The 229,792-nt window shown below is 70.3% G+C and carries 183 protein-coding genes, 2 tRNA genes and 12 pseudogenes (1 of these 197 running past the window's edge); 91 read left to right on the plus strand and 106 right to left on the minus strand.

Features of this window, described 5'->3' with window-relative positions; all coding sequences use genetic code 11:
- Positions 1-158: 158 nt before the first annotated feature.
- From ACFYX3_RS23920 to ACFYX3_RS23935, 4 genes and pseudogenes are all read left to right on the plus strand, one after another.
- Positions 159-239: pseudogene (locus ACFYX3_RS23920) on the plus strand (SigE family RNA polymerase sigma factor); the annotation flags it as partial.
- A gap of 142 nt (positions 240-381) precedes the next feature.
- Positions 382-2,160 (plus strand): dolichyl-phosphate-mannose--protein mannosyltransferase, encoded by a 1,779-nt coding sequence (locus ACFYX3_RS23925; protein WP_389016742.1) that lies wholly within the window; start codon positions 382-384, stop codon positions 2,158-2,160.
- Positions 2,161-2,444: 284 nt separating this feature from the next.
- Positions 2,445-2,681: a hypothetical protein gene (locus ACFYX3_RS23930; protein ID WP_389016745.1), complete on the plus strand. Its 237-nt coding sequence runs from the start codon at positions 2,445-2,447 to the stop codon at positions 2,679-2,681.
- Between the two features lie 189 nt (positions 2,682-2,870).
- A complete protein-coding gene (locus ACFYX3_RS23935; protein WP_389016748.1) occupies positions 2,871-3,608 on the plus strand; it encodes a TetR family transcriptional regulator in 738 nt (245 codons plus the stop codon).
- On the opposite strand, the gene ACFYX3_RS23940 is transcribed toward ACFYX3_RS23935, so the two are convergent.
- The 3 genes from ACFYX3_RS23940 to ACFYX3_RS23950 all read right to left on the minus strand — a co-directional run bounded on the left by ACFYX3_RS23940 (position 3,542) and on the right by ACFYX3_RS23950 (position 7,522).
- Positions 3,542-4,342 carry an SDR family NAD(P)-dependent oxidoreductase gene (locus ACFYX3_RS23940; RefSeq protein WP_389016751.1) on the minus strand — a complete coding sequence of 267 codons (801 nt, stop codon included), beginning with the start codon at positions 4,340-4,342 and terminating at the stop codon, positions 3,542-3,544. The two genes, ACFYX3_RS23935 and ACFYX3_RS23940, sit on opposite strands and share 67 nt — an antisense overlap.
- Positions 4,343-4,492: 150 nt before the next feature.
- Positions 4,493-5,935, minus strand: coding sequence for an aldehyde dehydrogenase (locus tag ACFYX3_RS23945; RefSeq protein ID WP_389016754.1), 1,443 nt, complete (start codon positions 5,933-5,935; stop codon positions 4,493-4,495).
- Between the two features lie 48 nt (positions 5,936-5,983).
- Positions 5,984-7,522, minus strand: coding sequence for an MDR family MFS transporter (locus tag ACFYX3_RS23950; protein ID WP_389016757.1), 1,539 nt, complete (start codon positions 7,520-7,522; stop codon positions 5,984-5,986).
- A 171-nt stretch (positions 7,523-7,693) separates the two neighbouring features.
- Here ACFYX3_RS23950 and ACFYX3_RS23955 point away from each other — a divergent pair, with 171 nt between their 5' ends.
- Both ACFYX3_RS23955 and ACFYX3_RS23960 read left to right on the plus strand, forming a co-directional pair.
- Positions 7,694-8,182, plus strand: coding sequence for a TetR/AcrR family transcriptional regulator (locus tag ACFYX3_RS23955; protein WP_389017476.1), 489 nt, complete (start codon positions 7,694-7,696; stop codon positions 8,180-8,182).
- 352 nt (positions 8,183-8,534) lie between these two features.
- A complete protein-coding gene (locus ACFYX3_RS23960; RefSeq protein WP_389016760.1) occupies positions 8,535-11,285 on the plus strand; it encodes an AAA family ATPase in 2,751 nt (916 codons plus the stop codon).
- Between the two features lie 8 nt (positions 11,286-11,293).
- Here the strand turns inward: ACFYX3_RS23960 and ACFYX3_RS23965 are convergent, their stop codons facing one another.
- The gene (locus ACFYX3_RS23965; protein WP_389016763.1) at positions 11,294-12,097 is read right to left on the minus strand and encodes an alpha/beta hydrolase; all 804 of its coding nucleotides are present in this window, start codon (positions 12,095-12,097) and stop codon (positions 11,294-11,296) included.
- Between the two features lie 311 nt (positions 12,098-12,408).
- On the opposite strand from ACFYX3_RS23965, the gene ACFYX3_RS23970 reads away from it, so the two are divergent.
- The 4 genes from ACFYX3_RS23970 (at position 12,409) to ACFYX3_RS23985 (ending at position 16,544) form a co-directional block, all read left to right on the plus strand.
- Positions 12,409-12,879, plus strand: a complete 471-nt coding sequence (locus ACFYX3_RS23970; protein ID WP_389016766.1) for an SsgA family sporulation/cell division regulator — start codon at positions 12,409-12,411, stop codon at positions 12,877-12,879.
- A 724-nt stretch (positions 12,880-13,603) separates the two neighbouring features.
- Positions 13,604-15,877: a helix-turn-helix domain-containing protein gene (locus ACFYX3_RS23975; protein WP_389016769.1), complete on the plus strand. Its 2,274-nt coding sequence runs from the start codon at positions 13,604-13,606 to the stop codon at positions 15,875-15,877.
- Between the two features lie 107 nt (positions 15,878-15,984).
- On the plus strand, positions 15,985-16,188 hold the full coding sequence (locus tag ACFYX3_RS23980) for an isochorismatase family protein (protein WP_389016772.1): 204 nt from the start codon (positions 15,985-15,987) through the stop codon (positions 16,186-16,188).
- A complete protein-coding gene (locus tag ACFYX3_RS23985) occupies positions 16,185-16,544 on the plus strand; it encodes a cysteine hydrolase family protein (protein WP_389016775.1) in 360 nt (119 codons plus the stop codon). The genes ACFYX3_RS23980 and ACFYX3_RS23985 overlap by 4 nt, the downstream gene beginning before the upstream one ends.
- A 157-nt stretch (positions 16,545-16,701) precedes the next feature.
- Here the strand turns inward: ACFYX3_RS23985 and ACFYX3_RS23990 are convergent, their stop codons facing one another.
- Positions 16,702-17,097, minus strand: a complete 396-nt coding sequence (locus ACFYX3_RS23990; protein WP_389016778.1) for a DUF3152 domain-containing protein — start codon at positions 17,095-17,097, stop codon at positions 16,702-16,704.
- 238 nt (positions 17,098-17,335) lie between these two features.
- On the opposite strand from ACFYX3_RS23990, the gene ACFYX3_RS23995 reads away from it, so the two are divergent.
- The gene (locus ACFYX3_RS23995) at positions 17,336-18,256 is read left to right on the plus strand and encodes an alpha/beta hydrolase (RefSeq protein ID WP_389016781.1); all 921 of its coding nucleotides are present in this window, start codon (positions 17,336-17,338) and stop codon (positions 18,254-18,256) included.
- 119 nt (positions 18,257-18,375) lie between these two features.
- Here ACFYX3_RS23995 and ACFYX3_RS24000 read toward each other — a convergent pair whose 3' ends face one another.
- Positions 18,376-18,951 carry a TetR/AcrR family transcriptional regulator gene (locus ACFYX3_RS24000; RefSeq protein WP_389016784.1) on the minus strand — a complete coding sequence of 192 codons (576 nt, stop codon included), beginning with the start codon at positions 18,949-18,951 and terminating at the stop codon, positions 18,376-18,378.
- 201 nt (positions 18,952-19,152) lie between these two features.
- On the opposite strand from ACFYX3_RS24000, the gene ACFYX3_RS24005 reads away from it, so the two are divergent.
- Both ACFYX3_RS24005 and ACFYX3_RS24010 read left to right on the plus strand, forming a co-directional pair.
- Complete coding sequence (locus ACFYX3_RS24005) at positions 19,153-19,587, plus strand: hypothetical protein (protein ID WP_389016787.1); 435 nt, start codon at positions 19,153-19,155, stop codon at positions 19,585-19,587.
- A gap of 55 nt (positions 19,588-19,642) precedes the next feature.
- The gene (locus tag ACFYX3_RS24010; protein ID WP_389016790.1) at positions 19,643-22,456 is read left to right on the plus strand and encodes an AAA family ATPase; all 2,814 of its coding nucleotides are present in this window, start codon (positions 19,643-19,645) and stop codon (positions 22,454-22,456) included.
- A 12-nt stretch (positions 22,457-22,468) separates the two neighbouring features.
- Here the strand turns inward: ACFYX3_RS24010 and ACFYX3_RS24015 are convergent, their stop codons facing one another.
- The 6 genes from ACFYX3_RS24015 to ACFYX3_RS24040 form a co-directional block, all read right to left on the minus strand.
- A complete protein-coding gene (locus tag ACFYX3_RS24015; RefSeq protein ID WP_389016793.1) occupies positions 22,469-25,258 on the minus strand; it encodes an AAA family ATPase in 2,790 nt (929 codons plus the stop codon).
- Between the two features lie 186 nt (positions 25,259-25,444).
- A complete protein-coding gene (locus ACFYX3_RS24020) occupies positions 25,445-27,712 on the minus strand; it encodes an ATP-binding protein (RefSeq protein ID WP_389016796.1) in 2,268 nt (755 codons plus the stop codon).
- Between the two features lie 115 nt (positions 27,713-27,827).
- Complete coding sequence (locus ACFYX3_RS24025; RefSeq protein WP_389016799.1) at positions 27,828-28,436, minus strand: hypothetical protein; 609 nt, start codon at positions 28,434-28,436, stop codon at positions 27,828-27,830.
- Between the two features lie 31 nt (positions 28,437-28,467).
- On the minus strand, positions 28,468-32,094 hold the full coding sequence (locus tag ACFYX3_RS24030; RefSeq protein WP_389016802.1) for a S8 family serine peptidase: 3,627 nt from the start codon (positions 32,092-32,094) through the stop codon (positions 28,468-28,470).
- A gap of 95 nt (positions 32,095-32,189) precedes the next feature.
- Positions 32,190-32,315 carry a hypothetical protein gene (locus ACFYX3_RS24035; protein WP_389016804.1) on the minus strand — a complete coding sequence of 42 codons (126 nt, stop codon included), beginning with the start codon at positions 32,313-32,315 and terminating at the stop codon, positions 32,190-32,192.
- 159 nt (positions 32,316-32,474) lie between these two features.
- A complete protein-coding gene (locus ACFYX3_RS24040; RefSeq protein ID WP_389016806.1) occupies positions 32,475-35,408 on the minus strand; it encodes a helix-turn-helix transcriptional regulator in 2,934 nt (977 codons plus the stop codon).
- 668 nt (positions 35,409-36,076) lie between these two features.
- Here ACFYX3_RS24040 and ACFYX3_RS24045 point away from each other — a divergent pair.
- Complete coding sequence (locus ACFYX3_RS24045) at positions 36,077-38,869, plus strand: ATP-binding protein (protein WP_389016809.1); 2,793 nt, start codon at positions 36,077-36,079, stop codon at positions 38,867-38,869.
- Positions 38,870-38,988: 119 nt separating this feature from the next.
- On the plus strand, positions 38,989-39,477 hold the full coding sequence (locus ACFYX3_RS24050; RefSeq protein ID WP_389016812.1) for an SRPBCC family protein: 489 nt from the start codon (positions 38,989-38,991) through the stop codon (positions 39,475-39,477).
- Positions 39,478-39,906: 429 nt separating this feature from the next.
- On the opposite strand, the pseudogene ACFYX3_RS24055 reads toward ACFYX3_RS24050, so the two are convergent.
- From ACFYX3_RS24055 to ACFYX3_RS24065, 3 genes and pseudogenes are all read right to left on the minus strand, one after another.
- A pseudogene (locus ACFYX3_RS24055) lies at positions 39,907-40,129 on the minus strand (IS5/IS1182 family transposase); the annotation flags it as partial.
- 171 nt (positions 40,130-40,300) lie between these two features.
- The gene (locus tag ACFYX3_RS24060) at positions 40,301-40,612 is read right to left on the minus strand and encodes a hypothetical protein (protein ID WP_389016815.1); all 312 of its coding nucleotides are present in this window, start codon (positions 40,610-40,612) and stop codon (positions 40,301-40,303) included.
- Between the two features lie 370 nt (positions 40,613-40,982).
- Positions 40,983-41,273: a hypothetical protein gene (locus ACFYX3_RS24065; protein WP_389016818.1), complete on the minus strand. Its 291-nt coding sequence runs from the start codon at positions 41,271-41,273 to the stop codon at positions 40,983-40,985.
- A 156-nt stretch (positions 41,274-41,429) separates the two neighbouring features.
- On the opposite strand from ACFYX3_RS24065, the gene ACFYX3_RS24070 reads away from it, so the two are divergent.
- Both ACFYX3_RS24070 and ACFYX3_RS24075 read left to right on the plus strand, forming a co-directional pair.
- Positions 41,430-41,891 carry an SsgA family sporulation/cell division regulator gene (locus ACFYX3_RS24070; RefSeq protein WP_389016821.1) on the plus strand — a complete coding sequence of 154 codons (462 nt, stop codon included), beginning with the start codon at positions 41,430-41,432 and terminating at the stop codon, positions 41,889-41,891.
- Between the two features lie 1,165 nt (positions 41,892-43,056).
- Entirely contained in the window at positions 43,057-45,840 is a 2,784-nt protein-coding gene (locus tag ACFYX3_RS24075) for an ATP-binding protein (protein WP_389016824.1), read from the plus strand.
- Positions 45,841-45,981: 141 nt separating this feature from the next.
- Here ACFYX3_RS24075 and ACFYX3_RS24080 read toward each other — a convergent pair.
- Positions 45,982-46,527: pseudogene (locus tag ACFYX3_RS24080) on the minus strand (ABC transporter substrate-binding protein); the annotation flags it as partial.
- Between the two features lie 19 nt (positions 46,528-46,546).
- The gene (locus ACFYX3_RS24085) at positions 46,547-47,182 is read right to left on the minus strand and encodes a TetR/AcrR family transcriptional regulator (RefSeq protein ID WP_389016827.1); all 636 of its coding nucleotides are present in this window, start codon (positions 47,180-47,182) and stop codon (positions 46,547-46,549) included.
- Positions 47,183-47,318: 136 nt separating this feature from the next.
- Here ACFYX3_RS24085 and ACFYX3_RS24090 point away from each other — a divergent pair, with 136 nt between their 5' ends.
- Positions 47,319-48,320 (plus strand): hypothetical protein, encoded by a 1,002-nt coding sequence (locus tag ACFYX3_RS24090; RefSeq protein WP_389016830.1) that lies wholly within the window; start codon positions 47,319-47,321, stop codon positions 48,318-48,320.
- 320 nt (positions 48,321-48,640) lie between these two features.
- Here the strand turns inward: ACFYX3_RS24090 and ACFYX3_RS24095 are convergent, their stop codons facing one another.
- From ACFYX3_RS24095 to ACFYX3_RS24125, 7 genes are all read right to left on the minus strand, one after another.
- On the minus strand, positions 48,641-49,780 hold the full coding sequence (locus ACFYX3_RS24095) for a glycosyltransferase (RefSeq protein WP_389016833.1): 1,140 nt from the start codon (positions 49,778-49,780) through the stop codon (positions 48,641-48,643).
- A 361-nt stretch (positions 49,781-50,141) separates the two neighbouring features.
- The gene (locus tag ACFYX3_RS24100; protein ID WP_389016836.1) at positions 50,142-50,603 is read right to left on the minus strand and encodes a cupin domain-containing protein; all 462 of its coding nucleotides are present in this window, start codon (positions 50,601-50,603) and stop codon (positions 50,142-50,144) included.
- A 316-nt stretch (positions 50,604-50,919) separates the two neighbouring features.
- Complete coding sequence (locus tag ACFYX3_RS24105) at positions 50,920-51,852, minus strand: SAM-dependent methyltransferase (RefSeq protein WP_389016839.1); 933 nt, start codon at positions 51,850-51,852, stop codon at positions 50,920-50,922.
- Between the two features lie 599 nt (positions 51,853-52,451).
- Positions 52,452-53,126, minus strand: coding sequence for a TetR/AcrR family transcriptional regulator (locus tag ACFYX3_RS24110; protein WP_389016842.1), 675 nt, complete (start codon positions 53,124-53,126; stop codon positions 52,452-52,454).
- 135 nt (positions 53,127-53,261) lie between these two features.
- On the minus strand, positions 53,262-54,080 hold the full coding sequence (locus ACFYX3_RS24115; RefSeq protein WP_389016845.1) for an oxidoreductase: 819 nt from the start codon (positions 54,078-54,080) through the stop codon (positions 53,262-53,264).
- Positions 54,081-54,173: 93 nt separating this feature from the next.
- Positions 54,174-54,926 (minus strand): SDR family NAD(P)-dependent oxidoreductase, encoded by a 753-nt coding sequence (locus ACFYX3_RS24120; RefSeq protein ID WP_389016848.1) that lies wholly within the window; start codon positions 54,924-54,926, stop codon positions 54,174-54,176.
- A gap of 74 nt (positions 54,927-55,000) precedes the next feature.
- Positions 55,001-56,047: an aldo/keto reductase gene (locus ACFYX3_RS24125; protein WP_389016851.1), complete on the minus strand. Its 1,047-nt coding sequence runs from the start codon at positions 56,045-56,047 to the stop codon at positions 55,001-55,003.
- Between the two features lie 323 nt (positions 56,048-56,370).
- Between ACFYX3_RS24125 and ACFYX3_RS24130 the strand changes: the two genes are divergently transcribed.
- On the plus strand, positions 56,371-56,607 hold the full coding sequence (locus ACFYX3_RS24130) for a hypothetical protein (protein WP_389016854.1): 237 nt from the start codon (positions 56,371-56,373) through the stop codon (positions 56,605-56,607).
- A gap of 355 nt (positions 56,608-56,962) precedes the next feature.
- Here the strand turns inward: ACFYX3_RS24130 and ACFYX3_RS24135 are convergent, their stop codons facing one another.
- From ACFYX3_RS24135 to ACFYX3_RS24155, 5 genes are all read right to left on the minus strand, one after another.
- Positions 56,963-57,145, minus strand: coding sequence for a hypothetical protein (locus ACFYX3_RS24135; RefSeq protein WP_389016857.1), 183 nt, complete (start codon positions 57,143-57,145; stop codon positions 56,963-56,965).
- 440 nt (positions 57,146-57,585) lie between these two features.
- A complete protein-coding gene (locus ACFYX3_RS24140; RefSeq protein ID WP_389016860.1) occupies positions 57,586-58,626 on the minus strand; it encodes an alpha/beta fold hydrolase in 1,041 nt (346 codons plus the stop codon).
- Between the two features lie 291 nt (positions 58,627-58,917).
- Entirely contained in the window at positions 58,918-59,112 is a 195-nt protein-coding gene (locus tag ACFYX3_RS24145) for a hypothetical protein (RefSeq protein ID WP_389016863.1), read from the minus strand.
- 158 nt (positions 59,113-59,270) lie between these two features.
- The gene (locus ACFYX3_RS24150) at positions 59,271-60,356 is read right to left on the minus strand and encodes a hypothetical protein (protein WP_389016866.1); all 1,086 of its coding nucleotides are present in this window, start codon (positions 60,354-60,356) and stop codon (positions 59,271-59,273) included.
- A 177-nt stretch (positions 60,357-60,533) separates the two neighbouring features.
- Positions 60,534-60,887, minus strand: coding sequence for a hypothetical protein (locus ACFYX3_RS24155; RefSeq protein WP_389017497.1), 354 nt, complete (start codon positions 60,885-60,887; stop codon positions 60,534-60,536).
- 211 nt (positions 60,888-61,098) lie between these two features.
- Here ACFYX3_RS24155 and ACFYX3_RS24160 point away from each other — a divergent pair, with 211 nt between their 5' ends.
- The 3 genes from ACFYX3_RS24160 to ACFYX3_RS24170 all read left to right on the plus strand — a co-directional run bounded on the left by ACFYX3_RS24160 (position 61,099) and on the right by ACFYX3_RS24170 (position 62,836).
- Complete coding sequence (locus ACFYX3_RS24160) at positions 61,099-61,485, plus strand: DUF1304 family protein (RefSeq protein WP_389017479.1); 387 nt, start codon at positions 61,099-61,101, stop codon at positions 61,483-61,485.
- Positions 61,486-61,775: 290 nt separating this feature from the next.
- Positions 61,776-62,147 carry a hypothetical protein gene (locus ACFYX3_RS24165; protein ID WP_389016869.1) on the plus strand — a complete coding sequence of 124 codons (372 nt, stop codon included), beginning with the start codon at positions 61,776-61,778 and terminating at the stop codon, positions 62,145-62,147.
- Positions 62,148-62,365: 218 nt separating this feature from the next.
- On the plus strand, positions 62,366-62,836 hold the full coding sequence (locus tag ACFYX3_RS24170) for an SsgA family sporulation/cell division regulator (RefSeq protein ID WP_389016873.1): 471 nt from the start codon (positions 62,366-62,368) through the stop codon (positions 62,834-62,836).
- 252 nt (positions 62,837-63,088) lie between these two features.
- Here the strand turns inward: ACFYX3_RS24170 and ACFYX3_RS24175 are convergent, their stop codons facing one another.
- The 3 genes and pseudogenes from ACFYX3_RS24175 to ACFYX3_RS24185 form a co-directional block, all read right to left on the minus strand.
- Positions 63,089-63,478, minus strand: a complete 390-nt coding sequence (locus ACFYX3_RS24175; RefSeq protein ID WP_389016876.1) for an ankyrin repeat domain-containing protein — start codon at positions 63,476-63,478, stop codon at positions 63,089-63,091.
- Between the two features lie 91 nt (positions 63,479-63,569).
- Positions 63,570-65,033, minus strand: a complete 1,464-nt coding sequence (locus ACFYX3_RS24180; RefSeq protein ID WP_389016879.1) for a catalase — start codon at positions 65,031-65,033, stop codon at positions 63,570-63,572.
- A gap of 354 nt (positions 65,034-65,387) precedes the next feature.
- Positions 65,388-65,551, minus strand: a pseudogene (locus ACFYX3_RS24185) (ATP-binding protein); the annotation flags it as partial.
- A 413-nt stretch (positions 65,552-65,964) separates the two neighbouring features.
- On the opposite strand from ACFYX3_RS24185, the gene ACFYX3_RS24190 reads away from it, so the two are divergent.
- Both ACFYX3_RS24190 and ACFYX3_RS24195 read left to right on the plus strand, forming a co-directional pair.
- On the plus strand, positions 65,965-66,399 hold the full coding sequence (locus ACFYX3_RS24190; RefSeq protein ID WP_389016882.1) for a hypothetical protein: 435 nt from the start codon (positions 65,965-65,967) through the stop codon (positions 66,397-66,399).
- A 228-nt stretch (positions 66,400-66,627) separates the two neighbouring features.
- Complete coding sequence (locus ACFYX3_RS24195) at positions 66,628-68,250, plus strand: serine/threonine-protein kinase (protein ID WP_389016885.1); 1,623 nt, start codon at positions 66,628-66,630, stop codon at positions 68,248-68,250.
- 89 nt (positions 68,251-68,339) lie between these two features.
- Here the strand turns inward: ACFYX3_RS24195 and ACFYX3_RS24200 are convergent, their stop codons facing one another.
- On the minus strand, positions 68,340-68,816 hold the full coding sequence (locus ACFYX3_RS24200; protein ID WP_389016888.1) for a hypothetical protein: 477 nt from the start codon (positions 68,814-68,816) through the stop codon (positions 68,340-68,342).
- A gap of 156 nt (positions 68,817-68,972) precedes the next feature.
- Here ACFYX3_RS24200 and ACFYX3_RS24205 point away from each other — a divergent pair, with 156 nt between their 5' ends.
- The 6 genes from ACFYX3_RS24205 to ACFYX3_RS24230 all read left to right on the plus strand — a co-directional run bounded on the left by ACFYX3_RS24205 (position 68,973) and on the right by ACFYX3_RS24230 (position 74,375).
- Positions 68,973-69,440, plus strand: a complete 468-nt coding sequence (locus tag ACFYX3_RS24205) for a hypothetical protein (protein ID WP_389016891.1) — start codon at positions 68,973-68,975, stop codon at positions 69,438-69,440.
- Between the two features lie 63 nt (positions 69,441-69,503).
- A complete protein-coding gene (locus ACFYX3_RS24210) occupies positions 69,504-70,142 on the plus strand; it encodes a Crp/Fnr family transcriptional regulator (RefSeq protein WP_389016894.1) in 639 nt (212 codons plus the stop codon).
- Between the two features lie 105 nt (positions 70,143-70,247).
- Entirely contained in the window at positions 70,248-71,078 is an 831-nt protein-coding gene (locus tag ACFYX3_RS24215) for a hypothetical protein (RefSeq protein WP_389016898.1), read from the plus strand.
- A gap of 71 nt (positions 71,079-71,149) precedes the next feature.
- On the plus strand, positions 71,150-73,429 hold the full coding sequence (locus ACFYX3_RS24220) for a hypothetical protein (protein ID WP_389016901.1): 2,280 nt from the start codon (positions 71,150-71,152) through the stop codon (positions 73,427-73,429).
- A 50-nt stretch (positions 73,430-73,479) separates the two neighbouring features.
- Entirely contained in the window at positions 73,480-74,130 is a 651-nt protein-coding gene (locus ACFYX3_RS24225; RefSeq protein WP_389016904.1) for a hypothetical protein, read from the plus strand.
- Positions 74,127-74,375 (plus strand): hypothetical protein, encoded by a 249-nt coding sequence (locus ACFYX3_RS24230; RefSeq protein WP_389016907.1) that lies wholly within the window; start codon positions 74,127-74,129, stop codon positions 74,373-74,375. Before ACFYX3_RS24225 ends, ACFYX3_RS24230 begins: the two co-directional genes overlap by 4 nt.
- A gap of 76 nt (positions 74,376-74,451) precedes the next feature.
- Here the strand turns inward: ACFYX3_RS24230 and ACFYX3_RS24235 are convergent, their stop codons facing one another.
- On the minus strand, positions 74,452-74,631 hold the full coding sequence (locus ACFYX3_RS24235) for a hypothetical protein (protein ID WP_389017482.1): 180 nt from the start codon (positions 74,629-74,631) through the stop codon (positions 74,452-74,454).
- Positions 74,632-75,241: 610 nt separating this feature from the next.
- Between ACFYX3_RS24235 and ACFYX3_RS24240 the strand changes: the two genes are divergently transcribed.
- Positions 75,242-75,736: a GNAT family N-acetyltransferase gene (locus tag ACFYX3_RS24240; protein WP_389016910.1), complete on the plus strand. Its 495-nt coding sequence runs from the start codon at positions 75,242-75,244 to the stop codon at positions 75,734-75,736.
- Between the two features lie 34 nt (positions 75,737-75,770).
- Here the strand turns inward: ACFYX3_RS24240 and ACFYX3_RS24245 are convergent, their stop codons facing one another.
- Positions 75,771-76,079, minus strand: coding sequence for a hypothetical protein (locus ACFYX3_RS24245; RefSeq protein ID WP_389016913.1), 309 nt, complete (start codon positions 76,077-76,079; stop codon positions 75,771-75,773).
- A gap of 58 nt (positions 76,080-76,137) precedes the next feature.
- On the opposite strand from ACFYX3_RS24245, the gene ACFYX3_RS24250 reads away from it, so the two are divergent.
- From ACFYX3_RS24250 to ACFYX3_RS24260, 3 genes and pseudogenes are all read left to right on the plus strand, one after another.
- Complete coding sequence (locus ACFYX3_RS24250) at positions 76,138-77,238, plus strand: IS630 family transposase (RefSeq protein WP_389016916.1); 1,101 nt, start codon at positions 76,138-76,140, stop codon at positions 77,236-77,238.
- A 73-nt stretch (positions 77,239-77,311) separates the two neighbouring features.
- Complete coding sequence (locus tag ACFYX3_RS24255; RefSeq protein ID WP_389016919.1) at positions 77,312-78,025, plus strand: hypothetical protein; 714 nt, start codon at positions 77,312-77,314, stop codon at positions 78,023-78,025.
- 140 nt (positions 78,026-78,165) lie between these two features.
- A pseudogene (locus tag ACFYX3_RS24260) lies at positions 78,166-79,623 on the plus strand (NF041680 family putative transposase).
- A 77-nt stretch (positions 79,624-79,700) separates the two neighbouring features.
- On the opposite strand, the pseudogene ACFYX3_RS24265 reads toward ACFYX3_RS24260, so the two are convergent.
- Together ACFYX3_RS24265 and ACFYX3_RS24270 are read right to left on the minus strand one after the other, a co-directional pair.
- Positions 79,701-79,789, minus strand: a pseudogene (locus ACFYX3_RS24265) (IS5/IS1182 family transposase); the annotation flags it as partial.
- A 431-nt stretch (positions 79,790-80,220) separates the two neighbouring features.
- A pseudogene (locus ACFYX3_RS24270) lies at positions 80,221-80,466 on the minus strand (transposase family protein); the annotation flags it as partial.
- Positions 80,467-80,550: 84 nt separating this feature from the next.
- Here ACFYX3_RS24270 and ACFYX3_RS24275 point away from each other — a divergent pair.
- Positions 80,551-80,862 (plus strand): peptidase inhibitor family I36 protein, encoded by a 312-nt coding sequence (locus tag ACFYX3_RS24275; protein ID WP_389016922.1) that lies wholly within the window; start codon positions 80,551-80,553, stop codon positions 80,860-80,862.
- A 293-nt stretch (positions 80,863-81,155) separates the two neighbouring features.
- Here ACFYX3_RS24275 and ACFYX3_RS24280 read toward each other — a convergent pair whose 3' ends face one another.
- The 3 genes from ACFYX3_RS24280 to ACFYX3_RS24290 form a co-directional block, all read right to left on the minus strand.
- The gene (locus ACFYX3_RS24280) at positions 81,156-81,785 is read right to left on the minus strand and encodes an HAD-IA family hydrolase (protein WP_389016925.1); all 630 of its coding nucleotides are present in this window, start codon (positions 81,783-81,785) and stop codon (positions 81,156-81,158) included.
- 101 nt (positions 81,786-81,886) lie between these two features.
- Positions 81,887-82,333: a VOC family protein gene (locus ACFYX3_RS24285; protein ID WP_389016928.1), complete on the minus strand. Its 447-nt coding sequence runs from the start codon at positions 82,331-82,333 to the stop codon at positions 81,887-81,889.
- A gap of 38 nt (positions 82,334-82,371) precedes the next feature.
- The gene (locus ACFYX3_RS24290) at positions 82,372-83,250 is read right to left on the minus strand and encodes an alpha/beta fold hydrolase (RefSeq protein WP_389016931.1); all 879 of its coding nucleotides are present in this window, start codon (positions 83,248-83,250) and stop codon (positions 82,372-82,374) included.
- A gap of 385 nt (positions 83,251-83,635) precedes the next feature.
- On the opposite strand from ACFYX3_RS24290, the gene ACFYX3_RS24295 reads away from it, so the two are divergent.
- On the plus strand, positions 83,636-83,938 hold the full coding sequence (locus tag ACFYX3_RS24295; protein ID WP_389016934.1) for a hypothetical protein: 303 nt from the start codon (positions 83,636-83,638) through the stop codon (positions 83,936-83,938).
- Entirely contained in the window at positions 83,935-84,537 is a 603-nt protein-coding gene (locus ACFYX3_RS24300) for an SGNH/GDSL hydrolase family protein (RefSeq protein ID WP_389016937.1), read from the plus strand. The genes ACFYX3_RS24295 and ACFYX3_RS24300 overlap by 4 nt, the downstream gene beginning before the upstream one ends.
- Before the next feature lie 219 nt (positions 84,538-84,756).
- On the opposite strand, the gene ACFYX3_RS24305 is transcribed toward ACFYX3_RS24300, so the two are convergent.
- Positions 84,757-85,707: an RNA polymerase sigma factor gene (locus ACFYX3_RS24305; protein WP_389016940.1), complete on the minus strand. Its 951-nt coding sequence runs from the start codon at positions 85,705-85,707 to the stop codon at positions 84,757-84,759.
- A gap of 93 nt (positions 85,708-85,800) precedes the next feature.
- The gene (locus ACFYX3_RS24310) at positions 85,801-86,673 is read right to left on the minus strand and encodes a Bax inhibitor-1/YccA family protein (RefSeq protein WP_389016943.1); all 873 of its coding nucleotides are present in this window, start codon (positions 86,671-86,673) and stop codon (positions 85,801-85,803) included.
- A 270-nt stretch (positions 86,674-86,943) separates the two neighbouring features.
- Here ACFYX3_RS24310 and ACFYX3_RS24315 point away from each other — a divergent pair, with 270 nt between their 5' ends.
- The gene (locus tag ACFYX3_RS24315) at positions 86,944-87,846 is read left to right on the plus strand and encodes a TIGR03619 family F420-dependent LLM class oxidoreductase (protein ID WP_389016948.1); all 903 of its coding nucleotides are present in this window, start codon (positions 86,944-86,946) and stop codon (positions 87,844-87,846) included.
- A 65-nt stretch (positions 87,847-87,911) separates the two neighbouring features.
- Here ACFYX3_RS24315 and ACFYX3_RS24320 read toward each other — a convergent pair whose 3' ends face one another.
- From ACFYX3_RS24320 to ACFYX3_RS24335, 4 genes are all read right to left on the minus strand, one after another.
- Positions 87,912-89,327, minus strand: a complete 1,416-nt coding sequence (locus ACFYX3_RS24320) for an FAD-binding protein (protein ID WP_389016951.1) — start codon at positions 89,325-89,327, stop codon at positions 87,912-87,914.
- Positions 89,328-89,893: 566 nt separating this feature from the next.
- A complete protein-coding gene (locus ACFYX3_RS24325) occupies positions 89,894-91,516 on the minus strand; it encodes a tannase/feruloyl esterase family alpha/beta hydrolase (RefSeq protein ID WP_389016955.1) in 1,623 nt (540 codons plus the stop codon).
- A 162-nt stretch (positions 91,517-91,678) separates the two neighbouring features.
- Positions 91,679-92,305: a cytochrome b/b6 domain-containing protein gene (locus tag ACFYX3_RS24330; RefSeq protein ID WP_389016958.1), complete on the minus strand. Its 627-nt coding sequence runs from the start codon at positions 92,303-92,305 to the stop codon at positions 91,679-91,681.
- The gene (locus tag ACFYX3_RS24335; RefSeq protein WP_389016961.1) at positions 92,292-93,014 is read right to left on the minus strand and encodes a molybdopterin-dependent oxidoreductase; all 723 of its coding nucleotides are present in this window, start codon (positions 93,012-93,014) and stop codon (positions 92,292-92,294) included. Before ACFYX3_RS24335 ends, ACFYX3_RS24330 begins: the two co-directional genes overlap by 14 nt.
- Positions 93,015-93,147: 133 nt before the next feature.
- Between ACFYX3_RS24335 and ACFYX3_RS24340 the strand changes: the two genes are divergently transcribed.
- The 4 genes from ACFYX3_RS24340 (at position 93,148) to ACFYX3_RS24355 (ending at position 97,771) form a co-directional block, all read left to right on the plus strand.
- Positions 93,148-93,711, plus strand: coding sequence for a CGNR zinc finger domain-containing protein (locus ACFYX3_RS24340; RefSeq protein WP_389016964.1), 564 nt, complete (start codon positions 93,148-93,150; stop codon positions 93,709-93,711).
- A 291-nt stretch (positions 93,712-94,002) separates the two neighbouring features.
- Entirely contained in the window at positions 94,003-94,584 is a 582-nt protein-coding gene (locus ACFYX3_RS24345; protein ID WP_389016967.1) for a hypothetical protein, read from the plus strand.
- A 210-nt stretch (positions 94,585-94,794) separates the two neighbouring features.
- A complete protein-coding gene (locus tag ACFYX3_RS24350; protein ID WP_389016970.1) occupies positions 94,795-96,492 on the plus strand; it encodes an amidohydrolase in 1,698 nt (565 codons plus the stop codon).
- Positions 96,493-96,697: 205 nt separating this feature from the next.
- On the plus strand, positions 96,698-97,771 hold the full coding sequence (locus ACFYX3_RS24355; protein ID WP_389016973.1) for an alpha/beta fold hydrolase: 1,074 nt from the start codon (positions 96,698-96,700) through the stop codon (positions 97,769-97,771).
- A gap of 43 nt (positions 97,772-97,814) precedes the next feature.
- Here ACFYX3_RS24355 and ACFYX3_RS24360 read toward each other — a convergent pair whose 3' ends face one another.
- A complete protein-coding gene (locus tag ACFYX3_RS24360; RefSeq protein WP_389016976.1) occupies positions 97,815-98,072 on the minus strand; it encodes a WhiB family transcriptional regulator in 258 nt (85 codons plus the stop codon).
- A 317-nt stretch (positions 98,073-98,389) separates the two neighbouring features.
- Here ACFYX3_RS24360 and ACFYX3_RS24365 point away from each other — a divergent pair, with 317 nt between their 5' ends.
- A complete protein-coding gene (locus tag ACFYX3_RS24365; protein WP_389016979.1) occupies positions 98,390-98,593 on the plus strand; it encodes a hypothetical protein in 204 nt (67 codons plus the stop codon).
- A gap of 370 nt (positions 98,594-98,963) precedes the next feature.
- Complete coding sequence (locus ACFYX3_RS24370) at positions 98,964-99,734, plus strand: GNAT family N-acetyltransferase (protein ID WP_389016982.1); 771 nt, start codon at positions 98,964-98,966, stop codon at positions 99,732-99,734.
- Between the two features lie 146 nt (positions 99,735-99,880).
- Here the strand turns inward: ACFYX3_RS24370 and ACFYX3_RS24375 are convergent, their stop codons facing one another.
- Positions 99,881-100,348, minus strand: a complete 468-nt coding sequence (locus ACFYX3_RS24375) for an SsgA family sporulation/cell division regulator (RefSeq protein WP_389016985.1) — start codon at positions 100,346-100,348, stop codon at positions 99,881-99,883.
- Positions 100,349-100,661: 313 nt separating this feature from the next.
- Between ACFYX3_RS24375 and ACFYX3_RS24380 the strand changes: the two genes are divergently transcribed.
- Positions 100,662-101,384, plus strand: coding sequence for a hypothetical protein (locus ACFYX3_RS24380; protein ID WP_389016988.1), 723 nt, complete (start codon positions 100,662-100,664; stop codon positions 101,382-101,384).
- Positions 101,385-101,389: 5 nt separating this feature from the next.
- Here the strand turns inward: ACFYX3_RS24380 and msrA are convergent, their stop codons facing one another.
- Together msrA and ACFYX3_RS24390 are read right to left on the minus strand one after the other, a co-directional pair.
- Positions 101,390-101,902, minus strand: coding sequence for a peptide-methionine (S)-S-oxide reductase MsrA (gene msrA, locus ACFYX3_RS24385; RefSeq protein ID WP_389016991.1), 513 nt, complete (start codon positions 101,900-101,902; stop codon positions 101,390-101,392).
- 94 nt (positions 101,903-101,996) lie between these two features.
- Positions 101,997-102,545, minus strand: coding sequence for a CGNR zinc finger domain-containing protein (locus ACFYX3_RS24390; protein WP_389017485.1), 549 nt, complete (start codon positions 102,543-102,545; stop codon positions 101,997-101,999).
- A 533-nt stretch (positions 102,546-103,078) separates the two neighbouring features.
- Between ACFYX3_RS24390 and ACFYX3_RS24395 the strand changes: the two genes are divergently transcribed.
- Positions 103,079-104,476, plus strand: a complete 1,398-nt coding sequence (locus ACFYX3_RS24395; protein ID WP_389016994.1) for a CHASE3 domain-containing protein — start codon at positions 103,079-103,081, stop codon at positions 104,474-104,476.
- 27 nt (positions 104,477-104,503) lie between these two features.
- Here the strand turns inward: ACFYX3_RS24395 and ACFYX3_RS24400 are convergent, their stop codons facing one another.
- Positions 104,504-104,911 carry an SsgA family sporulation/cell division regulator gene (locus tag ACFYX3_RS24400; RefSeq protein ID WP_389016997.1) on the minus strand — a complete coding sequence of 136 codons (408 nt, stop codon included), beginning with the start codon at positions 104,909-104,911 and terminating at the stop codon, positions 104,504-104,506.
- A gap of 344 nt (positions 104,912-105,255) precedes the next feature.
- On the opposite strand from ACFYX3_RS24400, the gene ACFYX3_RS24405 reads away from it, so the two are divergent.
- Positions 105,256-105,915, plus strand: coding sequence for a response regulator (locus tag ACFYX3_RS24405; RefSeq protein ID WP_389017000.1), 660 nt, complete (start codon positions 105,256-105,258; stop codon positions 105,913-105,915).
- Between the two features lie 46 nt (positions 105,916-105,961).
- On the opposite strand, the gene ACFYX3_RS24410 is transcribed toward ACFYX3_RS24405, so the two are convergent.
- Positions 105,962-106,327, minus strand: coding sequence for a response regulator (locus ACFYX3_RS24410; protein ID WP_389017003.1), 366 nt, complete (start codon positions 106,325-106,327; stop codon positions 105,962-105,964).
- 85 nt (positions 106,328-106,412) lie between these two features.
- On the opposite strand from ACFYX3_RS24410, the gene ACFYX3_RS24415 reads away from it, so the two are divergent.
- Complete coding sequence (locus ACFYX3_RS24415) at positions 106,413-106,535, plus strand: hypothetical protein (protein WP_389017006.1); 123 nt, start codon at positions 106,413-106,415, stop codon at positions 106,533-106,535.
- 303 nt (positions 106,536-106,838) lie between these two features.
- On the opposite strand, the gene ACFYX3_RS24420 is transcribed toward ACFYX3_RS24415, so the two are convergent.
- Both ACFYX3_RS24420 and ACFYX3_RS24425 read right to left on the minus strand, forming a co-directional pair.
- The gene (locus tag ACFYX3_RS24420) at positions 106,839-107,564 is read right to left on the minus strand and encodes a response regulator (protein WP_389017009.1); all 726 of its coding nucleotides are present in this window, start codon (positions 107,562-107,564) and stop codon (positions 106,839-106,841) included.
- A complete protein-coding gene (locus ACFYX3_RS24425; RefSeq protein ID WP_389017012.1) occupies positions 107,561-108,829 on the minus strand; it encodes a sensor histidine kinase in 1,269 nt (422 codons plus the stop codon). The genes ACFYX3_RS24420 and ACFYX3_RS24425 overlap by 4 nt, the downstream gene beginning before the upstream one ends.
- A gap of 226 nt (positions 108,830-109,055) precedes the next feature.
- On the opposite strand from ACFYX3_RS24425, the gene ACFYX3_RS24430 reads away from it, so the two are divergent.
- Positions 109,056-111,569: an ABC transporter permease gene (locus ACFYX3_RS24430; RefSeq protein WP_389017015.1), complete on the plus strand. Its 2,514-nt coding sequence runs from the start codon at positions 109,056-109,058 to the stop codon at positions 111,567-111,569.
- A gap of 172 nt (positions 111,570-111,741) precedes the next feature.
- Here ACFYX3_RS24430 and ACFYX3_RS24435 read toward each other — a convergent pair whose 3' ends face one another.
- Together ACFYX3_RS24435 and poxB are read right to left on the minus strand one after the other, a co-directional pair.
- Positions 111,742-113,565, minus strand: coding sequence for an MFS transporter (locus tag ACFYX3_RS24435; protein WP_389017488.1), 1,824 nt, complete (start codon positions 113,563-113,565; stop codon positions 111,742-111,744).
- A gap of 177 nt (positions 113,566-113,742) precedes the next feature.
- A complete protein-coding gene (gene poxB / locus ACFYX3_RS24440; protein WP_389017018.1) occupies positions 113,743-115,476 on the minus strand; it encodes a ubiquinone-dependent pyruvate dehydrogenase in 1,734 nt (577 codons plus the stop codon).
- A 402-nt stretch (positions 115,477-115,878) separates the two neighbouring features.
- Between poxB and ACFYX3_RS24445 the strand changes: the two genes are divergently transcribed.
- Positions 115,879-116,325 (plus strand): DUF6924 domain-containing protein, encoded by a 447-nt coding sequence (locus ACFYX3_RS24445; RefSeq protein WP_389017021.1) that lies wholly within the window; start codon positions 115,879-115,881, stop codon positions 116,323-116,325.
- 86 nt (positions 116,326-116,411) lie between these two features.
- On the opposite strand, the gene ACFYX3_RS24450 is transcribed toward ACFYX3_RS24445, so the two are convergent.
- The 11 genes from ACFYX3_RS24450 to eccD all read right to left on the minus strand — a co-directional run bounded on the left by ACFYX3_RS24450 (position 116,412) and on the right by eccD (position 147,117).
- On the minus strand, positions 116,412-117,665 hold the full coding sequence (locus ACFYX3_RS24450) for a ricin-type beta-trefoil lectin domain protein (RefSeq protein WP_389017024.1): 1,254 nt from the start codon (positions 117,663-117,665) through the stop codon (positions 116,412-116,414).
- 395 nt (positions 117,666-118,060) lie between these two features.
- Positions 118,061-118,915: a type VII secretion system-associated protein gene (locus ACFYX3_RS24455; RefSeq protein ID WP_389017027.1), complete on the minus strand. Its 855-nt coding sequence runs from the start codon at positions 118,913-118,915 to the stop codon at positions 118,061-118,063.
- Between the two features lie 261 nt (positions 118,916-119,176).
- Entirely contained in the window at positions 119,177-139,174 is a 19,998-nt protein-coding gene (locus ACFYX3_RS24460; RefSeq protein WP_389017030.1) for a hypothetical protein, read from the minus strand.
- 6 nt (positions 139,175-139,180) lie between these two features.
- Positions 139,181-139,516, minus strand: a complete 336-nt coding sequence (locus tag ACFYX3_RS24465; protein WP_389017033.1) for a hypothetical protein — start codon at positions 139,514-139,516, stop codon at positions 139,181-139,183.
- A gap of 2 nt (positions 139,517-139,518) precedes the next feature.
- Positions 139,519-140,043, minus strand: a complete 525-nt coding sequence (locus ACFYX3_RS24470) for a YbaB/EbfC family nucleoid-associated protein (RefSeq protein WP_389017036.1) — start codon at positions 140,041-140,043, stop codon at positions 139,519-139,521.
- On the minus strand, positions 140,040-142,667 hold the full coding sequence (locus ACFYX3_RS24475; protein WP_389017039.1) for an AAWKG family protein: 2,628 nt from the start codon (positions 142,665-142,667) through the stop codon (positions 140,040-140,042). The genes ACFYX3_RS24470 and ACFYX3_RS24475 overlap by 4 nt, the downstream gene beginning before the upstream one ends.
- 57 nt (positions 142,668-142,724) lie before the next feature.
- On the minus strand, positions 142,725-143,192 hold the full coding sequence (locus tag ACFYX3_RS24480; protein ID WP_389017042.1) for a type VII secretion system-associated protein: 468 nt from the start codon (positions 143,190-143,192) through the stop codon (positions 142,725-142,727).
- Positions 143,193-143,290: 98 nt separating this feature from the next.
- Positions 143,291-143,614, minus strand: a complete 324-nt coding sequence (locus ACFYX3_RS24485) for a WXG100 family type VII secretion target (RefSeq protein ID WP_389017045.1) — start codon at positions 143,612-143,614, stop codon at positions 143,291-143,293.
- A gap of 67 nt (positions 143,615-143,681) precedes the next feature.
- Positions 143,682-143,987: a hypothetical protein gene (locus ACFYX3_RS24490; RefSeq protein ID WP_389017048.1), complete on the minus strand. Its 306-nt coding sequence runs from the start codon at positions 143,985-143,987 to the stop codon at positions 143,682-143,684.
- 217 nt (positions 143,988-144,204) lie between these two features.
- On the minus strand, positions 144,205-145,668 hold the full coding sequence (gene eccB, locus ACFYX3_RS24495) for a type VII secretion protein EccB (RefSeq protein WP_389017051.1): 1,464 nt from the start codon (positions 145,666-145,668) through the stop codon (positions 144,205-144,207).
- Between the two features lie 48 nt (positions 145,669-145,716).
- Positions 145,717-147,117, minus strand: a complete 1,401-nt coding sequence (eccD, locus tag ACFYX3_RS24500; protein WP_389017054.1) for a type VII secretion integral membrane protein EccD — start codon at positions 147,115-147,117, stop codon at positions 145,717-145,719.
- Between the two features lie 259 nt (positions 147,118-147,376).
- On the opposite strand from eccD, the gene eccCa reads away from it, so the two are divergent.
- Complete coding sequence (gene eccCa / locus ACFYX3_RS24505; protein WP_389017057.1) at positions 147,377-151,315, plus strand: type VII secretion protein EccCa; 3,939 nt, start codon at positions 147,377-147,379, stop codon at positions 151,313-151,315.
- A gap of 63 nt (positions 151,316-151,378) precedes the next feature.
- Here the strand turns inward: eccCa and ACFYX3_RS24510 are convergent, their stop codons facing one another.
- Both ACFYX3_RS24510 and ACFYX3_RS24515 read right to left on the minus strand, forming a co-directional pair.
- A complete protein-coding gene (locus ACFYX3_RS24510; RefSeq protein WP_389017060.1) occupies positions 151,379-152,518 on the minus strand; it encodes a S8 family serine peptidase in 1,140 nt (379 codons plus the stop codon).
- A gap of 104 nt (positions 152,519-152,622) precedes the next feature.
- Entirely contained in the window at positions 152,623-155,946 is a 3,324-nt protein-coding gene (locus ACFYX3_RS24515; RefSeq protein ID WP_389017063.1) for a right-handed parallel beta-helix repeat-containing protein, read from the minus strand.
- Positions 155,947-156,635: 689 nt separating this feature from the next.
- Between ACFYX3_RS24515 and ACFYX3_RS24520 the strand changes: the two genes are divergently transcribed.
- Positions 156,636-157,358 carry a ricin-type beta-trefoil lectin domain protein gene (locus tag ACFYX3_RS24520; protein WP_389017066.1) on the plus strand — a complete coding sequence of 241 codons (723 nt, stop codon included), beginning with the start codon at positions 156,636-156,638 and terminating at the stop codon, positions 157,356-157,358.
- Positions 157,359-157,427: 69 nt separating this feature from the next.
- On the opposite strand, the gene ACFYX3_RS24525 is transcribed toward ACFYX3_RS24520, so the two are convergent.
- Positions 157,428-158,180 (minus strand): TetR/AcrR family transcriptional regulator, encoded by a 753-nt coding sequence (locus ACFYX3_RS24525; RefSeq protein ID WP_389017069.1) that lies wholly within the window; start codon positions 158,178-158,180, stop codon positions 157,428-157,430.
- Positions 158,181-158,272: 92 nt separating this feature from the next.
- Here ACFYX3_RS24525 and ACFYX3_RS24530 point away from each other — a divergent pair, with 92 nt between their 5' ends.
- The 4 genes from ACFYX3_RS24530 to ACFYX3_RS24545 all read left to right on the plus strand — a co-directional run bounded on the left by ACFYX3_RS24530 (position 158,273) and on the right by ACFYX3_RS24545 (position 162,172).
- Positions 158,273-158,743, plus strand: a complete 471-nt coding sequence (locus ACFYX3_RS24530) for an SsgA family sporulation/cell division regulator (RefSeq protein ID WP_389017072.1) — start codon at positions 158,273-158,275, stop codon at positions 158,741-158,743.
- A 606-nt stretch (positions 158,744-159,349) separates the two neighbouring features.
- Positions 159,350-160,417, plus strand: a complete 1,068-nt coding sequence (locus ACFYX3_RS24535; protein WP_389017075.1) for an alpha/beta fold hydrolase — start codon at positions 159,350-159,352, stop codon at positions 160,415-160,417.
- Positions 160,418-160,487: 70 nt separating this feature from the next.
- Positions 160,488-161,273 (plus strand): creatininase family protein, encoded by a 786-nt coding sequence (locus ACFYX3_RS24540; protein ID WP_389017078.1) that lies wholly within the window; start codon positions 160,488-160,490, stop codon positions 161,271-161,273.
- 131 nt (positions 161,274-161,404) lie between these two features.
- Positions 161,405-162,172, plus strand: a complete 768-nt coding sequence (locus ACFYX3_RS24545; protein WP_389017081.1) for an alpha/beta fold hydrolase — start codon at positions 161,405-161,407, stop codon at positions 162,170-162,172.
- Positions 162,173-162,361: 189 nt separating this feature from the next.
- Here the strand turns inward: ACFYX3_RS24545 and ACFYX3_RS24550 are convergent, their stop codons facing one another.
- Positions 162,362-163,303 (minus strand): alpha/beta fold hydrolase, encoded by a 942-nt coding sequence (locus ACFYX3_RS24550; RefSeq protein WP_389017084.1) that lies wholly within the window; start codon positions 163,301-163,303, stop codon positions 162,362-162,364.
- A 127-nt stretch (positions 163,304-163,430) separates the two neighbouring features.
- Here ACFYX3_RS24550 and ACFYX3_RS24555 point away from each other — a divergent pair, with 127 nt between their 5' ends.
- Positions 163,431-164,066, plus strand: a complete 636-nt coding sequence (locus ACFYX3_RS24555; RefSeq protein ID WP_389017087.1) for a TetR/AcrR family transcriptional regulator — start codon at positions 163,431-163,433, stop codon at positions 164,064-164,066.
- Between the two features lie 323 nt (positions 164,067-164,389).
- On the opposite strand, the gene ACFYX3_RS24560 is transcribed toward ACFYX3_RS24555, so the two are convergent.
- From ACFYX3_RS24560 to ACFYX3_RS24575, 4 genes are all read right to left on the minus strand, one after another.
- Complete coding sequence (locus tag ACFYX3_RS24560; protein ID WP_389017090.1) at positions 164,390-165,205, minus strand: DUF6585 family protein; 816 nt, start codon at positions 165,203-165,205, stop codon at positions 164,390-164,392.
- 182 nt (positions 165,206-165,387) lie between these two features.
- Positions 165,388-165,503: transfer RNA gene (locus ACFYX3_RS24565), tRNA-Trp, on the minus strand.
- A 261-nt stretch (positions 165,504-165,764) separates the two neighbouring features.
- Entirely contained in the window at positions 165,765-167,456 is a 1,692-nt protein-coding gene (locus tag ACFYX3_RS24570; protein WP_389017093.1) for a CocE/NonD family hydrolase, read from the minus strand.
- A 767-nt stretch (positions 167,457-168,223) separates the two neighbouring features.
- Positions 168,224-168,694, minus strand: a complete 471-nt coding sequence (locus ACFYX3_RS24575; protein WP_382662999.1) for a MarR family winged helix-turn-helix transcriptional regulator — start codon at positions 168,692-168,694, stop codon at positions 168,224-168,226.
- A gap of 99 nt (positions 168,695-168,793) precedes the next feature.
- Between ACFYX3_RS24575 and ACFYX3_RS24580 the strand changes: the two genes are divergently transcribed.
- Complete coding sequence (locus ACFYX3_RS24580; protein ID WP_389017097.1) at positions 168,794-169,741, plus strand: zinc-binding alcohol dehydrogenase family protein; 948 nt, start codon at positions 168,794-168,796, stop codon at positions 169,739-169,741.
- Positions 169,695-169,913 (plus strand): annotated as a pseudogene (locus ACFYX3_RS24585) (oxidoreductase); the annotation flags it as partial. The gene ACFYX3_RS24580 and the pseudogene ACFYX3_RS24585, both read left to right, overlap by 47 nt.
- A 159-nt stretch (positions 169,914-170,072) precedes the next feature.
- Here ACFYX3_RS24585 and ACFYX3_RS24590 read toward each other — a convergent pair.
- Positions 170,073-170,903, minus strand: a complete 831-nt coding sequence (locus tag ACFYX3_RS24590) for a helix-turn-helix domain-containing protein (protein WP_389017100.1) — start codon at positions 170,901-170,903, stop codon at positions 170,073-170,075.
- A gap of 128 nt (positions 170,904-171,031) precedes the next feature.
- On the opposite strand from ACFYX3_RS24590, the gene ACFYX3_RS24595 reads away from it, so the two are divergent.
- Both ACFYX3_RS24595 and ACFYX3_RS24600 read left to right on the plus strand, forming a co-directional pair.
- Complete coding sequence (locus tag ACFYX3_RS24595) at positions 171,032-171,394, plus strand: VOC family protein (RefSeq protein ID WP_389017103.1); 363 nt, start codon at positions 171,032-171,034, stop codon at positions 171,392-171,394.
- Between the two features lie 26 nt (positions 171,395-171,420).
- A complete protein-coding gene (locus tag ACFYX3_RS24600) occupies positions 171,421-171,840 on the plus strand; it encodes an SRPBCC family protein (protein WP_389017106.1) in 420 nt (139 codons plus the stop codon).
- Positions 171,841-171,949: 109 nt separating this feature from the next.
- Here the strand turns inward: ACFYX3_RS24600 and ACFYX3_RS24605 are convergent.
- Positions 171,950-172,345, minus strand: a pseudogene (locus ACFYX3_RS24605) (transposase); the annotation flags it as partial.
- Positions 172,346-173,014: 669 nt separating this feature from the next.
- The gene (locus ACFYX3_RS24610) at positions 173,015-174,043 is read right to left on the minus strand and encodes a LysR family transcriptional regulator (protein WP_389017109.1); all 1,029 of its coding nucleotides are present in this window, start codon (positions 174,041-174,043) and stop codon (positions 173,015-173,017) included.
- A 148-nt stretch (positions 174,044-174,191) separates the two neighbouring features.
- Between ACFYX3_RS24610 and ACFYX3_RS24615 the strand changes: the two genes are divergently transcribed.
- Positions 174,192-175,397: a cysteine desulfurase-like protein gene (locus ACFYX3_RS24615; protein WP_389017112.1), complete on the plus strand. Its 1,206-nt coding sequence runs from the start codon at positions 174,192-174,194 to the stop codon at positions 175,395-175,397.
- Positions 175,398-175,449: 52 nt separating this feature from the next.
- Here the strand turns inward: ACFYX3_RS24615 and ACFYX3_RS24620 are convergent.
- Together ACFYX3_RS24620 and ACFYX3_RS24625 are read right to left on the minus strand one after the other, a co-directional pair.
- A tRNA-Gly gene (locus tag ACFYX3_RS24620) sits at positions 175,450-175,530 on the minus strand.
- 52 nt (positions 175,531-175,582) lie between these two features.
- On the minus strand, positions 175,583-176,068 hold the full coding sequence (locus ACFYX3_RS24625) for a hypothetical protein (RefSeq protein WP_389017115.1): 486 nt from the start codon (positions 176,066-176,068) through the stop codon (positions 175,583-175,585).
- Positions 176,069-176,226: 158 nt separating this feature from the next.
- On the opposite strand from ACFYX3_RS24625, the gene ACFYX3_RS24630 reads away from it, so the two are divergent.
- Entirely contained in the window at positions 176,227-176,811 is a 585-nt protein-coding gene (locus ACFYX3_RS24630) for a TetR/AcrR family transcriptional regulator (protein WP_389017118.1), read from the plus strand.
- Here ACFYX3_RS24630 and ACFYX3_RS24635 read toward each other — a convergent pair.
- From ACFYX3_RS24635 to ACFYX3_RS24650, 4 genes are all read right to left on the minus strand, one after another.
- Positions 176,780-177,664, minus strand: coding sequence for a Bax inhibitor-1/YccA family protein (locus ACFYX3_RS24635; protein WP_389017121.1), 885 nt, complete (start codon positions 177,662-177,664; stop codon positions 176,780-176,782). The two genes, ACFYX3_RS24630 and ACFYX3_RS24635, sit on opposite strands and share 32 nt — an antisense overlap.
- Before the next feature lie 319 nt (positions 177,665-177,983).
- Entirely contained in the window at positions 177,984-178,823 is an 840-nt protein-coding gene (locus ACFYX3_RS24640; RefSeq protein WP_389017124.1) for a prephenate dehydratase, read from the minus strand.
- Positions 178,795-179,748 (minus strand): hypothetical protein, encoded by a 954-nt coding sequence (locus tag ACFYX3_RS24645; protein WP_389017127.1) that lies wholly within the window; start codon positions 179,746-179,748, stop codon positions 178,795-178,797. The genes ACFYX3_RS24640 and ACFYX3_RS24645 overlap by 29 nt, the downstream gene beginning before the upstream one ends.
- A 4-nt stretch (positions 179,749-179,752) precedes the next feature.
- Positions 179,753-180,019 (minus strand): hypothetical protein, encoded by a 267-nt coding sequence (locus ACFYX3_RS24650; protein WP_389017130.1) that lies wholly within the window; start codon positions 180,017-180,019, stop codon positions 179,753-179,755.
- 441 nt (positions 180,020-180,460) lie between these two features.
- On the opposite strand from ACFYX3_RS24650, the gene ACFYX3_RS24655 reads away from it, so the two are divergent.
- A complete protein-coding gene (locus ACFYX3_RS24655; protein ID WP_389017133.1) occupies positions 180,461-183,229 on the plus strand; it encodes an AAA family ATPase in 2,769 nt (922 codons plus the stop codon).
- Between the two features lie 8 nt (positions 183,230-183,237).
- Here ACFYX3_RS24655 and ACFYX3_RS24660 read toward each other — a convergent pair whose 3' ends face one another.
- Both ACFYX3_RS24660 and ACFYX3_RS24665 read right to left on the minus strand, forming a co-directional pair.
- The gene (locus ACFYX3_RS24660) at positions 183,238-184,044 is read right to left on the minus strand and encodes an alpha/beta hydrolase (protein WP_389017136.1); all 807 of its coding nucleotides are present in this window, start codon (positions 184,042-184,044) and stop codon (positions 183,238-183,240) included.
- Between the two features lie 213 nt (positions 184,045-184,257).
- On the minus strand, positions 184,258-184,731 hold the full coding sequence (locus tag ACFYX3_RS24665; protein WP_389017140.1) for a Dps family protein: 474 nt from the start codon (positions 184,729-184,731) through the stop codon (positions 184,258-184,260).
- A 415-nt stretch (positions 184,732-185,146) separates the two neighbouring features.
- Here ACFYX3_RS24665 and ACFYX3_RS24670 point away from each other — a divergent pair, with 415 nt between their 5' ends.
- From ACFYX3_RS24670 to ACFYX3_RS24690, 5 genes and pseudogenes are all read left to right on the plus strand, one after another.
- Positions 185,147-186,019, plus strand: coding sequence for a helix-turn-helix domain-containing protein (locus ACFYX3_RS24670; protein ID WP_389017143.1), 873 nt, complete (start codon positions 185,147-185,149; stop codon positions 186,017-186,019).
- Complete coding sequence (locus ACFYX3_RS24675) at positions 186,016-186,402, plus strand: DUF2255 family protein (protein ID WP_389017146.1); 387 nt, start codon at positions 186,016-186,018, stop codon at positions 186,400-186,402. The genes ACFYX3_RS24670 and ACFYX3_RS24675 overlap by 4 nt, the downstream gene beginning before the upstream one ends.
- 239 nt (positions 186,403-186,641) lie before the next feature.
- A complete protein-coding gene (locus ACFYX3_RS24680) occupies positions 186,642-187,280 on the plus strand; it encodes a PASTA domain-containing protein (protein ID WP_389017149.1) in 639 nt (212 codons plus the stop codon).
- A 4-nt stretch (positions 187,281-187,284) separates the two neighbouring features.
- The gene (locus ACFYX3_RS24685; protein WP_389017152.1) at positions 187,285-187,731 is read left to right on the plus strand and encodes a DUF732 domain-containing protein; all 447 of its coding nucleotides are present in this window, start codon (positions 187,285-187,287) and stop codon (positions 187,729-187,731) included.
- A gap of 40 nt (positions 187,732-187,771) precedes the next feature.
- A pseudogene (locus ACFYX3_RS24690) lies at positions 187,772-187,990 on the plus strand (transposase); the annotation flags it as partial.
- A gap of 89 nt (positions 187,991-188,079) precedes the next feature.
- On the opposite strand, the gene ACFYX3_RS24695 reads toward ACFYX3_RS24690, so the two are convergent.
- Complete coding sequence (locus ACFYX3_RS24695) at positions 188,080-189,012, minus strand: NADP-dependent oxidoreductase (RefSeq protein WP_389017155.1); 933 nt, start codon at positions 189,010-189,012, stop codon at positions 188,080-188,082.
- 271 nt (positions 189,013-189,283) lie between these two features.
- Here ACFYX3_RS24695 and ACFYX3_RS24700 point away from each other — a divergent pair, with 271 nt between their 5' ends.
- Positions 189,284-190,030: an AraC family transcriptional regulator gene (locus ACFYX3_RS24700; protein WP_389017158.1), complete on the plus strand. Its 747-nt coding sequence runs from the start codon at positions 189,284-189,286 to the stop codon at positions 190,028-190,030.
- 67 nt (positions 190,031-190,097) lie between these two features.
- A pseudogene (locus tag ACFYX3_RS24705) lies at positions 190,098-190,436 on the plus strand (IS5/IS1182 family transposase); the annotation flags it as partial.
- A 228-nt stretch (positions 190,437-190,664) separates the two neighbouring features.
- On the opposite strand, the gene tnpA reads toward ACFYX3_RS24705, so the two are convergent.
- Positions 190,665-191,093, minus strand: a complete 429-nt coding sequence (tnpA, locus tag ACFYX3_RS24710; protein ID WP_389017161.1) for an IS200/IS605 family transposase — start codon at positions 191,091-191,093, stop codon at positions 190,665-190,667.
- 23 nt (positions 191,094-191,116) lie between these two features.
- Between tnpA and ACFYX3_RS24715 the strand changes: the two genes are divergently transcribed.
- The gene (locus ACFYX3_RS24715) at positions 191,117-192,274 is read left to right on the plus strand and encodes an RNA-guided endonuclease InsQ/TnpB family protein (protein ID WP_389017164.1); all 1,158 of its coding nucleotides are present in this window, start codon (positions 191,117-191,119) and stop codon (positions 192,272-192,274) included.
- Between the two features lie 84 nt (positions 192,275-192,358).
- Here ACFYX3_RS24715 and ACFYX3_RS24720 read toward each other — a convergent pair whose 3' ends face one another.
- Together ACFYX3_RS24720 and ACFYX3_RS24725 are read right to left on the minus strand one after the other, a co-directional pair.
- A complete protein-coding gene (locus tag ACFYX3_RS24720) occupies positions 192,359-192,910 on the minus strand; it encodes a DinB family protein (protein WP_389017167.1) in 552 nt (183 codons plus the stop codon).
- Between the two features lie 348 nt (positions 192,911-193,258).
- On the minus strand, positions 193,259-193,468 hold the full coding sequence (locus ACFYX3_RS24725) for a hypothetical protein (RefSeq protein ID WP_389017170.1): 210 nt from the start codon (positions 193,466-193,468) through the stop codon (positions 193,259-193,261).
- A gap of 497 nt (positions 193,469-193,965) precedes the next feature.
- On the opposite strand from ACFYX3_RS24725, the gene ACFYX3_RS24730 reads away from it, so the two are divergent.
- The 3 genes from ACFYX3_RS24730 to ACFYX3_RS24740 all read left to right on the plus strand — a co-directional run bounded on the left by ACFYX3_RS24730 (position 193,966) and on the right by ACFYX3_RS24740 (position 196,619).
- Entirely contained in the window at positions 193,966-194,394 is a 429-nt protein-coding gene (locus tag ACFYX3_RS24730; RefSeq protein ID WP_389017173.1) for a hypothetical protein, read from the plus strand.
- A gap of 242 nt (positions 194,395-194,636) precedes the next feature.
- On the plus strand, positions 194,637-195,113 hold the full coding sequence (locus tag ACFYX3_RS24735) for an SsgA family sporulation/cell division regulator (protein WP_389017176.1): 477 nt from the start codon (positions 194,637-194,639) through the stop codon (positions 195,111-195,113).
- Between the two features lie 255 nt (positions 195,114-195,368).
- Entirely contained in the window at positions 195,369-196,619 is a 1,251-nt protein-coding gene (locus ACFYX3_RS24740) for a cytochrome P450 (protein ID WP_389017179.1), read from the plus strand.
- Between the two features lie 63 nt (positions 196,620-196,682).
- Here the strand turns inward: ACFYX3_RS24740 and ACFYX3_RS24745 are convergent, their stop codons facing one another.
- The 3 genes from ACFYX3_RS24745 to ACFYX3_RS24755 all read right to left on the minus strand — a co-directional run bounded on the left by ACFYX3_RS24745 (position 196,683) and on the right by ACFYX3_RS24755 (position 199,397).
- Complete coding sequence (locus ACFYX3_RS24745) at positions 196,683-197,078, minus strand: hypothetical protein (RefSeq protein WP_389017182.1); 396 nt, start codon at positions 197,076-197,078, stop codon at positions 196,683-196,685.
- Between the two features lie 68 nt (positions 197,079-197,146).
- A complete protein-coding gene (locus tag ACFYX3_RS24750; protein ID WP_389017185.1) occupies positions 197,147-197,737 on the minus strand; it encodes a DUF308 domain-containing protein in 591 nt (196 codons plus the stop codon).
- Between the two features lie 40 nt (positions 197,738-197,777).
- A complete protein-coding gene (locus tag ACFYX3_RS24755; RefSeq protein ID WP_389017188.1) occupies positions 197,778-199,397 on the minus strand; it encodes a tannase/feruloyl esterase family alpha/beta hydrolase in 1,620 nt (539 codons plus the stop codon).
- Positions 199,398-199,911: 514 nt separating this feature from the next.
- Between ACFYX3_RS24755 and abc-f the strand changes: the two genes are divergently transcribed.
- Both abc-f and ACFYX3_RS24765 read left to right on the plus strand, forming a co-directional pair.
- A complete protein-coding gene (gene abc-f, locus ACFYX3_RS24760; RefSeq protein ID WP_389017191.1) occupies positions 199,912-201,546 on the plus strand; it encodes a ribosomal protection-like ABC-F family protein in 1,635 nt (544 codons plus the stop codon).
- Between the two features lie 79 nt (positions 201,547-201,625).
- Positions 201,626-203,284 carry an ABC-F family ATP-binding cassette domain-containing protein gene (locus ACFYX3_RS24765; protein ID WP_389017194.1) on the plus strand — a complete coding sequence of 553 codons (1,659 nt, stop codon included), beginning with the start codon at positions 201,626-201,628 and terminating at the stop codon, positions 203,282-203,284.
- 28 nt (positions 203,285-203,312) lie between these two features.
- Here the strand turns inward: ACFYX3_RS24765 and ACFYX3_RS24770 are convergent, their stop codons facing one another.
- Both ACFYX3_RS24770 and ACFYX3_RS24775 read right to left on the minus strand, forming a co-directional pair.
- A complete protein-coding gene (locus tag ACFYX3_RS24770; RefSeq protein WP_389017197.1) occupies positions 203,313-204,035 on the minus strand; it encodes a hypothetical protein in 723 nt (240 codons plus the stop codon).
- Positions 204,019-204,564, minus strand: a complete 546-nt coding sequence (locus ACFYX3_RS24775) for a SigE family RNA polymerase sigma factor (RefSeq protein WP_389017200.1) — start codon at positions 204,562-204,564, stop codon at positions 204,019-204,021. The genes ACFYX3_RS24770 and ACFYX3_RS24775 overlap by 17 nt, the downstream gene beginning before the upstream one ends.
- Positions 204,565-204,813: 249 nt before the next feature.
- Here ACFYX3_RS24775 and ACFYX3_RS24780 point away from each other — a divergent pair, with 249 nt between their 5' ends.
- From ACFYX3_RS24780 to ACFYX3_RS24795, 4 genes are read left to right on the plus strand one after another with little or no spacing between them, the layout of a single operon-like run.
- Positions 204,814-205,710, plus strand: a complete 897-nt coding sequence (locus ACFYX3_RS24780) for a hypothetical protein (RefSeq protein WP_389017203.1) — start codon at positions 204,814-204,816, stop codon at positions 205,708-205,710.
- Positions 205,707-207,113: a Tat pathway signal protein gene (locus ACFYX3_RS24785; protein ID WP_389017206.1), complete on the plus strand. Its 1,407-nt coding sequence runs from the start codon at positions 205,707-205,709 to the stop codon at positions 207,111-207,113. Before ACFYX3_RS24780 ends, ACFYX3_RS24785 begins: the two co-directional genes overlap by 4 nt.
- A gap of 11 nt (positions 207,114-207,124) precedes the next feature.
- A complete protein-coding gene (locus ACFYX3_RS24790; RefSeq protein WP_389017209.1) occupies positions 207,125-207,841 on the plus strand; it encodes an ABC transporter ATP-binding protein in 717 nt (238 codons plus the stop codon).
- A gap of 26 nt (positions 207,842-207,867) precedes the next feature.
- Entirely contained in the window at positions 207,868-209,070 is a 1,203-nt protein-coding gene (locus tag ACFYX3_RS24795; protein ID WP_389017212.1) for an ABC transporter permease, read from the plus strand.
- Positions 209,071-209,332: 262 nt separating this feature from the next.
- Here ACFYX3_RS24795 and ACFYX3_RS24800 read toward each other — a convergent pair whose 3' ends face one another.
- Positions 209,333-209,911 (minus strand): sigma-70 family RNA polymerase sigma factor, encoded by a 579-nt coding sequence (locus ACFYX3_RS24800; RefSeq protein ID WP_389017215.1) that lies wholly within the window; start codon positions 209,909-209,911, stop codon positions 209,333-209,335.
- 389 nt (positions 209,912-210,300) lie between these two features.
- Between ACFYX3_RS24800 and ACFYX3_RS24805 the strand changes: the two genes are divergently transcribed.
- On the plus strand, positions 210,301-211,077 hold the full coding sequence (locus tag ACFYX3_RS24805; protein ID WP_389017218.1) for an MBL fold metallo-hydrolase: 777 nt from the start codon (positions 210,301-210,303) through the stop codon (positions 211,075-211,077).
- Between the two features lie 177 nt (positions 211,078-211,254).
- Positions 211,255-211,809, plus strand: coding sequence for a hypothetical protein (locus ACFYX3_RS24810; RefSeq protein ID WP_389017221.1), 555 nt, complete (start codon positions 211,255-211,257; stop codon positions 211,807-211,809).
- A gap of 191 nt (positions 211,810-212,000) precedes the next feature.
- On the opposite strand, the gene ACFYX3_RS24815 is transcribed toward ACFYX3_RS24810, so the two are convergent.
- The 4 genes from ACFYX3_RS24815 to ACFYX3_RS24830 all read right to left on the minus strand — a co-directional run bounded on the left by ACFYX3_RS24815 (position 212,001) and on the right by ACFYX3_RS24830 (position 215,005).
- On the minus strand, positions 212,001-212,603 hold the full coding sequence (locus ACFYX3_RS24815) for a GPP34 family phosphoprotein (RefSeq protein ID WP_389017224.1): 603 nt from the start codon (positions 212,601-212,603) through the stop codon (positions 212,001-212,003).
- Positions 212,600-214,039, minus strand: a complete 1,440-nt coding sequence (locus ACFYX3_RS24820; protein WP_389017227.1) for a dihydrolipoyl dehydrogenase family protein — start codon at positions 214,037-214,039, stop codon at positions 212,600-212,602. Before ACFYX3_RS24820 ends, ACFYX3_RS24815 begins: the two co-directional genes overlap by 4 nt.
- Positions 214,040-214,287: 248 nt before the next feature.
- A complete protein-coding gene (locus ACFYX3_RS24825) occupies positions 214,288-214,479 on the minus strand; it encodes a hypothetical protein (RefSeq protein WP_389017230.1) in 192 nt (63 codons plus the stop codon).
- A gap of 97 nt (positions 214,480-214,576) precedes the next feature.
- On the minus strand, positions 214,577-215,005 hold the full coding sequence (locus tag ACFYX3_RS24830; RefSeq protein WP_389017233.1) for an Ohr family peroxiredoxin: 429 nt from the start codon (positions 215,003-215,005) through the stop codon (positions 214,577-214,579).
- Positions 215,006-215,625: 620 nt separating this feature from the next.
- Here ACFYX3_RS24830 and ACFYX3_RS24835 point away from each other — a divergent pair.
- Complete coding sequence (locus ACFYX3_RS24835) at positions 215,626-217,128, plus strand: phage/plasmid primase, P4 family (protein WP_389017236.1); 1,503 nt, start codon at positions 215,626-215,628, stop codon at positions 217,126-217,128.
- Between the two features lie 198 nt (positions 217,129-217,326).
- A complete protein-coding gene (locus ACFYX3_RS24840) occupies positions 217,327-217,710 on the plus strand; it encodes a DUF6009 family protein (RefSeq protein ID WP_389017239.1) in 384 nt (127 codons plus the stop codon).
- Positions 217,711-217,771: 61 nt separating this feature from the next.
- Here the strand turns inward: ACFYX3_RS24840 and ACFYX3_RS24845 are convergent, their stop codons facing one another.
- Positions 217,772-218,692: an alpha/beta fold hydrolase gene (locus ACFYX3_RS24845; RefSeq protein ID WP_389017242.1), complete on the minus strand. Its 921-nt coding sequence runs from the start codon at positions 218,690-218,692 to the stop codon at positions 217,772-217,774.
- 181 nt (positions 218,693-218,873) lie between these two features.
- Positions 218,874-219,032, minus strand: a pseudogene (locus tag ACFYX3_RS24850) (sulfurtransferase); the annotation flags it as partial.
- Between the two features lie 233 nt (positions 219,033-219,265).
- On the opposite strand from ACFYX3_RS24850, the gene ACFYX3_RS24855 reads away from it, so the two are divergent.
- Positions 219,266-219,460 carry a hypothetical protein gene (locus tag ACFYX3_RS24855; RefSeq protein WP_389017245.1) on the plus strand — a complete coding sequence of 65 codons (195 nt, stop codon included), beginning with the start codon at positions 219,266-219,268 and terminating at the stop codon, positions 219,458-219,460.
- A 459-nt stretch (positions 219,461-219,919) separates the two neighbouring features.
- Here ACFYX3_RS24855 and ACFYX3_RS24860 read toward each other — a convergent pair whose 3' ends face one another.
- Positions 219,920-220,690, minus strand: coding sequence for a GNAT family N-acetyltransferase (locus ACFYX3_RS24860; RefSeq protein WP_389017248.1), 771 nt, complete (start codon positions 220,688-220,690; stop codon positions 219,920-219,922).
- Between the two features lie 842 nt (positions 220,691-221,532).
- Between ACFYX3_RS24860 and ACFYX3_RS24865 the strand changes: the two genes are divergently transcribed.
- On the plus strand, positions 221,533-222,369 hold the full coding sequence (locus ACFYX3_RS24865) for an alpha/beta fold hydrolase (protein ID WP_389017251.1): 837 nt from the start codon (positions 221,533-221,535) through the stop codon (positions 222,367-222,369).
- A 164-nt stretch (positions 222,370-222,533) separates the two neighbouring features.
- Here the strand turns inward: ACFYX3_RS24865 and ACFYX3_RS24870 are convergent, their stop codons facing one another.
- The 3 genes from ACFYX3_RS24870 to ACFYX3_RS24880 all read right to left on the minus strand — a co-directional run bounded on the left by ACFYX3_RS24870 (position 222,534) and on the right by ACFYX3_RS24880 (position 225,791).
- Positions 222,534-222,968 carry a hypothetical protein gene (locus tag ACFYX3_RS24870; protein WP_389017254.1) on the minus strand — a complete coding sequence of 145 codons (435 nt, stop codon included), beginning with the start codon at positions 222,966-222,968 and terminating at the stop codon, positions 222,534-222,536.
- 575 nt (positions 222,969-223,543) lie between these two features.
- Positions 223,544-224,410, minus strand: a complete 867-nt coding sequence (locus ACFYX3_RS24875) for a glycosyltransferase family 2 protein (RefSeq protein WP_389017257.1) — start codon at positions 224,408-224,410, stop codon at positions 223,544-223,546.
- Between the two features lie 16 nt (positions 224,411-224,426).
- A complete protein-coding gene (locus tag ACFYX3_RS24880) occupies positions 224,427-225,791 on the minus strand; it encodes a tetratricopeptide repeat protein (protein WP_389017260.1) in 1,365 nt (454 codons plus the stop codon).
- A 366-nt stretch (positions 225,792-226,157) separates the two neighbouring features.
- Here ACFYX3_RS24880 and ACFYX3_RS24885 point away from each other — a divergent pair, with 366 nt between their 5' ends.
- The 4 genes from ACFYX3_RS24885 to ACFYX3_RS24900 all read left to right on the plus strand — a co-directional run.
- Complete coding sequence (locus ACFYX3_RS24885; RefSeq protein ID WP_389017263.1) at positions 226,158-226,361, plus strand: hypothetical protein; 204 nt, start codon at positions 226,158-226,160, stop codon at positions 226,359-226,361.
- A gap of 77 nt (positions 226,362-226,438) precedes the next feature.
- The gene (locus ACFYX3_RS24890; RefSeq protein WP_389017266.1) at positions 226,439-228,346 is read left to right on the plus strand and encodes a nucleotidyltransferase domain-containing protein; all 1,908 of its coding nucleotides are present in this window, start codon (positions 226,439-226,441) and stop codon (positions 228,344-228,346) included.
- Positions 228,343-229,422 (plus strand): hypothetical protein, encoded by a 1,080-nt coding sequence (locus ACFYX3_RS24895; protein ID WP_389017269.1) that lies wholly within the window; start codon positions 228,343-228,345, stop codon positions 229,420-229,422. Before ACFYX3_RS24890 ends, ACFYX3_RS24895 begins: the two co-directional genes overlap by 4 nt.
- Positions 229,419-229,792: the beginning of an SDR family NAD(P)-dependent oxidoreductase gene (locus ACFYX3_RS24900; RefSeq protein ID WP_389017272.1), read on the plus strand. The gene runs 418 nt beyond the window's last position; 374 of the gene's 792 nt are visible here — the first part of the coding sequence; the start codon lies at positions 229,419-229,421; its stop codon lies beyond the right edge, outside the window. The genes ACFYX3_RS24895 and ACFYX3_RS24900 overlap by 4 nt, the downstream gene beginning before the upstream one ends.

The raw sequence follows: 229,792 nt of genomic DNA on the forward strand, positions 1-229,792 counted from the left end.
GGGGCGCCCCGGGGCCGCCCCCCCCCCCCCCCCCCGGGACGTGGGGCGCCGCCCCGCGGGGCCCCCCGGGGGGCGGGGGGGGGGGCCGGGGGGGGGGGCGGGGGGGGGGTGCCCCCGGGGGCCCCCCCCGACACGTGCCTGCGCAGTCGCGGACCGAGGAGTTCCATCGGTTCGTGGCGACCCGGTGGTCGGCATTGCTTCACCTGGCTCGGCTGCTCACCGCCGGGGACCGCGACCGCGGCCGTCTGCGGGCTGCGGTGCGATGCGGGCGGCGGGCCGGGACGGTGCGGTCTGTCACCTGCTCCGTGCTCGTCCTCGCGGGACTCGGAGTCGTACTGCTAGTTCTCCCGAACGCTTTCGCTGAGAACGGGCCTTCGGCCCATGAACCCCGCCTCGGCATGTCTCTGCCGAGGCCGTCAGTGGAGAGTCCGTCACGTGACCGATGAGAATTCGCTGGGAAGCGCCGGCGGAAGGCTGACTGCCACAGGCCGTCAGCCCGTGCCCTGGGAGCGGCGACTGCGGGACTTCGGACATGTCGAGCGCCCTCACGCGTCCGTCCGTGATCGCTTGGTCGCGCCGTTTCCGGCGCCCCGTACATGGATCTGGCGCACGCTGGGGTGTTCGCCGAGCGCGGCGGTCCGGGCGGCGCGCTTGTCGGCCTGGGGCGGACCGGTCCTGGTGGCGCTCCTCGCGGGGCTGCTTCGCTTCTGGCAACTGGGCAGCCCGCGCGCTGTCGTCTTCGACGAGACGTATTACGCCAAGGACGCCTGGTCCCTGCTGCGGCTCGGCTACGAGAGCGACTGGCCCGACCGTGAGACCACCGACCCGCAGATCCTGGCCGATCCTCAGGTGATCCCCCTCTCCGAGACCGGGGCGTTCGTCGCACATCCTCCGACGGGCAAGTGGGTGATAGCCCTCGGCGAGTGGGTGTTCGGCCTCGACCCCTTGGGCTGGCGCTTCATGACAGCGGCCCTCGGCACGCTGTCGGTCCTGATGCTGTGCCGCACAGGCCGCCGGTTGTTCCGTTCGACGCTGCTGGGCTGTGTGGCAGGCCTCCTGATGGCACTGGACGGTCTGCACTACGTCATGAGCCGGACCGCGCTGCTCGACCTCATCGTCATGTTCTTCGTTCTGGCATCGTTCGGATGTCTGCTCATCGACCGGGACCGCACTCGTGCGAGGCTCGCGGCCGCGCTCCCTCCCGACGAGGACGGCCGCACACGCCCGTACGGTCCCGTCGGTGACCATGCGGGAACGGGTGTGCGTCCCTGGCGGCTCGCGGCGGGCCTCTTCCTGGGACTGGCAGCCTCGACCAAGTGGAACGGCCTGTACTACCTGGCCTTCTTCGTGCTCCTCAGCCTGCTGTGGGACGTCGGCGCGCGACGGGTGGCGGGCGGGTACCGCCCTTACCGTGCGGTGCTGCGCAAGGACCTCGGCTGGTCGGTGCTGTCCCTGGCCCTCGTCGCCGCCGTGACGTATGCGGTGGCGTGGACCGGCTGGTTCCTGTCCGACGACGGCTACGGACGTCACTGGGCCGACGGGCGTGGCGGGACCTGGTCGTGGATTCCGGCACCGCTCCGCAGCCTTTGGCACTACGAGTACGGGGTGTACCGGTTCAACGTGGGACTGCACACTCCCCATCCGTACGAGTCGAACCCGTGGAGCTGGCTGGTCCTCGGCCGCCCTGTGCTGTTCTCCTACACGTCGCCGAGCTCGGGCACCGAAGGCTGCCACACGGCGGGCGCCTGCTCACAGGCCGTCCTCGCCCTCGGCACTCCGGTGCTGTGGTGGTCGGCATGCTGCGCACTCGTGTACCTGCTCTACCGGTGGGCATGGCGCCGGGACTGGCGCGCCGGTGCGATCCTGTGCGCGGCGGCGGCCGGCTACCTGCCGTGGTTCCTCTACCAGGACCGCACCATCTTCTCCTTCTACGCGGTCGTCTTCGTGCCCTACCTGTGCCTGGCCGTCACCATGGCACTGGGAGCCCTGCTGGGGCCGCCCGGGGTGACCCGCAGACGTCGTGCGTACAGCTCGATCGTCGCGGGCGGGCTGATCCTGCTCGTCGCCTGGAACTTCATCTATCTCTTCCCGATCTACACCGGCCGGACGATCCCGTACGCCGACTGGCACGCCAGGATGTGGCTCGACACCTGGATCTGAGGCCGGGGCCGGTTTCGTCGTGGTGTCCCGAACGCGGACGAGGACCCGGAGTCCTGGCTCGGACCCCAGCCGCAAGGCGGCACAACGCTGCCTCCCTCGAAGCGGCACGTGCCCGAGCCCGCGACGAGGCGAACGAGGCACGCCGCCGCCTGGGAACACTGCCGCGCGGCGAAGCCAGGACGGCCCTCGACCAGGTCGTGGGGGCCGCGGCCGACCGGCTCGCCTAGGGTGTGGCAGGGCGGCGGTAGGCGCCGTACCACCAGGTGCGGGCAAGTTCGCGCGCCATGATGAGCAACCTGACGCCGGAGATGTTCCCCGGGGACCCGGAGCGGGCCGCCGAGGCGATCCAACAGGCCGTCAGCGCCCCGGAGTTGCCCCACTGGGTCGTTCTGGGCAGCGACGCCCAGCGGCGCATCGGCGTCAAGCTCGACCGCCTGAGGGCCGATTTCGAGGCCGACGAGGAGCCGGCGTCCAGTACGGACTTCCCGGTGCCGCCGACAACGCGGTGCTCCGACGAGTAGAGCCTCTCGTCGGCCGCTCCTCCGGCCTGGACATCCACTGGATACGGGGGTCGTCCCTTCGGACGACCCCCGTCGCCGTCGAGGGCTTGGCGGACTGTTTCCGTCGTTCGAGCCCGGCGGCCCTGCGTGGCCGTCGGCCGGGCGTGCAGCGCACGTCGACGGTCGAGTGGCCCCCGTCTGCTCGTCCTCATGAGTGCCGCACATCCCGCCCGCAGACGCGACGGCGCCGCGACACGCGAGGCGATCCTCACCGCCGCGGTCGTCGAGTTCACCGAGGACGGGTACGCCCGGGCCGGAGTGCGGCAGATCGCCGAGCGGGCGAGTGCCACAGCGATGACGATCAACCGCTGTTTCGGTTCGAAAGAGGGCCTGTTCCCCCAGGCCGTCGACCGTTCCTTCGGCCCGCCGACCGTCGTCGGCGACGAACTCCCCGCTCTGGCGCACTCCATCGCCCATACGCTCGCCGAGCGCACGGCGCCCGACGCCGAACGGCTCGACCCGTTCCTGCTGTTGCTGGGCTCGGCATCGGACCCGGAGGCGACGGACATCGTCCGGCAGGGTGTCGAGGCCCACGTGGGGGCTCGGCTCGCCGGGCTGCTCGAGGGTTCCGACGCGGGCGTTCGTGCTCAGCTCGCACTCGCGCTGGTCGCCGGTACGTGGTTGCTTCGCAGCGTCGTCGGCACCACCGCTCTTGCTTCGGCCGACGACGAACGCCTGACGGACCTCCTCGCCGACACGCTCCGCCCGGTCATCCGCGAGGCCGGTGCCACGTCCGCGCCCGTGCCCACCGCCCCGGACGGCGCTGCCGGGCAGCCCGCCGTTTTCCAGGGCCCAGTGGCGGCGTGCCGTCCGCGTCCGGCTCAGAACGCGGATCGGATGAGCCCGCCGTCCACGCGGATGGTGGCTCCGCTGACGTACTGGGCGTAGTCGCTGCACAGGTACGCCACCGCTGCTGCGATCTCGTCCGGCTCGCCGAACCGTTCCTGGTCGTTGGGGATGAGCGCGTGGACGGCGTTGGGCTGGATCTCTTCCCAGGTGTCGCCCCAGCCTCGGGCAGGGCCGATCTCCGTGACGAGTTCCTTGGTGGCCTCGACCAGGATGGCTCCGGGTGACACCACGTTGGAGGTGACGCCGGTGCCCTTCAGTTCTCGGGCCAGGGACACGGCGAGATTGTGCCGGGCCGCCAGAGTGGCGTTGTACTGCGGGTGGGTGTTCATCGGCTGGGAGGCGAGGCCGCCGCCGATCGTGACCACCCTCCCCCAGCCACGCTCCCGCATCGCCGGGACCAGGTGCTGGATCATCCGGACACCCGAGACGACGTTGATGTTGTAGGTGTCCCGCCATTCGTCCGGGCTCGCTTCGGCCCACGACAGGTGTCGGTAGAAGCCGGCGTTGTTGACGAGGATGTCGACGGGTCCCTCCGAAGTCGCCGCTCGGGCAACGTCGGCGGCGGCCTCGTCGTCGGCCAGGTCGCCCACCACCGTGGTGACGATCCCACCGGCATCACGAATGTCCCGCGCGACCCTTTCCGTACGTTCCTTGTCCCGCCCGTGTACCACGATCGCCGCGCCCTCGGCCGCCAGCAGCTTCGCGGTGGCCTCACCGAGCCCGGAGTTCGAGCCGGTGACGAGCGCGCGCTTTCCGGTGAGATTGAGGTTCATGCCTGCTTCTTTCTCTGTCGTCCCGTGCCGTTCCTGACGGCCGGGAAAGTGTGCCGCGGCTCTCAAGTACGCAGCCGTAGACTTCTCCTGAGTCGGGACAAGCCGGGGGGCGCTCAGTGGGACTACCGGCCAGGGAGCCCCGGCTGGAGGTCAGACGGTGATCGTCTTGTACTCGGTGTAGGTGCCGAGGCCGACCGCACCGTACTCGCGGCCGATGCCGCTGGCCTTGAATCCGCCGAACGGGCCGTCGAACGCGACGGATGCGCCGTTGACGGTGACGGTGCCGGTGCGGATGCGGCAGGCGACCGCCAGGGCGTGTTCCTCGTCGGAGGACCAGACGCCGCCGGAGAGGCCGTACTCGGAGTCGTTGGCGATGCGGACGGCGTCGTCCTCGTCGTCGTAGGCGATGACCACCAGGACGGGTCCGAAGACCTCCTCCTGTGCGATGCGCATCGCGTTGTCGACGTCGGCGAAGAGGGTGGGGGTGACGTAGTTGCCCTTCTCCAGGCCCTCGGGGACCTGCGGACCGCCGGTGACCAGGCGGGCGCCTTCGTCGATGCCGAGCTGGATGTAGGTGCGCACCCGTTCCTGCTGGTCGGGGCGGATCATCGGGCCGATGAAGGTGTCGGGGTCGTCCGGGTGGCCGACCTTCAGCGACTCCACCATGTCCTTCAGCGCGGTCACGACCTCCTCGTACCGGCTGCGGGGGGCCAGGATCCTGGTCTGCGCGATGCACGACTCGCCGTTGTTGAGCAGGGAGCCGAACTTCAGGCCCGCGACGGCCTCGTCGACGTCGGCGTCCGGCAGGATGACGGCGGCGGACTTGCCGCCCAGCTCCAGGCTGACGCGCTTGAGCTGCTCGCCCGCGATGGCGGCGATGCGGCGGCCGGCCCGTGTCGAGCCGGTGAAGGCGATCTTGTCGACCTCCTCGTGGGAGACCAGGTACTCACTGGTCTCCCGGTCCGCGGCGAGGACGCTGATCACGCCCTCGGGCAGGCCCACCTGCTCCAGCAGCTCGGCGAGGAAGCCCATGCTCAGCGAGTTCTCCGGGGACACCTTGAGGACCACGGAGTTGCCTGCGAGCAGAGCGGGGATGACCTTCGAAGTGGCCGACGAGAACGGCGAGTTCCACGGGATCACCGCGGCCACCACGCCGACCGCCTCACGGCGCACCACGCTGCGCACCGGGGACGCGGGGTCGGAGGGCGCCGGCGTCTCCTCCCAGGCGAACTCCTCCGCCGCCTTGAGGTAGGCGTTCGCCTGCCGGGTGAGACCGGGCTGTCCGGCGCGGGTGAACCATCCGGCCGACCCGTTCTCCAGCGAGATCAGGTGCGCGATCTTCTCCCCGTTCTCCTCGCGCAGCGCGTTGAACCGCCGCAGGACGGCGATCCGCTCCGCAGGCGGGGTCAGCCGCCACTCGCCCGTCTCGAAGGACGCCCGTGCCGCGTCGACCGCGCGGTCGACGTCCGCCGGCCGTGCCTGAGCGGCGCGACCGACCACCGCCCTGTCGTGCGGCGAGGCGATGTCCAGCAGTTCCGGGTTGCTCGGCTCCACCCAGGAACCTCCGATGAAAAGCCGGTCGTAGGTGATCATGCGTCTTCTCTCTTTCCGGTGGTCGGTCGTGGCGTGCTGTGCGGTGGTTCAGGCCTGGACGGTGTCCTTGGCAGGGGCGGACCGGGTCGCAGGAGGGCTCACCGCGGCCCCGGGCTTCCGGGCGGGCTTGAGGAGGGCGGCGAGGAGAATGCCGACGGCGAGAGCGGGGGCGATCCACAGATATCCGGCGGCCGTGGCGTGGGCGAAGCCGTCCAGTGCGGTATCGCGCAGGGCGGCGGGAAGCCGGCCGATGGTGTCGGGGCGGGTGGCGTCGAACCCTGCCGTGGCCGGCAGGTCGCTGGTGCGGGCGGCGAAGCCGCTGTTGAGCAGGGTGCCGAAGACGGCGACGCCGAAGGCCGCGCCGATGGAGCGGGCGAAGGTGACCACGGCGCTGGCGGCACCGAGGTCAGCGGTGGGCACGCTGTTCTGGACGGTGGTCAGCACGACCATGGGCACCATGCCGATGCCGACTCCGGTGACCAGGAAGCAGGCGCTCAGCGCGAGGGTGCTGGTGGCGGCCCCGATCGTGCCCAGCAGGAGCAGCCCGGCGAGGTTCGCGGCCAGACCCGCGAGCAGGATCACCCGCAGCCGCTCGATGTGCGCGGCCCAGCGTCCGGCCAGTGACTGGCTGATGACCAGGCCGACGACCAGCGGCAGCATGTGGAGGCCGGACAGGGTGGCCGAGACGCCGTGGACGATCTGGAGGTAGGTCGGCAGGTAGACCAGGACGGCGAACATCGCGGCGTTGGCGAAGAACCCGATGAGCGAGGAGAAGACCACGGTCCGGGAGGCGAGCATGTTCAACGGCAGGACCGGGGCCGCCGCGCGGCGCTCGACGGGCACCAGCAGCGCCGCCAGCGCGACGGTGGCGAGGACGAGGCCGACGATGGCCGGCGAACCCCAGCCCCAGCGTTCACCGAACGAGGTGATCAGGACCATGCCGGTCGCGATCGCTGCCAGGACGGTGGCGCCCGGCCAGTCGATGCGGGCCCTGGCTCCCTTGGCCCCGGCGGGTAGCGCCCGCGCGGCGACGACCAGGGCGACCGCGCCGATGGGCAGGTTGATCAGGAAGGCCCACCGCCAGGACAGCTGGTCGGTGAAGACACCGCCCAGCAGGGGGCCGACGATGCTGGCGACGCCGTAGACCGAACCGAACATCGCCTGGTAGCGGCCTCGTTCGGCCGGGGCGACGATGTCGCCGACCAGGGCGAAGGTCAGCACGATCATGCCGCCGCCACCCACGCCCTGGAGCACCCGGGCTCCGATCAGCTCGGGCAGGTTCTGCGCCAGGCCGCAGGCCACCGACGCGACCAGGAAGACCGTGGTCGCGGTCAGGTAGAGGCGCTTGCGACCGAACATGTCGCCGAGCTTTCCCCACAGCGGTGTGACCGCCGTCGACGCGAGGAGGTAGGCGGCGCTGACCCATGCGATGTCGTCGAACCCGTTCAGGTCCTGGGCCATCCGGGGCAGTGCCGTGGACACGATCGTCTGGTCGAGGGCCGCCAGGAGAACCGCGAGGACCAACGCACTCATGGCGGCGGCCACCCCACCTGCCCGGGGGGACGAGGACGATGACGACTTCAACATCAGAGTTGCCCTTCTTGAAGTATCTGCCACATCAATGTAGCACTTGATGGGCACTTCTCCACACGCCAGTGGCTATAGCTGGATCAGGCTCCACATTTCCTGGCTAGACTCGGGGCGGTGAGAGCCGATGCAGCACGCAATCTGGAAGCCGTCCTGACCACCGGAGCACGGATGCTCGCCGCCGACCCCGGCGCGAGCATGGCGGCCATCGCCGCCGAGGCGGGCGTGGACCGAAGCACCGTCTACCGGCGCTTCGACTCCCGCGAGGCCCTCCTCGCCGCCATCTACAAAGCCCGCCTGACGGCCATCGAAGAGGCCATCGAGGACGCACGGCTCCGCGAGGCACCCGTCGCCGTCGCCCTGCACCGCTACGTCGAGAACATCATCACCGTCAACCGCACCTGGCCGGTCGACCTCACGCGCATGCTCGCCGACGACACCGTCCACGCACGCCGGGACGCCGCCGTCCGCGACGTCGACGCCTTTCTCGAACGCGCCACCGATGAAGGACTGCTCCGTCCCGGCCTTCCCGAAGGATGGGCAAGCGCACTGCTGCCCCAGCTCATGCACCTGGTGTCCCGGCAGAGCCCCGAGCTGAGCCCCGGCCAGGCGGCCGACGTCGTCGTCGACACGTTTCTGCACGGAACCGGAGCGCCCTGACACCATGACGGCTCTCGATCGAGAAACACATGTCTCCACGTATCGCCGCCGGCGAACGCCATAGGAAGCGGCCGTACATCAAGAACATTTTCGGCCATACCAGGTGACGGAGCTCCTCGGGGACATCTAGTGTTGCCTCCCGGCGGCTCGCAGGGTGGCGGGACGCCACGGGCACGGCCGCGGTGGAGGAGACGGCACGGAGCGTACGAACGGAGCCGGCCGAGGGGGCAGCCGTCCCACGGCGAGGGGAGAACGACGACGTTCCCTCCCCGTCGCGTATGGCCGGATCCGTGCGCGTAAACCGCGAGGCGTTCAAGCCGGGCCGGTTCAACGGGGAAGGATGTAGGGGACGATGAAGTCGATCGACGGGTCGATGGTCGGCCGCGAACACGAGCAGGCGGTGCTGTCCGAACTCGTGGCGGCCGTCGGAGGCCAAGCCCTCCTCCTGCGCGGCGACGCAGGCGTGGGCAAGAGCGCCCTGCTGGACCACGTCGTCGGCCTCGCCGTGGACGAGAAGCACCGAGTGATCAGGGCTGCCGGGGTCGAGGCCGAGACGGAACTGCCGTTCGCCGGCCTGCACCAGTTCCTGTACCCGCTGCTCTCCTACATCGACCGGCTCGACGACGGCCACCGAAAGGCGTTCGACGTCGTCTTCGGCCGGGGCGAAAGCTCGCCTCCCTCGGTCATGACCCTCGGCATCGCCGTCCTCGACCTCCTCTCCCTCGTGGCGTCGCAGAAGCCCCTGCTGCTGGTACTCGACGACGGCCAGTGGTTCGACACCTCCAGCACCGAGGTGTGCGGATTCGTGGGCCGCCGGCTCACCGGCAGCTCGGTGAAGCTCGTCGTCGCCCTGCGTTCCGGCGTGCCGTCGGGCTTCGACACCGCCGCGGTTCCGGAACTGGCCGTGACCACGCTGTCGGGAACGGCCTCGGGACAACTGCTGGACATGCACCACCCGGAGCTGGACTCCCGGATCCGCAGTCTGATTCTGGACGAGGCCCAGGGCAACCCGTTGGCCCTGCTGGAACTGCCGTCGTACGTGCGCGGCAACCGGACGGGGCACACGCCCGAGGAACTGTTCGGTTACGCCGGCATCCCGCTCCCCCAGCGTCTCCAGCAGGTGTACGGCGCACGGATCGAAGCTCTCGGCGACGACGTCCGCACCACGCTGCTGCACGGCGCTCTGGACGGCGTCGGTGCCGGCACGGCGACCGGCCCCACGGGGAGCGCCCGCTACCGCATGCTGGACGCCCACGAGGCGGTGACCGCCGGCCTGCTGGAGATCGACGCGTTGAGCGGCGACTTCGTGTTCCGGCATCCGCTGGTGCGTTCGACCGTGGTCCAGATGGCGACGCCCAACGAGCGGCGTGCCGCTCACGCGGCCCTCGCCCAGGTGCACCGCGACGACATCGAGCGGCGGGCCACTCACCTGGCGGCCTCGACGGTCGACCCGGACGAGGAGGTCGCGGCCGTCCTGGAGGCGGCGGCCGACTCCGCGACCCGTCGTGGCGGCGCACTGGCCGCCATCACGTGGCTGACCCGCGCCGCGGAGCTGAGCGAGAGCCGCGAGGGAAGGTCCAGGAGGCTGGGCAGCGCGGCGTACATCGCCGGGCACTCCGGCATGCTGGAGCACGCGCAGCAGTTGCTCCGCTCGGGTACCGACGCCTCCCCGGACTCGGTGGTCGCGTCGGGCTATGTCGCGTTCTTCGAGGGTGGGGACATCCGGTCCGCGCAGCGGCAGGTCTTCGCGGCGATCGAGAGCATGCGCGACAGCGGGCTGCGGGAACCGGACGAGGTGCTCACCCGCTTGGTCGACCTGCTGCTGGCCATCAACCAGTACGCGAGTGACGAGGTCTGGTGGGAACGGACTCACGAGCTGCTCGACTCACTGGGCGATCTGGTGCACTCGTACTCACGCATCTACCAGGACGCCTGGGGCGACGTGGTGCGTCGCGGCGCTGGTGTGCGGGAGCGGGTGGAACGGGCCTACGCCGGCCTCCACCTGGAACCGTGGGACATCACGCGGCTCGGTGCCGCCTCCTACCACGTGGACACCCTCAGCCAGTACCGGCCGCTGCTGCAGCGCGCTGCGGACCGCGAGCTGGAGACGGGGGCCGTGGGCGACGTCATGACCATGCTGCATCTGATCATGCTCGACCAGATCGCGGTCGGCGAGTGGGACGAGGCCGAGCTGACCGGCCGGCATTGCCTGGAACTCACGACAGCGCACGGGCACGGTCTGCTCATTTACAACACCCATGCCTATGTGGGCTTGTTGGCCGCCCTGCGCGGCCGGGTCGACGAGGCCCGGGAACTGCAGGCCGTGGTCGACGCCTGGGCCCGTCCCCGCGGCGTCGGATTCCTCACGCAGATCGCCGACGCCATCGGCACCGCCGCCGCGCTCTCCGAAGGCGACTACGAAGCCGCGTACCTCCATGCCATCGGCCTCACTTCCCCCGGCTCCTTCGCCCCTTACGCTCACCAGGCCTCCCGTACCCTCCTCGATCTGGTCGAAGCGGCCCTCCACACCGGCCGCGCCGAACAAGCACGCAAACACGCCCTCGCCGCTCAGGCGGCGGGCCTCCCCGACGTCTCTCCCCGCCTCGCTCTCATCACCTACGGCGCCCTCGCCATGACCGCCACCGACCCCACCGAAGCCGACGCCCTGTACGACCGCGCCGAAGCCCATCCCGCCGGTGCCGACTTCCCCTTCGAGCTCGCCCGCATCCGACTCGCGCGCGGCACCCGTCAGCGCCACACCCACGGACGCAAGGCAGCACGACGGCCGCTGACCCTGGCAGCGGAGACCTTCGAGCGGCTCGGAGCAGCCACCTGGACCGAACGCGCCCGGGCCGAACTCCGCGCCACCGGCAGCCCCACCCTCACGTCCTCGGCGCCCCTCACCCCGCTGACCTGGCAGGAGCGCCGGATCGCGGACCTCGCCGCCAGCGGCCTGACCAACAAGGAAATCGGCGAGCGCATGCACCTGTCGCCACGCACCGTCAGCTCACACCTGTACCGCGTGTTCCCCAAGCTCGGCATCACCGCCCGCGCCGCCCTGCGTGATGCCCTGGGCAGGCTGCCCGACGACCAGAACGTGTGACTCGGCGTTCAGCCCACCACTGGGTGGGCTCGGATGCCCCGCATCTGCAGCCAGCCGAGCACGTAGTCGGCGACGAACCTCCATCCGTTGTCGATGACCAGGGAGTGGCCGCGGTCCGCGAACTGCTTCAGGTCGGTCCCGGCTCGCGAGTCGCCGTACGCCTTGTACACCGCGCGCGTGACGGCGTCGGGCACCAGCCGGTCCTCCTGCCCTGAGATCAGCAGGAGAGGGCCGCGGTTCGCGTTGCCGACGTTCACCACGGCACGCGGGCCGCACGCCCCGCCCGCAGGCCCGAGTTCGGCGGCCAGACGGTGGGGCGCCGGCCCGACGTAGCGCTCGAAGAGCCGGTACGACTCCTCTGCCGCGACCGTGTTCGCGAAGTATCGGTGGAACCGCTCCGGAGACAGGGCCACCAACCGGTCGGCAGCGCCTGCCCGGCCGGGAGTCCACAACCGGGCCGAGGAGTCGGGGACTGGAATCTCATTGATCGGAGCAGGTGCGATCGCCACCGCCGCGCGGCCCATATCGGCTCCGATGAGGTGCTGCGCGACCAGGCCGCCCACCGAGTGGCCGATGATCACCGGCGAAACTTCAAAGGACCGCACGATCTCCGCGTAGTGGGCGATCAGCCCGTCCAGGCTGATGCCCGCGCGCGTCACTGACGACGTGCGCGACTCCGCGGAGGTGCCCTCCCCCGGCCAGCCCGGTGTGAACGCGAGGAACCCCCGGCCGGCGAAGCGCTCCGCCCAGAGCTCCCAGGAGCGCGTGTCCAACCAGGCGCCGTGGATGAAGACGACGGGAGTGTGGTTCACGGATGGCCCTCCGAGCATGACGATCAGCCGGCACCGGAACGCCGACGACGGTTTCAGGATCGTTCCGGCGCGGATCGGAGGCGACAGTCGAATGACTCAATGTCGATCGTCAACGGCGCCCGATCACCAGGGGAAGACCGCTGCGGACAAAGCGCGCGGATACGGACAGCGGTCCGGTCGGCAGGCTCCCTCACTGCCCGACCGTCGTCGAAGTCGGCGAACGTCGACGGTCACATTACTTACACACGGCGCTCCTGCGCGGACGAGGGTGGGCCCGGTCAGCTTCCGTCGCAGAGAGGGATCCACACATCATGAGCGGTGACCGACCAGGGGTACAGGTCCGCCGAGCGGTCCCGAAGGGCCGCCTTGAGCTGGTCCTGGACGTCGAGCGCGTGTTGGACGTCTCCACCCGGCAGCCCATCAGGGCGGAGTTCCGGTTCGTCCCGGAGGACCCTCTGGCCGTGTGCGTGGAGTTCCTCGTCCAGGGCGGCCCGCGTGTGCTGTGGCGGATCGGCCGCGACCTCCTGCGGCAGGGACTTCGCTCGGCGAGTGGCTTCGGTGACGTACGGGTACGGCCGTCGCAGTCCGTGGACCGGCCCACCGCATGGCTTCAGCTGACCTCCAAGGACACGGCGGCCCTTTTCGAGGTACCCGTGCCTCCGCTGACGGAGTGGCTGGAGCACACCTATGCCCTCGTGCCCGCCGGTCAGGAGCTCGCCACGATCGACTGGGCCGTCGCCGCCGCGGACCTCCTCCGGAGTTCCGGGCCACGCTCCGACTGATCACGACGCCATGAGGCCGACCGGCCGGACCCGCCGCGGACGACACGGTGACCACTTCGGACGGGAAGACCTCACGCAGACGGGTCTTCCGTGCGCAGCCGCAGGGGCGGCCTGTCGTCGAACTCCATGAGGACGTCACCTCGGATGATGCATCCGACCTCGACGCCGGGATGGCTGTGCCGACCCGACTCCTTGTGCCGGGGGATCTGCACCAGAGTCTGTACGGCCTCCCGGCCCTCGGCGGGCGACGGGCGCTCTGGAGCAGGGTGCGGGTGACGTCCGCGGTCGGGTCGGGATTGCCCGGGCCCTGGGTGCCGGACGGATGAGACGCCGCGCGACCGCGCGGGAGGGCGGCAGGGCGGTGACACCGAGTGCGCCGACCGCCGCGACGCCGCTGGTGCGCAGGAGAACTCGCCTGCCGATCAGAGGGATTCCTTCCGTAGGGCAGACCGATCGCTCTGCAGTTTGCGCCGATCACGTGGGCCGGCACACGCAAGGACGAGAGTCGACCATGGCGCATGTGAACACATGACGTCCCGTGCCGAGGGGACAACCGCAGCAGGGACCATCGTGGAGGACCTTTCGGCAATCCTTGCAGTTCAGAGCACTGGGTAGAGGTGCCTCACCGTTTTGAGGAACGCGCGATCCAGAACTGGTAGGTTGCAGAACATTCTGAGGGGTGGCGGCTACCTCAACGGTGCGGCGGGACTCAGCCGGGGGGAAAGTGAGCGAGACGGAATTCGGCGAGCTCCTGCGCACGGCACGCCTGCGCTCGCTGCTCACCTTGGAGGGCCTGGCGGAGGCCTCGGGTGTGAGTGTTCGGGCCATCAGCGACATGGAGCGGGGCAAGAGCCTGCCACGGCAGGGGACGCTGGCCGAACTCATGGACGCTCTGGGGCTGGACCAGAGCGAGCGGGCGGATCTCGTGCGGGCGTCGAAGCGGCGGGGCACCGATGTGCCCCGGCGGTTGCCGCCTGATCCGGCCGTGTTCAGGGCTCGTGAAGCAGCGATGACAGCCGCTCTCGCCCTCACCGAGCAGGTCTCCTCGGTGGGACGGCACGCCGTCGTCGCCGCGATCAGCGGGATGGCGGGGGTCGGCAAGACGGCTCTTGCGGTGCACTGGGCGCATCGGGTCGCGGACCGGTTTCCCGACGGGCAGTTGTACGTGAACCTGCGCGGGTTCGAGGGGGCCGGCCGGCCCGTCGACGCCGGGGACGCGCTGGGAGGCTTCCTCAGGGATCTCGGTGTGCCCACGGAAGAGATTCCGCGCGGCACGGAGGAGCGTGCCGCGCTGTTCCGGGAACAGACGGTCGGCCGTCGCCTGGTCGTCGTCCTGGACAACGCCCTCGACTCCGAGCACGCGCGGCCACTGCTGCCCGCCTCCGCCGGGTGTCTGACCATCGTCACGTCACGTAGCCGCATGTCCGCTCTGTCCGCCACTGAGGGCGCTTCCCTGATCAGTCTCGACGTATGGTCCCGGGAGGAGGCGCTGGCGGCGCTGGCCGCCCGGATCGGTGGCGACCGGTGCCAGGCCGAACCGGAGGCCGCCGCCGAGATCGTCGACCTGTGCGGGTATCTGCCGTTGGCCATCGCCGTGGTCGGCGCGCGGTTGGCAGCCGACCCAAGTACGTCGTTGCGGGGAGCCGTCCGGAAATTGAGGGAGATCCGTCCCCGGCTGGACGCCTTGGTGTCCGATGCTCACCCGGGCGACGTCCGTGCCGTCTTCTCCTGGTCGTACCGAACGCTGTCCGACGCGGCCGCGCGCTTCTTCCGCGCCCTGGCCCTCCATCCCGCCCCTGCCATGTCCGCGGAGGCAGCGGCATCCCTGGCGGGGGTAGGGCTGTCAGAAGCCTGGCGGCACTTGCGGGAGCTGACTTCAGGGAGCCTCCTCTCGCGTAACGGAGAGGGCTTTTACGTGCTCCACGACCTGGTACGCGCGTACGCCTCCGAACTTGCCGAGAGCGAGGGCGACGACCGCCTCGGCGCCGAGATCCGTTTGTTGGACTACCTCCGCCACAACGCCCACACCGCCAACCGATACGTGTCGCGGCTGCCCTCCGATGAGGCCGGCACCGCTGCCTCCGGGGTCGTGCAGCTGGAGTTCGAAGACCGTGAAGAGGCGCTCGACTGGTTCCGTCAGGAGGAAGCGACCGAGTCGGCCGTCTTGCGCCGCACGACCGATCGACGGCTGCTGCGCCGCCTCATCGGCCTCACCGAGGAATGGGTGAGTTACAACTCCGTGATGGGGCATTGGACCGAGGAGATCGCTGTCACCCGCATCGCGTTGGACGCAGCCCTGGCTCTCGACGACCCGAGCGCCATCGTGCGCAGTTGCCTGAACCAGACACGCGCGCTGATCGAAGCCGGGTACCCGGACGAGGTCGACGAGCCGGCCGACCTGGTGCTGCGGCAGCTCGATCGCGTTCCCACCTCGGCACGCGCCCGGGCCGAACGGAATCTGGGCTGGCTGCGCGACCAGCAGGGCCGGTTCGACGACTCCCTGCGACACGCGCGCAACTCGCTGGACCTCTACCGGACCTTGGAACTGCCCAAGGAGATCGCACGGTCACAGGTGGACGTGGGCTACTCGCTCGCCCTCGTCAACGAGCACAGAGAGGCCATCGCCATCAGTGAGCGGGCGATCGCCACGCTGCGGGAGCTCGGCGATGATCGTCTTGAGGCCGGCGCCTGGGACACCATCGGGTTCGCCCAGCACGGACTGGGCGAACCTCGGGCTGCGATCGATGCCTACGAAACGGCCGCCGCGCTCTACTCCGCGGTCCACGACGACTACAGCCACGCCCTGTTGCTGGATCATCTCGCGGCTGCCCGGGCGGATCTCGGGGACACCGAGGGCGCGCGGGCCGATTGGACCCGGGCGGCCGATCTGCTGGAGGCTCTCAAGGTGGTGCGCTCCGCGGAGATTCGGGCCAAGGCACACGCCCTGTCCGTCCCAGTCGTCGTCCACGACCTGGGAGACCCCGGCGCGGCAGGCTGACCGAACACGTCGCCACACACGTGTTACGTTCGATACGTGCGCAAGGGGGTCATGTATGCCTGATCGACGCGATTCCCCCTGATCAGCCGGATTCGCCAAGGAGAGACATGTCCATCACCGCCATGGACCGGAGGAGCGCCCTCGTCGTCGTCGATCTTCAGAAGGGCGTCGTCGGGCTGCCTCTCGCGCACTCTGCCGAAGAGGTGCTGGCCCGCAACGCCGAGTTGCTCGCGGCTTTCCGCCGCCGTCGCCTGCCCGTCGTCCTCGTGAACGTCGCCGGGGCCCCGCCGGGCGCAACGACCTGGGAGTGATCTTCCCCGAGCTTCCGCCGGAGTGGTCCGAGCTGCTCGCCGAGTTGGGTGCCACGGAAAACGATCACCTCGTGACCAAGCACGCGCGCAGCGCCTTCACCCGGACCGGCCTGGACGAGTGGCTGCGAGACCGCGACGTCACGCAGGTCGTCGTCAGCGGCATCACCACCAGCAGCAGTGTGGAATCCACCGTCCGCGACGCCCACGAGCTGGGCTACAGCGTCACGGTCGCGACCGACGCCGTCACCGACGTCGACGGGGCAGCCCACGATCACACGCTCACGAAGGTCTACCCGCTGATCGCCGAAACGGGCCCGACGAAGTTGGTTCTGGCCGCGCTCGCCGTGGCGAGCTGACTTCGGTGCACCGACGACGCGGTGGAGCTCGTCGACGCCGCCGGGAAGCACCCCGACGAGCCAGTCCGCAGTATTCCGATCGACGCCGTGGAGCGGGTGGTGGCCTGTCGCTCGGCGCTCGCCCCGGACGTGATCGCGGCGCTGCCGGACGCAGGCGTCAGGAGGAGCCGTTGGCAGCCCCGGACACCCTGGGGTCACCGAGATACCTCCCGCGCGTGTCGTAGGGCCATGCGTGGGGCTTGCAGTCGTTCAGTCCGTCGATCTGCTGCATCATCGCCGGCGCCGGCCTGCCGGGGCCCGGGCACCCCTCGTGGTCGTGCCCGATGCGGTGGCCGACATCACAGTTGACCTCGCCGCGCGTCTGAAGCCCTGCCGCACCGCAGATCCGGTCCACTGTCGCGGGAGAAGCGATGACGACCACGAAGTCCCGGTTGCCGCTGGACACGAGCTCGAAGCCGTTGTGACCGTCGGCCGTCCAGGACCTGCGGTCCGCGAGGATCTCGTACACCTCGCGCGCCGCCCTGCCGGCCGACAGGCCGATCCCTTCCTCCACCCGCACCTTGAAGCGCCGGGCCGCAACACGTACTGGGCTCCCAGCGTGCCGCCCCCGAGGAGCAGCACGGTCAGGACGAAGATCTGCCCTCGGCCGCTCGGACAGTGAGGGGGACGGATCCTTCCCAGGCAGAAACCTGTCTCTCCCGCGTACGGGCGGAAGGGCGGATGGTGGTGATGTGCCCGACGGAACTGTCAGGGCCGACCGATTCACCACCATCGTTTCCAGGAGTGTTCTCATGAGCAGGACCCGTGCGAGTTTCGTCAGTGCCGGTATCGAGATCGCCGCGCATCTGTACACCCCCGACACCCCCGCGTCGGTCCCGTGGCCGGCGCTCGTGGTCGGCCACCCCGGTACCGGGGTGAAGGAGCAGACGTCGGGCACGTACGCGCAGTTGATGGCCGAGCGTGGTTTCGTGACGCTCGCCTTCGACGCCGCCTACCAGGGCGAGTCCGGCGGTCTGCCGCGTGGTCTGGAAGACCCCGCGCAGCGCGTGGAGGACTTCAAGGCCGCCGTCTCCTACCTCACCACCCGCGAGGAGGTCGACCCCGGTCGGATCGGCCTGCTGGGCATCTGCGCCTCCGGCGGCTATTCCCTGGCCGCCACGGCCGGCGACCACCGTGTCAGGGCCGTGGCCACCGTCTCCACCGCCGAACCCGCCCGCCAGTTCCGCTTCGGTGCCGACGGCGCCCAGGACCCGGTCGTCTTCCAGACCCTGCTGGCCGCCGCCGCCCAGGCGCGCAGCACCGCCGCGCGTGGGGAGGACCCCGGTGTGATGGCGATGTTCCCCCAGACCGCCGAGCAGGCCGGCGCCCTCGGCGGGCAGCACGGCATCGAGGGATTCGAGTACTACTGCACCCCGCGCGGCGAGCACGAGCGCTCCGCCAAGTTCCTCGCCTGGGAGAGCATCGACCGAATGGCCTCCAGCGACGTCTTCCACGCCATCCCGCTGATCGGCGACCGACCTCTCCTGCAGATCATCGGAGAGCGTGCCGTCACCGCCTGGATGGCCGTCGAGGCCCACCAGCGGGCCACCGGCCCCAAGGAGATCCACTGGATCAAGGGCGCCAGCCACGTCGACCTCTACGACAAGAAGCAGTACATCGACCCCGCCGTCGACAAGCTCACCGAGTACTTCACCGAGCACCTCACCAAGTGAACAGCCCCGTCCCACGACATGCGGATCAGTCGTTTGCCCGTCGGAACCGTCGGAACTGCCGGATCGCGCAGGGACCGAAGGGACCGTGGATCCGCTATACGACGGAAAGGCGGCGGGTCTCAGTCCAGCGCCTTCAGCGCCCCGGCGACGGCTGATTCCAGGAACTCCCGGCCGACTCGCGCCTGGCCCATGACACGAATGCCCTGGATGAATGCCGTGAGGAAACGGGCCAGTTCTTCCGGGCGTTGCTCGCCCCGTAATTCTCCCCGGTCCCGCGCCACGCGGAGCACCGCGGTCAGCACCGTCTCCACCTCCGTCATCGCCGTCCTCACCCGTTCGCTCGTGCCCTCGTGGGCCGAGCGCTCGGTGGTGGCGCTGACCAGCAGGCAACCGCGCTCCGGGTCCGCCGCGTCGGCGTCGACCATCGCCATCAAGAGTCCGTGCAGTGCCTTACGGACGTCGGGGCCGCGCCGGACGTCCCGGTCGAGCGCCGCGACCAGACCGTCGCAGTACCGTTCGAGAGCACGCGCGTACAGGCCGTCCTTCGAGCCGAACGCGGCGTAGAGGCTGCCCGTGCCGATGCCGAGCCGCGCCGTCAGTCGTGGCATCGGCGTGGCGTGGTAGCCATGCTCCCAGAACAGGTGCATGGCCTGATCCACGGCCACTTCGGTGTCGAACTCGCGGGGGCGTGCCACTGCGGGATCCCTTCCTCGGCCGTCACACATGTACTCGTCAGCCCGACTCTGGCAGGGCGCTCACGGGTGAGCATGAGTCGATCGACTGCAATCCGGAAGGCCTTCGACCTGGTTCCGTATCGATACGGGCAGGGGGCATGTCGGATCGGGGTTTGTGCGGTTAGCCTCGACGGCATTGACGGCAACAGCCCGAGGACCAAAATGCAGGTGCACCTGAACCCCCCGCTGGAGCCGGGCAACGCGCCCCGGCACGCCGCTGCCATCGTCGCGGCCGCGGCCGACATCAGCGGTGCGGAACTGGACTACAGTCCGGAGAGCATCGTTCTGGTGGAGGACATCGTCGACGGCTTCCGGGCCGAGGGTGTCACCGATGCGGACATGGCCGAGTCCCTCGTGGCCTTCGGCTGCTACGTGGGCGAGATCCTCACCCGGCACGCCGGCGGAGCATGGCGGCACTCCCGGGCGACGCGGGCCTTCAGTGTCCCCGTCGTCGTGGAGCTGCCCGACACCCGGGAGTGCGACCCGATCGACTGGGTCATCTGCCGTCTCAAGTTCGGCGCCGGAGTCAGCATCCGTGACCTCTACGCCGCCGTCGGCACAGGGCACGGCCCCTCGGACCAGCAGCCCTATAGATGATCATGTCCACCTGGAGGTATCCGCTGCCGGTCGAGGAAGCGTTGGAGGACACGAAGTGAGCACGTACAGCAGCACGGACGGCCGGAGTCCGGACGGCACGGTTTCGTGCCGGTCCGATTCCGACGGGGCCGTGCTGCTCGGCCGCGAGCACGAGAAGCAGTTGGTGGAGACCCTTCTGACGGACCTGGCGCACCAGGGACGTGTGCTCCACCTGAGCGGCGCCGCGGGCACGGGGAAATCCGCGCTCATACGTTACGCCGCGGCATCCGCCGAGCACCGGGGCATACGTGTGCTGTCAGCGACGTGGGCCCCTTCCGAACGGAGTCTGCCGAACTCCGCACTTCACGGCCTGCTCCGCCCCGAACTGGTCCGGGCGGACAGACTGCCGGCCGCGGAACGGGCCGTCCTGGACTCTGCGTTCGGCGGCGGTCCGACCGCTCCGGAACCGGCGGACCTTGCGGCCGCCGCGCTGAAACTGCTGGTCACAGCACCAGGACCGGTTCTGCTGTGCATCGACGACCTCGACCGGCTCGACACCGTGAGCCGCGGCGCCCTGAGCGCCATGGCCTCGCTCTGCGCGACCTCACGTGTGAGCATGATCGTCACAGAGCGCGCGGCATCCGCGTCCCTGTCGGCTCCGGATCTGCTCACCGCGACACTCGACGACCTGCCCGATCCCCCGGCCCGTGCCCTCCTGGTCCGCGCGGGGCGGACCACCGGGTACACGGAGGCGCAGCTCGTCCTCTCCCTGGCCAGGGGAAACCCGCTGGCCCTCACGGAACTCTCCCTGGGCAGCGGCCCGCTCGGCGACGCGGCCGGCTTCGGCATGCTGTCGGCGACCTCGCGTCTCGCCGAGTCGTACGCGGAGGACCTGCGGGATTTGTCGGAGCCGGCCCGGACGGTCCTGCTCGTCGCGGCGCTCAGCGCCTCTCCTGTCGCACGGGACATCCTGGACGCGAGCAGCCTGCTGCTGGGCAGCGGCCACGACGCGCGCACCGGGCTCACCGAGTCGGTCGCCCGGGGTCTCGTGACCGAGGACGGCGAGACCACGGGCGAGTGTCGACGCCTGCTCTTCCCTCAGCCGTTGGTCCGACCCGCGATCCTGTACCTGGAGCCGGCGTCCCGGCGCATGGCCGCCCATTCGGTGCTGGGACGGAGCCTCACCAGTGCCCCGCACGCGGCCTGGCACACAGCCCGGTGCACGGCGGGCCCCGACGAGGAACTGGCCCAGCAGCTGGAGGTCCTGGCCGACGGCCCCTGCTCGGGCACCGACCTGCTTGTGGCCCTGGCCGCCCTGGAGAGCGCGTCCCGTCTCTCCCCGGACCCCGAGCTCCAGGCGAACCGGCTGTTGCGCGCCGCCGAACTGGCCGTCGACCGCGGGCTGGTGGACCAGTCGCTGCGCCTAGGCCAGCAGATCGACACGGCGGCCCTCGGCGCCCTCGGGCGTGCTCTGCAGCTGTGGGTGCACGACCTGATTCCGGGCAACACCGTGGTCGGCCGGGAGCGGATCGCGGAGCTGTGCGAGGCGGCACGCGCCGTGTCCCAGCAGGACCCTGTGCTCGCCCAGAAGCTCCTGTACGCGGCGGCGCGGCGCTGCTGGTGGCAACAGACCGGGCTCGGGGAGCGGCGCACCGTCCGGCAGGCGTTCGAGAGTCTGCGGTCCGGGCCGAGCGACGTGCTCGACCTCTCCGTCATGGCGCTGACCGACCCCCTGTCGGCCCTTCGGCCACCGGAACCGCACCCCGTTCCCGGGCTCAGAGAGGAGGACGAGGCGAACCTGATCGCCCAGGTCGCCCACCTCACCAACGACCTCGACCGGGCGGCCCCGCTCTACGTGAAAGCGGAGGCGGCACTCCGTGCCGACGGCCGGTACGGACGGCTGCCGCAGGCCATCGTCCCGCGGGCGATGGGCCAGATCTGGCTCGGCAGCCAGTGGGACACGGTGCACGCCCTCACCGAGGAGGGCAGGACCGTCGCCGAGCAGACAGGGCAGCCCGAATGGGTGGCCCGGGCCACCGGTGCCAGAGCCGTCGTCCTGGCACTGCAGGGCGACCACGAGCAGGCGCTCGCGTGTGCCGCAGAGGTCGAGGAGTACTCCCTGCGCACCGGACTGAACCGGCAGTTGCATCTCGCCTCGCTCGCCCGTGCCCTCACGGCCTCCGGCACCGGCCGGTACGCCGAGGCCTACGCCCGGCTGCGCGCGCTGTTCGCCGAGCCGGCGGGGCCGTACGCCTACGAGGATTTCTGGGCGGTCGTCTTCCTGGCCGAGGCCGCGTTTCCCGCCGGGGAGACGGAGGACGCGAGGTCCGTCGTCAAGCGCCTCGCGTCCCTGACGGATTCGGGATGCCCGCCCCTGGTGGAGCGGATGCTGGCATACGCCGAGGCGGTCATCGCACCCGACGAGGAGGCGGAGAGCCGCTATCTGCGGGCGCTGGGCCCCGGGGTCGAGACGTGGCCGCTGCTGCACGGCATGGCCCTGTTCGGCTACGGAGCCTGGCTCAGGCGCCGGCGCCAGGTCACCACGTCACGCACACCACTGGCCACGGCCGAGTCCGTCTTCCGGGCTCTGGGGGTGCGATCGCGCGCGGACCAGGCAGCCTCCGAGCTGAGGGCGACGGGGCATACGACACCGGTTCAGTCCGCCGGGGAGGGCGCGGACACCGTCGGGGACGACGTCGCCCAGGTGCTGTCCCCGCAGCAGCTGACCACCGCACGTCTGGCCGCTCGTGGTCTGTCCAACCGGGCCATCGCCGAGCAGTTGCGGCTGTCCCCCCGCACGGTCGCCTCGCACCTGTACCAGATCTTCCCCAAGCTGGGCGTCGCGTCCCGGGCGGGGCTCGCGGCGCGGCTCGGCGCCGAGGCGGAGTGAGTGCCGGCGGTCTCAGGCCTGCCGGTGCTCCCGCAGGACCTCGGTGAGCTGCGCCCGCGCCGTCACGCCGAGCCTGGGGAAGATGCGGTAGAGGTACGCCCCGATGGTCCTCGGTGAAAGACCGAGGAGGTCGCCGATCTCCCGGTTGGACCGGCCGCTGCCGGCCAGTTCGGCGATGCGCAGTTCCTGCGGGGTCAGCAGGTCGCGCGGTGCGGTGTGGTCGGCCCCGGCCGTGCTGCCGGTCTCGGGCCGTTCGCCGGAAGCACGCAGTTCCGCGGCGATCTGCGCGACCCGTGCCTCGGCACCCATCATCGTGAAGGTGGCCGCCGCCTGCCGCAGGGCCGTCCGGGAGTCGGCGAACCGCCGTCGGCGCCGCAGGCGCCGCCCGTGGGCCAGCCGCAGCGGTGCTTCCAGGAAGGGCCGGCCGGACAGGTCCTGGGCGAACGCCCGCTCGAACAGCTCCTCTTCCTCGTGGTCGTCCGCGAGGATGGCTCGCGCCACCGTGAAGCGGGCGGCCGCGTCGGGGGCGCACTCCGCGCCCAGACGCTCCTCGAGCCGGTCGAGCACGGCCCGCGCCTCCGCGGTGGCGTTCGCGACCTCGGCGGCCTCCGCGAACGCCACCAGCGCGAACATGGCCGCCGCGCTGACCTGCGGGCGGCCCAGGAGAGCCGACAGCGTGGGGAAGGCGGCCTCGAGGTCCCCCTTCTCCACCTGCGCGCGGGCCGCACCGACGGCCAGAACCGCGTCGATCGTGCGGACCGAGCGCCGTGCGGCCGCCAGTTCTCGTGCCGTGCCGGGCGGGACCGTACCACCGGTACGCAGTGCTCGGAGCAGGTTCTCCAGCAGACGGGCCGCCGCCGCGTGGTGGTCCTGGCCGTGGGCTTCGGCCAGCTCCACGCACCGCCGCAGCGCGTGGCTGCCCTGTCCCCAGTCGCCCGTGGCCAGGTGCGCCAGGCCCTGCCTCAGCAGTACGGGGGGCAGCTGGTCGAGCGCGTCGTGGAAGCGGTGGCGGCGTTCGGCCTGTCGGTACAGGCCCACGGCGCGCAGGGGGTCGCCGGCCGCCAGTGCCGCCTCACCCAGATACTGGACGTCACGTACGGGCAGGTCCGCCAGGTTCCGGACCGCGTGGACGCCCGCGAGGACCGTCGCGGCCCGACGGACCGGGCCGACGGTGGCCATGGCCAGCAACAGCCGCGGGTCGTCCGCGCGGTCCGGCATCCCGTCCAGGAAGGCGAGCAGCGCCTCGGCCCGTGTGCCATCGCCCACGAGGGCGGGCGCTGTGATCCGGGCCAGCTCCAGCCCGTCCACCTGTGCGGCCGGGCCATCGGGGTCGGGCCATGCGGCGGGGTCGGCCGGAAGCGGCGTGCCGCCGGTCCGTGCCAGCGCCTCGGCGCACAGCACGCCCAGCGGGCCCAGTGGCCGGCTCAGTGCGCGGTGCGCCATGGTCCGGGTCATGCGCTCCAGGCCGAGGGAGTGTGCGAGCTGGGCGGTCCGCAAGGCGCAGCGGCCCTGGTCCTCGGGCGTCGAGTACAGCTCGGCCGCACGCCGCAGGAGCCGTACGGCCATGACCGGCTCACACTGCTCCAGCGCGTGCTGGTGCACGGATTCGAGACGGCCGGCCAGGTCAGGGTCGTGTCCCTCGATGCTCTGGGAGAGGTGCCACAGCATGCGCACCGAACCGTCCGCCAGCACGTGCGCCAGGGCGGCGTGCGCGGTACGGATGCGCCGCGGATCGGTGCCGTGCACGATCGCACCCGCTGTCGCGGGGTGGCCGAAGAGCAGCCGCATTCCGTCGAACTCCACCAGACCCTCGCGCTCGGCGGGTTCCAGCGTCGTGAAACCCAGTTCGGTTCCGTCGATCCGTGACGCGGCCGACAGCAACAGGGGCAGGTCGCCGGCCGGGTGCAGGGCGGCCACGAGCAGCAGGTCCTGGGTTCCCGCCGGCAGGCGTGCGGCGCCCGGCGCCATGGCGGCGGCCAGTCGGTCGGAGGAGACGGGGACGTGGGGCACCGAGTCCTCGGAGCGGGCCGGGAGTTCGAGCAGTGCCAGGGGGTTGCCGGCGGCGGTCCCCAGCAGTTCGCGCACGGCCTGGGCGTCCAGGCCCGGACGCCGGGCCGCCAGCAGACGGGCGGACCGGCCGGGCGTGAGCGGGCGGAGCCGCAGTTCCGGGAGGCCGTCCAGGGGTGCCAGGCGGCTGCGGTGCGGTCGCGCGGTCATCAGCAAGGCCATCCGGGGGCCGGTGGTCCGGCGGGCGACGAAGGACAGCACCTCGCGACTGGGCTCGTCCAGCGCGTCCCAGTCGTCCACCGCGACGAGCAGGGGTTGCTCCGCACTGACCGTCTCCAGCATCTCCAGAACGGAGAACGCCAGCCGTGAACGGTCGGCCGAGGGCGGAGTGCCGTCGACGAGCAGCATCTCCAGCACATCGGGCCGCCCACCGCTCAAGGACCTGCCCGTTGGACCCAGCACCGGCCAGACGATCTGCCGCAGCCCGGAGAGGTCGGACGGCTTCCCGCCCCGGATGCCCGCACCGTGCAGCACCCGCAGACCGGCGGTGGTCGCGGCCCGGACCGCTGCCCCGAGCAGCGCCGACTTGCCCGAGCCGGCGTGACCGCACACCACCCGGGTCGCCCCGTGCACCGTGGCCTCGAGCAGAAGATCCCGCAACGCCCGCAGTTCGGCGTCGCGACCGATGATCCCGGTGTCCGCCGCCGGCTGAGGGAGCGGCGCCATCAGCGACAACGAGTGGTTGCCCGCCTCACCTCCGGTGCGGCGGGAGAGCCTGGTCTGCGTGTCGTTCATCGCTGCCCCTGTTCCCAGGCGAGCGTTCCCGCCGGGCCGGGGCCGGCGCTCTCCTGTCGCCCCCCCATCCCACCGGAGCGGCGTCCGCGGGGCCAGGCAGTTCGCATGCAGCTTGCCTTCCGCATGGAGGAGGCGCAGGTGGTCGATGGCTGCAGGCGTGACGTGCCGCGCCTGCGCAACCTGATGTCAGGCCTGTTCCGAGGATGCTCCGGAAGCGTCCAGCGCCTCCGCGTTGGCCCGCATCCGAGCCGCGTGCGGGCTGTCGATCGTACTCAGGAGCTCGGCTGCCCGCAGCCAGCTCGCCCGTGCCTCCGCACGAGAGCCCTGTTCCTGCTGCGCCGTCGCGAGGTGTTCGAGCACCTCGGCCTGGTTGTAGTCGTCGAAGGCATCTCCGTAGACCCGCAGGGACTCCTGGTAGTCGGCGACGGCGCCGCCGAGGTCGCCGAGGCGATGCCGGGCGTAGCCCATGGTGTCCCAGGCGGCCGCCTCGATACGGAGGTTGTCGTAGCGCTGGAGCAAGGGGATCGCCTCCTTGCACAGCTCGATCGTCTCCTCGTACCGGCCGAGCAGTGCGAGGTACCAGCCCACCGCGTTCATCTCGCGGGCCGCGGCCCGGTCGTCTCCGAGCGTGCGGTAGATGTCCAGCGCGTTGCGGGCGTGGCGCAGGGCCTCGTCATGGCGCTTCTGCCGGCCGCGCACCCAGCCCACCGTCCGTTCGGCGACCGCTCGTTCCACGGGGCCGAGCCGGTGCAGCTGCCCGAGCATCAGCTCGACGTGCCGGTCCGCGTCGGCGGCCTGCCCGGTTTCCGCCAGAGCACGGGCGAGGTGCGAGGCGTTCCCCATGATGGCGGCCGGGTCGTCCAACTGCAGAGCGGCGTCCAGGCCGATCCGCTTGGCGGCGATCTCCTCGCTCCAGCGGCCCATGAGCGAGTAGTAGCTCACCCAGTCCTGTGTGAGGGTCATGCGGAACCGCAGCAGCCGCGGATCGTCCATGGAACGCAGGGCCGACGAGACGGTCGCCTCCTCCTGACGGAACCAGGCCAGCGCCTCCTCACGGGTGTCGAGCGGGACGCTCACCACCCCGTCGGCCAACGGAACGTCCTCGTCCGCCACGGTGATCCCGAGGAAACGGTTGGCCGCCTGGGCATTGTGGCGCAGATAGTCCAGCAGCCGGGTCCGAGCGCCCAGACCGTCGTCCTGCTCCGACTCGACGAGTTCGACGCCGTAGACCCTCACCAGGTCGTGCAGGACGTACCTGCCCTCCGCGTCCCGCGACAACAGATTCGCCGAAGCCAGCCGGCGCAGATGCCGCCGGGCTTCCGGTACGCCGATCCCCGCGAGGGAGGCCGCGGCCGCCGCCGACACCGACGGGCCGGGGTGCAGGGCCAGGTGCCGGAAGAGAACGGCCGTCTCCGGCGGCAGGGCCCGGTACGACCAGGAGAACACGGCCCGGACGTCGCTGCGTCGGGCCCCGGCCGACAGCGCGTCCAGCAGCGGTGCGGTCCCCCGCAGGTCCCGTACCGCCACGCGCAGGGGGAGCTGCGGCATCGCGCTCAGCTGCGCCGCGACGATCGCGACCGCCAGCGGCAGGTATCCGCACAGCTCCACCAGTCGGGCGGCGGCTTTCGGGTCCGTCCGGCAGCGGTCTTCGCCGATTCGTGCGGAGAGCGCGGCCAGCGCCTCCTCGCGGGTCCACACGTCGAGACCGACCAGCTGCGCGCCTTCCCTCGTGGCCAGGTCGGCCAGGCGGCTGCGCGAGGTGATGATGGTCAGGCACCCGGTCGAGGCCGGGAGCAGTGGCCTGACCTGCTCCTCGTCGCGTGCGTTGTCGAGTACGACGATGAGCCTCCGGGACTCGGTCCGCTTCCGGAAGAGGGCGCCGCGCTTCTCGGTGCCACGAGGAATGTCGTTGTCGGGCACCCCGAGGGCACGGAGGAATCCGCCCAGGGCCTCTGCCGGATCCAGGGGATGTGCGGCGTCCTCGAAGCCACGCAGGTTCACGTAGAGCTGTCCGTCCGGGAACCGGTCCGCGACGTGATGCGCCCAGTGCACGGCGAAAGCCGTCTTGCCCACACCTGCCATCCCGCCGATCGCCGAGACGACCACGTGTCCGCCCTGGTCGGTGATCCGGGAGGTGAACTCTCGCACGGTCTCCAGTGCTTGCGTGCGGCCGCGGAACACCGCGAGATCGGGCGGGAGCTGTCGCGGCACCCGTCCGGCATGCCCTTCGGCGCGGAGCACGGACGCCTCGAGGAACCGTCGCCGCTCGTCCTCGTCGAGCTCCAGGGCGTCCATCAACTCGCTCAGCGTGGCCTGCCGTGGCAGGCTCTGTCCGCGCTCCATGTCGCTGATCGCCCGGACGCTCACCCCGGACGCCTCCGCGAGGCTCTCCAGCGTCAACAGCGAGCGCTGCCGTGCCTCCCGCAGCAGACGCCCGAACTCGGTCCTGCCCACACCCGCCCCCCGGCGCTTTCTGTTCTGGAACGCTCATTAAAGCAAGGAGGGGGACAGCAGGACGGGGCGAGACTCGGTCTCGCCCCGTCCTGTCGGCCGCGCGGGGCGGCTGCCGTCAACGCAGGGTGTACGCCGTGGGGATGGTCTGCCGGACGGTGTTGCCCTGGCTGTCGGTCGCACTGATTCTCAGCCCGACGCCCTGGGCGGCCTGGTCCCGGCGGGGGTTCCCGACCGTCGTGGTGAACGTGTTCTTCCCCGTGGCTCTCGTCGCCGCCGGGTGCCAGGTACGGCCCCCGTCGAAGGTGGTCTCCGCCTTCAGGGAGGTCACCCTGGGCGGCTCGGTGAGGCGTGGCTGGTAGTAGCCGGTGACGATGATCTCGTGCTGCTCCCCCGCCTTGACCGTGTTGTCCAGGGCCAGGCCGAGGTCGTAGCGCAGGAAGATCAGCGGCTCGGGTCGGCAGGCCGCCTTGTTGGTGCCGAGCACGTCGCCCATGCACGGGCTCTGCTTGGGCGCGTCGGTCTTGGTCGCTCCGGCGGAGGTGTATTCCCAGACCGTCTTGGAGTCGTCGGTCTTCGTCTCGAACGTGTACCGGGACGACTTCGCCGGCAGGTCGTAGGAGACGAGGTCACCGCTCTTGCAGCCGGCCAATGTCAGCATCGTCGCGGCCGCGCACAGCATGAGGGTCCCTCTGCGGCGCCGTGCCGAAGGCACACGGGTGGTCATCTTGGGGTCTCCTTAGCGGATTCGGACGCCGTCACCGGTTCTCGTCGGGCAGGGGCTCCGTGCGGCTCTCGATCTCCCGACCCGATGCGTCGAGCAGCTTGAAGGCGCAGGTGTGGTCGAGGTTCGGCAAGGTCGGCGAGACGGTCGGCCCGCACGTCGGGATCTCGGCGAACTCGCTGGTGAGAAGTTCGTTGTCGACGATTCCGATCAGAGCCTGGCGGCCGCCGCCGCTTCCGGTCAGGTAGACGGTCGGGTAGAAGACGTCGCCCTGCCGGCATCCCGCGCACGGTCCGGCCCCGACGGTGAAGCCGGACTCGGTCCGCACCTGGGGCACGGCCCCCGGAACGGAGGGTCCCGCGTTCACGTGGAGGGAGTTCCGGCCGGTGAGGACCAGGTCGTTCGACTCGGAGCGGTTGTGCGCCAGGAAGGAGTACGCCCCGGTCGTCTCGGCCCAGGAGGCGGTGAACCTGCTGATCGCGTCGTCCTGCCGCTTGACGAAGGCGGTCATGCTCCGTCGCGTGGACGGGTGCGGCAGGGCCACCGGGGAGGTGTTGGGGGTGGCCTGGAGCGACTGCATCCAGCTCAGCTGGTGGACGACTCCGGGCCGGGTCGCGTGGAAGTGGAGGTCGACCCGGTCGAGGTCGTCGTTCTCGACGCGGTAGGCGTTCGGTCGGATCTGCCCCTCGTCGTGGTACCTGGCGGCGTACGCCCTCGGCACTTCGCTGCCGCCGAGACGGATCTCCACGTGCGCCCGGTCGGCTCCGAGTCGCTTGATCAGGTCTTCGGCCTCGGCATGAGGCACCGTCAGGACGGGCAGAGCGGCGTACGACCGGATGTCCGGGCAGCTCTGCGGCCCGTCCGGGCAATGGTCGAGCTCTCCGGGACCGCCCAGCGAGGTGAGGCCGGGTGCCGCGACCAGCACTCCGACGGCGCCGGCGGTGGCAGCGGCCGCGACCCGCTCGTCCCGGAGCCGGGAGAAGTCGCAGGTCTGCTGGCAGATGTCGGTCGGGGTCAGCAGGACGAGCTTGCCCCGGACGTCCGCCTTCGCGAGTTCGGCAGCGGTGCCGGTGCCGGCGTGGACCACCCGCAGGCGCCCCTTGAGCGGCAGCCGGGGGACCGTGATCGCGGCCTCGCGGAAGACCGGGTCGCCGTCGTCGCCCAGCCATACCTGTGTCGTGGTCACCGCGGCGTCCGGACTCCCGTAGCGCGGGGACAGGCCGGCGGGGGCGCCGCCGCCCGTGGTGCGCATGGTGACGACGGGAGTGGTCCCCGAACTGTAGAAGTCATGGGTGAAGGTGCCCAGTCGGACTTTCTCCGTGGGCAGCACCCACCAGTTCGGCTCGCCGGCGTCGTAGTCGTAGTTGACCGACGTGCCCGCCGTCCACTCCCCGGTCGCCGAGACCCGCTTCACGTAGTCGCCCGCCGAGTAGGTCTCGGTGGCCTCCGGGTACCGCACGCTCAGCGGCTTGGCCCTGCGCAGGTCCAGGGTGACCGTGGTCGCCTTGGTGAGTGCGACCTCCGGGGCGATCGGCTGGGCGTGCTGCCACGCACCGGAACCGTCGCGCCAGTCGACCGGTATCTGCACCGCGTAGGTGCCGCGGAAGAGCTGCCTGGTCACGGTGCCGGCGCCGGTCTCGGCGGCCGGGCCCGAGTGCAGGTACACCTGGTCGTCGACCGGGGTGAACGTGGCGGTTCCGTAGCGCACGTCGGTGGTGTCCGCCGGGGTGACGACCTTGAGGGTGAGGGGGAACCCCTCGGCTTCGACGAAGGCGTGGACGACCGAGCTCAGCCGTATGCCGCCCGTCTCGTCACGGGCGCTGACCAGCCCGTTGTAGGTGCCGTGGGCGTCATCGGCGCCGAGCACGCCCGCGTTGAGGGTCACGGGCACCTCTGCTGACCCGTCGGCGGGGACGACCACCTTGTCCGTGCCGAGGGTGAACATGCCCGTGGGGGCGGGTCGTCCGTCGGCGAAGGAGACCGGCATCGTGAGGTGCAGGGTGATCGCCTTGTCGCTGCGGTTGGTGTACGTGATCTTCTTCGTCGTCGGCGACTGCGGGTACGGCAGGCGGCCGAAGTTCAGGTTGCCCTTGGGGACGATCCGCGGGTCGGTCGCGGTCGCGAGGTCCACCCGGCCGGTCCCCTGGGCGTACAGGTCGTGCCCGAGATCGACGGCGGTGTCCATCAGCCGCGCCTTGATCTGCCGGCCGGTCAGCTCCGGGTTCTGCTGGGCGACGATGGCCGCGGCGCCGGCCACGTGGGGCGTCGCCATCGAGGTCCCGTCGAACGCGGTGTAGTACTGGTCCACCGGCGCGCCCATGGTCGTGCCGGCGGCGCGTGCCGCGACGATGCCGACGCCGGGAGCCGCGATGTCGGGCTTGGCGGCACCGTCCCCGATGCGGGGTCCGCGGTTGGAGAAGCCCGCCATCTCACCGAATTTGTCGACGGCCGCCACGGTCAGGGCGTCGTCGGCGGAACCCGGGCTGACGACCTTCTGGGGGAAGAGACCGGAGTTGCCCGCCGCGACCACGAACAGGGTGCCGGTGCTGCGGCTGAGGTCGTTGAGGGCCTGGCTCAGCGGGTCCGTGCCGTCGGTGGGGTCACCGCCCAGGCTCAGGTTGACGACCTTGGCTCCCGACCGGGCGGCCCACTCCATGCCGGCGATGATCTCGTCCTCGGGGCACTGCCCGCTGTCGTCGCAGACCTTGCCCACCAGAAGCCTGGCTCCGGGTGCGACGCCCTTGCGCAGGCCCTTGGACGCGGCGCCACTGCCCAGGACCGTGGACGCCACGTGGGTGCCGTGCCCGTGCCCGTCCTTGGCGCCGGCCGGGCTGCCGGTGAAGTCACGCTGTCCGACGATGCTCCCGGCCACGTCCGGATGGGTGGCGTCGATACCGGTGTCGAGGACCGCCACGGTCACGCCGGTGCCGTCGTATCCCCGTTCCCAGGCGACGGGCGCGCCGATCTGCGGCACCGACTGGTCGAGGTCGATCCGCGCCAGGCCGTTGAGCCAGACCTTCTCGACCCCGGCCAGGGAGCCGGCGGACCGGGCGGCGGCCGCGGTGGCGGCCTCCTTGCCCCGTACCTCCTGCCACCACCGTCCGCTGTCGGTGATGTTCATCGAGCGGCCGTCGATGCTCGGAAGTGCCCTCCCGCCGGACGCCCCGGCGATCTGCCGCGTCCTGGCGACGGCTCCGGCCGCATCGGTGTAGGTGACGAGCACCGGCACCGTGGTGTCCTTGCCGGCCGCGACGAGCCTCACCAGTCGGCTCACGTCGAACAGGCTCCAGTCGAGCAGTCCCTTGCCGACCAGCGCGAGGGCGTCGTCGGGTACGACGTACAGCTTGCCCTGGCGGGTGAGGGTGTGGAACACGACGGGCAGCCCGTCGGACCGCTGCGCGCTCCTGGTGTCGCGGACGACCGGCTTGCCGTCGTCGTCGACGCCGATGTGCACCTTGTCGCCGGTGACCAGCGTGACCGAAACGGACCCGCCGGACGCGGAGACGACCCGTGCCAGGTCGGCGTCGGCGGTGACCGTCGCGTTCTTCTTCTGCGCGCCGCTGGACGGCTTCTGTGCGACGCCGGAGGGCGGCGGCTGCTCGGCGGCGTGGGTCGCCGTCGTCGACACGAGCATGCCGAGGACGGTCAGTCCTACGGCCACCGCACCCCGGCGTCTGCCGGTGCGCTGTCTTGCACTTGACCTCATCGATCAGTCTCCTGTGCGAGGAATGACGGGGAAAGTGGGAGGAGTTCGGCCTAGAGCGGTTCGTACTCGCCGATGTCGTCGGCATCAGCCCCCGCGTCGTCCGAAGGGGCGGCGTCCGCCGCGACCGGTGGCGTCGACGACGGCTCCGGTCGGCCTCGGGGGGCATGCTCGGTCACGGACGGGGCGCCTTCGGGCGAAGGCGCGTGCGGGTCGGGGGGCGGCATGGCGACGAGTGTGCGATCGGGCAGGCCGCCGGCACGATCGGTCAGATGCGGGATTTAATCCCGCCGCTCACCCGCCCGGCTTTTCTTCGACTGCTGGACGGTGCGCGGAATTCACTCGTCGCCGGAGCGCCGTCGGCTCGGCTCGCCGACGAGGCCCGCCTCGACGACCCTGACCGCGAGTGCGGTGCGCGAGGTCACGTCCAGTTTGCGCATCGCCGATCTCACCTGGCTGGCGACGGTCTGCGCCGACACCACGAGCGCGTCGGCGATCTGCCGGTTGGTCAGGCCTTCGACCAGCAGCCGGACGACTTCCCGTTCACGCGGCGAGAGCCGGTTGCCGTAGCCGGGACGTCCCCGGCCACGGGTCGCCGTGGACACACCCTCGTACCGCGCGGCGAGGAAACGCTTGATCCGATCGGCGTCGTTGTGGGCGCCGAGTTCGGACAGTTCCTGCCCGATGCCGGACAACAGCGGCAGCGCCGTCTCCTCCCGGCCGTCCGCGAGGAGACAGTGGGCGGCGCGCTCCCGGGCGAGCAGAGCGTCGTACGGGCGCGGCAGCGCCTCCCACGCGGTGGCGGCCCGGGTGAACAACGCGGCGGCGTCCGCGAGGCGCCCCTCGGCATCGGCCAGGATCGCGCGGCACAGGAGCAGGGATGCCTGGGGGGCCGGAGCATCCCTGTCGCCCAGCGCCTCTCCGAAGACGGTCACCACGTCCGTGGCCTGACCGAGCCGGCCGGCCGCGGCCAGGGCCATGGCTCGTGCCGGGACGAAGTCGACGGCCCGGGACCACAGACCGCCACCGACCGCGGTCCCCGCGGGCTGGTCGGTGACGCGGAGCGCCTCGTCGACGTCTCCGTCGTGCAAGGACAGCCTGGCCAGCGCGGCGGCGGCTTCGACGCGTTGCTGGTCGTCCCGTCCGGCAAAACGCAGCCAGCGCCTCGCCGCGTCCCGGTCTCCGGCCGCGGCCTCCAGCAGGCCGGCCACGAGCGCCGCCTCGCACCGGTCCTTCTGCCGAACCCCGCGGTCGTCGTCGACCAGGCGCGCCGCCCGCTCGGCGAGGCCCGGCCAGGCGCCGGTGAACCAGTCGAGGTGGGCCTTGGAGGAGGCGATGCTGTCGAGGTAGTCGGGGAGGCGGTGTCGCTCGGCGAGGTCACGGGCCTTGGCCAGTCGTGCCCGGGCCTCGTCGTACCGTCCCCACCGCGTCGCCTCCTCGCCGATGTTCGTGTGACCCGCCGTGACGAAGGACGCCGCCCGGGGATCCAGCACGTCGTCCGGGATCTCGCGGGCGGCGTCCCATCCGGCCTCCTCACCCAGCGCCAGCAGGGCGAACGCGCGGTCCACGGAGAGGTGCAGCCGGTCGAGGGAGCCCATGGTCCGCGGCGGTGTCGGCACCTCCCTCAGCCACCGCAGGTGTTCCGAGACCGGTCGTGCGTCGCCCAGGGGCAGGGCCAGCAGGATCCGGGCGCGTGCCGTCTCCGGGGATCCCGGTGCCAGGTGGGGTACCGCGGTGAGGATCTCGCGGCGGCCCTCCTCGATCTCGCCCGCCGCCATGAGCACGCGGCCGGTCTGGAAGCGGACCGACGCCTGCTCGACCGGCGTCAGGGCCTGGCTGCCGAGGGCGGAGCGCAGCGATGCGACGATCGCCGAGTGCGGGTCGGAGCCGGGCAGGGCCTGGAACTGGATCTTCGTCACCAGCCGTACCAGGGCAGCCGCGGGCAGCGGCGTGGTGGTGACGAGGCTGTGGATGAGGAGCGCCGACGTGGCCACGTCACCGGACTGGACACAGAGGTCGGCCGCCTCCTCGGTGTACCGGCATGCGGCCTCGGCCTCGCCGGCCAGCCGGAAGTGCCGGGCCAGCTGTGCCACGGGGGGCAGCGGCGACCGCTCCAGTGCCCTGCCCGCCCGGAGGTGCATGACACGCCGTTCGGCGGCCGGGATGACGTCGTACACGGCATGGCACGCCAGCGAGTGCCGGAACGACCATTGCCCGGGCCGTTCCTCGCGCAACAGGCCGCAGCCGAGCGCCTCCGCCACCTGCTCCGCGAACCGCTCCTCGGGCAGACCGGTGACGGCGCGCAGCGTCGCGTGGTCGGCCGGGCCGGACAGCACGGACACCGCGAAGGGTACGGTGCGGGAGTCGGGCCGCAGCCGCTGGACACGTTCGAGCATGGCGTCGCGGATGGTCGGCGGGACCTCGATGCGGTCCAGGCGACGCCGTGCCCACCCTCCGTCCCGGTGGATCAGATCGGCCCGGTCGTGCATCAGCCGCACCGATTCCTCCATCGCCAGGGGGACTCCTTCGGTGCGGGTGTGCAGGAAGTCGGCGAACTCCCTCGACACATGCCCGCCGGCCAGCATCGACGAGACGAACGAGGCGGTCTCGCCGACATCCAGCGGTCCCAGGGCGAGTCGGACGGGACGGGCGTCGGAGGGCAGCCGGGAGGACAGTCGCAGTAGCAGGGAATCCTGCGGTATCTCGTCCCGTCGGAACGTCAGCACCACGCTGACCGGTTGCGGTCGGCGGGAGACCAGGAAGAGCAGGAACTCGAGCGTCGCCTCGTCGGCCCAGTGGACGTCCTCCAGCGCGAGGACGTCCACGTCGAGCCGGCCGAGGACCTCCGTGAACGCGCGGAACAGCCGGTGCCGGGCGGCGGTGGCGTCCTCCAGCGTCTCCGGAGCCGGAGGGAGTTCACCGGCCCACTCGGGGAACAGGGGTCGCAACGCCCCCGCCAGTCCGCTCAGGCCCAGCGCGGCGACGTCGTCGACGCCGTCGCGTACCGCGTCCACCACGGCCCCGAGGGTGTACGGCACCCGCAGCTCCAGGCAGGCGCCGACCAGGGCGCGCCGCCCCTGCTCGGCCTGGGACGCCAGGAACTCACGCAGCAGCCGGGTCTTGCCGATGCCCGCCTCGCCGTCGATCAGGACGACCGCGCGGGTGTGTCCGAGCGCCGATCCGAGGGCGTCCAGGTCACGGTCCCGGCCGACGAACCGCGGCGCGGACAGCGCTGGAAGCGGGCCACCAGGTGTGGGGGTGTCTGCGAGCATCGCCCTATCCCGTCAGCCGACCGCCAGTACGCCACGCCGACTCTAGACGACGTGTGGGACGGCGTCATTGGTGTGTGCATACGTGACGGCAGCTCACACCCAGGACCGGGAGTCGGGACACACTTGGCTGGATGAGGGTGTGTACGGGTCCGGCCGGGGTCACCGCATGCCGTGGACCTCCGGGACCGCGGCGGTGAAGGCCTCCGGTCGCCCCTGAGGGAGGTTGCGGCCTGCGTCGTCCACCACATGGTGCGTCCGGAACGGGGACATCGCCGCACCGGCGACCTGGATGAACAGCCCTGGCTTCGGGTCGCTGACGCCGTGTTCGATGCGATGAATCGTCTTGTGGTCCGCCCGGCGAGGGTGCCGACCCGAAACCCGGGCCCCGGCTTGATGAGAGGGCGGTGCCGGCACGCTGCGCGTGCTGGTGGACGACGACGTTGCACGGGCCGTCCGGTGCGGTATGGCCGGTGCTCCGCCCTCGAGTTCGGTCGCCCCGGTGTCCCCACTCACCGTAACGGGTCGGGTCGAGCGGCGAGGGGCGAAATCTGGACGTCGCTCGCATACGAGTGATTGCATGGTGCAGAAGGAGCCGGAAGCAGGCGTGATCAGCCGGATCGGCACAGTACACCGGACCCTCCGGTACGTCAGCCGATGGAGGCCGCACGATGAATGACCTGAATTCGATGGTCTACCCGGCGTCGACCCGTCTGGTCGGACGGGACGAGGACCTGGCGTACATCCAGTCGTTCTTCGCCGACTCCTGGGTTCAAGGGGCGTCCCTGCTCCTTTCGGGCGAGGCCGGGGTGGGCAAGACGACGGTCCTGGACGCGGTGGCGCGGGGCGCCGCGCATGACGGTGTCCGCGTGCTGCGGGCGAAGGGCGTGCAGTTCGAGGCGGACATCGCCTATGCCGGTCTCAATCAGCTCCTGGTACCCCTCTTCGACGACTTCGACGTGCTGGACACCGTCCACCGGGACGCCCTGCACGTCGCGGTCGGCATCGGTACCGGTCCGCCTCCCGACCGCCTGCTGACCTCTACCGCAGCCCTGTTGCTGCTGCGGCTGGTTTCCGCCCGTACGCCTCTGCTGCTCGTCATCGACGACCTGCCGTGGCTGGACCGGGCGACCAACGCCGTGCTCGGTTTCGTCGCCCGGCGGCTCGTCGGCAGCCGGATCGGCTTCCTCGCGGCCTCCCGGGAGGGCTCCGACAGCTTCTTCGAGTCGAGTGGTCTGCCGGAGCACCGGCTCAAACCGCTCGACGAGGCGTCGTCCGCCGAGCTGCTCGCTCTCGCCCACCCCGACGTCGCCCCCGCGGTGCGGCGCCGCATAGCCTCCGAGGCACGCGGGAACCCGCTGGCACTGATGGAGTTGCCGTCGGCGCTCTCCGCCGAGCAGCGTACGACGCTGACAGCGGTACCCGCCGTGCTGCCCCTGAGCCAACGGCTCCAGGCGATCTTCACCTCGCGAGTGGCCACGCTGTCAGCCGCCGGCCGGGAGCTACTGCTCATCGCCGCCCTGGACGGTACCGGCGATATGGCTGCGATCAACGCGGCGGCGGGGCGGGCCACCGACGACGACCTGGCCCTCGCCGAGCGCAACCGACTGGTGACGGTTTCGGCCGACAGCCGACGGTTGTCCTTCCGGCATCCGCTCATCGGCGCCGCGGTGGTGGAGCTGGCGACGGCGGCAGAGCGCAGACGGGCGCATCAGGCACTGGCCGACGTGCTCGAGGGCCAGCCGGAGCGCCGCGCGTGGCATCTGGGCGAGGCCACCGTCGGTCCGAACGAAGGCGTCGCCGCCCTACTGGAGGAAGCGGCCCACCGCCGGCTGCGGCGTGGGGACGCGCTCGGCGCGATGGCGGCGCTGGCCCGTGCGGCCGGACTCAGTCCCGCCAAGGCCGACGAGAGCCGCAGGCTGGCCAAGGCGGCCTATGTCGGCGCGGACTCCACCGGTGAGCTGGAGGACGCTTCGCGGCTGCTCGCCGACGCCCGGCTCGTGCATCCCACGACCGGACAGCAGTCACTGCACGCGGCGGCGGCGTCCGCGTTCCTGCTGATCAACCGGGACGGTGACGTCTACACCGCGCACCGGCTCCTGGTCGGCGCGATCGAGGCCGGAGATCACGGCTGGGACGCCTCGGACGACGCGCTCATCGAGGCGCTGCACCTTCTGGTCCTGCTGTGCTGGTACGGCGGCGAACCCCATCTGTGGCAGCCGCTCCTGACTTTCGTGGAGCGGCTGACCCCCGAGCCGCCTGAGCTGCTCTGGGTGACCACCCAGACCTTCGCCGACCCGGCGCGCACCGGCGCCGCCGCGCTGCCCCGGCTGGAGAAGCTGATCGCCACCGTGGGAGAGGAGCCCACCCGCGTCATCCGGGTGGGCACCGCGTCGGTCTTCCCCGACCGGCTCGGCGATTTCCGGTGGGCCACCCGCCAGCTGGCCGAGCAGGGCCGCGCGGGTACGGCGCCCGTGCGCCGGCATCTGGGCGCACTGATGCACCTCGGTCTGGACTACTTCCATCTGGGCCGCTGGGACGAGGCCGACCAGTTCGCCGACGAGGGGCTGGACCTGTGCGAGAACCACGACTATCGATTCTTCGCGTGGTACTTCCACTACATCAAGGCGACCGTGGCCGCAGTGCGCGGCGACACGGAGACCAGTGACGCGCTGTGCGAGGAGGTCATCCGCTGGGCGGCTCCCCGCGGTGCCCACGGTGCGCGCTTCTTCGCCGCGCAGGCCAGGGCACTGGCCGCGCTGGGCGGCGGCGATTTCCAGACGGCCTACCAGCACGCCTGCACGCTCAACCCGCCCGGGACCGTGGCGCCCTACCTCCCGATCGCCATGTGGGGTGCGATGGACATGGTCGAGGCGGCCGTCCGCACCGGTCGGGAGGCGGAGGCCGCGGCTCACGCGACAGCGATGCGGGCCTCCGCCATGGCGGAGCTGTCGCCCCGTCTTGAACTGCTCGTGCTGGCGGGCGAGGCGATGACGGCGCCCGCCGACGAGTCCGTGGCCCTCTTCGAGCGGGCGCTGTCCCTGCCCAGCTCCGATCGCTGGCCCTTCGACGCCGCGCGGGTGCGCCTCTTTCACGGTGAACGCCTGCGGCGGCAGCGTGCCACGACAGAAGCCCGGGAACAGCTCACCCTCGCGTTGAGGAGCTTTCAGCAGCTGGGCGCGCAGCCATGGGTGACGCGTACGGCGGCCGAGCTGAGGGCGAGCGGACAGCCCGCGCCGGCGGCCGCCAGGGGGAGGCCTGCGAAGCTGACCGCACAGGAGCTGCAGATCGCCACCCTCGCCGCGACCGGTCTGACCAACAAGCAGATCGCCGAGCGACTGTTCCTGTCGCACCGGACCATCGGCACTCATCTCTACCAGATCTATCCGAAACTGGGCATCACCTCGCGTGCCGCGCTGCGGGACGTGCTTGCGGAGCTCGCTGCCGCCCCCGAGGACGGCTGAGCCGCACGTCGGCTCGGCCCCGCCGGCTCAGTCATTTGACGTATGCCGGCCTCAGAGCCTCCGGGCACAGTGATCCCGGGGTTGCCCTTCCCCGTCAGGCACCGCGAAAGGGGAACCGGATGCTCGGCGCCTCGGACAGCCATCCGGACATCCACTGGCCGTCCGGTTTCTCACCGTCCCACGCCCACAGCTTCTGTCGGGCTCAAGTGTTCGTGCACGCCCCGCCCGCAGCCGCCTTCCACCTGCTCACCGATGTGTCGCGGTGGCCGGACTGGGTTCCGGGCGTCACCGGAACACGCTCGGGGACTCTGGAGGACGCGTTCGAGGTCCGCTTCCACGGACACCGGTTCGAAATCTTCGTCGGAGAGCGGGTTCCGCCGAGGCGTCTGGGCTGGTCCGGCGTAGGCGCCGGTGTGCAGCTGTACCAGGCGTGGCTGCTCACCCCGGTCGAGGACGGCACCCGTGTGGTGACCGAGAGCGTCGTGCGCGGCCCAGCCGCCAAGTCCCTCGATGCGCTGGCCCCCGTGTGGGCACGCCGCCTGCACGTCCTGTGGCTGGCGCGGCTCAAGCGGCTGTCGGAGAACGCCCCCGGCAAGGTCGCCGGTTAGGAGTTGTCCGGCCGATCATGCGGCAGGGGCAGATAGGGACACCGGTCTTGCCTGTTTGCTGAGGGGTTGCAGAGGCGCCGACTCCACCCTGCCTGTGAATCGGCCACCCACCTGATCGGCGAGCCAGTGGACGCGGGCGATCTGGTCGCCGTTCCGGTCCCGGGCGTGAACGTGGACGGTGTGGTCCTGCGACGGTTCGTCCTGTACGTGACGTACTTGCGCCAGGACATCCGGCGACCTGATCACGGCTTCGAAGTCGACCTCTCCCTGATCGATGTCTGCCGTGCCCAGCAAGGTACGCACCGCACGTATCGCTTCAGACAGGTCGGTGGTTGTGAGGACCGCAGCCGCAGCAGAGTTACTCATCCCGGATCCATAAGACGGCACTCACAGACCGGCCCGAGCGGGTGCTGACCTGCCTCGCATTTGTCAGGACCGGAGCCATATTGCAAGTGACGCTGCGGTGACGGTGCCGAGGAAGACGTAACCGCGCTTGTCGTACCGCGTGGCCACCGCTCGGGACTGCTTGAGTCGGTTGATCGCCCGTTCCTCAGCATCGGCGCGCTCCGCATCGACACGGCGGCCGACGATCTGCGGCCGGCGATCCGCAGTGCCTTCTACGGCGACGTCGACCAGTCGATCGCCGACGCGGCGATCGCCCTGCTCGGCCCCGAGTCACCGACGGCCATGGCCACGCAGCCGACCACGCTGACCGAGCGGGGACGGGGTTCGATACCCCGTACCTACGTGCTGTGCACCGAGGACAAGACCATCCCGTCGCTCTCCAACGCTTGTTCGTCAAGCAGGCCGACAGCGCCTTCCCTCACCACACGACCAACGTGGTGACGTTGGAGTCCACACACGCGCCGTGCCTGTCGATGCCGGATCGGCTCGCTGACGTCGTCGCCTCACTGGCCTGATCGAGGGGCTGCAAGCGCTTGTCGGCATCGGCGACGCAGTCGGGCGATGTGCCGCCCGACGCATCTGCTGCCGAGCGGCAAGCGGGATGCAGCCCGCCGCCGAGGCCGTTGTCGACCTCTGCTGCCGGAGCCGGTCTGTCAGGTCTCCAGGTTCCTCCCGGCGCATCAGCCAGCGGATGCAGGCTGCGGAACTCGGCCGTCAACTCGCGGTGCACCGCGTGCCTGTACAAGGTTCCGCTCAACGATGCATACGGGCGGAACGGCGGGCGGCGTCGATGGAGCCCAGGACCAAGGCGTGCTGGTAACCGGGCTCGGCTCTGTCGGGCAGGCTGGCCGCAAGCGCCTGTCCGCAGGTGTCGAGGACAGCCTGGTGCTCTGAGCGAACCCGGGCAGCCGGCGCCGCGGCCAGGTCGAGGCCCGTTGCCCGTGTCCGCTCCGGCCAGCGGACTGAGCGCCGCGCTTTCACAGCCGAGGCAGGTGAGCAGGCGGCGCGATGCCGGCAGGCGCAGCGCTCGAAGAGCCGGCCGGACTCCTCGGGGGCCACGGTGTTCGCGAGTACCTCATGAAACTGCTCCGGCGACAGGGTCACCAGCCGGTCGGCGCCGTCGTCTCCAGGTGTACGCAGGTGGTGGACCGGCGCACCGGGCAGGAACACCTGGTTGACCGGGGCCCGACGCGGTGGCCACCGCCCCGGCCCATATCGGCAGCGATGAGGTGCTGCGCGACGGGCCCTCCGACGGAGTGCCCGGCGATCACCGGTGGTGCCTCCGGAGAATTCGCGATGCCGGCGTAGTGGTCCGTCAGCGCGTCCAGGTCGAGACCGGCGAGCGGTCCGGGTGAGCGGTACACGTCGCAGACGGACGCCTGCGACGTCACATCACCATACGGACAGATATCCATATAACGCCGACGGTCTCGCCGATCACCGTCATGAAGGGTGGAGACCGACGGTCAAGTTACTTATGTACGTCACCCGAGCCGAGACGAGAGTGGACCTTGCCACCACACGCCGACGGGAAGGACCAACCCGGCATGAACCGCAACCACCCCGATGTCCAGCACCGCAAAGCGCTTGAGGGCACCCCCGTCCTGAGCCTGGACATCGAGCGCGTACTGGGCGCCTCCGCCCGGCAGACGGTCGGGGCGGAGTTCCGGTTCAGTCCGGAAGCCCCTTGGGTCGTGTCCGTGACGCTTCTCGTGGAAGGCGGCCCGTGCGTACGCTGGCGCATCGGACGGGATCTGCTCCAGCAGGGGCTGTACTCGATGAGTGGTCTGGCTGACGTCCAGATGTGGCCGTCGAAGGAGCGGGCGACCTCATGGCTCCAACTTTGCTCGGGTGACATGGCGGCTCTGTTCGAGCTGCCCGTGCCTCCGCTGGCGGAATGGCTGGAAGGCACGTACGCGTTGGTCCCCGCGGGCCGTGAACTGGCTGAAGTGGACTGGGACGCCGCCAGTGCAGGCCTGCTCCCCGCTCGCCGCGCGCAGTTCGAGTGATCACATGAACGCCTGTGCCACCGCCCGCCCGACAGGCGTCGGCCTGCAGGAAGGGACGGTCGAGCACATGGCTCGGCATCCTGGGGGCGGTGTGGACATGAAGGCTCCGAAACAGGGACTGTAGACACATGTGTCATGGCCGCTAGGACACATGTTGCCATAACAAAGATGCGTTGTCCGCATCCGGCGAGCGGCAATCTCGCCAGCTGAGGCACCGGCGCACGCGTTCTCCTCGCTCCCCGTTTCTCCCGGCTGTGTGAACCCCTGCAGCGTCGGCTCCGTTCCCCCGGAGAGCCTCTTCACACGACTTCGGTCGGTGGATCACGGTGCGGCGATACGTCGCCATGACCTGTCCGATGCCGGGTGGGAGCGGTGGGACGACCCCGCTCCCGCACGTTTCGACCTCCGCGACGTCTCCGCGCGCCAGTTCGCCTTCGGTGTGGGGCATCCGGCGGGCAGGGCTGAGCTCGGCGCCGTCAGAGCCTGTCGCCGTCTGGACTTCCGACCCGTGCCGTCCGCTCCAGCAACCGAAGGGTGGCGGACAACACGGGCTCGGCGCCGGGCGCCGCCGCCTCGGCAACCTCGCACGATCCGGCCGGCCCCGGAACCCATGCCCTCCGGTCGAGGTCCTCGGTGAGGGTGGCCGTCAGGGAGTCGAGCTGCCGCACGGCCGATGTGTGCCGTTCAGTACCCGTCCGGGGATCGACGGCATCAAGAGACATGTATCCAGGCCCTTTTGATCGATCATGATGGGTGTGCCCTCTTCAAGGGCAGACAGTGTTGGCTTTGCCGAGCATACGTTTCTCCAGGTGTCCCCGGGGACAGGCTGGTCAGGGCGCCGGAGGGGCCGTGCGACTCATCGTCCGCTGGTGGAGACGGTCCTGAGCGGGCTGTGCCCGTCCGCCTTCGAGCGGGAACTGCCGGTACGCGATGCGGTGACGCCCGGGATCGATCGCACGGACCGTGCAGGCGGCGGCCTGGCCCCCGCACAGCAGGGGGTGCAGGGTGCGCCCGCCGCCTTCCCGCAGTACCTTCCTGCACGGGGCGATCAAGGCGGAGTACCGTGGAGCACCGTGTAAAAACCGAGCCTCCCAAATGAGGGAGAAGGTATGCAGGGAGAGTCGCGTTGCGGCTCTGCCGTCGCAGTCCGGGGGACAGCTTCCTGATGAACGACGTGGACCGTTCCGGTTGTCGTGTGGGGTCACGCCTCATCGGACGTGAAAGGGACTTGGCGTATATCAGGTCCCATTTCGATCATTCCGGACGCGGTGCAGCTCTGCTGCTGTCAGGGGAGGCCGGTCTGGGCAAGACAGCGGTCCTCGAAGCGGTGGCAGCCGAATTCCGTCACGAGGGCGCCCAAGTCTTGCGCGCAAGCGGCGTGCAGTACGAAGCGGACATCAGCTACGCCGGCCTCAATCAGCTCCTCGTTCCGTTCTTCGACTCCTTCGGCTTCCTGGAACCCGACCACCGCGACGCGCTGAGGGTCGCCGTGGGTATCGGTGACGGCCCGCCCCCGAACCAGCTGCTGGTGTCCACGGCGCTCCTTTTCCTGCTTCGCCGGATAGCCCGTGAGAAACCGCTGCTGATCACGGTGGACGATCTGCCCTGGCTGGACCGGGCCACCACCTCGGTGCTGGCTTTCGTGGCCCGCCGACTGACCGGCAGCGACATCAGCTTCCTCGCGGCCACCCGCGTCCCCTCCGACGACTCCTTCGCGTTGGGTGACCTGAGCGAACACCGGCTGCAGCCCCTGGACGACGTGGCGTCCGGCGAACTGATCCGCAGCGCTCACCCTGATGTGCCGCTCTTGCTCCGGCGACGTATCGTCGCGGAGGCACACGGCAATCCGCTCGCCCTGGTGGAACTTCCCACCGCCCTGAAGAGCCGGCAGGAGGCAGGCGCGTCGCTGCCCTCCGTACTTCCTCTCACCGAACGCCTCCAGAAGCTGTTCGCCTCACGCGTGGCCGACCTGCCCCTGGCCAGCCGGGAGGTGCTGCTGGTCGCGGCGCTGGAAGGCACCGGCGATCTCGGCGTGATCGAGGCGGCCACCGGAAGCAGTCCCGTCGTCGATGCCCTGGAACCTGCCGAACGCGACCGGCTGTTGACCCTATCGACGACGGCCCGCCGCATGTCCTTCCGGCATCCGTTGATCGGTTCCGCCGTGGTGACGGGGGCCACGGCCGCGGAACGGCGAAGGGCGCACGAGAAGCTCGCCGACGCACTGACGCACCAGTTGGAGCGCCGCGCCTGGCACCTCGGCGAAGCCACGACGCAGCCCACTGGGACGGTCGCCGACCTGCTGGAACAGGCTGCCCACCTGCGATCACGCCGGGGCGACGCACTCGGTGCGGTGGCCGCCCTCACCCGCGCCGCGGAGCTCAGCCCTGTGCCTGCCGACAAGAGCCGTCGCCTGGCGGAGGCCGCATACCTCGGGGCCGAGGCGACCGGCGAGCTGGCGGATGCCTCACGTCTGCTGGCCGGAGCCCAGCAGGCCGATCCCGCAGCGGAGTCCTCGCTGCATGCCGCGGCGGCATCCGCCCTTCTGCTGATCAACCAGGACGGCGACGTCAGTACCGCACACCGTGTCCTCCTCGATGCCATCGAGGGGGGAGAGCACGGCTGGGACGCCTCCGACGAAACTCTGCTCGAAGCCCTGTTCACGCTCAACCTCTTGTGCTGGTACAGCGGGGACCCGGAAAAGTGGCCGCCGTTGTTCCGGGCGATCGACCGGCTGGCCCCTGCACCCCCGGACCTGCTGTGGGTATGCGCCCAGACCTTCGCCGATCCCGCGCGTACCGGGACGCGGGCATTGAGCCGGCTGGACGAGCTGCTCAGTGACATCGGCGAGGACCCGGCCCGCATCGTGCGCCTCGGCCACTGCGCCGTGTACCCGGATCGGCTCGCGGACCTACGGGAGCCGTCCATGCGCCTGGTCGAGTCGGGCCGTGCGGGCACGGCGCCCCTGCGCCGGTACCTCGCCGCCCTGCTGCACGTGTGCTTGGCCGACTACGACGCAGGGAAATGGGACCACGTACTGACCCTGGCCGACGAGGGCATCCGCCTGTGCGAAGAGAACGGCTACCGCTTCCTCACCCGCAAGTTCCAATACCCTCTGGCCCTCGTGGCCGCGGCTCGTGGAGACACGGAGGCGAGCGCCGTACTGACCGAGGAGATCGTCGGCTGGGCCACGCCCCGCGGTGCCGACGGAGTACGGGCCCTTGCCTGCCACATCAGAGGCCTCACCGCTCTCGGCTCGGGGGACTTCGAAAGCGCCTACCTGCACTCCACCACGTTGACGCCTGTCGGGAGCCTTCCCCCCTATCAGCCTCAGGCCATGGCCAGTGCCGTGGATGTGGTGGAGGCAGCTGTCAGAACCGGAAGGGTCGCGGAGGCCGCCGCGCACACGGCGGCCCTGCGAGCATCGACGATGGCGGAACTCTCGCCCCGCCTCAGCATGCTCGTGCTCGCCTGCGAAGCTCTGATCACGACGGACGAATCGTGCCTCCCCCTCTTTGAAGAGGCGCTTTCCCAGGTGGATGACGGGCAGTGGCCCTTCGACACGGCGCGGGTACGCCTGTTCTACGGTGAGCGGCTTCGTCGTCACCGGCTGACGAGTCAGGCACGGGGTCAGTTGGCCGAGGCCGCTCGGGTCTTCGACCAGCTCGGGGCGGCGCCGTGGAAGACGCGCGTCACGGCTGAGCTGCGCGCGAGCGGCCATGTCTCGATGGCCGCCGCAAGGCCGACCAAGGGTCCGCTGACGGCCCAGGAGCGGGAGATCGCCACCTTGGCGGCGACGGGACTGACCAACAAGCAGATCGCCGAGCGGTTGTTCCTTTCGCACCGGACCATCGGCACGCACCTGTATCAGATCTATCCGAAGCTCGGAATCAACTCTCGTGCCGCGCTGCGTGACGCTCTGGCTGCTCTCGACGTGGAGGACATCGGCTGACGGCCGCCCCCCGGTTCCTGACCGGGAGCGCGTCTTCACCGGTCTGCGAATGCGGCAGTCCGAGCGGTTGCTGAAGGTGGTCCGGGTACGCCGAGCAGGCAGCCCCGAAACCAGCCCTCACCCGCCCGGACGATCGAGCCGTCAGTCAAGTCTGTTCTTGGACCAGTCGGTCAGTCTCATGGTGCCGTCACGGACAACGGCGATGGCGACGTCCTCCGGCGAGAGACCCGCATGGTCGCGGTCCGTATAGACGTACTCCCCCTCCGGTGTGACCAACTTCAGTTCGGCCAGGGCCTTTTGGATTCTTTCCGGGTTCGCGCTCTGCGCCTTCTCGATGGCCGCGGCCATCAGCTTGACGGCGACATAGCCATCGACGTCGAACTGCGGGGGATTGGTGCCGTGGGTCTGTACGAACCGCTTGCTCATCGCGAGGACGGAATTCTTGACCTTGGAAGCGGGAAGGTCCGCGGCCACGCCTGGGAACGTGGTGGCAAGGACGACGCCTTCGGCCGCAGGGCCCGCTCCCTTCACGAATTCCGGTGCCGCCGCTCCGTGGCTCATGGTCAGCAGCATGCGGCTTCCTGACGCGGCGAACTCCTTGGCGATGTCCACGGTCGTGGGGCCGGTCGCCCACACCATGAGGGCCTGGGCATCGGTCGCGTTGATGCGCCGCACGACGGCGCGGAAGTCCTTGGTGGTTCGGAGGTCAGACGGTCCGGTCCATGCGCGGGATCAGTAGCGCTGCCGCCGCCTGCGCTTCCAGCCACACCCCCGCCTGGCCGTAGGTCCAGCCCAGCTCCCTGACCGCGGTCGTCCAGGCTGAGGCTCCGAAGTAGAACCACAAAATGTCCCGGGTCTGCTCTCGGGTGAGATCGGGACGCACCTCGCCGAGGTCGAAGAGCCGGTCGGCGATCAGGTTCACGTGGTTCCGGTAGAACCCCAACGCGTAGTCGGCGGCCTTGGCCACATCCGCGTCCGAGTTGCGCGCGTCCATGAGCACCACAAGCGTCTTGAAGTGCCGTTCGATCACCGCGCCCGTGCCCGCGGCCGTCAGCCGCAGGATCTCCCGGCCGTCGCCGGCGGTCACGATCTGCCGCATGGTGCGGCCGGTCAGCTCGTCGTCGGTGCTGTCCTGTGCCATCGCCAGGATCAGTGCGGGTTTGCCGCCGACGCTGGAGTACACCGTGTTCAACGCGACCCCCGCCTCCTCGGCGACCGTCGCGACGCTCACGCGGCCGTATCCCCGCGAGACGAAGAGGTCACGCGCCGTCTCGACGATCGCCCTGCGGGTCTCCTCCGCCCTCCGGGCGCGGAGCTGAGATGTGTACACGCGCTGGCTCATGTGCGGCATGCTACCCACCCACTTCAATGGATGCTGTATATATTCAATGTACGTTCGTTCCATCCAATTCGGGCCGCACCCGCACAGGCCGTCACCGCGGGCACCCCCAGAACCTTCGCGAAGGAAGCGGGAGAACATGAAGCACAGACTGGCCGTACTCGCCTGCGCCCTCACCGTCACGGCGACGACCGCCGTCACGGCCGTCTCCGCCTCGGCGGCGACGCGCCCCAGCCCAGAACCGCGTGTCGTCGCGCACCTCGACCTCTCACGTGGGCAGACGCCCGAGAACATCGCGCTGACGCCCGACGGCACCGCGGTGGTGACCTTCGCGGCGGCCCGCCAGGTGGCCACCATCGACCCGAAGGGCGCAATCCGGATCCTGGCCACCCTGCCGGCGCCCGCCGACGGAGGTGTGCACACCCCGGTGCTCGGGTTCCCCCTGACCGCGGGCATCGTCCGTGCCCACGACGGCACGCTGTACTTCCTCTACGCGACCGGCACCTCGGACCTGACGGGCCTGTGGCGGATGCGTCCGGGCGGCGCCCCGCACCGCATCACCGCGCTCCCCGCCGACAGCCTCCCCAACGGGCTGGCACTGGACGAACACCACGGCCGGCTCTACATGGCCGACTCCGCCCTGGGAAAGATCTACACGGTGCGCACCTCAGGAGGGCCCGCCACCACCTGGTCCGCCGCTTCCGAGCTCGCCTCGACCGGCTTCGTCGGCGTCAACGGCCTCAAGCTCCACCAGGGCGCACTGTGGGCCGGCAACCTCGACCAGGGCACCATCGTGCGCATCCCGTTCGGTCCGGGCGGCCGACCCGGGCACGCCCAGGTCCGGGCGACGGGGCTGCAGGGCATCGACGACTTCGCCTTCACCGGTCGGGGCGACCAGATCCTCGCCGCGATCGACGGTCCCAACAAGGTCGTGAGCGTCGAGCACGACGGCAGCTCCTCCACCGTGCTCACCGGCGCCGACGGCCTGCAGAACCCCACCTCGATCGCCGTGCGCCGGGGCACCGCCTACATTCCCAGCGCCGCATACCAGACGGCCACCCACCCCAACCTGATGGTGCTTCCCGGAGTGGGCCCCATGGGCAACTCCGGTCAGGCCCCGCACGGTCACGGTGGTCGGTGATGTGCTGCCCGGCCCGAACATCCTGCCGAGGCCGGCGGGAGCGCAGTCGCCGCGAACGTGATCGCGATCGCGCCACCCGCCTGAGGCAGCCGAGAGGTCGGTCAACAGCACGAAAGGCGTATCCCCTCGCCGCGTACCGTACATGTGTATCGGCACTCAGCGGATACACCCGCTCCACGAAACACGTTGAACGAGATACTAGAAAGACGCGACCCGGCACTCACGTCGGGCCTTCTTTCCGCGAAGGTCCCCGCGAGTGATCACCGGTACGCACATGGCCGGTGTCCGCCACGAGGACCCGCTCCATACCCGGCCGGTCCTCAGCCGATGGCCGTAGCCAGCTGGTCCGCGACCTCACGCGGTGAGGGCATCGCGGCGATCTGGTCCGCGGCACGGCGGGCGTTGGCGCGGTACTCGGGATTGCCGGCGACCTCGTGGACGGCCTCGGCGACGGAGTCGGGGGTGGCCGGCGGCATGACCGCCCTGCCAATCCCTGCGGCTGCGACGGCGCCGGCCTGAAGGAACTGGTCCGCGCCCTGCGGCACGACCACCATGGGCAGGCCACGCGAGACGGTGCCCATGGTGGTGCCGGCGCCGCCATGCGTGACGACCAGGTCGATGTCGTCGAGCAGCTCGGCGAGCGGGGTGAAACCAACGAACTGCACGTGCTCGAGACCGTCACCGAAGTCGGCGGCGTTGCCCGCCAGGCCGAGCGTGACGACCAGGTCGACCCCGGTGCCGAGGGCGTCGATGACCGGCCGCAGAACACCGGGCTCGCCGAAGTGGGTGCCGAAGGAGAGCAGCACCTTCTGACGGGCGCCGGGGGCACCGGAGGCGATGGGGGCCGTACCGGCGGACGCCGGGGTCTCGGCACCGCGGTGGGCCTCGGGCCTGATCGGGAGGCGGCCGTTCGGAACCTGCCGGTTGGGATCCTGGAGCAGGTCCGGGCAGGGGTCGAGGTACCAGGTGGGCGCCGGCACGGTCAGGCCGCGCTCCTTGTAGCGACGCTCGGCTACCGTGTCGAAGACATCGGTGAACTCCGCCGGGATCTGCGGTCCGAACGCCAGCTTGGCGTAGGGGACTTCGAGGGTGGCGGCTACGAGCGGGCCGACATAGTCGGTGGCCTCGACGACGATCAGGTCGGGACGGAACTCGCGTGCGGCGGCGACGGCCTCGTCGGCGGTGAAGTCGATACGGGCACCGGCGAACACCTCGGCGGCGACGGCCGGGTCGGGCGCGGTCGGGTCGTCCACACCCGCGAGTCGGGCCGCCTCGGTGAGGAGTACCGGCATCTCCGGGCCCACCGGGAAGAGGGTGATGCTCTCGGCGGCGAACAGAGGGGCGAAGCCGGCCGAGGTGATCACGGCCACCTCGTCGCCGCGGTCACGGAAGGCCCGGGCGAGGGGCAGCTCCGGAAGGAGGTGTCCATGCGCGGGTGTGCTGGAGAAAAGGATACGCATGGCGTGAGCATACGTGACTTGAGTGAGGTGTTTCACTGTCCAAACATGCCGATTCACACATGTCAGTTGGTCGACACCTGGGAGGCTCCCAGCGCCATGACTTCAGGCATCGCCGGCGGATGAGTGCGCATCCGAGGGTCAGGAAGGCTTCGCACCCGGCAGCCGCTCTCGCGGAGCCGTCTCCTGGGGGGAGCCCGACGTCATGGCCCAAGCGTACGGAAGGCCTGCGGGACGGTGGTTGAATCCTTCCCCGCGGCATGCCGCGCGCCGTGTCGTCGGCGGCCGACAACACCAAGTACACACGGCACTCGGCACTCGGCGATGACACGGTGCGCGGTGACGCACGGCGGCGCCGACCGTGTCAGTAGGTGGTCACGAGGGGCTTGGTCTCGTCGACGACGTACGTGGAAAGCATCATCGTCGTCACCGTGCCGACGTTGCGGGCGTTGTGAATCACCCCGTTCGGGATGAAGAACGGGTCGCCCGTGCGCAACCGCAGCGGTGGCCTGTCGTCGAACTCCATGAGGACGTCGCCCCGGACGATGTACCCGACCTCGACGCCCGGATGGCTGTGCCGGCCCGACTCCCTGTACCGGGGGATCTGCACCAGCGTCTGTACGGCCTCCCAGCCCTCGGCAGGCGAGGGGTGCTCCTGGAGCAGGGTGCGGGTGACGCCCTCGGTCGGGTCCTGGCCCGCGGGAACAGGGGTGCCGCTGGCGCAGCACGGCTCGGCGGCCGCGGCGGAGGACGGCAGGGCGGCGCCGAGTACGCCGGCTGCCGCAACACCGCTCGTACGCAGGAGGACACGCCTGTCGAGCATCATGATTCCCTTCCTAAGCCAAACCGCCTCTTTCCCTACCAAACAACCACGTGTGCATACTCACGTGCAAGAACCAAAGTCGGCCAGTGACACACATGTGCAAGGCAGGGGTTCACGGACTGGTACCAAGAAGGGTTCCCCACGGCTGAACCTCGGTCCGGGCGCAACCTCCATGCTCACCCTGTCCCCGGCCCCGACATGTGTCCGCGCGCCGAAGCAATCGGGGCGGCCCCGTGCCGGGGCGAGGCGGGGAGGATACGGTCACGGGAACCGCAGCGCGGCGTGGCGCGGTTGCACGGTCCGGCAGGGGACGCGAAGGTCAGCTCCACCGGGCCGCGACCAGCACGGGGCCGCCCGGCACCGTGGGGAACCTCCGCACCTCCACCGGGTCCGTGGCGGTGAGCGTCTCCGCCATGCGCTCCGTGTCGTAGGAGTTGCCGCCGTTGCGCACCGCGTTCCATCCCGCGACGGCCCGCCGCAGGGGGTCGGACACGGCGGGGTTCGTGCCCACGACGAGCCAGCCCTCAGGGCTCAGGGCCTGGATCAGCCAAGGCACGGCGGCGGTCAGCGCCTCCTCCGACAGGAACGGTGCGGGCAGCCAGGCGAGGTCGTAGACGGCTCGCTCCGTCAGATCCGCGACGTCGAGGTGGCGCAAGGTCACCCGGCCCGTGACGTCCGCTTCCGCTTCCGCCAACTCCCCTGCGGCCAGTCCCAGCACACGTTCCAGGACGTCGATGCCCACGACCTCGGCACGCGGGAACTCCCGGGCCAGGACGATCGCCAAGGCCGCCACGCCGGTGCCGACGTCCAGGACGCGGCTGCCTTCCCGGCCCAGCCGATCGGCCAGACCGGGCAAGGCGGGAACCACCCGGGCGGCCAGCGCCCGGCCGGTCATCGCGGACGCCCGCCCCTGGCTCAGCAGCACGGCGTCGTCCTGGTCCGCCCAGCCGCCCGACGTACCGGCCGGGACACCCGCCGCGGCGGAGACGGCCTGGCGCAGAGAACTCAGACGTGCCTGGACGGCGCTATCGGCCGTCGGACCGTCGGCGTACACCATCGATGGGTGGGGCGTGAGGGTGTCTCCCTCTCGGCGGATCAGGCCTGCGGCCTCCAGTACGGCGGTGCGCGCCGGCTCCGCCTCCAGCACGTCGGCGAGAGGCGTCGTGACCGCGTCCGCGATGGTCCCGAGCATGGCCGCCAGGGCCCACGGCGCGGCGTCGAGTGTGGCCGCCGGATCGTCACCCAGGGCCACGGAGGCGGTCTTTGTGGGCTCGGGGGCCCCGGACGCGGCGCTCACAGCGCGGCGCCGAGGTAGGTGACAGTCGCGGGGGTGTCCGTAGGCATTCATGCATTGTCCCTTCGACTCTTTCAGCCTGCCTCCACGATCATCACCTGTCAATATGGTGACTTGCTGCGCGTGTGTGCATGGATGTGTGACTGACATGTGCAGGCGTGTGTCGGCCTCACCCGTCCCGGCCGTCAGACACCCATGCCCGAGGAGCTCCGGCCCGACTTCCGCTGCGCCGCAGGTGGGTGATCGAGCGGATCAGTGGGGGCGGCCAGCCATCGCGCTGGCTGGAGCGCCTCTCACCGAAGGCGGACGCGCGGTCTCTCCCGTCTGTCGGGCCGCGCTCTCCGCCGCAGAGCGCGGCGGAACGTTCGGTACGCATCGCGGAGACCGAGCGGAACGTGCCGCGCGACTGCCCCTGCCCGGTACACCGAACAAGTCGCCCGCCAACGAAAAGGCCCCGGGGCTCCCGGCCGGTCCGCGCGCCGGCCAGCGGCCGAAAACTCCGCCGCCACTGCGGTGTGCTGCCCCGGCTCGTGCTCTGACATCCGCGACAGCGGGCGTCAGCCGAGCTCCAGCAGACCGGTTACGGCGACGTGCAGGGTACGGCCGAGCCGTTGGGCGAAGTCGACGCGCGTACCGGCGAGTTCGGGGTCGCGCTGGGCCTCTGCGACGGCCTCCGAGGGATGGGCGAACGGCCACAGACCTGCCGTGCACACGATGGTCAGGGAGACCAGCTCACGGGAGGTCGCCGGCGTCAGACCCGTCATGCTGCCCCGCACCACGTCCGCCAGTCGGTCCAGGAGCCGAATGTGAGCGAGCTTGAACTCGCGCGCCGACTCGGCGGAGATGTTCCGTTCGAGTTCGGATCCGAGCGCGCTCAGCAGATCGCACAGAAGGGACCGCTCGGCCAAGGACCTGGCCAGGGCGTCCGTCACGGCAGCGGGCGAGGCCGCGCCGTGCGCCATCGGAGACGGGAGTTCGGCGGGCAGCTCCTCGATCCACTGTGCGAGGGACCGGTTGAGCAGCTCGAAGAACACCGCCTCCCTGGTCTCGAAGTACCGTACGACGTTGGTCTTCGACAGTCCGACCCGTCGGCTCAGCTCGCGCAGGCTGATCTCGCCGACGGGCATCTCGCTCAGGAGCTGCGTCGCGGCATCGAGAATGGCCTGCCTGCGGATCTCGCGCTGTTCCGCGCTGCGCGCACGCTGGAATTCCGTCGACCGCTCGTCTGTCATCGTCACATCCCCGGAGTAACTTCGTGGTGGGACGCTCCCGGCGCCGCCTTGAGAAGCCTAAGCCCGGATGCCGGCACCGCCCGAAGGGCGGTACCGGCGCGGTTACGGACCCGAGTGCGGGTCCGGTGGTGCGGGTCACACGGACTCACTGACACGCCGCCACTTGGCGTCCGAGGCGGCGAGCGTCTCGGACACGAACCGGGCGACCTTGACGGCGTCCCTGCCCAGGAGCAGGTGCAGCGGCGGCTCCTCGGTCTCGGTGATGTCGATCAGAACCTGCGCGACCCGCGCCGGGTCGCCCGGCTGGTTGCCGTCGGAGGCCCGCTGGCGGGCGATGGCGGGCTCGATGACGGACTTGTAGGCCTCGCTGACCGGCGGCGTGGCCATGGAGGAACCCGCCCAGTCGGTGCGCATGGCACCCGGCTCGGCGACGGTGACCTTGATGCCGAGGTGGGCGACCTCCTTGGCCAGGACCTCGGAGAAGCCGCCGACGGCCCACTTGGCGGCCTGGTAGGCGCCCAGACCGGGACCGCCCACGCGTCCGCCGACGGAGGAGATCTGGATGATGTGGCCGGAGCCCTGCTCGCGCAGGACCGGGAGGGCTGCGCGGGTGACGTTGACGACGCCGTAGAGGTTGGCGTCGATCTGGTCGCGGAAGGCCTCGTCGGTCATGTCCTCGATGGGCGCCATGTCGGCGTAACCGGCGTTGTTGACCACGACGTCCAGACGGCCGAAGGCGGTGACGGCGGCCTGCACGGCCCGGCGGGAGGCCTCGGCGTCGGTCACGTCCAGAGTGACGAGACGGACCTTGTCGCCGTACTTCTCCGTGAGGTCGTTCAGCGACTCGGTGCGCCGGGCGGTGGCGACCACGTTGTTGCCGGCCTCCAGCACTGCCTCGGTGATGGCACGGCCCAGACCGCGGGAACTTCCGGTGATCAGCCAGGTCTTGCTCATGATGACGCCTCGATTTCTGTGTCTGAAGAGAGTTGTGCGGTGAGTACGGGTGGGACGAGGGGAGCCAGGCGGCTCGGTACGCGGGGAGGGTCCTCAGATGAGGAAGCCGCCGTCGACCGCGAGGTGGGCGCCGGTGACGTAGGACGCCTCGTCGGAGAGCAGGAACGCGACCGCCTTCGCGATTTCCTCGCCGGTACCCAGACGACGGGCCGGGATCTTCTCGGCGATCTTCGCGACCTCCTCCGGGTTGCCCTGCTGGCGGGGGACGGGGATGACACCGGGCTGGAGCTCGTTGATCCGGATGCCGTGCTGGGCCCAGTCCGCGGCGGCGGCTCGGGTCAGGCCGCGAAGGCCGTGCTTGCTCGCGCTGTAGGCGGCGCGGTGGGACAGTCCGCGGTCGGCGAAGACGCTGGAGATGTTGACGATGGCGCCGCCGCCGGCCGCCCGGATCGCCGGGATCTGGTACTTCAGTCCGTAGAAGACGCCGGAGAGGTTGATCCCGAGGGTCTTGTTCCACTCCTCCTCGGGGAGGTCGGGAACATCGTGGTGGACGCTGGACGTGCCCGCGTTGTTCACGGCCAGGTGCAGAGCGCCGAAGTGGCGGACGGTCTCGGCGACGGCGTGCTCGACCGCACGGGGGTCGCTGACGTCACCGGCGACCGCGAGCGCGTTTCCGCCTGCCTTGTCGATCTCGTCGGCGAGCTCCTGCAGCGGTTCCGGCGAACGGCCCACGAGCGTGACGTTGGCGCCGCGGGCGGCGAGCAGCCGGGCGATGGCGGACCCGATGCCGCTGCCGGCACCGGTCACGAGTGCGGTCCTGCCTGCGAACTGGTCGTCGTAGTTCATCAGAAGCTCCTTCGCTGTGTCGTTCTGCACGTCTGTGGTGTGAGCCGGGGGGGGGCCGGGCGACCGCCGGTGCCTCACTTGCCGGTGTCGCTCGCCCGGACGTTGAGGGCTCCGTACCGGCCGCCCTTGACCCGCGCGGGGTCGAAGAGGGCGTCCAGGCGGGCCACGTCGTCGGCGCTGAGGCGGACCGAGGCGGCCGCCAGGTTCGCGCGGACGTAGGCCTGACGCTTGGAGCCGGGGATCGGGACGATGTCGTGGTGGCGGGCCAGCAGCCAGGCGAGAGCGACCTGGCCGGCGGTCGCACCGATGCCCTCGGCGTACCGCTCGAGCTCTTCGACCAGCCGCAGGTTCTGCTCGAAGTTCTCGCCTTGGAACTTGGGGAGGGTCGAACGGAAGTCGTCGCTGTCGAACTCGGCGCCGAGCCGGAAGGCTCCGGTGAGCATGCCGCGCCCCAGGGGGCTGTAGGGCACGAGGGTGATTCCCAGGCGGCGGCACTCGGGCAGCACCTCGGCCTCGACGCCGCGCTCCCACAGCGAGTACTCGCTCTGGAGGGCTGCCACGGGGTGGACGGCGTGTGCGCGCCGCAGGATCTCCGCGCTGACCTCGCTCAGGCCGATCGCGCGGACCTTGCCGTCGGCGACCAGTTCGGCCATGGCGCCCACGGTGTCCTCGACGGGGACGGCTGGATCGAGCCGGTGGTAGTAGTAGAGGTCGATCCGGTCCGTTCCGAGCCGCCGCAGGCTGGCCTCGCAGGCGGCCTTCACGTACTCGGGCCGGCCGTCGAAGAAGCTGCGGCCCTCGGGGGTGGGGCGGGCGGAGAACTTGGTCGCCACCACCGCCTTGGCCCTGCGGCCCCGCAGGGCCCGCCCGAGCAGTTCCTCGTTGTGACCGAAGCCGGCCACCGGCCGTCCCGGGGTGGCGCTGCTCGCCCCGTAGTAGTCCGAGGTGTCGAACAGCTCGACACCCAGGTCGATCGCGTCGCGGATGGTGGTGACCGAGGCGTCCGGGTCCGCCGCTCCGTAGAACTGCGACATCCCCATGAGTCCCAGGCCGACCGGCCGCACCGAGATACCAGAGCCGCCGAGCGGCGTACGGGCTACGGCTGCGAGGTCTTCCTTCATGGCCTGAACCACCCTGCTTCCTGGATTCTGCCCGAGCCCCCTTAAGAGGCCACTGGAACCTTATGCACTTCAAATTAAAGGACCACTGGCCTCTTGTCCACTTCAGGCACCTCGGAGTGACGCAGGCCACATCAATGAACCCGTGTGTCAAGGAGGCAGGGGTACGAGGCAGCCGGTCAGCGCTGCACGTGTCAGAAACACACACGTGTACGCAACAAGTGCTGAGCAGCCGCACCGCCCTCACCGCTGAGGCACGTCGAAGCCGCCGCCCACGGAGCCCGGCCGGTGCCAGGACGTCCGTACGGTGAACGTATTTCGCTGACATGTTCCTGATCCTGAGCGCCCCCACACCGTCCGACGGGACGGGCCTCGAGAGCGTGGTGGTGAACCGCCTGAGCGTCGAGACCGGCACCCTCTTCGTCACGTCGGCGGGCAACACCTGGGCTCCGGACAGCATCGGCGGCCCAGGTCGCGGTCGTCACGGTCGGCGCCGGCGGCTGGTTCGCGGACACCAGGCCAGGGAGCGAAGGGATTCCAGCCGCTGCCCAAGCGGCTGGTGAGCGAGCAGGGGGCTACGGCTGACAGGATGAGCCGCGAACTCACCGGAGAATCTGCACCAACCTGGGGAATCGAAACGGACATCCCCACGCGGCCGCATGAACGTCGATCAGATGCCCTCTGAGCCGGGCGCCGTTTCGGGGGCCCGCTCCCAGATCGCGCCGACGGCCCAGAGGTGGGACTCGGGCCGTCGGCGCGAGGGACGGCTCCTTGCCACCTGGGCGGGTGGACCCCGGAGTGCCGTCCCGGCCCGCCGCCCGCGTGTACAGCGACGGAGCCTCCACTGGAAGGACGAAGCGGCCAGTCGAAAGGTTCAGCACATCGTGCTCGGAGAGACAACAGGTGTCTCGACGGTTCTCAGAAGTACATGGCCCGATGGCTGCGATAGGTGAAGGTGTCGCCCGAGCCGAGAATGGTGACGATGCCCTCGCAGAAACGCCGGTACTCCCTCTCCTCCTCGGCGGGCAGGGCCACGGAGCGGGCCGCTTCCGGGAGCCTGACCCGGCTCAACATTTCCAGGTCGGGGACCAGAACGTACACGGGACTCCCCTCCCCAGTACGGCGGCTCGTGGGGCGAGTCCGCCGGTCGGCTGCGCCACACGGCAGAACGGACTCCGCCGGCGGTCGCCGGTCCGTCGACGGCTCGGCGTCGGGTGAACGCAGCGGCCCGCCACGAACTTGCCCCGCTCTCCAAAGGATCTCAGCATCCCGGCACACGTGTCAGCTGTCAGAACGTGACCGGAGGGCCTTCGGCCAGGCGGATGGTCATCTCGGCTGTCATGTGATGCGCCACGCGCGTGAAAGGCCTCAGAGGGGTGAACGCGCGCTCGGCCCGGGACGCCGGGAACTCCCGCAGCAGCCTGGTCTTGCCGATGCCCGCCTCACCGTCGATCAGGACGACCGCGCGGCCGTGCCCGAGCGTTGATCCGAGTGTCTGGACACATCCGGCTGGATGAGGGCGTGTACGGGTCCGGTCGGGGTCACCGCATGCCGTGGACCTCCAGGACCGCGGCGGTGAAGGCCTCCGGTCGCTCCTGAGGGAGGTTGTGGCCTACGCCGTCCACCACATGGTGCGTCCAAGGTCCGGCATAGTGCGACGCGTAGGAACTTCCGTCGGTCCAGGGCGTCACACCGTCCGCCTTCCCGTCCAGTGTGACGGTCGGTGCGGTGATCTTCGGCTGCTCCAGCAGCCGGCGCTCCAGTCTCGCGTAGCGGGGCTCACCGGGAGCGGCGCCCAACCGGTGACGGTAGCTGTGCAGGACGACGTCGACGTAGTCGGGGTTGGTCCACAGCTCCGCGGCCTGCGCGAACTCCGCCTCGGTGAACTGCCATTCGGGAGAGTTGCGGTGCCAGACGACTCGGGCCAGATCGTTCCTGTTGTTCGTCAGGCCCTTCTTGCCCCGCTCCGTGAGGAAGTAGAAGAAGTACCAGTACCCCGACTCGACGGACGGCGCGAGGGGCTCTTCCGCGAGATCGAGGTTCTGGATGAGGTAGCCGTTCACGGACACCAGGCCGGAGCAGCGGTGGGGCCAGAGCGCCGCGGCGACGTTGGCGGCACGCCCGCCCCAGTCGTATCCGGCGTACAGGGCCTGCCGGATCCCGAGCGTGTCCATGAACGCGATCAGGTCCGCGCCCAGCGCGGCCTGCTCTCCGGAGCGGAAGGTGTCGCTGCGACGGAAGGTGGTGTCGCCGTGGCCGCGCAGGTAGGGGACGTAGCACCGAAAGCCGCGGGCGGCGAGTGCCGGTGCCACCTGAGCGTAGGAACCCACGGGGCTGAAGGGCCAGCCGTGCAGAAGGACCGTCGGCGTACCGTGGGCCGGGCCGACATCGTGGTAGGCGACATCCAAGAGGTCGGTGCGCACGTGGCGTACCGGCCCCAGCCCCTGATGTGTCCGTGTCTCCCTTCCTCCGGACGAAGCCGCGGAGGGCGATCCTTGGGCCAGGGCTGTTGCCCGAGCCGCGCCGGAAAGTCCGACCGTGCCTGCGGCCACGGCCCGGGCCGCTCTGCGTCTGCTGATCACGTCATCCCTCTCGTCGACTCGAGACATGTTCGTGCGCGCGTACGCCCAGGACGAGCCGCCCCGCGGGAGTCAGAAGAAGAGACTGAGATGGATCATGGTCGCCAGAAGGCGTACGGGCATGCCGTCCTCCCCGCTCGGCTCACGTCGGTCGTCACGGTTCTTCCGGCGCCGAGGGGCATGGAGTGGTTTCCGGTCCTTCCTCGTCCGCGCGGGGACACAGAGGTCCTTCTCCATGTTTCACCCTTCGGGTAGAGGTCGCGTATCGGCTGCTCCGGTCGTGTCGGCCGGGGCTCAGAGGGCCAGGTCGGCGGCCACGCACGAGAAGTGGTTCCACGAGGCTTCAGGGTTGTACGTGGACCTGCCCTTGGAGTCCGGGTCGATGTCGGCGCCCTCGACCATGTCCTCGAAGCGGATCCGCTCCGGGAGCGTGCCGAATCGCGCCTGTCGGACCGCCGCCGCAGCGTCCGCCGTGACTCCCTTGTCCATGGTCCGTCTCCCCTTCTGTCGATCAGTGATCGTGTCCTGATGTCCGGACGAACAACAGCTTGCCTCTTCACTCGTCACCAGTCAAGCCGGTTACGCATCATGTGTGTCCGTGCCCGGGCACGGGTTTGCCGGAGCCGGCTTTCACCACCCGGGCGATGTCAGGGACGGGCCGCGCCTGCCACCTTGCGCCACGCGCTGCTGCGCACCAGGTCGGTCAGTCGGTCCAGGCTCACCCCCGGTGTGGTGCGTGTGGCCGGCAGCAGGTAGGCCCTGGCGTTGAGTTCGCTGACCACCACCCGCAGACCGTCCCGGCTCAGCAGGTCGGCCCGCCACTCGACCGCACCCTTGCCACCGTTCTTCGTCGCTGAGCGACTGGTCGTGATGCGCGTGCCGTCCGGGAGTCGCGCCGCTGCGGAGAAGAGGTCCTCGATGGTGGAGTCACCGGGTTTCCACCTCTGTACGGTCACCGCGACCAGGCACTTGCCGCGTCCGTCGTCCACGGTGACGTGGCCGTATCCGGGCTGACCTCCCTGGTCGGCGACCTTCAGTGCTCCGGGAAGCAGCCCGGTCAGGGTCTCGGTGATCCGCCGGGCCGGTGCTGTCTGGTTCACCTGGAGATCAGGCCGGCTGTCCGGCTGGGAGAGGGAGGCCAGGAACGGGTCCCAGGTGGGCGATCCGGCCGTGTCGCCGAGTTCCTGCAACGTCAGCGGCAGCCCCGGGCCCGTGACCGCCCTGCCCCGCGCACGGTCGGCGGGGGCCTCCGTCACCACGACCTGCCGGCCGTCGGCGAACGTGAGGGCGGCCGTCCAGCGTTGTGCGCCGGCGGGTGCGGACTCGTCGACCGGCGACCTGTCCAGTGCCAGGTCGGCGCCGCGGTGTTTCCTGACCGTGCAGGTGCTGTACGGATGGAGTGCGCCGTCAGGACAGTCCGAGTACAGCGGGGAGACCGGGACCGGAAGCCGGTTGACGATGACCTGGACGCGCACGTCTCCCGTACCGCTCTTCAGGTCGAGAGCGGTCGTGGCCGACGAGGTTCCCTGGGCAACCGGAGTCTTCGCGGCCCGCGTCACGCCCTCTCGCGCAAGCAGCTTCTTCAGGTTGTACGTGAGCTCGTGCTGTGGACCGGGGTCGGTCGTGGCGGCCGCGGCGCCTTTCTGGTCCGGGCCGCCGCAAGCGGCGGCTCCCGACAGCAGGAGGGCGAGCAGCACGGCACCTGCCGGCGTGGGGCGGCGCAGCCATCTCATGGACGCCTGCTCTCAGGAACGACACACATGTGGATTCAGGTTCTCCGGAGGTTCGGGCTTCGGCGACGGGAGAGGGTGACGCCGGTCCGCTGTGGTCGCGCGCGCTGTGTGACCTCCGTGGATCCGGAGGTCACACAGCGCCGCGCCACCTCGACCGGCGGAGGTCTGCCGGTCAGGTCAGCAGGGGCGACCCGACGAAATGGAGTTCTCGTACGGATAACTCAGGGTGTTCCAGGTGTAGTTGTTCTGGAACTCCCCCTTGATTCCGGAGTAGCCGTTGTCGGTCCAGAAGCACCACTTGCTCCCCGAGTAGTTCCTGATGGAGGAGATGTCGTCCTGGAAGTTCCCCTCACTGGCCCACGACATGTTGGGGACGGAAGAGCTCTCGTACGTACAGGGCCCACTGAGGTAACTCTGCGTGCACAACTGGATGGCGCCGCCTGCCGGCGCGGCGGAAGCGGTCGCCGCGGACGAGGCGACGAGCGAGCCCGCCGCCAGCGCCAGACCGGCACCGGTCATGACCTTCTTCATCGGATTCACAATGACTCCCTTTCGTCATTCATTACGCCTGAGGCCGATTAATCGAATCGACCGGATCACGATAAATATGCGGACATTGGAGGGCAATGCCGAACCGGGCCAACGAAGTTTCAATTGCTCCGGTTCATGCGGCCGAGGTGAAGACCTTCAAAAAAAGGGGGGGTACGGAACGTTCGACGATCAGGTCTACGTTGCTGCCGCCATGTCGATCCTCGCCGCCGGCCTGGTGTGGGGTGCGGTGGCGTCCGACCCCGTCGGGTTCCAGGTGAAGGCGTTCTTCCTGGCGTGCGTCTCCGTGGCAGGGGTGTACGGCGCCATGACCTCCAGCTGTCAGGATTCCGTTCGTGCAGACCGTCCTGGCGCTCGTCGCTCTGGCGCTGGTGCTGGCGGCCCACTGAGAGCCGGTCAGCTGTCGACGCGCGGGTTGTCGAGGGCGGACAGCGTCAGTTCGTGCACGGCGGGGTCGTCATGGACCCGACCTGGAGGCACGGGTGCCCTCTTCACGACCTCGGGGAAGTCCAGAACTCGCCCCCGCTCCGGCCACCACCGTGAGTCCGCCGGCCGGCGATCCCCGTCTCCCGAGGCTTGAGGTCCCCTCCGTCATCGCACCTCCATTCGTCGACGGCGCCGCCGCGCGGGCGCCGCATTCCCGCCCGCCGCGTCCGGGGCGGACACCGGGGAAACGGTTGCGATCGACCGTCCGGTTCATGGCGTTCATGATGATGGCCGGAAAACGATCCTGACCGAATTTGCCGAATCGTCATGAACCCAAGCCGTTCGTATTTCGTACTCCTGACCCCTCTTGCGGAACCCTCGCACACCTTCTAGATTTTTCGACAGTCGCCGGGTTCTGCGCAGCCCCATAGCCCTCTGCAAAAAATGAAGAAGGCTCTGGGATGCAGTGCCGCAGCCGTGCCCCTTTCACCGGGCGCTCTCGTCGCAGATGCCACCAAGAGCACCGCGGCAACCCAGACAATCGGCCAGGGAAGAGTCCAACCCTGCTCGAACGGAAATTACGCATCGGATTTCCAGTTCCAGATCGCGTTCCACAGCCGCCGCGGAGATCACCACCTGGACCGGATCGAGGTGGCGCTCGTCGTGTGGGTCAGGACCTCGATCGTCTGCCAGGCGCCGGTGGCCGCGAGCGACCGGTACGGTCGCCGATCACGGCTGCTCTGCGTGCTCATGCCGTTCTTCCGAGCGGCCACAGGTGCAGTGGCTGCCGCCCATCCGCGGATCATTCCCCGCTGAGATCCGTACGGCCGATGGTGTGGACCGTACGGATCTCAGCCGGGTTCCGGCGGTGACGATGCCCTTGCCTCCGAACAGCCGGAAGCTCGGCGGTGTCGAGCGAGCGGCAGGACCCGCAGGACGTTTGACGGTCAAGTTACTTATGCACGACGCCCTCGCAGCGGACAGAGTGACCCGGAGCAGGCTCCGCCCGATCACAGAGAAGGACCCATCCGTAGATGAGCGGCGAACGATCCGGAGTGCAGGCCCGCCGGAGCACGGTGGGCAGCCCCCTTCACCTCACCTTGAACATCGAACGCGTGCTGACCCTCGCGAGCCGACAGGACGTCAGGGCGGAGTTCCGGTTCGCACCGGATGCTCCCTGGGCCGTGTCTGTCCAGTTCGTCGTCGAAGGTGGCTTGAGCGTCCATTGGCGGATCGGCCGCGACCTCCTTCAGCAGGGGCTCTACTCGATGAGCGGGCTGGGCAGCATCCAGATGTGGCCATCCGGCTTGAAGGAGAGGACCACCGCATGGCTCCAGTTGACCTCCGGCAACGCGGCCGCTCTCTTCGAGTTGCCTGTGCCACCACTGGCCAAGTGGCTGGAGTGCACCTACCAGCTCGTCCCCGCCGGCGTCGAGCTCGCCGAGCTCGACTGGGACACGGCAGCCACGGCACTGCTCCGTGACCCCGAGGCACAAACCGACTGAACCGGCCGAAAGCATCGCGCTGGCCACAACGGCCGACGATGCCTTCTTGAAGCTGGGGCCCATGTGGCGCGTCGGCGACGCCTGCGAGGAGGGTCGCGTACGGGCACGACGGCTGTTCGAGGCGGTCATGCGAGGTCTGTGCCCGTCCGGTGTCCTGCAGGACACCGGCTCCGCCTTTCCTGATCTGGCCGGCTCTCACCTCGCGGTGATCGACCTCATGCCCCGAGGGCTCACCGCCGAGTCCACCGTGGATCAGCCGGCGAGCAGATGGGTACGGCCGAACAGGGCCGCGGCGGCTCGCGCGGTCGGTGTGCCTCGGTCCAGGTCCGCGCCTGCCTCGTACAGCACCGCGACCACCACGTCAGCACCTTTGAACAGGGCTCCGGCGATGGGTGCCTGATCCCGGTCGTTGCGCTGGTCCGGGTCGGCGCCGAGCCGGAGTAGAGCGCGTACCGTGTCGGCGTGCCCGTGGTAGGCGGCGAGCATCAGGAGGGTGTTGCCGGCCGTGTCGGCAGCATCGACCGGGAGGCCGTGTTCCACGAACTCCTCGAGCTCACCTGTCCTGCCGGTTCGGGCCAGGTCCGCGGCGATGGCCAGGACGCGCCGGGTCTGTTCCGGAGTCAGACCACCGCGGTTCTTCATGTACGCGCCTTCTCGTGGTCGGGTCGGGTCGGGGCCGGCCCGGCGCGGGCATGTGTGGTGCTCGCGCCGGGCCGGTGGCTGATGTCCGGCGTCAGAGGCGACCGGCTGCCAGGGCCTCGATCGCCTTGCGGACGCCTTCGCCGTAGGCCGGGTCGGCCTGGGTGCAGTTGGCGATGTGCCGTTCCACGGTCGGCCGGGAGGCTCCGTCGATCGCGCGGGCCGTGTTCTCGAACAGGGCCCGCTGCTGTTCGTGGGTCATCAGGCGGAACAGGTCGCCGGGCTGTTCGAAGTGGTTGTCGTCGTCCGCGCGGTAGTCGAAGCGGTCGGCGACGGCACCCACGGCCTGGCTCGGCTCGCGGTAGGCGGGCTGTTCCTGCCAGCGGCCGTAGGAGTTGGGTTCGATGCCCGGGGTGGATCCCTGGTTGCCGTCGACCCGCATGCCGCCGTCGCGGTGGTAGGAGTTCACCGGGTTCTTCGGAGCGTTGACGGGGATCTGGTGGTGATTGACACCGAGGCGGTAGCGCTGGGCGTCTCCGTAGGAGAAGAGGCGGCCCTGGAGCATGCGGTCGGGTGAGAAGCCGATGCCCGGAACGACGTTCGCGGGGCTGAACGCGGCCTGCTCGACGTCCGCGAAGTAGTTGTCGGGGTTGCGGTCGAGTACCCACTCGCCGACCTCGATCAGCGGGTAGTCCTTCTTCGACCAGATCTTGGTGAGGTCGAAGGGGTGGAAGCGGTAGTGCTCCGCGTCGGCTTCCGGCATGACCTGGATGAACAGCTTCCACCTCGGGAAGTCGCCGTTCTCGATGGAGTCGAAGAGGTCGCGCTGGTGGGATTCCCGGTCCTTGCCGATGAGCGCTTCGGCCTCGGCATCGGTGAGGTTCTTGATGCCCTGCTGGGTGCGGTGGTGGAACTTGATCCAGAACCGCTCGCCTTCGGCGTTGACCAGGCTGTAGGTGTGGGATCCGAAGCCGTGCATGTGCCGGTACGAGGCGGGGATGCCCCGGTCCGACATGACGATCGTGACCTGGTGCAGGGCCTCGGGGAGGTGGGTCCAGAAGTCCCAGTTGTTCTCCGCGTCGCGGAGGTTGGTGCGCGGGTCGCGCTTCACCGCGTGGTTGAGGTCGGGGAACTTCAGCGGGTCGCGGAAGAAGAAGATCGGCGTGTTGTTGCCCACGAGGTCCCAGTTGCCCTCATCCGTGTAGAACTTCAGTGCGAAGCCACGGATGTCGCGCTCGGCGTCGGCGGCGCCGCGCTCGCCCGCGACGGTGGAGAACCGGGCGAACAGCGGAGTCTTCTTGCCCACTTCGGAGAAGATGTTCGCGCTCGTGTACCGGGTGATGTCGTGGGTGACGGTGAACGTACCGAAGGCGCCCGAGCCCTTGGCGTGCATCCGACGCTCGGGAATCACCTCGCGGTCGAAGTGGGCGAGCTTCTCCAGGAACCACACGTCCTGCAGGAGCATCGGTCCGCGCGGCCCGGACGTGAGGGAGTTCTGGTTGTCGGGCACCGGTGCGCCGGCGGCCGTGGTCAACGGCTTCTGATTGTCCTCGGGCATAGCTCGCTCCTCGGTGAGTTTTCCTCGCCTGTTCAAGACATGGCGGTCCTGGCCGGCCGAGTGTGCCTGCAAGCAACCCTGCGGCTCGCTGCGGCACACATCCTATGTTGGAACATGTTTACGTCAAGGTGTGCCCCAGGGAGTCATGTGTCTACCGGTTGCTGATCGCGCGCCGCTGCGATGTCACCCCGAGCCGTGTGGGCGAAGCGATCACCGGACGTCGGCAATTGCTTCACATGGATGTGATCGAGCACGCCGCGAGAGCCGGCTGAGACGTCGGCCTCAGTTTTCGAGCCACTGGGCCCAGGGCTGCCGACGGCAAGTCCCTCCAGGGCAACCCGGTAAGGAACTTGAGCCGTGACCGTGGCCGCGCTCGGATGCCCCGGTGCGGAAGCACTGCGGCCCGTGGGCGAGCAGGTCCGCCGGGAAGCCGGGCCCGTGGTCGCGCACTTCGATCGTCGTCCCGTCGACCGTGACTCCACCGGTGCCGCCCCGTGGCGGTGCGCGTTGAGGACCAGGCCATCAGGACCGCGACGGCGGACACCCGCACCGTCCGGCTCCCGATCCACGTTTCCTGCCTGCCCCGACCACTCCATCGCGCGCATGCGTCCCAAACGGCTCCATGACGACACCTCCCACGCTCGTTCGCACGCGAGCACCGCGTGCTTACTGAAGCCTGGAAGACGACCGCGTTCGAGAAGTCAGGTCCGTGCGTCCGTGAGCGCGCGGATTTGTGTCAGTCGGGTATCGGCCCATCGGCCCCAGCAGGGCAGGGCACGAGACCGGCGGCGCTCGGGAAACCGCGTCACGACGACGAAATTCCGACCTGCAGAAACGACCGGAAGCCAGCTCACGCGGCCGGACTCCCACATGATGCGCTAGGACGGTGGAGGGGATCATTGCCGGTGCCATAGCAGTGGTAGGCACCTTGTTGGGATCTGTCATCGCGCACCACTACCAGGAGCGGTCCGCCCGCCGAGCCGAGGCCCGCGCCCACTCTCATCTGCTACAAGAGCGTCTGTTCGACAACTGTGCCGCCTTCGTCGCCCTCGCCGAGGACTACCGCCGCGCGCAGTACGACCGATGGTCCAGCCAGGATGCCAACCCCTTGAGTGAGGAAGCGGCGGCCGCACGGGCCGAGTCCTACCGCCTCTACGTGGAGACACGCAGCAGCGCGTCCCGTCTCAAGCTCATCAGCAACCAGGCTGCTGTACAACAGCTCGCCGAGCAGGCCAACTCGGTGCTGGAACTCACCAGCGCGATCATCCGGACCGACGACAGGGCAGACATGCTCCAGCGCGGCAGCGCGGCTCAGCAGGCCTGCGACGCTTTCGTCGCCAGAGCCAACGCCGCACTGCACGGATAACCGGTCCCCCACGGACGCGGGAAGCGGCCGACGGCCACGGGCTTGAGCACCTCGCGCATAGGGCGTACCTGCGCTTCGCATCGGATGCGTACTGCTGACACGGCCTTCGGGGCAGGGGCATCGATGTGGGGAGAGCACCGTGCGCGGCCTGTGTGAACCGGATGCTCGTCTGTTCGGCGGTGGCACGTAAGATCCATCGCCAGCTGCCCGGCCTGAGAGGGAACCCACGTGACTGCCCGCATCCTCCCCGCACTTCCCGGCGACCCGGCTCGTGTCGGCCCGTACCGGATCGTGGGCCGTCTGGGTGTCGGGGGGATGGGTACGGTCCATGCCGCCCTGGACGCCGGCGGTAATCGTCTGGCGGTGAAGGTCGTCCATCCCGCTCAGACCGGTGACGAGGAGTTCCGTGCCCGGTTCCGGCGTGAGGTGGCGCTGACGAGCAGGGTGAGCGGGCCGTGTCTCGTGCCGGTGGTAGCGGCGGACTGTGATGCCGAACGTCCGTGGCTGGCCACGCCCTACATCTCGGGCCCCACGCTCCAGGAGCACATATCCGCGCACGGTCCTCTCCAGGACGTGATGCTGTACGCGCTGGCCGCCGGCACCGCCGCTGCCTTGACGTCGATCCACGAGGCCGGTGTGATTCACCGCGACATCAAGCCGGGCAACGTGATCCTCTCCCCCAGCGGTCCACGTCTGCTCGACTTCGGCATCGCGCACGCCTTCGGCGGGACTGCGGTCACCCGCACCGGCATGCTGACCGGGACCCCGGGCTGGATCAGTCCCGAGCAGTACCGCACTGGCGCCGTCGGGCCGCAGTCCGACGTCTTCGCCTGGGGCGCACTCGTCGCCTACGCCGGGACCGGCCGCCACCCCTTCGGTACCGGGGCCCCGGACACGGTCGCCTTCCGTGTGCTGTCGCAGGAACCTGACCTGGCCGGTCTGCCCGAGGACCTCGCCCGCCTCGTGGCGGATGCGCTGTCGAAGGAGCCCGCCGACCGGCCCACCGCCCCGTCTCTGAGCGAGGAATGCTCAGGGTTCCTCGGGCATCAGACCACCCAGGTTCTGCCACGGCACGATCCGGTGCACCCTTCGGTCGACGTTCTGGTCTCCGATCGCTGGAGCATGCCGCCCACCCATGCGGACCTGTGGCCGGCGCACCGGCCCAGTGGACAGGCCCGCAGATACAGTTTCATCGCCGCTACGGCGATCAGCGTCCTGAGCATCGCTGCCGCTGCCGTCTACGCGTCCACAGTCCGGGAACGGCAGACGCCGTCGATCGCCGCTGCGCCCGTCAGAACATCCGCTTCCTCCTCTCCATCGCCTTCTTCCTCAGCCGCTACGACTCCTGCCGCCGTACCCGCAACGCCGACGAGTACCGGACCCACGGTCGTCGCGGTCAGCACGCCCACCGTCACCACGCCGACGGCCGAGCCGCAGCCGGCGTACACCCGCAGCGACTACGCGGAGCCCACCCTCGGGGAATGGTCAGCCGCTCGCGACGCCATGACGGCATCCGAACGGGGCATCGCCACCGCCATCAACGAGGAGCTCAAGGCGTTCCTCCGCGACGAATGGGGACTGTCCGGGGGTGTACAGGTGACGTTCAACCCTGAAGCCCAGACCATGTTCCTCACTGCTGGGCCCTCAACGACGGTGTGGGAGAACGGCGGCGACTCCACCGACCTCGCGCGCAGCATGATGTTCACCGGCTGCTCCCTCGGCAACAACAAACTGCGCACCGACATCAACTGGCCGTACGGACGAGTCGTCGTCATCTACCGGGAATCCATGGCGAATCCCGTGATCGCCAACTATCGCGAGGTCACGAACGACATGAACTGCCGGGTCTGACCGGACCACATCGCGCCGGCCCAACGCCAGGTACCGCCGCGCTCAGGCGATCGTCGTTCTCCCCCAAACATCCGGATGAGCCGCCTGGCCTACGGCTCCATGAGGAGGGCGACTCGATCGGTCTCGACATCGAAGCCGAGGATCGGATGGCCATAGGCACCCTCCCCGTCCATCAGCACCGGCTTGCCCAACCGCCGCCCGATCCCCCGGAGAAAGCCGCACAACACATCGAGTCGTTCCTGCCCCTGCAGCTCCCGCAGCTCGACGTCGAAGTCGACCACCTCGTCATCGAGGAAACGGAAGATCGCCAGCACATCAGCAGACGGCCAGACCCGCAGGTTCGGGCACTCGGCGTCCACCGGACGGGACAGCACGACCTCCGCCCGGGGCAACGGAAGCACCGTCTCCCCCTCCGCGTACTCGTGCTTCCAGCCCTTCTCCACCACAAGGTCGAGGACCGTCTGCCAGCCCTCCACCGAGACGTCCGGGACACGCACGTCCGGCAGCGACCCCATCGAGTCCGGGTCGAAGAAACAGCTCACGTCATCCCACAGCAGGTCGGCCACCCCGCCATGGTGCCCGGCTCCCCCGCCCCGACGCACGGGGCTTTTCGCTCGTGTGTGAGGAAGCGCTCGTGGTCTCTGCCCAGCAGAGGGCGGAAGCGGCACGGTCGGCGGGCGAGGGTGGGCTTCGAAGTCGTCCGTCGACGAAAGGAGTTCGCTGTGGGGACACTGTGGAGTCGGAGTGCCGCGCGCAAGGGTGAGGCCTCGCTGGAGGTGCTGCGTGCGCGGAGTGCCGAGCTGTTCGTGGAAGTGCAGCGGGCGGATACGAAGGCGACGGCTCTGTGCGGGGTGGCCGGGGGACTGCTGGCATTGGTCGCGGGGGTGTGGGTGTCGTCGCCGGCGGGCGGTTCGGTCGGGCCGGTCCTGGTCGTCGTGGCCGTACTGCTGGGGGCCGCCGTGGGGGCGGCGCTCATGGCTCTGCGCCCCGTTCTTCCCCGGAGAGTCGGGTTCGGGTGGGAGGCCGGCGGCGACCTTGAGGGCCTGATGCGTCAGGAGGCCGGGCGGATGGCGGTGTTCGAGGGGCTCGCGCGGCGGAAGTTCGGTGCGGTCCGCTGGTCCGTCGATCTCGTCGTCGCCGCGCTGGCCGTGGCCGGATTGGGACTGTTGATCGTTCTTTGCGCCCCCTGAAACCATTCCTCCCCACGAGTGGGCTCCTACGTCTGGGGGGTTATGTATCAACCACACAGAGCCGTGCTGGGCGAGCGGCTGTGGGCGCAGTTGCGTGACCTGGCTCCGGTGCGGGTGCGTCCGGCGCGCAGCGTGCTGCTCCGGCAGGGTGATCCCGGTACGCACGTGATCGTGCTGGCGGAGGGATCGGCACTCGTCACGCTGACCGGTTCCGACGGGGAGCGGGCGCTGTTGTCGGTACGGGGTGCGGGCGAGTTGCTGGGTGAGCTGGCGGTTCTGGACGCGAAGCCGCGTTCGGCTTCGGTGATCGCGGCGGAGGTGTGCCGGATCCATCTCGTGCCCGCGGCCGACTTCCTCCGGTTCGTCGAGGGGAACGGGCTGGTCAACTCGCTGCTCAGACACGCGATCGCGCGGATCCGGGAGGGGGAGGCCGTCCGGCTCGAACTCGCCACCGCCTGTGTTCCCGTACGTCTGGCGAATGCTCTGAGTCGGCTTGCCAGGGCGGTCCCGGCGGGCCGGCCGGGGCTGGTCGTGCGCCTGACGCAGGCCGAGTTGTCCCAGATGATCGGGGCCTCGCGCAACGCTGTCGGTACGGCGATCAAGCCGTGGCGGGAGCGGGGGTGGCTGGAGACCGACGCCGGCGGTGGGCTGTTGATCCATGACATCGCGGCGATCGAGGCTCAGGCCCGCGGCGCGAAGTGACCGGGCACACCCGCATGGTGCCCAGTAGTGGGCACCACGGCGCGGACGGGCCGATGAACATGGGGCAACCGATTCCCCACTCCTGACCGAAAGGTCGGTGGCATCATGCCCCCTCTCCCGTCCGCGTCGCTCGACGTCCCGCCCGAGCAGGCGCTCCTGGCCGTCGACATGCAGGGCTACAGCAAGATCCCGGAAGCCGGGATGGCGCCGGTGCGGTCGGACCTGGACGACGTCCTCACGACCGTCCTGGCCCAGAGCGGTTTCGAGGACCCCCGGGCCGTGCCCGGCGCGTACAAGGACACCGGCGACGGCGCGATCTTCGTACTGCCGGCCAAGGACACCGCCCGGCTGATCGATCCGCTGCTCGGCCACCTGCACGCGGCACTCGTCCGGTACGACCAGGGACGTCTGGCCGACGCTCCGTCGATCCGGCTGCGCGCCGCGGTGCACATCGGACCGCTGACCCTGCCCGACCACCGCGGCGACTCCATCAACGAAGTGTGCCGGCTCCTCGACAGCGATGCCGTCCGCCAGGCCCTGGCCGCCGCCGGAGAGCAGAAGAACGGGTTCCTGGCGGCCGTCCTCTCGGAGCCGGCTTACCGCCGCACCGTGCGTGCGGGACGGACGACGGAACTGGCCGAGGAGCACTTCCTGCCGGCGGTGGCGCGGGTCGAGGGGAAGCCGCACTTCGAGGAGGGGTGCCGGCTCTACGTGCCGGGGCTGACCCCGTACCTCCTCGGCCTGGCGATGTCCGCGAAGGCCGCCGAGGCAACGCCCGGCGCCACCCGGGCTCCCGGGACGGACGTGCCGCCCGCCGTGTCGCCCGCGCCGGCGGGAGCCGCGTCACCCGCCTTCCAGATCAACGGTGCCATGACCGACCCGACGCTCATCAACCAGATCGTCGGAGACGTGCGCATCGGCCGGGGACGGGCCTGACCCCGGCCGGCCCTGGCCCCGTCCACGCCCCCTTCTTCTCCCCGTCGCCCGTGCGGAAAGGAACCCTGCGCATGACCTCGCATGATCCTCTCGTACCTCCCGACTCCGTCCCGCCCAGTCCCGAGAGCGGCTTCCCCGTCGGTGACTTCGGTGATGTCGGCGACTTCGCCAATCAGGCGGCCCCGCGCAGCGCTCCTGCCTGGCCCCCGATCGCACCGCCCGCCCCCTCGTGGCCCGCCGGCACCCCGGTCGGTGCACACTCCGATCCGCGCGTGATCGTCATGCCTCCCCTCGGTCCCGGCCCGGGACAGGTGCCGGTCACGGTGAACAACCCCGACGTGGTCGTGGGCAGTGTCGCCGGCAATCTCAACTTCGAGATCAGGAAGGGGGACATCCTCGAGGGTCCCGTCCTGACCCGCGACGCCATCAAGCAGACCCCGATGGTCCGCTCGGGGCAGTGGACCGAGGCGTGGACGCGGGCGCTGGACCCCGGGACGACACCGGCACGTCTGCGCAAGCCGGTGTTGATCATCGTGGCCCCCCGTTCGTACGGGTCGACCACGTTCGCCCTGCACCTGCTCGCCGAGACCACCGACGACCTCACCCCCATCGTCAAACTGGACGCCGACTGGACGACCCCCAGGGTGGGGCGGCTCCCCCAGGAGCTCCGTCACGCGTACCAGCTCGATCTCAAGGACCCCGATACGGACGGCATCTCGACGGACTTCCTCGACAATCTCGAAGACCATGCCGAGAAGCTGGGACGTCTCGGTTCCACTCTGGTGCTGACCGTGGCCGAGGGCCTCTGGAGCAGCCTCCCCGCACCGGCCCGTACGGGAATCCACGTCGTCCACCTGACCGAGCCGCCGCCGGCACGCAAGGTCGTCGAGGCCCACCTGCGGGCGCGGAAGGTGCCCGGTCTCGTCTCCTACCTGCGTTCCGGCAGTACGGCCGAGGACTCGCTGAATGGCCGGGACGCCGTGGAGGCGGTCCGCGCGGCCGACGCGATCAAGGACGCGTGGCAGGAGCACGTACGCCTGACGGGCGCCGCTCTGCCGATGGACGAGGCGTCCTGGCGGCCCACGGTCGACGACGGGCTTTCGGCACGCATCGCCGCCGCCTTGTCCGACTGGCGGGACAAGCTCGACATCTTGTTCGGGGAGACGACCCCGACACACCGCGGCAAGGACACCTCCTTGCCCCTCGAAGACCGCTGCCTGCTGCTCGCCCTCGCCGTACGCCAGTCCGCCCCCATGCCCCAGGTGGCCAAGGCCGCACGCTCCCTGCAGAACATCATCAGCACGAACGACGCGGCCAAGGGTGGCTTCGCCTCCACGCCCGAAGCCGTGTTCGCGGGACGGGGGCTGCGCCGCCGCGTCGTCGACGCCGGCGCCGGGGTCGACACCCACGACAACGTCGTGTTCGACCAGCCCGGCTACGGCAGGGCCGTCCTGACCTACGTCTGGGACAACTACGAGATCATGCGCGAACCCCTGCTGAAGTGGCTGGTGAATGGCGGGGAGGGCGCCGGGGACGGCGAGCGCGTCGTCGAAGCACTCAGCGTCCTGACCCTGCGGCACGGGAACACCCCCCACTTCCAACAGCTCGGCACCCTCGCCCGAACCGGCAAGAAGGCCCTGCTCAGCGCGGTGATGGTGCGGGCGGTACAGGACGAGCACGCGGGTCGCCACGCCTGGGGCACGCTGTACGGGTGGGCGCAGGCCGCCGAGTACGCCTCGACGGTCATCGCCACCTGCCGCGGCGTTCTCGACACCACGGACGTGACCCCGTCTCAGGCCAGGATGGCCATGGTCCGACTGCGCCGCGTAGCCAAGCACACCCATGTCGAATCGGTCCTGGCCGAAGTCCTCGACACCTTCGAGAAGCTGGTGCCCCGGCCCGGGGGCTTGCAACTGCTGGTCTCCGAGGTCCAGGCCTGGCAGCAGTCGGGGAAGACCGGCAAGGGCGGCCCTCTGGCCTTCCTCGCCCTGATGTCGGTACCGAACGACACCGGGCCGTGGCTGCTCTCGCAAGGCGTGCCGCCGAGCGTGGACGTGGAACGTGCCTTGCAGACCCTGCTCGGAGACATCACCACGGCGCCGGACACCATCGACCGGATCACGGGCTGGGTCAGCGCCTCGGCCACCGACCCCGCCTCCTATGCCCGGATCCGGGACCGGCTGCTCCCGGCGCTGCGCGAACAGAAGTTGTTCAAGGCCGTCAGGGAGCTGATGGAGGCTCTCGACGGGGTTCCCCTCGAAGACGGGGCGAACGCGGCGGAGGACTTCTGGGGCCGGCTCGTCGATCCGCGCGTACGCGGAATGTTCCCGCTCACCGGGACCTCGGCGTGAGGTGGCCCTGGCAACGCGCGGCCCGCGTCGCCCATTGCACCCAGCCCCGGATGCTGACCTGCGCCACACCAGGCGTCCACTTCGAGGCGACGTTCACCGTCGAATGGCGTCCCGCCCTACGCACCCGCCCCAACCTCGAAGAGCTCGTCGTCAGCCGGACCGTGGCACGGGCCGGCGAGATCGCACGACACTTCACGGCCATCGAGATCCGCACCGCGCAGGACACCATCAACGCCGAGCTCGGCGCCGCGCAGCACACGCGCGGCACCTCCTACCGCTGCCTGGCCGCCCGCGCCGAACTCGGCCTGTCGGCCGAAGCACTCGCGACCATGGCCCAGCGGCAGACCGACGAGGAGCGCGTACGGCGCCTGCGCTTCCTGCGTGCCCATCTGTACGACCATCCGGACCTGTTCGTACTCGACCGGATCGAACAGCAAGCCGGCTGCCCCGGACCTGAGCAAGTGGCGGACTGGCACCGTCTGGCCCGGTCGATCGCCGCATCCGGCCGCTGGTGGGAACCCCTGCTCGAACAGTGGCAGAGCGTCGGCCGGGGCTTCACCGACGTCGAACTGCAGAACCGGGCCATGATCGCCCTCCACGACGCGCTCGGAGCTCTGCGCGGCGAGGAGACGCCGAGCCCTCGGTCCACGAAGACCCCGTCCCTGCCCGACCCCGCCGTCGTGGAGAGGCCGGTGGCATGAGACTGGCGCTGATACGACTCCTGCTCGACCCCCACACCAGCTGGCGCGCGCTCCGCATGCGGCGCGAACCGGCCGCCGACCGCCTGTCCTACGACGCGGTCTGGCGCCAGGCACGCATGTTCACCGCGCCGGACGAGATGGTGTACCGGATGTACGGCCACCGATTTTCCGTAGGACAGGAGGAAGAGCAAGGGGAAGAAGACGGTCTGGCAGGGCCTCAGGCCGGCGCACCCCGCCCGTGGTGAACCCGCCGCCGGCCGCCTTGGGCCGGCCCGGGCCGTACTGGTCGACGCCGTACGCGACCGTCGAAAGCCCTGTCCCTCACGCCCGCACCGCCCGCTGTACGAGGGACACGACCGCCGTGAACGCGTCCTCGGCGTCCTGGGCGGACCAGTCGGCGGCGTGCGCCGGGTTGTGGAAGCGGTCCGTGGCGTCGAGGACCGCGCGGGCTGTGGTCGCGAAGTCCCACTCCGGACCGCCGCCCGCCTTCTTGTGCTTCAGGGCGAAGAGGGCCGTGAACCTTTCTCACATCACCATGGCGTACCCCCTGTGGGGTTCTCCGCGATGAGACGACGCCTGCCGCTCGGGAACCTCTGGCCACGCGTCGGCGGGTCATGGCCCATCTGGGCACCAGGAGCGGGAGCTTGGGGGCGGCCCGGTGGTACCGCCCCCAGAGCGCATCCGGGCACCGGGCCTCGCCCGAGCACGCCATGTCGGCACGGGCTGTCTCCGACCCTAACCGCCGGGCATTGGGGTGCGGAAGGGACTCCGCCGGCCGGATGGTGCCGTGTGAACCTTGCGCGCCCTTCGCACCGTTGTGCGATGAGTAAGCCTGAGGCTCTCTTCATTCAGCAGCGATGAAAGGCATTCCCGTTGACTAACTTGGCATTTAACTGCTCTAGTGCTGTGCCGCGTTAGTTCGTGGAGAGGCGCAGGTGAACCTCCGTGCGTCCGCTACGGCGGCTGAACGTGACGGTGCCGACGCAGACACCGTCCGCGCGGCCTGGATCTGCGAGCTGTGTGTCCAGGTCGTAGACACGATAAGGTCCGCTCGATAGTTCGAAGCCTTCCGGTCTACCGGAAGGCTTCTCGCGTTCTCGAGGAGGATCAGATGGCAGACTTTGTTGTCCGCAGAGCGGGCGCCGAGGACCGCGACGTCCTGGAACGACTCTGGCCGCTTTTCCTGCACGACCTGTCGGAGTTCTGGGGCCTCCTGCCGAACCCGGACGGAACATACCCCCGCGAGTGGCTAGAGACGGCGATCGGCGATCCCACCTGGTCGGCTTATCTCGTATGGTCTGGTGACCGGCCGGTCGGCTTTGCGTTCGTACGCGCGCTGGACAGCGATGCGCACGTGCTGAACAGCTTCTTCGTGGTGCGTGGGGCACGCCGGTCGGGCCTCGGGTTGCGAGCGGTGCAGGCCGTCCTGGCCGCGCACCCTGGCCGATGGGAGATCGCTTTTCAGGAGGAGAACGCGGGCGCGGCACGCTTCTGGCGTCACGTCGCTTCCGAAATCGCGGGCGAGGCCTGGACCGAGGAGCGGCGACCGGTGCCTGGGAAGCCCGAGCTGCCGGGGAACACATGGGTTGCCTTCGATGCGCGGTAGTCCTCCTTCGCGTTAGTTCGTGAAGGGGTGCTGGTCAGGCCGGCTGGTCACCGAGGTAGAGGCAGCAGGCACGGTCCATGCAGCCTTCGGGGCTGCCGATAGGTAGGCCGGTGGGCAGGAGGTTGTCCTCGTACTTGCCTCGGCTGGCGAGGTAGAGGGCGAAGCCCCAGGTGGGCAGGACGCCGGTGAAGCGCAGGCGGCATAGCGGCAGCAGTTGCTCCTCGCCCGGCAGTTCCCCCGCCACGTAGGCGAATCCTGAGCGAAAGCGCACCTGGACGCGGGCGAGCTGGGGCGAGCGTTCCTTGGCGCGGACGTTCAGACGGTGGCACAGGTGATCCTGCATGGACTCGGGCGGATTCTTCGGCCCGGGTCCATCCTGCTGGGGCACCCCCGCATACGCCATGATCATCACTTTGGTCGGGGCGGGCGAGGGTGTGGCCGGGATGGTTGAGGCGGTCGTGGTGGAGTTGGACGAGAGAGTGCGCGAGCGTCTGATCCGTACAGCGGTTTCCCTGAAAGCGCAGGTGCGGGCGGTGCTCCGGGCACGGATCGTGCTGGCGGCGGCTGAGGGCCTGAGCAATGGGGCCATCGCGCGGGACCTGGTGGTCAGCGTGAACACGGTCCGTAAGTGGCGCGGACGGTTCGCCGCTCTGGGCCGGGACGGGCTGAAGGACGCCGCCCGCTCGGGCCGACCCAAGGTATACGGGCCCCAAGTGGCGTTGGCGATCGTGGCCGCCACCAGTGCGCCCCCGCACCCGGAAGCGACCTGGTCGCACCGCACGATCGCCGCCCAGGTCGCCGACACTGTCTTCGTCACCATCTCTGCCTCCCAAGTCGGCCGGATCTTGGCTGACTTGGACCTCAAGCCGCACCGGGTCCGCGGCTGGCTCACCCGCCGGGACACCCCTAACTTCTGGGACCGTGTCGCGGACGTGTGCGACCTGTACCGCGACCCGCCTGAAGGGGCGGTGGTGCTGTCCATCGACGAGAAGACCGCGATCGTCGCCCGAGCCAGGCGCCACCTCGGTCGTCCCGCCAGGCCGGGCGAGCCCGCTCGCGAGGAGTTCGAGTACCGCCGCCACGGCACCGTCTCGCTGGTCGCCGCCCTGGATGTGCGTACCGGCGAGGTCCTCACCGAGATCATTGCCCGCAACGACGCAGCGGCGTTCACTGCCTTCCTCGGCCAGCTCGACACGGCCGTCGCCCCAGACCAGGACATCCATGTCGTGCTGGACAACGGCTCCTCCCACACTGCCAAACACACCAAGGCGTGGCTGGCCGACCACTCGCGCTGGCACGTGCACTGGACCCCGCCGCACGCCTCCTGGCTCAACCAGATCGAGCTGTTCTTCTCCGTCCTGACCCGCCGCGTGCTGCGACACGGTGACTTCTCCAGCCGCGATGACCTCATCGACAAACTGGAGAGTTACGTCATCGGCCGCAACGAGACCGCGAAGCCGTACAGATGGACCTATGACGGCAGCCCACTCAAGACCGCCTGATCAGACCCAACACCCCTCCACGAACTTGCGCGGGGCAGCACTAGCCATACTGGCGATCTGAGATGATGTAGGTGTGGGATTCGAATCGATAGCCGCGATCGACTGGAGCTCGTTTCCCAGGCCCTGGCGTCCGCACCCACCACGTGACGTTGCAGAACAGTTGCAAGCGCTGGCCGAGGCGGCCACCTTGAACCAGGCGGCTGACGCGATGACGGCGCTGCTCGACAGTGCCCTCATCGACGATCTCGAAAACGATGTGCTGCCTGCCGCAGTTGCTGCTGCGCCGATCCTCCTCGACATCATCGAGCGCGGGCACCCTCGGGCCCGCTCCGCGGCCATCGACCTTCTCTGGGAAATGCTCGATCTGCCGCCAGCGTCCGAATTCAGCCGGGTCGACGCCACGCAGACTTCTGGCTTTCGCCTGTGCTGCGCCATTGCTGATCACATCCGGGACCGACGGGGCATGCTGCGAGTGCACGGACAATCAGGCCAGGAACTGTTGACAGCTACTGACAGGCACTGGAGGTTCACGGTGCAGGAGGTGGTCGCGGCCGACGGCAACGACGTCATGGTGTTCGGCACCCTCACAGGGCAACTTCCCAAGCGGTCGTGTGAGGCAGAGCTGCATAGCGGTCGTACCATCGTCGCGGTCCCTGCTGTCGAGGCGGAGTACGGCGGTGCAGATGAGGATGGCGCGGCATTCCTACGACTTCCGCGAACAGCCAGGTCCGCAATAGCTCCGGGCGCTGTGCTCCGTCCGACCGATTGCGCTGCGAACCAGGGCTGAGCTTGATCTTTGACGTCCGATCTCGAACGGTGCGTCGTACTTGATCACTCGGTTCGGTAACCGCCGTACGCGCAAGCGGCCTTCGTCTGAACATGTGCTCCGACCATGGAACACACACGTCCAGGACGAAGGCTGTGAGGATGAGTCTGCTGCATCACGATGCCAGGCAAGAGCCGTTGGCCGAGCTGTCACGCTTCCGGGGCGAGTTCTTCTCCTGTCTCACCGCTCGTTCGGATGCACTGTTCGAGCTGGCCGACGCGGTGTTGTGCGGGGACGGGCCGGTGAGGTCGCTGGCCGAGCTGTCCTTGGTGGGCGAACACCGCCGCGGTCACGGCGGGCTCTACGCCGCTCTCGCCCGCGGCCGGGTCGACGCAGACCGGATGCGGCAAGCCCTGGCCGCGGTGCCGCTGCCGCGGGCCGTCGACGGCCGGCTGGTCCTGGCTGTCGATGTCACGTGCTGGCTGAGGCCGGACGCCCACACCTCACCACAGCGGATCCTGTGTCACACCTACGGCCGGGGCAAGGACCAGCACATCCCCGTGCCCGGCTGGCCCTACTCGATCGTCTGCGCGCTGGAACCCGGCCGCAGCTCGTGGACCGCGCCGCTGGACGCGCTGCGTCTCGCGCCCGGGGACGACACCGCCACCGTCACCGCCCGGCAGCTGCGCAAGCTTGTCGAGCGGCTGATCACCGCAGGTCAGTGGCAGATCGGGGACCCGGACGTCATCATCATCGCAGACGCTGGATACGACGCACCCCGCCTCGCCTTCCTGCTGAAGGACCTGCCGGTGCAAGTGCTGGCCAGGATGCGCTCGGACCGCGTCCTGCGCCGGCCAGCACCGCCCCGGAAGCCTCACACCAGGGGCCGGCCGCCCCGCCACGGCGGCGAGTTCGTCTTCGGACAGCCCGACACCTGGGGCACCCCGGACACCGAAACCGTCACCGACACACGCCTCTACGGCGCCGCCACCGCACGCTCCTGGAACCGGCGCCACCCCAAGCTCACCCACCGCTCGTCCTGGGCCGCAGCCGACGGCACCCTCCCGATCATCGAGGGAACCGTGATCCGCCTGGACATCGACCACCTGCCCAGCGGAGCCACCCCGAAGCCGGTCTGGCTGTGATGGTCCGGCACCGACGCGGACGCCGCCGACACCGACCGGCTCTGGCAGGTATACCTGCGGCGTTTCGACATCGAGCACACCTTCCGTCTGTTCAAGCAGACCCTGGGCTGGACCTGTCCGAAGATCCGCACCCCCGAGGCGGCGGACCGCTGGACCTGGCTGATCCTCGCGGCCTACACCCAGTTGCGGCTGGCCCGGCCACTGGCGGCCGACCGGCGCCGTCCATGGGAAAGGCCCGTCACCTCAGACAGGCTGGCCCCGGCACGGGTCCGCCGCGACTTTCGGCACATCCGCCCCAAGGTTGTCTGCCCGGCCCAGGCACCGAAACCCACTCGTTCCGGCCCCGGACGACCACCGGGCCGGAAGAACACCCGACCCACCCCACGATACGACGTCCACACAGCCCGCAAGACGGGCAGCAACACGTCCCAGGCCAAGAAGTCGACCAACCCACGACCCCGCCGCACAGGTTAAAGATCAAGCTAAGGGCTGTCCCATAATCGACCGTTGAGATGGCCAGGACAAGGTGGGCTGATCGCCGGTGGGTCGGGCTATGCGGCCTGGAGAAGGTTGTGGAGGCGGACGATGCCGAGCATGGCGCGTGGTGGACGCCGTCGCCCTTGCCCCGGCCAGAGCGCAGCGTCCGCTCCCGCCGCGTCCGCGACGATCCGTCAGGCCGGCGCGGCTCTTCTCGATAGCAACCCGCCGCAGGCCTTGACGGACGAGATCTGACGTCGTGCCATGAGAGGACACACCGCGACGGGGGGGACGTCACGATGGCGGCAGAGGGACATGACGGACCCAGTGGCGAGCCCGAGAGCCACAATGAGGTCCCACAGAGCAGCGCTCCAAGAAAAATCCCACTTGGCAATGACTTCGCCCATGTAGCTTGGATCGTCCTGGCTCTCATCGTCTTCGGGCTGATCCTGACCGCGGCATCCGGCGATTGCTCTAACTGCGGCAGCAGCAACACGCCCTTGTGGCACTGATCACCGAGCTGCCCGCGAACCTGGCCGCCGCCGCGCTGGTCGCCACCACCGGTTCGCTGCTGCGGCGCCATCGCCGGGGCGTTGCGGTCGACAGACGACTTCGACACTCCGTACAGCGGCGCCAACTGCCGCAGCGGAGGTTGGCCCGCCAGTATCCGGCGACCAGCAGGCCCCAGTCCTCCAGCGGCAGGCCTCAGGGCCGACCCTTGCGGACCGAACCTGCACCTTCCCACCGCAGCGTGGGTGGACAGCTTGCCGAACTGCCTCGGACACAACCCGGTGAACGGGGCTAGCAGGACGGCTCCGACGCCGTGAGCACACCAACCACAGCAAAACCATCTCACTCGGGACCAGCAGTTACGGGACAACCCTTACCTTCAAGAGGCATCTGGCCGCACTGTCCGTTGTCCTGATGGCGGCCGGTGTGGCCGTGACCGGGACGGCGACTCCGGCCTCGGCGACTGACGGTGGGTGCGACTCCGCCCTGTACGAGTTCTGCGCGTACGCCCACACCTGGTACGGCGGTGCCAGCTGCAAGGTGGCGTGGGGCCAGGCCGACTGGTACGTCACGTTGCCCGACAGCCTGCGGAACAACGTTTCGTCGGTGGTCAACAACACCAACTACGAGTGGGCCCTCGCCCACGACTCCGGGCAGATCATCCCGCGAGTGGGGGCGTTCCACCACCTGTCGAGCCTGGGGGCGCCGACAACAAGGCCCAGGTGATCGGCATCCTCAAATAGAAGTCCCCGCGCGAGCGGGAAGCAGACTCCGCGAGCTGCAGTTCTATCGTGTGTTCAGTTCCGTCTGAACCACTTTCACCGGAACGGTCAAAGCCGCCGCAATCGGGAGATGAGCATCCGAACAACTGCGGGAAGCAGGTCGTGGGCGCCGGCATGGTCGGATGGGACTCTGGGCCGTCCGTCGGGGCCTGGAGTCAGGTGGCTGGAGCCCGGCCTCTGGTGCAGGTCAGCCTGGGGACGTTGCCGCCTTTGACGAGGTGGGCTGAGCCAGGACGGTCAGTTCATCGCCGTCAGTGGCACCCCGAGGAGCGCCTCGATTTCGGCGACGGTCTGTTGGGGCTCCTTGGCGTGGACCGTGGCGAAGCCAAGTTCCGCGGCGGGCGGTAGGTACCGCTCCGTGTCGTCGACGAACACGCAGGCGTCGGCGGGTAGTCCGAGGCCGTCGAGGACGAGCTGGAAGATCTCCGGTTCCGGCTTGCGCAGTCCGTGGTCCTCGGAGATCACCACCGCGTCGAAGCGGTTGTCCAGGTCGTGACCCGCATAGAGGTTCCACGGGTCGGTGCCGACCGAGTTCGAAAGGATGCCGACCTTGATGCCGGCCCGGCGGGCGGCCTCGGCAGCGGCGAACATCGCTGTCTCCGGACGCAGGTCGGCGAAGATGCGGCCCATCAGGTTGCCGTGCGGAACGCCGATGCGTTGGGCGGCAGCGGCGTTCCACTGGTCCTGGGTGATGCTCCCGCGTTCCAGGTCCTCGGTGCGCCGGATCATCTCCTCGTTGAGGTACAGGGCGTTGAACAGAGTGCCCTCGGGCAGTGACTCCCGTTTCTCGAAGGCGAGCGCTGCCGGGATCAGGGGTGTGGTGAGTACTCCGCCGAAGTCGAGGACGAGGCCCTTGCGGTTGGTCATGACCCGACTCTAAACGGCGGTCCACACGGCGGGTGGCTCCGGGGCGGCACGCCGAGCCGGAGGCGGCCGGGCGGCCGCCTCCGGGGTGTGGCACGGGGTGGTCAGCGTCCGGGGGCTCGGACGGTGACCTCCTGGAGGAACCACTCGTTGCCGTCGGGGTCGGCGAAGCCGGCGAAGGTGCCGTAGCTGGGGCGTCCCGCGGCGACGCCGGGCACCCGGTGGGTCCCGCCGGCGTGGTGGAAGGCGCCGGTGGAGTCGTGGAAGGGGCCGTCGACGGCGACCCCGCGCCCGGTCAGTTCCTGCACCGCCTGCTCGATGTCGGTCACGATCAGGTGCAGCCCCTGGGCCGAACCGGCGGGGAGCGTGGTCAGACCCTCGCCGAAGATGATCGAGCAGGCGGAGCCGGGGGGCGTCACCTGGACGATGCGGTACCCGTCGTGGATCGGGAAGTCGGCGTCGGCGCGGAATCCGAGGGTGTCGATGTAGAACTCCTTGGCCTTGTCGACGTCGGAGACGGGGATGACGAGGACTTCGAGCTTCAGGTCCATGGCAGTGCTCTCGCTTTCGGGGGTGGGGTTCGCCGGGGTCAGCGGGTGGCGCGGGCGGCGTCCTCGATGACGCGGGTGACGATGCCGGGGCGCGAGACGGCGACGGAGTGCGAGGCGGCGACCTCGGTGATGTGGGCGTCGGCCCGCTCGGCCATGAAGCGCTGCGCGGCGACGGGGATGTTGAGGTCCTGGGTGGTGACGACGGCCCAGCTGGGGATGGTCTTCCAGGCCGCCACGGTGGCCTTCTCCTCGAGGGCGGCCTGGGCGATGGGGCGCTGGCCGGCGGCGGCGAGGGCGGCTTCGTTGCGCGGGACGTCCGCCGCGAACTGGTGGCGGAACTTGTCCTGCTGGATGTAGAGGTCGGTGCCCTTGGTGCCGTCGGGGTTGGTGACGGCGACCGGGTCGAGGGTGCCGGGGAGGGTGGAGCCGGGGTACTTGTTGGTCAGCTCAAGCGCGGTCTCACCGGGGGCGGGCAGGAACGCCGCCACGTAGACGAGGGCCTTGACGTCGGGGTCGCCGGCGGCGGCCTCGCTGATCACGGAGCCACCGTACGAGTGGCCGACGAGGACCTTCGGGCCCTTGATGTGGTCGAGCAGGCCGCGCAGGGCCGTGGCGTCGTCGTGCGGGCCGCGCAGCGGGTTGGCGGCGGCGACGACCGGGTAGCCGTCGGTGCGCAGTCTGGAGATGACGCCGTTCCAGCTGGAGGAGTCCGCGAACGCGCCGTGCTCCAGCACGATCGTCGGCTTGGGCTCGTGCTTGCCGCCCTGGGAGATGACGTCGACGGTGGCGCCGGTGATCACGCCGGAGCCGGCGCTGGCAGTACCGGTCAGGGCGAAGGCGCCGAACGCGGCCCCCGCGATGACGGCCGCCGCGGCCCCGGTCAGCACCCGCCGCTTGCCTGCACCCTTGCTGTTCATCACGACTAGTCCTTTCGACAGTGGATCGGTAAGCACGTCATGCGTTCGTCACCAGTTTGTATGGTGATTAACTTGCCAGGCATTTCATCACCTGTCAAGACGGTGATGCTTCACATGTATGTGTGCGCCGGCCACTCTGGTCGATACATCCGTCGCCCCGCATCAGTCACTTGACGGTTCGGCAAGGGGCGCCGAGGGCAGCGCACACCTCCGGGCTTAAGCCATTCGCCGGACGGACCGCACCTCGGCCGATTCGTTACCCGGATCGGTGATCCCCGGGCGGGGCTCGACGCGTGCAAGAAAGGGGGCCGACTGCGCCCGTCCGACCGGCACTTCGCGCATGGACGAACGGAGGCCGGGGATCACCCCGACGAGAGGAAAGATCTTGACGACACGCCTTCCCACCTCGGGCGCGAAGCGCGCCCTGGCGGTGGGTGCCGCCCTGATCAGCGGCGCCACCGCCCTGGTCACGGCACACCCGGCGATGGCGAGCGCGACCGCACACCACCCTCACCGCACGGACTACGTCGCCCTCGGAGATTCCTACGCCTCCGCGCCCCTGGTCCCCGACCAGGTCGACGCCTCCTGCGGGCGCAGCAGCAACAACTACCCGTCTCCGGTCGCGCGTTCTTCGGCGGCGACGAAGCCGACGGACGTCACCTGCTCGGGGCGACCACCGCCGCCATGACCGCGCCGCAGGGAACGGCCGCGCCGCAGCTGGACGCGGTGAACCGGCACACCGGTCTGGTGACCCTCACCATCGGCGGAAACGACATCGGCTTCACCACGGTGCTTGGCACCTGCGCGAAGCTGTCGGCGACCGACCCGGCCGGCGCCCCGTGCTGGGACCACCTCGCCGGCTCCGGCACCGACCGGGTGACGGAGTCGATCGCCGCGACCGCGCCGAAGGTCGCCGAAGTGATCCGCGGCATCCACCGCCGCGCATCGCACGCGAAGGTCGTGGTGGTCGGCTACCCCGGCATCTTCCCCGAGGACGGCGTCGGCTGCACGAGCGCCTCCGTGCCGCTGGCGGCCGGTGACTTCGCCTACCTGCGGGACAGGGAGAAGGAGCTGAACTCCATGCTCGCCCGCCAGGCCCGGCTCGGCGGCGCGACGTACGTGAACACCTACGCCCCGACGGTCGGGCACGACCTGTGCGCGCCGACCGGCGAGCGGTGGATCGAGACGTTCGCCCCGCAGAGCCCGGCGGCTCCGCTGCACCCCGACGCCCTGGGCGAGAGGGCGATGGCCACCGCGGTGGAACGGACCCTGGCCCACCACCGCTGACCCGAGCGGCGCGCATGACGAGAACCCGGCCGGAAGATGTCCGGCCGGGTTCCTCACCGTCGTCGGTCGTCGGGCACCACGGGGAAGGGCGGCTCGTTCTCGGCCACCGTGATCGGACGGCTCCGCCTGCGGGTGGCGTCCCCGTCGGGACGGCGGCAACGTGTACTCCTGACACCTGTACGGCGGCCCGGAAGGTTCGGCGGAGGCCGACCCACAGGGTCAGCCCGCTGACGGGGCGGGGCGCGGGGTGTGGTGGAGGCTCACTCGGCCGATCCGGCCGCCCTCCAGCGTCATGACCCATGCCACTCCGGGCGGACAGTGGTCGGGCGCGTCCGGCGGGTTGACGAGGTCCATCTCCCATACGACGAGCGACCGCCCGGCGATCACGTTGGCGGGGCGCTGGCGGACGCCGGCGGACAGGTCGCCCTCCATGCCCGCCACCAGCAGTGCGCTCCCCCCGATGCGCCGTCCGGCGCTCAGCAGGGTCACGCCGGGCGTGTACCGGTCGGCGACCACCTTGTCGTACTCCCCGCGCTCCGCGGCGGCCAGGGTGTCGCGCACGTCCAGCCAGCTCTGCTCGGTCCTGTGCCGGACGTCCTCGTGGGCGCCGGACGCGGTGGCCTCCAGGGCCTTGGCGAGGCTCGCGCGGGCCTGGTGGAGCCGGCTGCGGACCGTGCCCACGGGCGTTCCGCACGCCTCGGCGATCTGCTGGTAGGAGGTCATGCCCGTGGAGAAGTAGCGCAGCACGACGGGGAGTCGCAGAGCCGGGGACAGGTCTTCGACGGCCTCCCAGATCCAGTCGCGCATCGCGTGTGCGTCGAGTACGCCCTCGGGGGTGGCCGACGTCGGCGGCAGCGGTACGTCCGCCAGCGGTTCCGTCCTGCCGGCCACGCGCAGCACCGAGCGGCTGCCGTTGCGGACGACCATCCGGAGCCACGCGCCGACGGCGGCCGGATCGCGGACGTCGCCGATGCGGCGGAGCGCCACCAGGGCGGCGTCCTGCATCACGTCGTCCACGTCGGGTCCGGGCCCCAGCAGGCTCAGCGCGACCGCTCGCATGCCGGGGCGGTGGCGCTCCAGCAACAGCCCCAGGGCGGTGACGTCGCCGCTCTGGGCCGCCCGGGTCAGTGCCGCGTCCTCGGCGTGCTCGGTGTCCGGCACCATGGTCATGGCCTGCCCTTCCTTCACGACGCTCCCGCGGCTGGTGGGTTCGTCGACCGCAGACCTGCCCGGGAGCGTCGTTCAGTTGTCGCTCTGGTCGTGTCAGTCGTCGCTCTGCAGGATCGTCAGGACGCGGAGGGCCTCCAGGTAGATCCACACCAGAGTGGTGACGAGGCCGAAGGCGGAGAGCCAGGCGTCCTGACGGGGAGCGCCGTAGGCGATGGCGTCCTCGACCTGCTTGAAGTCCAGGGCCAGGAAGGCCGCGCCGAGCACGATGCCGATGAGTCCGAAGGCGATGCCGAGGCCGCCGCTGCTGAAGCCCAGACCGCCTTCGGCGCCGAAGAGCGAGAACAGCGCGTCCGCCGCGAGCAGGAGCAGGAACCCCGTCGCCGCCGCGATGACGAAGCCGTAGAACCGCTGGGTGACACGGATCCAGCGCATCTTGTACGCGACGAGCACGGCCACGGAGACCGCCATGGTGCCCAGCACCGCCTGGATCACCACGCCCGGCGAGATCCATGCGGAGGTGGCACTGGAGATGACACCGAGGAAGACGCCTTCGAAGGCCGCGTAGCCCAGGATCAGCGCCGGGGAGGGTGTCTGTCGGAACGCCTGGACCATGGAGAGTACGAAGGCGACCAGGGCGGCCCCCAGGCCGATGCCGTAGGAACGGCCGATGCCGGTGCTGTCGACCGGCAGCAGGATCCAGGACAGCGCGGCGGTGAGGACGACCGTGCCGAGCGTGGCGGCGGTGCGGACCACGACGTCGTCGATGGTCATCGTCGGGCCGTCGGCCCGGGCATCCGCCCTGGAGTCCCAGGCCATCGGCTCGGTGTGCGCGTCGGCGTGGGGAGCGTAAGGGTTGGTGAGGGCCTCGCCGGCGACCGCCGGCTGGGGGTGCCGGACGGCCGACCCGTCCGAGCCGTTGTCGCGGCGGAAACCCCGCCAAGCGAAGACCGGGTTGCTGCTGCGCATGTCGTTCCCTCCCGGGCCGCATCCCGTGCGGTCCCTGGTGTGAATGGAGTGCCCACGGAGGAGGTCGGCCTGCGACCACGCCCCCAGTGAGCGTGTAACCACTTTGACAGGTGACAATAATATCTGCAAGCTCAAACAACCGCTTTGACAGGTTCCTTTGGGCGAATGCGCATACTCACCAGAGGACGGTCTCTCCGAGGCTGGGTGCGACGTGTGGAAGACTGCGCACCTCACATGCCACCCCACACCTCATCACCGCCGGAGGGCGTCATGAAGATAGGTTTCTCGCTTCCCCAGTTCCATCGCCAGGCGTTCGGTGTCGCCCGGACCGCGGAGTTCGCCGCGGCCGTCGAGGACGCCGGAGCCGACAGCCTCTGGGTGGGTGACCGAAACCTGGCCGCGGTGGACCCGATCGTCGGCTACGGCGGGCAGGGCACCACCATTCCCGAGGAACTCAACCCCGCCGCGGACCCGTTCGTCCTGCTCGGCGTCGCCGCGAGCGCCACCCGACGCGTTCTCCTCGGCAGCCATGTGCTCATCGCCCCGCTGTATCCGCCCGTCCAGCTGGCCCGGTCGCTGACGACCATCGACCTGATCAGCGGCGGCCGCCTCCTGCCGGGCTTCGGCATCGGCTGGTCCCCCGAGGAGTACCAGGCGGCAGGGCTCGACTTCACCCGCCGCGGGGCCCGCATGGACGAGCTGCTCGACGCCCTGGAGGTCCTGTGGACCGAGGATCCGGCGCGGTACGAGGGAGGTCAACTGTCCATCCCGGCACACCACTCGCCGCTCAAGCCGGCCCGGCGCCCCCGGCCCCCGATCTACCTGGGCGCCCTGTCCGCACGCGCTCTGCACCGGGTGGCGCGGCGTGGTGACGGCTGGCTCCCGCTGTGCGTCGTTCCGGGCCACGTCGACGTCGACGGCCTCGTCGCGCATCGCGCGCAGCTGGACCGGCTCGCCCGCGAGGCCGGCCGCGACCCGGAAGCCATCGACACGGTGCTGCGCGTGAACATCGACGCCGGTACCGAAACGTCCCTGGTCGCCGACACCGTCCGGCGCGTGCACGAACGCACCGGCATCCAGCACTTCATGATCGACTCGATGTACGACGTCGACACCGTCGACGGTTCCATCGCCCACGCGCACGACTTGCTGAAGCGCGTGGCCAAGGGCTGAGCCGGGGTGGGGGCGGGCGGGCAGCCGGTGCCCTCCCGCCGGCATCCCACCCCCTGCCCCTGCCGTCAGGCGGGCTTGACGTTGTGGTTGAAACGGAACAGGTTGGCCGGGTCGTAGCGCCTCTTCACCTCGGCCAGCCTGGCGTACCGCTGCGGTCCGTAGACGTTCCGCACCCCCTCCTCGTCCGTCGCCTCGTCCGGCGACAGGAAGTTCGCCATGGCACGGTCCGCGGCCCACGGCGCCAGCCCGTCCACCACGTCCGCCAGCTGTCCCCGCAACAGTTCCGCCTGGTCGGGGCCGCCGACCCCGAATCCGAAGACGACGAACGGAACACCGCGGGTCGAGACGGCACTGCCTGCCGCGGGCTCGCGGTCGAAGGCTCCGCCGAGTGCCCGGATCTCCACGTTCGCGAGCACCGACCCGGAGTCGGGGCCGGTCAGTCCCACCAGCGCCAGCGCCGTCTTCTCGGTGAACTCGCTCAGGCAGACGCTGCGGTCGTAGTACGGCATCGGGTCGACCGGGTCCAGGTGGATCTCGCCGATGGCGGCGAACGGCTTCTCGCCCACCAGGTCGACCAGTACGGGTGCCGCCGCCCGCAGCGGGGCGATCAGCCGCTCGCCGTCCTCGGCCGTGCCCAGGTACCCGATCCGCAGGTGCACCACGAAGGCACCGCGAAGCGGCTCGGGCAGCACGGGCACGTCGGGCAGCCGCTGGATGCCGACGGACGAGGTCATGTCCTCGCCGACCGTCGGCAGCCAGGTCCGCCAGGCCTCCAGCACCTCGGCCAGCCGCTCGCCGGGGAAGTAGAGGCCTCCGCCGTAGAAGCGCGTCACCGGGAAGAGGTCGAACTCGATCTCGGTGACGACGCCGAAGTTGCCCTTGCCGCCCAGCAGCGACCAGTACAGGTCCGGTTCGGTGTCCGCGGTGACCCGGCGCAGCTCGCCGTCGGCGGTCACCACGTCCAACCGGCGCACGTGGTCGGCGGCGTAGCCCAGCGTCCGGCCCAGCAGCGGGCTCTGGCCACCGCCCAGCGTGTAGCCGACCACCCCGACGTCCGGCGCGGAGCCCACGAGCGCCGCCAGGCCCGCTTCGGCCAGGTGCGGCAGCAGCTCGCGCCAGCGCACTCCCGCCTCGACGCGGACCGTCCGCCGCTCCGCGTCGACGTGCACGCCCTGCATCCGCGTCGTGGTGATCAGGAGTCCGCCGCGGGCCGGCGAGACGACCTGGTGGGCGGTGGCCTTCACCGCGACCGGCAGGCCGTGCCGGTCGGCGAAACCGACCGCGGCGCGCACGTCCCTGTCGTCGACCGCACCGACGACCACGGCCGGTTCCAGGCCGGCGCTCAGGTTGTACGTGGCGCACTCGGCGTCGTACCCCTCGGACCCCGGTGTGAGCACCGGGCCGCTCACCGCGTTCCGCAGGGCCGTCAAGTCCTCCGGGGGCAGATCCGTGCCGGTGGGAAGGGGAACATGTGCGCTCATCTTGATCTCGCAATCTCACGAACGGTGTGCGGAGCAACCCGGCCCGTCCCTGTCCGGCGCGCGCTTCAGGTGTGCCATGACCAACCATGACACATGTCGCACCCATCGATCGTCACCGCAGGAGGACGGCCGATGGAGGGAGCCGAACAAACATGTGCCACCGCGCAGTCAAGCGACGGATGTGCCGCGTGGCCCTGCGAGCCCTAGGGCCTGCCGGCCCTGTTCGAACTCCCGGTCCTGCCGCTGGTCGCGTGGCTGGAGCACAGCTACCTGATCGTCCCTGCGGGGTCGGATCTGGACGGCGTGGACTGGGACACCGGCTTCCCGTCCTTGCCCGTCCCCGTGAACCCCGGCGCCGCCCATTGCGTTGTACCAGTGGGTGCTCGCGCCGTCACGAAGAGGTTGATCGCTGGTCAACGACGGCGGGAACAGGCGGCCGCCTCGCTTTCGATTGGGAGCGGGGCGGTCGTCCCATCCTCTCTTGCCTCAGCCTTCGGGCACCGCCCACGAAGGCGGCCTCGGCCCGCTCCCTGCAGGGAGCGGGCCGAGGCCGTGACACGGGGAGATCAGTACTGGTACGGAAGGACGCACCGGAAGCTGCCGGCGACGGCCGGGTCACCGTAGCCCTTGTAGCGGGAGACCTTCGGATAGGCGCACAGGTCACGCGTGACCTGCTTGCCGGTGGAGTCGACCAGGGTGGCGGTCAGTGTCGAGGGCGCCTTGCCCTGCTCGACCCAGGCCCGCAGGGCGCCGAGGTCGTCGGTCTGCCCGTTGAGGGCGCAGTGGGCCGTACCCGGCGCGAGGAAGAGACGGTAGAAGTCGTCGACCCGCTCGGAGCCGCCCATCTTCTGCTCGATCTGCTGGCGGTAGGCCACGGTGCCCCGGGTGGGGATGAGCTGGTCCTGCCGGCCGTGCCAGGTCAGGAGCTTGCCTCCGGACCTGCGGAAGGCGGAGAGGTCCGGATCGTCGGTGCCGATGACCTCGTCGTACTCGGCCTGGGACTGCCGGAACAGCTCGGCGAACTGGCCGTAGGTGATCGTCGAGACGTCGAACGAGGGCTGCTTCTTCACCCAGGACGCGACCCAGGCGGACGGGACGGGGAACGGAACGCCCTTGAGGTCGCCGTTCGCGTCCGGCAGCGTGCCCGCGAGGTACGGGAACTTCAGGTCGGCGCCGATCGGGACGCCGTACCACAGCTTCGTGCCCGAGGTGGTGCGCGGGCCGTCCCAGATCTTGCGGACCACGGCCGCGTCGGCCGCCGTGATGGTCAGCTCCTTGCCCTCGCACACGACCGTGGTGCCGATCAGTCGGCGCGGGTCGAAGTCGCAGCGGGCCGGATCCTCGACGAGGCCGTCCTTGACTCCGTCGAGGGGGTCGCAGGCCTTGACCGCAGCGGTGTTGAAGGCGTCGAACTCGCACCCGCTGGGGTAGGTCTTCTCGTTGTTCATCACCACCTGCGGCCACAGGGTGGCGACCTCGAACTCGTCCCAGTTGATGGCCGGGGCGTTGGCGAGGATGCCGTCGTAGTCGTCGGGGTGGCGCTGGGCTTCCGCGTAGCCCTGGCGGCCGCCGGTGGAGCAGCCGTTGAAGTACGCGTAGGAGGCCGCCCGGCCGTAGTAGCCGTTGATGACCTGCTTGGCGACGACGGCCGCCTCGTGCTCGGACCGGGAGGCGAAGTTCTTCAGGAGCGGGGAGTCGACCTGGCCCTCGCTGTTCAGGGCCCAGCTGGTGTCGAGGTAGGTCTTGACGCCGGCGTCGGTGGTGGCGGCGGCGTAGCCGTTCTTGACGGCGCCCGCGAGGGCGGTGCCGTAGTCGCCGGCGGCGAAGGCGCTTCCGCCGACGGTCTGCAGGCGGCCGTTCCAGGTGTCCTTGGGCAGCCAGACCTTCACCTTGGCGTGGTCGCCCTCGCCCGGGTGGGTCAGCGTGACCGTCACGTCGCAGTAGGCCGGCACATCGGTGATCTGCGCGGCGGGGAGGGGTGTGATCTCCGGTACGTCGACGGTCCCGGCCGGCCGCTCGACGGCCACCACGCTCTCCACCTCGGTGCCCGCCGGGGCCGGCACGGTGACGGTCGAGCAGGTGGACGACTGGGCGGCGGAGCTCTCCGTTCCCGCCCAGGCAGTCGGCAGGTACACCGATGCGGCCAGCGGGACTCCCGCCGCGACGGCGGTCAGAAGGCGTCGTCTCATGGATTTCCTATCAGGAGAGGGCAGGTTACGAGGAAGGGGGAAGGGTGACCGGTCGGCCCGGGCCGCGCCCGGAGGCGTCCGAATCAGCAGTGCCTACAGTGGTCGCGCTCTCGCGGCGGCACATCAGTCAGTTGACGGTCGGTTGCCGCTCCGGCGGGACCGTCACTGCGACCTGTCCTGGTCCAGCCATCGGGAGTGGTGGCGCTCGACCCAGGACTTGCTGACGTAACCGGTCCGCAGGCCCAGGCGTGACTCCGGGTCCGCGGCCGCCTTGCGCATGTGACCGATGACGACGATGGTGATCGCCCAGGCCACGATGTCGTGGACGAAGATGGCGCTGGTGCGGGAGATGAAGGGCAGGAGGTCCATGAACCACATCAGCAGGCCGGTGAACATCATGACCAGCACGGCACCGGCGATCCAGCCCGCGTAGAGCTTCTGTCCCGCGTTGAACTTGCCGGCCGGGCGCGCCCCGGGCCAGTCGTGACGCTTGCGGACGGCCTGCAGCCATTCCCGGTCGTACGGGGCGAACCGGTTCAGGCGACGTAGGTCGGCACGGAATTCGGCGGACAGCAGGCCCAGCAGGACGGGGGCCGGGAGCAGGATGCCGGACCATTCGTGGACCGTGGCCATGAGGTGGCGCCGGCCGACGAGTTGGGCGAGCGGGCCCAGGTACAGACAGGCCGCGGTGGTCAGGCAGATCAGCATGAGCCATCCGGTCGCCCGGTGGACCATCCGCTGGGGTCGGCCGAAGCGCCGGATGCGGCCGTCCTGGTCAGGCAGCGCCATCGGTCCGGTCCGCATCGTCGAGCCAGCCGTCGACCGGATAGCCGCGCTCCTCCCAGAAGCCGGGGACCACCTGCTCGGTGACCTCGATGCCGGAGAGCCACTTGGCCGACTTGTAGAAGTACATCGGTGCCACGTACAGGCGGACCGGGCCGCCTTGCACATGGCTGATCGGCTCGTCCTGCAGCTTCAGCGCCACGAGGACGTCCGAGCGGCGGGCCTGCTCGATGGTGAGGCTCTCGCTGTAGGCGCCGTCGAAGCAGGTGAACCGGACTGCCGTGCCCTTGTCGCGCACTCCGGCGGCGTCGAGCAGGTCCGACAGCTTGACCCCCTCCCACGGGGTGTTGTCCACGCGCCACCCGTCGGTGCAGACCGCGTCGCCGATGACCCGCGTCTGCGGGAGCGCCCGCAGTTCGGGGAGGGTGTAGGTCCTGGGCCGGTCGACCAGGCCGCCGATCGCCAGCGCGTAGTTGCCGTCGTCCTTGCGCGGCACCGATCCGACGATGCTGTAGTACCGGAACCCGCCCGGATTGGGCAGTAGTCCGGTGAGTCCGGTGGGGTCCTTCTGGGAGGCGGCGCCGAGGAAGCTCTCCCAGCCGCGCTGGAGGGGCGGTGCCGCGGCGAGTCCCGCCGCTCCTGCGGCCAGCATGCCCAGCAGCGCGCGCCGCCCCACTGGTGCGCCCTTGGCGCGTCGTTCCGGCTGGTCAGCCATGTTCGCTGCTCCTTCGGGATGGGCGACCATCCTTAGTCACCGCTCTAAGCGGTGATGATTTTGCCACGCATTGATACGTGCGTCAACGGTACAACTTCTTGCTCGACATGTAGTAACCTGCCAGACTGGTTATATGACATCTAGACACGTCTTCGTGTGTGGTGATCCCGCACTGGACTTCGCCGCCACGCTCCGCGCGCGGCGCTCGTCCGGAACAGAAGTGCTCACGGCACCGGCACAACTCGAATCCTGGTATCTGGCGTCCGGACTCGTGGACTCCATCAGCCCCTGCACGGAAGCCGACCTCGAACGGGCACGCATCGTGCGAGAGGCCGTCTATCAGCTGGTCACGGACCTGCGCCACGGCAGGCCGTACGGCGAGACCGCACTCGACGTGGTGAACGAAGCGGCCCGCAGGCCCGCCGCCCAGCCACAGCTCGCCCCGCCCGGCCGGCTGACGACAGCGACCCCGCAAGAAGCCCTGTCCACCGTGGCCCGCAGGGCCGTCGAACTGCTCGGCGGCCCTGATGCCCGCTTGCTGAAGGAGTGCGGCAACCCGGAATGCACCCGGGTCTACGTCGACCGCTCGCGGGGCGCGAGACGGCACTGGTGCGGCATGGAGTCCTGCGGGAACAGATTCAAAGCGGCCGCCTACCGCGCTCGCAAGAGGCAGGCACCCGCCCTGACCGTTCGCTGACGGACCCGGCACCGGTCGGACGACATGAGCCGCACGCGGTGACGGGGCCCCTCGGTCCCGTCACCTCGGAGGCCACGGCCGACGTGTGGAGCAGGTCGCGTGCCGAGCCGGGCCTCGGGGATTCGCAGACATGTTTCGGGGGCATGTCCTTCCGAAGGACCCGCTGCGCCGCCGATCTGTTGTGGGTGGCGCCGCACCGGGCAAGCGTCCTGCGCACATGTGCTTTCCTGCGCGGAAGCTCCGGCGTAGGTACCATGCGCAGCGCCATCCATTACCAGGGAGTGAACGGTCGTGGCCCATCAGTCAACCTCCAGACTCCGAGCGCGGCTCGTCGATCAGGCGGCATCGGATCTCGAAGAGAACCGCCGGCGTCAGCTGGAGCTGGCCAAGAAGATCGAGCTGCTGAAGCAGGAGGAGGTCCTCCTGATCAACATCCTCGATCTGGCCGAACGGTACGAGGGCCTCTCCGAGCCCCCGCCCCTGCCCGAACAGGCCCAGGAAGAGCCCGTACTCGACGGGAGGGTAACGCTCCGGACATCCGCTGCGCCCCCGGTCACACCCGTACGGGATACGGCGCCCGGCGGGGGGACAGCACGAGCCGCCGCGAAGGGGAAGTCGCGGCCGCCTCTGCTGGGAGACCTCCTGACGGCTCTGCTCGCCGATCACCGCGAGCCACGCCCGGCGAAGGAGCTGCGGGACGAACTGCGGGAGAAGCACCCGACCCGCAACCCCACCCCACAGGTCGTACGCAACACGCTGGAGTCACTCGTGGCCAAGGGGCAGATCCTGCGTCACAAGCAGCAGCGGTCCGTGACGTACGCCATCGCCGAGCCGGGTCGAGGCGCGGACACGACGCCGACACCGACGCCGTAGGGATTCGGCACATGTGTGTGACATACTCCGTCGCACACATATCGGTCGGCAACTCCGATGCGGGGCATCGGAGTTGTGAGGTGTCCCCTTCCTCCGCGGATCGCCACCGGTGACGGGCCGTCGCCCCTGGCCGCCGAAGGGGAGCGTCCGAGGTCCTCCTCGTCCGACTGTCAGCCGCCCTTCCCCAAGAGCGAGGAACGAGACGACCGCATGAGCAATCTCGACATGGGCCGCAGGCGCCTGCTCAAGATGTTCGGGCTGAGCGCCACCGCGACGACCGCGGCCATCCTCCAGGCCGATCCCGTGCTCGCGGCGACCCTCGGGCACGACGAGAAGACCGGCGTCTCCCCCGCCACCTACCAGGCACCCAAGGGACTGGCCGTGAGTACGGCGGCCAAGCAGACGGCGCTCGACTGGATCAGCTCGAACGCGGGCGCGATCACCAAGCTGAGCGACGACGTGTGGCAGCACGCGGAGCTGTCCCTGCGCGAGTGGAAGTCCTCCCTCGCCACCGCCTCCCTGCTCAAGGCGAACGGCTTCACCGTCCAGTGGGGTTCGGCCGGCTTCCCGACCGCCTTCGTGGCCACGTACGGGACGGAGGGGCCTGTCATCGGCTTCAACGCCGAGTACGACGCCCTGCCCGGACTCTCCCAGAAGAAGGGCGCCGCCTCGCACGACCCGCTGGTCTACCACTACGACGCCTACGGGCCGACCTACGGCGCCGGTCACGGCGACGCGCACAACACCCTCGGCGCGGGCGGCACGGCCGCCGCCATCGCCGTCGCGCAGGCGATCCGGGCCCACGGACTGAAGGCCACCGTCAAGCTGTTCGGCAGCGCGGGCGAGGAGCAGCTCGTCGGCAAGGCCTACGCGGTGAAGGAGGGCGTCTACGACGGCCTGGACGCCTTCCTGGACTGGCACCCGTTCAACATCACGGTGCCGTTCTGGAACACCACCAGCGCCCTGATATCGACGACCTTCACCTTCCTGGGCGCCTCGGGGCACGGCGGCACCCCGCTGGGCAACAAGAGCGGCCTGGACGGCGCCCTGCTCATGGCGACGATGTCGGAGTACCTGCGGGAGAAGAACGTCGCCCCGTCCGGCAGGTTCCATTACGCGATCATCAACGGTGGTGGCGCCCCCAACGTGACCCCGGACATGTGCTCCATCTGGTTCTTCGTCCGCGAGGGCAGCCCGGCGCGCGCCCGCGTGCTGTACGGCAAGATCGTGGAGTGCGCGAAGGCGGCCGCCCAGGCCAGCCAGACCCGCCTGGTGCACAAGTTCCACGCCGCCACCTGGAACCTGCTGGCCAACAAGGCCGGCGCGGAACTGCTCAACGACAACATGCAGCAGATCGGCGCGCCCCGGTTCACCGACGCGGACCACGCCCTGGCGAAGGCCGTACAGAAGTCACTCGGCAAGCCCGAGGTGGGCATGCCGACGGGCCTGACCCCGCTGGCGCCCCCCGCCGCCGCCTACACGGGCGGTCTGGCCACCGACACGGCCGACATCAGCTGGCAGGCGCCCACCGCGGTCCTGCTGTCCGCGGCCTACCCGCCCGGCATCCCGAACCACAACTGGGGAGTCACCGCCACGGCGGCCACCAACATCGGCCACCAGGCGCTGCTGTCCGCCGCCCGCTACCTGGCGGCGGGCGCGATCGACCTGATCGAGCAGCCCGCACTGCTCGACGCCATGAAGCAGGAGTTCAAGGACCGCACCGAGGGCGTCTCCTGGGCGTCGATGATCCCCGACGGAACCCAGCCGCCCCTGTACGAGCCGCCGGCGAGCTTCCTCAGGGCCACCGGCCAGAGCTGGCCGCCGGCGGGGGTGACGTGGCCGGTTCCGCCGGTGATCGCCGCCGAGCAGCTCGGCACCACCGGCCCCGGCCTTCCGCCCGTGACCTGACGGACCCCACCCGGGTCCGCCCTCCTGCTCCCCCGTCCGCCGCGACTCCTCCCTGTGCGCGGCGGGCGGGGGCTCCGCCCGCCCACGGAGGAACGGCGGCGATCGTCCGCGCGGCGTGATGCAGGACACACCGAGGGAATCGAACTTCGGGGTCTCCACTCCGTCCTGTCGGTGTCAGTCGCCTACTCACCACAGGGAGACCTCCATGAACATCCCGACGCACACCGCCGCCGGGCGGGAGCCGAACGGCCCGCTGTCCCACGGCGCCCACTCCTACGAGGTCGGCGGGATCAGGCAGCGCTACCACGTGTACGGCGACGGCCCGGTCTGCGTGGTCCACTCCGGCGGTCCCGGCATCTTCTGGGAGTACATGCGGATGCCGCTGCTGGAGCGGCACCTGACCATGGTCTACGTGGAGCCCATCGGCACCGGTGACTCCGGGCGGCTCCCCTCCCACCCGCACGGATACACCCGGGACCGGTACAGCCGCTTCCTGGAGGTACTGATCAACCGGCTGGGCGTGGACAAGGTGCACCTCCTCGGCCACTCGCACGGCGCGTTCGTCGCCGCGTACCACGCCCTGCACCGCGCGGAGCGGCTGGCGGGGGTCGTGCTGTACGGGGGCGCGCCCGTCACCGGTCCGGAACACGGTGAGGAAGCCGGGCGCAGGGTGCGGGAGTTCGCTGCCAAGCACGCCGGGCACCCCGGTCTCGTCGGGGTCCTGGCAGCGTTCGACGCGATGTCCTCCATCGCGGACGACGACTCGACCCTCGCCGTGGCCCGGGGCGTGCTGCCCTCGTACTTCGCGGACTACTGGGGCGACGAGGAGCGGTTCGGCCCGGTCCGGGACGCGCTGCGTGCCACGTTCGTCTCGGGTCTCGACGAGGACCTCTGGCCCGACCTCATCGACGACCGCGCCGCGCTCAAGGGGCTGGAGCTTCCGACGCTGGTCGTCGTGGGCCGGCACGACGTCATCTGCGGTCCGCGCTGGTCCGGGGAGCTCCACGAACTGATCCACGGTTCCCGGCTGGTCGTCCTGGAGAACAGCGGGCACCTGGGCCACATCGAGGAGCCCGAGCTCTTCCGTGACGCGGTTCTCGATTTCGTGACCGCCCCCGGCGGCATATGCAGGCCTTGGGACAGCCTCACAGGTGTCGGCAACCGACGGGTGTGCTCCGGGTCTGACAACGACATACCTGGGTCAACGGCCCCGCGTGCGCGTCACGATGGACGATTCCGGTCCCTTCAGTCCCTCGCGAAGACCTCGCCATGGCTCTGAACTGGGAAATCCGGCGCACTCGGAGACAGGGACCGAGGGGACGTCAGGTGCGGGCCGGCGCAGGGCGGCGATAGGTACTGCGCTGCTTCGGCGTCAGCCCTCCCCAGATCCCATGCGTGGCGAGAGTGGGGTTGTCGAGAGCCCAGGCGCGACATTCCTGCAGGACAGGACAGGTTCGGCAGAGCGCCTTGGCCCGATTCACCTCTCGGTTGTCGTGGTAGTCGTCGGGGAAGAAGACGTCCAGTCCCACACATGGCTCGGCGCCCGTGGTCGTGAAGACGGCGGCTGTGCTTGTGTCCATAGCTGCTCCTTCTGCCAGGCGGTCGCCCTTTTCAGGATATAGGTGTTCACATAAGGTGCCATAGTCGACCACTCGGATCCAGGGAACCGTCTTGACTGGTTATCCGTCTCGTGTCTACTATCGATTCGTAACCAGTCAGGTCGGTTACTTCGCGAAGGCGACGTGCTCTCGGGTGTCGACTCATCCCGTGGTCCCCTTCACCCCGCGAACGGCGGGCCCCGTGCCACTTCCCCCGGCACGGGACCCGCTTCCCGCGGCCACGGACGACATCGGCATCGCTGACCACGGGTGGGCCGACCGGACAGACGGGCGAGAACATGGGTCTCACGACGTACATCGAGGAAGGCAACACCGAGGATCGGCCGTCGATCGCCGGCCGCGATGACGACACGCGTCGTACCGCCGCGGACGGGCCTGCCCCGGGCGTCGGTGCCGGCACACTGCTCGACGCCACGCGCCTCTGGACCTGGTCGGCGACGGTGCCGATGTGGGGGTACGGACCGGCGGCAACGGATTTCTGAGGAGCGAGCCGCAAGAGGCGCGTCGAAAAGGCGAAGACTCCGTGACCTCGCGTGAACCCGCCGGCTCCGCCCCTCGTTACCAAGTAGGTGAGACTCCCGTGCCTCGGCGACGAGGCTGCGGGCGTGCGCCCACGCTCCGGCATCCCCCGACCGGGACGTGGGCGCACTGATGCAGCTTGCTCTGTGCAAGCGGGAGAAGGGGGCCAGGCACCATGGGTGCCTGGCCCCCACTGACGCTCCGTCCGCGACATGTCGAGAGTCCGGCAGGACCGACCGCCCCTCCGACGAGCGCTGATCGCGCAGCGGACGGCATCGGTACGTACGTCGATCTCCCGAGAAGAGACATGTGTGTCGAGCTACACTCACACATATGGACAATCGAGATGTGGTGAGCCAGGCCGCCGGAGCCTTCCGCGCGGCAGTCGAGGCTCTCGCCGAATCGCTTCCGAACGGCTTCGTCGAGCATGGTCCCGGCGGTGCTCTGCTGGCGTTCACCCGCTCGCAGATCCCCGCGCTGAACGGGATCGTCAGCGTGGCTGCCGCACCCGACACGACGGAGATCGGCCTGCTGTGCGAGAACGCCGCGAAGCAGGCGCAGAGACTGCCCTGGAGCATCCGACTGCGGGGAGAGCCGGAGGAGGCCCTCGTCGGGCTGGCCCTCGACCACGGACTCGGAACGGTCTCCCGGCAGCCCTTCATGCTCCGTCGGCTGACAGGCACTCGGAAGGAGACAGCCGGCGGCGGGGGTCCGGTGCGGCCCCTGCGAAGCGATGAGTCCGAGACCTTCGCCGAGGTTCTCGGCGCCGCGTTCGGTGCCCCACCCGCGGTCATCACCAGCCTCTACACGCCTGCCGTGCTCAGCCTGCCCTTCGTCCGCGCCTATCTCGCCGAAGCGGACGGGGAGCCTGTGGCGGCCGGGCTGGGAATCCTCACCGAGCAGCACGTCGGGCTCGCCAACATCGGCACGCTTCCCGAGTACCGGCGCCGCGGCCTGGCCAGGGCGATCACCGACACGGTCGTGCAGGACGCCACGCACGCCGGGGCGCACACGGCATATCTCCACTCCAGCGACGAGGCAGTGCCGCTCTTCGAGCGAGCCGGATTCCACGTCGAGGAGTCCTGGACGGCCTTCACCGCTTGACGACCTTCGGCGGGGGCGGGGCCGGGCAGAGGCCCGCCCCCGCCGGTGCGCTCCTGTGTCAGTCCCCCGAGGGACATCCGGATATCCCGTCCCTTCGGTCCCTTCCGGGCGCGCATCAGTCAGGTGACTGCGCCCAGGCCTGTGGATCAGTCGCCGGAACGTTCACCGACATCCTGCAGTTCACCGAGGAAGGCGTCCCAGTCCAGGGTGTGTGCCTCCACCTCCGCCGGTACGAGTTCGTACGTGGCGTCCAGCCACTCCTCGACCTCCGCGACCGGCAACTCGAACACCGCGCTGCTCGTCCTCGACTCCAACAGCAGCCAGGAGGCCGTCTCCCCCGCTTCGCCCCGCACCGGCCACGCCTGTACGTCGCCCTCGCCACTCTCCTCGTACAAGCCCAGGTACAGCAGCTCACGGCTGATACGCCACGTCACGGCTTGCCCGCGCCACGGAGTGAACGTCACCGACACCAGCATCGGCGACGACATCTCGAACCGGAACTCGGCCCGGACGGGCAGCAGCGGCACACCGTCCAGCACCCGACGAACGTCCAGACAGAACACCGGCAGCTCCCCCGCCTGGCCCGCCTGGACACCGGCCTGTTCCCCGTTCATGGCAGAAATCCCTTCCCTGGTCCGAGATCCCACCCTCCGACCCTCCCGCAACAGGACCGCCACGACATCCGTCACCTGACCCTGAAGTGTGATGCAGCGCCGGGACGCCCGCCGGTAAGTCATCTGACCGGGCCCACGGGCGCCCGTACCGGTGGGGCGCCCGGATCATGTCCGAGTGAACCCCTGGCGGGGTCCAGGCTGTTGCACAGGTGTGAATCACATACGCACCCCGCAAAGGCAGCGGCCGTATCCCGCCCGCACCTTCCGTACGTCGAGCCGCTACGGCCCCGTGCTTGGCGTAGTACTCGGTTCCATGGTCGCGCTGAGTGGCTGCGCCGTCGGAGACGGCACCGGCTCGGCGTCCCGGCCCCCCGAGCCCGTACAGGCGCCCCTCGCCGCCAGTCTCCCGGAGCTCCCCGCCACGGCGGTCGAGCACGCGCCGGGGCCGAGTGTTCTGCCCGGGGTGGGACCGGCCATGCTGGCCGACATCCCTGCCGGATCCCGCCAGGTCCTGCTCGTCACCGGCGACGGCGCTGACGCATCCACCTCGACGGTCCGGCTCTACGAGCGAACGGACGTGGGGTGGCGGCCCGCCGACGGTTCCTGGCCCGCGCACAACGGGTTCAAGGGCTGGACCGACGACCACCGCCTGGGAGACCTGCGCTCTCCGGTGGGGGTCTACGGCCTCACGGCGGCGGGCGGGCTGCTGCCCGACCCGGGCGCTCGTCTCCCGTACGACCACTCCGGCGGCTTCTCGATCAGCGGCACGGGATTCAAGGGCGAGCCGCTGGCCGGGTCCTTCGACTACGTCGTCGCCATCGACTACAACCGCGAACCCGGCACGTCACCGCGGGACTGGACCCGGCCGTTGGGCAGGGCCAAGGGCGGTGGCGTCTGGGTGCACGTCGATCACGGAGGACCGACCCATGCGTGCGTCAGCATCGCGAAGCAGCACATGAAGGAGCTGCTTCGCGCACTCGACCCCGCGAAGGCGCCCGTCATCGTGATGGGAGACGCCGCCTCGCTGTCGCGCTGAGCGGGTCAGGACTCTTCTCGTCTGGGCAGTCGCCAGCCGGGGCGCGGGAAGTGGCATGTGTAGCCGTCCGGGTAGAGCCTCAGGTAGTCCTGGTGCTCGGGCTCGGCCTCCCAGAACGTGCCGGCCGGCGTGACCTCGGTGACCACCGGGCCCGGCCACAGTCCCGAGGCCTCGACGTCGGCGATGGTGTCCAGGGCCACCTGCCGCTGCTCGTCGTTCAGGTAGAACACGGCGGAGCGGTAGCTGTCCCCGATGTCATTGCCCTGTCGGTCCTTCGTGGTCGGGTCGTGGATCTGGAAGAAGAACTCGAGGAGGGTCCTGTAGTCGGTCGCCGTCCGGTCGAAGACGATCTCGATGGATTCCGCGTGCCCCTGGTGGTGGCGGTACGTCGGATGGGCCAGGTCACCGCCGCTGTACCCCACCCGTGTCGTCAGAACGCCCGGCTGGTTGCGTATGAGCTCCTGCATCCCCCAGAAGCAACCGCCCGCCAGTACGGCCCTTTCCTCACTGCCTGCCATCGTCCGTCACCTTCCTCGTCACGTATCGAATCACCTCTGCCGACCACGCGAGTCGGGTGGTCGGCGCCGTCCCGTGGGGTCTCGGCCGGTGCGGTCAGGCCTGCTCGGCGTGCTGGCGCGCCCGGTAGTTGGCGGCCTTGACCCTGTTGCCGCAGGTCCGCATGGCGCACCATTCGCGGCGGTGGCCGCGCGAGCGGTCGAGGTAGACCTGCGTGCACTCCGGACGGGCGCACTCCCGCAGCAGCGCGGCATCGTCGCCGCCCAGGAGCTGCACCGCCTCACGGGCCAGCGAGGCCAGCCCCTGGGCGACCGGGCCCGTGCTCACGACGCCGTCCGGCCCCAGTCGCACGGTCACCGGCAGGCCGGAGGCGTGCATGTTCACTTCGGCCACCGCCTCCGGCGGCAGGGGCCGACCGTCCAGCCGCGCCACGACCAGGTCGTAGACGGCCTCGCGCAGCTGCACGGCGACCATCACGTCGGCCTCGCTCGCGCCGGGCTCCAGATCCATCATCCCCGACTCCACGAACCAGTCGTCCAGGAGTCCGGGCGTGGCCAGCTTCTCCAGCGGCATGGCGTTGCGCCGCGCCCGCAGCGTGCCGACGAAGTCCAGACAGAGCGTCCCACAGGGAAAGGCATGATTCACGTAACCATACTGACCGGTGACACCACACAATGCAAGTCTGCCCTCTCGAACCCTCGAGGACCCGGCCCCCACAGCCCCATCGTCCCTCATCGTCACCGTTCTGACCGGCTCCACACGCAGCGGGAAGCTGCCGAAGTCCTGGAAGGCGGCGAGCCCGCCGAGCAGCACCAGCCGGGACAGCGGGCGCAGCACCGTGACCGGGTCGTACGGGCGGGCCCGGAGCGCGAGCCGATCGGTGTACGCGTCTCGGGAGGGGAACCGGGTCGTCTCCCCGTAGAGGCGTTCGTCCGGAGCGGCGACACCGGCGAGCTCGAGGAAGCCGCGTGGTCGGTGGCCGACCGTCTCCTTCTTCCTGTGCATTCGGACCACAACATACGTATCCCTGCTGACGTGCATGCATACGACGTCCGCGGCGATCGGCGCATGTGTGTCCGGTGTGCTCAGCCTCCCATTTCCCGGACGTGTCTTCTGCTCCTCGCGGATGCACTGCACACTTTGGTGTCGTCATCCATTCCATCGGGGGCAGGCAATCCATGAACACAGGGCGGAAACACAAGGGTCGGCGACTGGGGCTGACGAGCCTCACGGTCGCGACGAGCGGCCTGCTCGCCCTGTTGATCGGTGTCGCGTTCGCGGTCCTGCTGTGGGCGATCAACGACGCGAACACCTCCATTTCGGACAGGCGGGCCTCGCGGACCGCCCTCGTCAACGCCGGAACCATGGAGCAGCTCCTCGTCGACCTGGAGACCGGACAGCGCGGCTATGTCATCACCGGGCGCGAGGGGTTCCTGGAGCCGTGGCACGCGGCGCGCAAGGCGCTGCCCGCGGAGAGCCGGCAGTTCACCGACAGCACCACCTCCTCGGGCCAGCGGGATGCCGCCGAACGGATCGCGCGGGACGTGCGGTCCTTCCTCGACGACTACTCGATCCCGCTGGTCGAGATGGTCCGGCGCGGCGACCCCGCCGCCGGTGGCCTGGAGCAGGCGACCGAGGGCAAGCGGCGCGTCGACGCCTTGCGGGCCCTGTTCGACCAGTACATGGCCGACGAACGCGTCCAGCTCGCGGAGCGCACGGACGCCGCGGGGACCAACAGCCACCAAGCGGTGCTCGCCGCCGCCGTCGGGCTCGCGGCGTCGACGGCGCTGTGTGCCGTCTTCACGGTGCTCCAGCATCGCGCGGTGGTACGACCGGTGCGCGGGGCGGCGGCAGCGGCACAGGAACTGGCGGGTGGTGACCTGGGCGTGCGGGTGCCCAGCAGCAGGATCGCGGAGATCGGGGCACTGGGCACCTCCTTCAACAGCATGGCCGCCTCCCTCCAGGACAGTCGCCGCCGCATCATGGAGAGCACCCAGGCCGTGCACCGGCGTACCGCCCGGGACCTGCACGATGGCGCGCAGCAGCGCCTGGTGAGCCTGATGATCAGCCTGCGGCTTGCCCGTGAGCTGCTCCCCGACACGGAATCGTCCGCGACCGACCTCATGGATCAGTCGATCGACATCGCTCAGACGGCGATCAACGAACTGCGGGAACTGGCCTCGGGGATCTACCCGCTGGTGCTGACGGTCAAGGGTCTGGTGCCGGCGGTGCGGGATCTGGCGTCCCGGTGTCCGGTACCCACGGTCGTCGCCTGCGAGGACGAGCGCAGGATCTCCCCCACCGTGGAGGCGAACGCGTACTTCGTGGTGGCCGAGGCCGTGACCAATGCGGTCAAGCACGCCCAGGCGTCCCGGATCGACGTCCTCGTGGAGTTCGGGGAGGTGCTGCAGATCAAGGTCGTCGACGACGGGATAGGCGGTGTGGGCAAGGCCGACGCCGGCAGCGGGATGACCAGCCTGGCGGACCGCGTGGCCGCTTTCGACGGCAGACTGACCATCGATTCCCCTCCCGGCGGCGGCACCACCCTTCTGATCCGGATACCGATACGGGACTGAGCCGGCCGTTCCCACCGTCGGTTCACGTCATTCCGCGAGCTGGAGCAGCTCGTCCCAGTCGACGCCGTCCAGCTCGGTCCCGCTGGGCACCATGTCCCACGTCCGGGCGAGCCACCGGCTGACCGGCTCGGTGGGGACCTCGAAGAGCGCCGCGCGGTCTCCTCCTCCCAGACGTACGCAGAAGGAGGGCTGCTCACCGTCCCTGTCGAACAGCGGCCAGAGCACCACGTCGCCCTCGCCGACCCTGGAGACCAGGCCGTCGGCGAGGAGTCGCCGGCAGAGGTTCCACCGCACCGGCCGCTCGCCGTCGCTGTTCAGGATCAGGGTGACGGCCAGCGGGTCGCGGGTGTCGTAGGAGAACTCGCAGTTCAGCTCCAGGGGGAGCTCGGACGTCCCCCAGAGGGTGATCTCCAGGGAGAGGTGGCACTGCTTCATGGTCGCCTCCTAGGGACCGGGCCGGTCGGCCGGCCCGGACGTGGAATGTCGTGGGCTGCCCCGGGTCGGGGCCGCCTCATTCGATGGCCCGGACCTGCGGGCCGCGAGCAGTCGCTGCGCGCCCTGTACGGCCAGGTGCACCCCGAGGAGCGTTCCGGCCGCGGCCACCGTGCCGTAACTCCCCTTCCAGACACCAAGTTTCGGCTGATGACGTATCGGGATCTGTCGTGCGATCCCTCGGCCTTCCTCGGGGATCCCCCATGCTTCTGTAGGGCACACCCCACACTGCGGGGCCTGCGCCTCTTGTCATGTATGCGTAGATCGGCTCAGGCTACGATGCCGTCATGAGCGAACCATTGCGGGCGGTGCTCGGAGAAGACCAGCCGATCGTGCGCGAGGGGATCGCGACCATCCTGGGCAGGGCGGGCATCGACGTGGTCGCGTCCGTGGACAACGCGGTGGACCTGGTCCGCGCCGCCGAGGAGCACCACCCGGACGTGGTGATCACCGACATCCGGATGCCGCCGGCCCTGGAGGCGGACGGTCTCGACGCCGTACGGAAGATCCGCGCCGCGCGGCCGGAGACCGCCGTCATCGTGCTGTCCCAGTTCCTCGACGCCTCCTACGCGCTCGACCTGGTCGGCGACGACCCGAGCGGGGTGGGCTACCTGCTGAAGGAGAAGGTCGCCAGCCCCCAGGTCCTCGTCGACGCCGTGGAACGCGTCATGGCCCGCGACTCGGCGCTCGACCCGGACGTCATCTCGGCGCTGCTGGGACGCAAGCGTCCGCAGGACCCGCTGGCGGGGCTGACGCCGAAGGAACGGCAGGTCCTGTCACTGATGGCCGAGGGCCACTCCAACACGGGCATCTCCGAGCAGCTCTTCGTGAGCGTCGCGGCCGTGGAGCGCCATGTGACCGGCATCTTCATGAAGCTGGGCCTCAGTCAGGCGGCGTCCGGGCAGCACCGGCGGGTGCTCGCGGTGCTGCGCTACCTCGGTCAGTAGCCGTCCGCCGGGCAGTGGCGGGAGGGCCTCAGCCCGGGGCGGACCGTCAGGTCGTGGCGGAGGTGAACAGGCTCCGCAGATCGGCATCGACCAGCTTGTCCTTGGCCACGAAGCACTCGATGCCGGCTGTCTCCAGTTCCTCCTGCGACCACAACGACCTGTCGGTGGAGGTCAGGACGATCCGCGGCGGAGCCTCCTCCTGGGCCAGCTGTCGGGCCACGCTCAGTCCGTCCAGGTCGGGCAGGTGGAGATCGAGCAGCAGTCCTTGGGGGCGGTGTTCCCGCACCGCGGCCAGGGCCGAGGCACCGTCCCGGGATTCCGCCACGACCCGCAGCCCCCGTGCCGTCAGCAGCGTCGTGGCCATGCGGCGGAATCCTGGGTCGTCGTCGACGACGACGATGTCGATGCACATGCCCTCAGCATGCGCAACGGTCCGGCGGGCGGACCATAGGGCGAGCCCTACGGTTTGTGCATCACTCACGCACGTCGTGCCCGGCATGGACGACGCCGGACCCGACGCCCACAACGAACGGCTCGCCCGCGCCGTGCAGGCCGACGGCCGGGTCTTCCTCGCACCCGCCGCCGTCGACGGCCGCCCGTCCCGCAGACGTGTTTCGTGAACTTCCGCACCGCCCGGGACGCGGTGACGACGGTCCCGGAGATCGCGGACGAGCTGGGCCTTTCCTCGGCCCGAGGAAACACCCCGACGGGGATCCACGTCGCACACATGTAAGGTGCTTCCTCTGCACATCGGCCGGAAGCACCGGACTGCTTCCTCGTGCCGTGTGTCCGGAGCGAGAAACATATGTATGGAACTCCGGGCGGCCGCGGTCGGCTGGGGACTCAAAGACCGCGGCCGGTGTCACCGGGTACCCGTGGGGACGGGTGCCCGGTGACGATCATTCGTGAATCGGCCCGTGCCGTCATGCCGGACCGACGGGGGCATCCCCCGCCCGCCGTGTGCCCATGACGCCGTTCTCCCAGGCCCAGGCAGCGATTTCGACCCGGTTGCGGGCGGCGAGTTTGCGCTGGACGCTGCCGAGGTGCGTCTTGACGGTGGAGAGGGAGACGTACAGCTCGGCCGCCAGTTCCTCGTTCGTACGGCCGCGGGCGACGAGTCGCACGACGTCCAGCTCACGGGCGGTGAGCGTGAGCTCGGGCGCCGACGGGCGGGGGCCCGGAGGCTGCGGCGCCGGCTGGCCGGGAGCGGCCTCCGCCGCGGCGTCGGTCATGTGCTTCAGCAGTCTGACCGTGACCGAGGGGGAGATCAGGGCGTTGTCGGCGGCCACGGCCCGCACGGCCTCGACGAGCAGTGCGGGGGAACCGTCCTTGAGCAGGAACCCGTGGGCACCGTTGCGCAACGCCCGGTACACGTAATCGTCGAGGTCGAAGGTGGTGGCGATGAGGACCTTCAGCGGATCGGATGCGTCCGGGCCCGCCAGCAGGCGGGTCGCCTCCAGGCCGTCCAGGCCCGGCATTCGGATGTCCAACAGGCACACGTCCGGGCGCAGCCGCCGGGCCTCCCGCACGGCGGTGGCGCCGTCGGCCACCGAGGCGACGACCTCCATGTCGGGCTGCGCGCCCAGGATCATGCCGTAGGCCGAGCGGATCATCTGCTGGTCGTCGGCGATGAGGATGCTGATCGTCATGCGTCCAGGGTGGCAGGCGTGGCGGCCGGCCGGTCGTCGCCGGGTGTGGGCAGCGGGCCGGGCAGGGGGATACGTGCCTCGACGACCCAGCCCACACCCGCTCGCGGGCCCGCGGTCACGGTGCCGCCCACCATGGCGGCACGCTCCGCCAGGCCCACGAGACCGTAGTGGGACCGCGTCCGGCGTACGGGGTCGGTGGAGGCGCCGCCTTCCCCGCCGGCCGCGGCGGAGTCCGCCCCGTCATCGGTCACCGACACGAGCACGGCGGGGGCGGTGCCGTCGTCCAGGCGTACGTCCACGGTGACCGCCTTCGCCCGGCGGGCGTGCTTGCGCACGTTGGTCAGCGATTCGCGGACGACGTGGTGCACGGTGGTGGCGATGCCGGGCGGCAACTGGCCGGCCACGAGCCGTGGGTCGAGGGTGAGCGTGGGGACCGGGCCGGTCGCCGGGAAGCGGTCCGTCAGCGTGCGCAGGTCGGCGAGGCCGCCGTACGGGCCCTCCACGCCCGTCGGATGATCCGGCTCGCGCAGGACGGCCACCATGCTGCGCATCGACCGCATGGCTTGCGAACCGGCGTCTTCGATGTCCGCGAGCATGCCGTCGAGTTCCTCCGGCGACGGCGGCCGACCCGCCGCGGTGGCGTACCGCACCGCTTTGGTCTGGGCGATGATCGCGGTCACGTGGTGGCCGACGAAGTCGTGCAACTCCCGTGCGTACTCCAGGCGCTGCGACTGGACGACGGCCTGGTGCTCCCGAGTCCGGTAGCGGTCGTGCAGCCGGAGGTAGAGGCCCAGCACCGTCGCCAGGACGGCGGCGCACCAGAGGGCGGGGACCAGGAACGGCACCAACGGTTCGTACTCGGACGGCGGCAGCCTCAGCACGATCACGGTCAGTGCGGTCAGGGCCCCGCCGGCCAGGGCCGCCGCCCGTAGCGGCGGGCGCAGGCGCACCGCGCGGACGAGGACCAGCAGCAGGGCGCCGGTCTCCACGATCCCGAAGGTCGTCTCGGGCCTGTCGGCCCCCAGGGTGGTCAGCAGGGTCGCTAGACAGGACGCGAGGACGCCGGCGGCGGCCACCGCGTCGAAGCGGTCCCGGCGCGTCGCGACGGCGGCCGACAGGAGGCCGCCGGCGAGCGTCCAGGCCACGGCCAGGGCGAGGGATCCGGTGTCGGCTCCCTCGGCGGCCACCGCGGCCAGCAGCGGCACCCCCGCGCCGACCGCCGCGATCCGCCTGCCTCCTGCCGGGACGTCGAAGAGCGGGTTCATGCCGTGGACGCTACTGCGCCGCCCCGCCGCCCCGCCTCGGCCGTTCGGCCGAGGAGCACCGGTCCGGCCTCCGCGGTTCCGGCCCATCGGCCGATTCGCGGACGTCCGGCCACGGCGAGGATCGGACCGTCCGGCCGCTGGGCCGGACGCCGTCGGCGGCCTTGCTCCGTGCCGTCCGGCCGTCGCACTTCTCCCCCGCGCCTGTCCCGCCCCATCGGAAGGTCCCATGTTCCGCACCGTCGTTCGCTCCGTGCTCCGCGACTGGCGCCGCTTCGTGCTGCCCGCCCTGGCCGTACTGATCGGGGCGGCCTGCGTCAGCGGTTCGCTGCTGTACACCCGGTCCCTGGCCCAAGGTGCCGAGCAGGTCCAGCGGGCCTCGCGCCCCGACGTGTCGGTGGAGGTGCGTGTCACCGGAGGAGGCACGGATCCCGACGAGTCACTGCGACGCCGGCTCGCCGCGCTGCCCGGGGTGTCGGCGACCCGGGGCACCCTGCGCGGCCGTGCGTTCCTCGTGGCCCGTGACGGCACCCTGGTGGGGCCGCCCTCCGCCGCGACGGGCGTCGCTTTCGTCCCGGGCGCGCGGGGCACCGATCCCCGCTACCCGCTGACGCACGGGCGCGGGCCGCACGGTCCCGGGGAGGTCGCGGTCGACGTGTGGTCGGCCTCGCGGGCCGGATACCGGGTCGGCAACCGAGTACGGGTCGTCGTCGCCGGGCAGGTCCGCTCGGCCCGGCTGACCGGTGTGTTCACCGTGTACGACCCCGCCACCGCGACGGGCGGCACGGTCACCGCCTTCGACCCCGCCACCGCCCGCACGCTGTTCGCGCCGGCGCCCGGACGGTACGGGTCGGTGACGCTGACGGCAGTCCCGGGCACGTCGGCGTCGGTCCTCGCGGACCGCGTGGCGCGGGTCCTGCCGCGTGGCCTGGAGGCGGTGACCCGCGCGGAGCTGGAAGCGGAGGCCGCGGCGGCACCCGACCGCGAGAAACTCGGCACGCTGCTGCTGCTGTTCGCCGGGATCGCCCTGTTCGTCTCCGCGTTCCTGGTGAGCAACACCTTCTCCATGCTCAGCGCGGCGCGCGCCCGCGAACACGCCCTGCTCCGGGCGGTGGGGGCGAGCCGTCGCCGGGTACTTGCCCAGGTTCTCGCCGAAGCGGCCGTCGTCGGCACCGTCGCGGGAGCGGCCGGATACGCCCTCGGGGTCGGCGTGGCGGCACTGCTCACCGTCCTGTTCCGCCCGGGGGCCGGTCCCCCGGCCGCGGCGCCGCTGGACGTGCCGGCCCCGCTTCCCCTGCTGACGGCCCTGTCCGTCGGTGTGCTGTGCACGGCCGCCGCCGCATTCGTCCCCGCGCGCCGTGCCGCCGCGGTCTCCCCCGTGGCAGCGCTGCGCACGGACGTGCCGGCCCCTTCCCTCACGCTGCGGCGCCGCAACTGGACCGGCCTCGCCGTCACCTCCGCCGGAGCGCTGCTGCTGGCGGCCGGAGCGGGAGACCTCGCCGTCCTGGCCCTCGCCACGCCGATCCTGCTGGTCGGGCTGATCCTGCTCACGCCTCAGCTGTCGCGTGCCGTCACCCGCGTACTCCGGGCGCCGGTGAGGCGGCTCGTCGGCATGAGCGGCACCCTGGCCCTGGCCAACGCGCGCCGCAATCCCCGGCGTACGGCCGCGACGGCCGGTGCGCTCACCGTGTGCCTGGCCCTCGTCGCGGCGGTCACGGTGGCACTGGCCTCGCTGAGCGCCACGGCGGGGCGCGAGGCCGAGGCCGCCCTGCCCACCGATCTGCGGATCACCGCGATCGACTTCGCCGAGATCGGCGCGGACACGGCCGCGCGCGTGGCGCGGCTGCCTGGGGTGACGGCGGTCAGTTCGGTGCGCGAGGCGGGCTTCGGGCTGTCCGACGGCTCCGACCTGTGGGCGGCCGTCGTCGATCCGCAGGCCGTGGCCGAGGGTCGGCTCGCCGACCTCGACGTGCGGGCCGGTGACCTCCACGACTTGGCCGCTGGCATCGCGGTCACCGGCGCCCTCGCCGAGGAGCACGGCTGGCGGGTGGGCGACCGTGTCACCGGCCGGGAGCTGTCGGACGAGGGGGCGGCGGAGGGCCGGAGTCTGGACCGGCAGATCGTCGCGGTCTACGACGGTCCCGAGGCCCTCGGTCCGGCCCTGCTGCCCGAACAGGCCCTCACGGTGGACGGCACACCTGCCGGTGAGGTTCACGCCGTCCTGGTACGGGCCGAGCCGGGGCACACGGCGGCACTGAAGGAGGAGATCCGCCGTGAGCTGCGCAATCCGGTCCTGCTCGTCCAGGACCGGGCGGATGCGGCTCGGGAGGCGGAGCAGGGGTTCGGTGCGCTGTTGTCGGTCCTGTACGCGATGCTCAGCGTCACGGTCGCCGTCGCGGTGCTGGGTGTGGCCAACACCATGGGCATGGCGGTGTTCGAACGGACCCGGGAGATCGGCCTGTTGCGCGCGGTCGGTCTGGACCGTGCCGGGGTGCGGTCCATGCTGCGGGTGGAGTCGGTGGTGGTGTCGGCCCTGGGCGCCGGGTTGGGTGTCCTCGCGGGCACCGCGGCCGGGGTGGCGGCGGTGGCGGGGCAGCAGGGGGCGGTGATCTCCGTACCGTGGGCGACCCTGCTGGCGCTGTTCGCGGGCGCGGCTGTCGTCGGCGCCCTCGCCGCGCTCGGGCCCGGGGTACGGGCGTCGGCGGTCGCGGTGACGCGGGCGGTGGGCGGCGAGGTGGGGTGAGCGGTGAACCGGGGTGCCTGTCAGAGCCGTTGACTCATCGGCAAGGCTCTCCACTGATCGGTTGACGACAGATCAGACCAGGACGTGGAGAACGGGACGGCCGCCTGCCCTCGTTCCCCCACGGGTGCGGGCGGTCGTCCCTGCCGGGACAGGCCCGGCCGGGCCGGGACGGTCAGCCCATGGACGCCGTCACTCGGATGTCGTGGACGAGCGGCTCTTCCGTCACCTCGATCGTGGACGTCTGCTGCTGGTACCCCTCGGCGGAGGCGACCAAGGCATAACGCCCGGTGCCGGGTGCGTCCACGGCATACGAGCCATCGGCCCGGACGGCCGAGCGGCTCAACTCGCGGCCCTCCGCGGAGGTCAGCGTGACCACGCCCTGCAGGACCTGCCGGCCCTCGGCGGCGAGGACACGGCCACGGACCGCCACGCTGCCGGAGGCCGCCGCCTCTTCGGCGGCCTCGACCTCCGCGGCCCGGGCCGCCTGGTCCAGGCCGCTGGAGGCGCGCAACGGGACCTCCTTGATGAACAGCGTCACCAGGAAGGCGAGCAGGGCGATGGGCGCGCCGTACAGGAAGATGTCGCCGATGCCGTGTCCGTAGGCGCTTTCCAGCCACGTGCGGACCGGGACGGGCAACACCGCGAGGTCGGGCAGCCGGCCGCTGCCGGCGGCCTTCGCGGCGGTCGCCCGGTCCTGCGGGTCGAGCCCGGTGATGGTCTCGCGGGCATGGTGGCCGATGCGGGTGGTGAGGACCGAGCCGAGCACCGAGACGCCCACCGCACCACCCAGAGACCGGAAGAAGGTCACCGTGGAGGACGCGGCGCCCAGGTCCGACGGGGACACCTGGTTCTGTGTGCACAGCACGAGGTTCTGGAGCGTCATGCCGACGCCGAGTCCCATCAGCGCCGTGCAGGAGGCTGTGTACGGGTACGACGTGTCGTAGCGGAGCATCCCCAGCAGTGCCAGGCCCCCGGTCAGCAGGACACCGCCCGTCAGCAGCCACCCCTTCCACTTGCCCGTCGTGGTGATGATGCGGCCGGAGACGGTGGAGGAGACGAAGAGGCCCGCGATGAACGGGATCGTCATGACGCCCGACATGGTCGGGGACTCGCCACGTGCCAGCTGGAAGTACTGGCTGAGGAAGACCGTGCCCGCGAACAGCGCGATGCCGACGAGCAGGGAGGCGGCCGAGGCGAGCGTGATGGTGGCGTTGCGGAACAGCCGCAGCGGCATGATCGGCTCGGCGGCCCTCGTCTCGACGAACAGGAAGACCAGCGTCAGCACGATCGACGCGCCGACCAGCGTGTACGTCTGCCACGACAGCCAGTCGTACGCGTCGTCGGCGAAGGTGACCCAGATCAGCAGGACGCAGACGGCCGCGGTGACGAAGAAGGCACCGGCCCAGTCGACCTCGACCCGGCGCTCGACCACCGGCAGGTTCAGCGTCCGCTGGAGCACGAACAGGGCGACGACGGCGAAGGGGATGCCGACGAAGAGGCACCAGCGCCAGCCGAGCCAGTCGGTGTCGGTGATGACACCCCCGAGCAGCGGGCCGCCGACGGTGGCGACGGCGAAGGTCGCGCCCAGGTAGCCGGAGTACCGCCCGCGCTCACGCGGGGAGATCATCGCGGCCAGGACGACCTGCGCGAGGGCGGACAGGCCGCCACCGCCCAGTCCCTGGACGACCCGGGCGGAGATGAGCGTCGCGGGATTCTGCGCGATGCCGGCCACCAGGGAGCCGACGACGTAGACGATCAGTGCCGACTGAACCAGGACCTTCTTGCTGAACTGGTCGGCGAGTTTGCCCCACAACGGGGTGGACGCGGTGACCGCGAGGAGGGAGGAGGTGACGACCCAGGTGTAGGCGGACTGGCCGCCGCCCAGGTCGCTGATGATCCTCGGCAGCGCGTTGGTGACGACGGTCGAGGACAGGATGGCGCAGAACAGCCCGAGCAGCAGCCCGGACAGTGCGCGCATGATCTGTGCGTGCGTCATGGGCTCGTGGGCGGACCCGGCTCCGCGACGGGTGGAGGCCCGCGCGCCTGCGTGCGGGGTGGGTGTCATGAGGTTCCTCTTCCTTACAGGGGTCTGATGGTGTGCCCGAGCCAGAAAGTCGCTTGAGGCAACCATGAGGTGGGCCGGTAGCGAGTCACATGTCTCGCTACGGTGGGGTCAGCGCAGGATCCGGCGGGCGACGTTCGTGGAGACCAGGTCGAGGAGCTCCCCGCCCCGGCCGGAGAGAATGGTGCGGAGGGCGTAGAGGGTGAAGCCCTTGGCCTGCTCCACGGTGATCGCCGGAGGAACGGACAGCTCCTGGCGGGCGGTCATCACCTCGACCAGGGCCGGCCCGTCGTGCGCGAAGGCGCCCTTGAGCGCGTCCTCCAGGTCGCCGGGCCGCTCGACCCGGCGTGCCCACAGGCCGATCGCGGCGGCGACCTCGGCGAGCTGCGGATTGTCCAGCGCGGTGGCGTAGTTGACGATGCCCGCCGCTTTCATCTCCAGCTCGACGAAGTTCAGCGATCCGTTGTTGAAGACGACGATCTTCGCGGGCAGGGCGTTCTGCCGGAGCGTGAACAGCTCGCCGAGGAGCATGGTGAGCCCGCCGTCGCCGGACAGCGAGACGATCTGACGGCCGGGGTAGGCCGCCTGTGCGCCCACGGCCTGCGGCAGGGCGCAGGCCATGGTGCCGTGATTGAAGGAGCCGAGCAGCCGCCGGTGCCCGTTGAAGTGCAGATAGCGGGCCGCCCAGACCACCGGGGAGCCGACGTCGACCGTGAAGACCGCGTCACGGTCGGCGAGGCGGTCGAGCGTGCTCGCCACGAACTGCGGGTGGATCGGCGTGCGGTCGTGGTCGTTGACGGCGAGCGCGTCCAGCGACCTGCGGGTGCGCGCGTAGTGCGCGAGGGCTGCGTCGAGGTGCTCGCGGTCCGTCTTGGTGACCAGCAGCGGCAGCAGCGCGGGAAGGGTGTCACGCACGCTGCCGACCAGGGGCAGGTCGACGTGGGTGCGGCGGCCGATCTGCTCGCCGCGGATGTCCAGCTGGACGACCTTGGCATCGCGCGGATAGAACTGCCGGTAGGGGAAGTCGGTGCCGAGCATCAGCAGGGTGTCCGCCTCCTCGATCGCCTTGTAGCCGGAGGCGAAGCCGAGCAGGCCGGTCATGCCGACGTCGTGGGGATTGTCGTACTCGACGTACTCCTTGCCCCGCAGCGCGTGCACGACGGGCGCCTTGAGGGTCTCGGCGAGCCGGACCAGGTCGTCGTGGGCACCGGCGGCGCCGGCACCCGCCAGGATCGTCACGCGCCGTGCGCCGTTCAGGAAGTCGGCGGCCTTGCCCAGGTCGCGGTCGTCCGGACGGACGACGGTCCCGGCCGGGCGCACGACGGCGGGCGCCACGTCACGGTCGGTCCGGCCGAGGAAGATCTCGCCGGGGACGACCACGACCGCCACTCCCCTGCGTTCGACGGCCGCCCGCATCGCCGTCGCGAGGATGCGGGGCCCGTGCTCCTGGCTGGTGACGACCTCCGCGTAGACGCTGCAGTCGGCGAACAGTTCCTGCGGGCGGGTCTCCTGGAAGTAGCCGGTTCCGACCTCGGCTCCGGGGATCTGGGCTGCGATGGCGAGGACCGGCACCCGGCTTCGCTGGGCGTCGAAGAGCCCGTTGATCAGGTGCAGGTTGCCCGGGCCGCAGCTGCCGACGCAGACGGACAGCTCGCCCGTCAGCCCGGCCTCGGCCGCCGCCGCGAGGGCGGCGCTCTCCTCGTGCCTGACGTGCACCCAGTCGACGCCGTCGGCGCGCCGTATGGCGTCCGTCAGCCCGTTGAGGGAGTCACCGGGCAGACCGTACAGACGTCGCACGCCGGAGGCCTGGAGCGAGGCGATGACGTGGTCGGCAAAGGTGGGCATGCCGGTTGCCTTTCGTCGGTCGTGAGCGCGTCCGGCGCGTGACGGGGAGTCGCACGGGCCAGAGCCGCCATGAAGGGGCGGAGCCGCCCGTGGCCGGCGGGTCATCGCGCACGAGGCGGGCCGTGCGTGGACCGGGCCCGCCGGCACCGGGCGCCGCGGGCGACGAGTGCCCGCTCGATCTCCGTTCAGTCTCCAAGAACCTGCATGGGCCACACATCCGTCGAATGACTGCGTCTCAGATGCCAGAAGCGTTCCCTTCCTGGGTCGGACGACTGTCGGATCCGGGGCTATCGCACACACCGCATACGTGTGAAAAGGTCGGCCAGGCAGAGCATGGACGGAACACGTATGCCGGACGTCGCCCGTCCCGCGGTCATCACTCACGCACAAGGAGATCAGGCCATGAACAAGCTTCCGCAGAGCGACAACACCCTGCTGATCCGTACCGACTTCTCCGACGAGGCGGCCTGGCTGGCCCTGCGCACCTCGGTCACCACTCCGGCCGCGGGCGATGACCCGTACATGGCCTATCTGCACATCGTGGACGATCCCTCCTACAGCGGCCTGACCACGGAGCAGCTCGTCGCGCTGGCGCCCGACGAGGACGATCTCCTGATCGTGGCGGACAGGACAGCCATGGCCGAGGCCGGGATGCCTCTGCTGGCCATCCACGTGCGCGGGGAGGACGAGGAGGACGGGATGGACGGGGACGCGCGGCCGCGGGTCGAGGAACTGCGTGTCGTCACGGAAGTGCTCCGGGCGGTCGAGAACAACATCTCGATCGCCAACATGGACTGGGAGGACTTCGTCGATGCCGCTGCGGAGGACGGCGTCTTCCGGGGCTTCTGACCGACCGAGCCTCTGTGCGTACGCCCGAGGGTGCCCGCCGTGTCACAGCGGCGGGCACCCCACGTGCGCGTGGGCGGCCGATCCGCCTAGGGAGTGCGCGTACTCCACTTCTGGTTGGGCGAGCCCGCGCACTGCCACAACTGCAGACGCGCGCCGTTGTCGGTCCGCTGATCGACGACATCGACGCACCTGTTGCCGGACTGCGGGTTGGTCAGGTCGTGCGACGAGTTCAGCCGGAACTGCTGCGCGCCCGATCCGTTGCATGTCGTCCAGTTGATGACGGCGCCGTTGTTCGTCGCGCCACCGCTGACGTTCATGCACTTGCCCTCGGACTGCACCGTGCCGTCGACGAACTTCCACCGCTGGTAGGACTCGTTGTAGCAGTCCCAGATCACCAGCTTGGAGCCGACGGGCGCGCCAGGGCTGTTGGCGATCCCGATGCAACGACCGGAGGCATGGCCGTAGATCTGCACACCGCCGGACCAGGACTCTCCCGAGGTCGTCTGGGACGTGTTGTTCGACTTCGTCCCGGAGCCGGAGGAAGTGCCGCCCGACGTGCTTCCCGATCCGGAGGAGGTACTGGTCGACGTGCTTCCGGACCCGGTGGCGGTGTGGCTCGACGTGCCTCCGGAACCCGAGGTGGTGCCGCCCGAGGCACCCCCGGAGCCGGATGGCGTCTTGCCCGATTGCTCCTTCACGCCGACCGGTCCGCCCCCTCCTGTCGGCTTCTTGCCGCCACCGGAGCCTGCCTTCGGCCCCGTCACGACGATGGGCTTGCCGTTCGGACCGGTGGTGGTGACACCCTTCGGCCCGGCGCCGCCCTTCGTACGGGACGCGGTCGGAGAGGGCGATTCCGACCCGACCACGCCGGGTACCGCGCTCGCCATGCCCTCCAGGACCGTGCCCGGGGTGGCGCCGGGCTTCGCGGCCGACCGTCCGTCGTCGTCGCCGCCGATCAGGAAGGGCACGGAGAGCAGCAGCGCACCGATGATGGCTGCGCCCGCGAGCAGGCTCTTGTGCGGCCGGCCGGGGTCGGCCTTGGCCGCCGTCCTGTCGGAGTCGCCGATGACGTCGTCGGATTCGGTGGCACTCTCCGCGGCCGCGGTCGTCTCCGCGGTCGATTCCGCGGTCGCCGTGCCCGCGGCCGCCGTTTCCCCGTCGGCCGACGGGGTCGCGTTCTGGTCGGCGGGCGTCCGGGCGGCCGACTCGGCAGTGCTCGGCGACGCCCCGGAGGCGGCCGCGAGCGCGATCGTGTCGAGAGCCTGGGGATCGGCTTCGGCTTCCTCGGTCTCCGGTCCCTCCTCCTGTTGCTCGGGCTCTTCGGCTTCGGGCTCGGACATGGCAGCCGGCACTGCCGAACGCCCCTGGGGCCGCGCCGGCGTCAGGATGCGTTCCGCCATCGAGGCGGCACTCTCCGGCCTCTCCTCAGCCTCGCCGCCACACTCCGCCTCGGCCGGCTCGGATGCCACGGCTGTCGGTTCGTCGGGGGAACCGTTCGGTTGGGAAGTCGTCATGACACCTTTCCGGTGAGTCGATGTGACGCGTGGACACGGCATTCTGATGTGACATCACGGGCGGGCGAGCTGGTGTGCCGTTGCCTCAGAACACCTATGGTCGATGACGTGCGGGTGTTCAGTCTTCGATTCTAGGGTTCGCGGACTCTCCGATGAACACACCTATGTCTGGGCTGGTGGGATCTCCGCCGAGGGCCGAGCATTTCAAACGAGACGAAGCATCAGCCGGTTCCGCCACTGAGGATGTTGACGAGGTGTTCCTGGGTGGAGGAGACCGATGGGGGACCGACGTTTCGGTTGCCGCTTTCCCGATCGGAGCCCTGCTCAGCGGCCGGCTCGGGATCCTGCTCGTCGGGCACCCCGTCATCCGCCTCGGTGTCGTGCTCGTCGGCGGCCCCCTCGTCGGCCACTTCGGGGCCCTGCTCGCCGGCCCCCTCGGGAGCGACGTCGGGCAGACTGCGGGGGGCCGCCACGGTGGTCTCCTGGGGCTGCTCGGCCACCGCGTCCGTCGCCAGCTGCGCCGGGGCGACGGTCATGCTGACCGCACCCGCGGGATTCACGTAGAGGTACGTGGCGTCGCCGAGATCACGTACGAGTCCCCGTACCGGGAGGGTGCGCCCCGCGTACCGTCCGCCGGACCAGAGCTGGGCGTTCGAGGTGAAGACCGGAACGACAGGAGTGCCGTCCGGACTGCATGCCTGGACCGGGCTGCCGTCAGGCGCGAGCATGATGCCGACCTCCGCATCGGCGAGCAGCCGGAAGACGTCGTCCTCCGGGCCGTACCCGGCGGCCGCGAGCTGGATCGCCTCGTCGACCGGATCGGTGGGCTCAGGCCAGCCGTTCGCGCTCGGGGAGGGCCGATAGTCGTCGTTGTACCGCCACTCGACCACCTCTCCCCTGGAGTCGGACCGGTACTGTCCGACCACCGCCCAGTTCGGTGGAGCGTCCTCGCCCCGCCAGGCGGGGTCGACCATGCCGAACCAGTGGTCGGGGGCCGCCCGCGCGGCCTCCCGGATCGGGTCCGGCACATCGGTCAGCGGTTCTTCGTGCCGCGGTGTCTCGGCCACATCGGCCATCCGGTCATCAGCCTTTCGGGATGAGATGGTTCGCGCCTGCCCGATCAGGCACGGTCGCGAGGTGCATGCACATGTGTTCCGACCATGCTCACACATCGATTCGCCCCTACGATGCGGTGCCGGATGAAGGGCCGCCTCCCCAGCCGAGCACACGTTTCCACGAGGCCGAGTCGAAGGGCCGGCACCGGATGCGACCGGTCTGGAAGGCCGCCGGACGGGGTGGCTGTGGCATCGGTGACGCGCTACCGCAGTCGGAGGGTGTCATTTCTTCTTGAAGATCTTTGAGAAGAGGCTCTTCTTCTTGCTTTCCTCATGGACTGCGTTGTGGTCCGGGATCTGAGAGACGGAGGGCGTGGCGGGAGGCTGGTGGGACGCGGGATCGGTCGTCGGCGGCACGTGGACAGCCGGGGGCGCCACGTGCTCGAAGGCGGGATCGGCCGTCGGCTGCGCGCCGACAGCCGGGGGCGCCGCCTGCTGGAAGGGGGCCTGAAGAGACGGAACCTGCTGGTGGAGGGCCTGCTGATGACGGGTTTGCCGCTGTGGTGCCGCGTATCCGCCCTGGTACAGGGTTCCTCCGGCGTAGAGCCCTGGGAAACGGGTTCCGTTGCCGGACGTTCCTGCCGAGGTGTTCGTCGCGAGCCCGGAACTCGATGCCGGCGGCTTGTGGGACATCTGCTGGTAGGGCGAGATCCGCTGAGCACGAGCGGCCTGTATCGCCAGCGGAATCACGGCGCTCTGCGAACCCCCGGCACGACCGGGGTGTGACGACGGCGGCTGGGGCTGTGACAACGACTGATGCGACGACGGCTGGGGCACGGATGTCCGGTGCGAGGACGCGTGGTGCTGCGACGACGAGCCTCTTGCCCGGTAGGGGTTCGACGCGGCTGTCTGGAGGTCACCCCTGCTCCATTCCACCTGGCGCGTCGCGGAGTTCCAGTAGCCCGTACGGTCCGTGTCACGGTCGTAGACGCTCACGACGGTCTCGGGCTCCATGCGCAAGGTGAAGGTCACCTCGCTTTCGAAGGAACCGGTGTCGATGCCGGTCCTGCCTCCGGGGTCCGGGCTCAGGGCCGGCTGGATCTCGTACCGATACCGGCGGTTGTTGTACCAGAGGTCCCGGTCCCGCGTCGTGGAGATGAACTGCGCGACGTTCTCCACCCCCATGTACTGCCTCAGCGTGACGATGCGATCGGGGTTGGGGGCCGCGAATCCTCTGAGGAAGATCCTTTCAGGCGGAAGGGGGCTGAAGCGCCAGAGGATGTCGTCCGGCGGGCTTTCACGGATTCGTTCCGAGTCGGCCGGGTGGACGTAGGCGTGGTGAACGCCGTACCGGCTGTCGGCAGGGGCGTCGAGGAGGGCCTGAACGGTCGAGGCGGACTCCACTGTACGGGGCAGGGCATCGGCGCGCGGGGTGCCACCGGGCCGCAGGACGACGGCGCGTGCCCTGACCGCGTGCCAGACCGGGCTGCTGCTGGAGACGCGCTCGCCGGCCGGTGCGGTGGGGTCAAGCCACAGCAGGTCCGCCGACGCGTGGCGGTACACCGCGACGAGATGACCGGGGCGATCCTGGCGCTGCCAGGCGATCAGTCCCATCTCGCCGGGCGCCAGCACATCGGTCACGTCGTCCCATTCCGTGATGCGGCTCCAACTGTGGTGCGGTGCCAGTCCGTCCAGCCCCGCACCGCCGCCGAGGTTCGCGTCGTCCGCGCTGCGCGTGGTGATCCCGGCACCTTCGGACGTGACATGGAGGAGCCCGGGACGGAATGCCTCCTGCAAGGCTTCCTGGACTGCGATGCACAGCCGCAGATCCGCCTGGCCGTCTTCGTCGAGGCCGAGCCGGGCACCCAGCTCCAGGTGCGGCTCGCCGGTTCCGGGACGTTGCTCCTGGAGTTCCCGGAACACGCTCTCGGTCACGCCGTCGACCAGGTCGCGGATGGCCTGCGGGGAGGGCTCGCCCGCGTCCGGCCGGGGAGCGAACCTCAACCACTCGGCCCGCCCGCCGTCGTCCCGGCTCACGAGGTTCGAGCGGACGTCGACGAGCGAACTCGGGGCGAAGACAGTGGTTCCGATGATGTCCGACACGACCTGTGCGGATTCCGTGCGGTCGCCGTGCCGCCTGCCGGCATCGCAGGCGACCAGGACGACGCTCATGGATTCCGCGCTGGGCCGTCGGCGTGGGTACCTGCCGAACTCAGCGGCATCGAGGTGCGGGGCCCAGCGCTGCCGGACGTCGGCCTCCGTCGCGGTACCGGCGGCCCGCGCCTCCTGCGGGAACAGGTCCTCCCGCAGCTGCTGCGTCAGCGCCCTGCGCTCCTGCACCGACCTGTCGTTCGCTGCCGCCGCCCAGGGCGACGGGAGCAGGCTTCCGACCGGAGAAGTCCAGAACGCCGGGCGACCAGGGCCAGGCTCGGGTTGTGGCTGCGGCTGCGGCTGCGGCTGCGGCTGCGGCTGCGGCTGCGGCTGCGGCTCGGACAACCGGGACCACCGCTCCAGGAAGTCCAGCTGGCCTGTCTGTTGCGCGGTCATCACCTCCCGGTAGGAGGCGAGGCGGCCGATCAGGGTCTGCGTGTCCGGATCAGCCAACCGGTTGTCCCCCACCGCGGTCCACAGCGTCTCGAGAGCACCGGTCACGAAGGCTTCCTCGGCGTTCGCCGACCACACCTCGACCTGTGGGCCGGTCGCGCCGGCGGCGGGGCGACCGCTGCCGAAGGCTTCGGCCGCCTGCTGGGCGAGGCGAGCCGCGCCGGCCTCCGCATTGGTGGTGCGGCTTCTGGCATGCAGGAAGAAGGCCACGACGTCGACCACCTGCCTGTGCAGTTTCCGGTACGCGCTCGCTTCCGCCGACGCGTCCTCCTGTCGGGTCGGGGGTTCGATGTGGTACTCGTCCACGATCAGCCGGGCCCGCTGCCGGAGCTGGTCGGCCTTCGCCACCCCAGGGAGGACGTCGCGCGCGTTGTCGAAGCGGTCGGCCCACTCCTCCAGTGCCGCCGCCGAGGGCTGAGGCCAGCTCCGCTGCCCGGCATGGGGCCCCGATCCCGCCGACGGGGATGCCGTGGCGAGCGAGGAGCGGGTCACGTTCTCGCTGTCGCCTTCCGCATCGGACAGCCGGTACAGCGTCCAACGTTCCAGGTCCCTGACCACGGGATCGCGTTCCTGGCCTCCGGCCTCGCGGTTCCGGACACGGAGCTGGTGAAGAATGTCCAGCAGCGCCGTCGTGTCGCCCGGGGCCGCCACCGCGCGTGCCACGGCGTCGTCGAGGGCCTCGGACCCCGTCGGGGCAAGGTCGTCCAGCGTGCCCGCCGGCGGCCATGGGCCGCGCTCCCCGGTCAGTACCTCGTGCAGCCGCGACGACTCCGCCATGGCCTGTGCCCATGTGCTGCGGATCGCCTGCCACGACGTGGGGGCTGATGTGTTGACGTAGACGGCGAACTCGGTCAGACGTTTGTCGAAGTCACGCAGAACCGTGGACGTACGAGCGCGCTCCTGTTCGTCCGGGAGTGGTCGGGAGTCCTGCCCGACACCGTCGGCAGGCTCCAGGGCGAGGCCACGGCGCACCTGCCGACCGACCTCTTCCCGCCAGAGCGGCCGATTCCCGTATTGCTGAAGGCGTCGGAAGGTGTCGAGTTCATCTGTGCTCCGCACCAGGCGCTCGACAGTTCCGGCGAGGTCCGTGTCGGCCGACATCGCCCGGCAGGTGCGCAGCGCGGAGCCGGATCCGGACGGAGACCGACGGGCCAGCGTCTCGCAGCGGAGGTGGGCACGTTCTTTGAGCGTCTCGTAGGTCTCGCGGGCCTGGCCGATGCTGTAGGCGTCGGGCAGTTCGCGTACCTCGACCAGCACCTTCCTGTTGTCGAGCTCCGGGAACACCGTGTAGATGCTGAGGTTCTCCTGAGTCACGCGCCGGGAGGGCTCGTACAGAGTGAAGTTCTCAAGGTAGTCCCTGACGCTCGCTCCGTGGAGGAGGTCGCTGTCGAGCGGATCCTCGACGTGCTGGATCGCGCTCGTCGCATGTCCGGTGAACTTCTGCAGTACGTAGTCGTTATTGGCGTCGAGGAAGTCACGTGTGCGAGGGGTGAGCTCGCGCGCCAACGTTGCCGGGTCGTGGCGGGACGCAGCGATGAGGTAGCTCTTGAGCCATCGTTGCGGCTGCCGCTTCGCCGCACGGTCCGCCGCATAGCGCACGCCCGTCACCGCGTGGGTGTACACCAGCGTGAGCAGACCCGCCAGCGACCGGTATTCGACGTCGTCAAGCAGGTGCCAGGCCAGCGAAGGATCGAGCCCGTCCGTGTCGTGTGTTTCGGCGAAGAACCGGGCCGCCACTTCCTTCGCGAAGGCGGCCCCGGCCTCCAGATCCCGACGAGCGGTACCGGAAACCGGTTCAGCCATCGGCCGTGCGTCGTCCAGGAGGAAGTCGAGGAGTTCGGACGGGTGCATGCCCACGGTCCACTGCGCGGAGAGGATGAACTCCTTGCCCGGCTCCGCGTGCAGCCCCGCGCCCTGGAGACGCTCGAAGCCGTTGTGCTCACCGAACAGGTCGGCCACAGTGGCGCCACTGCGCAGGATCCCTAGGGTCTTCTCGAGGGCCCCCCAGAACTTGTTCTCCTCGACGCCGCTCGCCTCGTTCTGATAGGTGATCGGCCTGCCGACGACCTCAAGTATCGGGGGCAGGTCACCCATCTGCTCCACTGTCAGCTCCAGCTCGGAGCTGCGGGCCAGGATCTCGCCGTGCTCGAAATCCTTGGAAAGCGTGAGCAGCCAGTTGGTCTCGAACTCGCCGCCGAGCTTGCTGTAGTCGGCCTGCGGCTGACGGGGCGGCTCCTCAAACATCGGAACGCCGGGGGACGGGGCGACGCGGGACGGTTCGGACACCGAGGTGCTCGCGCTCCCTTGGAGGCGCGTGGCCGGCGACCCGCCTGCCACACCGCTACGCCGCTTCAGGTCCGGGAACGCCTCGTACAGGCGGGAGGTGAGAGCCCGGGCGAAGAGGACGGCCTCCGTTCTCCCCCGCGTATCCAGGATCTCGGCGACGGAGCGGATCACGGACTCGCCGAGGCCGCGCCGTGCCTGGTCCTCCTCGCTCGTGCCGATCACCATCGGGTAAGCGAACCGCTCCGCGCGGAGGATTTCCCGGGCCTCCTGGACGGTTCCATCGGGCTCGGGCGTCTCGTGCTCGTCCTCGGCTTCGGTGCCCGCCTCAGGGGTCGAGTGGAGGGGACTCCCTCCTGTGCCGGACACCGTGGCGGGGCCTGCGACGGGCAGAGACGACGCCGACATCTGAGCCCGGTACCGAACGACCAGGCCCTCCGGGTCGGTGTGTCCCCAGGTGCGCAGCGCTTCCTCGTCGATGCGCAGGCGCATGCGTGCGGCTGCGAGGGCGATGGGCTCCCGGGCCGGGGCGTCGGTGTCCGGCCCCGGAACACCGCGGGCCGCGTCGACACGCCGGCGGCGGAGGAGCCCGTGCAGCTGCGCCAGCCGTTCGTGGGACGCGAGGTAGCGCTGCCAGGCCGCGGCCCGCGTCGCGGGGAAGTGGTCGGGCCGCTTGGTGCGGTCCGGTACGTGGCCGGCGGCGTCCTCGTCGAGCTGGTCCACCCAGGAGCGGAGGTTCTCGGGGATCCGTGCGTCCTGGTCCTGAGGGGCGGGCTCGGGCACGGTCTGTGAGGCGTCAGGCTCGGGACCGGCGGTGTCCGGGTCGACGAGCACGTCGCCGGCGTCGTCCCCCGGGGTGGCCGCGAGTGGGCCGAGAGCGGGCAGCGTACGGAGCTCCGCGGCCAGCTCCTCGTCGAGTCCCGGTCGGCGCAGGAGCAGACGGGCCCGGTCCAGGGGCGTCAGGCCGGCGTTCTTCACGGGGACCGTTGCGGCCGGGTTGAGGGTCCAGGTGACGTCGAGCGCGGCGTTGTGCCTCAGGCCGGCCAGGTCCTGCCGGGAGACATGGGTCTCCATGAGGGGGGAGGCGTCGAGCCGCTGCGTCAGCCGGTCCCCGAGGCCTCCGTCCGCCGGAGTGTCCTCGGAGGTGGGCTCAGGGGCGCGGTCCTCCGGGACGCTGTTCTCGGGGACGCTGCGCTCCGGCTTGGTGCGCTTCTCTGGGCGCGCCAGGAGGTACTCCGAGCCACGCCGGAAGAGCGTGATCCGCCGACCGGGGCGCGGGTCGCCCGTGCCTTGGCCGGTGGGGCTGTACGTCTCGTAGGTGCCGTCCTCGCGTACGACGACGATCTCGGCGGCGTAGCTGTCGGCGGCCACTTGGGCGGCGGTGGCCGCGGTGGCGGCGTTCCATGCGTTGCCGAGGAACAGCTGGGCCTTGATCAGGTTCCGGCGCTGGCCGTCGCTCAGCTCGACGTCATCGGGCAGCCGTCCGCCGTTGGTCCGGAACCGCTCGCGCTGCTCGGGGGTGAGCGGCTTCCTCCCCGCGCGGACGTCGGCTTCCTGTTCGGGGGTGGGAGTTTCGCCGTGCTCGGTGCGCGGTTGCCCGACCGGGGACAGGTCGACCTTCGCCCAGAGCAGGATCTCGTAGGGGAAGGGGGTGTCACGGTCGAGTACGGCGTCGTCCGGGAGCCGCTGGCCCATGACCCGGTTGACCGGAAGACGGTCCCTGCGGTCGAGGGACCTCTCCACTTCCTGCCAGTGGGCGTCGTCGTCGCCGGTGGCGGGTGTGGCCGGGGCCAGGGACTGTTCCAGCGCCTGCCAGAAGCCGTTGCCGTCGCCGGTCGGTTCGTGCAGCCGGTACTCGGTGCCGTCGGGGCCGCTCAGCGCGGCGGAGCCGCGGCGCGTGTAGCCGGTTCCCTCGGCCTGGCGGGTGTTCCAGGGGGCGCCGGTATGGGCGGGTCGGACCACCTGCGGGAGCGGTGTGAGGGACGCCCCTCCGGAGCGGGTCGCAACCGTCTGCCGCGCGCCGTCCTCCGCCTTGCCCGGCTCCTCGCTCTTCGCCCGCCCCTGCTCCTTGCCCTTCTCCTTGCCCTTCCCCTTGTCCTTCGCGGGTTCGGGCTGCTCCTGCGCCGGCTCGGAGGCCGGGACGTCACCGGACGACAGGACGCCGGTGGGCAGGGCGTACCGGAAGTGGCCGCCCGCCCGCTGGAGCACGAGGTGCGGTGCCCCCGCATGCGTGTTGTCCGTGCCGAACCCGGTGACGAGGCCCCCGGTTCCCACCACGGTCACGCGCGCGCCGAAAGCCCGGGCGGCAAGGGCGGGCAGCAGGTCCGCGACGCTCGCCTGCCATGCGGTGTCGTCGGGGCGGCTGCCGTCGCGCCGGAGCAGTACGGCGGCCAGGCGGGCCCGCTGGTCGGCGGGAAGCCGGTGGTGCAGGGGGATCCGGCGGGTTTCGGTGAACTCCTTGTGCTCGGGGCTGCCTTCCCGGAACGTGACGCCTGCCTCGGCGAGCTCGTCCGCCGAGACGACGCCGAACGACTCCGGGTCGAGGTCCTCCGCCAGGTCCTGGTTCTCGTGCGCGGTCAGTGTGCCGGCGAACAGCGACCGCAGGGCCCCGACGGTGGTGCGCGCGCCCCCGCTGCCGCGTACTTCCCCGTCGTCGGGAGCATCACCGGCGTCCAGCGCCCCGGCGAGGGCGTGGAAGAAGCTGTCGTGGTCCTGCGGGGTGTCGTGGACCGTGTACGTGTCCACGCCGGGCCACGGGCTGCCACCGACCTCCGGCGGGGAGGTGAGCGTACGCACCCCGTCGTCCGCCGTGGTCTCGCCGAACCGGTCCGGGGCGGGCGTGGGGTCGGCCGGCTCCACGGGGGCGGGCTCACGGTAGGTGATCTCGGCGGACGGCCGGGCCACTCCGTTCCGGGGTGTGTCCGGGCCGTGCGTCACGTTGTCGGGGACCAGCCGGTGCCAACGGGTGAGCCGGTCCGCGGCGAGCCGCACCCGGTGGTACTCGATCGCGGCGTCCACGGCGGCCGTGCGCCAAGGGCTCAGCCGTGCCACATCCTCGTTCAGCGCGACCTGCGAAGCCGCGGCGGCCTCCTTCGCCTTGCGTACGGCGGCCCTGCCCTGGGCCGCCTCCGGCGAGCGGCGTCCGAAGGCGTCGACGTACTTCTTCAGCCTGTGCTTCGCGGAGCTGATCCAGCCCTGGGTCTTCCGGTACTCGGCGCGCAGCTCGTCGCGTCCCTTCTGCAGCGCACGCCGTCTGTCCCAGTAGGTCTTGTCCGCCGTCTCCCACGCCTTGCCCGCCTTGGCGACCTCCTCCCAGGCCTTGGCGACGTCGGCCGGGAAGTTCTCGTCGGTGATCAGCCCGTGCTGTCGCGCGACGTCCTCGCTGAGCCAGGTCAGGACGTGGCCGCGGGTCTCGACGGCCTGTGGGCCCGGCCGTACGCGCCCGAACGGGCCCAGCTGTTCGGCCAGCCACTTCGCCGGCCTGCTGTCCTTGATCTGGTGCTCCACCTCGCTCACCGCGAGCCAGGCGGTCGGCACCTCGAACAGGAACGCCCGGCCGACCGTGGGCTTGAGGGTGATCTGGCCCGCGTTGGCGTCGGCCTGCTTGCTGCCCTCGGCCTCGGTGCCCGAGCCGTCCGCGGGTGAGAAGGCGGGCAGGGCCTGCCCCGCCTCCGCCGTGCTGGCCTGGGCGTTGGCGGCGAACATCAGCTGCTGGTCGTGGCTGATGCCGACCAGGCTGTCGCCGCCGGCGGTGTTCCTGAGCGTGGCCTCCATCTTGACCGCCGGGGCCACCGACATCAGCCGGGCACCGGTGAGGTCGGGCCGGGAGTAGAGGCGTAGCGAGCCCGACGCGCTGCCGATCAGCGCGTCGTCCGTCAGCCCGACCACCTGGTGGCCGGAGGCCGTGGTGCTGTCGTCGTAGAACGCGGTCAGGGCGGCGTTGCTCATGCCTTCGCGCAGCGCCAGCGCGGACGCGGTGCCCGTCTTGGTCAGTCCCGTGGTGCGGATCTCGGCGAGGGCCTTGTCGAGGGACGCGTCGGTCGCGCGCTGTCCTGCGGGCAGGTCGAGCTCGGTGCCGTAGGCGCGGGCGACGGCGACGGCCGCGGCTTCCTCGAGGGTGGCGAGGCCGGTGACCTCCCCGGGGAACCAGCCGGTCCGGTCGGGGGTGAAGGGCCGGCCGCCGGGCAGGCCGCGGGTGCGCCATGCGTCGATCTTCCGCCGGTTGACGTCTCCCGCCGCCCACGGGGTGATCGTCCGCTCGGGCTCCGTCGGCCGCGGTGGACCCAGCGGGTCGTCGGCGACGGCCTGAACGCCGGAGGCGGCGGGGGTGTCCATGACCGGCACGCTCATGGACATCGGCACCTGGTCGCGGACGGTGCCGACCGGACCGGAGTGCACGACGGGTGGTTTCCCGTCGCCGCGGTGGAAGGAGAGGTGGAGTTCGTACGGCGTCAGCTGCTCGGTGTACGGCTCGTCGAGGGTGAGCGCCTTGCCCTTCAGCCGTGCCTCGGTACGGCTGTTCGCGCTCTGGCGGGTACTGGTGCCTCGCTCGATGAAGCTGGGGCCGACCGCCCGGAACAGCCCGTGGCCCGTGCGGATGTTGCTCGTGACGAGGGCCGCGAGGGCCCAGTGCTTGAGCTTGCCGGAGGACTGCTCGCTCGTCTCGGTGGCCTGCCGGCCGATCTTGAGGGTCGTGCCGTGTCCGAGGCCGTCGAACCGCGGCGTACCGGGCACGAGCCGGATCTCGACCGCCCTGTTTCCGCCGAGGCTCCACCGCCGGACCGACACACCGGCGCGTACCTGGGTCTGTTTCCCGGTCCCGGACATCTGGCCGCGCAGGGCCCGCATGGGCCGGGAGGCGAGCAGGGAACGGATGCGCTCCCGGCCGGTCTGGCCGACGCCGGCGTCCCGCAGCTTGCGCTCGAACCCGGCGAGGACCTCGCTCGTGTCGAGGCTGTTGACGGGGTAGGTCGCGAACGGGTCGCCGGGCAGCAGGGGATCCCAGCGCCGCTCGGTGTAGAGCGGTACGTCGCCCAGGTGGTCCTGGAGGAGGCCGAGACGGTGGGCCGTCTTCTCGGAGAGGTGTCCGTACCAGCCGGCGGGGATGTCGAGCCGCCGTGCCGCCCAGTGGTCGCGGTGCAGGGTCGCGAGAGCGTGTGCGGGTGTGAGCAGCCCGTCCACGTTGGCGTGCGCGGCGACTTCGTGAACGGTGTCGCCGACGACCAGTACGTGACGGCCCTTGATGGTCGGGTTGACGTCCTCCAGGGCGGAGCGGGTGACCGTGTCGGACTGGACCGACGACATGGTCCTGCTGCCGAGCCCGCCGTAGGCCCCGTAGATCCCGGGTCCCTCGTCGTGGGTCTGCCAGTACGAGAGGGCGAGGCCCCAGGTGATGCCGTCGATGTTCACGAGGGCACCCGATGTCTGGGTGTCGGCGCCGAGGACCTGTTCGATCTCGAGGTTCGTCGGCTCCGTCACCACCCTCGGGTTCTCGACGCGCAGCCGGTGGTGGAGGACGCCGCGCCGGTCGTAGTAGGGGCCCGCGCCGAACAGGCCGTTGACGGAGTGGCCGACGGGGCCCGTGGACTGGTCGTGGTTGGCCGTCAGGTACTGCGACAGCAGGGAACGCAGCGCGGTCTCGTGCGCGGGCGCGCCGGGCTCGCTGAGGTGCCAGGAGCCCTGTGACGCCTCGCTCAGGGCCGCCGCGGCCGCCTGCGCGAGTTCGGGGTGCGCCCCGACGCCGAGGACGTGGTACGGCAGGTCGCGGAAGGGGGTGCCCGGGGCCGCGGTGCCGGTGATGATGTCCCTGGCCCGTCGGGCGTTCAGCCTGGTGACGCGCGGCTCCGGCACCCCCTGTCCCGCACGCCGTTCGGTCTCCTGCCCCGGCGGTACGGGAGCGGGTGCCGGGGTGGTGTGCTCGTCGGACACGGCCAGCAGGACACGACCCGTCGTCTCGTCGCCGCCGACCAGTTCCGTCAGCGGTTCGTGCATGACGAAGGACTGGGTGCCCAGGACGCCCAGGGACAGGGAACCCCTCAGCAGGCTCCGCAGGCGCCAGTACCCGCCGATCTCCGCGCGCAGGGAGAAGCGGTACGAGTACAGCTGGGAGGTGGTGGTGCCGATGTGCGTCGTCTCGTACGACGCCGTGGAGCCGTAGCCCGAACGGCGACCGGTGCTGAGCACCTTGCGGGGCCCGACCCCGACGTAGCCCATGTTCGCCGGGACCCCGAGCTCGTCCCGCATGCCGTCGCGCACCCCGGCCGTGAGGTCGACGCCGAACTCGTCGGTGTGGACCACGTTCTGCGAGGCGTCCAGCCGCGCGGTGGCAGTGGTGCCGAGGCGCAGCAGCCGGTCGTCCTGGGCGCCTTCGTGGCGCAGGTCGGTCAGCTCGGCGCTGATCCGGATGTACCGGTGGGCCCGGCTGATGCGCCCCGGACCGGGGCCGGGGGCCACCAGCTGGATGGTCACGCCGGTGGTGGCCAGGGTCTCCAGGTTCGCGGCCACGGCGTCCGGCGACAGCGCGTTGAGGATGGTCAGGGTGTTCTGGAGCTTGAGCTCGTACCGCTCGATCTCGCCCGTCAGCGCCTCCGGCGTCTTCATCCAGCTGCGGGTGCGGGGCGCGCCCAGCTCCTTCAGCGGGGCGAGCATGTCCGGGTAGCGGGCGGCGGCCTCCTCGACGACCCGCTCGACGAAGACCTGGAGCGGGGTGGGCCGCAGGGTGTCGGCGACGGACCTGGCCACCGACTTGGCCACGGACCTGGCGACGGACGGGGCCGTGGACCTGACGGTGGACATGCCGTCGAACCTGACCATGGACGCGGCGTCGGACCCGGTCACGGACGGGGCGTCGGACCTCGCGACGGACCCCGCCTCGGACGCGGCGTCGGACCCGGTCACGGACGGGGCGTCGGACCTCGCGACGGACCCCGCCTCGGACGCGGCGTCGGTCCGGAACAGGGACGCGGCGTCGGGACGGCCCGCGGACGGGGCCGTGGACCTGACCGTGGAGGTGCCCCGGACCGTGCCCGGGGACGAGGAGTCCGTGTCGGTGTCCGCGTCCGTGCCGGCGGGGGTCACATCCGAGTCGAACAGCAGGGCCTCGGGGCGGCTCATGCCCAGGACGACCGGATGGTCCCGCTTCAGGTACACGGGTGGAACCGGCGCGAGGCCCTCCGGGAGCGGTCGGGTCGTGCCGTCGTCCCAGCCCGCGAGCCGGCGGGCCTCGCCGCGTGGGATCCGGTCGAGGCTCCACACCCGGAACTTCCGCGGCTCCGCGTCGCCGGTCCGGCGTACGTGGACGTCCTTGAAGACGATGTACAGCTCGGTGGGAGTGTCCTTCACCTGGCCCGCGATCTTGCGGTTCGCGGTACCGCCGAACGCCTGCGACTTGGTGCTGGAGCGGCCGTGCCGGACGTAGAGCGCGAGCAGGGCACGCAGTCCGGCCACGCCGCCGAAGAACTCGTCGAACGTGATGCTGGGGCCCACGCTGCCGAAGACCTGCTGGGAGAACGTCCGTCCGATCACCTGCTCGTTGCGCACCGCCTGCTGCACCGTGTACCGCATTTCTGCGGCCGTGGTCTCGTTGAACAGCAGCCCCTGGACCGGCACCATCCGCTCGACGACGAACGCTCCGAGCGGGCGCCGGCCCCGCTCACCGCGCAGCGGTCCGGTCGGGACGGGACCCTGCACCGCCCGCTGGGCGATCAGCCCGAAGTTCTCGGAGCTGAAGAACGCGCTGATCGTCTCGTACGCCGGGTCGTCCGCCTTGGCGTCCACCTGGCTCAGGGCCCAGGCACGGAGCGGGCCGACGGGGCCGAACTCCTCGGTGCGCACGAAGCGGACGTGGGAGTTCGGGGCGAAGTCCAGGACGCGTGGCGCCCAGGTGCCGCGCGTCGGCATGGTCACGTCGTCGGGCAGACGGACCGTCAGGCCGGAGCGCACGGTGAAGGAGAAGTGGCTCTCCCCGGGGAAGACCTCGTCCGTCGGCCTGTGCTCCGGGCTGACGATCTCCACCTCGTAGTGGACGTCGGCCAGGTGCAGGTGCGAGCCCTCCTGGGACCGGGTCTCGCTCTGTTGCAGCGTCTGGTCGTACAGGGCGTAGTCGTAGGACTTCGTCAGCCCCATGCCACCGCCGACCCGGACGACGGCGCCCATGTTTCCGGGAGTGGGGCCGAACCCGAGCGAGGGGGTCACCCGCCGCGAGGAGCTCTGCATGACGTTGGACCCGACGGAGAACTGGCTCCGCTGCACCGTGTCGAACTTGTACGGGTCGCCGAAGCTGTCGGCGAACCGCTCCCAGTTGTCGTACGGGCGGGTGGTGACCCGCAGGATGCGCGGCCGGCCGTGCCGGTCCAGGAACACGGGCGACCGGTAGCCCTCGCCGTGGAACACCGCGGGGGTGTCCCGCAGGGCACGCGTGAGGTCGTCCAGCACGCGCGCCTGGCCGCTGCCCTCTTCCGTACGGGACAGGCCGGTCCGGGAGGCGATCTCCGCCACGACCGCGGTCGCGTCGCGGAGCGTGACGCGCGCGTGTCCGTACGCGCCGCTGACGACGCCGTGGACGCCGTTGCCCGTCACGTAGAACGGCAGTTCGCTGCCGTCGCTGAACACGACGCGTCGGCCGTCCGCCGGCGGCGCGGGCAGCGAGCGGACGATGCGGGGCGGCCGGCGGGTCGCGAGCTGGGCGTCGACGGTCTGCACCGGCGCGTCGGTGACGGACGTGCCGGTCTCGGGCTTGGCGGTCTCGGGCTTGGCGGCGGCGGTGCCGGGCCTGGTGCCGTCGGCGAAACGCACACGCGGCGCCTCGGCCCGCGGCTCGAAGGACGCGGCCTCGGCCGACGGCTCGGTGGGGGCTCCGTCAGCCGGGCGCGTGTCACTCGGGCCCGGGGCGGCGGGCGTGTCCGGGGCCGCGGCGACGGTGCGCACGGGCGCCGGGTCGTCGTCGGGGGGCGTGACGACGATGGTGGGCACATCGGACGGGGCGGACCGCTGCGCGCGGCGCAGGACGTCGAGGTGCCGGTCGGAAAGCTGCCCTGTGATGCGCGGATCGGCCAGGAGCCGGTCGATCCCGGCGGACAGCACGTGATCCGTCTGGGCCATGAGGACCTGCGCTTCCCGGCCCTGCCCGGTGCGGTGCGGCTGCCGAGTCACCTGGTCCGGGGAGGGCGGAGCGGTCCTGAACGCATGGCTGAGATCCTCCATGTCCTCCTCGATCCGGACACGTGCTTCCTCGTGATCGCGCGTGTTCAGGATGATGAGGGCGGCATGATTCAGAATGCTCTGGTACAGGTCGCGATAGGTCTGTTCGTCGACGGTGGGATGGGCCGACGGCGCGGGCGGTGGTCGATGATAGGCACTCATGACGGAACGAGCCGCATCAAGCGCCTGGAATGCCTTCCCCGGATTCTTCGACTTTTTTCGATGAATCTCCGCGCCGGCATCGTTGAGCCGGGGTGCCCAGTAATCCAGGTGTTCGTCACCATCGTCCGGGAACCGCCAGTCGAACGAGGCTACCTCCGCCACGGCATGCTCGTCCCCCGGCTCCTCGGGGACCGGCTGCGACCAGTCCTCATCCGGGTCGGGGGGAAGGTCCTCACAGGTCTCGGAAACTTGGAGGGCGGCGGTGTACAACGCCCGGGCCACGTCCCTTCTCAGTGCCCAGCTGAGCTCCACCTGCTCCACGTTCCGACCCTGGTCCCGTGGATTCCGCTCTTCCAGGACCACCAGGGGTACGGCCAGTTCTCCGGAATCACCGTAATCAAGGTCGACCGAGTTGTTGCGCACCCCCATGATGCCTTGTGTCAGAGGTTCTTCGATGTCTTCGAAGAGGCCGTCGTCGAGGTACTGGGAATGAGTGGGAGTCACATCGGAGTCGAAAAGTCCAGCATCGAGGATCGACTGATGCTCCGACCCCTGCAGGTATTCCTCGACGAGCAGACCGTTGTTCCGGGCGAAGACCCTTTCGAACTCTCCATGAATCCAGTCCCGCTCCTTGGCGAGGAAAGCACGGGCCACCGACGGGAGCCCCTGAAGCGTCCCGTTGAAGGATGTCCTCGAAGCGAGATCGAGCATGTTCTTCTTGAGGCCGAGCCTTCCTTGAGCCCCGTACGCCTCGTTCAGATCGCGAGACATCCTCATTCTCAGGGAAGCGTCGACGTGCGGGTAGAGCACCACCTTCGAGTAGCCGAGAAGTGACCATGCGGCGTAGTCGCCCCTCAGCAGGTCGACTTGGGAGACCGGTACGCGGGCGAACCTGGCGGTCACGCTCCTGGCGAACTCATCCGCAGCATTTCTGTGAACGTCGTGCAGAAAAGAGTCCCGGGCGCCAGAGCTCGCGACGACCCACGCATGGAAGTCGTACAGCCCGTAGATCGGTATTCCGGTGGTGAACTGCAACCACCAGGGCGATGCCTCTTGGTCACCGATGACGAGTCCCGCCCCGTCCGCGTCCTCCGAATACTGATAGATGTCAGGCGGAAACACCTCTTCGAGTATTTCCCCAGGATGGTCTTCGAGCTGCTCGACGAGGGACGAGAGGAGAGGGAAAACGGATTCGAAGTCCGGACGCGCCTCGTCGTCGAGATGCGCCATCGGGGCGGTGACGAGTTCCACGATGGGGTTGCCGTCACTGTTACGGTCGAAGTGTGCCTCGACCATGCCCGGCACCCTGAACAGGTGTGTGGGGAAGTCCAGTGCCGTCTCTCCGAGCCCGAGGCCGAAGTTCGTCTCGATCTCGACCCCACCGGCTCCGCCCGGCAGAGAGTCGACGTTCTGCAGGTGGGGGAACAGCTCGAAGATCCGGGAGGTGAAAGCCCGCGTGAACGGCACGGCCTGGGCCCGGCCCCGGGACTCCAGGAACCTTGCGACCGTACGGATCACGGACTCGCTGACCATCCGCTGTCGTTGATCGGCCTCGCTCGTACCGATCGTCAGCGGGAACCTGAAGCCCTCGGCGTGAAGAAGCGCCACGGCGTCCCTCACCGCCCGGTCGGTCAGCCCCGGCAGAAGGGGGTCCGCCTCGAAGGCCTCGTCGGGCGGGGTGTCGGCCCCCTCGTCGACCTCGGAGTGCGTCGCCGTCGACGTGCTGCCCGCCGTCGGCCCATAGGTGTCGAGGGCCTGCTGGAGGTGCGCCCGCTGTTCGTCGGTGAGCGTGGCCTTGGACAGGTGCTCCGCGAGAACCCGCTTGTACGGGTCCTCGTCGACGCGGGCGGCCATGACCGTGATCTCCGTCTGCGCCGCCGACCGCGGCACGAGGGTGACCGGCGGGTCGTCGGTGAGCACGGCGACCACCGCGTCGCCCACCTGGACCGTGTTCTCGTCGATGACCACCATGTCCTGGTACGGCGCGACGACGGTGTCGGCGAGCAGCCCGTACCCGGGGGCCGGCCCCGCGGCGCCCGCCTCGCGGAAGCGTCGTTCGGCGGCTTCGGGCGTGGTGGACAGCTCCACGAACCTGGTCGTGCCCGCGTCGTCGTGCCGGGGGAAGTCCTCGGTGCCCGTCGGGTTCAGGGTGACCGGCTCACCCTGGTATCCCGTCCTCGGCTCCGGATCGGCCTGCCCCTGCACGTGGAACAGGGGCAGGCCCCCGTGGACGAACCTCGTGACGAGGTTGTCCACGGCCGGGCTGATCCCCTGGTCGCCGACCAGGGTGTCCCTGACGTAGACGGTTCCGCCCTCGAACGGGGCGACGAACCGGTAGAAGCCGCGTTCGTGAATCGTCTCCCGCGTCTCTCCGCCGATCGGTATCCGGCGGGCTCTCGGAGCGTCGGGCCTGGTGCTCTTGCCCAGGTCCGGATCAGGGTCCGTCTTGAACGGGGCCGCGCCGCGGGGCAGCAGGGTGGTGTGCGCGAGCGAGTTCTTCCGCGAGAAATTGCCCGCGTACGTGGGCGGGCGGTCGTCGGGGAAGAACGTGTTGACCTTCTCTCCGTTCTCGACGTCGCCGACGAGACCCTTGAAGATCGCCTTGCCCTCGTCGTCCTGGGGGCCCCAGTACATGAGGGCGCCGTGCACGACCGGACTGAACTGGTCCTGGATCTGCTGTGAACTCCGCTCGTAGGTTCCCGGCGAGAGGGACGACCCGTTGACCGGGGTGAAGAGGTCGAACAGGTCGATGTCGGCGGCCACCGGCCGGAGGCCGTCGCCCTCCTTGTGATGGACGATCCCGTCGACGACGGCGAACGAACTGTCCGGTCCCGTCAGCTTGTCCCCGTACTTCCCGAACTCGTTCTTGCGGCTCTCGTACCGCCGTCGGATCGCCTCCTGTTCCTGCTCGCCGTACGCCGAGAGGTCGGCGGGCAGCTCCGGGTCGAAGAGTGCCACCAGGCCGAGCTGCTCCTCCGAGAACCGGGAACCGCTGATGATCCGGTCGTGCGGGGTGAGCGACTTCGCCTTGATGCCCATCGGCTTGGGCATCGCCCCCTTCTCCAGCCAGGCCGCCGCGTACTCGTTCACGTCCCGGGTCACGATGACGAGGTTCAAGTCGCGGCTGAGCTTCCGCAGCCTCCCCGAGTTCTTCGCCGAGATGCCGCCGACGCCCTCGGCCGATTCGTCGAGGCCCGGCTTCCACCCACCCCAGTCGCCGCCGAACCCGGTGGCGGAGGCGGAGTAGTCACCTGGGCGGCGCGCGGCGGACGGGCCCGCCTCGGACGGGGCGGGCGACGGCGCGGTCTCGTGGGGCGCGATCAGGGCGTCCCATAGGTACGGCGCGGGAGCCGGAGGCGTGGGTTGCGCGGATGTCTGGTCGGCCGGTCCCTGCCCCAGCTCCGGCGTGGTTCGTCCGTCCGACTGCGGTCCGGTGAACATCCGCACGGTGACGTCCTCGGCGGTGGCTCCCGCGAGAGGGTGCTGCTTCGCATCGGAGGGCGCGACGGGGGCGTCCGTCTCACTGCTCGTGGTGGGGAGGCCGTCGATCCAGCGTGCGATGTCCTCCGGCGACCGGGGCAGGCGGCCGGCGCGGGCGAGCTTCTCCTCGTCGGTCGTCGGTTTCGTCTCGTCGGTGGACCCGGCGAGCGTGTCGCCGGAGTCCGACACCGTGTCGACGACCGTGATCGCGTCGTCGTCCGGGTCGACAGTCGAATCGTCCGGGGTCGTGAACGCGTCGCCGACCACGGCGATGTTCTCCGTCGTGGTGGCCGGCACGTCGTCGGTCCGGGACACGGTGGACACGGGCGCGGGGGCGGCTGCGTCCTCGTCCTGTGTGCCGGCTTCCTGCGGGGCGGCGGACGAGGAACCGGTGGACTGCGCATGCGTGTCGGTGGTCGGGTCCGTCCTCCGCTTGCGCTCCTTGCCTCCTGGAGCTCCGGGGGTGGTCACGAGGCCCGTCACGGCGGTGTCGGTCCGAGGGGCTTCGGGCGGTTCCGATTCCTCCGCGGCGGTGGTGTCCGTGACGCGGCTGTTCGTGTCGTCGGCAAGGCGGGGGGAGGCCCCCGGGGTCGAGACGGTCGCGAGGGAGCCGGTGACGGGCCGGTCGTCGTGCGGCGCTGCGGCCGGTTCCCCGGACGCGTCGGTGGTGTGCGCCGTGTCGGCCTGTTCGTCCACGGTGGTCGCGGTCGCGTGCGTCGAGGTCGGCGAGCCTCCGGGATTCGAAGCGGTCGCGTCGGTGTCCGCAGCACTGTCGCGCTCCGTGTCGCGGCCGTTGACGCCGTTCGTACTGTGGGCCTGACCCGTGCCGGTGCCCGTGCCTGTTCCTGCGCCTGTGCCGGAGGGGGTGGCCTGGCCGTGCGCGGACGGAGCAGGGGTCGTTCCCGAGCCGACGGCTGTCGCCGGACCGCTGACGGACGTGGGGCCGGCCTGGGTTCCTGGCGCATCCTCAGCGTCTTGGCCGACCTGGGCGTTCTCGGATTCTGGTCCGCTCCAGGCAGGTACCTCACCTCCGGTGTGGGCAGGCCTGGAACCGGGCGCGGTGTGAGGTGCGCCGGGCGAGGTGGTGCCGGTGGTACTGGGGGTGCCATGGCCCGACGCGGGAAGGGTGCCGTCCCCCGTCTGGGTCAAAGTCTCCGTGCCTGTCTCGTCGCCGCCGGGGAACTCGAAACCCGGGTCGGCGGTCTCGTACCCACCCGTGTTCCTCCCCTGCTGCCCCCCGCCGCCGGACACGGTCGCCGGGCCCGAAGACGACGTGGTGCCCCCGGTCACGGACGACGGGGCCGGGGCGTCGAGCTGCGAGGCGGTGGGTGTCGGCGTGGGCGCACCACCCACGAACTCGCCAGGGAGATCGGGGTCCGGGCCCCGCCCGTGCGAACCGGTGGTCGGGACCGGCCCGCCGGGCCCCGGCAGAGCTGGGCCCGGATCCGTGACGGCCAAGGGCTGCTTCGTGCCGGCGCCGGTGTCCGTGCTGGTCGTGGTACCCCCTGCCGACGTCTTCGAGGGGGCGTGCGGGACGGTGTTGAGGTTCTTCAGGAACGACGAGAGGTCCGGCGGCTTGAAGCCGAGTTTCTGTGCCCCCAGAACGGCCGCGGACATGGTCAGGGTGCTGACGGCACCACCCCAGAAGTCCATCGGGTTGAAGCCGGAGAGGACACCTCCGGTCAGGTACTCCGCCAGTCCCGCGCCCGCGGCGTCGACCGTCTGGTCGGCGGAGGTCGTCGCGATCTTCTGCCCGGTGGTCAGCGGCGGCGCCTTGCTCGGGGCCGGCGCCGTGAGCTGGTTCTTGTCGTTGAACTTCTTGTCGAAGCCGGGGCCGAGGTCGAGCTTGTCCTTGAAGAGCCCCTTCATGATGTTCTTGGCGCCGTGGAACAGCTGCTCGAAGACCGCGTTGAGCGCTCCCGCCGCGCCGCTGAGGAAAAGGTCCTTCACGTCGATGCCGTGCGGCTTGCGGCCGGGGGCCGCCGTCGCCATGAGGATCAGGCGGGACGCGAGCGCGGTGAACATCTCTTCGAGCGTCTCGTCGAGCGTCGGCAGGAGGTGAAAGCGCTTGATCAGCAGCGCCATCATGCCCAGGATCTTGTACCGGTAGGCGAGCTTGGCCGCTGTCGCGAGGCTCTCCGTTCCGCCGAAGACGAAGACCGCCAGGGAGTCCAGGGTGAACAGGAGGGACGCCAGGGCGGCGAGCTCGACGATGATGTTGACCTTGTTCTCGGCGATCTGGATGGACGTCTGCACGCGTCCTCCGGCGATGTCGTCGAGTTGCCTGGCGAACTCCAGGAGGTAGTTCGTGCCGCCGTCGGCAGTCACCATCCGCGTGGCGCGGACGTAGCGTTCGGCGATCTCGGGCGGGAGCGCTCCGCTCGACGCTCTGATCGACTCCTCAAGGAGTTCGTCCAGCTTGTACAGGTTTCCTGAGAACTCCTTGAACGACTCGTGGCTCTGGTAGGCGAGGTCCTCATCGGCCTGCGGCATGCGACTGCCGATGACGACGAGGAGCAGGGCGTTCGCCCACTCAGGAACCACGATCGCCATGACGGGTCAGTGCCTCCCGGACTTGCGCGACGCGTCGTCGATCGCTTCGTGGACGTCGTTCTGGGCGCCCTGGATGATGTCGCCGTTCACCTTGAGCGCCCTGGAGATGCCGGCGATGGCCTCCATCAGTGACGTCCCGGTCTTCGTGGTGTCCTCGCGCTCCTTCCGGTCGCGGGGACTCAGCTGCTCGAACATCTCGTCGTCCCGGCCGACCCAGTCGAGGCAGGTACGGGCCCCGTCCTCGAACCGGCCCACGGCGTCGCCCGTGATCGCCTCGATCTCGCGCATGAGGTCCGCGAACAGCTTGACCTTCGACACATCCGCCGAGAACACCTCACTCACGGCTACTCCTCCCTTTCCTCGTCGATCTCGTCCCGCAGTCGTGCGTTGGCCTTGTCCATGGCCGTCTCCGGGTCCTCCAGCACGCCCGGTCCGAAGAGCTCGGCCCAGTCGATGTCCATCCCCTCCATGGCCTGCGTCCCCGGCAGGGGCCGGGTGAAGGGGGACATGGTGGACATCACCTGACGGGACATCGAGTCCCTCGCCCGGGACACGGCCTCCAGCACCGAGGCGGCGAGCTCGGTGGAGCTCATGGTGCGGTACTTGTTGTCGAGGAACCGCAGGTCGAGGAGCTGTCCCTGGTGTCCGACCGTGGCCTCCACCGCCCGGTCCCGGGATCGCACCACGTGGGTGGCCCGGCTCAGTTCCGCCTTGGCCTTGGCCATGCCGGCGGTCACGGACTCCAGAGCGGAGAGCGTCTCGGCGAGTCGCGCGTTGATCGACTCCGTGAAGGGGTTCGCCGCCACACTGACGTCGGGCTCGTCCTGCCGAGCGCGTTCCGCTCCTGTGCCGTTCTCGGTCCGGCTCATCCGATCACCGCCGGCGCTCCGCCCTCCTCTGTTCCCCACACGTCCTCGTCCTCCTCCACCCAGTTCGTACGCTGCCGTTCACCGCTCTCCGTCGACTGGCCGCCCTGCATGCCGCCGCCCATCGGAGCACCGCCGCCCATGGGCGTACTCGTGGTCCGGGTTCCGTTCTGCCGGAAGGGCAGGGCCTCGCCGTTGTCGGCCGCCCCGATCGAGCCGTTGCGGCGCGACACGGACAGGTTGTTCGCGTCGCTCAGCACCGTACGCACACGTTCCCCGTTCGCCCCGCCCGCTCCCGCTCCTGCCCCGGCACCTGCGCCGAAACCCGGGTTGAGGGGTGTTCCCCCGGCAGGTGACTGCGAGGTGTCGGCACCGGAAGAATCGTAACCTCCCACGTTTCTCCCCAGAGCACCGCCCGTGAAAGGTGTGCTGTCGTAGTCCTCGTAGTCGAAGTCGGGGCTGTGGTTGAGGTTGCTCCTGCCATGGATGTGAGGCCCACCGTTCAGCGAGGTGCGTCCCCCGCTGTGCGGGACGTTGCTCCCGGTGCCCGGATGGTCGGGCAGGTCGATCGGCTTGTTCAGGTGGGTCGTGCTCGTGTGGCCGCCCGGCTTCGTGGTCTGGAGGGTGCCGTCCGAGGGGTCGAACACGGTCTTGGTGCCGTCCGGGAACTCCGTCGTGATCGTGCCGTCCGCGTTGAACCGCGTGTGGCTGCCGTCGGGGTTGGTGATGACGTCACCGGGCTTGTGCTGGGTCGTGGTCGTGTGGCCGTTCGGCGTGGTCGTGACGAGTTGGCCGGTGTGGGGGTTGAGCACCGTCTTGATGCCGCCCGGATACGTCTGGACCAGGTTCCCGTTCGCATCGAGGTGGGGGCCGGCGCCGGTGAGGGAGCCGTTGAGGTTGAGCGGGCGCGGGCCGCCCGTCGGCGAACCGCCCGTGAGGGAGCCGCCGTTCAGCAGGGAGGTGTTGAGCGGCAGGGGGGTGCCGGAGTTCAGGGGGTGGCTGTTCGCACGGGTGCCGCCGAGGTTGTCGAGCGCACCGTTCAGACCGCCGTTGAGCGCGGTCCTCATGGGGCCGCCGTCGAGGTTCAGGCCACCGCCGAGACCCTTGGGACCGCCGTTGAGGCTCTGGGTGAAACCGTCGGTCAGGTTGTTCAGGCCCTTGTTGAGGCTGCTGCCGAGCCCGTTCAGCCCGTTGTTGAGCTGCACCTGGTTGCTGTTGGCGTCCTTGAGGCCGTTGCTCAGGTTGTCGAACAGCTCCTTGTTGCCGCCGGCGGCGTCCGAGAGGTTCTTGTTGAGGCTCTCCCAGGTCTTCTTGCTGTCCTCCGCGGACTTCTTCGCCTCCTCCTTCGTCTTCTTCGCCTCCTGCTTCTCGTAGGTCTGGGTGAGGCTGTGGGGATTGCGGTCCATCACCTCCTTTCCGAGATCCGAGGTGGCCGTGTTCCAGCCCTTCCCGAGGTTGGACAGTGACCTCTTGGCGGCCTCGACGAGATAGCCTTCGACGTTTCTCTGCCAGCGCGCCACCGCCATCTCCCCGATGGCCTTCCAGGTGTTGATGTCGTCCAGGGCGCCGAATCCCGGATTGTCGCTGAAACCGGGGAACGTGTCGTAGGTATCGGAATCTGTCGTCCAGAGGTCTTCGACGGTGTCGGCGCTGTCCCCGTACGCGGTCGGAGCACCGGTGCGCTGGACGCTGACGAGCGGTACGTTGTTGATCATGATCCACCGGGTCAGCTCGTCCAGTTCTTCGAGCAGCGCCCGGTGCGGATCGTGTTCCCCCGAGTTGGCCCAGTTCAGCCAGGCGGCTTGCATCTCCCGTGCCTCCCAGTGGAGTTCCCACTGTGCCTGGCGCAGGCCGGCGGCGTAAGTGGACCTGGGCTGATAGCCGTCGAGCATGGTGAGGTCGGACTTGTACTCACGGCCCCCCATCTGGTCCGTGTAGCTTTCATAGCTCTTGTGCAGGGACTGGATGAGGCTCCGTACGACGTCGGCGGACTCGCCCTTCCAGGCGGCCTTGTCACCGCCCAGCGAGGTGTACCAGTCCTCCAGCGGATTCATCTGTTCCCGGAAGAACTGCGCCGCCCGGTCGAAGGCCGCCGCGGTCCGCTCGAAGGAGACCAGGTCGACGGCGTTGTCGTCCGGCACGCTCGTCCCGTTGTACGAGAAGTGCTTCGTCGTGTGGGTGTTCACCAGGGTGTCCAGGGCGAACTTCGGGGCGGAGACGTAGCGCCACAGGTCGGTGTCGTCCCACTCGTCCTTGTACTTGCCGCTGAACTTGCCGCCCTCGCGGGTGGCACCGGCGTCCGTCAGACGGCTCTTGCCGTGCTCGTCGGCCAGGACCCCGATGAAGACGATGTCGGCCGTGAACAGCCTGACGTCGTCCTTCCCGTGGTGCGTGTAGAAGGCCAGCCGGTAGTCCTCGCCGTGGGAGGCCTGCCAGCCACTGGAAGCGGAGTAGTCCTGCGGGTCGACGGCGCGCTTCAGGTGCTCGACCAGGTTGACCCGCATGAGCGGAATCCCCTCTTTGCTCTTCAGCTTGTCGAAGAGGGTCTTACGGCTCGGCAGCGAGTAGCCGGTGTAGAGACCGACGGCCTGAGCCCAGTAGTCGTCCGTGTCGAAATTGATTCCCATGTACGCGCTCCGCGTGATGAAGATGAGGCGAGGGCCGACGAAGGAGGGGCGCTCGGGCTACGCGTCGGTTTTCGATGTCTTGCCGGCCGGACCCATGTCGTTGTCGACGTCCTCGAACAGTTCGAGCATCTTTTCGGCGTTGATCTCGGTCAGGTTGTCGCTCTGCGCGGACCCCATGAGCTTCAGCGTCTGCCGGAAGTCCCGGTCGATGTCCCGGAAGAGACGCTGCTGCCTCTCCAGGATCTCGTCGATCGACTTGGCCGCTCCCTTCACCGCCTCGATCAGGCTCTTGCCGTGGGTGGTGTCGTCGCCGGCCATCGGCCCGAGGGCCAGGATCTGGTTCTGCCCGATCGTCTCGGTGGTGGTCTCCCCGTCGACCAGGCTCCTCAGGGCCCTGATCGGGTACGTGGTGTCCCCCGAGTCCTTGTCCCTCCGGATCTCTTCCGTCTTGGTCAGGAAGTCCTTGATGTCGTGGTCGACGAACGTCTGCAGCGACTGCCCGTCGAGATGCGAAAGGTTTCCCATGGGACCTCCAGAAGAAGCGGAAAGCACGGTTTCGGGTGCGGTACGCCGGACGGGGCCGGACCGCCCGGTCGAGCGGTCCGGCCCCGTGGACAGAAGGGTCAGGCCTGGACCTTCACGTCGGACCACAGCTGGGCGAGCGACTGCTCCGTGTACTTGTAGGTGTTCTGCGCGCCGTTGAGCACCTCGATGTACTTCGCCAGCAGGGCCTCCATGTCGGCCACCGCCCGGTTCCAGTTGGCCTGGCAGACGCCGTACGCGCTCTTGTCGTCACCCTCCCAGCCCTCCTTCAGGACGTTGAGCTCGGCGTCGAGGTTGGTGAGGGTCTGATCGATGGCCTTGGTCTGGTGGACCATGTTGTCGATCGCGTTGTCGATGTGGGCGTAGTCGACGTGGATGACGCCGTCTTCGAACGGACTGGACATGTCTGCCTCGTGATGTCTCGAAAGGGTCAGCGGCTCGGTCGTGGAGGGTGGGGGCACCGGGCCCCGGTCACCTGCCCATCAGCGTGTGGTACGTCGGGTTCCCATTGGCGCGGGCGTTCCTGATGGCCTCGTTCACCGCCTGCTGGTTCTTGTTGACCTCCTGGACGTTCGTCTGGAGATTCGCGATCATTTCGTCCAGGTTCACGAGGATCTTGTCGACCTGCCCCTCCCAGTCCTCGATGAGGTCGGAGTAGGCACGGCCGTCACTGCCCTTGTAACCCGTGTTCAGGCCGATCCGGGTGGCCTCGACGTCCGCACGGCACCTCCTCACGCCCGTGCGCGCGGATTCCAGGGCCATGATGCCGTTGGTCACGGCCTGTGCGTCTGAGATGCGAAGTGGGCTTTCGGCCATGGGCAGCCTCCCGATTGCTCCGTCGAGGAGTCGACACTCTCTCGACATGTGTGTCAGTGGCGTACGGTCCGCCGCGGTCGGTGACGGCCGAACCCGGCGCGGTGTCTACCGTACCCCGTCAAGGTGTGTCTTCCGCGAGAATACGTATGAGTCGCACACGAAGAGACGGACACAGGTTCTACCGCCCCTGCGGCGGACACTGCGTCTGCACCGTGGGCGGAACCGCTCCGGCCGCCGCGTCCGGGTCGAGGGCGGGTCCCGTCGGCAGCATGGAGAGCAACGGCGAGGGCAGGGCGACCGCCCGGCCCTCGCCGTACCCGAGGGCGCCGAGCGCCTTCGCCGTCGGGACGCGGAACTTCGTACCGGTGTCGTCGACCAGGTAGGTCGTGGTGCCCAGCGTGGAGCCGCCGGCACCCAGGGCGCGCACCAGCGCCGCCCGGCCCGGACGCACCACGACCGCGTCCACCCGCAGGCAGGCCGGTGCGGCGTCGGGCGACGGCTGGGCGGCGGGAGGCAGGGCGTCCGTCGGCACGAGCAGCGTGGTGACCAGCGTGCCGTCCTCACGCGGTTCCACCCTCGTGCAGGCGGACTGGTCTCCGGCGATGACGGCCGGCTTCGGCGGCTCGGTGGGCAGGCCCTCGGTGACCGGGGAGCGGCCCTCCGCGCCCGGCGCCAGGTGCTGCTTGAGCGCGTCGGCGCTCAGCGGCACCGTGAGCGGGGTCTTCCCGGCGTACGCCTTCTCCCGTGTCCGCGGATCGCCGAGTACGAGGGCGGCCTGTGTGGCGGTCAGGGGTGCCAGCCCCTCCTTGCGCAGGAGGTAGTACGGATGCTCGTCGGAGCCGGGCACCTCGGCCTGGAACACCTGGCCCGTGGTGCTCGCTCTGCCGTCGAGCGACGGTCCGGCGCCACCACGGCCCGGTACCTCGGGCGCCACCAGGTCCGGGCCGGTGACCAGGGCGTCGAGGAAGGCGGCGGAGACCGGCCGGGGCGTCACGGAGCCGTAGCCGAGGGACACGGCGGCGCCGAACTCCTTGTCCAGGCGCAGTCGACTTCCCTGCCAGACCAGGTAGGTCGTGTGGTCGGGGCCCTCGGTCACGAAGGCCTGCCCCGCGCCGAGTCCGGTGCCGTCGAGGGGGGATCCGACCACCAGCGTGGTGCGGGCGTCCGGGGTCCGGGCACCGGCGGTGGAGCAGACCAGCCACGCGCCCTGGTCCAGGTCGCCCGCCGGCGGCACCGACTCGGGGGCCCCGGGAATGCCGACGGGCTGCCCGACCGGGGTTCCCCGGAGGGAGGCGGTGGCCACCGTGGAGGTGCTGAGGCCGCCGCCGACGATCAGGCGCGCGGAGGCGTAGTTGCGCACGGGCCTGAGCCGCCCGTCGGCGTACAGGTAACGGGCGCCGGTCTCCTTGTTGACGACGAGGGCCCCGGGTGTCTTCCACGAGGTGTTGCCGCCGGGTGAGATCAGCCCGTACACCACGGCTCCGGCGGCTATCAGCACCGCGATGAGCACGCCGATGAACACCCCGCGGGTGGTCCGGCCCAGGGGGGTGTCCGGGGCGTCGGGTTCGGCGAGGAGCATGCCGGCCGTCAGCCGGCTCATGATGAAGCTGTGCGCCTGCACCTGGTCGCGTTTCGACTGCATGGTGGTGACCTACCTCGCGGGTTTCTTCGGAGTCGGCGTGGTCGGCGGTCAGCCCGTGATGGCGCGCAGTTGGCCGAACACGCCGACGGCCCAGAGCGTGACCGGCAGCAGGGCGACGGCCAGGGTCGACTGCAGCAGTTCGGCGGCGCGGCCCCAGTAGGGCAGCATCCGGCGTCCGGGGACGGACCAGGTGGTGATGGCGAGCGCGGCGGCCAGGCCCAACAGTCCGGCGACGAACACGGGCCGGTCGCCGGGGGCGAGGTGGGCGCCGGCGCCGACCAGGACCAGCCCGGCTCCCATGGCGCCGGGGACGACCAGGACGAGCCGCTGCCACACGTTGACCATGCCGCGGCCGTGCAGGAGCAGGATCACGGACAGGAGGACGGCGAACAGCGCCTCCGGGAGGCTGGGACGGTGCACCAGCGGGATCAGGCAGGTCGCGCAGACGAGGCCGATCGCGCCGTACAGGGCGATCATCCAGCCGCCGGCCAGCTCCGTACGGGTGGACACCTCGGGCACTTCGTACGGTTCGATGCCCTCCTGGAGCTGCCCGGGGTTGGTGGGCAGCGGCGGCATGCGCATGCCCGCCAGCTTGAACGCGAGGGCGGGCACGAAGCCGCCGACGACCACCAGGCAGGCGGCGACCACACAGGCGGCGTTGTCCACGGGGACGTCGAAGAAGCTCATCAAGGCCCCGGAGACGGCCGCGGACACGCAGACCGAAGCCGCGGACAGGAAGAGCGGGGCGTAGACGGCGACGGCCGCGAGCGCCAGGACGGCGGCACCCGCGCCGGCGGCGCCCGCGGCCAACAGCCGGGCACCCAGCACGTGGTGGGCGTGGGGACCCGCGATCTCGCCGTCGGGCAGCAGCCAGCCCGCGAGTCCCAGGGCCGGCACGGCCATGACACCGAGGGTGCCGCCCGTGGCGGCGTCGCCGACGGCGCGGGCTGCCGTGGCGGCTCCCGCCAGGATCAGCAGTCCGGCCACGCCGGCGGTGGCCACGCGGGGCACGACCGGGCCACCGGGCCAGGCCAGCAGGCCCAGTGCGATGGCCAGGACACAGACGAGGAAGGCGCGCAGGAGTTGCCGGCTGCGGTCCGCCGTCCAGGCGTGCAGCCGGTCCCGGGTGACGTTGGCGATGCCGTCGACCAGGTCGTCGAGACGGACCTCGGGCATCTCCTCGGTCCGAGGACGCAGATGGAGCACCTCGCCGTCGTGCAGATCGAGGGCCTCCAGGGTGGCTTCGTCGTCGAGGGCGGGGCCGCCCAGGCGCTGGAGCACCCAGCCGCCGTGGTCGAGGCCCTCCTCCTCCATCCCCTCGGCGCAGTACCTGAGCAGGGTGGGGAGGAGGTCGGCCACGGGCACGTCCACCGGGACGGCGAGGTCGATCGTCCTGGAGGGTGCCCGGACGGTGAGGCGGCACAGGCTGGCCACCGAGGTGTCGCTCATGGTCGGCACATTCGCTTTCGCGGAAGGTGATCAGGGCGGACGGATGTGGGAGCGAGAAACCGGTCGACACATAGGTGTGTGCTCCGGCGAGGTACGTATCCGTCTATCGTGTGCAGGGTACCTCTGTCCACCGGGCCGTCCCCGTCGCCCCGGGTTCTCCCCGACGGGCCAGGTGACACCTCACTGGCTGCCGTCCGAAGGAGCCGATGCCTTGAGTTCCGTGCTGTTTCGTCGTCCCGCGCGTCGTCGTGGACCGGACATGCCCCAGGGGGAGTTGAGCCTTCAGGAGCCGCCGGTGCTCGCGGAGTCGGTGCCGGACAACTCCGCGGTGTGGACGTACATGCCCATGGCGATGATGTCCGTCTCCATGATGCTGATCTTCCTGCGTCCGGGCGGGTCGAACGGCGTGTTCATCTACCTGTCGCTGGGTCTGATGCTCCTCGCGTCGGCCGCCATGGTCATCGGTCAGTTCATGAAGCGCAGCGGCGAGCGCAAGCAGCGGCTGCGGGGGGAGCGGCGGGACTACCTGAGGTATCTCGGGCAGATCCGCAAGCAGATCCGGCGCGCGGTGATCGAACAGCAGCTGGCGCTGGCCTGGCGCCATCCGGAACCGGCGGCGCTGCGCTCCCTGGTGCGCACCACGCGGCTGTGGGAACGCCGGGTGAAGGACGAGGACTTCGCCGAGGTCCGGATGGCGGTCGGCGATCAGCAGCTGGCCATGAAGCTGACACCGCTGTCCACCAAGCCGGTCGAGGACCTCGATCCGCTCGCGGCACATGCGCTGCGCCGCTTCATACGTGCCTACAGCACGGTGCCCGATCAGCCGGTCGCCGTGTACCTGCGTTCCTGGTCGCGGGTGTTGATGCGGGGTGACGACGCCGCACGGCGGAGTCTGGTCCGCGCGATGCTCGCGCAGCTCGCCGTCTTCCACGCGCCGGAGGACCTGTGGATCGTCGTGTGCGCCGCGGACGAGCACCGGGCCGAATGGGAGTGGCTGAAGTGGCTGCCGCACGGCCAGCATCCGCAGGAGAAGGACGGTGCGGGCCCGGCCCGGATGGTGACGTCCGCGTTCAACGACCTGGAGGACCTGCTCGGGGCCGAGTTCGGCGAGCGCCCCGGCTTCGATCCGGAGACGCCGCCCGGCCGTGAGGAGCCGTACACGGTCGTCGTCCTGGACGGGGTGGCCGCACCCTCGGGGCACCGCATGGACGGTCAGGGCTATCGCAACGCGGTCGTCATCGACCTGGCCGAGACCCTCCAGTGGCGGCCCGGGCGCAGCACGCTCCGTCTCGAAGTCCAGCCGGACGGACTCGCCCTGGTGCGCACCGACCGCACCCGCAAGGAGCAGACGACACGGCTGGGCCGGCCGGACCTCATGGGGCCGGTCGCGGCCGAGGCGCTGGCCCGGGTGATCGCGCCGTACCGCATGCGTCTCGCGGACTCCGTCGCCGAACCGCTGGACGCGAACACCGAACTGACGACGCTGCTCGGCATCGGCGACCTGCACCGGCACGAACCGCAGACCCTGTGGCAGCGGGCGAACGGCTCCTCGCGGCTGCGGGTGCCCGTCGCGGTCGGCAGCGACGGCCTCCCGGTCGAGCTGGACATCAAGGAGTCCGCGCAGGGCGGCATGGGGCCGCACGGGATGCTCATCGGCGCCACCGGTTCGGGCAAGAGCGAGCTGCTGCGGACGCTCGTGCTCGGCCTGGCCCTGACGAACTCCTCCGAGACCCTCAACTTCGTCCTCGTCGACTTCAAGGGCGGTGCCACCTTCCTGGGCCTGGACGAACTGCCGCACACCTCGGCGGTGATCACCAACCTCTCGGAGGAGGTCGCGCTGGTCGCGCGCATGCAGGACGCCCTGCACGGCGAACTGATCCGCCGGCAGGAGCTGCTGAGGGCCGCCGGCAACTACTCCTCGGCCCTGGAGTACGAGAAGGCGCGCGCCTCGGGCACGGACCTCGCCCCGCTGCCGAGCCTGTTCGTCGTCGTCGACGAGTTCAGCGAGCTTCTGTCCGCCCACCGGGAGTTCATGGAGCTCTTCGTCATGATCGGCCGGCTGGGGCGCTCCCTGGGCGTGCACCTTCTGCTGGCGTCGCAGCGCCTGGACGAGGGGCGGATGCACCAGCTGGAGAGCCATCTGTCGTACCGGATCGGTCTGCGTACCTTCTCGGCCATGGAGAGCCGGGGCGTACTGGGCGTGCCCGACGCCTACCAGCTGCCCCCACAGCCGGGCAGCGGGTACCTCAAGAGCGGTGTCGAGGCGCTGACGCGTTTCCGCGCGGCCTATGTGTCGGGCGAGTACCGCAGGCGGGGCGGGGCGGTCGCGCAGGCCCGGGTGGCCAGTCAGGTGGTGCCGTGGACGTCGGGGTACGTGGTGCCGCGCACGGTCCAGCCCGCCGAGGCGGAACCCGTCGCCGAGGAGGAGCGGGAGACGGGCGACACATTGATGTCGGTGGCTCTGGACCGGCTGCGGGACGCAGGGCCGGGGGCGCACCAGGTGTGGCTGCCGCCGCTCGGTCTGCCGTCCCCGCTGGACGAGCTGCTGCCGCCGCTCGCGGTCGATCCCGAGCGCGGGTTCACGGCGGCGTCGTGGGCCGGGTCCGGGCGGCTGAAGGTGCCGGTCGGCCTGGTCGACAAGCCCTTCGAGCAGCGCCGCGACCCGCTCGTGGTGGATCTGTCCGGCGCGGAGGGCCACGTCGGCATCGCAGGCGGCTCGCAGAGCGGCAAGTCCACCCTGCTGCGCGGCCTCATCGCCTCCCTGGCCCTCACCCACACGCCTCGCGAGGTGCAGTTCTACTGTCTGGACTTCGGCGGCGGCACGCTGTCCGGGCTGTCCGGGCTGCCGCACATGGGCGGCGTCGCCTCCCGGCTGGACAGCGAGCGCATCAGCCGGACCGTTTCCGAGGTCACGGCGGTGCTCAACCACCGCGAGCAGTTCTTCCTGGACCACAACATCGACTCGATGGCGACGTACCGGCGCCGCCGGGCGGCCGGTGAGTTCGCCGAGGAGGCGCACGGCGACGTCTTCCTCGTGGTGGACGGGTGGACGACCCTGCGCCAGGACTTCGACCACCTGGTGCCGACGTTCAACCAGTTCGCCGCGCGCGGTCTGAACTACGGCGTCCACCTGGTCGTCACGGCGTCCCGGTGGATGGAGATGACGACCCAGGTGCGCGACCAGATCGCCACGCGCCTTGAACTCAAGCTCGGCGACAACATGGACTCGGTGGTCAACGTGCGGCGGGCTGCGGAGGTGCCGCGCATCCCCGGGCGCGGTCTCACCGTCGAGGGGAAGCTGCACTTCCTGTCGGCGCTGCCCCGCGTCGACGGCAGCGGCTCCGTCGACGACCTCACCGAGGGCGTCGCGGATCTGGTCGAGCGGATCTCGGCGGGCTGGAGCGGTCCGGCCGCTCCCGCCGTCCGCATGCTGCCGCACCGGCTTCCCGCCGCCGAACTGCCCGCGCCCGAGGGCACCGGCGGGCTGCGGATGGCGCTCGGGCTCGACGAGGAGACGCTGTCCCCCGTCTGGCACGACTTCAGCCGTACCCCGCACCTGATGGCCGTCGGCGACACCGAGAGCGGCAAGTCCAACCTGCTGAAGCTGGTGACCTCCGCGATCACCGCCCGGTACACCCCTCAGGAGGCGCGGATCCTGGTGGTCGACTACCGGCGGGAGCTGGTGGAGGCCGTTCCGGAGGAGTACCGCCTGGGTCACGCCGTGTCCCTGAGCGCGTTGGAGGAGCTGACGGGCGGTTCCCAGCAGGCGCTGAAGACGCGGCTGCCGGGGCCGGACATCACCCCCGCCCGGATGCGGCAGGCGGACTGGTGGTCGGGGCCGCGCCTGTTCGTCCTGGTCGACGACTACGACATGGTGGGCGGCAGCAACGCCTTCGACCATCCTTTCGCGCCGCTCTTCGAGTTCCTGGCGCTCGGGCACGAGGTCGGCCTGCACTTCGTCATCGCACGGTCGGCCACCGGCGCCGGCCGCGGTCTGAACGACCAGTTGCTGCGGCGGCTCGGCGAGGTCAACACCCCCGGCCTGCTGCTGTCCTGCCCGCCGGCCGAGGGGTTCGTCTTCGGCAACGTCAAGCCGAAGAACCTGCCGCCGGGCCGGGCCCGGTACATCGCCCGGAACAAGGCGACGCTGTTGCAGACGGCGTTGGTCGAGACGCCTCCGGAGGCGGAGGAGCAGTAGGTCGGTACGGCCCAGGGGGCGGGGTGCGGCGCACCCCGCCCCCTGGGCCGTCTCAACGCCCTGTCAGCGTCCCGGCGGACGCCAACCGCGGGCCCGGCCCCGCGGGACGGCGAGCGCCGCCCAGCCGGCGAGGAGGAGCACCGTCAGACCGCCCCCGGCGACCAGCACAGCGGTCCTGGTGGCCTCCTCCCCCGGCGTGCGGTCGGGCATCCGTACGACGTCGGTGTCCGCGTCGCGATCGGCCCCGGCCCCCGTCGTGCCGTCCTGCGCCACCGAGGCGACCGCCGCGTAGGCGTCCAGCCTGGGTACGTAGTCGGGGTAGGCCGTGGAGACCAGGCGCCGGGCGACCTCCCCGGCCGAGAGGTGGGGGAAGGCCGACCGCACGAGGGCGGCGGCCCCCGCGGCGTACGCCGCCGCCAGCGAGGCCCCGCTGCCGATGAAGTGCCCGCCGCCGCGCGGGCCGATGCCGACGAGGCCGTCGCCGGGGGCCGCCAGGTCGGCGTGGACCGGGAGGAGTGCGTCGTCCTTGCGGACGCCCTTGACGTCCACGTCCAGCACGCTCAGTACGCCGGGGGAGGCCGCGGGCCAGTAGTCCCGGGGGGTCGGTGTGGCGGTCGTGGTGTTCCGCGGCGCGTCCGGTACGGCGGCCGCCACGATCAGGGTGTCGTGCTTCGCGGCGTAGGCCACCGCGGCGTCGAGCGCGGGCGACCGGGTCCCGAACGCCGCCGACACCTCGACGACTCGGGCACCGGCGTCCACGGCGGCGCGGATGCCCGCGGCGACGCGGGGCGCCGAGGGCGCTCCTTGCTCGGTGGTGGCGCGGACCGCGACGATGCTCGCCCGGGGTGCGACGCCGTGAAAGGCGACTCCCCCGGCGGGTGCGGCGGCGATCAGCCCGGCCACGAAGGTCCCGTGGCCCACGCAGTCGGCTCCGGCGCCGCCGAGGGCCTGGACCCGTCCGGCCAGGGCGGGGGCCTGGGCGGAGACGCCGGTGTCGACGACGCCGACCTTGACCCCCGCGCCCTGGGAGATGCGCGCGGCACGGCTCAGCTCCAGGCTCTGGTGCTCCCAGGGGGTGGCCGTCGCCCTGGTCGGGGACTCCTTGACGCAGCCGGCGTCGGCGGCTCGTACGGCGGTCAGGACGGGCAGCTTGACGGTCGGCGGGTTCTCGGTGGCGAGGGTGGCGGGCCCTGTGGTCAGCACGGCCGACGCCGCCAGGACGGGTGGCAGGAGGACCGACGCCCCTCGACGCAGCGCCGCCCTCCGGCCCGTACCCGGACCGGAGGCTCGCCTTCCCGACCGCCGGATCACGCGGACAGCCCCTGCCGCTGTGGTGCGTCCTGGGGCAGCAGCGACCGCAGGTCCTCCAGGCCGGGTGCCGTCATGCGGCTGATCCGTCCCGCCTGGCGCGTCATCATGCCTTCCAGGACCTGGCGGGCCAGGCGTGCGTTGCCGAAGGAGCGGTCGCGCGGCAGGGTCTCGAAGTGCTCCCGGAGCACCTGTCCGGTGCCGGGGCCGCACTCGTAGCCCGAGGCCGTCGCGTGGGCCCGCACGATCGTGACCAGTTCGTCGGAGGAGTAGTCGGCGAACTCGACGCGTCGGGAGAAGCGCGAGGTCAGACCCGGGTTGGAGGCCAGGAAGCCTTCCATCTCCTCGGTGTATCCGGCGACGATCACGACCACCTCGTTGCGGTGGTCCTCCATCAGTTTCAGCAGCGTGTCGACCGCCTCGCGGCCGAAGTCGGAGGCCGAGGAGCCGGCCGGGGTGAGGGTGTAGGCCTCGTCGATGAACAGCACTCCGCCGATGGCCTGCTGGAACACGTCGCGGGTGAGCTGCGCGGTGTGGCCGATGTACCGGCCCACCAGGTCGGCGCGGGAGACCTCGACGAGCTGGCCCCGGGGCAGCACGCCGAGCGAGGTGAGCAGTTCGCCGTACAGGCGGGCCACGGTCGTCTTGCCGGTGCCGGGCGGACCGGTGAAGACGAGGTGGTGGCTGATGCGCGGCGCGGGCAGGCCCGCCGCCTCGCGCTGACGCGCGGTGGACAGCAGGTTGACCAGGTCGGTGACGTCGCGCTTCACGCCCGCGAGGCCCACCAGGTCGCCCAGCCGTTCCAGCGGGTTGCCCTCGTCCGGCGTCGTCTCGCCCGAGACCGCCGCGGCCGCCTCGGCGCCCACGTCCTCGGGCAGCAGCAGTTGCAGGTCGCTCTCGGAGATCTCGGCGAGCCCGGCCAGCCGGGTCGCCTGGCGGTCCACCATCTCCTCGAACACCCGGCGCGCCTCGCGGCCGTTGCCGAACGTGGCGTCCTTGGGCATGCGGTCGAAGCGCACGGCCAGCGCCTGGTGGGTGGACTCGTCAAGGCGGTACTGGTGGCCGAGGCACATCTTCTCGACGATGGCGACGAGCTCCGGCACGGTGTAGTTCTCGAACTCGATGGTCCGGGAGAAGCGGGAGGCGAGGCCGGGGTTGGACGCGAGGAAGTCGTCCATCTGGGCGGAGTAGCCGGCGGCGACGACCACCACGTCGTCGCGGTGGTCCTCCATCAGCTTGAGCAGCGTGTCGACCGCCTCGCGGCCGAAGTTGGCGCCGGAGCCCTTGCCGTCGGACAGCAGGGTGTACGCCTCGTCGATGAACAGGACGCCGCCGAGTGCCTGGTTGAAGGCCTCGGTGGTCTTGATCGCGGTGCCGCCGACGATCTGGGCGACCAGGTCGGCCCGGGAGACCTCGACCAGGTGTCCCGAGCGGAGGGTGCCGAGCCCGGCGAGGACGTTGCCGTAGAGCCGGGCCACGGTGGTCTTGCCGGTGCCGGGGGGGCCGGCGAAGACCAGGTGCCGGCTCATCGGCGGCGCCGGCATGCCGAGTCGGGCGCGGCGCTGGGCGAGCTGGGTGAGGTTCACCAGCGTACGGACCTGCTGCTTGACGTTGTCCAGGCCGATCAGTGCGTCGAGCGCGGCCAGGGAGGCGTCGTCGCCCGAGCCGTCACCGTTCCCCCGCGTACCCGGGGAGGCGGCCGGGTCGGTGTCCTGGGCGTCGCCGACCCCCCACGCGTCCCGTTTGCCGTTGCCCGCGCTGGTCAGGCCCTCGACGGCCACCCGGTCGCCCGCCTTGGCCTGGATCAGGCCTCCGCCGGCGTTGTCGCGGACGGTGCAGTCGACCACGGAGACCGCGGAGTCGGACTCGATGCGCACGCCGTCCTTGCCGCTGCCGCTGGCCTCGCACGAGTTCAGGGCCGCCCGCCCGCCATCGGAGATCAGTACGCCGTGCTCGGTGCTCTCGTGGGCCGTCACACGCGTCGCGGTCAGATCGCCGTCGGCCTCGACCAGGACGCCGTGCCGCACCGCCTTGGTGATCGCGCAGTCCCGCACCGTCATGGTGCCGTCGGCCCCGACGGAGAGCCCGGCGCCCTGCGGGGTCTGCACCGCTCCCCCGCCGATGTAGACGTTGCCGTCGTCCTCGACGCGGACACCCGCGCCTCCGGGCCGCTCGATCAGGCAGTCCTCGAGGCGGCCCCGGCCGTCCTTGGCCACCTCCACGCCGTGCCCCGTCGGCGCGATGATCCGGGCCCGGCGGACCAGCGGATTGGCGCCGGTGCGCACCGAGATGCCGACGCCCTTGGCGTCCACGACCTCCAGCCGGTCCAGTTCGGCCGCGGACTCCTCCTCCAGGAGCAGCGCCGTACCGGCGCAGTCCCGTACCGTCAGGCCGACGAAGACCGGCGAGGACGATCCGGTCACCCGCACCGCCGGCGCCTCGCAGGAGTCCGCCCAGCAGTCCTCGAACGTGCCGCGGGAGCGATCGGCGACGAGTACCGCGTGCTCCTTGGCACGGGCCACGCGGCAGCGGCGCAGCAGCGGATCGCTGCCCTTGCCCACGGCGATGCCGACGCCGGAGGTGTTCGTCACCCGCACGTCCTCGAAGACGGTGCGCGACTCGCTGGTGATGTGCAGGCCGGTGGACGTGTCGTGCACGACGGTGCGCAGCACCGTGGTCGTGCTGCGGCCCTCCAGCGCCACGGCGGGCTGGTCCGTGGAGGAGATGTCGCAGTCCTCGACCGATCCCCGGGCCTCGCCGTTGGCCAGGACGCCGTTGCCGCGGGCGTCGCGGATCGTGCAGCCCCGCACGGTGACCCGTCCCTGTTCACCGATCACGACGCCCGTCGTACCGAGGTGTTCGAGGGTGGAGGACTCCACGGAGCTCTCCGCGGGCGACGTGACGACGACCCCGGCACCCGTGCCGTTGGTCACCCGGCAGTCGCGCAGGGCCAGCGATCCGCTGTTGCGGGCGAGCAGCGCGGTCCACGAGGAGGCCGCGATCTCGCACCCGTCCATCGCCACCTGCCCGCGGGGGGCGTCGACGACCGGAAGGTCCTCGTCGCGGCCGCGCAGGACGAGGTCGGTGAGCATGACGGCATCCGCCTTCAATGTCAGGGCGGTGCCCCGGCGCGGGGCGATCTCCACGGTGCCGCGTGCCTGGGCGGCGACGATGGTGACCGGTGTGGTGATCGTCAGATTCTCCGGGTAGATCCCGGGGAGGACGCTGAGAACCGCGCCGCTGCGCGCTCTGGCGAGCGCCTCCCCGATGGTTGACAGGCCGTCGGAGCTGTCCGGGCCGACGGTGAGTACCTGGCGAGACACGCGTGGATCCTCCTCAGACAAACACGGCTGCGGGCCGGATGGACACATGGGCAGCCGTGCGGCGGAAACCTCTCTTGTCATCGCTCCCGCCGGCACCCAACTCGACTGCCTCACTGACCTGACGACTGACCCCGCGTCCAGAGTAGTTGAGGTTCCTTCACCGGGTGGCCCCAACAGGTGTGTCACACCACCGCACACCAGCAGACAGATACGTGTTTACTCTCCGCACACATGCCGGTGATAGGGTGCGCGCCGGTTTCGTTTCAACGTCCCCCCGATGCACGCAGTCCGCCGCCCCCGTGTCGGGGCGTCTCGTTCGGAAGGACCCCATGCACCCTCCCTCCACGCCCGGGCCGGGCAGAGGTCTCCCCAAGCGCGTCCCTGGCAGCGGGAAGCAGGTCGGTTCTCCTTCCGCTTCCCCGCGGAGCAACGGAGCGTCCGGTGAATTCGGCCTGTCGGTTCCGGTGAGCAGGTCCGGGCCGGCCCGTGCCGAAGACCGGGTCGAATCCCTCGCCCGGCTCACCCGGCTCTCGTCACTGGGCTCCAGCGCTCACGGCGACCGCTCCCGCAGGGAACCCTCCCCGGCCGCGGACGCCTCGACGGATGGTTCCTCGAAGGGCGGGTCCAAGGGCTTCTTCGGACGTCGCGGGGGCGAGGCCCGGGGTGAAGGATCCCGAGGAGCGCTGGGCGTGGTGGGTGTGGTGGGTCTGCTGTCGGTGGGCGCCCTCGTGCTGACTCTCGCCCTGAGCGGCCAGGACGACGAAGGCAGCCGCGGCGGGGCATCGGTGGTCGTCGACTCCGGCTACGGCCCGGACGACGCCACGGGACTCGACGAGCCTGCGGACCCCTCCTCGAACACGTCCGGCAGCACGAAAGCCCCTCGCCCGGCGAAACCCACCACGTCCGCCTCCCCCGACAGCGGCCCGACAGGGCTCGTGCGAGTCGAACCCTCCGCGACTCCCGGCCCTCAGAAGACCGCCCCGGCCGCGAACAAGCCCCCGTCGGCCACGCCCACCCCGACGTCCGTACCGGGCATGCGCGTGTTCAGCCACGCGTCGCAGCGCTGCGTCGACGTCGTCGGCGGCAAGGCCGCACCGGGCGCGGCGCTGATGATCTGGGACTGCTCGGGCTCCGCCTCGCAGCGGTGGACGTTCCCCTCGGACGGGACGATGCGCGCACTGGGGCTGTGCGCGGAGGTCACGGGCGGCTCGACCGCCGACGGAGCGGATCTCCGGATGGCATCGTGCGACGGCGGCGCCGCACAGCGCATCACCCTCAACGTCCGTCACGACCTGGCCGCGAGCCAGGCCAACAAGTGCCTGGACGTACGGGACAACCTCACGTCGAACGGCACGAGGCTCCAGCTGTGGTCCTGCAACGGCCACGACAACCAGAAGTGGTCCTCGTCCTGATGCTCGACCGGGTGGTCGTGGCGGAGGTGCCGGTCCCGGACCCCGCCGGCGGGACAAGGCGGTGCTGTCTCAGCGATCCCCGCCGGTCCCGTCGGCCAACCGGTTGAGCCACTCGCGCAGCAGGCCGTGCTCGCCCGGGGTGAGCACCGCGGCGCCGTCCTGGTCGAGGGCCGCGAGCAGGCTCATGGAAGTCGCCGCGATACCGTCGGAGGCGGTGGTGTCCTCGCTCTGGTCCTCTGCCGGGAGGGTGATGGTCTTGACGACCATGTCCCGGACGGCATGCGAGGTCCGGATGTCGCGCACGTCCTCGGGGAGGGCGGTCAGCGTGAGGACAGTGCCCACACCGGCGGAATGCATGAGCTCGGTCGCCCGCTTCACGCTCATCCGCAGTCGGCCGACGGCGGCGACCATGGTCATCATGTGGGCCAGGTGGGCGGCGGCCATGCGTCCGGCCTGGGGCATGTATCCGGGCCGCACCTGGCCGTAGACCAGGGCGTAGTACGCCGGGTGCTCAAGGCCGAAGTCGATGTGCAGGTCCCAGCCGTCGCTCAGGGTCTGCACCGGGTCATCGGCGGTGAGGAGCAGGAGCTCGGCCTTCTCTCCGAGGTACCGCCCGAAGCCGTGCTGCGCCACCTGGTCGAGCAGGCCGTCCTTGTCACCGAACAGCCGGAAGATCGACGGCGCCGGCACACCGGCGCGGGCGGCGACGGCCCGCGTGGACAGCGCTTCCAGTCCCTCTTCTTCCAGCAGCGCCGCCGCGGCCAGGACGATCTTCTGCCGCAGCGTCGGGCTTGCTTGCTCCGGTTCCGTCTCCATAGCCATGAATCAACGGTATCAGTTTTGCGAACCATTGATTGTTCCGGTGATATCTTCCATCATGGATCGTTGATTCGCGACGAGGGGGACCCAGGCACATGAGCGGCAGAAGGTCAGGAGTTCAGACCCGCCGGAGCACCACGCACGACCCGCTCCATCTGGCCCTGAACATCGAGCGCGTGCTGGGCCTCACCGCCCGACAGGCCGTCAGGGCGGAGTTCCGGTTCGACCCGGACTCCCCCCTCACCGTGTGCGTGGAGTTCATCGTCGAAGGCGGCCCCCGTGCCCTGTGGCGGATCGGGCGGGATCTCCTCCAGCAGGGGCTGAGCTCGATGAGCGGCCTCGGCGACCTGCGGATGTGGCCGTCGAACCGGAAGGAACGGGCCACCGCATGGCTTCAGCTGGCGTCCCACGACACAGCGGCCCTGTTCGAGCTGCCCGTGCCGCCGCTGGCCACATGGCTGGAGTACACGTACAAGCTCGTCCCCGCCGGCTCCGAACTCACCGATGCCGACTGGGACATCGCCGCCACGGCGCTGCTCCGGGATCCCGGGGCGCGGGCCGACTGAGCGGGGCGCGGCTCGCTGCGGTGCACGCGATCCCGGGAGTCGGACGGCCTCCCGCCTCGCTCGGTTCGCGGCCGGACGGCCGTGCGTGAAAAGGACATCGTGTGGGCTGCGTACCGGGACTGTACGCAGCCCACACGGTCATTCATCGCTCTGGGCATCGCGGAGCCTCAAACCCTCCTGCCTCTCACACCTGCTTGTCCGCTCGCGGGTCGGCGGCCGTACCGATGCGGCGGATGAGCTCGGCGAAGCCGGTGTGCACGTGGAGGGGCGTGCCCGCATTGGCGCACACAGACACCGGGACCCTGTACTGCAGGCGCACGAAAGGACGCATACACAGACGGCGCACGGGTCATAGTCGATGCCGGGAGTGCAGATGCAGCAGCCGAGCAGGAGTGAGAAGGTGACAGGCACATGCCTCCTGGAGATGCCGACGGCCCGACACACATGTCAGTCGTTTGACCCAAGGCTCCAGGGAACGGAGACCTCGGTGGCCCCGCCCGCGTCGGACCGTCATCTGACTGATGTGTCCACCTTGGCCACACGCCAGAGTATGGGCGTCGGCCCGGTGTGAACCGGTCACTGGAAACGCGCGACGAAGGGTTTCACATGATCAACAGGCGTACATTCAGCAAGGCCGTCGGCCTGGGCACCGGTGCGGCGGCGGCCTCGCTGACCGGCCTGCAGGCCGCCGCGTCCGCCGCGTCCGCCGCGCACAGGCCGGGCGCCACACAGGTCCCCACGGTGCCGGACATCACCCCCGGCACCCACACCGGTTTCCGCACGATCAAGCAGGTCAGGGCGGGCGTCCTCGACATCGGCTACGCCGAACTCGGCCCCGCGCACGGCCCCGTCGTCCTCTGCCTGCACGGCTGGCCGTACGACATCCACAGCTACGTCGACGTCGCCCCGCTCCTCGCCGACCTGGGCTACCGCGTCATCGTTCCCTACCTGCGCGGCCACGGCAGCACCCGCTTCCTCTCCCGCCGCACCCCCCGCACCGCCGAGCAGTCCGCCATCGCGCTCGACGTCATCGCCCTGATGGACGCCCTGAAGATCGACAAGGCCGTCCTGGCCGGCTTCGACTGGGGCTCGCGCACCGCCGACATCATCGCCGCGTTGTGGCCCGAACGGGTCAAGGCGCTGGTCTCCACCAGCGGATACGTCATCACCGATCGCAAGATGCAGCTGGAGCCGGCCGCCCCGGCCGTCGAGCACAACTGGTGGTACCAGTGGTACTTCGCCACCGACCGCGGCAAGAAGACGATGGAGAACGAGGAACAGCGCATCGCGCTGTGCCGGTTCGTGTGGACGCTCGTCTCCCCCGACTGGAAGTTCGACGACGCCACCTACGCGCGCACCGCCGAGGCCTTCAAGAACCCCGACTACGCCGCCATCGTCCTGTTCAACTACCGCTGGCGCATCGGACTGATCGACGGGGAGGCCCGCTACGACCGCTACGAGAGGAAGCTGGCCGGCCAGCCTCCCGTCCAGGTGCCCACCGTCACCCTCGACGCCGCCCTCGACCCCTTCACCGCGCCGGGCGACGGCTCCTCCTACCGTGACCACTTCACCGGCCCCTACGCGCACCGCACCCTCGCGAACGTCGGCCACAACCTGCCGCAGGAGGCTCCCACCGCCTTCGCCCAGGCGGTGGTCGACGCCGATCACCTCTGACCCCGCGCCCGCCGCCGGCCTCGGTGCCCCGTGCCCGACACCGGCCGCTTCCTGAAGGAGTCCCCCTCCCATGAGCGAAGTCCAGTGGAACCGTCTGACCGCCACCGAGCTGCGAGCGCTCGCGGCACGGGACGCGGTGGTCCTCCTGCCGGTGGGGGCCACCGAGCAGCACGGCCCTCATCTGCCCACCGGCGTGGACGACTTCCTGGCCTCGGAGGTGTGCCGGCGCGCGGCGGCGCTGGCGTCCGAGCGCACAGGCGTGGTGGTGGCACCACCGATCCCGATCGGCTTGTCGGAGCACCACATGCCCTTCGGCGGCACCATCTCCCTCACCCTGCCCACCTTCCACGCCCTGCTGCGGGACATCTGCCGCTCCGTGGTGCGGGCCGGCTTCTCCCGCATCCTGATCGTCAACGGGCACGGCGGGAACATGACCGCCCTGCACGCCCTGACGACCGAGCTGACCGTGGAACTGGCGACGCCGATCGCCTTCGCCAGCTACTTCGGCGCCGGTCGGGACGTGGTGCGCGACACCCTGGAGGCCCAGGACGGCCTCATGCACGCCTGCGAGGGCGAGACGTCCATGATGATGGCCCTGTCGCCCGAGCTGATCCGCACCGAGCACCTGGGCGAAGCTCACGGGCCGCGGATCACGTTGCCGGCGGAGTCCACCGAACCCGTGTACATGGCCGTGACCTTCGACCGGATCACCGAGTCCGGTGTCGCCGGCGACGCCCGGGTGGCGAGCCCGGCAAAGGGCGAGCGGCTGCTGGCCGGCTGCGCGCGGGCACTGGCCGACGCCCTCGTACGAGACCCGTGGGCGAAGGAGGGCGCGGTGACGCGGTCCTCGCGGTGAGCATGCCCCACACCCTGCCGGGAGGAGCAGACTTCCTCCCGGCATCGCCGCGTTCAGGCATCCCGCGACCAGGTGAACCCGCAGGCTCCCCGCGCTCGTGCCCGTAGGGGAACCGTGACGAGAGGTGGCACATGCTCGCGTACGACATCCGGGGTCGCGGACCGGGACTGGTGCTTCTGCACGGCATGGGAAGCACCGCCGCCGGTACCTGGGGCACACTGGCCGACGCCCTCGCGGCCGAGCACACCGTCGTACTTCCCGACCTGCCGGGATCGGGGCGCAGCCCGCTCCCCGGCAGCCCGCCGGCACTGAACGACGTGGCCTGCCAGGTCGTGGCCGCCGGCGACGCGGCCGGCCTGGACGACTTCGTGATCGCCGGGGCCTCCCTCGGCGCGGCCGTCGCCATCAGGATCGCCGCGCTCCGTCCCGACCGGGTCCGCGGCCTGTTCACCCTCTCCGGCTTCGCCCGGCCCCGCACCACGCTCTGGCTCCAGCTGGAGAAGTGGTCGTCGTCGCTGGCCGGCCCCGACGCGGACCTGGACGCGTTCCTGACCTCGCTGACCTTCTCCGGAGCCGCCCGGCGGGAAGCGTCCGCTGCCGGAACCGCCGAACAGATCGCCCTTGCCCTGAGCCTCGACGTCCGCTGCGACCTCTCCGCGATCACCTCGCCGGCCCTGGTCGTCGCGGCCATGAGGGACCGGCTTGTCGACCCGGAGCACTCGGTGGAACTCGCCGAAGGCATACCCGACGCGCGGCTGGCCGCGATCGGAGCCGGACACACGGCGACCGCCGAGGAACCGGACCTCGTCGTGGAGCTCCTGACCGGGTTCCTCCAGAGGGTCGGCCGGCACGCCCCTCGTACTCCCCGTGCCGTCCCGCTCCCGAGCGGCGCCTGCTGACGGCTGTCCTCCGTCCCCACCGTCCCGGTGAACACCGGAATGGCAGAAGGCCGTCCTCGAGCGGAACGTTCGGCAGCGGATCTGTCCCGGCTGCTTCCGCAGCCCCCGTGCTGACCGCTGTTCACCGCCACCGGGGGCACGTTGCGGCACGGAGCAGGCGCCGCCGGATCCGTTTCCCCTCTCGCGGCCCTATGCGCCGCCGACCGCAGCGGGGTCGAGGGAGTCGACGTCCTCCATGAAGGACAGCATCCGGGCGTTGACCACGTCGGGGTGGTCGATCTGCGGGCCGTGTCCGGTCGCGGTGATGATCTCGGCGCGGGCTCCGGGAACGAGGCGCGGAACGCGTTCCAGCTGCCGCTTGGGGTGTACGAGCAGGCTGTGCTTGCCCATGATGACGTAGAGCGGGGTCCGGATGGATCGCAGCGCGTCCTCGGCCAGCGGCAGCGGTGCGGGGCGGCGGATCCGGTACGCGCGGGCGCCGAGCTGGATCCACGTGCGCATCTCGGGGACGGCTATGACCGGCTGGTCCAGCCACTTGGCGAGCCGGGGACGCAGTGCCTTCGGGGCGAAGGTGGCGAACAGGCTGATGAAGACCCAGGTGAAGAAGCGCAGGCCGACCTTCTCCAGGCCGCCGGGGTCGAGGGCGGTGACCGAGGCGAGCCGTCCGGGCCGCCGGTGGGCCTGGTTGAGCACCAGCCAGCCGCCGTAGGAGGAGCCGACGAGGTGGACCCGGTCGAGGCCGAGCGCGTCGAGGGCCTCGTCCATCCACTGCGCGGCGCGCTCGGGCTGCCACATCGGCTCGCGGTGGACGCTGCGGCCCGCGTCGCCCGGGGTGTCGAGGGCGTACACGGGGCGGTCGAGGCTGAGCCCGGGGGTGTTGGGGTACCACATCGCCGAGCTGTAGCCCGCGCCGTGGATCAGGACGATCGGCGTCCGGGAATCGGCGGCGGGGTCCGAGGGCCCGTACCGGTAGACGTGGGTGGTGCCGAAGCTGGTCTCCACGTCCGTCTCGGAGCGGACGGGTGCCCCCATCGCGTAGAGGACGTCGGCAGCGGCGAAGTAGCGGTCGCGCAGGGCGTCGTCGACGTAGCGGCCGACGTCGCGGCGTACGCGGGCGGTGTTCTCGGGCACGGCGGCACCTCCGGTGAAGATCCGTTCTTCGTGGTACGACCGTACCACCAATGTGGTACATCGGTATCATGAAGGGGTTCGGGCAGCGGAGCGCGAACCCACCATCGACAAGCGGGGACACGGGAACATGCCGAAGCGTGTGGATCACGAGGAGCGGCGCGCCCAGATCGCCGAGGCGCTCATCCGGGTCGCGGGGCGGCAGGGGCTGCATGCCGTCGGCATGCGCGACGTGGCCGCGGAGGCCGGTGTGTCGCTCCGGCTCGTGCAGTACTACTTCGAGACCAAGGAGAAGCTCCTCTTCTACGGCCTCCGGCACCTGACCGACCTCTTCACCGCGAGGGTGGGTGCCCGCTTGGCCGCTGCCGGCCCGGACCCGGGCCCGCGCGCCACGGTGGAGGCGCTGCTGTTGGCCTCGCTGCCGATCGACGAGGAGAGCCGTACGTTCCACCTGCTGTACAGCTCCTACGCGATCCTGTCGGTGACCGACGAGGCGCTGGCCGCGCAGCCCTTCATCGACAACCCCGACGCCGCGGAGAACGCCATGACCGGACTCCTCGAGCAGGCGCAGGGGTCCGGCCTGGCCGACCCGGACGCCGACGCGCGCACGGAGGCGATCAGCCTGCTCGCGATGGCGGCGACCATGGGCACCAGCATCCTCGTGGGTCAGCGGAGCCCGGAGGCCGCGATCGCGGTGCTCCACCACCACCTGGACCGGATCTTCACGGCTCCCGGGACGTCCGAGCCGCGAGCGGGAGCGAACTGACGTGTCACGAAGGCCCCGGGTCGTTGGCCTGGGGCTCTGTCATGGAGCGGATGACGGGAACCGAACCCGCGCCATGGGCTTGGGAATCACCCGGTACTTGGGCATGCGGATGGCCTCTGACCCGCAGAAATGGATGCCAAAGGCGCGGGTTGGGCTGCCGTGTCCGATCCCTTGCTGACCGTTGGTCACCGCCTCTGCCGGCACGTCGTGGCACGGCCGTCGACTCCACGGGGTCCCTGTCCGTCGGGAAGAATCCCCTGTGCCCGGCCCGCCGACTTCGACCGCGACCGCGCGGCCAGCACCGCCCGCCCGCCGAAAGCTCCTCAGGACTCGTGCTGCCGCCGCAGCGCGTCGGCGAGGGTCAGGAAGACGGGCAGGTTGGGGAAGCCGGGAGCCGCGAGCGTCATCCACGGTTTGCGGTCGCCGCGACGGCGGATCTCTACGCGGCCCTGCTTCACATCGATCCGTTCCACCTCCCGCCAGCCGATGCGGCGGCTGCCCTGCCCGATGCCGGAGATGTTGACGTCGACCACGCCGAAGTCGATCCGTTCACCGGCTTCCAGCCGGGCAGCGTCCCGCGGCACCCGCGCGCGGCTGAACGCGTCGACGAGGCCCTCGGCGAACGGCACCATCCCGCTGAACTCGTCCCCCACCACGATCGCGGCACCTTGCTCGGACTTGATGGTCAGCCGGTGCGTGGTGGCGCTGGTGACCCCGTTGGTCACCTTGATGTCCTGCCGGGTGACAGAGGCGATCTCGTCCCAGGTGTATGCCCGTGTCTCCCCGCGGTCGACGTGCCAGAGGGCGCCGTGCTCGTACCAGGCCACCCAGACCTGGGGCGGCCGGGGGCGGAACAGCCAGGCAAAGAGGAAGAACCCGACGAACCCCAGCGGGATCGCCGCGAGAATGAGCAGCGGAAGCGAGTAGTACCAGGCGCCCTGCTCCCGCTGGTCCTCGATCGCGTACGACAGGGCCAGCCACCCCAGGAACACGCCGAGCGCGCCCACTGGCAGCACACCACCCCACGGGAAGCGCTTCGGCTCGTTCTGCACCAGCCCCTTGCGGGCCCCCAGTCCGTGCTCCCGCGCTGCGGCACGTAACGCGCCCGGGACCCGTGCGGCACCACGCTCCGACGACATCCAAGCCTCCCCCACCCGGAAACCAGGGCCCCATTATGGAGCTGCGGCGTTCGCGTGCGGTAGAGCCGGTCGGGACGGAAGGCGTGCACGAGCGGGTGGAGCGCAGGGCGGCATCGGCGCCCGGCTCCGAGAGTCCGGACAACGACGAAGCCCCAGGTCGCTGACCCGGGGCTTCGCGGAAGAGCGGATGGCGGGAATCGAACCCGCGCCATGAACTTGGGAATCACCCGGCACTTGAGCCGGTACGTGGTGCTGACCTGGGAAACATACGGCGGCGGTGTTGTTCCGGCTCATCCGCCCGCTCCCTTGGTGACCGCTGTTCACCGGCCCTACTGGCGCGTTGCGGCACGCGCGGCCGCGGGCCGTGGAGCCCGGCGGGGCGGCCGGTCCCAGCCGTCGAGGGGTTTCGCGAGCGAGGCCTTCGGACTTCGGCTCGCGCGGGTTCGTCGGACGCCTCGGCCGCCTGCCGTCACACCATGATGTGCCGTCAGGCGGCCGAGTCTGATCGCGGCGGTCGCTCAGGCGCGCGGATCACTGTTTCCCGCCGCATGTTCGCGGGTCAGTCCAGAGGGGCGAGGGGGACGTCGAGGTAGGACTCGGTGCCCTGCGGGGAGGTGATGTCGAGGGTAGACACCGGGGTGGTGGTGTTCGGGTAGGTGAAGAACGGGTCGTGGGTGTCGATGACCAGCTGGAGCCGGCGGCCCTTGGGCAGGACGTAGTGGGCGGGCTGGAGGCGGAGGTCCACGGTGGTGGCCTGACCCGCCTGGTCAGCGGTGAAGGTGTAGGGGGCGTTGGTGATGATGCGCGCGCTGCCGGTGGCCGGGTCGGTCTCCAGCAGGTAGGCGACGATCATCGTGTCGGCCAGCTGGGGCTTCACGGTCACCCGCAGCCGCAGGTCGCCCTGGATGCGCATGGCCTGCTCCAGCGGCGCGGCGGTGAAGACCGCGGCGACGTCGCGGTTGATCTCGGCCGTCCTGTAGACGTGCGGCAGGCCGACTCGCTCGGCCAGGCCGGTCTGGACGAGCTTGGGGGCGACGACGATCCCGCTGTCCTGGCCGGTGGCCTTCACCGTGCGCGTCCAGCCGGTCGCCGGCTGCGTGACCAGCTGCCCGTCGCGCTCGCCGGCGGCCGCGTCGACGAGGTGGAAACGCAGGCTGGGCAGGGTGAAGTCCGCCCAGGTGGCGTGGCGGGCGTCGGAGAGCAGGTTGTGCATGTACTCCGTGCGGACGTCGAACCGCGGGGGCACGCCGTCGCCGGCGCTGCCGCCGAGGTGGTGGTCCAGCCAGCGGTAGGCCATCTCCGTGGGCTTGGCGAAGAGACCGGCCAGGCCGGGGAGTTCGGGGTTGCCGTGGTCGCCGATCTGGATGAGGAGCGACTTGGGGCCGGTCAGTTCGTCGTGGAAGTCGACGACGGCGGGCACGGAGAAGATCGTCTCGTGCCACGCGGAGGTCATGAGGATGGGCGTCCGGGTCTCGTTGTACTTGTCCAGGTAGGTGCGGGGCGAGCGTTCCTGGGCGAAGCGGCGGACCTCGTCGTCAATGGTGTTCGAGCGGATCTTCTGGATGACCTCCCGGAACTCCTTGGAGCACCGGTCCTCGCCGAACAGCTTCACCAGGGCCTCGAACGCGGCGAGGTGGCGGGTGCCGTTCTCGTACAGCGAGGTGAACAGGTCGCCCCAGGCGCTGGTGCCGGCCACGGCCTTGATCCGCGGGTCCTGCGCGGCCGCCAGCAGGCTCGTCCCGGCGCCGTAGGAGGAGCCGAAGAAACCGACCCGGTCCGGGTCGACGCCCTCGATCTGCATGAGCGCGTCGAGGATCTCGGTGGCGTCGGCGACGTCCTGCGGCCCGGCGACGTGGATCTCGCCCGTGGACTTGGCCAGGCCGCGCTGGCTGTAGGCCAGCACGACGTATCCGCCGAGGGCCAGGCGCGGGAACATGGGCAGGTAGGCGCGGTGCCCGATGTTGATCAGCGGGGCCGGCAGGACGACCGCGGGGCAGGTCTGCCCGGGCGCGAGGTTGCGCGGGACGCTCAGCGACACGTCCAGCATCGTTCCGTCCGCCATCGCGATCGACAGCTCGCGGTACTGGGCGATCTCGCCGTACGTCTCGTAGCTGTCGGCCAGGCCCCACCGGTCCAGGAAGCCGATCCGGCGCGGGGACGGGTCGAGCAGCGCCTCGCGGATCGCTTCCACCCGGGCGAGGTCCTCGGCGCCGAGCTCGAACGGGGTTTCGGCGGTTCCGTAAACAGACATGGCTGTGCACGCCTTTCATGGCCAGGATTCGGGAATGAGCGAGAAGGTCGCCCACATGCTCGCCCCGCAAAGATCGCCCGGGGGGAGACGTTCCGCGCCGATCACTCGAAGGGATGGCCGACGCCGATCAAACCCCCGAGCGGGCAACGGGCCAGAACGTGACCGAGAACCGCCGGGCCCACCTGGAGCCGCACACACGAGGCCGGAGTGGTCAATTGCCGGTGCCCGTCCTCCTGGCGACCCGTGTCGGGTGCTCTGGCGAGGCCCTTGCCGACCACTGCGTACCGTCTCCACCGGCACTGTGTGGCACGGCACCCGAGGGACGTGGGGCGAGACGGGTGCGCGCTGGGTTCCATCAGCCTCGTGGCATGCGTGTCTCCGCCCCCTCAGGCGTCAACCGGGAAGGCTTGACCTCGGGTGGGTCGAGGGCTTCGAGGGTGCCCAACCGGGTGGTGCCGCTGTATCCGCCGACGCCCAGCCGGACTATCCCACCTCTGAACTGCGGAAACACGATCTGGCGGGCAGGCTCATGGACACCCGCGGCGGCCGCACCACCGCCCTGTGTCCGCCGAGCCGCGCCGCGCTGCTGGCCGGCCGCGATCACCGCTCAGCAGAGGACCCTCACGCCGGGCCACTCCTTCTTCCGCTACTTCGCGCCGGGCGCCACGCCGAGTTCCCCGCCTGGGACGAGATCCCCTCCGTCCGCCCCCTGATGACCACTGTTCACCGCTGCTACCGGCACGTGGTGGCACGGCCTCCAGGCGGCGTCATGGCGTCTCCTTCCGTTCGGCGGCCTGGTGGGTCTGTTCTGTGAGTACTGTGCGGGCGCGCTCCAGGAGGTCGCACAGGGCGGTGTGCTCAGCGGGCGTGAAGGCTTGCGCGAGGGCGCGCTCCAGCACGATCACCTCCTGGTAGGCGCGGTCGAGCAGGTTTCCGCCGAGTTCGGTGAGAGAGGCGATGAGGACCTTCGCGTGCACCGGGGAGGTCTCCCGTTTGATCAGGTCCTTGTTCTGCAGTCCGGTGAGCACCGGGGCCATGGTCTGCTGGGTGACGCCACAGGCGCGTGCCAGTTGGGCCCCGGACAGGCCGTCGGGTTCCCGGGACAGGGTCAGCAGCACCGTGTACTGGGTCATGGTCAGGCCGTAGCCGCGCAGCACCGCCTCGTGGTGCGCCATCAACGCCTGCTCTGTGCGCCGGATGCGCGTGCAGAGGTATTCCTCCGCGGGGATCTCCGCCACGTCGCCCACTCCAAACTCAGCTACCTGTCTTGACTCAGGTACCTGATACTCATAGCGTCTTCGGTATCAGGATACTGATTCAACCCAGGGAGCGTATTGATGAAGGCCATCGTGCTCGGGTCCGACGACCGATTCGCCCTCGCCACCACCGAGACCCCTGCCCCGGGCCCCGGCGAGGTGCTCATCCGCGTCCAGTACGCGGGCCTGCAGTGGGGCGATGTCCTCGCCGCCCACGGCCATTTCCCCCTACCGCGCCCCTTCGTCCCCGGCTTCGAAGCCGCCGGGAACATCGTCGCCGTCGGCAAGGGCGTCGATGCCGCGCGCATCGGCCGGCCCGTCACCGCGCTCACCGCCTCCGGCGCCTTCGCCGAGTTCGTCACCGCCCCGGCCGTGCTCGCCTTCCCCGCCGAGGACCTCGATCCCCGCACCGCGGCAGCCTTCGGCTGGGCGACCCCGACCGCGTACGACCTGATCAACACCGTGACCCGCGTCCGCCCCGGAGACCGCGTGCTCATCCACGCGGCGCTCGGAGGCGTCGGCTCACTCGCCGCCCAATTCGCCAGAGGTGCCGGCGCCGCCCGCGTCGTCGGCGTAGGCGGCGGTGCCGAACAGGCCTGCAACGCGCCCGACTTCGGCTACGACCGCCTGATCTCCCGCGCCGACTTCCCCGATGCGCTCGCCGACGAGCAGTTCGACGTCATCCTCGACCCCGTCGGCGGTCCGGCCCGCCTGGCCAACCTCGACCGGCTGGCCCCGCACGGCCGCCTCGCCGTGTACGGCAACATGGCCACTTTCGAACCCGTGCAGATCAACGCCGACGACCTGCTCATGAACGGCACATCCGTCCTGGCCTACAACAGCAACCTGCTCAGCCGGACCCACCCCGAGCGCCTCGCCGCCGGCGCGGCCGAGGCCCTGCGGCTGCTGGCCGACCGGCAGATCCGCATCGACATCTCCGCCGAGTACGAACTCGCCGACGTTCCCGCCGCCGTCCAGCGCCTTGCCGCGGGAGGCACCCGAGGCAAGGCCGTCATCCGCATCGGCTGACACGGACCGCCCTGAAGCACACGCCTCAACTGCGATTTCTTCAGACGTCGCGGATGTCCCGGCCGACCGGCGCGAAGCCTCTCCCGAACAGGTCAAGCTCGCCTGGATGCCGGCCGGGTCACCGGTCGTCCTCGCGATCCCCGGCACTTCCTCGGTGGCCCACGTGGAGGACAACATCGCGGCGGCCGACCTGCACCTCCCACCGGAAGACCCGGCCGCACTGGACGCCGCCGGGGGGAGGCGGTCCGCCGCCCCTTCTTGCCTGCCGTTCACCGTTCCTACCGGCACGGAGTGGCACGTGCCGGACCCTGGTCGAGGGCCCTCTACCCTGCTATGTCCCGCTCAGGGTGCCCGGAATGAGGAGCCGCCGCAGGGACGTCGGTGTGTGGCCGAGGTAGTGGCGCATGGTCCGAGTGAGGTGGGACTGGTCGGAGAAGCCCAGGTCGGCGGCGAGGGTGGCGAGGCTTTCCTCGCCCGCGTCCAGACGGTCGAGGGCGCGGCCGACACGGACCCGGTTGCGGTAGCGGGTCAGGGAGACCCCCAGCACCTGGGTGAAGGCGCGGCTCAGACGGTACGGCGAGACGCCGAGGAGCTCCGCGAGCGGCAGCAGTCCCTCGGAGGCGGGGTGGGCCTCGCCGATCGCCCGCCGGGCCGCGGCGACGAGCGGCCCCTCGTCCCGGCCGGGGCGCACGCCGGTCGGGAGGGCTCCGTCGACGGCCTGTCCGACGGTGGCGGAGAGCAACCCGAGGAGTTCCTCGGTCACCGCGTGGTCCACATCGCCGGTGCGGGCGGACACGAGGACGCGGCGGTGGGCCAGGTCGAGGCGGGCGTCCACGTACACGCTCTGCCGAGCCGGGCGGACGTCCTCACCGGCCACGGCCCGCCACAGCGCGGGCGTCAGGCTGATCGAGGTGCACTCGTCGCCCCCGGCGCCCGGGTGCGCGAAACGCTCCTCCTCACCCGGCACGCCGAGATAGGCCGTCGTCGGGTCGACCTCGGCCGGGGCGCCGTCCACCTGCCTGCGGAACCGGCCGCGCCGCACGAACACCACCCGGTAGTCCTCGCGCACCTCCGTCTGCAACCAGCGGGTGTGGTCGTCCCGACAGCTCACCGCGGTGATGCCGAAGTCGGGCCGGGTGGCGAGGACGGTGGTGGTGAGCACCCTTCGACGCTACGCCGGGGGTCTGACATCGGCGCCGTCGCAAGAATCTTCAAGACCGGTGCGGGGCGCGGCGAGCAAGCTGAGCGACGTCGCACAACATCCCGTACCGCGTTCGAGGAGTCGCCGTCATGTCCGTTCTCGCGCAGATCAGCACTGTGGTCATCAACTGCGGTGACCCGGTTCGGCTCGCCGAGTTCTACAGCAAGGTCACCGGCTGGGAGATCACCGACAGCGGCGAGGACTACGCCGCCCTGGCCGTCGGGGAGCAGCCCGGCCTGGCATTCGTACGCATCGAGGGGTACGAGGCCCCCGGCTGGCCCGACGATGCCCAGCACGCCCACCTCGACCTCACGGTCACCGACCTGGAGGAGGCGGCCGGCCGGATCCTCGCCCTCGGGGCGTCGAGGCCGCAGTTCCAGCCCGGCAAGGACCAGTGGGTCGTCCTCACCGATCCCGAGGGGCATCCGTTCTGCCTCACCACCGGCGCCTGACGCGTACCCCGACAGGAGAAGGGCACATGGCACACATCAAGAAGGAATTCCTGATCGACAACTCCCCTGAGAACGTCTGGGAGGTCCTGCGTGACGTCGGAGCCGTGCACCAGCGCCTGGTGCCTGGCTTCGTCACGGACACCCGCATGGAGGCGGACACCAGGATCGTGACCTTCGCGAACGGCGTGGTCGTGCACGAGCTGATCGTCGACATCGACGACGCGGCCCGCCGGGTGGCCTACGCGGTGGTCGCCGGCTCGATGACGCCGAAGCACCATCACGCCTCGATGCAGGTCCTCGCCGACTCCGAAGGGCGCAGCCGCTTCGTCTGGACGATCGACGTAACGCCGGACGAACTCGCCTTCTCCATCGACGAGATGGCCGAGCAAGGCTCGCGCATCATGCGGGAGACGCTGAAGACCGCCCCGGGCCCGGCGGGCGGATAGGAATCTCGGGGCGGGTGGTACAGAGGCGGTGCAAGACGCTTGGACGAGTCTGGAGGACGACGAAGCCCCAGGTCGCCGGCGGATTCCAGGAGGCGAAGCAACCCGGTGATCAACTGGTTGCGGCCAGGAGCTTAGTCAAGCGCTCGGCTGGGGTTTCCCAGCCGAGCGTTTTGCGTGGGCGGCCGTTGGGCTCGGTGGCGACGGTGTCCAGGTGCGGCGGGAGCGACGTGACGGCCTCGACCAGGGCGTCCCGGGTGCCGGCCGCGCTGTGGTCCTCGGACGGCAGCGCGAGCATCACGTAGCGGGTGCTGCGTTCGACGGGCGTGGCGATCGCGGACTTGCCGTCCTTGCCGATGATCAGGTCGCCTTCCCCGTGGCCCGGGACGACCCGGTCGGCGGCCTCGGCGGGGCGCTCGCCGATCATCACCATGCCGGTGACGGCGTGGGCCTTGCGCTTGCAGGACTGCCGGTGCGGCCGGCGCATGGCCCGCCCGGTCCGCAGGGCCCCGGTTCTCTCTGGTCCTGAAGCCCATCGCACCCCTTGAGCCGGGGTGTTGCGACAGCCACTAGAACTCAAGTCTGACCTGGGGCTTCGTTCAAGAGCGGATGACGGGAATCGAACCCGCGCCATGAGCTCGGGAATCACCTTCACTCTGACCGCCGATACGGCCTCTGGCCTGCGGACAATCCCCTTCACTGGACCTTCCGAGAGCTTCCGCCCGCACCTGTGGTGACCGCTGTTCACCGCCGTGAAGGGCACGGATGGGGCACGTGCCCGGTCCCCTGCCGAAGTCCACAGTCGTCGAAGTCTCCAGCCGGGAGGACACTGCGCAAGGGCGACAACCGCCGCGCGAGCGGCGTTCAAGGGGAGAGCGAGTATGGGCTTCTTCGACAAGTCGTCGAGCAGCATCGGCGGTGGATCGGGGCGGTCGTGTCCCGACTGCGGGGAAGACTTGTGGGCCGACTCAGGAGAGCTTTCGGGCCGGTACGAATGCCACAACGACAGTTGTTCCGGGTGGCGGGTCTACTTCGATGAAGGCGGAACGCTCGTTGACCCGCCGAGCCGTGGCAAGAACGGCAGCGGTCGCACCTGTCGGTAGCGTCGGTCGGCGCTTCCGGGTGGAACGAGCCACCTCCCCCACGAAGACGGCAGTCAGGCGTCCTCCCACGGCTGTCATGTGCTCGGCTGTTCAGGTGTCGCCGGTTCTCCGTGGAGCCCGCCCGGTCGGCGGTTCCTGTGGCCGTCGGGGGCGTGCCCGGTCAGGGTTCCTCGCCGGTGCGACGACTGGACGCTCGCCAAAGCACCGGACAGCAGCGTGACCAACTCCTCGATGACCGGGAGGCGGGCGCCGGGTCTGCTCACGGCCAGGACCTCGCGGTGGAGCGGTGCGGCCCCGGGCGGAAGAACGACCGGTTCGACGCCGGACCGGTCGCTCTCCTCGCTGATCAGCGAGGCCGGGATCAGCCCCACCGCCAGACCTGCTCTGATCATGGCCAGCATGCTGTGCAGGTCCTCGGTTTCCAGCGTCACGTCGGGAGAGATCCCCAGGTCCGCCGCCCAGCGGTGCAGCAGCCGCCGGTCGGGGCTGTGGGCGTGGCCCGAGGTCCATTCCATCGTGAGGCATTCCGCCAGTTCCAACGGGCGACGGCCCGGCCGCGTACCCGAGACGAGGAGCAGTGGCTCGTGCCCGAGGGAGGTGACGGCCCACTCGCCCGAGACGGTCGGCGGGTCCTCGGGCAGGTATCGGTAGGCGATGAGCAGGTCCAGGTCTCCCGATCTGACCCTGGGCAGCCCTTCGCGCGTCTCCACGATGACGAGACGGATGCGGGGGCCGAGGCCACGGGACCGCAGAGCGGACAGGATCTCGGGGAACAGATGACTCATCGCGCTGGGGTAGGCCCCGACGCGCACGTCCGCGATGTCATGGTTGGAGATGCCTTTGGCGGCGTCCTGGAACCGGGCGGTGGCGTCGAAGAGCGTTTCGGCCGCCTGCGCGAGTGCGCGGCCGGCCGCGGTCAGGATGAGCCGGCTGCCGGGGCGGCGGACGATCAGTTCGATGCCCATGTCGCGTTCCAGCGCGGCGATGTGCTGGGACACCGCGGACGGCACGTAGCCGAGGGCCGTGGCGGCCTCGGCCATGGAACCTCGGTCCACCACGGCCATGAACGTGGACAGGAGCTTCAGGTCGGGCTGTGCATTCATGGATCGTGAACTCTCTCTTCTCGACCCATCGCTTTACGTGTCTTTCCGGCCGATGCCAGAGTTTAGGCATCCCGCCCGTAGGACGCGATCCGGCCGCACAGCGCCGACCGTCCACGCGAGCGCCCCCCGTCGCCAGAAAGCCGAGGCCATGGCCATCGACCTGACCGCCCTCCGGGCCCATTTCCCCTCCCTCGACCACGGCCTCGCCTTCTTCGACGGCCCCGGCGGAACCCAGACCCCCCGCCCCGTCGCCGACGCCATCACCGCGACACTGACCGGCCCCCTCTCCAACCGGGGGACGGTCAGCCCGTCCGAGCTCAACGCCGAACGCGCCGTCGCGGAGTTCCGGGCCGCCTACGCCGACCTGCTCCACATGCCCGCCCGCGGCATCATCCACGGGCGCAGCGCCACCCAGCTCACGTACGACTTCTCCCGCCACCTGGCCAAGGGCTGGGAGGAGGGCGACGAGATCGTCCTCAGCCGCCTGGACCACGACTGCAACGTCCGCCCATGGGTCCAGGCGGCAGGGCGCGCCGGAGTGACGGTCCGCTGGATCGAGATCGACCACGAGACGGCGGAGCTCGACCTCGATTCGTACGAGCGGGCGCTGTCCCCTCGCACGCGGCTGGTCGCGGTCACGGCGGCCTCGAACGTCCTGGGCACCAAGCCGCCCCTGCGCCGGATCGCCGACCGGGCGCACGAGGTAGGCGCCCTAGTGTACGCGGACGGCGTCCACTACGCCGCCCACCACCTGGTGGACGTCCCCGCGCTGGGCGCGGACCTGTTCGTCTGCTCGCCGTACAAATTCCTCGGACCGCACTGCGGAGTGCTCGCGGCAGCGCCCGAACTCCTCGAAACCCTCCACCCGGACAAGCTCCTGCCGTCCCCCGACACCGTGCCGGAGCGCTTCGAGTTCGGCACGCTCCCGTACGAGATCCTGGCCGGCGCCACCGCCGCCGTGGACTTCCTCGCCGCGATCGACCCCGGCGCGGGGGCCACGCGCAGGGAGCGCCTCGCGCATTCCCTGGGCTCCCTGCACGAGCACGAGCAGGCGCTGCGCACGCGGGTGGAGGAGGGCCTGCGCGCCCTGGGCGACGCCGTCACCGTGCACTCGAAGGCGGCCGACCGTACCCCGACCCTCCTGATGACCCTCCAGGGCCGCGACGCCCGCGAGGCCCAGGCGCATCTGGCCGCCCGCGGCGTCCTGGCCCCCGCGGGGTCGTTCTACGCGTACGAGCCCTTCGCCGCCCTGAAGCTGGAGGACCCCGCCCTGCGGGTGGGCCTGGCGCCGTACAACACCGCCGAGGACGTGGACAGGCTCCTCGACGGCCTCTCCTCCTTCCTCCGGGGCTGAACGTCCAGACCATGACGAAGCCCCAGGTCGCTGACCCGGGGCTTCGTTCAAGAGCGGATGACGGGAATCGAACCCGCGCCATGAGCTCGGGAAGCTCAAGAGCCGGGTGGACACCGGGGCGTAGGGCTCACGCCGTCTCCCGCCCCGCCCATGCGCGCCGACAGGCGGGGCCGTCCGCCAGCCGGTCAGTCGGCCAGTCGTTCCAGGGCCGCCGTCGCCAGGCGGAGCGCGGCGTGCAGTCCGCTCACCTCCGCGACGGTGGGGCGGACGACACCGGACCACTCGCCGCGCAGGCCCGGCCAGACCGCCAGAAGCACCTGGGCCCCCGCGAGGCCCAGGTGTGCCGTGACGTCCGTCCGGCCGGCGGGCGCGGGCGTCCAGGACAGCAGGACACGGCCCGGCGGAACACGGCACGGTCCGCCCGATGGCATCCAGGTGGCCATGAGCCGGCCGCCCACCTCGGTCACCGTCGCGCCCCGGACGCCGGCGGGCATGGGTTCGCGGGTCACCGCGGACAGCGCGACCGGGGACCGGAAGCCCTCGCCGGAGCCCCGGACCAGGGTGAGAACCGGCCCGTTGCCGTCGACGGCCCTGAGCCGCCGCCCGGACGACGAGGGCCTGGCCTGCGTACGGCCGCGGCACCACCGACCGCACCTGTAGTGTCTCGTCACGTCTCCCCCTCCGCCCTCCATGTGTGGGTGTCTCGAACCTCAGTCTTGCGGAGGCGGGGCCTCCACACATCCGTCATGTGACGGTCCTACGGAAAACACGTGTCTCACGGGACCCTCGCGCCGGCTCACCTTCACCACGGAGAAAGACCAGAGCATCGATGAGATCGGACGCACGCTCCAACCGACTGCGCATCCTCGAAGCGGCGACAGAGCTGCTGGCCTCCCCCGGAGCCCCCACCCTGCAGTCCATCGCGCGCCGGGCCGGTGTGGGCCAGGGGACGCTCTATCGCCACTTCCCCACTCGGGAGGCCCTGGTGCTCCAGGTGTACGGGGAGGAGGTGGAAGGGCTGGTCAGCGCGGTTCCGGTGCTGCTGGACGCGCTGCCCCCGGAGCGCGCGCTACGGGCGTGGCTGGAGCGTCTGTTGAACATCGGCAGGGGCATGCCCGGGTTCGCGGACGCGGTGGACGCCGCCACCTCCCTGGCGCCCGGGCTGCGCGGTGAGGCGTACGGGCCGTTGCTCGATGCCTTGTCGGCCCTGGTGAGCGCCAACGAGGCGGCCGGGACCATCGCGCCCGGGACCACGGCCGACGACGTACTTCTGCTGCTGAAGCCCTTGTGGCAGGTCCTTGCTCACAGTGAGGATCGCTCCCCGGAGCACCAACTGTTCGAGACGGTCACGCGAACGCTGTGGCCGGGGCAGCATGACGCCGTCAGTAGAAGTCGTCTCCCTCGTAGAGGGTGAACAGTCGCAGCGTCTCCACGTAGAGCCACACCAGGGTCAGGGTGAGTCCGAACGCGGCCAGCCAGGACTGGGCGCGGGAGGCGCCGTACGTGATGCCGTCCTCGACCTGCCGCAGGTGCAGCGGCAGGAAGGAGGCACCCAGGACGACGCCCACGAGGGCCATGAAGACGCCGAGGCCGAAGGGGCGCAGGCCCAGTGCGTCCGCGCCCATGAGGGGGAGCAGCAGCAGGTCGGCGAGCGCGAGCAGGGCCAGGCCGAGCAGCGCGGCGCCGACGAAGGCGTGACCCCGGTGGCTCGCCCGTATCCAGTGCAGTCCGGAGGCGATCAGCACTCCCGCGGAGGCCGCGATCGTCCCGAGCACGGTCTGGACGAAGAGGCCGGGCGACAGGTGGTGGGAGACAGTCGCGGAAAGTGTGCCGAGGAACAGGCCCTGGCACGCCGCGAAGAGCAGGGTGCGAGTCGGGGACGGCAGGTTCCGGCGGTACTGCGTCACCACCAGCACCGCGGTGAGGGCGGCCGCCGCGAGGACGATGCCGTACGACGCGAGCGTGCCGATCCGTTGGAGGGGCAGTACGGTCCACGTCAGCACGGCCGTGAGGGCCGTGACGCCGAGGGAGGCCGCGGCACGGGGCAGGACGGCTCCCATCGTCATCAGGTCACCGACGAAGAACGGCAGCGGAGCGGGCCCGTGGCCGGGGTCCGGGTCGTGGCCCGCCCCGAACCGGTCGCGTACGACGGCGACTCCGGTCCGCTGGTCCCCGGCCGCGGTCTTCTGCCCGCCTCGCCGCCTGAACTGGGGCCGGGAAAGGATCGGGTTGCTGCTCTTCAGCGTTCGCTGCTCGACGAAGGCCACGTCGGTTCCTCATCTCCGTGTCGGACGTGCCGGCGGTCGTGTGCGTCCCGGATGCTGACGGACCTGCCGGACGTGTCGGCCTGTCTCACCGTGCACCGGCGGACGGACCACGCACATCAGTCACTTGACGGTGGGATCCGGGGTGAACCACGGAACGACCGCCCACGTTGTCCGGGTGGAGGGTCTGTTCGCCCTCACACTGGTGCCTGCGGCGAACAGGCATGCCCGTGGGACGACTGGTCACGACGGTCTCGGCGGCGGACCCGCGGTCCGGAAGTACGGATCCTTCCGGACCGCGCCTCCTCGTCCGGCGGCCCGGTCAGTTCTTCAGCCGGTGCGGATGCGCGGGGTACGCCCCCAGGACGCGCACCTCGGAGGAGAAGAACCTCAGCTCGTCCAGGGCGAGGGCGACGCGCTCGTCGTCGGGGTGTCCCTCGATCTCGACGTAGAAGCGGCTGGCGCCGAGGCCCGCGCCGATCTGGTAGCTCTCGATCTTGGTGAGGTTGACCCCGCTGCTGGCGAATCCGCCGAGGGCCTTGTACAGCGCGCTGGGGATGTTGCGCACGCTGAAGAACAGGCTTGTCATCGACGGTTGTGCCGGGTCGGTGGCCGGGGCCGCCTCCCGGGACAGGACGACGAACCGTGTGGTGTTGTCCGGGTCGTCCTCGACTCCCGGGCGCAGCACCTCGAGGCCGTGGAGCTCGGCCGCGGCGGGCGGTGCGAGGGCCGCGTGCCGGGGGTCGCCCAGCTCGGCCACCTCACGCGCGGCTCCGGCGGTGTCGTCGCTGACGAGGGTGCGCCAGCCGCCCTCCCGCAGCACCTTCCGGCACTGTCCCAGGGCGTGCACGTGGCTGCGGACGCACTCCACCTGGTCCGGGGTGGTTCCGGGCACGCCCATCAGGTCGAAGCGGATGGCGAGGAAGTACTCGGCGACGATGAACAGTCCCGACTCCGGCAACAGGTGGTGCACGTCGGCGACGCGTCCGGCCGCGGAGTTGTCCACCGGGATCACGGCCACGTCGGCGTCGCCGAAGGTCACGGCGTCCAGGGCCTGCTCGAAGCCGGTGCAGGGCAGTCCGACGCTCTCGGGATACAGGGCGCGTGCGGCGGTCGCGGAGTTGGATCCGGGTTCACCCTGGTACGCGACGGTGGTCGCCATGTTCTGCCTTCCTGCGGGATGTTCTGTCGTGCGGCAGGAGCTCCGTTGCGTACCGCGCTTGCTGAAGTATGGGTGAGCCGGCCTCGATCACGGCCACGAGGGGGTGCCGGTCGCTGTTCCCGTCCAGCGCCAGTACGTGTTGGTACGCCGCCGCGAGAACGTGGTGAACGACGTTCGCGACCTGCCGGACCCGCGCGGCGATCCGCTCCTCGACGTCCGGGGGGAGGCCGTCGCGCGCGGTGGGGCACCCGATCAGGGTTGCCGCCAGGCTCAGCCGCTCGTCGTGCAGCAGGGCCGCCAGTTCCGCCTGCAGGACGGTGTGCGCGCCCGTCTCCCGCAGCGCGTTCCCGCTGGGTGTCCGGTAGGACAGGACGTCGGTCATCCGGCGGGCCGCCCCCAGCGCCATGGCGACGACCGCCGTCCAGAAGAAGGTCGCGTCCCCGGTCCGCAACGGCGTGCCCGTCGTGTACGTGGCGAATCCGATCGGCACGTACAGGTCGATCAGCCGGAACCCGGGCCCCGGCGACGCGTCGTGGTCGTGCCTGCCTCTGGCGCCGGGGAGGCTCTTCGTGGGCACCACGAAGAGATCCGGGTTGCCGGCCTCGGTGACGCCCCGCACGGGCTGCTGCCGACCGTCGGCGTTCGGCAGGGCTACCCACGGCTCCGTTTCCTCGGGCGAGGGCAGGTGCCACACCCCGGACAGCGCGAAGCCGCCGGAGGAGGGCTGTGTCACCGGAATCCTCGGCAGGCCGGCAGGGGGAAGGGCGGTGGTGAGGGGCGCGGCCCAGTTCCAGGTGCGGGTGAAGGCCCGCCACGCCTCTGCGGGATCGGCGTGGCCCTGCGCCTCGTAGGACGAGAGCACCTCCGTGAGGCCGGCCGTGGGTCCCGGCGGATTCGGTGGGTCGTCGTGCGCGAACATCGACATGCGTCTAGGCCGCCTGTTCGCCGATGTGGGTTCCTGGCGCCGTCAGGACGACGTCGTGCGACTCCTCGCAGCGGAACGCCTCGAGCCTGGCGGCGACAGCCGTGCCGGCCGCTCCGCAGCCGATGATCAGGACGCGTTCTCCGACCGGGAAGCGGACGTCACCGGGCAGTGCGGCCGAACCGTTCCGGCCCGCGTGGGAGAGCCCGGCGGGCAGGCCGGGAATCCGGTTCGGTGGATGGGGGAGCCAGACGGTCTCGCCGCCGTCCGTCATCGTGCATCAGCTTCTTCCCGCATCGGCCTCAACATGTTCAGGACCGCTTCGTTCGGCAACGTTCACTGGCCCCATTCATGATACGTGTGTGTATCAGGTGTGACCGATCGTGTGAGGATCGCCACTGCGAGGAGTGGACTCTTCAGGCAACCTGAGGTGCGTCGCGCAAGAGACACTTCGGCCATAACCAGTGACGGGAACCCCTGGAGGGATTTACTCTTTTGCCTCAAGCAGGGCGCAGAACGGTGATAAACGTGTCTCGGTCGCAGTGGAACCTCGCGTGTGGGGTCGCATGGCTCATTCCGTCACCTGTACTCGCGCCGTACGGCGGACGGTCCGGGATCAGCCGCGTGCCTCGGCCGCTGTGCCGGCGCGATATGTATGTCCGGGCATGATGGCGCCCCGTACCAGGCCGGGGAGCCATGAAGGGAGTGGGGGACGTTGAAGTCGATCACCGGGACTCTGGTCGGCCGTGAGCGTGAGCAGGAGGTGTTGGCCGAGTTCGTGTCGGCCGCGGGAGGGCGGTCTCTGGTACTGCGCGGTGACACCGGTGTGGGCAAGAGCGCCCTGCTGGATCATGTCGCCGGCCTCGCGGCGGACGAGACGCACAGAGTGATGCGGGCGGCGGGCGTCGAGGCCGAGTCGGGCCTCCCCTTCGCGGGCCTGCACCAGTTCCTGTACCCGCTGCTCCCGTACATCGACCGGCTGGACGACAGCCACCGGGAGGTCTTCGACGTCGTCTTCGGCAGGGCCCGGAGCGCACCTCCCTCGGTCATGACCCTCGGCATCGCGGTCCTCGATCTGTTCGCGCTCGCGGCGTCGCAGAAGCCCATCGTGCTGGTGCTCGACGACGGACAGTGGCTGGACGCCTCCAGCACCGAGGTGTTCGGCTTCGTCGGACGCCGGCTCACCGGCAGTTCGGTGAAGCTCGTCGTCGGGCTGCGCGCCGACGTGTCTTCGGGCTTCGACACGGCGGCGCTCCCCGCACTGCCCGTGACGACCCTGTCGGAGAAGGTCTCCGAGGAGCTCCTGGATCTGCACCATCCCGGACTGGATGCCCGGATCCGCCGTCTGGTCCTGGACGAGGCCCAGGGAAATCCGCTGGCCCTGCTGGAACTGCCGCCGTACGTACGGGGCGGCCGGGCAGGACGCGATCGCGGGGAACCGTTCGGCTACAGCGGTGTCCCACTGCCCCTGCGTCTCCAGCACGTCTACGGCTCACGCATCGAGGCGCTCGACCACACCGTACGCGCGGTGCTCCTCCAGGGTGCTCTGGACGGTGTGGGCGCCGGCACGGGAGCCGGCCGGACCCGGGCCACGCGCTACCGCATGCTGGACGCCGACCAGGCCGCGTCCTACGGCCTGGTGGACATCGACCCGCTCACCGGTGACTTCGTCTTCCGTCACCCCTTGGTGCGCTCGACCGTCGTCCAGATGGCGACCCCCAACGAGCGGCGCGCGGCGCACGCGGCCCTCGCACAGGTGCACATCGAGGATGTGGAACGGTACGCCTCGCACCTGGGCGCCTCGACGGTGGACCCCGACGAGGAGGCCGCCGCGGCGCTGGAGGCGGCCGCGGACTCCGCGACCCGACGAGGAGGCGCGATGGCCGCCGTCGCCTGGATGACGCGGGCCGCGGAGCTGAGCGAGAGCCCTGAGGCACGCTCCAGGCGGCTGGGCGACGCGGCGTTCATCGCCGGGCACACCGGCCAACTGGACCAGGCTCAGCGCCTGGTCCACTCCGACATCGCGTCCGGCACCGGCGAATCCCCGGCTTCCGTGGTGACGTCCGCGTACGTCGCGCTGTACGAGGACGGTGACGTGCGTTCCTCCCAGTTGCAGGTGACCGGGGCGATCGAGCACCTGCGTGCCGGCGGGGCGCTGGAACCGAGCGAGGTCCTCACGCGCCTGGTCAACCTGCTGCTGGCGATCAATCAGTACGCGAGCGACGCGGCCCAGTGGGAGCGAACCCACGAACTGCTCGGCTCCCTGGGCGACCTGGTCGCCCCCGCTTCGCGGATATACCAGGACGCGTGGAGCGACGTGGTGCGTCGTGGCACCGATGTGCATCGGCGGGTGGAGAGCGCCTTCGCCGACCTCCGTGGCCTGGAGCCGTGGGACCTCACCCGGCTGGGAGTCGCCGCCTATCACGTCGACGCCCTCAGCCGGTACCGCCCCCATCTGCAGCGCACGGTGGACCGCGAGGTGGAGACCGGGGCGGTGGCGGCCGCCATGACCATGCTGCACCTGATCATGCTGGACCAGATGGCGGTCGGCGAGTGGGCCGAGGCCGAGCGCACCGGACAACGGAATCTGGAACTGACGACCTCCCATCGGCACGCACTCTTCGCGCATCACACCCGGGCGTATCTGGGCCTGCTGGCCGCGATGCGGGGCGAGACCGACCGCGCCCGTGAACTGCAGGCCGCCGTCGACTCCTGGGCGCGCCCCCGCGGCGTCGGCTTCCTCACCCAGATCGCCGACTCCATCGGCACCACCGCGGCCCTCAGCGACGGCGACTACGAAGCCGCGTACCTCCACGCCATCGGCATCACGTCCCCGGGCACCTTCGAGCCGTACGCGCACCAGGCCAGCCGCACCCTCCTCGACCTCGTCGAGGCGGCGCTGCACACCGGCCGCTCCGAACAAGCCCGTCAGCACGCTCTCGCGGCCCGGGATGCCAACCTCCCGGACGTCTCGCCCCGCCTCGCCCTCATCACCTACGGCGTGCTGGCCATGACCGCCACCGACCCCGCCGAAGCCGACCATCTGTACAACCGGGCCAAGAACCACCCCGCCGCCTCCCGCTTCCCCTTCGAACACGCCCGCGTCTGCCTCTCCCACGGCATCCACCTCCGGCACACCCAGGGCAGGAAGGTCGCGCGGGTCTCCCTCACCCTGGCGGCCGAGACGTTCGAGCGTCTGGGCGCGGCCGGATGGGCCGAGCGAGCCCGAGCCGAACTGCGGGCGACCGGAGCTCCTTCCGCCCTCGTCTCCTCGCCGAATCTCGCGGCACTGACGTGGCAGGAACGCCGGATCGCCGCCCTCGCCGCCGGCGGTCTGACCAACAAGGAGATCGGCCAGCGCATGCATCTGTCCCCCCGTACCGTCAGCTCTCATCTGTACCGCGTCTTCCCCAAGCTCGGCATCACCACCCGCGCCGCGCTCCGCGACGCGCTGAGCAGACTTCCCGGAGATCAGAACGTGTGACTCCGCGTTCAGACCTCCGTGGCGCGGGCGTGTACGCCATGTGCGTCGAGCCAACCGAGGACATGGTCGGCGACGTCACGCCACCCTCTGTCGATGACCAGGGAGTGGCCGCGGTCCGCGAACTGCTTCAGGTCGGTCACCGCGGTGCTGTCGCCGTACTCCTTGTAGACGGCACGGGTGACGGAGTCGGGCACCAGTCGGTCCTCCTGCCCGGAGATCAGCAGGAGCGGGCCGCGACCGGCGTTGGCGGTGTCGGCCGCGGCCCGTGGGCTGCGGGCCGTGCCGGCACACCCCAGGTCGGTGAGAAGCCGGCGCGGCGCGGGCAGTACGTACCGCTCGAAGAGCCGGTGGGCCTCCGCTGCCTCTTCGGTGTTGGCGAAGAGGCGGTGGAACTGCTCGGCGGACAAGGCCACGAGGTGGTCGGTGCCCTCGTACTGTTCGGGGGTCCACGGCTGGGGTGGTCCCGCGGCCAGCGGAACGTCGTTGACCGGAGCGGGCGCGATGGCCACGGCGGCCCGGACGACGTTGAGGCCGACGAGATGCTGCGCGATGAGGCCTCCGACGGAATGGCCCACGATCACCGGCGGGACGTCGAACGAACGCGCCATCGCGGCGTAGTGATCGGTCAACGCGTCGAGTCCGATCCCGGCGAGCGTCTCGGGAGACGTGTGCGCGTCGGGCGCCGCGTCGGCCTGTCCCGGCCATCCGGGGGCGACGGCGTGGAATCCGCGACTGGCGAAGCGATCCACCCACAACTCCCAGGACAGCGCGTTCAGCCACGCTCCCTGGACGAAGACGACGGGAGTACGGTCCACGGTTGGCTCCTCCGACCACGACGACCACCCGGCACCAGAACGCGGGCGACGCTTCCAGAATCCTTCGGCCACGCCTCACGGGCGACAGTCGAATGACTTAATGTGGGCGGGCCTTGCCGAGCAGCGGGAAGCGTAGGTCGGTACGGCCCGGGAAGGGGCCCTGAGCAGCCGCGTCCCGGAGGACCGGGCGGGCCTGACAGGGCCATGTCCCTCTCAGGCCCGGTTCTCCGCCTGGAACATCCAGCTCTGCTTCTCCAACTCGGCCGTCAGGCCGATCAGCAGGTCCTGGGTCACGGCGTCCACCGGCCCCAGCTCGTCGACGCGCCCCCGCACCCGCTCGATGACGGCGGAGAACGTGTGCACCAGAGCATCGACGACGTCGGCGTCCTTCGTCCAGCCGGGCGGGAAGGCCGGCACGTTGCTGGTGTCGGCGATGGTGGCGGCCCGTCCGTCCGGGCTGACCCCCAGCGCCGCGGCGCGTTCGGCGACGGTGTCGGCGAAGGTGCGGGCGGCGGTGACGACCTCGTCGAGCTGGAGGTGGACGGAGCGGAAGCGCGGGCCGTACAGGTTCCAGTGCGCCTGCTTGGCCACCAGGGACAGGTCGAGCAGATCGACCAGGGTGGCCTGCAGGGCGGATCCGGCGACCTCGCGGTCCTTCTCCGGCAGCGGTCCGGTGATGACGGTCATGGAAGTGCGGTCCTCATCCGTGAGCGGGCGGTTCCGGCGCGGCTCGAAGGCGAGCCGGTGGGTTGGCGAAGGCGTGGGAGCCGGGTGTCCCCGGGGCACGCCGCGACGTTCACAGCGGTGGCGAAGAAGTCGGTGAGCGTGTCGACGGCGGGGTCGAGGTACTGCTCCGGACCACCGCCGCACATGCGGTGCGTTCCTCGTGCTCTCACTGTGCGCTGCGGCATCCGGTACGGGATCAGTCAAATGACGGTCACCTTGCGAACGTGTCGACATGAACACGTTCATTGCCGCTTCAGCACGTTTCTGAGATCGCGCCAGGTCGGAGCAGGTGGAGACGATGGGATTCCGCCTGGGAAAGATCCTGCCCCCTCACATGTGTGTCGCGACCGGGGCAGGCGGCGCGACACTGGAGGGCATGAACGCGGATACACATCTCCACGTCGGTGCATTCCTCAAGGCTCGTCGGGGGCAGTTGTCGCCCCAGGAATGCGGCCTGCCCGAAACCGACTCCACCCGCAGGGTCACCGGACTGCGTCGCGAAGAAGTCGCCCGCCTGGCCGCCATCAGCGTCGACTACTACACCCGTCTCGAACAGGGCCGCGTCCGCGCCTCCGCTCCCGTCCTCGCCACCCTCGCCCAAGCCCTCCGCCTCGACGAAGACCAACAACGCTACCTCTATCGACTCGCCGGCCGCACCGACCCGCAACCCCGCCGCCGCACCACCCAACGCGTCCGCCCCGCCATGCAGCGCCTCCTCGACCGACTCCCCCACACCCCCGCCCTCGTCCTCGGCAAACGCCTCGACATCCTCGCCTGGAACACCGCCGCCACCCGCCTCTACACCGACTTCGCCGCCCTCCCCCCGAGCCACCGCAACTACATCCACCTCCTCTTCACCGACCCCGACGTCAAGAACCTCCACCCCAACTGGCGACACGACGCCCGCGAAGCCGTCGCCGCGCTGCGCATGGAAGCCGCCACCAACCCCGACGACCCCCACCTCGCCCGCCTCGTCGGCGCCCTCTCCGTGACCGACAAGGACTTCCGCACCTGGTGGGCCCAACACCACGTCACCACCACCGCCCACGCCACCAAGCACTACCACCACCCCCTGGTCGGCGACCTGACCCTCGACTGCGACACCTGGAACAGCCCGGACGACTCCGGACAACGCCTCATGCTCCTCACCGCCCCGCCCCAGACCCCCTCCCACGACGCCCTCCACATCCTCACCACCTGGACCGACGAGCCATTCGCCACCGACCGGACGAAGGAGCTGCCCCGATGACCGCTTGGACGCAGGAGGAACTGGCCCTGTTCTCCGAGGCCTACGCCCTGGTCCTGACCGCCGGCGACAGCGGCGACCTCGGTGTGGAGGTCGGCATGGTCACCGCGGGCGGTCAGCTGTACGTCCGTGCCTACAGCGGAGTCCGCTCCCGCTGGTATCAGGCGGCGCAGCAGCACGGTCACGGGCGGATCCGGGTGGACGGCGTCACCCGAGAAGTCCTGCTCCGCACCGAGGGCATCGATCCCTCTGCCGAGATCGACGATGCCTTCCGCGCGAAGTACGGACAGGTGGCAAGCTTCCTCCTCGGCAACGCCGACGCGAGGGCCGCGACGATCCGGATCTCGCCGTCGCGCCGAGGGAACAGGCTCGCGGCAGACGGCTGATACCGGCCTCTGATTCTCGTCCTCACCCCCGCGGACGGCCCTGCACCACCCCGGACATGCTGCTGGCCGACAAGACGTACTCATCGCGCGCCATCCACCAAGAAGATGTGGCGTCCCCGCAACGCCCGCCGAGGCTGCCGCCTGTGCCTGATCGACTCCCCCATGCCAGGCGACAGCTGGATCATCACAACCTGATCAAGTCCCCACACAGGTTGTACACAATCCGGCAGGCTGACCCGATGCGCATCAAGACCACCACCCTTATCGCGGGCGCCACTCTCGTGCTCAGCCTCACCGCCTGCGAGGGGGGCAGCAAGTCCGGCTCGGACACACCGCGCCCCGCCCGGTCCACCGAACCGACCGCGGCCGCCACGACCGAGGCCCCCGAGGCCGACGCCGAGGTGGGCACCTTGCCCGACATGACGGGCAAGGGCCTCCAGTCCTCGCAGGACCAGGCACAGGCCGCCGGCTTCTACAACCTGCACTCCCACGACGCCCTCGGCCGTGGACGCGTGCAAGCCCTCGACAGGAACTGGAAGGTCTGCGGCCAGATCCCGGCCGCGGGCAAGCACCCCACCGACGTCAAGATCGACTTCGCGGCGGTCAAGCTCGAAGAGGACTGCCCGAACAACGACCAGGGCAGCACCGACCCCCAGGTCAGCACCACCATGCCCGACTTCACCGGGAAATCCGTCAAGGTCGCCCGGGAATCGCTCGACAGTTCCACCAGTCTCACCGTCACCGACGCCTCCCCCCAGGACCGCATGGTCATCGTCGAATCCAACTGGCAGGTCTGCACCCAGGAACCCGCCGCCGGCACCAAGCTCGACGGCCGGCCCGTCACCCTCACCGCCGTGAAGTTCGAAGAGAGCTGCTGACCCGATGCGAACGACGACCACCGGCCTCATCGCCGCCGCCACCCTCGCGCTCGCGCTGACCGCCTGTGGCACCACCCCCAAGCCCGACCGGCCCGCGGGCAAGCCCGAGAGCAAGCCCAGCGCCGCCGAGACCCCCCTGAGCCCCGAGGCCAGAGAGAGCATCCGCGCCGCCAACGGCATCCCGCCCGAGCCCTCTCCCGAAGACCGCGGCGCGTTCCTCGCCTTCCTCGACACGATCGACCCCGACATCGTCCACGGCAAGGAAGACAAGGCCATCAGCCGGGGTAAGGACACCTGCTCCACCTACAAGCGCTACCCCGGCGACACGGCCAAGCAGATCGACATGACCAACAAGCGGTGGACCAGCCCGACCCACCCGGAAGGCCACGGCCTCGCCACCGCCGCGAAGATCCTCGACGCATCCCACAAACACCTCTGCCCCGACTTCTGACCCGCCCTGGCCGCTGCGACGGGGAATTGCCCGGCGGAACATGCGACTGTCGGACTATTGGCTCGTTGCGCTCGGCACGGGGCGGGGTGCTCTGACGGATGCCGAGTGGATCCGGCTGGAGCCGCGCTTGCCGACGTCGGGGCAGCGTGGCGGTCGGTGGAACGACCATCGCAGGGTGATCAACGGGATCTTGTTCCGGGTCCGGACGGGCATACCGTGGCGGGATCTTCCCGAGCGTTTCGGCAGTTGGAGGACCGTTGTCGGCGTACACGTGAACGTGCTCAGCCAGGTGCGTGGGAACGTACCCAGCGTCCGCAAGACTCGGATTCCGGGCCCGGCCACCTGGACTCACGGGATGACGAGGACCTTGCCCCGGGTCCGGCCCACTTGGCTGAGACGGTGGACGTCGGCGAGGTCGGACAGGGGACGCGATGAGCTGATGTCGATGCAGACTGTGCCCGCGTCGACGAGGTCCACAAGCGCCCTCAGGTCCGCCACATCGTTGCGGGCGACCATGTGCATCGCGCTCACGCCGGCGTCGAGAGGAGGCTCGATCGGGGTTGCGATCGACACGATCCGCCCTCCCCGCCGCACGAGAGGAGCCAGAGCCGCGGCGTCCTGCGGGCTCAACGGCACCAGGTTGAGCAGGATGTCCACCGGGCCGTCAAGCGCGGTGCTCACCGGTCGAGCGGTGTAGTCCAGGACGTGGTCCGCCCCCTGTCGCAGGACCGCCTCGGTACTCCGGGGACCGGCCGTGGCGATCACCTCGGCCCCTGCGTACTTGGCAAGCTGGGTGACGAAGCCTCCGACGCCGCCGCCCGCACCGTTGACCAGCACCCGCTCGCCCGGGGCCGTCCTTCCGTGCTCGAACACCGCCTGCCACGCCGTCAGGCCGGCGACAGGAAGCGCTGCGGCGTGAGCGAGCGGGACGGACTTCGGTGCCGCGGTCAGCACGGCGGCGGGCGCCCGGACGTATTCGGCAGCCGCACCGCCGCCGTCGAGCCGTCCGATGACACGGTCGCCCACGGCGAACCCCTCCGCCCCTGCGCCGATCTCGGCCACGGTGCCGGCGACGTCCCAGCCGAGCGCGTAGGGCAAGTCCACGGGGAGGAACGCCTGCAGCAGTCCGGCACGCAACGCAGCCTCGGTGGGATTGAACGAGCTGGCGGCGACACGGATGAGCACTTCACCGGAGTCGGGGCGCGGACGCGGAACATCGTCGTAGTGGATCACGGAGGCATCGCCGAACTCGTGGATGCGTGCGGTCTTCATCGTCGCCATGCCGTGAATCTACGAGGGCGGATGAGGACAAGCCATGCGCAAAAACTTCCCCATTCATGCGCGATCGTCTCGCGCTCTACGCTCGGGGCATGGATGTACTGAGTGATGTGGTCGCGGTGACGCGGACCGGTCGGCCCCGGTCGGCGTATGTGCGATGGCATGCCCCGTGGGGACAGGAGTTCTCCTCCGTACCAGGGTCGGCGGGCTTCCAGGTGGTCCTGCAGGGCTCCTGCCCGCGGACACCGAACCCATCCACCTGGGCACGGGAGACGTGGTGTTCCTGCCGCACGGCAAAGGGCACATCCTGGCCGACAGCCCCGAGACCCCGGTGGCGATCCCTGCCTGCGACCCCGACGACCCGGAACCGTACGGCGCCTACGCATCGGACAGCGTCGACAGGAGCGGAGACGGCGGTCCGGTCACCGTATTGCTCTGCGGGGCCTATCAGCTCGATCCGTCCCGCGCCCACCCGCTGTTGCTGTCCCTCCCGGATCTGATCCACCTGCCCGCGCACCCGGGCCGCCGTGCCGAGTTGGGCTTGGCAGTGAAGCTGCTCGCCGCCGAGCTGGAGACCCCGAGCCTGGGCACGGACGCGGCCGTCCCCGCACTCCTGGACACACTGCTGCTCTACATCCTGCGCATCTGGTTCGACGAACGGCCCCTGAGAGGGGGCCACACCGCCGGATGGGCCGCCGCGCTGAACGACCCGCCGGTCACCGCCGCTCTCCACGCCATCCACCGCGACCCGGCGGCACCGTGGACAGTGGCGAAGCTCGCCGCGGAAGCCGGGCTCTCCAGGGCACCCTTCGCCAAGCGCTTCGCTCGGCTGGTAGGCCAGCCACCCCTGGCGTACCTGACCTGGTGGCGTATGACCACGGCAGCACGACTACTCCGGGCGTCGGACGCGCCGCTGAGATCGGTCGCCGCCCAAGTGGGCTACACGTCCGAGTACGCCTTCGGCCACACGTTCAAACGCGCGCACGGCACCCCGCCCGGAACCTACCGCCGGAAGGGCTGACCCGAAACGGCCACACCTGAGCACGTTCAGTCGTACGCGGCGGGGTACGTTCCCGTGTACACCGACAACCGTCTATGAACGGCACCGGTGCTGGTCGGCGGACGGTACGTGGGACCGGATCCTGTGTGCTGTCCAGGCCGACGCCGACCTCGGGGGCCGGATCGACTGGAGCATGGTCAGCATTGACTCGACGTCCTTCAGGGCCCACCGGCACGCGGCCGGGCCCGGAAGAAGAAGCCACGTGTTCCGAAAGAGGACAACACCCCGGTACCACCACCCCGACGAAGGACTCGGAAGGTCCCGGGACGGCCTGACCTGCAAGATCCACCTCGTGGGCAAAGGCCGCTGCCGCCCGCTGGCCTTCCTCCTCACTCCCGGCCAGTGGGGCAACGCACCGCAGATGGTTTGAGGTCCTCGAACGCAGAGGGCCTACGTCTTCCACGGCACCGTGACCACCGCCGCCATCCGCTTATGGCTCCGGCCGTGATCGCTCGACAGAGACTCGCCTTTGTCAGGGGTGAGCATGATGAAGGCTGGCCATCCCTCCACCCCGTACTTCAGCAGGATCTAGCGAGGAACCCCGGGCTTTCAGGCCCGGGAGGAATCGCTTCTCTGGACTGCTCTGACCCGCAGCCTAGAGCGGACGTTTCTGCTGCTCGATGTACTCCTTGATGATGCTGCGGGGTGCCCCGCCACAGGACGCGGCGAAGTAGGACGGGGACCAGAAGTGTGCGCCCCACAGGTACTTGCGGATGTGCTCGGGGAACTCCTGCCGGAGCCGGCGGGCGGATACGCCCTTGAGTGAGCCGACCAGCCGGGACAGGGCAACCTTCGGCGGGTAGTGCACCAGGAGGTGCACGTGATCGGTCTCGCCGTTGAATTCGACCAACTCGGTTTCGAAGTCGGCACACACGGCGCGCATGACTTCCTCGCAGCGTCGAAGGATCTCGTCCGTGAACGGTCCACGCCGGTATTTGGGCGTGAAGACCAAGCGGGCGTGGAGGGTGTATACGACGGATCTACCCCTGCGGATATGGGGATTTGGCTCCCAGCGTGGTGACATAGGCCAACGCTACGATCACGGTTGTGAAGATCGTGGTGCGGGTGAAGCTGATGCCGGAGGCCGGTCAGGCCGCCGCGCTGCGCTCCACCCTGCGTACGGTCAACGAGGCCGCGTGCTGGGTATCGGCGGTGGCGTTCGAGCGCGGTGTCCCGCGTGAGTACGAACTGCGCAGGCACACCTACGCCGAGTTGAAGGCGCGGGGGCTGGGGGCGCAGGCCGCGCAGCACGTCATCAAGAAGGTTCGTGACGCCTATAGCGCGCTGAAGGCGAACATCCGGGCCGGGAACCTGGGCAGGCCGGGGGCGAAGCGTCGGGTCAAGGCGGAGTCGAAGCCGGTCACGTTCCGGCCTCAGGCCGCGCAGCCGTATGACGACCGGTGCCTGTCCTGGCAGTACGACGCCCGGACGGTGTCGATCTGGACGACGGCCGGGCGGCTGAAGAACGTCCGCTTCGTCTGTTCCCCGGACGCGCTGACGATGCTGCGCGAGCACCGCAGGGGTGAGTCCGACCTGATCGAACGCGACGGCGTGTTCTACCTGGTCGCCGTCTGCGACATCCCCGAGCCCGAGGTGTACGAGCCCGTCGGGTTCGTCGGCGTCGACCCGGGGATCGTCAACATCGCCACTGCCTCGACCGGCTACCGGGCTGCCGGGCGCGGCCTGAACCGGTACCGCAAACGCCAGCTCGCCCTGTGCAAGAAGCTGCAGGCCAAGGGCACCAAATCCGCCAGACGCCTGCTCAAGAAACGCGCCCGGAAGGAAGCCCGGCACACCGCCGGCGTCAACCACGTCATCTCGAAGAAGATCGTCACCACCGCTGAACGCACCGGCTGCGGTATCGCCCTGGAAGACCTCACGGGCATCCGCAGCCGGGTACGGCACCGCAAGGACCAGCGGACCTCCCTGCACTCGTGGAGCTTCCACCAGCTCGCCACCTTCGTGGAATACAAGGCGCGCCGGGCCGGGGTGCCACTGGTGTACGCCGACCCGGCGTACACCAGCCAACAATGCTCCCAGTGCGGCCATATCGACCGGAAGAACCGCGTCGATCAAGCGACGTTCGCCTGCCGGTCCTGCGGGGCCCTCATGCACGCGGACGACAACGCGTCCCACAACCTCGCCCGCAAGGGCGAGACCGTGTGGACCGCGGGGCGTGAGTCACGCGTCCCAGCCACCCCATAGGGGTGTCCGGACGGGGGAGCCCACCCGGCAGCCAGTCGGGCGCCACCTCCAAGCCCGGCCCTTCAAGGCCGGGCCAAGTTGACTTCACCTCGGCGGGTCCTCGCCCGTGAGGCCGTCGACGGATTCACGGATGAGGTCGGCGTGACCGGCATGGCGGGCGTACTCCTCGATGAGGTCAAGGAGGATGCGGCGGAGGTTGGGGCGTTCGCCGCTACGGGTGGTGTAGGCGCCGAGCTGGTCCAGCCCGCCCGTGCTGAGTGCCTCGCCGACGATGGCACGGGATCGGGCAACTGATTCCTGCCAGAGAGCGCGCAGTTGCTCAGGGGTGTCCTCCGCGGCGGAGCGGTAGTCCCAGTCGGGGGTGCTGTCCCAGTCGACGTTGTCCCAGGGAGCACCGACGGGAGAGCCGAGCCACAGCCGGGCGAAGTGGCTGTCTTCCACGTGCGCCAGGTGCTTGAGAAGGCCGCCCAGGGTGATGGTGGACGTGCCGAGTGTGGTGCGAAGGCCGGAGGCGTCCAGGCCGGAGCACTTCCAGGCCAGGGTAGCCCGCTGCCGTTCGAGGGCGCCGAGGATGGCTGCTGCCTCGGTGCCGGCGAGTGGAGGTTCCGGCCACGCTTCGGTTCTGCTCTCCGTCATGGCCGCAGACCTTAGCGAACGGATCTGACAGTGCAGCCGACGGGTGAACCGCAACGAACCGATCACCCAGAACCACAAGATCCTCCGGACAGGCCGTAGCGCTTGCGCGAGCGCGACAAGCATCGCTGGATCTCGCTCGCGAACCTGTCGAACCAACGATGCCCTTATGCCTGCGAGTTGAGAATGCGAGCGCCTCTCTCCACGGCACGGGAGCCTCGCGTGTTGCAGTCACATGGGTGACGAGGCGAGGCTCCTGGCCGTTGCGTTGGCGTTCTCTGCGCACCATGCATGGTCCGAGGAGCCTCGCTTTGTCCCGCCTCTTGCGGGCGGAGCAGCCCTTGTCGGCAACTACGCGTTCTTCCGCGTCTTCACCCCGCCGACGATGAGCGCCAGCCCCACGGCGACGATGCCGAGGTAGGCGGTGGACGGAAGGTCGACGAGCTTGTGCATCCAGCCCCACTCCGTGCCGAAGAAGGTCTGTGAGGCGAAGCTGACAAGCCCCTGGGCTCCTATGACGTAGCCGATGCTTTCGAGGGTGTATCCGATGGTTGTTCGCACGGATCGACCTTCTCGCGGCGGTGCCGCGAGATCGTCCTCCCCAAGGTCGAGAACGTAGTGGTCCAAAGGATGCAGTCGCGCGGAGAGCACCGCCAGAGCATTCCGCCTCGACACACGAGCGGTCGACACCGGACGGCTCGAAGATCCCGCCCTCGTACGCCCAGCGCAGCTGCAGGCGCAGTCCGCGAGGGAGAGTGCCGGCGATCCGATGCGCGTGGTGGTGGTCGGGTCACCGGCCGGGAGGTCCTCGTCTCGACCACGTGGAACGAGAACTCCCCCTCACCTGACGCCGGGGCCGTTGTCCAGCGGCAGGTGCTCCCACCTGAGGAACGATCCGGTCGCCCTCTCGGGTTCACCGGTATTTCGAGGAGTGACGTTCTCCCCGAGAGCGAAGGTACGGAAGCCGGTCCAGGTTGTCACCATCTTGACAGGTGCTCCACACACGTGGGAATCTCAGTCACCGGTTACAGAGGTTACTTCTTGGTGAGGGATGTTCCATGGCAGTCGTACGCTTCCACCTTGTCTCCACGCTCAGCCCGAAGGGCGTGCGGGAGGTGCTGACCGACTTCAGCCCGTCCCGCGCCGAGGCCTGGCCCACGATCGACACCGAGCACTTCCAGGTCCACGACCTCGGCGACACGTGGGCGGAGGTCACCGAGGGCACCGCCGCCGCCTGGGAGCGCGCACGTTACGAGTGGGAACCGGACGGTGACACGGTGACCATCACCACCCTCGACTCCAAGCTCTTCGGCACCGGCGGCGGCTGGGTCTTCAAGATGACCCCGGAGGGCGACGGCACGCGGGTCGACGTCGAGCTGACGCGCGAGCCGAGCACCGTCAAGGGCAAGATGCTCGCCTCGCTGCTGCCCCTGGTCGCTCCTTCGTCTCTGCGCAAGTCCTTCGCGGGCCCTCTCCAGGCCAAGTGACCCGTACAGGGGGCCAGTCGCGTGCACGTGCGGCCGGCCCCCTTCGGCGTGCTCGCCCCCGCCGCGCAGCGGACGGCAAATTGTCTTATGACGTGTCGTTCACCGTCCGTGCGGCACACATCGATGCCGTCAGGCGTGGATGTGCGCCTGGCTCCTTGACCGTCAACTGACCGATGCGCCGACTCCGTCCCCCGGTGAAAAGTGGGAGAAGCAGGCTTCGTCCCACGAAGGGGAACTCCGTCATGCACCGTGACCAGTCACCGTTGCGAGCACATCCGGCCCACGAGCTCTTGCCACCGCTGTACCTCGACCTCGACCAGATGCTCGACGAGTTCACCCGGCAGCGGGTTCGGGCGACGTTCCGTTTCGACCCGGGGATGGCTGCGGTGATCACGGTCGAGTTCATGGCGGAACGGGGGCCCGGTCTCGTCTGGCGCATAGGGCGTGAGCTCCTGCACCACGGCGTGACGTCCATGAGCGGGGTCGGCGACGTACGGATGTGGCCGACGCTGCCGACGCTCCCCGGAGCGCCGCCCTCGTCGTGGCTGCTGCTGGATTCCGGGGAGGTGGAGGCCCTGTTCGAGCTGCCCACCGAGCCGTTGACGAAGTGGCTGGACACCACCTACCGGTTGGTCGCGTCCGAGGCGGAGATGACGGGGCTGAACTGGGACGGCTTTCTCATGGACCTGGTCCGCGGGCCGGGAACAGCATCCGAATAGCCGGCTCGCCCCCACTTCGACACCGACAGAGCGGCGCCCCGGACGGGTCGCGCACATACGTGCGCCTCCGCAGAGATGCGCTGATGCCCGTCGACGAGGCCGACCTCGGCGGGTCCTTCGGCATCGCCGTGGGCGCCGTGTACCGAGGGTGCCTGAACTCCGCACCGGTCCGGGTTCCTTCCCCAGGCGACGACAGGACAGCGCCGACCGGACACCCGCTTGCCCCACAGAACCGCCAGACGGAAGAGAGATCCCATGAGCGCCGACGAGCAGTGTCCGTACCAGGGCGGCAGAGTGGACCTGGGGCCGGCCTTCAAAGCGGACGCGCCGGCGCAGTACGCCCGGTTGCGCGAGCTCGGGCCCATCCACCCGGCGCAGTTCCACTTCGGCCTGAAGGGTTGGGTGGTCGTCGGTCACGACCTGGCCCGGGAGGCCTTGACCCACCCCGCTCTGCTCAAGGACTCCGTGCCCGCCGCCGAGGCCCTCGCCGCCGCCGGCTACGTCCTCAACCAACCGTCGGTGGGACTGGGCGCGCAGATGCTGGAGGCCGATCCGCCCGAGCACGGCCGACTGCGCCGTCTGGCCTCGGCCGCCTTCACCCCGCGCCGGAGCGCCGAGCTGGCGCCGCGCATCGAGCAGATCGCCCACGCCCTGGTCGACGCCATGCCTCCGGCCGGCGAGATCGATCTCATCGAAGCGTTCCACGCGCCCCTGCCCGCTGCGGTGATCGCCGAGATGCTCGGCATCCCCGAGGAACACCACACCGACTTCCGCCGCTGGTCGAGCGATGCCCTCCAGGTCGCCTCGCCCGAGCACCGCCCGGCACTCGCCGGTCTGCACGCGCTCCTGGCGGGTCTGCTGCGGGACAAGCGGCGCGCCCCGCAGGACGACCTGCTCTCCGCCCTGGTGGCCGTACGCGACGAGCGGGACGGCCGGCTGTCGGAGGAGGAGCTGGTGGGCACCAGCATGATGCTGATCGTCGCGGGCCACGAGAGCACCGTGAACCTCCTGGGCAATGCCACGCTGGCCCTGCTGCAGCACCCCGGACAGCTGGCCGCTCTGCGCGAGCGCCCGGAGCTGATGCCCGGCGCGGTGGAGGAGTTCCTGCGCCACGACACCTCCGTCGAACGCACCACGAACCGTTACGCCGCCGAGGACCTCGAACTGGGCGGGGTACACATCCCTCGGGGCGGACTGGTCGTCGTCGCCCTCGGTTCGGCCGGGCACGACGCCCCGCAGACCGAAGGCACCGACCCGACCGTCCTCGACGTGACCCGCCCGAACGCCCGCCACCTGGCCTTCGGGCACGGCATCCACTACTGCCTGGGCGCCCCACTGGCCCGTCTGGAGACGACGATCGCCCTGCGCGTCCTCCTGGCCCGCGTTCCCGAACTGGAACTCGCCGCACCGGCCGGCTCCCTGGAATGGATCGGCTCCGGCATCATCCGCGGCGTACGCTCCCTGCCCGTGCGCTACCGCGTCGGATCCACGCAGCCCGGGGTGTGAAGACCGTTGATGGGGCTTCAAGGAGTTTCTGAAGCCCCATCACATGTTTCCTTCGGCAAGCCGCTACGGGGTGACCCCGGCACTGCAGGCCGTGTAAGTGGGAGCGAAGTAGCTGCACACCTGGAAACTACGGACGTCCTTGGGCAGGCCCACCGTTCCGGTTCCGCCGTACACCGGCCCCCAGGTGCCCGTCGTACCGTCGACGAACACGACGTGCGCGATGGTTCCGACGTAGTCGTCACTCTTGTAGTCCGCGAGCCAGAGCCAGCTCGGCGCCCCGTTGCCCGGATTGTTGTCCACCTCGGCTTCGTACCGCGCGCCGTTCCACCAGAGCGAGGCCTTGCGGGCGGTCTGGGTGGCGGCCGAGGCGGACTGCGGCGTGGCGAGGCTCGTGCCCACGGCCATGGCAGCCACGGCGGTGGCGACCGCGGCCGCCCGGACGAAACCTGTCAGAGTCATTTCTCTTCCCTTCTCGTGATACTGCCCGCGCCCCGAAAGGCGCGGGCAGAAAGGTGGTTCCCGGGAGGTCAGGCGGTCCGGGTGCGCAGCTGCCGGGACTTCCAGCCGAGCAGCAGGGCCTGGGCGATGAACCACACCCCGCCTCCGGTGGCGTACACCGGCAGGACGTCGAGCGAGGAGTTTCCGCCCGCGGCCTGGATGTTGTAGAAGATGCCGACGACGAAGGACAGCCCGCCCGAGATCAGCGTCGGCCACTGCTTGCCCAGTTCCGGGCCTCGGCGCCGTATCCCGACGATCACCTGGGCGGCACCGGAGATGACGGCCCAGGCGCCGAACACATGGAGCACCGGTGCCTCGCCGCCGGCGCCGGCGATGCCGACCGCGATGACGGCGAGTGTGCTGACCGCTCCGTTGAACGCGGTGATCCGGCGCTCGGAGCCCTCCGGGGTCGCCAGGTAGTCGATCAGCGAGGAGACCGCGTCGATCAGCGGGTAGGAGACCAGCAGCGCGATCGCCGTGGCGTCGATCTCCTCGTGGGAGACGGCGAACGCCAGGGCCCACGCCACGGCCAGGACTCCACGGGCGAGGTAGAGCCTCAGCAGGGAGGAGCGTTCGTCCGCAGAACCCCGTACTGACGAGGTCGGTGTCTGCGTGCTCATGAAGGTTCGGCCTTTCTCGGATCAGCGGGCGTCGGCACGGTCAGCGACGGTTCGGGGGTACGCACCGGAAGCTGGAGGCGGCGGCCGGGTCGCCGTGGCCCTTGTAGCGGGAGACCGCCGGGTAGCGGCACAGGTCTCGCTCGAACTTCTCGCCGGCGGCGTTGACCAGGGTGGCGGGCAGCGTCTTGGGGGCCTTGCCCCGCTCGACCCAGTCGACGAGGGCGGAGAGGCCGTCGGCCGATCCGTCCTGGCCGTTCAGACCGCAGTGGTCGGTGCCCGGGGCGAGGAAGAGACGGTAGAAGTCGTCGACCTTCTTGGTGCCGCCCATGAGCCGCTCGACCTGCTTGCGGTACAGCACGCTGCCCTGGGTGGGGATGAAGGGGTCGGCCTGGCCGTGCCAGGTCAGCAGCTTGCCGCCGGACTTGCGGAAGGCGGACAGGTTCGGGTCGTCCGTGCCGATGATCTCGTCGTACTCGGCCTGGGACTGCTTGAACAGCCGCGTGAACTGGCTGTAGGTGATGGTCGAGAGATCGAAGGACGGGTCCTTCTTCACCCAGAGCTGGACCCAGTAGGCGGGCACCGGGAAGGGCGTGCCCTTGAGGTTGCCGTCGGCGTCACGGATGGTGCCGGCCAGGCCCTTGAGGTCGGCCCCGACCGGAACTCCGGGCCACAGCTTCTCACCGGTGGCGGTGCGCGGGCCGTCCCAGATCTTGCGGACGACGGCCGCGTCGGCCGCCGTGATGGTCAGTTCCCTGCCCTCGCACAGCACCTTGGTGCCGATGAGCCGGCGCGGGTCGAAGTCGCAGCGGGATGCGTCGTTGACGAGGCCGTCCGCGAGGCCGTCACGCTTGTCGCAGGCCTTGACGGCGGCGTTGGTGAACGCGTCGAGCTCGCAGCCGGTCAGGTGGTTCTCCTCGTTGTTCATGACCACCTGCGGCCACAGGGTGGCGACCTCGTACTCGTCCCAGTTGGTCGCGGGCGCGTCGGCGAGGATGCCGTCGTAGTCGTCGGGGTGGCGCTGGGCCTCCATGTAGCCCTGTCGTCCGCCGGTGGAGCAGCCGGTGAAGTAGGCGTAGGCGGCGCGCTCGGCGTAGGCGGAGGCGACGACGGCCTTGCCGACGACGGCCGCCTCGTGCTGGGAGCGGGAGGCGAAGTTCTCCAGCGGCGCCCGGTTGACCTGGCCCTTGTCGTTCAGCGCCCAGCTCACGTCGAGTACGTCACCGACGCCGGCGTCCGTGGTGGTCGCGGCGTAGCCGTTCTTGACCGCGGTGCCGAGTCCGACGCCGTTGTCACCGGCGGAGTAGGCGCTGCCGCCGAGACCCTGGAACCGGCCGTTCCAGCCTGTCTCGGGCAGCCAGGTCTTCACCTTGACGTGGTCGCCGGCGCCCGGGTGGGTGAGGGTGACGGTCACCTCGCAGAAGGCCGGGACACCGGTGACGGTGCCCCCCAGTCTTCCGGTGCCGTTGATGGTGCCGCCGGCCTGCCGGACCGCGGTCACGGACTCGACCTCGCTGCCGGCGGGGGCCTTGACGGGTACGGTGCGGCAGTCGAGTGGCGTGAGGGCGGCGGAGTTCGGGGTCTCCGCCGACGCGGTCGGCAGATACACGGCCGCGGCCAGCGGTACACCGGCCGCGAGGGCGGTCAGAAGTCGTCGTCTCATGGGGTTCCATCCGTGAGGTAGGCGTGTACGGGGTCGAGCGGCAACACCTGTGGTGGGCGGAGAGCAGGACCTGCAGCCCGGAGCAACGGGCACACGATCCGTTGGGGAGGTCGGCGTCCTGCTGCCGCGTCGACAGCCGACTCTCACTCTGGATGCTCACCGGGCCTCGGAGAACAGTCAGTTGACGGTCCGCGTGCACACCGTCCGGGCCCGCGGGTGAGATACGTGTTAGGTCATTCGACGGGACGCGCCTTCCCTGCCGCGGCCGCTCACACCCGGCCGGCGGGCGTCTTCGCGGACGGGCTGCTAGGCTTGTGGACGGCATTGGTTGTCCAGTGAGGAGACACAGACGTGGTGGGTGAAGACGACATCTCCGGGTGAGATCCGGATTTGACGGCCACCGGCCGGCGCTCAGGAGTGCTGCCGAGGTGGTCCGTTTCGTCGTACCCCTTTCTTCCCCGTCTGCCCAGGGCAGAGGTCCAAGCTCTGCCCTCAGTTCCTCCGAGGTCTTTTCATGTCCGACGCCGCCATCGTGTGCTCGATCCTCTCTTTCACCTGGCCCGACGACACCCCCGTCTTCGACAACCTGTCCTTCAGCGTGCCCCCCGGCCGTACGGGCCTGGTCGCGCCCAACGGCTCCGGCAAGTCCACCCTGCTCAAGCTGATCGCCGGCGAACTCAAGCCGACCGCGGGCTCGGTGTCCGTCAGCGGCACGCTCGGCTACCTCCCGCAGAGCCTGCCCCTGACGGGGAACCTCACGGTCGCCGAGGTGCTCGGCATCGCCGAGGTGATCCGCGCCCTGGACGCCGTCGAGTCCGGCGATGTCGCCGAGGAGCACTTCACCACCATCGGCGACGACTGGGACATCGAGGAGCGCACCCGCGCCCAGCTCGACCGCCTCGGCCTGGCCGACCTCGCCCTGGACCGCAGTCTGAGCACGCTCAGCGGCGGCCAGGTGGTCTCCCTCGGTCTCGCCGCCCAGTTGCTCAGGCGTCCCGACGTCCTGCTTCTCGACGAACCCACCAACAACCTCGACCTGGAGGCCCGGCACAAGCTCTACGACGTGCTGTCGGACTTCAACGGCTGCCTGCTCCTGGTCAGCCACGACCGCGCCCTGCTCGACCGCATGGAACGCATCGCCGAACTCGGCAGCGACGAACTGCGCCTGTACGGGGGCAACTTCACCGAGTACGAGGAGGCCGTCCGCGCCGAGCAGGAGGTGGCCGAGAAGAACGTGCGCAACGCCGAGCAGGAGCTCAAGCGGGAGAAGCGGGAACTGCAGCAGGCCCGCGAGCGCGCCGACCGCCGGGCGAGCAATGCGGCCAAGAACCTCAAGAACGCCGGTCTGCCCCGTATCTTCGCGGGCAACATGAAGCGGGGCGCGCAGGAGTCCGCGGGCCGGGCCGGGCAGATGCACGCCTCCCGGGTCACCGAGGCCAAGGCGCGTCTGGACGAGGCCGGGCGCGCGCTGCGTGAGGAACAGCGCCTCACCCTGGAACTGCCCGACACCCGGGTGCCCGCCGGTCGGAACCTGTTCCTCGGCGAAGGAATGCAGGTGCGCCTGGGCGCCGAGGACGTGTTCGTCCCGGGTGGTGTCGACCTGGCCGTCCGGGGCCCGGAGCGCATCGCGCTGACCGGTCCCAACGGCGCGGGGAAGACGACCCTGATGCGGCTGATCACCGGCGACCTCGCCCCGGACAGCGGGGAGATCAAGCGCAACGACGGCCGGATCGCCTATCTGTCGCAGCGTCTGGACCTGCTGGACCTGGACCTCACGGTGGCGGAGAACTTCGCCGAGTTCGCCCCCGAGCGGCCGGAGGCGGAGCGGATGAACCTGCTCGCCCGCTTCCTCTTCCGGGGCCCCCGGGCCCACCTGCCGGTCGGTGTGCTCTCCGGTGGCGAGCGGCTGCGCGCCACGCTGGCCTGCGTGCTGTGCGCGGAGCCGGCTCCGCAGCTGCTGCTGCTCGACGAGCCGACCAACAACCTCGATCTGGTCAGCGCGGGCCAGCTGGAGAGCGCGCTCAACTCCTACCAGGGCGCCTTCATGGTGATCAGCCACGACGAGCGGTTCCTCGCCGAGATCGGGGTCAACCGCTGGCTGCGGCTGGCGGACGGGGTGCTCAAGGAGACGGGGGCGCCCTCGGTGTGATCCGCCGGTGTGTGCCATGGCCCGCGCCCGAGGCCGTACGCCCGGCGGGCCCACCACCGACCGCATCGGAGGGACATCCGTGCCCAAGACCGCTCTTCTCGCCCGTGACCTCGTCCGTGACCTGGGCGGCCGCCGGGTCCTCGACGGCGTCGGCCTGACCGCCTCCCCCGGCCATCGCATCGGCCTGATCGGGGAGAACGGCGTCGGCAAGTCCACCCTGCTGCGGGTGCTCGCCGGCGTGGACGAACCCGACTCCGGGAGCGTCACCCGCCCCGACGACCTCGGCTTCCTCCACCAGGAGATGCCGTTCGACGGCGACTCGACCGTCGCCACCGTGCTGGACGAGGCGCTTCGCGAGGCCCGTGAGGATCTCGCGGAGCTGGACCGGCTCGGCGCGGGACTCGCCCGGGTCCCGGAGGACGACCCGGGTCACCGGGAACTCCTCGACGCCTACGGCAGACGGCTCGAACAGGCCCAGGACCGGGAGTCCTGGGACGCCGACCGGCGCGCCGCCCTGGTCCTCGACGGCCTGGGCCTCGGCACGGTCGGACACGACCGCGCGCTCGGGTCGCTCTCCGGAGGGCAGCGCGGCCGGCTGGCCCTGGCCGCGCTGCTCGTACGACGGCCGTCGGCGCTGCTCCTCGACGAACCGACCAACCACCTCGACGACGACGCGGCCGCCTTCCTGGAGGAACAGGTCCGCGGCATGCCCGGCACCGTGGTGATCGCCAGCCACGACCGGGCGTTCCTCGACGCCGTCTGCACCGACCTGATCGACCTCGACCCGGCGGTGGACGGCCCGGTGCGCTACGGCGGCAACTACAGCACCTACCTGTCCGCGAAGCACGCCGAGCGGGAGCGCTGGGAGCGGCGGTACGCCGAGGAACAGCGGGAACTGGAGGAACTGCGCCAGGCGGCGGGCGTGACCGCGCACCGGCTGGCCCCGGACCGGGGCCGTACCGACAACGAGAAGATGGGTTACGGCCACCGCGCGGGCCGGGTGCAGAACCAGATCGCCCGCCGGGTGCGCAACGCCTCGCGGCGGCTGGAGGACCTGGAGCGCGCCCAGGTCGCCGCACCGCCGCTTCCCCTGCGGTTCGCCGCCGGGGACCTGGCGGCCCGGTCGTCCGAGGGGCCGCGGCCGTTGGTGGCCCTGCGCGACGTCCGGGTGCCGGGCCGGCTGGCGCTGGACGGCCTGGAGGTGGCGGCGACCGACCGGTTGCTGGTCACGGGCGGCAACGGGGCGGGCAAGTCGACGCTGCTCGCCGTGCTCGCCGGAGGTCTCGCGGCCGAGGGGGAGGTGCGCAGACGGCGCGAGCTGACGGTGGGGCTGCTCACCCAGGACACTGTTTTCGAACGGCCCGAGCGCTCGGTCCGCGACACGTACGCGCTGTCGCTGGGCGAGGTGCGGGCGGAGAAGGTGCCGCTGGAGTCGCTGGGCCTGATGCACGAGGCAGACCTGGACAAGCCGGTCGGCCGGTTGTCCGTGGGGCAGCGCCGTCGTCTGGCTCTGGCGCTCCTCGTGGCGCGTCCGCCGCAGCTGTTGCTGCTCGACGAACCGACCAACCACCTCTCCCCGCGCCTGTGCGACGAGCTGGAGGATGCGTTGGGCGGCGGGCCGGGTGCGATCGTGGTCGCCAGCCACGACCGCTGGCTACGGCGCCGTTGGCAGGGGCGCGAGCTCCGGTTGGAGCCGGGACGCGACCGAGGGCGGGAGGTGGCCTCGGTCGGGTCCTGACCCCGCTCCCGAAGAAGTGCGGCCTCCCCTACGCTCCGGCGAACGCCCGGTCCAGCAGGTCCAGGGCGGCCGCACTCGTCCCGGACGCCGCACCGCGCCGGCACACGGTGATCGACACGTCGACGGACCCGGCCGAGGACGAGCGGGCGCGGCCGTACCCGCTCGCGGCACTGTCCGCTCCCGCATCCGCGCACAGGTCGGCCGGATCGGCGTCGGTCATCCTGAGTGGAACATCTGTACCTGTCTGCGGCCGTGGCTCGTCGACGGGCCACAGAACGACGAGCACGGCTCCTTCGGCCAGCCGGGAGACTGGATTGCACGTGCGCAGCATCTGATACCTGGGCGCCACACAGCCGCCCGCCGCGGGCTGGGACATGGGCTGGGAGGAGACGAACGCCAGGGGTGAGTCGCGCGCGTCCCGCAGAGACACCGCATGCCAGCCCTTCGGCAGTTCGACCGTCACCGGCCGGTCCGGCCCGAGCAGACGTGCGGTGACCGGACCGGCCGCCGCCGTCACCACGGGTTCGTCGCGTTCGGCACCCGGTGCCCCCACGACGTAAGCCAGGGCCAGGGCGGCCGTCACCACGGAAGCGGCGGCAGCGGCCGCACGCCTGCGCCGCCGCCGTACCCGGCGCCTGATGCGGTCCATCCGGTCGGCCGGCACGGGAAGCGAGGGGACGGCGGCCTCCAGGAGACGGTGCACCGCCTGCTCCGCCTCGTCCGGCCTCTCCCACTCAGCCACCGTGCCCATGACGGACCCTCCCTGCCCATGCGCCGCCCTCGATCGCCAGCTCCGCCCGCAGCGCGGCCAGCGCCTTGGTCGCCTGGCTCTTCACGGTGCCCGGCCGACAGCCCATCACGTGCGCCGTCTCCTGGATGCTCAGCTGCTCGAAGTACCGCAGGACCACCACCGTCCGCTGGCGGGGCGGGAGGCGCCGTACGACGAGCGACAGCGACCGCTCCAGATCGACCGCGTCGAACGGATCCCCGGTCCCGGTGCTCCGGTCGGGAATGCGGTCGTGTTCATGCGGTATCTCACCGCGCCAGCGTCGCTGCCACCACGATGCGTGTGTGTTGACCAGCGCCTTGCGCACATACGCCTCCGGGTTCTCCGCGGCGATGCGGTGCCATTTCGGCCACACCTTCGCCAGCACCGTCTGCATGAGGTCCTCCGCCAGGTGTGCGTCTCCGGTGAGCAGCCATGCCACCCGGAGCAACCTGGGTCCGCGTGCCGCTACGAACTCCTCGAAGCTGGGGTGTTCCTCCCCCGCCGTCGTCATTCCGCTCCCGTTGCAGGTGGCTTCTCTTGTCCCTTACAACCGGGTGGGAGTCCCGAGCGGTTGCCTCGCGACACGCGAAACACACATCGAGAAACGTGAAGCACGTCACATTCGAAGGCGGGCGTACCTCCCTCCTCCCCCGCCGACCGGTTGGAGTGGCGGCGGGGCGATCCGTTCCCGCACACGACCACGGCTGACTGGTGGATCCACATGACTGTCCGACTCGGAACACTCACCACAGGAACCTTGATGGCGGCGATCAGCGTGATCGCGCTCTCGGGCTGCTCCGACGGTGGCGGCGTCGTCGCGATGCCCGACGCGTCGTCCCCCTCGGGCGCTCCTTCCACCGGCCCGTCGTCGGGCGGCGAACTGTCCGTCCCCGCCGATGCCGACGAGGAGACCAGGAAGCAGTACGTCGAGCAGAACGCCCTCGCCTCCTGCATGCGTGCCAAAGGCTTCGTCTACACCCCGCACGTGACGCGGAACGACCAGGACCCCCTCTCCGAGGGCGAGGGGCGGGACTACGCCGCGGCGAAGAAGTACCGGAAGAAGTACGGCTTCGGGATCTGGGCGGGAGCCGTCTACCGCAACGACCCGAACGTGTGGGGCAGTCAGGCCTACGACGACAAGGACACCAGCCCGAACGCCGCGTACCTCGCCGCGCTCTCCTCCGCCCAGCGAAAGGCCTATGACGAGGCCTTCGGCAAGACGGCCGCCAGGAACGGGAAGCGAGTCCAGGCGGGATGCCTGAAGGAGGCGGAGGAGAAGGCCTACGGGCCGGCGAAGTCCCAGGCCGAGATCGACAAGCAGAGCGCCGAGAACCGGCAGCGTTCCCTCGACGCCCAGCAGGCTCTCAACGGCGACCCGCAACTGGTGTCCCTGGCCCAGCAGTACGCGGCCTGCCTGACCAAGGAAGGCGTCGACGTCACCACCACACAGCCGACGTCCATCGGCGACATGGTGAAGTTCCAGGTGAGCTCCCAGACGCCGGAGGGCGGTGTGCTGAACGTCGACAAGTCGGAGGCCGTCTCCAGACTGACGCGGGAGATCGGCCTCGCCGGCAAGGACCTGACCTGTGGCAAGGCCTTCCGGGCGGCGTACTTCCCCAAGCTCGCCCAGCACCCCTTCGAGGACGTCACCGGATGAGCCGGCGGCTTCTGCGCGCGCCCTGGGGTCGCGGCAGGAAGGTCACGGTGATGGTCGCGGTGGTCGTCGCCTTCGGCGGGGGCGGCTGGGCCGCCGGGACGCGGATGCAGTCGCCCGCCGACGCCGCGGCCGCGCACCAGCCGCCGAAGGCTGGGCCGGTCACGGTCGCCGTGGAGCGCCGCAAGCTGACGGCGACCTTGGTGGCCCAGGGCACCGTGGAGTTCGGCGCGCCCCGGTCGGTCGCCCTGGCCGGAGCCGTCGCGTCCTCCGGTTCCGCGGCGGACGGGCCTGCCGCCCAGCTGGTGACGAAACTGCCGCAGCAGGGTGCCGTGCTGACCGAGGGAAGCGTCCTGATGCAGGTCAGCGGGCGGCCGGTGTTCGTGCTGCGGGGGCAGGTGCCCATGTACCGCACCCTCGGCCCCGGCGCCTCGGGGGACGACGTACGCCAGTTGCAGCTGGCGCTGCGCAGGATCGGGCAGGATCCCGGGGGCGCCGGCGGACACTACGGCCAGGGCACGGCGGGCGCTGTGACGCGGTGGTACGCGAGCAAGGGATACGAGGCGCAGGCACCCGGTCCCGAAGAGCAGAAGCAGCGCGGCGAGCTGGAACAGTCGGTGACGGACGCCCAGCTCGGCCTGCTTCAGGCCCAGGCAGGCCAGGGCGCGGCCGGCGGTCACGACGGCGGTGCCTCCTCCCCCGCGGCCTCCGACGCCACTCGTGCCCTTGAGCTGAAGTCGGCGAAGAACCGGCTCGACCAGGCGAACAAGACGCTCAGCCTGTTCCTGGCCGCCTACGGCACCAGGGTGCCGGCCGGTGAGGTGGTGTTCCTGCCGGACCTGCCGGTGCGGGTCGACAAGGTCAAGGTGCACCTCGGGGACACTCCTGACGGCGCCGTCGCGACGGTGACCAGTTCGGACGTCGTGGTGCAGGCCGTGGTGCCGGCCGCGGACGCCGCTCAGTTGCGCCAGGGCATGCCGGCGCGGATCGAGACGACGGACGGCCGACAGGTCACCGGTGTGGTCGCGAGGGTCGGCGGTGCGGTGGGAAGCGCCACCGGCGGCGGCACGGGCCGGGACGGAGGGGCGGCGGCAGGTGACGGCGCCGGTTCGGAGGCTCCGGTGCCGGTGGCCGTCTCGGTGCCCGAACCCGGCGTGCTCAAGAACCAGGCGGGGGCGGCCGTCAAGGCCACCGTCGACCTCGGTTCCTCGAAGGGTGCCGTCCTGGTGGTGCCCGTGGCGGCGGTCCACACGTCCGCCGACGGGCAGGCGCGGGTACGGGTGCTGCGCGGCGGGCGGATCGTCGACGTGCCCGTCACACCGGGGCTCTCCGCCGCCGGCCAGGTCGAGGTGACTCCGCGCGACGTACCGCTCGGCGAGGGCGACCAGGTGGTGGTCGGGCAGTGAGGCGCGGGACCGTGGGTCCGGCGCCCGGGGCACCGGACGCGGACGTCGTCATACGCCTGGAGTCGGTCGGCCGGGTCTTCGACTCCGAGCCCCCGGTGCGGGCCCTGCGCGAGGTGGATCTGACGGTCCGCCACGGGGAGCACGTGTCGGTGGTCGGCCCCTCCGGGTCCGGGAAGTCGACGCTGCTGAACATCCTGGGTCTCCTCGACCGGCCCACGTCGGGCGCGTACTGGCTGGACGGCGTGCTCACCCGCGACCTCGGCGACCTGGAGCGCACCGCGCTGCGCGGCAGCCGGATCGGTTTCGTCTTCCAGTCCTTCCACCTGCTGCCGTACCGGACCGTGGAGGAGAACGTGATGCTGGCGGAGACCTACCGGGCGCCGAGGCCCGGTCGTGGGCGCGGCACGCGGCGGGAGCGGGCCCGTGAAGCACTGGCCCGGGTCGGGCTCGACCACCGCGCCGGCTTCCTGCCCGGCCGGCTGTCCGGCGGTGAGCGGCAGCGGGTGGCCATCGCCCGTGCCCTGCTGGGCGAGCCCGCCCTGCTGCTGTGCGACGAGCCGACCGGCAACCTCGACGGAGAGAACACCGAGTCGGTGCTGGCGCTCTTCGACGTGCTCCAGGAGCAGGGCATGACCCTGCTGGTGATCACGCATGACGACGCGGTGAGCGCGCGTGCGGGCAGACGGGTGCACATCCACGACGGCCGGCTCGCTCAGGAGCCCGTATGAGGGGCCACCGCCACGACCGCCCGAGAATGGACCCCCGGGACCTGTGGTCCGAGGCGCTGGCCGGTGTGCTCGCCCGACCGGTGCGCTCGGCGCTGACCACGCTGGGCACGGTGCTCGGCATCGGCACCCTCGTGATCACGATCGGTGTCGCCTCGACGGCGGCGAACCAGATCGTCGGCCGCTTCGACGCCCTCACCGCCACCTCGGTGTCGGTGGTGGTGCCCGTCCGGGCTCCCGGCTCGACGGACCCCGCTCTGGTGCCGTGGTCGGGTGCCGACGCGGTGGCGCGCCTGGCGGGCGTCGAGTCGGCCGCCGCGCTGTCGGAGTCCGACGCGACCACGTCGGTCCGGGTCAGGACCAACGACGTGGTCGCGCCGGGCACGGTGACCGGCCAGACCCTCGCGGTCGTCTCGGCCACCACGACCCTGCCGGCCGCGGTGCACGGCACCATGGCCTCGGGCCGGTTCTTCGACGCCGGGGACGTCGCCCGGCACGACCGGGTGGCCGTTCTCGGCGACCAGGCCGCCCGGCTCCTCGGCATCGACGACGTGCGGCGGGCGCCCGCCGTCTTCCTCGCGGGGCAGTCGTTCACCGTGATCGGCGTGCTCGAAGGCATCCGGCGGGAGCCGCGGCTGTCCGCCTCCGTCATCCTGCCGCCGACCACGGGCGCGGACCGCATGGGGCTGAAGAACGTGTCCCGGGTGCTCGTGAACACGTCGCTGGGCGCGGCCCGGCAGGTGGCCCGGCAGGCACCCATAGCCCTGGCGCCCGGCCACGAGGAGGGCCTGACCGTCCTGGCCCCGCCGGACCTGTCCAAGGCCCGCACGGGTGTGCAGGGGGACGTCAACGGCCTGTTCCTCGTGCTCGGACTGGTCTCGCTCGTGGTCGGCGCCATCGGCATCGCCAACGTCACGCTCGTCACCGTCATGGAACGGGTCGGCGAGATCGGGCTGCGGCGGGCCCTCGGCGCGTCCCGGCGTCAGGTGGCGGGACAGTTCCTCGTCGAGTCCACCGCGATAGGGCTGCTCGGCGGTGTCGTGGGGGCGGCCGTCGGCGTGGCCGTCGTGGTGTCCGTGTCGGGTGTCCGACAGTGGACGCCCGTGCTCGACCCGCGGCTCGCTCTGGGCGCCCCAGTGGTGGGTGCGCTCGTGGGGCTGCTCGCGGGACTGTACCCGTCGCTGCGCGCCGCCAGACTGGAACCCGTGGACGCACTGCGCTCGCCGACCTGACCATCGGTGGCGTGCCGTGGGAGCGCGCCGGCGGTCCCTGAGTTGGGACTCGGACCGCCGGCGCGGGGGCGGTCTCCGGTCACGGGGATGGCAGAAGACACGTCCCGGTTCCGCCGCCCGCGTGTTGGCGGCGGAGCCCCCACCCGGACAACGGGACAGCTGGTCCAGAAGGTTCAGCGCATGACGGTACCCGGAGGACCGGAGGTGCGACCGACGCTGGTCGTGCGTACGGTGCGCCGCGGCCAGGCCCCGACGGCCGACTTCACCGAGACGTACCCGGTGGAACGGCCGCCGCACGAGGCCTGGCCACAGGAGGTGCGGGCCAGGCCGGCTCGGGCCGCACAGCCTCGCGCAGCTTGCGCAGGGCGTTGTGCTGGCGGCTCTTGACGGTGCCCGTCGGCACTCCGAGGATGCCGGCGGTCTCGTTGATGCTGCGGTCGCAGAGGTAGATGTGGACGAGCACGGCACGGTGTTCGGGAGACAGCCGGTGCAGCAATGGCCGGACCATCAGAGCGTCGTGCACCGCGTCGGTGCCGTCGGCACGCGAAACCGGGTCGCTGTAGGTGACCCCGATGGCCTCTCTGCGGGCGTGCGGCTTGCGCACCCAGTCGATGACCAGGTTCCGGGTGACGGTGAAGAGCCAGCCGCGGACGGATCCGTCCATTCCGCGCAGGCGGTCGATGTTCCGCCAGGCGCGGATGACGGTCTCCTGGACGATGTCCTCGGCAAGCCCGTGGTCGCCCAGCATCTTCTCGGCGTACGAGACGAGAGCGTCCCGGTGTTCCCTCATGATCGTGCCGAGCAGTTCGGACCGGGACGTATCCGTGAGGGGTGTAGCCATCGTGTTCTGAACCATCCTGGTTCTCTGTCCTGTATCCGGCCAGGGGCTGGATACAACCCCCGCGTGTGAACTGTGGGCACGGGCGGGTTTCGGAAAACCGACGCATTCGTGTCGCTGGGGTGCCGAGCTGCCGCCCGATTGACATGTGTGGGCGAGCAGGCCACCGGGGGAGCCGACGCAACTACTCTGAGCAGGCATTTTCCTGATCCGCTCGTCGAATCCGCCACCAGGGGAGGCGAGACGGGTACACCTTCCGATGTACATACTCGCAAACCTTCCCTGAGATACGTGTAAGCATCGGCCTACTTCTTGCGCACACGTGACACGATGGGGTGAAGTCACCGCGGTCCCGACGAGGGACGCGCGACAAGGAGAGGATCAGCGCCACCATGCCGAAGGTTCTGCGCGACGACGACATCGTCCATGTCGCGAGCGGTGTCTATTCGGTCTCCGGCAGCAACACCAACTGGGTGATCGTCAAGGACGGCGACAGCGGCACACTCATCGACACCGGCTACCCCGGAGATCGCGATGCCCTCCTGGCCTCGTTGGAGGCGGTCGGGCTGCGCCCCCGGTCCGTGGCCGCCGTCCTGGTCACCCACGCGCACAACGACCACATCGGCGCGGCCGAGTACCTGCGCACCGAGTACGGCGTCCCCGTCCTGATGCACCGGGAGGAGATGCCGCACGCACGCCGTGACTTCCTCGACCAGGTGTCCGTCGGACAGGTCCTCGCACGGGCCTGGCGACCCGGAGTGCTCCCCTGGGCCGTCCACGCCCTGCGCGCCGGAGGAACCACCCACGCCCCCGTCACGAAGCCTCAGGCCTTCCCTTCGGCCGGACCGCTCGACCTGCCCGGCAACCCCACACCCGTACACACACCGGGCCACACTCGTGGCCATTGCGCGTATGCACTCGCCGACACCGGCGTCCTGGTCACGGGCGACGCCCTGGTGACCGCGCACCCCACATCGCGTATCAGCGGGCCTCAGCTACTGCCCTCCATGTTCCACACCGACCGGTCCCGCGCCCTCGACTCCCTGGCCCTCATCGAAGCCGTGGACGCCGACGTGCTGCTCCCCGGCCACGGCCCCGTGCACCGCGGTGCGGCGAAGCGGGCCGCCGAGACGGCCCGCGAACACGCCCTGTCCACACCTGGCCTGTGAGCCACTGCCCGCAACCACCGAAGAAAGCTGCTGTCCGCTGCATACACCGGCACATCGGAGCCTATTCTGAAAGGTGAACATGCTTGTGCGCAGCTCTGGCATCGACACTTATCTACGCTGGAGCCCGGGCATGGGTACCATGCGCAGCAACATTCATATCGAGGGAGTGAAACGGTTGTGACCAACCAGTCATCCGCCGCCCTCCGATCGCGGCTGGTGGACCAAGCCGCGTCGGACCTGGAAGAGAACCGGCGTCGCCAGCAGAAGCTGACGGAACAGATCGCGGTGCTGAAGCAGGAGGAGGCCCTCCTGACGGACATCCTGAATCTCGCCCAGCGGTACGAGGGCTTCGCGGATCCGTCCCGGCTGCCCGAGCAGCTGCAGGACGAGCCCGTCGGTACGAAGGCGAAGCGGGCCTCGGCTGGTACCCCTGCGCGTCGCTCGGACTCTGCCAAGGCCCGGGCGGGTGACAGGGCGAAGGCCGGCGCGAAGGGGAAGTCGCGTCAGCCCCTGCTCGGTGACCTCCTGCTGGAGCTGCTCGGCAAGCACGACGGACCGCGCCTGGCGAAGGAGCTGCGGGACGAGTTGCTGGCGGAGCACCCTGACCGCAACCCGACGCCGCAGGTGGTGCGCAACACCCTTGAGTCCTTGGTCGCCAAGGGACGCATCGAGCGCCACAAGCAGCAGCGTTCCGTCATGTACACCGTCGTCGAGTCGGGCTCGACCGACTGACGCGTCCGCAGGTCCTGACCGCGGCCGAGCCCCGGGGGATGCAGCACGTGTGCCTTGTCCATCGGCGCCCCCGGTCCCGCCGGCCGAGGGACGTCGGTCCGAACGCGGGCTGCCCGCCCGGCCGACGGCGGGCAGCCCGCCTCCGGTTCGGCAACGAGCGAACGGTAGAGCGCGCGAGGTCGCGTCCCGACCTACGCTCGCCACATGTTGTCGAACGCTTCGGCCTCGACACCCCGGCGCAGCCGTACGGCCTCCAGCTCCGTCACCGCGTCCCCGACGGCGGCCAGCACAGTCGCCACGGAAGCGTCCCCGTCCACATCGCCGACCGTGCCCGGCTCGAAGTCGCCGATTCCCAGAAGAGCCGTCAGAGCGACGAGCACCGGATCGCCCGAGGTGAGGAGCCTCGCGCGGCTACGCTCGGCCGAGTCGGCCTTCAGGGGCCGTACAGCCCCCAGCCAGGGCCCGTGTCTCCGTGGTCGGCCGAGGCGACCGGTTCGTTCCAGGTCCCGGGCGTAGGTCTCGGCAAGGTCTTTGCCACGGCGCCACAGCCAGCTCTGGATCGTCTGCCACGACTGTTGCCGGACGACCGAGGCGAGGGCCTGGTCCAGCAGACGGTCGCCCGTTGCCCTGTCGGAGCGGGGCGCCATGCGGTCGCCGTCCAGGGCCAACGACCCGCCCTTCAGCAGGTCGACCGCCTCGGCCCCCGCCAGCGCGAGGGAGAGGTCTCCCGGCTCCACGGCGCGCTCGGGCGGCAGGTCCAGGACGAAGAGCGCGAGGTCGCGTGCGGTGGTCACGAGTCCCTCCTGGTCTCCAGCAGACGCAGCCACACCTCGCTGATCGTGGGGAACGCGGGCACCGCGTGCCAGAGTCGCTCGACGGGCACCTCCCCGGTGATGGCGACGGTGGCCGAGTACAGCAGTTCGCCGACACCGGGCCCGGCGAACGTCGCGCCGACGACGACCTGCCGGTCGCGGTCGATGAGGATGCGGGCCTTGCCCCGGTAGTCGGGGCGGTACTGGAGGGCGCCCGCGAGGAGGCCGATCTCGTAGTCCACGACTTCGACGTCCCGGCCGGTGCGCTCGGCCTCTCGGACGGTCAGTCCCACGGAGGCGATCTCCGGATCGGTGAAGACGACACCCGGAACGGCGTCCGTGTCGGCCGTACCGCTGTGCGGCGCCCAGCGCCCGGTCTGGAGCCGTTCGCCACGGGCGCGGGCGGCCATCACGGCACCGGCGATGCGGGCCTGGTACTTGCCCTGGTGGGTGAAGAGCGCCCTGCGGTTGACGTCTCCGACGGCGTACAGCCAGTCCCCGGGGACGGCGGTGACCGTCAGGCTGTCGTCGGTGGCCATCCAGTCGCCCGGGACGAGTCCCACGGTCTCGAGTCCGATGTCCTCCGAGCGCGGGGCGCGGCCGGTGGCGAAGAGGATCTCGTCGGCGACGACTTCATCGCCGTCCGAAAGGGTGATCCGGACCTCTCCGTCGCCTGCTCGTTCCGCGGCGACGACCGAGACGTCGAAGCGTATGTCCGCGCCGGCTTCTCGCAGCCGCTCGGTGACCAGTTCCCCCGCGAACGGCTCCATGCGCGGCAGCAGCCCCTCTTCGCGGACCAGGAGGGTCACCTGGCTGCCCAGCGCCTGCCAGGCGGTGGCCATCTCGACACCCACCACGCCGGCGCCGACGACCGCCAGGCGCCGGGGCGCTTGGCGAGCGCTCGTCGCTTCCCGGCCGGTCCAGGGCTTCAGGGCCTCGATGCCCGGGAGCGGGGGCAGGTCGGCCCGGCTGCCGGTGCAGACGGCGACGGCGTGCCGCGCGCTCAGCCGGACGGTGTCGCCGTCCGGGGTCTCCACCGACACCTCGCGCTCGCCCGTCAATCGCCCGTGTCCGCGCAGTAGTTCGATGCCGGCCGACTTGACCCATTCGACCTGCCCGTCGTCGCTCCAGTCGGCGGACATGCGATCGCGGTGGGCCAGGACGGCTTCGACGTCCAGGGGGTTCTTGACGGAGGGGTCGATTCCCGGGACGTGCGCGGCGTCGGCACGCAGAAGGGCCGGGCGCAGAAGGGCCTTGCTGGGTTCGCAGGCCCAGTACGAGCAGTCTCCGCCGACCAGTTCGCTCTCCACGAGGACGGTGCTCAGACCGGCCGCGGTGGTGCGGTCCGCGACGTTCTCGCCGACCGGCCCTGCGCCGATCACGATGACGTCGTACGTACGGATGTTCTCGGTGGTCATGCGTCCTCCGGTGGTGGGATGGGGTCCGCGGGGCCGATGCTCGGGTGGGCGCCGGGGACGGAGCGGGACCCAGCGCGGCCGGGGGTGCGTTCTGTGATCTCCCTGGAGGAACCACTCGTCGCCGTCGAGGTCGGCCGACACGGGGAACGCGCGCCGGGCATGTGACCTGCCCCTCCGCGTCACGCTCCACTGTCGGCCGTCGGTGACGGGTCCGGCATCAGTCACCTGACGGTGGCGTTCCGCGTCGGTCAGCGGAGGTTGGAGGAATGCGGGCTGTAGCCGACGTAAGCCACGCTCAGCGCCCAGCTCCACAGCTGAGTGTCGGTGGACCACTGGATCTCCTCGCGCGGCGCTGCCCGGATCGCCCGGTCATGAGGGACGGCGGAGGCGCGGAGGGGCCGTCGGCGTCCGTCGGTGCGTGTACGCGTTCTGAAGATCATGTCCTGCCCTCGTTCTCAAGTGGGTGGGGTGGACGGAACAGAAAGGAGCGGGCCCCGCGCGGGGGACGCGGGACCCGCGGTCCGAGGGGGCGGCCGGTCAGGCCGCGGCGCTGGCGTTGATGACGACGGGGACGTTGTCACGCGTGGCCTTGGAGTAGGGGCAGATCTGGTGGGCGGCCTGCGCGAGTATCTGGGCGGTCTCCTGGTCCACACCGCCGAGGACGGGGTTGAGGACCGCCGAGAGGGAGAACGTGTCGTCGTCGCCGTGGGTGAGGGTGACCTCGGCCGTGATGCTGGTGCTGGTCAGCCGGATCTTGCGCAGGGTCGCGGCACGGCGCAGGGCTCCGAGGAAGCAGGCGGCCCAGCCGGCGGCCAGGAGCTGCTCGGGGTTGGTCGCGGTGCCGGCACCGCCCAGCTCCTTGGGGAGGCTGAGGCCGGTCTCCAGCAGACCGTCGGAGGAGCGGACGCGGCCGCCGTTGCGGCCCTCTCCGTCGACGCTGACCTGGGCGGTGTAGGTGGTTGCCATGGCTGATGCTCCCCATCTGGGTCAAGAGGTCGTGGGACACCTCCCGGTCCGGATTCGATTTCGTAACCGGTTGAGGAGGTGACGAAATCATGGCATCACATTCATCACCAGTCAAGACGGTTCATCTCCCCATGCTCATCACACATGTCTCCTCATGCCAACTGCCGCTCTCGCGACACCTTCTCGCAAGGGCCCGACTCATCCCAAGCCCGAAGCGCACACCTCATCCGGCCGTCGGGGCCGCGCGGAGACTCCGCAGCCGGACAGAGTCCTGCGGCACGGCAGGGTTGACGAAAGGGCCCCACACTACCGCTGACCTGCAGATATTGCCTTCTCGCGCCGGCCTTTCGACGAGAGGAGACACATGCGATGGGACATCACCGAGGAACCGACGAACGGAGAGAAACGTCATCCCGGCCGAAGAGATACATTTTTCAAGGATGAGCATTACACTCTCATCGCATCAGGGTCCCTTCAGTCCCTGACACGGACTGCTTCCCACGTCAGGTGTGTGCAGTATCCGGGCGGACAGAAGCGACAAGGACGATTCACGTGCCATGCGAACATGACAGCCGCGTGATCACGGTGGTCGCTCGCGACGCTCTCCACAAAGGACGTCCATGAGCAGCGAAGCCTCACTGTGCCTCGATCCGCAGACGGCCGTTCAGCAGATGCTCGATCTGGAGTATCCGGATCCGACGGCCGCTGGGCCTGCCTGGCAGACCTCCCAGGTGTCACCGCTGTTCCCTCCCTCCCTCTCGGACAGAGGGAACGCACAGCTCTTCGTACGACTCCATCGCAACCAGTTCCGCCATGTGGAGGGCCTCGGTTGGTTCTCCTGGGACGGCTACCGGTGGAGGCGCGGCGGAGGGGAGAAGGACGCGCTGTGGGCGGCCGGAGAGATGGCCGAGGAGATACCCTCCACGGACCCGCGAGGGATCCACAGCGACCACGAGCTCGCGCAGCACAAGCGGCGCAGCCTGTCGACGGCCGGGCTGAAGGCGCTCCTGTCGCAGGCCAAGGCCGCTCCCGACATGTCGGTGAGCCCCGACAGGCTGGACGCCGATCCGTACGCCCTGTGCACCCCCGCCGGCGTGGTCGACCTGCGCACCGGACGCCTCAGCCCGCCCGATCCCGCCCGTGACCTGCACTCCCGCGCCACCACCGTGAGCCCTCAGAGCACGGAGACGCCTCGATGGCACCGGTTCCTCGCCGATACCTTCGGGGACGACGACGAGGGCCGGGAGATGATCGACTTCCTGCACCTGCTGCTCGGCTACTCGATCACGGGCGACGTGGGGGCCCAAGTGCTGCCCTTCCTCCACGGCGAGGGCAAGAACGGCAAGTCCGTCCTGCTCGACATCATGATCCAGATACTCGGTGACTACGCGGACGCCGCTCCACCGGGCTTCCTGATGGACCGCGGTGCGGTCTCGGAGCACTCCACGGAGCTGACCGAACTGCACGGGCGCCGCCTGATCGTGTGCAGCGAGCTGAAGCCGAACGACAAGTTCGACGAGGCGCGCGTGCGGCTCCTGACGGGTGGGGACAGGATCAAGGCGCGGCGCATGCGGCAGGACTACTTCTCGTTCACGCCGACCCACCACCTGTGGCTGCTGGGCAACCACCACCCCGAGGTCTCCACGGGCGGTTTCGCGTTCTGGCGGCGCATTCGCCTGCTGCCCTTCACCCGCACCGTTGCGGCGCACCGCAGGATCGACAACCTCGCCTTCGAACTGGTCCGCGACGAAGGCCCGGGGATCCTGCACTGGCTCGTCGAGGGTGCGCAGCGCTATCTGCGCACCAGGGACCCGCTGGAGGGCCCGGCCAGGGTCCGGATCGCCACCACGGCCTACGCCGCCACGGAGGACCACATCGGCCGCTTCCTGGCCGAACGCTGCACGCGTGACGGCGACCGCGGCAAGGACCTGCGGGCGGAACAAGGGCTGCTCTACACGGAGTACAGCTCCTGGTGCCACACCGGGGAAGGGATTCGGCCCGAGACCGCGCGGGCCTTCGCCAACCGTGTCCGCCAGGAAGTGGGGGTGGCCTCCCCCACCGACATGGTCAAGTCGAACGGCCGGAAGTACTACCCGGGCATCGCGTTGCTGGAGGTGCCGTGACGACCGTCGTACCTCTGCTCTTCCCATGACGTGGGCCTGCACCGCCGTTGTCGCGCCCTCTACGATGGCCGGCAGACGCCGCAGGCGGTGTCCCCGGCAGAACGACCTCCCGCCCAGCGGCAGGCGGGCCGAAGCACGGACGGATACCCCGCCGATTCCCACGGCTGGGACGGGGCCGACGAAGGAGAGACTGCAGCCATGAGTTCGCTGTTGACCGAGAGCGACCTCATCCACGAGGCCGAGGTGGTGTGGCTGGAGGACCTCGACGGACTCGACTACGTCCGTCAGGCCCTGGACAAGACGAAGCGACGCAACACCAAGCCTCCCTACGCGCGCGACGGACGCATGGTGGGATACGCCCTCCTGGACGACGGCGCCTCGCCGGACCCGGACAGCGGCCTCTACAAACGCCGGGTGTTCTTCCTTCTGCCGCACGACCGTGACAGCCTCCCCGACGGCCTCTACCGCGAGGGTGCTCCGGGGGAGGCCGTCGACCCCCTCACCATCGCCCCGAAGCAGCCGGGAGCGAAGACGCCCAGGTCTCAGAACGGCTCCACGGCCGTCGCGGCATCGACCCCCTGAAGGGCAAAGCGCGCGGGGGTCACCTTCGCTCCACCCTCGTACGTGACCCCCGGCCGTTCTCCTACGCTGCCGCGTCCTGCGGGACGGCGGTCTCCAGGACGAAGCGGCGGACCGCCTCAGCAAACACCTCGGGTTCCTCCACGTGCCCCAGGTGGCCGCTGTTCTCCAGGATCAGCAGGCGTGCGTCGGGGATCAGCTCGTCCAGTTCGCGTCCCCAGCGCACACCGCAGATGACGTCGTGCCGGCCCACGATCACCAGGGCCGGTACCGCCAGCGTCTTGAGAGCGGCGCGGTCGTCGACGAGGTCGGGTACGAGTCCCTCGTCCAGGCCCGAGATGTACGTGGCGCGGATCGCGTCCCTGAGCGGGGCGTACCGCTCCTCGTTGCCCCAGTAGTCCGCGAAGTACGACGGCAGCACGCCCTTGGCCACCGCCTCCGTCTGCTCGTCGCTGGAGATGCGCGACATCTCCCCGAACGCGGCCAGCACATCGGGCAGCCCCGGGTGGCCCGCATGCTTCTCCGCGAAGCGTTCCACCCTGCGTCCCGCCTCCTCGCCGTGCTCCGGGCCGGTGACGGGAGCGCCCTCGTACAGCACGACTCCCGCCACCTGCTCGGAGCGGTTCAGAGCGTGGTGGGCGGCGACGAAAGCGCCATGCGAGTGCCCCAGCAGATGCACCTTCGGGACGCCGAGCCGGTTGATGAGCGCTTCCAGGAAGTGGCTGTAGCGATCGCGCGTGTACCCGTGCGGGTGCGAGGGCAGGCGGTTGTCCTCCGAGGTGCCGATGGGCTCGACGTACACCATGGTGAGGTGCTCTTCGAGAGCCGGCATGCGCATGTACTCCCAGAAGATCCCGGGACCGCCGGAGTGGGCCACGCACACCGGGCCCTTGCCGTGGACGTGATAGCGCAGGGCAAGGCCGGCCAGTAGGAACGTGTGTGTGCCCGGAGAGGGGGGGTCGGTGTGCGCGATCGACGAATTCATCGGAACCTCCGCGTGGTGTGTGGATCTCTGACACCGACACGATGCTGGGCAGGCCAGAAGGTTCACGTTCCCCAATGTGACGTGACTCACGCGCACCCCTTCGCGGCGAGGTCTCACACTGCGGAGGAAAAGGGTGAGCCAGTCCGGTCGCTGTCCCACCGAGCCGAGTCAGCTCTGCTTGCTTGTTGGCGCCGAGCTCGATCGGCACGTCGACGAGGGAGCCGCACTCGGTCCAGGAGCCGTCGCAGTTCTTGACGTCCGGGACCTCGAGCAGCCCGTACAGGACGAGCATGCGGCGGTACGCGATGGTGTCCTCCGCCAAGTCGACCTGCTCGTCCTCGCAGAAGGCCTGACCTCGTCGTCCGCCTCGGCGACGAGGTCACGGGAGGGGCGGCCGTGTTCATTCGGGGAACGCGTGTCCGGCCTCCCGTGGTTCACCACACAACCAGAAACATGTGCAGGATTCATTTTCATCACCGTCTTGACGGGTGACGAGTGGCGATGCATGCTGGCAGCAGTCGCCCAAAGCGACAAACAGGACGCGATCCACGGTCGACGAAGTGGAGCATGGTCATGAACGATGAAGTCGCCAAGGACACCTTTACCGCCGCTCGGCACGAGCGCTTCGGAAAGCTCCCCGGACGGATCCCGTTCGAGGACATGACCACCGAGGTGGATGTCGATCCCGGCGGCAGGGGCGCCGCCGGCTACAACCCCGAGAACTCGTGGAGCTTCTACTCGTGCGTGGCCCTCGACCTGGGTCTGTAGATCCTTCGTGGACCATGGCAGGCCGTGCCTGCGTCGGGGAGACGAGAGGCCACTCCGCTGCGTGACCCCCGTGGGGCTCCACGGCGCCGAGGACGTCCTGGCGGACGCTTACCGCCACGGTGGCTGCGTGGGAACCGGCAGGACTACGGGACGGAACCGGCGGAGGGCGTCGCCGCCTTCTTCCGGCCCGGGTACGAAGCGACCCTCGTTCAGGAGTGGCCGCCCCGCCAGGGAAGGCATCGAGGCAAACTCCGGTAAGGCGCGTCAGTCGCCGACGTCGGGTGCGGCTACGGCCACTCCCCCGCCCTCATGGCCAAGGCGTTCCCGCGGCCCCCGCTTCCACGGCTTCGACTTCCACGGGCCCTCCGCCAAGGTGGGTCCCGGGAGCTGGCGGCTCGCTGTCGAGGGCTGGCCCATCGCCTCTACGACGTGCGGCGCCAGGCACCCGGCCGGACGCTGTCAGCCTTTCAGAGCGAAGAAGTGCATCGGCGAGTTCGGCCGGAATCCGATGCGCGGGTACACGGGCGCACCGGCGACGGTGGCGTGCAGGGTGGCACGGGTCAGGCCGGTGGCGCGGGCCCCTTCGTACAGCGCCTTCCGCGTCACGGCCTCGCCGTATCCGCGGCGCTCCCACTCCGGGTCCGTGGCGACGAGTACGACGAAGAGCCGGCCGTCCGCTTCCACCGTCGCCGCGCAGGTCACGGGCACTCCGTCGCGCAGGCCCAGGTAGGCGTGCACCTGGTCCTTCCAGAGGGTGGAGCCGGCGAGGCCGTCCCGGCCTTCCTCCAGGGAGAAGCCGTACGCACGGGAGTTGAGGTCGGCGTACGCCGTCAGGTGTTCGTCGGTCGACACGCGTACGAACGTCAGGTCCGGATGGGCGGGCTCCGGCAGGGGCAGCAGATCCCCTGCCATGCCCGTGCCGGGGAAGGCGTGCACCAGGCCCGCACGCTCGGCCGCCGCTTCCAGGCCGGCGCGCGCGTCGTCCTCGATCAGGTCCTCGAAGACCCACAGGAAGCCCGGTTGCTTCTTCGAGCGCATGATGTCGGCCGCTTCGCGCAGGCGCTGCTCCAGGAGAGCGTCGTCCGCGCCGACATCGGTCAGGGTGACGCAGTTCCAGAAGGCGAACCGGCAGTCGGCCCAGCGAACGGCGATGCCCGGGAGGTCACGGACGTCCGCGGCACCGTCCCGGTCGAGCACCATGGCCCGCCAGACCACGGCCAGTTGCTCCATCGATTCGACCGAGTCACCGAGAACTGTCAACGGAATCCCTCACTTTGTCGAGGTGTGTGGTTTGTTCGACGAGTGAACCACCTTTTCCCGATGTGTCCCAGGGGACGTGGGCACCGCGGCGCGGGTGTCGGGCGCGCGGCCACTGTTCGCCACGGACGTGGTGACCAACCCGGTGGACTCCGTCTGCGGCTTCGCCCCGCCCGGAGGCATCCATGAGGTGCGCAGCTCCGGGGCTACACCGCGCTCACCCTCGCGGTACTGCTCGGGATCTCCGCCGCCCACCTGCCCGGAACCAGGGCGGTCACCACCGCGCAGACAGCCCGGACGGCCGTCGTCCTCCGCAAGCGCTGCGACGGCCAGGACGACGCGAGCGACAAGCGCCCTCCGGCCCTCCCCCTCTTCGTGGCCGGATTCCTGGCGATGACCCTGCCGCGCGGTACGGGACTGCTCGGCGCCACGGTGCTCGAGCGGGCCGGCGCGGTAGAGCACCTCGTACTGGCCGCGACTCTCATTCCTGGACGGCAACAAGCGTCACCACCTGAGGGAACCCGTTGCGGGGACGCTCCATGGCGCTGGTGTCCGGGTGCCGGGCTCAGTCACTTGACTGCACAGGACTCCCGGATCTCCTTGCCCCGGCCGCACCAAGAGCCAGAACGGGCACGTGGGGAGGGTGGTACCGAGGCGCCCGTTTTTGAGTCATTCGACGGTTACGCGGGAGCCTCTCCTGCCACGAATCTGGACTCGCGAGCCGAACACGACGGCAGCACCTCGCCGTCCCGTGACCCACCGCCGGTCCGGCATTGCGCACCTGCCGAAATCACCCCGTCCGAGAGGGACCAAGCATGCCGTTCATCACCGTCGGCCAGGAGAACACCACCGACATCGAGCTGTACTACGAGGACCACGGGACCGGACAGCCGGTCGTCCTCATTCACGGCTTCCCTCTCGACGGGCACTCGTGGGAGAAGCAGTCGGCCGCGCTGCTGGCTGCCGGCTATCGCGTCATCACCTACGACCGCCGCGGCTTCGGCCAGTCGAGCCAGCCCACGGTCGGCTACGACTACGACACCTTCGCCGCGGACCTCGACCGCCTGCTGGAGACCCTGGACCTGAACGAGGCCGTCCTCGTCGGCTTCTCCATGGGCAGCGGGGAGGTCGCACGCTACCTGGGCACGTACGGCTCCTCGCGCATCGCCAAGGCCGCCTTCCTCGGCTCGCTGGAGCCGATGCTGCTCAAGACCGACGACAACCCGCAGGGCGCGGCGACCGCGGAGTTCTTCCAGGGCGTCTCCGACGCGGTGAAGGCCGACCGGTTCGCGTACTACACCGACTTCTACCAGGACTTCTACAACCTGGACGAGAACCTGGGCTCGCGCATCAGCGAGGCGGCCGTCCACAACAGCTGGAACGTGGCCGCGGGCGGCGGTGCGCACGCGGCGACCGCCGCGCCGCTGACCTGGGGCACCGACTTCCGCGAGGACATCCCCAAGATCGACGTGCCGTCGCTCATCCTGCACGGCACGCGCGACCGCATCCTGCCGGTCGAGTCCACGGCCCGCCTGTTCCACCAGGCCCTTCCCTCCGCCGAGTACGTGGAGATCGAGGGCGCACCTCACGGGCTGCTGTGGACCCACGCGGACGAGGTCAACGAGGCGCTGCTGGAGTTCCTGGCCAAGTAGTGCCCCGGCGTCGTGCCCCTCCCCGCGGGCGGGGGCACAGGCCCTCATCTCCGGCGCAGGGGCGGTGTCGGCCGACTGCCGCGACCTCCGCCTCCAGTTGCGCGCTTGTCCGACAGCGCATCGGGCACCGGTGTCTCGTCCCGGATCCCGGGTTCCTGCCGTCCTCAGGCATGGTCGTTGGTCTGTTGTGCGGGGATCTGTCGGACACCGGCGGACGGGCCGACCGCGATCAGATCTCGCAGCCGACGGGCGACGATCGCGCCGGCCGTGGTGCGTACCGGCTGCGGCAGCGGCTTGGATAGCAACACGTGCCGGATCTCCTGAGCGGTGAAGCCGCTCTCCAGCATCCCGGTGACCACCATGCCCTGGTCCCGCAGCGAGTCGGCATGCGTGATCGTCCACTCCGGCGCCTCGGCGACCGCCCTCAGCACCTCCACGCCCGGTATCGCGCACACCGGCTGTACGACCCGCTTGGAGCGGGGCCTGGCGCTCCTGTCGCTGCTGCCGTACTCCGTCGAGGCACCCCGCGTAGCGGGCGCTTGCTCCTGGTCCTCGATGACGCCGCTGCCCGCGTCCGTCTCCCCGTCCGGGGTTGTCACCTGTGCGTCCCCTACCTCCGCGTAGGGATGAACGGAAGGCACGGTGGGTTCTCGACAGGGCTATAGACCTTGGGTGTCACCGGTGACGCCACCCCCTCGGCAGGAGCAGCGCCGCTCTTCTTCCGGCACCCCCCTTGGGCGTGATCCCGACCTTGCGCTTCTCCTCCACGCGCTGCGCAACGACGGCAGCTGCGACCTCGGCCGCCGAGTACCCCGGAGGCAGCGCAAGCACCGACCGGACTGAGGGCCCGAGTGTGGCCGCCGGATTACGTACCGGCATCACCACAGAAACCAGGGGGCACAGCGGTGCTCCTTGCCCAGATTGGAGTCCTCATGGACGTTCTCGTCGCCGGCCAAGGCTTTGTGGGGCTGCCGCTCGCTGTGCGCGCCGCCAAGGTGAGCCACCGCTTGGTTACTACGTGGACCTGGACGGCATCCAGTGGCTCACCTCCAGTCGCCCGTACCTGGAGGACGCGGCCTCCTTGCGGCTCCGTCCGGCAGGAACGCCAGCGCCGCTTCCCCAGCACGAAACCCCCGCCCCGGAGCGGATCCGGACCAGCAAGCGCTACGTCGTCTCAGATCACCGGCGGCCTGCCCAACCTGGTCATCCTCCACACGGTCCGCCACCGCATCGGACGCCGCGGCGGACACGGCACGCGCACTCCTTCGAAGAATCCTGCCCACCACTCCTTGAGCCCGGCCAGCGGTGGACGTTGCACCAGGGTGTACGCGGCCCATGTCACGAGGTAGACGGGCACCAGGACGGCGGGCAGGTGGCGCTTGGCCAGCCAGACGCGGTTGCGGCCGGTGTTGCGGTAGTAGACGGCGTGGCGGGACGCTGCGGTGCGCGGGTGCCGCAGGACGATGTCGGCCCGGTAGTCGATCTCCCATCCGGCGTCCAGCGCGCGCCACGCGAAGTCGGTCTCTTCGTGCGCGTAGAAGAACTGCGCCGGGAAGTCACCGACCTGGTCGATCACGCTCATGCGGATGGCGTGTGCGCCGCCCGGGAACGTGGTGACCGGGCCGGACAGATGCGGATCAGCACCGCCGAGGCGCGGGACGTGCCTTCGCTGGCTGGTCCCCTCCTCGTCCACGATCCGGAAGCTCACGATTCCCAGGCGCGGATTCTCTTCGAACGCTTCCCGGACGAGGCAGAGGGTGTCGGTGCGGGGCAGCACCCCGTCGTCGTCCAGGACCACGACCACGTCCACGTCACCGTGTTCGCGGAGCGCCTGCACGCCGACGTTCCGGCCGCCGGGGATGCCGAGGTTCTCCGGCAGTTCAACGGCCGAGACGTCTTCCGGGAGCCGGGGAAGTTTCACGCCCTGGCCCAGCACGACGACCGTCGCGGGTTCGCCTTCCTGCTTCGCCACCGAGTCAAGGAGCGTCAGGAGTTCCTGGGGTCGGTCGCCCATCGTCAGCACCACCACGCCCACGTTCATGGCGTCCACTCCCTGTTCACTTGTTCTCGGGCCGCAGCAGCTCGGCCGCTTTCTGTTCCAGGCTTCTGGCGCCGGCCACACCGCGCTTGCGGTACCCGGCCGCCCTTGAACAGATGGTCTTGATCTCCTGTCTGTTGCGGTCGGAGACGACGCCGTCCATGAAGTCCAGGGACCGGTTCCACAGACCCACGGCCTCCTCGTGGCGATGCTGGGCGGCAACCGACTTCCCCAGGTTGACCATGGTCAGGCCGTGCACTCGCTGATAGGTGTCCGGCGTGCGGTCCGCCAACGCGGCGCGGTAGTGCCGCTCGGCCGCCACGTAGTCCTTCATCGCGGTCAACGTCTTGCCCGTGTGCGAGGCGACCGTAGCCGTCACGGGCCCGGAGGCGGCGGCGAACGACAGCACCGGTTCCCGCACGTCCATGACCGCGTCCTCGGCCGCCAGCAGCGCCCGCGCCGCCTTCCCGCTCTCCTTGCTGGTCCCGTACGCCCTGGCGCAGGTCACCAGCAGCAACGCCTCGGTCCGCCGGTCGACCTTCCCCGAGGCCCGGCGCAGGGCCTCCTCCGCCAGCTCCACGCACGCGTCGGGATGACCGAGGTCGAGCGCCTGGTGGGTCATGGCCCGCATCATCCAGGCCGCGTGACCGTTCGGATCGGCCTCGCAGGCGAACTGATAGCCGAGCAGGTAGTACTGCTGCGCGACGCCCTCGCGGCCGAGGTCGTGGTGCTTCCAGCCGACCAGCGTCGCCAACTGTGCGGCAGCTCCGAACGCCTGCCGGCGCACGGCGTCGGACGGAAAGCGTGCCGCGAGCATGGGGGTGACGGTGTCGGTCAGGTACGCGGTGACCGCGGTCAGCCCGTGGCCACCGCCCAGCTTCTCGTCCGAGCTTCTGAACGTCTCGGTGAGCATCCGGACCGTCGCGACCTCCTCGGCGCCGACGCCTCCGCCGGTCTCAGCGGCCTTGAGCGTGGCGGCGACAGCTTCGTGGTCGTAGCCGAGAGGAAGAGCGACAGCAGCGGCGGCGAAAGCGGAGTTCAGGAAATCCCTGCGTCGAAGCATCACGAATCTCCCGAGGTCGGCAGCGGTGGCCAACGGATCGGCGCCCAGGGCCTCCCCGCTGGCTGCGCAGCCTAGACCGATCTCGGCAACCGTCACCTTCCGCTTCATCCTTCGGGTGAGAGCCTCGGCAATGAAGAACGGCGTCTGTCCGGATGGTGTACCGCCGGCGACCCAATACGCGATCGCCGACGGCCCGGTGCTCAACTTCACCCCGGCCTCGGCCGCCGCGGTGCGGATCTCCCTGGCCGGCGCGTAGTACGTCACCCCGGCCTCGTCGATGACTTCCGCCAATCGGCCGTTCGGTGTGCGACTCACCGCCACTTCCTGCTCCTTGAAAGCGATCTTGAACGGATTGAACGAGTTCGCGACAGGTCAACGGTACTCACTTTCCGTGCAGGAGAGTTCACTGTTCACACGCCCCCGGAGGTGAAAGGACCCTCCGGGCGCCTCCCCATAAGCAGCAGGCCGCGCCGCGTCCCGAACCCCGCGACCCCCTGCTGCCCCGTACGAGAGGAGCGACCCCGTGACGACCTCCGGACTGCCCCGTAGGCCCCCCGGCGCGAGCGGCCGGACGTGCACGCCGACAGAGCCCCAGCCGAGTGCGCCGAGCCGAGCCCTGCGTCTGCGGGCGGCCGACGGCTGGGAGAGATTCATGCGCCGCGTCGAGGCCCGGCCGGAGGCGAGGACGTGAACCCGGTTGATCCGGACGGGTACGAACAACACCCGCTCCTGGACGAGAACGTCCGCGACATCGCCTCGGGTGGTGAGGGCGTCCTCGTCGCCGTCACGCACGAGCTCCACAGCCACGGCACCGTGCGGCTCGCACACATTCGGCCCAGGGGCGGGATCGAGTGGACGACGGCCGCAGACAACATCCAGCTCATCCCCTGACCTATCAGGCCCCCCGCATGGCTGATGCCGTCCACCCCTTCGGCATTCGGCCTCCCACGGAAGTGGAGGAAGAGGTCATGGAACAGCCGCACCCCATCCCCCTCGGCGCAACGATCGCGTTCAGCGGTCCGGACAACGTCGGCAAGACCAAGCAGATCGGGATTCTCGCCCGCCGGCTCGGACCGCAGGCCCAGCACGGCGGGCCCCTGGACGACTTCGACCCGCGCTGGGCCCGCATCAAGAACGACGGCACGGGCGTCTGGTGGTTCGAGACGGGCCCGATCGAAGAAGTCGCCGACGTTCTCGCCAGCTCGTACATCACCAGGGCGAAGCAGAAGGTCACGGCACAGGTCCGGCTCCTGGACCGGGGCATCCCGATGCTGGAAGCCTCGCTCGCGGCCACGGTCGGGGTGCGCGAGCACCTCGACGTGGACCACGCGGCCGACCGGGTCCGCGAACTGTTATCGCCCTTTCAGAACGACCTCGCCGTCTTCGAGGCTGCCGAGGAGGGGGTCCTGCTCATCCACGACCCGGACCCCGTGATCGGCGCGCAGCGCAGTCTCTCGCACGAGAAGAGCGTCACCCCCACGTACGTCGACTACCAGGGCCACCTCCACGCCCACATCAACCGCCTGGTCGACGAGGGCCGCTTCCGCGTGAAGATCGCCGTCGGGGACCGTCCGGTTGTCGCGGTCCAGGACGCGATCCGCCGGAGCCTCCACCGCGTCCACCCGGTTCTGCCCGCGCGGGCGCTGCCAGGGGTTCAAGTCATCGCGCTGGGTGGTCTGTCCGAAAGCGGGAAGAGCACGGCCGGCGAGTACCTGCGTCTGCGGCACGGATTCGGACGGCTCAAGATCGGTCACCTCCTCGCCGATTCCGCACTGCACGCGGGCATCGACGACCCCTACGAACTCGCCCCGGTCGTTCAAGCCGAGCTGATCGTGGACGGCCTCGACTGCTACTGCGCGGCACATCACTTCCTCGACCGGGTCAGCATCGAGTCCCTGCACGACTCCGAATCCACGGCCGAGCTGCGGCGGATGCTGGGTGATCAGCTGCGCGTCCTCTACATGGACGCTGCCCAGCACATCCGACACCAACGCGGAACCAGCGGGCCGACGGACGTGATCGAGCGCGACAAGGTGAAGGAAGAGCGCGGGGCCGCGCGAATCGCCGATCCGGCCGACGACACCGTCAACAACGACGGGACCCGTCTGGCGCTCGAACGCCGCCTCGACCGGATTGCGCTCTCGCAGCGCTGGCCGCTTCGCCACCCCGTCACCGCGCCGGTCGACTCCCTCGGTCTGCCCGTCCGACTGGAGGCGTACCCGTCGTCGCTGCTCGACCGTGTCGCCCAGGAACCCGGCCTGATCGACTTGCTTGTGGTCACCGGTAGCGGCGCCCGCGGCAAGTATCAGCACGGCTGGAGCGACCTCGATGTGTTCGTGGTCGCCGAGCACCGGAACCTGCCCGCCTTCCGGAAGATCCTCGCGGGCCTGGAGGAGGATCTCGGCGGGGTGAAGCTGGGGCTGACGGTCCTCAGCCAGGACGAGTGCCGAACCGGTGCCGTCACCTCGCGGCTCCTGCACGTCCTCGCGCTCATCGGCTCCGGGTCTCTGACCCCCCTGTGGTGCAGCCCCGATCTCGACCTCCCCGCGCCTGATGTCACGCACGACGTGGACGCGAGCGTGGAGGCCGGGGTCCAGGCGGCCATGGAGATCCGGCGTCAGATCCTTCGGGGCGCGCCCGATCTCCGCTCGCTGTTCAAGGTAACCGCGCTCCTCGCGAAGATCATGCTGCGCTTCGAGGGCGCGGAGTGCCCCTCGGACGACGATGCCTTGGCTCTCTTCCTCCAGCGCGAGCCGGGCGACCAGGGCGAGGTTCGCCGCGGGGCACGCACCCAGCCGGCCAAGGCCGAGGCGCTCGCCCACATGATCCTGCGGCACTGGCTGAGCACCTTCTCCTCTCCCCCTGCCGACGCATGAGCGCGCCGGGCAACGTGTTCCGGAAGGAGCTCCGGCCGGGTGCGGTCGTTGCGGAGGCGCGCGGGTGGGAGGCGGTCTCTTCCCACCTGCGCGTTCCGCGTCTCCTCAGCGTCGATGAGGCCGCGCACGGGGTGGTGTACGAGGACGTCTTCGCGGCCGGCCGGTGCTCGCTGCTGCTCGGCGACGTCATCGGCATGGCGGACCTCGATCCGACGGAAACCGGCCGTGTAACCACCATGATCGACGCGGTCTGCGACGATCTTCGAGCCGCCGGCGACGCTACGGGCTGCTGGAGCACGCTCGCCACCTGTGTCCCGGCGCTCTACCCGGAGCGACTCCGGCCCGGCGGGCGGATCGGAAGCTGGTATCTCCGCAACCCTCCGATGATCTCCCTCGGAAAGAACCGCACCCTCTCCGTGCGCGACCTGGTCACGTACGAGTTCGTCGTCAACGGCGTGCCCGTGCGGCTGGATCTTCCGGTCATCGTGAAGGACGCACGGGAACTCCTCTGCGGGGACGGTCGGTGGATCACGGCTGTCACGCAAGGAGATCCGACGGAGCCGAACATCGCCGAGCCCATGTGCTGGCTGGACTTCGAGTACGCCGGGCGCAACACGTTGGTCGGGGAGATCGCCAACCTGCTGTGGTATCTCCTCGCCATGGGCGGCTGGCTCGTCCCCGTCTTCCAGCCCGCCGTCTACGCCCGTACGCTCCGGCTCGCCCTGCCACCTATTGTCGCTCCCCGCATCGAGCAGTACGACCTCTCAACGACCGACCGGCGACTGGAGATCACCTACGCCTGGAACGTCGGGCACGGTCGCCGCGCCGCTCTGCACCGCCTCATCGAGCGCATCCACATCGATCTCGCCGCTGCCGCCGGCATCGAGCCTGACAACTTCCTGCGTCAGATCCGTGGCTTCCTCACGGCCCGTATCCTCGGCGTCTTCGACCCCACCACGCTCTCCGGCAACGCCCTGCTCCTCGTCCTGGCCAAACTCGCCGAGTCCCAGTCCCGCGCGGTCACGCTCGACCAGTTCGCCCGTACCTCGATCACCAGCGAAAGGGGCCGACGATGACCCTGTCCGTCCTTGAACTCCCCATCCTGGCCCAGCCCCTCCAGGGCCGGGTGGCCCTCGTGACCGGCGGCGCGACCGGCATCGGGGCCGCCATCAGCCGCGCCTTGGGAGCGGCCGGCGCCTCCGTAGCGGTCAACCACCTCGCCCAGCTCCACGACGCGTGCAGCGTGATCAGCGACGTTCGCCGCGAGGGCCGCTCGGCCATCGAGATCAACTCGGACCTGACGGACCCGAACGCCGTCACCCGGATGGAGGACCAGGTGCGCGCCGAGCTCGGCGGCATCGACATCCTCGTGAACAACGCCGGGGCCTATCCTCGGGTCGAATGGCAGGAGACCGGCGAAGCCCAGTGGGCGCAGGCCCTGGAGGT

The organism is Streptomyces sp. NPDC002463 (genome assembly GCF_042889835.1).
Taxonomy (GTDB): Bacteria; Actinomycetota; Actinomycetes; order Streptomycetales; family Streptomycetaceae; genus Streptomyces; species Streptomyces nymphaeiformis.

What these genes read in the sequence shown, in the direction of transcription:
- ACFYX3_RS24220 (WP_389016901.1), top strand. Translation starts at nt 71,150, where the DNA reads ATGACCTCGCATGATCCTCTCGTACCTCCCGACTCCGTCCCGCCCAGT.
- ACFYX3_RS24090 (WP_389016830.1), top strand. Translation starts at nt 47,319, where the DNA reads ATGAAGCACAGACTGGCCGTACTCGCCTGCGCCCTCACCGTCACGGCG.
- ACFYX3_RS24245 (WP_389016913.1), bottom strand. Translation starts at nt 76,079, where the DNA reads ATGCAGGATCACCTGTGCCACCGTCTGAACGTCCGCGCCAAGGAACGC.
- ACFYX3_RS24770 (WP_389017197.1), bottom strand. Translation starts at nt 204,035, where the DNA reads ATGGGCACGGTGGCTGAGTGGGAGAGGCCGGACGAGGCGGAGCAGGCG.
- ACFYX3_RS24380 (WP_389016988.1), top strand. Translation starts at nt 100,662, where the DNA reads ATGGTCGCGCTGAGTGGCTGCGCCGTCGGAGACGGCACCGGCTCGGCG.
- ACFYX3_RS24595 (WP_389017103.1), top strand. Translation starts at nt 171,032, where the DNA reads ATGTCCGTTCTCGCGCAGATCAGCACTGTGGTCATCAACTGCGGTGAC.
- ACFYX3_RS23980 (WP_389016772.1), top strand. Translation starts at nt 15,985, where the DNA reads ATGTCCATCACCGCCATGGACCGGAGGAGCGCCCTCGTCGTCGTCGAT.
- ACFYX3_RS24545 (WP_389017081.1), top strand. Translation starts at nt 161,405, where the DNA reads ATGCTCGCGTACGACATCCGGGGTCGCGGACCGGGACTGGTGCTTCTG.
- ACFYX3_RS24670 (WP_389017143.1), top strand. Translation starts at nt 185,147, where the DNA reads ATGAACGCGGATACACATCTCCACGTCGGTGCATTCCTCAAGGCTCGT.
- ACFYX3_RS23950 (WP_389016757.1), bottom strand. Translation starts at nt 7,522, where the DNA reads ATGTTGAAGTCGTCATCGTCCTCGTCCCCCCGGGCAGGTGGGGTGGCC.
- ACFYX3_RS24410 (WP_389017003.1), bottom strand. Translation starts at nt 106,327, where the DNA reads ATGTGCATCGACATCGTCGTCGTCGACGACGACCCAGGATTCCGCCGC.
- ACFYX3_RS24125 (WP_389016851.1), bottom strand. Translation starts at nt 56,047, where the DNA reads ATGAAGGAAGACCTCGCAGCCGTAGCCCGTACGCCGCTCGGCGGCTCT.
- ACFYX3_RS24460 (WP_389017030.1), bottom strand. Translation starts at nt 139,174, where the DNA reads ATGGCGATCGTGGTTCCTGAGTGGGCGAACGCCCTGCTCCTCGTCGTC.
- ACFYX3_RS24580 (WP_389017097.1), top strand. Translation starts at nt 168,794, where the DNA reads ATGAAGGCCATCGTGCTCGGGTCCGACGACCGATTCGCCCTCGCCACC.
- ACFYX3_RS24890 (WP_389017266.1), top strand. Translation starts at nt 226,439, where the DNA reads ATGGAACAGCCGCACCCCATCCCCCTCGGCGCAACGATCGCGTTCAGC.
- ACFYX3_RS24445 (WP_389017021.1), top strand. Translation starts at nt 115,879, where the DNA reads ATGAACAAGCTTCCGCAGAGCGACAACACCCTGCTGATCCGTACCGAC.
- ACFYX3_RS24570 (WP_389017093.1), bottom strand. Translation starts at nt 167,456, where the DNA reads ATGTCTGTTTACGGAACCGCCGAAACCCCGTTCGAGCTCGGCGCCGAG.
- ACFYX3_RS24290 (WP_389016931.1), bottom strand. Translation starts at nt 83,250, where the DNA reads ATGAACAGCAAGGGTGCAGGCAAGCGGCGGGTGCTGACCGGGGCCGCG.
- ACFYX3_RS24180 (WP_389016879.1), bottom strand. Translation starts at nt 65,033, where the DNA reads ATGCCCGAGGACAATCAGAAGCCGTTGACCACGGCCGCCGGCGCACCG.
- tnpA (WP_389017161.1), bottom strand. Translation starts at nt 191,093, where the DNA reads ATGTCACCACGCTGGGAGCCAAATCCCCATATCCGCAGGGGTAGATCC.
- eccD (WP_389017054.1), bottom strand. Translation starts at nt 147,117, where the DNA reads ATGAGCGACACCTCGGTGGCCAGCCTGTGCCGCCTCACCGTCCGGGCA.
- ACFYX3_RS24275 (WP_389016922.1), top strand. Translation starts at nt 80,551, where the DNA reads ATGGCGGCCGGTGTGGCCGTGACCGGGACGGCGACTCCGGCCTCGGCG.
- ACFYX3_RS23925 (WP_389016742.1), top strand. Translation starts at nt 382, where the DNA reads ATGAACCCCGCCTCGGCATGTCTCTGCCGAGGCCGTCAGTGGAGAGTC.
- ACFYX3_RS24600 (WP_389017106.1), top strand. Translation starts at nt 171,421, where the DNA reads ATGGCACACATCAAGAAGGAATTCCTGATCGACAACTCCCCTGAGAAC.
- abc-f (WP_389017191.1), top strand. Translation starts at nt 199,912, where the DNA reads ATGTCCGACGCCGCCATCGTGTGCTCGATCCTCTCTTTCACCTGGCCC.
- ACFYX3_RS24165 (WP_389016869.1), top strand. Translation starts at nt 61,776, where the DNA reads ATGAAGAAGGCTCTGGGATGCAGTGCCGCAGCCGTGCCCCTTTCACCG.
- ACFYX3_RS24435 (WP_389017488.1), bottom strand. Translation starts at nt 113,565, where the DNA reads ATGACGCACGCACAGATCATGCGCGCACTGTCCGGGCTGCTGCTCGGG.
- ACFYX3_RS24675 (WP_389017146.1), top strand. Translation starts at nt 186,016, where the DNA reads ATGACCGCTTGGACGCAGGAGGAACTGGCCCTGTTCTCCGAGGCCTAC.
- ACFYX3_RS24225 (WP_389016904.1), top strand. Translation starts at nt 73,480, where the DNA reads ATGCTGACCTGCGCCACACCAGGCGTCCACTTCGAGGCGACGTTCACC.
- ACFYX3_RS24115 (WP_389016845.1), bottom strand. Translation starts at nt 54,080, where the DNA reads ATGAGCAAGACCTGGCTGATCACCGGAAGTTCCCGCGGTCTGGGCCGT.
- ACFYX3_RS23955 (WP_389017476.1), top strand. Translation starts at nt 7,694, where the DNA reads ATGCTCGCCGCCGACCCCGGCGCGAGCATGGCGGCCATCGCCGCCGAG.
- ACFYX3_RS24805 (WP_389017218.1), top strand. Translation starts at nt 210,301, where the DNA reads ATGCCGAAGGTTCTGCGCGACGACGACATCGTCCATGTCGCGAGCGGT.
- ACFYX3_RS24315 (WP_389016948.1), top strand. Translation starts at nt 86,944, where the DNA reads ATGAAGATAGGTTTCTCGCTTCCCCAGTTCCATCGCCAGGCGTTCGGT.
- ACFYX3_RS24160 (WP_389017479.1), top strand. Translation starts at nt 61,099, where the DNA reads ATGTCGATCCTCGCCGCCGGCCTGGTGTGGGGTGCGGTGGCGTCCGAC.
- ACFYX3_RS24775 (WP_389017200.1), bottom strand. Translation starts at nt 204,564, where the DNA reads ATGACGACGGCGGGGGAGGAACACCCCAGCTTCGAGGAGTTCGTAGCG.
- ACFYX3_RS24525 (WP_389017069.1), bottom strand. Translation starts at nt 158,180, where the DNA reads ATGGCTATGGAGACGGAACCGGAGCAAGCAAGCCCGACGCTGCGGCAG.
- ACFYX3_RS24875 (WP_389017257.1), bottom strand. Translation starts at nt 224,410, where the DNA reads ATGAACGTGGGCGTGGTGGTGCTGACGATGGGCGACCGACCCCAGGAA.
- ACFYX3_RS24800 (WP_389017215.1), bottom strand. Translation starts at nt 209,911, where the DNA reads ATGGCTACACCCCTCACGGATACGTCCCGGTCCGAACTGCTCGGCACG.
- ACFYX3_RS24340 (WP_389016964.1), top strand. Translation starts at nt 93,148, where the DNA reads ATGACATCTAGACACGTCTTCGTGTGTGGTGATCCCGCACTGGACTTC.
- ACFYX3_RS24540 (WP_389017078.1), top strand. Translation starts at nt 160,488, where the DNA reads ATGAGCGAAGTCCAGTGGAACCGTCTGACCGCCACCGAGCTGCGAGCG.
- ACFYX3_RS24170 (WP_389016873.1), top strand. Translation starts at nt 62,366, where the DNA reads ATGAGCGGCGAACGATCCGGAGTGCAGGCCCGCCGGAGCACGGTGGGC.
- ACFYX3_RS24310 (WP_389016943.1), bottom strand. Translation starts at nt 86,673, where the DNA reads ATGCGCAGCAGCAACCCGGTCTTCGCTTGGCGGGGTTTCCGCCGCGAC.
- ACFYX3_RS24405 (WP_389017000.1), top strand. Translation starts at nt 105,256, where the DNA reads ATGAGCGAACCATTGCGGGCGGTGCTCGGAGAAGACCAGCCGATCGTG.
- ACFYX3_RS24215 (WP_389016898.1), top strand. Translation starts at nt 70,248, where the DNA reads ATGCCCCCTCTCCCGTCCGCGTCGCTCGACGTCCCGCCCGAGCAGGCG.
- ACFYX3_RS24755 (WP_389017188.1), bottom strand. Translation starts at nt 199,397, where the DNA reads ATGAGACGACGACTTCTGACCGCCCTCGCGGCCGGTGTACCGCTGGCC.
- ACFYX3_RS24825 (WP_389017230.1), bottom strand. Translation starts at nt 214,479, where the DNA reads ATGATCTTCAGAACGCGTACACGCACCGACGGACGCCGACGGCCCCTC.
- ACFYX3_RS24895 (WP_389017269.1), top strand. Translation starts at nt 228,343, where the DNA reads ATGAGCGCGCCGGGCAACGTGTTCCGGAAGGAGCTCCGGCCGGGTGCG.
- ACFYX3_RS24645 (WP_389017127.1), bottom strand. Translation starts at nt 179,748, where the DNA reads ATGTCGATGTTCGCGCACGACGACCCACCGAATCCGCCGGGACCCACG.
- ACFYX3_RS24535 (WP_389017075.1), top strand. Translation starts at nt 159,350, where the DNA reads ATGATCAACAGGCGTACATTCAGCAAGGCCGTCGGCCTGGGCACCGGT.
- ACFYX3_RS24280 (WP_389016925.1), bottom strand. Translation starts at nt 81,785, where the DNA reads ATGACCAACCGCAAGGGCCTCGTCCTCGACTTCGGCGGAGTACTCACC.
- ACFYX3_RS24120 (WP_389016848.1), bottom strand. Translation starts at nt 54,926, where the DNA reads ATGAACTACGACGACCAGTTCGCAGGCAGGACCGCACTCGTGACCGGT.
- ACFYX3_RS24845 (WP_389017242.1), bottom strand. Translation starts at nt 218,692, where the DNA reads ATGAATTCGTCGATCGCGCACACCGACCCCCCCTCTCCGGGCACACAC.
- ACFYX3_RS24330 (WP_389016958.1), bottom strand. Translation starts at nt 92,305, where the DNA reads ATGGCGCTGCCTGACCAGGACGGCCGCATCCGGCGCTTCGGCCGACCC.
- ACFYX3_RS23935 (WP_389016748.1), top strand. Translation starts at nt 2,871, where the DNA reads ATGAGTGCCGCACATCCCGCCCGCAGACGCGACGGCGCCGCGACACGC.
- ACFYX3_RS24640 (WP_389017124.1), bottom strand. Translation starts at nt 178,823, where the DNA reads ATGGCGACCACCGTCGCGTACCAGGGTGAACCCGGATCCAACTCCGCG.
- ACFYX3_RS24015 (WP_389016793.1), bottom strand. Translation starts at nt 25,258, where the DNA reads ATGAACGACACGCAGACCAGGCTCTCCCGCCGCACCGGAGGTGAGGCG.
- ACFYX3_RS23930 (WP_389016745.1), top strand. Translation starts at nt 2,445, where the DNA reads ATGATGAGCAACCTGACGCCGGAGATGTTCCCCGGGGACCCGGAGCGG.
- ACFYX3_RS24005 (WP_389016787.1), top strand. Translation starts at nt 19,153, where the DNA reads ATGCAGGTGCACCTGAACCCCCCGCTGGAGCCGGGCAACGCGCCCCGG.
- eccCa (WP_389017057.1), top strand. Translation starts at nt 147,377, where the DNA reads ATGCCCCAGGGGGAGTTGAGCCTTCAGGAGCCGCCGGTGCTCGCGGAG.
- ACFYX3_RS23970 (WP_389016766.1), top strand. Translation starts at nt 12,409, where the DNA reads ATGAGCGGTGACCGACCAGGGGTACAGGTCCGCCGAGCGGTCCCGAAG.
- ACFYX3_RS24470 (WP_389017036.1), bottom strand. Translation starts at nt 140,043, where the DNA reads ATGAGCCGGACCGAGAACGGCACAGGAGCGGAACGCGCTCGGCAGGAC.
- ACFYX3_RS24050 (WP_389016812.1), top strand. Translation starts at nt 38,989, where the DNA reads ATGCTCGGCGCCTCGGACAGCCATCCGGACATCCACTGGCCGTCCGGT.
- ACFYX3_RS24720 (WP_389017167.1), bottom strand. Translation starts at nt 192,910, where the DNA reads ATGACGGAGAGCAGAACCGAAGCGTGGCCGGAACCTCCACTCGCCGGC.
- ACFYX3_RS24155 (WP_389017497.1), bottom strand. Translation starts at nt 60,887, where the DNA reads ATGAAGAAGGTCATGACCGGTGCCGGTCTGGCGCTGGCGGCGGGCTCG.
- ACFYX3_RS24450 (WP_389017024.1), bottom strand. Translation starts at nt 117,665, where the DNA reads ATGTCCGAGCCCGAAGCCGAAGAGCCCGAGCAACAGGAGGAGGGACCG.
- ACFYX3_RS24485 (WP_389017045.1), bottom strand. Translation starts at nt 143,614, where the DNA reads ATGTCCAGTCCGTTCGAAGACGGCGTCATCCACGTCGACTACGCCCAC.
- ACFYX3_RS24350 (WP_389016970.1), top strand. Translation starts at nt 94,795, where the DNA reads ATGAGCAATCTCGACATGGGCCGCAGGCGCCTGCTCAAGATGTTCGGG.
- ACFYX3_RS24250 (WP_389016916.1), top strand. Translation starts at nt 76,138, where the DNA reads ATGATCATCACTTTGGTCGGGGCGGGCGAGGGTGTGGCCGGGATGGTT.
- ACFYX3_RS24355 (WP_389016973.1), top strand. Translation starts at nt 96,698, where the DNA reads ATGAACATCCCGACGCACACCGCCGCCGGGCGGGAGCCGAACGGCCCG.
- ACFYX3_RS24555 (WP_389017087.1), top strand. Translation starts at nt 163,431, where the DNA reads ATGCCGAAGCGTGTGGATCACGAGGAGCGGCGCGCCCAGATCGCCGAG.
- ACFYX3_RS24615 (WP_389017112.1), top strand. Translation starts at nt 174,192, where the DNA reads ATGGCCATCGACCTGACCGCCCTCCGGGCCCATTTCCCCTCCCTCGAC.
- ACFYX3_RS24750 (WP_389017185.1), bottom strand. Translation starts at nt 197,737, where the DNA reads ATGAGCACGCAGACACCGACCTCGTCAGTACGGGGTTCTGCGGACGAA.
- ACFYX3_RS24455 (WP_389017027.1), bottom strand. Translation starts at nt 118,915, where the DNA reads ATGGCCGATGTGGCCGAGACACCGCGGCACGAAGAACCGCTGACCGAT.
- ACFYX3_RS24795 (WP_389017212.1), top strand. Translation starts at nt 207,868, where the DNA reads ATGGACCCCCGGGACCTGTGGTCCGAGGCGCTGGCCGGTGTGCTCGCC.
- ACFYX3_RS24475 (WP_389017039.1), bottom strand. Translation starts at nt 142,667, where the DNA reads ATGGGAATCAATTTCGACACGGACGACTACTGGGCTCAGGCCGTCGGT.
- ACFYX3_RS24400 (WP_389016997.1), bottom strand. Translation starts at nt 104,911, where the DNA reads ATGAAGCAGTGCCACCTCTCCCTGGAGATCACCCTCTGGGGGACGTCC.
- ACFYX3_RS24665 (WP_389017140.1), bottom strand. Translation starts at nt 184,731, where the DNA reads ATGACCGTCATCACCGGACCGCTGCCGGAGAAGGACCGCGAGGTCGCC.
- ACFYX3_RS24045 (WP_389016809.1), top strand. Translation starts at nt 36,077, where the DNA reads ATGAATGACCTGAATTCGATGGTCTACCCGGCGTCGACCCGTCTGGTC.
- ACFYX3_RS24325 (WP_389016955.1), bottom strand. Translation starts at nt 91,516, where the DNA reads ATGAGACGACGCCTTCTGACCGCCGTCGCGGCGGGAGTCCCGCTGGCC.
- ACFYX3_RS24085 (WP_389016827.1), bottom strand. Translation starts at nt 47,182, where the DNA reads ATGAGCCAGCGCGTGTACACATCTCAGCTCCGCGCCCGGAGGGCGGAG.
- ACFYX3_RS24820 (WP_389017227.1), bottom strand. Translation starts at nt 214,039, where the DNA reads ATGACCACCGAGAACATCCGTACGTACGACGTCATCGTGATCGGCGCA.
- ACFYX3_RS24320 (WP_389016951.1), bottom strand. Translation starts at nt 89,327, where the DNA reads ATGAGCGCACATGTTCCCCTTCCCACCGGCACGGATCTGCCCCCGGAG.
- ACFYX3_RS24150 (WP_389016866.1), bottom strand. Translation starts at nt 60,356, where the DNA reads ATGAGATGGCTGCGCCGCCCCACGCCGGCAGGTGCCGTGCTGCTCGCC.
- eccB (WP_389017051.1), bottom strand. Translation starts at nt 145,668, where the DNA reads ATGCAGTCGAAACGCGACCAGGTGCAGGCGCACAGCTTCATCATGAGC.
- ACFYX3_RS24095 (WP_389016833.1), bottom strand. Translation starts at nt 49,780, where the DNA reads ATGCGTATCCTTTTCTCCAGCACACCCGCGCATGGACACCTCCTTCCG.
- ACFYX3_RS24685 (WP_389017152.1), top strand. Translation starts at nt 187,285, where the DNA reads ATGCGAACGACGACCACCGGCCTCATCGCCGCCGCCACCCTCGCGCTC.
- ACFYX3_RS24415 (WP_389017006.1), top strand. Translation starts at nt 106,413, where the DNA reads ATGGACGACGCCGGACCCGACGCCCACAACGAACGGCTCGCCCGCGCC.
- ACFYX3_RS24365 (WP_389016979.1), top strand. Translation starts at nt 98,390, where the DNA reads ATGGGTCTCACGACGTACATCGAGGAAGGCAACACCGAGGATCGGCCG.
- ACFYX3_RS24610 (WP_389017109.1), bottom strand. Translation starts at nt 174,043, where the DNA reads ATGAATGCACAGCCCGACCTGAAGCTCCTGTCCACGTTCATGGCCGTG.
- ACFYX3_RS24070 (WP_389016821.1), top strand. Translation starts at nt 41,430, where the DNA reads ATGAACCGCAACCACCCCGATGTCCAGCACCGCAAAGCGCTTGAGGGC.
- ACFYX3_RS24145 (WP_389016863.1), bottom strand. Translation starts at nt 59,112, where the DNA reads ATGGACAAGGGAGTCACGGCGGACGCTGCGGCGGCGGTCCGACAGGCG.
- ACFYX3_RS24835 (WP_389017236.1), top strand. Translation starts at nt 215,626, where the DNA reads ATGAGCAGCGAAGCCTCACTGTGCCTCGATCCGCAGACGGCCGTTCAG.
- ACFYX3_RS24830 (WP_389017233.1), bottom strand. Translation starts at nt 215,005, where the DNA reads ATGGCAACCACCTACACCGCCCAGGTCAGCGTCGACGGAGAGGGCCGC.
- ACFYX3_RS24040 (WP_389016806.1), bottom strand. Translation starts at nt 35,408, where the DNA reads ATGCTCGCAGACACCCCCACACCTGGTGGCCCGCTTCCAGCGCTGTCC.
- ACFYX3_RS24630 (WP_389017118.1), top strand. Translation starts at nt 176,227, where the DNA reads ATGAGATCGGACGCACGCTCCAACCGACTGCGCATCCTCGAAGCGGCG.
- ACFYX3_RS24530 (WP_389017072.1), top strand. Translation starts at nt 158,273, where the DNA reads ATGAGCGGCAGAAGGTCAGGAGTTCAGACCCGCCGGAGCACCACGCAC.
- ACFYX3_RS24370 (WP_389016982.1), top strand. Translation starts at nt 98,964, where the DNA reads ATGGACAATCGAGATGTGGTGAGCCAGGCCGCCGGAGCCTTCCGCGCG.
- msrA (WP_389016991.1), bottom strand. Translation starts at nt 101,902, where the DNA reads ATGGCAGGCAGTGAGGAAAGGGCCGTACTGGCGGGCGGTTGCTTCTGG.
- ACFYX3_RS24360 (WP_389016976.1), bottom strand. Translation starts at nt 98,072, where the DNA reads ATGGACACAAGCACAGCCGCCGTCTTCACGACCACGGGCGCCGAGCCA.
- ACFYX3_RS24680 (WP_389017149.1), top strand. Translation starts at nt 186,642, where the DNA reads ATGCGCATCAAGACCACCACCCTTATCGCGGGCGCCACTCTCGTGCTC.
- ACFYX3_RS23945 (WP_389016754.1), bottom strand. Translation starts at nt 5,935, where the DNA reads ATGATCACCTACGACCGGCTTTTCATCGGAGGTTCCTGGGTGGAGCCG.
- ACFYX3_RS24840 (WP_389017239.1), top strand. Translation starts at nt 217,327, where the DNA reads ATGAGTTCGCTGTTGACCGAGAGCGACCTCATCCACGAGGCCGAGGTG.
- ACFYX3_RS24240 (WP_389016910.1), top strand. Translation starts at nt 75,242, where the DNA reads ATGGCAGACTTTGTTGTCCGCAGAGCGGGCGCCGAGGACCGCGACGTC.
- ACFYX3_RS24300 (WP_389016937.1), top strand. Translation starts at nt 83,935, where the DNA reads ATGACCGCGCCGCAGGGAACGGCCGCGCCGCAGCTGGACGCGGTGAAC.
- ACFYX3_RS24650 (WP_389017130.1), bottom strand. Translation starts at nt 180,019, where the DNA reads ATGACGGACGGCGGCGAGACCGTCTGGCTCCCCCATCCACCGAACCGG.
- ACFYX3_RS24785 (WP_389017206.1), top strand. Translation starts at nt 205,707, where the DNA reads ATGAGCCGGCGGCTTCTGCGCGCGCCCTGGGGTCGCGGCAGGAAGGTC.
- ACFYX3_RS24100 (WP_389016836.1), bottom strand. Translation starts at nt 50,603, where the DNA reads ATGATGCTCGACAGGCGTGTCCTCCTGCGTACGAGCGGTGTTGCGGCA.
- ACFYX3_RS24110 (WP_389016842.1), bottom strand. Translation starts at nt 53,126, where the DNA reads ATGACAGACGAGCGGTCGACGGAATTCCAGCGTGCGCGCAGCGCGGAA.
- ACFYX3_RS24740 (WP_389017179.1), top strand. Translation starts at nt 195,369, where the DNA reads ATGAGCGCCGACGAGCAGTGTCCGTACCAGGGCGGCAGAGTGGACCTG.
- ACFYX3_RS24230 (WP_389016907.1), top strand. Translation starts at nt 74,127, where the DNA reads ATGAGACTGGCGCTGATACGACTCCTGCTCGACCCCCACACCAGCTGG.
- ACFYX3_RS24130 (WP_389016854.1), top strand. Translation starts at nt 56,371, where the DNA reads ATGTTCCTGATCCTGAGCGCCCCCACACCGTCCGACGGGACGGGCCTC.
- ACFYX3_RS24735 (WP_389017176.1), top strand. Translation starts at nt 194,637, where the DNA reads ATGCACCGTGACCAGTCACCGTTGCGAGCACATCCGGCCCACGAGCTC.
- ACFYX3_RS24480 (WP_389017042.1), bottom strand. Translation starts at nt 143,192, where the DNA reads ATGGGAAACCTTTCGCATCTCGACGGGCAGTCGCTGCAGACGTTCGTC.
- ACFYX3_RS24560 (WP_389017090.1), bottom strand. Translation starts at nt 165,205, where the DNA reads ATGTCGTCGGAGCGTGGTGCCGCACGGGTCCCGGGCGCGTTACGTGCC.
- ACFYX3_RS24025 (WP_389016799.1), bottom strand. Translation starts at nt 28,436, where the DNA reads ATGACCACCCGTGTGCCTTCGGCACGGCGCCGCAGAGGGACCCTCATG.
- ACFYX3_RS24780 (WP_389017203.1), top strand. Translation starts at nt 204,814, where the DNA reads ATGGCGGCGATCAGCGTGATCGCGCTCTCGGGCTGCTCCGACGGTGGC.
- poxB (WP_389017018.1), bottom strand. Translation starts at nt 115,476, where the DNA reads ATGCCCACCTTTGCCGACCACGTCATCGCCTCGCTCCAGGCCTCCGGC.
- ACFYX3_RS24865 (WP_389017251.1), top strand. Translation starts at nt 221,533, where the DNA reads ATGCCGTTCATCACCGTCGGCCAGGAGAACACCACCGACATCGAGCTG.
- ACFYX3_RS24420 (WP_389017009.1), bottom strand. Translation starts at nt 107,564, where the DNA reads ATGACGATCAGCATCCTCATCGCCGACGACCAGCAGATGATCCGCTCG.
- ACFYX3_RS24175 (WP_389016876.1), bottom strand. Translation starts at nt 63,478, where the DNA reads ATGAAGAACCGCGGTGGTCTGACTCCGGAACAGACCCGGCGCGTCCTG.
- ACFYX3_RS23995 (WP_389016781.1), top strand. Translation starts at nt 17,336, where the DNA reads ATGAGCAGGACCCGTGCGAGTTTCGTCAGTGCCGGTATCGAGATCGCC.
- ACFYX3_RS24075 (WP_389016824.1), top strand. Translation starts at nt 43,057, where the DNA reads ATGAACGACGTGGACCGTTCCGGTTGTCGTGTGGGGTCACGCCTCATC.
- ACFYX3_RS24730 (WP_389017173.1), top strand. Translation starts at nt 193,966, where the DNA reads ATGGCAGTCGTACGCTTCCACCTTGTCTCCACGCTCAGCCCGAAGGGC.
- ACFYX3_RS24305 (WP_389016940.1), bottom strand. Translation starts at nt 85,707, where the DNA reads ATGACCATGGTGCCGGACACCGAGCACGCCGAGGACGCGGCACTGACC.
- ACFYX3_RS23940 (WP_389016751.1), bottom strand. Translation starts at nt 4,342, where the DNA reads ATGAACCTCAATCTCACCGGAAAGCGCGCGCTCGTCACCGGCTCGAAC.
- ACFYX3_RS24855 (WP_389017245.1), top strand. Translation starts at nt 219,266, where the DNA reads ATGAACGATGAAGTCGCCAAGGACACCTTTACCGCCGCTCGGCACGAG.
- ACFYX3_RS24335 (WP_389016961.1), bottom strand. Translation starts at nt 93,014, where the DNA reads ATGGCTGACCAGCCGGAACGACGCGCCAAGGGCGCACCAGTGGGGCGG.
- ACFYX3_RS24285 (WP_389016928.1), bottom strand. Translation starts at nt 82,333, where the DNA reads ATGGACCTGAAGCTCGAAGTCCTCGTCATCCCCGTCTCCGACGTCGAC.
- ACFYX3_RS24430 (WP_389017015.1), top strand. Translation starts at nt 109,056, where the DNA reads ATGTTCCGCACCGTCGTTCGCTCCGTGCTCCGCGACTGGCGCCGCTTC.
- ACFYX3_RS24425 (WP_389017012.1), bottom strand. Translation starts at nt 108,829, where the DNA reads ATGAACCCGCTCTTCGACGTCCCGGCAGGAGGCAGGCGGATCGCGGCG.
- ACFYX3_RS24375 (WP_389016985.1), bottom strand. Translation starts at nt 100,348, where the DNA reads ATGAACGGGGAACAGGCCGGTGTCCAGGCGGGCCAGGCGGGGGAGCTG.
- ACFYX3_RS23960 (WP_389016760.1), top strand. Translation starts at nt 8,535, where the DNA reads ATGAAGTCGATCGACGGGTCGATGGTCGGCCGCGAACACGAGCAGGCG.
- ACFYX3_RS24860 (WP_389017248.1), bottom strand. Translation starts at nt 220,690, where the DNA reads ATGGAGCAACTGGCCGTGGTCTGGCGGGCCATGGTGCTCGACCGGGAC.
- ACFYX3_RS24745 (WP_389017182.1), bottom strand. Translation starts at nt 197,078, where the DNA reads ATGACTCTGACAGGTTTCGTCCGGGCGGCCGCGGTCGCCACCGCCGTG.
- ACFYX3_RS24395 (WP_389016994.1), top strand. Translation starts at nt 103,079, where the DNA reads ATGAACACAGGGCGGAAACACAAGGGTCGGCGACTGGGGCTGACGAGC.
- ACFYX3_RS24695 (WP_389017155.1), bottom strand. Translation starts at nt 189,012, where the DNA reads ATGGCGACGATGAAGACCGCACGCATCCACGAGTTCGGCGATGCCTCC.